General features: G+C 66.1%; 207 protein-coding genes and 4 tRNA genes (1 of these 211 running past the window's edge). 103 read left to right on the top strand and 108 right to left on the bottom strand.

The annotated features are described in order from the left end of the window. Positions 1–23: 23 nt before the first annotated feature. From NMP03_RS16170 to NMP03_RS07175, 6 genes are all read right to left on the bottom strand, one after another. On the bottom strand, positions 24–725 hold the full coding sequence (locus NMP03_RS16170; protein WP_319937631.1) for a hypothetical protein: 702 nt from the start codon (positions 723–725) through the stop codon (positions 24–26). Positions 726–1,318: 593 nt separating this feature from the next. Beyond that, positions 1,319–3,769, bottom strand: a complete 2,451-nt coding sequence (locus NMP03_RS07195) for a hypothetical protein (protein ID WP_256507803.1) — start codon at positions 3,767–3,769, stop codon at positions 1,319–1,321. 321 nt (positions 3,770–4,090) lie between these two features. Next, positions 4,091–4,642 (bottom strand): hypothetical protein, encoded by a 552-nt coding sequence (locus NMP03_RS07190; protein ID WP_256507802.1) that lies wholly within the window; start codon positions 4,640–4,642, stop codon positions 4,091–4,093. Positions 4,643–5,168: 526 nt separating this feature from the next. Continuing rightward, positions 5,169–7,097: a site-specific integrase gene (locus NMP03_RS07185; RefSeq protein ID WP_256507801.1), complete on the bottom strand. Its 1,929-nt coding sequence runs from the start codon at positions 7,095–7,097 to the stop codon at positions 5,169–5,171. Positions 7,098–7,199: 102 nt separating this feature from the next. After that, positions 7,200–7,274: transfer RNA gene (locus tag NMP03_RS07180), tRNA-Gln, on the bottom strand. A 46-nt stretch (positions 7,275–7,320) separates the two neighbouring features. After that, positions 7,321–8,418: a branched-chain amino acid aminotransferase gene (locus NMP03_RS07175; protein ID WP_256507800.1), complete on the bottom strand. Its 1,098-nt coding sequence runs from the start codon at positions 8,416–8,418 to the stop codon at positions 7,321–7,323. An 84-nt stretch (positions 8,419–8,502) separates the two neighbouring features. Here NMP03_RS07175 and NMP03_RS07170 point away from each other — a divergent pair, with 84 nt between their 5' ends. Continuing rightward, complete coding sequence (locus tag NMP03_RS07170) at positions 8,503–9,006, top strand: MarR family transcriptional regulator (RefSeq protein WP_256507799.1); 504 nt, start codon at positions 8,503–8,505, stop codon at positions 9,004–9,006. Between the two features lie 31 nt (positions 9,007–9,037). Here NMP03_RS07170 and NMP03_RS07165 read toward each other — a convergent pair whose 3' ends face one another. From NMP03_RS07165 to NMP03_RS07140, 6 genes are all read right to left on the bottom strand, one after another. Continuing rightward, positions 9,038–9,637 carry a hemerythrin domain-containing protein gene (locus NMP03_RS07165; RefSeq protein WP_256507798.1) on the bottom strand — a complete coding sequence of 200 codons (600 nt, stop codon included), beginning with the start codon at positions 9,635–9,637 and terminating at the stop codon, positions 9,038–9,040. 65 nt (positions 9,638–9,702) lie between these two features. After that, complete coding sequence (locus NMP03_RS07160) at positions 9,703–10,488, bottom strand: pyrroline-5-carboxylate reductase family protein (protein ID WP_256508047.1); 786 nt, start codon at positions 10,486–10,488, stop codon at positions 9,703–9,705. Between the two features lie 11 nt (positions 10,489–10,499). Beyond that, a complete protein-coding gene (locus NMP03_RS07155) occupies positions 10,500–11,009 on the bottom strand; it encodes a YbjN domain-containing protein (RefSeq protein WP_455153314.1) in 510 nt (169 codons plus the stop codon). 100 nt (positions 11,010–11,109) lie between these two features. Next, complete coding sequence (locus tag NMP03_RS07150; RefSeq protein ID WP_256507796.1) at positions 11,110–11,370, bottom strand: accessory factor UbiK family protein; 261 nt, start codon at positions 11,368–11,370, stop codon at positions 11,110–11,112. Between the two features lie 19 nt (positions 11,371–11,389). Then, positions 11,390–11,944 (bottom strand): TspO/MBR family protein, encoded by a 555-nt coding sequence (locus NMP03_RS07145; protein WP_256507795.1) that lies wholly within the window; start codon positions 11,942–11,944, stop codon positions 11,390–11,392. A gap of 172 nt (positions 11,945–12,116) precedes the next feature. Next, positions 12,117–12,848, bottom strand: coding sequence for a TlyA family RNA methyltransferase (locus NMP03_RS07140; protein ID WP_256508046.1), 732 nt, complete (start codon positions 12,846–12,848; stop codon positions 12,117–12,119). Between the two features lie 202 nt (positions 12,849–13,050). Here NMP03_RS07140 and NMP03_RS07135 point away from each other — a divergent pair, with 202 nt between their 5' ends. After that, the gene (locus tag NMP03_RS07135; protein WP_256507794.1) at positions 13,051–13,725 is read left to right on the top strand and encodes an RBBP9/YdeN family alpha/beta hydrolase; all 675 of its coding nucleotides are present in this window, start codon (positions 13,051–13,053) and stop codon (positions 13,723–13,725) included. A gap of 113 nt (positions 13,726–13,838) precedes the next feature. Here NMP03_RS07135 and NMP03_RS07130 read toward each other — a convergent pair whose 3' ends face one another. The 9 genes from NMP03_RS07130 to NMP03_RS07090 form a co-directional block, all read right to left on the bottom strand. Then, a complete protein-coding gene (locus NMP03_RS07130) occupies positions 13,839–14,786 on the bottom strand; it encodes a TraB/GumN family protein (protein ID WP_256507793.1) in 948 nt (315 codons plus the stop codon). Positions 14,787–14,808: 22 nt separating this feature from the next. Next, on the bottom strand, positions 14,809–15,264 hold the full coding sequence (locus NMP03_RS07125) for a hypothetical protein (protein WP_256507792.1): 456 nt from the start codon (positions 15,262–15,264) through the stop codon (positions 14,809–14,811). Then, complete coding sequence (locus NMP03_RS07120) at positions 15,236–15,445, bottom strand: helix-turn-helix transcriptional regulator (protein ID WP_256507791.1); 210 nt, start codon at positions 15,443–15,445, stop codon at positions 15,236–15,238. The genes NMP03_RS07125 and NMP03_RS07120 overlap by 29 nt, the downstream gene beginning before the upstream one ends. Before the next feature lie 127 nt (positions 15,446–15,572). Next, positions 15,573–16,433 (bottom strand): RDD family protein, encoded by an 861-nt coding sequence (locus NMP03_RS07115; RefSeq protein ID WP_256507790.1) that lies wholly within the window; start codon positions 16,431–16,433, stop codon positions 15,573–15,575. Next, positions 16,420–17,427, bottom strand: a complete 1,008-nt coding sequence (locus tag NMP03_RS07110) for a stage II sporulation protein M (protein WP_256507789.1) — start codon at positions 17,425–17,427, stop codon at positions 16,420–16,422. Before NMP03_RS07110 ends, NMP03_RS07115 begins: the two co-directional genes overlap by 14 nt. Before the next feature lie 169 nt (positions 17,428–17,596). Continuing rightward, entirely contained in the window at positions 17,597–18,976 is a 1,380-nt protein-coding gene (locus tag NMP03_RS07105; RefSeq protein WP_256507788.1) for a DUF58 domain-containing protein, read from the bottom strand. Next, the gene (locus NMP03_RS07100) at positions 18,973–19,929 is read right to left on the bottom strand and encodes an AAA family ATPase (protein WP_256507787.1); all 957 of its coding nucleotides are present in this window, start codon (positions 19,927–19,929) and stop codon (positions 18,973–18,975) included. The genes NMP03_RS07105 and NMP03_RS07100 overlap by 4 nt, the downstream gene beginning before the upstream one ends. Then, positions 19,926–21,113, bottom strand: coding sequence for a hypothetical protein (locus tag NMP03_RS07095; RefSeq protein ID WP_256507786.1), 1,188 nt, complete (start codon positions 21,111–21,113; stop codon positions 19,926–19,928). The genes NMP03_RS07100 and NMP03_RS07095 overlap by 4 nt, the downstream gene beginning before the upstream one ends. A gap of 8 nt (positions 21,114–21,121) precedes the next feature. Further along, positions 21,122–21,748 (bottom strand): hypothetical protein, encoded by a 627-nt coding sequence (locus NMP03_RS07090; protein ID WP_256507785.1) that lies wholly within the window; start codon positions 21,746–21,748, stop codon positions 21,122–21,124. 104 nt (positions 21,749–21,852) lie between these two features. Between NMP03_RS07090 and NMP03_RS07085 the strand changes: the two genes are divergently transcribed. From NMP03_RS07085 to NMP03_RS07065, 5 genes are all read left to right on the top strand, one after another. Further along, positions 21,853–22,662 carry a hypothetical protein gene (locus NMP03_RS07085; protein WP_256507784.1) on the top strand — a complete coding sequence of 270 codons (810 nt, stop codon included), beginning with the start codon at positions 21,853–21,855 and terminating at the stop codon, positions 22,660–22,662. A 31-nt stretch (positions 22,663–22,693) separates the two neighbouring features. Next, on the top strand, positions 22,694–24,109 hold the full coding sequence (locus tag NMP03_RS07080; RefSeq protein WP_256507783.1) for an amidohydrolase: 1,416 nt from the start codon (positions 22,694–22,696) through the stop codon (positions 24,107–24,109). Further along, positions 24,109–25,425 carry an amidohydrolase family protein gene (locus tag NMP03_RS07075; protein WP_256507782.1) on the top strand — a complete coding sequence of 439 codons (1,317 nt, stop codon included), beginning with the start codon at positions 24,109–24,111 and terminating at the stop codon, positions 25,423–25,425. The genes NMP03_RS07080 and NMP03_RS07075 overlap by 1 nt, the downstream gene beginning before the upstream one ends. Positions 25,426–25,525: 100 nt before the next feature. Next, a complete protein-coding gene (locus NMP03_RS07070; RefSeq protein WP_256507781.1) occupies positions 25,526–26,251 on the top strand; it encodes a TetR/AcrR family transcriptional regulator in 726 nt (241 codons plus the stop codon). Continuing rightward, positions 26,248–26,589, top strand: coding sequence for a hypothetical protein (locus tag NMP03_RS07065; RefSeq protein WP_256507780.1), 342 nt, complete (start codon positions 26,248–26,250; stop codon positions 26,587–26,589). Before NMP03_RS07070 ends, NMP03_RS07065 begins: the two co-directional genes overlap by 4 nt. Before the next feature lie 172 nt (positions 26,590–26,761). Here the strand turns inward: NMP03_RS07065 and NMP03_RS07060 are convergent, their stop codons facing one another. After that, positions 26,762–29,245: a PhoX family protein gene (locus tag NMP03_RS07060; RefSeq protein ID WP_256507779.1), complete on the bottom strand. Its 2,484-nt coding sequence runs from the start codon at positions 29,243–29,245 to the stop codon at positions 26,762–26,764. Positions 29,246–29,439: 194 nt separating this feature from the next. Between NMP03_RS07060 and NMP03_RS07055 the strand changes: the two genes are divergently transcribed. From NMP03_RS07055 to NMP03_RS07045, 3 genes are read left to right on the top strand one after another with little or no spacing between them, the layout of a single operon-like run. Continuing rightward, positions 29,440–29,979: a hypothetical protein gene (locus tag NMP03_RS07055; RefSeq protein ID WP_256507778.1), complete on the top strand. Its 540-nt coding sequence runs from the start codon at positions 29,440–29,442 to the stop codon at positions 29,977–29,979. After that, positions 29,976–30,440, top strand: a complete 465-nt coding sequence (locus tag NMP03_RS07050; RefSeq protein WP_256507777.1) for a hypothetical protein — start codon at positions 29,976–29,978, stop codon at positions 30,438–30,440. The genes NMP03_RS07055 and NMP03_RS07050 overlap by 4 nt, the downstream gene beginning before the upstream one ends. Continuing rightward, on the top strand, positions 30,431–30,847 hold the full coding sequence (locus NMP03_RS07045) for a hypothetical protein (RefSeq protein WP_256507776.1): 417 nt from the start codon (positions 30,431–30,433) through the stop codon (positions 30,845–30,847). Before NMP03_RS07050 ends, NMP03_RS07045 begins: the two co-directional genes overlap by 10 nt. 73 nt (positions 30,848–30,920) lie before the next feature. On the opposite strand, the gene gspD is transcribed toward NMP03_RS07045, so the two are convergent. From gspD to gspG, 5 genes are all read right to left on the bottom strand, one after another. Continuing rightward, entirely contained in the window at positions 30,921–33,005 is a 2,085-nt protein-coding gene (gene gspD / locus NMP03_RS07040) for a type II secretion system secretin GspD (RefSeq protein ID WP_256507775.1), read from the bottom strand. Between the two features lie 11 nt (positions 33,006–33,016). Next, positions 33,017–33,796: a type II secretion system protein N gene (locus NMP03_RS07035; RefSeq protein ID WP_256507774.1), complete on the bottom strand. Its 780-nt coding sequence runs from the start codon at positions 33,794–33,796 to the stop codon at positions 33,017–33,019. Then, positions 33,793–34,119: a type II secretion system minor pseudopilin GspI gene (gene gspI / locus NMP03_RS07030; RefSeq protein ID WP_256507773.1), complete on the bottom strand. Its 327-nt coding sequence runs from the start codon at positions 34,117–34,119 to the stop codon at positions 33,793–33,795. The genes NMP03_RS07035 and gspI overlap by 4 nt, the downstream gene beginning before the upstream one ends. A 164-nt stretch (positions 34,120–34,283) precedes the next feature. Further along, entirely contained in the window at positions 34,284–34,742 is a 459-nt protein-coding gene (locus tag NMP03_RS07025; RefSeq protein WP_256507772.1) for a prepilin-type N-terminal cleavage/methylation domain-containing protein, read from the bottom strand. Between the two features lie 3 nt (positions 34,743–34,745). Next, positions 34,746–35,249 (bottom strand): type II secretion system major pseudopilin GspG, encoded by a 504-nt coding sequence (gene gspG, locus NMP03_RS07020; RefSeq protein ID WP_319937630.1) that lies wholly within the window; start codon positions 35,247–35,249, stop codon positions 34,746–34,748. Positions 35,250–35,306: 57 nt separating this feature from the next. On the opposite strand from gspG, the gene gspL reads away from it, so the two are divergent. The 6 genes from gspL (at position 35,307) to NMP03_RS06990 (ending at position 41,844) form a co-directional block, all read left to right on the top strand. After that, positions 35,307–36,398 carry a type II secretion system protein GspL gene (gspL, locus tag NMP03_RS07015; protein WP_256507771.1) on the top strand — a complete coding sequence of 364 codons (1,092 nt, stop codon included), beginning with the start codon at positions 35,307–35,309 and terminating at the stop codon, positions 36,396–36,398. Beyond that, the gene (gene gspM / locus NMP03_RS07010; RefSeq protein ID WP_256507770.1) at positions 36,395–36,892 is read left to right on the top strand and encodes a type II secretion system protein GspM; all 498 of its coding nucleotides are present in this window, start codon (positions 36,395–36,397) and stop codon (positions 36,890–36,892) included. Before gspL ends, gspM begins: the two co-directional genes overlap by 4 nt. Next, entirely contained in the window at positions 36,889–38,391 is a 1,503-nt protein-coding gene (locus NMP03_RS07005; protein WP_256507769.1) for a GspE/PulE family protein, read from the top strand. Before gspM ends, NMP03_RS07005 begins: the two co-directional genes overlap by 4 nt. A 151-nt stretch (positions 38,392–38,542) precedes the next feature. Beyond that, complete coding sequence (locus tag NMP03_RS07000; protein ID WP_256507768.1) at positions 38,543–39,616, top strand: NAD(P)H-binding protein; 1,074 nt, start codon at positions 38,543–38,545, stop codon at positions 39,614–39,616. A 67-nt stretch (positions 39,617–39,683) separates the two neighbouring features. After that, positions 39,684–40,490 (top strand): DUF1206 domain-containing protein, encoded by an 807-nt coding sequence (locus NMP03_RS06995; protein ID WP_256507767.1) that lies wholly within the window; start codon positions 39,684–39,686, stop codon positions 40,488–40,490. 127 nt (positions 40,491–40,617) lie between these two features. Then, positions 40,618–41,844 (top strand): type II secretion system F family protein, encoded by a 1,227-nt coding sequence (locus tag NMP03_RS06990; RefSeq protein WP_256507766.1) that lies wholly within the window; start codon positions 40,618–40,620, stop codon positions 41,842–41,844. Positions 41,845–41,977: 133 nt separating this feature from the next. Here the strand turns inward: NMP03_RS06990 and gspN are convergent, their stop codons facing one another. Beyond that, a complete protein-coding gene (gspN, locus tag NMP03_RS06985) occupies positions 41,978–42,769 on the bottom strand; it encodes a type II secretion system protein N (RefSeq protein ID WP_256507765.1) in 792 nt (263 codons plus the stop codon). A gap of 14 nt (positions 42,770–42,783) precedes the next feature. On the opposite strand from gspN, the gene NMP03_RS06980 reads away from it, so the two are divergent. The 8 genes from NMP03_RS06980 (at position 42,784) to NMP03_RS06945 (ending at position 51,442) form a co-directional block, all read left to right on the top strand. After that, a complete protein-coding gene (locus NMP03_RS06980; protein WP_256507764.1) occupies positions 42,784–43,749 on the top strand; it encodes an ABC transporter substrate-binding protein in 966 nt (321 codons plus the stop codon). Positions 43,750–43,898: 149 nt separating this feature from the next. After that, positions 43,899–44,381, top strand: coding sequence for a type II secretion system protein GspJ (locus NMP03_RS06975; protein ID WP_256507763.1), 483 nt, complete (start codon positions 43,899–43,901; stop codon positions 44,379–44,381). After that, the gene (locus NMP03_RS06970; protein ID WP_256507762.1) at positions 44,378–45,262 is read left to right on the top strand and encodes a type II secretion system minor pseudopilin; all 885 of its coding nucleotides are present in this window, start codon (positions 44,378–44,380) and stop codon (positions 45,260–45,262) included. The genes NMP03_RS06975 and NMP03_RS06970 overlap by 4 nt, the downstream gene beginning before the upstream one ends. Positions 45,263–45,308: 46 nt before the next feature. Next, complete coding sequence (locus NMP03_RS06965; protein WP_256507761.1) at positions 45,309–46,067, top strand: tryptophan 2,3-dioxygenase; 759 nt, start codon at positions 45,309–45,311, stop codon at positions 46,065–46,067. After that, positions 46,064–47,209 (top strand): aminotransferase class V-fold PLP-dependent enzyme, encoded by a 1,146-nt coding sequence (locus NMP03_RS06960; RefSeq protein WP_256507760.1) that lies wholly within the window; start codon positions 46,064–46,066, stop codon positions 47,207–47,209. Before NMP03_RS06965 ends, NMP03_RS06960 begins: the two co-directional genes overlap by 4 nt. A 40-nt stretch (positions 47,210–47,249) precedes the next feature. Beyond that, positions 47,250–47,744, top strand: coding sequence for a nucleoside deaminase (locus NMP03_RS06955; RefSeq protein ID WP_256507759.1), 495 nt, complete (start codon positions 47,250–47,252; stop codon positions 47,742–47,744). A 74-nt stretch (positions 47,745–47,818) separates the two neighbouring features. Beyond that, on the top strand, positions 47,819–51,178 hold the full coding sequence (locus tag NMP03_RS06950; protein ID WP_256507758.1) for an amidohydrolase family protein: 3,360 nt from the start codon (positions 47,819–47,821) through the stop codon (positions 51,176–51,178). A 96-nt stretch (positions 51,179–51,274) separates the two neighbouring features. Beyond that, positions 51,275–51,442: a hypothetical protein gene (locus tag NMP03_RS06945; protein WP_256508175.1), complete on the top strand. Its 168-nt coding sequence runs from the start codon at positions 51,275–51,277 to the stop codon at positions 51,440–51,442. A gap of 4 nt (positions 51,443–51,446) precedes the next feature. Here NMP03_RS06945 and NMP03_RS06940 read toward each other — a convergent pair whose 3' ends face one another. Then, complete coding sequence (locus tag NMP03_RS06940; RefSeq protein WP_256507757.1) at positions 51,447–52,709, bottom strand: MFS transporter; 1,263 nt, start codon at positions 52,707–52,709, stop codon at positions 51,447–51,449. A gap of 128 nt (positions 52,710–52,837) precedes the next feature. Between NMP03_RS06940 and pgsA the strand changes: the two genes are divergently transcribed. The 3 genes from pgsA to NMP03_RS06925 are packed head-to-tail and all read left to right on the top strand — an operon-like array spanning position 52,838 to position 54,083. Next, complete coding sequence (pgsA, locus tag NMP03_RS06935; protein ID WP_256507756.1) at positions 52,838–53,392, top strand: CDP-diacylglycerol--glycerol-3-phosphate 3-phosphatidyltransferase; 555 nt, start codon at positions 52,838–52,840, stop codon at positions 53,390–53,392. Beyond that, complete coding sequence (gene moaD / locus NMP03_RS06930; protein WP_256507755.1) at positions 53,392–53,649, top strand: molybdopterin converting factor subunit 1; 258 nt, start codon at positions 53,392–53,394, stop codon at positions 53,647–53,649. Before pgsA ends, moaD begins: the two co-directional genes overlap by 1 nt. Next, positions 53,646–54,083, top strand: a complete 438-nt coding sequence (locus NMP03_RS06925) for a molybdenum cofactor biosynthesis protein MoaE (protein ID WP_256507754.1) — start codon at positions 53,646–53,648, stop codon at positions 54,081–54,083. The genes moaD and NMP03_RS06925 overlap by 4 nt, the downstream gene beginning before the upstream one ends. Before the next feature lie 61 nt (positions 54,084–54,144). Here the strand turns inward: NMP03_RS06925 and NMP03_RS06920 are convergent, their stop codons facing one another. The 3 genes from NMP03_RS06920 to NMP03_RS06910 form a co-directional block, all read right to left on the bottom strand. After that, entirely contained in the window at positions 54,145–54,807 is a 663-nt protein-coding gene (locus tag NMP03_RS06920) for a fasciclin domain-containing protein (protein ID WP_406698328.1), read from the bottom strand. Positions 54,808–54,916: 109 nt separating this feature from the next. Then, positions 54,917–55,825 carry a hydrogen peroxide-inducible genes activator gene (locus NMP03_RS06915; protein ID WP_256507753.1) on the bottom strand — a complete coding sequence of 303 codons (909 nt, stop codon included), beginning with the start codon at positions 55,823–55,825 and terminating at the stop codon, positions 54,917–54,919. Positions 55,826–55,879: 54 nt separating this feature from the next. Continuing rightward, positions 55,880–56,644 carry a sulfite exporter TauE/SafE family protein gene (locus NMP03_RS06910; protein WP_256507752.1) on the bottom strand — a complete coding sequence of 255 codons (765 nt, stop codon included), beginning with the start codon at positions 56,642–56,644 and terminating at the stop codon, positions 55,880–55,882. A gap of 152 nt (positions 56,645–56,796) precedes the next feature. On the opposite strand from NMP03_RS06910, the gene epsC reads away from it, so the two are divergent. Both epsC and NMP03_RS06900 read left to right on the top strand, forming a co-directional pair. After that, entirely contained in the window at positions 56,797–57,477 is a 681-nt protein-coding gene (gene epsC, locus NMP03_RS06905; protein ID WP_256507751.1) for a serine O-acetyltransferase EpsC, read from the top strand. Continuing rightward, a complete protein-coding gene (locus NMP03_RS06900) occupies positions 57,474–57,815 on the top strand; it encodes a DUF2794 domain-containing protein (protein ID WP_256507750.1) in 342 nt (113 codons plus the stop codon). Before epsC ends, NMP03_RS06900 begins: the two co-directional genes overlap by 4 nt. A gap of 2 nt (positions 57,816–57,817) precedes the next feature. Here NMP03_RS06900 and NMP03_RS06895 read toward each other — a convergent pair whose 3' ends face one another. Next, a complete protein-coding gene (locus tag NMP03_RS06895; RefSeq protein ID WP_256507749.1) occupies positions 57,818–58,852 on the bottom strand; it encodes a hypothetical protein in 1,035 nt (344 codons plus the stop codon). Positions 58,853–58,961: 109 nt separating this feature from the next. Between NMP03_RS06895 and NMP03_RS06890 the strand changes: the two genes are divergently transcribed. Continuing rightward, positions 58,962–59,840: an ABC transporter substrate-binding protein gene (locus NMP03_RS06890; protein ID WP_256507748.1), complete on the top strand. Its 879-nt coding sequence runs from the start codon at positions 58,962–58,964 to the stop codon at positions 59,838–59,840. Between the two features lie 45 nt (positions 59,841–59,885). Here the strand turns inward: NMP03_RS06890 and NMP03_RS06885 are convergent. Further along, positions 59,886–59,977: transfer RNA gene (locus NMP03_RS06885), tRNA-Ser, on the bottom strand. A 161-nt stretch (positions 59,978–60,138) separates the two neighbouring features. On the opposite strand from NMP03_RS06885, the gene NMP03_RS06880 reads away from it, so the two are divergent. Next, positions 60,139–60,909: a DUF1134 domain-containing protein gene (locus NMP03_RS06880; RefSeq protein WP_256507747.1), complete on the top strand. Its 771-nt coding sequence runs from the start codon at positions 60,139–60,141 to the stop codon at positions 60,907–60,909. A gap of 120 nt (positions 60,910–61,029) precedes the next feature. Here NMP03_RS06880 and NMP03_RS06875 read toward each other — a convergent pair whose 3' ends face one another. After that, positions 61,030–62,364, bottom strand: coding sequence for a dihydroorotase (locus tag NMP03_RS06875; protein WP_256507746.1), 1,335 nt, complete (start codon positions 62,362–62,364; stop codon positions 61,030–61,032). A 44-nt stretch (positions 62,365–62,408) separates the two neighbouring features. On the opposite strand from NMP03_RS06875, the gene ygfZ reads away from it, so the two are divergent. Beyond that, positions 62,409–63,143 (top strand): CAF17-like 4Fe-4S cluster assembly/insertion protein YgfZ, encoded by a 735-nt coding sequence (gene ygfZ / locus NMP03_RS06870; RefSeq protein ID WP_256507745.1) that lies wholly within the window; start codon positions 62,409–62,411, stop codon positions 63,141–63,143. Between the two features lie 211 nt (positions 63,144–63,354). On the opposite strand, the gene NMP03_RS06865 is transcribed toward ygfZ, so the two are convergent. Next, positions 63,355–64,059: an aspartate/glutamate racemase family protein gene (locus tag NMP03_RS06865; protein ID WP_256507744.1), complete on the bottom strand. Its 705-nt coding sequence runs from the start codon at positions 64,057–64,059 to the stop codon at positions 63,355–63,357. A 439-nt stretch (positions 64,060–64,498) separates the two neighbouring features. Here NMP03_RS06865 and NMP03_RS06860 point away from each other — a divergent pair, with 439 nt between their 5' ends. After that, entirely contained in the window at positions 64,499–66,085 is a 1,587-nt protein-coding gene (locus NMP03_RS06860) for an amidase (RefSeq protein WP_256507743.1), read from the top strand. A 9-nt stretch (positions 66,086–66,094) separates the two neighbouring features. Here the strand turns inward: NMP03_RS06860 and NMP03_RS06855 are convergent, their stop codons facing one another. Together NMP03_RS06855 and NMP03_RS06850 are read right to left on the bottom strand one after the other, a co-directional pair. Beyond that, positions 66,095–66,616, bottom strand: coding sequence for a DUF4345 domain-containing protein (locus NMP03_RS06855; RefSeq protein ID WP_256507742.1), 522 nt, complete (start codon positions 66,614–66,616; stop codon positions 66,095–66,097). Next, positions 66,613–67,074 carry a DUF2721 domain-containing protein gene (locus tag NMP03_RS06850; protein ID WP_256507741.1) on the bottom strand — a complete coding sequence of 154 codons (462 nt, stop codon included), beginning with the start codon at positions 67,072–67,074 and terminating at the stop codon, positions 66,613–66,615. The genes NMP03_RS06855 and NMP03_RS06850 overlap by 4 nt, the downstream gene beginning before the upstream one ends. 88 nt (positions 67,075–67,162) lie before the next feature. Between NMP03_RS06850 and NMP03_RS06845 the strand changes: the two genes are divergently transcribed. Continuing rightward, positions 67,163–68,266 carry a GNAT family N-acetyltransferase gene (locus tag NMP03_RS06845; RefSeq protein WP_256507740.1) on the top strand — a complete coding sequence of 368 codons (1,104 nt, stop codon included), beginning with the start codon at positions 67,163–67,165 and terminating at the stop codon, positions 68,264–68,266. On the opposite strand, the gene trmB is transcribed toward NMP03_RS06845, so the two are convergent. Both trmB and mutS read right to left on the bottom strand, forming a co-directional pair. Further along, positions 68,251–68,928, bottom strand: a complete 678-nt coding sequence (trmB, locus tag NMP03_RS06840) for a tRNA (guanine(46)-N(7))-methyltransferase TrmB (RefSeq protein ID WP_256507739.1) — start codon at positions 68,926–68,928, stop codon at positions 68,251–68,253. The genes NMP03_RS06845 and trmB overlap by 16 nt on opposite strands. A 49-nt stretch (positions 68,929–68,977) precedes the next feature. Beyond that, positions 68,978–71,545, bottom strand: a complete 2,568-nt coding sequence (gene mutS, locus NMP03_RS06835) for a DNA mismatch repair protein MutS (protein WP_256508043.1) — start codon at positions 71,543–71,545, stop codon at positions 68,978–68,980. 148 nt (positions 71,546–71,693) lie between these two features. Here mutS and NMP03_RS06830 point away from each other — a divergent pair, with 148 nt between their 5' ends. Both NMP03_RS06830 and NMP03_RS06825 read left to right on the top strand, forming a co-directional pair. After that, positions 71,694–73,952 carry an NADP-dependent malic enzyme gene (locus NMP03_RS06830; protein WP_256507738.1) on the top strand — a complete coding sequence of 753 codons (2,259 nt, stop codon included), beginning with the start codon at positions 71,694–71,696 and terminating at the stop codon, positions 73,950–73,952. A gap of 119 nt (positions 73,953–74,071) precedes the next feature. After that, positions 74,072–74,701 (top strand): peptidylprolyl isomerase, encoded by a 630-nt coding sequence (locus NMP03_RS06825; RefSeq protein WP_406698321.1) that lies wholly within the window; start codon positions 74,072–74,074, stop codon positions 74,699–74,701. Positions 74,702–74,704: 3 nt separating this feature from the next. On the opposite strand, the gene NMP03_RS06820 is transcribed toward NMP03_RS06825, so the two are convergent. Beyond that, positions 74,705–75,493, bottom strand: a complete 789-nt coding sequence (locus tag NMP03_RS06820; protein ID WP_256507737.1) for an SDR family oxidoreductase — start codon at positions 75,491–75,493, stop codon at positions 74,705–74,707. Between the two features lie 116 nt (positions 75,494–75,609). Further along, entirely contained in the window at positions 75,610–76,755 is a 1,146-nt protein-coding gene (locus NMP03_RS06815; RefSeq protein WP_256507736.1) for an acyl-CoA dehydrogenase family protein, read from the bottom strand. A 215-nt stretch (positions 76,756–76,970) separates the two neighbouring features. Between NMP03_RS06815 and NMP03_RS06810 the strand changes: the two genes are divergently transcribed. Next, positions 76,971–78,404: an MFS transporter gene (locus tag NMP03_RS06810; RefSeq protein WP_256507735.1), complete on the top strand. Its 1,434-nt coding sequence runs from the start codon at positions 76,971–76,973 to the stop codon at positions 78,402–78,404. 73 nt (positions 78,405–78,477) lie between these two features. Here NMP03_RS06810 and aceA read toward each other — a convergent pair whose 3' ends face one another. Continuing rightward, entirely contained in the window at positions 78,478–79,782 is a 1,305-nt protein-coding gene (aceA, locus tag NMP03_RS06805) for an isocitrate lyase (protein WP_256507734.1), read from the bottom strand. 199 nt (positions 79,783–79,981) lie between these two features. On the opposite strand from aceA, the gene NMP03_RS06800 reads away from it, so the two are divergent. Continuing rightward, positions 79,982–81,364 (top strand): helix-turn-helix domain-containing protein, encoded by a 1,383-nt coding sequence (locus tag NMP03_RS06800; RefSeq protein ID WP_256507733.1) that lies wholly within the window; start codon positions 79,982–79,984, stop codon positions 81,362–81,364. Positions 81,365–81,519: 155 nt separating this feature from the next. On the opposite strand, the gene NMP03_RS06795 is transcribed toward NMP03_RS06800, so the two are convergent. Then, positions 81,520–81,789: a hypothetical protein gene (locus tag NMP03_RS06795; protein WP_256507732.1), complete on the bottom strand. Its 270-nt coding sequence runs from the start codon at positions 81,787–81,789 to the stop codon at positions 81,520–81,522. 322 nt (positions 81,790–82,111) lie between these two features. Here NMP03_RS06795 and NMP03_RS06790 point away from each other — a divergent pair, with 322 nt between their 5' ends. Continuing rightward, the gene (locus NMP03_RS06790) at positions 82,112–82,690 is read left to right on the top strand and encodes a hypothetical protein (RefSeq protein ID WP_256507731.1); all 579 of its coding nucleotides are present in this window, start codon (positions 82,112–82,114) and stop codon (positions 82,688–82,690) included. A gap of 100 nt (positions 82,691–82,790) precedes the next feature. Beyond that, positions 82,791–83,216, top strand: coding sequence for a hypothetical protein (locus NMP03_RS06785; protein ID WP_256507730.1), 426 nt, complete (start codon positions 82,791–82,793; stop codon positions 83,214–83,216). A gap of 59 nt (positions 83,217–83,275) precedes the next feature. Here NMP03_RS06785 and NMP03_RS06780 read toward each other — a convergent pair whose 3' ends face one another. From NMP03_RS06780 to NMP03_RS06765, 4 genes are all read right to left on the bottom strand, one after another. Further along, positions 83,276–84,031: an energy transducer TonB gene (locus tag NMP03_RS06780; protein WP_256507729.1), complete on the bottom strand. Its 756-nt coding sequence runs from the start codon at positions 84,029–84,031 to the stop codon at positions 83,276–83,278. A gap of 282 nt (positions 84,032–84,313) precedes the next feature. Further along, positions 84,314–85,285, bottom strand: coding sequence for an aldo/keto reductase (locus NMP03_RS06775; protein WP_256507728.1), 972 nt, complete (start codon positions 85,283–85,285; stop codon positions 84,314–84,316). Beyond that, a complete protein-coding gene (locus NMP03_RS06770) occupies positions 85,282–85,488 on the bottom strand; it encodes a hypothetical protein (protein ID WP_256507727.1) in 207 nt (68 codons plus the stop codon). The genes NMP03_RS06775 and NMP03_RS06770 overlap by 4 nt, the downstream gene beginning before the upstream one ends. A 99-nt stretch (positions 85,489–85,587) precedes the next feature. Then, positions 85,588–85,899 (bottom strand): hypothetical protein, encoded by a 312-nt coding sequence (locus NMP03_RS06765; protein WP_256507726.1) that lies wholly within the window; start codon positions 85,897–85,899, stop codon positions 85,588–85,590. A 180-nt stretch (positions 85,900–86,079) separates the two neighbouring features. On the opposite strand from NMP03_RS06765, the gene NMP03_RS06760 reads away from it, so the two are divergent. From NMP03_RS06760 to NMP03_RS06745, 4 genes are all read left to right on the top strand, one after another. Beyond that, positions 86,080–87,048 (top strand): ArsR/SmtB family transcription factor, encoded by a 969-nt coding sequence (locus NMP03_RS06760; RefSeq protein WP_256507725.1) that lies wholly within the window; start codon positions 86,080–86,082, stop codon positions 87,046–87,048. Next, positions 87,045–87,986 carry a methylenetetrahydrofolate reductase [NAD(P)H] gene (gene metF / locus NMP03_RS06755; RefSeq protein ID WP_256507724.1) on the top strand — a complete coding sequence of 314 codons (942 nt, stop codon included), beginning with the start codon at positions 87,045–87,047 and terminating at the stop codon, positions 87,984–87,986. The genes NMP03_RS06760 and metF overlap by 4 nt, the downstream gene beginning before the upstream one ends. 124 nt (positions 87,987–88,110) lie before the next feature. Further along, entirely contained in the window at positions 88,111–89,157 is a 1,047-nt protein-coding gene (locus tag NMP03_RS06750; protein ID WP_256507723.1) for a homocysteine S-methyltransferase family protein, read from the top strand. A gap of 104 nt (positions 89,158–89,261) precedes the next feature. Then, positions 89,262–92,012, top strand: a complete 2,751-nt coding sequence (locus NMP03_RS06745; RefSeq protein WP_256507722.1) for a vitamin B12 dependent-methionine synthase activation domain-containing protein — start codon at positions 89,262–89,264, stop codon at positions 92,010–92,012. 129 nt (positions 92,013–92,141) lie between these two features. On the opposite strand, the gene NMP03_RS06740 is transcribed toward NMP03_RS06745, so the two are convergent. Beyond that, on the bottom strand, positions 92,142–93,350 hold the full coding sequence (locus NMP03_RS06740) for a cation:proton antiporter (protein WP_256507721.1): 1,209 nt from the start codon (positions 93,348–93,350) through the stop codon (positions 92,142–92,144). 125 nt (positions 93,351–93,475) lie between these two features. On the opposite strand from NMP03_RS06740, the gene NMP03_RS06735 reads away from it, so the two are divergent. After that, complete coding sequence (locus NMP03_RS06735) at positions 93,476–94,528, top strand: alanine racemase (protein ID WP_256507720.1); 1,053 nt, start codon at positions 93,476–93,478, stop codon at positions 94,526–94,528. Between the two features lie 51 nt (positions 94,529–94,579). On the opposite strand, the gene NMP03_RS06730 is transcribed toward NMP03_RS06735, so the two are convergent. From NMP03_RS06730 to NMP03_RS06720, 3 genes are all read right to left on the bottom strand, one after another. Beyond that, positions 94,580–97,741 carry a TonB-dependent receptor domain-containing protein gene (locus tag NMP03_RS06730; RefSeq protein WP_256507719.1) on the bottom strand — a complete coding sequence of 1,054 codons (3,162 nt, stop codon included), beginning with the start codon at positions 97,739–97,741 and terminating at the stop codon, positions 94,580–94,582. 162 nt (positions 97,742–97,903) lie between these two features. Continuing rightward, on the bottom strand, positions 97,904–99,079 hold the full coding sequence (locus tag NMP03_RS06725; RefSeq protein WP_256507718.1) for an acetyl-CoA C-acetyltransferase: 1,176 nt from the start codon (positions 99,077–99,079) through the stop codon (positions 97,904–97,906). Between the two features lie 26 nt (positions 99,080–99,105). Next, the gene (locus NMP03_RS06720; RefSeq protein WP_256507717.1) at positions 99,106–100,173 is read right to left on the bottom strand and encodes an alpha/beta fold hydrolase; all 1,068 of its coding nucleotides are present in this window, start codon (positions 100,171–100,173) and stop codon (positions 99,106–99,108) included. An 18-nt stretch (positions 100,174–100,191) separates the two neighbouring features. Here NMP03_RS06720 and phaR point away from each other — a divergent pair, with 18 nt between their 5' ends. Next, positions 100,192–100,782, top strand: a complete 591-nt coding sequence (gene phaR, locus NMP03_RS06715) for a polyhydroxyalkanoate synthesis repressor PhaR (RefSeq protein WP_256507716.1) — start codon at positions 100,192–100,194, stop codon at positions 100,780–100,782. 7 nt (positions 100,783–100,789) lie between these two features. On the opposite strand, the gene NMP03_RS06710 is transcribed toward phaR, so the two are convergent. Then, on the bottom strand, positions 100,790–101,194 hold the full coding sequence (locus NMP03_RS06710; RefSeq protein WP_256507715.1) for a TlpA family protein disulfide reductase: 405 nt from the start codon (positions 101,192–101,194) through the stop codon (positions 100,790–100,792). 86 nt (positions 101,195–101,280) lie between these two features. Between NMP03_RS06710 and NMP03_RS06705 the strand changes: the two genes are divergently transcribed. Further along, the gene (locus tag NMP03_RS06705; protein ID WP_256507714.1) at positions 101,281–103,260 is read left to right on the top strand and encodes an energy transducer TonB; all 1,980 of its coding nucleotides are present in this window, start codon (positions 101,281–101,283) and stop codon (positions 103,258–103,260) included. Between the two features lie 19 nt (positions 103,261–103,279). On the opposite strand, the gene NMP03_RS06700 is transcribed toward NMP03_RS06705, so the two are convergent. Then, positions 103,280–104,086 (bottom strand): class I SAM-dependent methyltransferase, encoded by an 807-nt coding sequence (locus tag NMP03_RS06700; protein ID WP_256507713.1) that lies wholly within the window; start codon positions 104,084–104,086, stop codon positions 103,280–103,282. A 53-nt stretch (positions 104,087–104,139) separates the two neighbouring features. On the opposite strand from NMP03_RS06700, the gene NMP03_RS06695 reads away from it, so the two are divergent. Then, positions 104,140–104,340, top strand: coding sequence for a hypothetical protein (locus NMP03_RS06695; RefSeq protein WP_256507712.1), 201 nt, complete (start codon positions 104,140–104,142; stop codon positions 104,338–104,340). A 7-nt stretch (positions 104,341–104,347) separates the two neighbouring features. Here the strand turns inward: NMP03_RS06695 and NMP03_RS06690 are convergent, their stop codons facing one another. The 5 genes from NMP03_RS06690 to NMP03_RS06670 form a co-directional block, all read right to left on the bottom strand. Further along, a complete protein-coding gene (locus tag NMP03_RS06690; RefSeq protein ID WP_256507711.1) occupies positions 104,348–105,559 on the bottom strand; it encodes an aspartyl protease family protein in 1,212 nt (403 codons plus the stop codon). 196 nt (positions 105,560–105,755) lie between these two features. Then, entirely contained in the window at positions 105,756–106,064 is a 309-nt protein-coding gene (locus NMP03_RS06685) for a hypothetical protein (RefSeq protein WP_256507710.1), read from the bottom strand. A 97-nt stretch (positions 106,065–106,161) separates the two neighbouring features. Beyond that, entirely contained in the window at positions 106,162–106,602 is a 441-nt protein-coding gene (locus NMP03_RS06680) for a DUF3597 domain-containing protein (protein WP_256507709.1), read from the bottom strand. A 205-nt stretch (positions 106,603–106,807) separates the two neighbouring features. Continuing rightward, positions 106,808–107,323: a sterol desaturase family protein gene (locus tag NMP03_RS06675; RefSeq protein WP_256507708.1), complete on the bottom strand. Its 516-nt coding sequence runs from the start codon at positions 107,321–107,323 to the stop codon at positions 106,808–106,810. Further along, complete coding sequence (locus NMP03_RS06670) at positions 107,320–108,102, bottom strand: fatty acid desaturase (protein ID WP_256507707.1); 783 nt, start codon at positions 108,100–108,102, stop codon at positions 107,320–107,322. Before NMP03_RS06670 ends, NMP03_RS06675 begins: the two co-directional genes overlap by 4 nt. A 525-nt stretch (positions 108,103–108,627) precedes the next feature. Between NMP03_RS06670 and leuC the strand changes: the two genes are divergently transcribed. The 16 genes from leuC (at position 108,628) to NMP03_RS06590 (ending at position 121,115) form a co-directional block, all read left to right on the top strand. Further along, a complete protein-coding gene (gene leuC, locus NMP03_RS06665) occupies positions 108,628–110,067 on the top strand; it encodes a 3-isopropylmalate dehydratase large subunit (RefSeq protein WP_256507706.1) in 1,440 nt (479 codons plus the stop codon). A 44-nt stretch (positions 110,068–110,111) separates the two neighbouring features. Next, positions 110,112–110,249: a hypothetical protein gene (locus NMP03_RS06660; RefSeq protein ID WP_256507705.1), complete on the top strand. Its 138-nt coding sequence runs from the start codon at positions 110,112–110,114 to the stop codon at positions 110,247–110,249. 73 nt (positions 110,250–110,322) lie between these two features. Then, on the top strand, positions 110,323–111,153 hold the full coding sequence (locus NMP03_RS06655; protein WP_256507704.1) for an N-acyl homoserine lactonase family protein: 831 nt from the start codon (positions 110,323–110,325) through the stop codon (positions 111,151–111,153). Positions 111,154–111,155: 2 nt separating this feature from the next. Next, positions 111,156–111,788: a 3-isopropylmalate dehydratase small subunit gene (gene leuD / locus NMP03_RS06650; protein ID WP_256507703.1), complete on the top strand. Its 633-nt coding sequence runs from the start codon at positions 111,156–111,158 to the stop codon at positions 111,786–111,788. After that, positions 111,751–112,749, top strand: coding sequence for an NADPH:quinone oxidoreductase family protein (locus NMP03_RS06645; RefSeq protein ID WP_256507702.1), 999 nt, complete (start codon positions 111,751–111,753; stop codon positions 112,747–112,749). The genes leuD and NMP03_RS06645 overlap by 38 nt, the downstream gene beginning before the upstream one ends. A 95-nt stretch (positions 112,750–112,844) precedes the next feature. After that, positions 112,845–113,168 carry a DUF1476 domain-containing protein gene (locus NMP03_RS06640; RefSeq protein WP_256507701.1) on the top strand — a complete coding sequence of 108 codons (324 nt, stop codon included), beginning with the start codon at positions 112,845–112,847 and terminating at the stop codon, positions 113,166–113,168. 4 nt (positions 113,169–113,172) lie between these two features. Next, positions 113,173–113,409, top strand: a complete 237-nt coding sequence (locus NMP03_RS06635) for a BolA/IbaG family iron-sulfur metabolism protein (protein ID WP_131603432.1) — start codon at positions 113,173–113,175, stop codon at positions 113,407–113,409. 5 nt (positions 113,410–113,414) lie between these two features. Beyond that, positions 113,415–113,747, top strand: a complete 333-nt coding sequence (gene grxD, locus NMP03_RS06630) for a Grx4 family monothiol glutaredoxin (RefSeq protein ID WP_256507700.1) — start codon at positions 113,415–113,417, stop codon at positions 113,745–113,747. A gap of 293 nt (positions 113,748–114,040) precedes the next feature. Beyond that, entirely contained in the window at positions 114,041–114,409 is a 369-nt protein-coding gene (locus NMP03_RS06625; RefSeq protein ID WP_256507699.1) for a BlaI/MecI/CopY family transcriptional regulator, read from the top strand. Further along, positions 114,406–116,001, top strand: coding sequence for a M56 family metallopeptidase (locus NMP03_RS06620; RefSeq protein ID WP_256507698.1), 1,596 nt, complete (start codon positions 114,406–114,408; stop codon positions 115,999–116,001). Before NMP03_RS06625 ends, NMP03_RS06620 begins: the two co-directional genes overlap by 4 nt. A 68-nt stretch (positions 116,002–116,069) precedes the next feature. Then, the gene (locus NMP03_RS06615; RefSeq protein ID WP_256507697.1) at positions 116,070–116,948 is read left to right on the top strand and encodes an MBL fold metallo-hydrolase; all 879 of its coding nucleotides are present in this window, start codon (positions 116,070–116,072) and stop codon (positions 116,946–116,948) included. Continuing rightward, a complete protein-coding gene (locus NMP03_RS06610; protein WP_256507696.1) occupies positions 116,926–117,681 on the top strand; it encodes a DUF4230 domain-containing protein in 756 nt (251 codons plus the stop codon). Before NMP03_RS06615 ends, NMP03_RS06610 begins: the two co-directional genes overlap by 23 nt. Before the next feature lie 361 nt (positions 117,682–118,042). After that, the gene (gene nadA / locus NMP03_RS06605) at positions 118,043–119,053 is read left to right on the top strand and encodes a quinolinate synthase NadA (protein ID WP_256507695.1); all 1,011 of its coding nucleotides are present in this window, start codon (positions 118,043–118,045) and stop codon (positions 119,051–119,053) included. After that, positions 119,046–119,912, top strand: a complete 867-nt coding sequence (gene nadC, locus NMP03_RS06600) for a carboxylating nicotinate-nucleotide diphosphorylase (RefSeq protein ID WP_256507694.1) — start codon at positions 119,046–119,048, stop codon at positions 119,910–119,912. Before nadA ends, nadC begins: the two co-directional genes overlap by 8 nt. A 58-nt stretch (positions 119,913–119,970) precedes the next feature. Then, the gene (locus NMP03_RS06595) at positions 119,971–120,399 is read left to right on the top strand and encodes a hypothetical protein (RefSeq protein ID WP_256507693.1); all 429 of its coding nucleotides are present in this window, start codon (positions 119,971–119,973) and stop codon (positions 120,397–120,399) included. After that, positions 120,396–121,115: a ribonuclease T2 gene (locus NMP03_RS06590; protein WP_256507692.1), complete on the top strand. Its 720-nt coding sequence runs from the start codon at positions 120,396–120,398 to the stop codon at positions 121,113–121,115. The genes NMP03_RS06595 and NMP03_RS06590 overlap by 4 nt, the downstream gene beginning before the upstream one ends. 3 nt (positions 121,116–121,118) lie before the next feature. On the opposite strand, the gene NMP03_RS06585 is transcribed toward NMP03_RS06590, so the two are convergent. The 9 genes from NMP03_RS06585 to aroA form a co-directional block, all read right to left on the bottom strand. Beyond that, a complete protein-coding gene (locus tag NMP03_RS06585) occupies positions 121,119–121,532 on the bottom strand; it encodes a DUF4112 domain-containing protein (protein ID WP_256507691.1) in 414 nt (137 codons plus the stop codon). A gap of 23 nt (positions 121,533–121,555) precedes the next feature. Continuing rightward, entirely contained in the window at positions 121,556–123,010 is a 1,455-nt protein-coding gene (locus NMP03_RS06580) for an ABC transporter substrate-binding protein (RefSeq protein WP_256507690.1), read from the bottom strand. A 73-nt stretch (positions 123,011–123,083) separates the two neighbouring features. Then, positions 123,084–123,167: transfer RNA gene (locus tag NMP03_RS06575), tRNA-Leu, on the bottom strand. Positions 123,168–123,276: 109 nt separating this feature from the next. Further along, positions 123,277–123,555 (bottom strand): integration host factor subunit beta, encoded by a 279-nt coding sequence (locus NMP03_RS06570; protein ID WP_256507689.1) that lies wholly within the window; start codon positions 123,553–123,555, stop codon positions 123,277–123,279. A 208-nt stretch (positions 123,556–123,763) separates the two neighbouring features. Continuing rightward, the gene (gene rpsA, locus NMP03_RS06565; RefSeq protein ID WP_256507688.1) at positions 123,764–125,488 is read right to left on the bottom strand and encodes a 30S ribosomal protein S1; all 1,725 of its coding nucleotides are present in this window, start codon (positions 125,486–125,488) and stop codon (positions 123,764–123,766) included. Positions 125,489–125,726: 238 nt separating this feature from the next. After that, the gene (locus NMP03_RS06560; protein ID WP_256507687.1) at positions 125,727–126,548 is read right to left on the bottom strand and encodes a sterol desaturase family protein; all 822 of its coding nucleotides are present in this window, start codon (positions 126,546–126,548) and stop codon (positions 125,727–125,729) included. A gap of 3 nt (positions 126,549–126,551) precedes the next feature. Further along, positions 126,552–127,181: a methyltransferase family protein gene (locus NMP03_RS06555; RefSeq protein ID WP_256507686.1), complete on the bottom strand. Its 630-nt coding sequence runs from the start codon at positions 127,179–127,181 to the stop codon at positions 126,552–126,554. A gap of 65 nt (positions 127,182–127,246) precedes the next feature. After that, positions 127,247–127,882 (bottom strand): (d)CMP kinase, encoded by a 636-nt coding sequence (cmk, locus tag NMP03_RS06550; RefSeq protein ID WP_256507685.1) that lies wholly within the window; start codon positions 127,880–127,882, stop codon positions 127,247–127,249. 7 nt (positions 127,883–127,889) lie between these two features. After that, a complete protein-coding gene (aroA, locus tag NMP03_RS06545; protein ID WP_256507684.1) occupies positions 127,890–129,239 on the bottom strand; it encodes a 3-phosphoshikimate 1-carboxyvinyltransferase in 1,350 nt (449 codons plus the stop codon). 103 nt (positions 129,240–129,342) lie between these two features. On the opposite strand from aroA, the gene NMP03_RS06540 reads away from it, so the two are divergent. Together NMP03_RS06540 and NMP03_RS06535 are read left to right on the top strand one after the other, a co-directional pair. Continuing rightward, positions 129,343–129,657: an FYDLN acid domain-containing protein gene (locus NMP03_RS06540; protein ID WP_256507683.1), complete on the top strand. Its 315-nt coding sequence runs from the start codon at positions 129,343–129,345 to the stop codon at positions 129,655–129,657. Between the two features lie 118 nt (positions 129,658–129,775). After that, positions 129,776–129,851: transfer RNA gene (locus tag NMP03_RS06535), tRNA-Ala, on the top strand. 234 nt (positions 129,852–130,085) lie between these two features. Here the strand turns inward: NMP03_RS06535 and NMP03_RS06530 are convergent. After that, entirely contained in the window at positions 130,086–130,286 is a 201-nt protein-coding gene (locus tag NMP03_RS06530) for a hypothetical protein (protein WP_256507682.1), read from the bottom strand. 59 nt (positions 130,287–130,345) lie between these two features. Next, positions 130,346–130,741 (bottom strand): BLUF domain-containing protein, encoded by a 396-nt coding sequence (locus NMP03_RS06525; RefSeq protein WP_256507681.1) that lies wholly within the window; start codon positions 130,739–130,741, stop codon positions 130,346–130,348. 105 nt (positions 130,742–130,846) lie between these two features. Here NMP03_RS06525 and NMP03_RS06520 point away from each other — a divergent pair, with 105 nt between their 5' ends. Further along, on the top strand, positions 130,847–132,499 hold the full coding sequence (locus NMP03_RS06520) for an NAD(P)/FAD-dependent oxidoreductase (protein ID WP_256507680.1): 1,653 nt from the start codon (positions 130,847–130,849) through the stop codon (positions 132,497–132,499). Positions 132,500–132,626: 127 nt separating this feature from the next. On the opposite strand, the gene NMP03_RS06515 is transcribed toward NMP03_RS06520, so the two are convergent. From NMP03_RS06515 to NMP03_RS06435, 17 genes are all read right to left on the bottom strand, one after another. Further along, positions 132,627–134,321: a carboxypeptidase regulatory-like domain-containing protein gene (locus NMP03_RS06515; protein ID WP_256507679.1), complete on the bottom strand. Its 1,695-nt coding sequence runs from the start codon at positions 134,319–134,321 to the stop codon at positions 132,627–132,629. Beyond that, positions 134,318–136,495 (bottom strand): DUF4175 domain-containing protein, encoded by a 2,178-nt coding sequence (locus tag NMP03_RS06510; protein WP_256507678.1) that lies wholly within the window; start codon positions 136,493–136,495, stop codon positions 134,318–134,320. The genes NMP03_RS06515 and NMP03_RS06510 overlap by 4 nt, the downstream gene beginning before the upstream one ends. Continuing rightward, positions 136,492–137,619 (bottom strand): BatA domain-containing protein, encoded by a 1,128-nt coding sequence (locus tag NMP03_RS06505; protein WP_256507677.1) that lies wholly within the window; start codon positions 137,617–137,619, stop codon positions 136,492–136,494. Before NMP03_RS06505 ends, NMP03_RS06510 begins: the two co-directional genes overlap by 4 nt. Then, positions 137,616–138,503 carry a DUF58 domain-containing protein gene (locus NMP03_RS06500; protein ID WP_256508041.1) on the bottom strand — a complete coding sequence of 296 codons (888 nt, stop codon included), beginning with the start codon at positions 138,501–138,503 and terminating at the stop codon, positions 137,616–137,618. The genes NMP03_RS06505 and NMP03_RS06500 overlap by 4 nt, the downstream gene beginning before the upstream one ends. An 8-nt stretch (positions 138,504–138,511) precedes the next feature. Then, positions 138,512–139,507 carry an AAA family ATPase gene (locus NMP03_RS06495; protein ID WP_256507676.1) on the bottom strand — a complete coding sequence of 332 codons (996 nt, stop codon included), beginning with the start codon at positions 139,505–139,507 and terminating at the stop codon, positions 138,512–138,514. A 25-nt stretch (positions 139,508–139,532) separates the two neighbouring features. Next, on the bottom strand, positions 139,533–140,234 hold the full coding sequence (locus NMP03_RS06490; protein WP_256507675.1) for a DUF4159 domain-containing protein: 702 nt from the start codon (positions 140,232–140,234) through the stop codon (positions 139,533–139,535). Positions 140,235–140,432: 198 nt separating this feature from the next. After that, entirely contained in the window at positions 140,433–141,764 is a 1,332-nt protein-coding gene (locus NMP03_RS06485) for a TldD/PmbA family protein (protein ID WP_256507674.1), read from the bottom strand. Between the two features lie 24 nt (positions 141,765–141,788). Next, a complete protein-coding gene (locus tag NMP03_RS06480) occupies positions 141,789–143,423 on the bottom strand; it encodes a TldD/PmbA family protein (protein WP_256507673.1) in 1,635 nt (544 codons plus the stop codon). Positions 143,424–143,662: 239 nt separating this feature from the next. Further along, on the bottom strand, positions 143,663–144,175 hold the full coding sequence (locus NMP03_RS06475) for a MucR family transcriptional regulator (protein WP_256507672.1): 513 nt from the start codon (positions 144,173–144,175) through the stop codon (positions 143,663–143,665). 237 nt (positions 144,176–144,412) lie between these two features. Next, the gene (locus NMP03_RS06470; protein ID WP_256507671.1) at positions 144,413–144,580 is read right to left on the bottom strand and encodes a DUF6771 family protein; all 168 of its coding nucleotides are present in this window, start codon (positions 144,578–144,580) and stop codon (positions 144,413–144,415) included. A gap of 80 nt (positions 144,581–144,660) precedes the next feature. After that, a complete protein-coding gene (locus tag NMP03_RS06465; protein ID WP_256507670.1) occupies positions 144,661–146,181 on the bottom strand; it encodes an MFS transporter in 1,521 nt (506 codons plus the stop codon). Between the two features lie 5 nt (positions 146,182–146,186). Then, complete coding sequence (locus NMP03_RS06460; RefSeq protein WP_256507669.1) at positions 146,187–147,221, bottom strand: lactonase family protein; 1,035 nt, start codon at positions 147,219–147,221, stop codon at positions 146,187–146,189. Beyond that, a complete protein-coding gene (locus tag NMP03_RS06455; RefSeq protein ID WP_256507668.1) occupies positions 147,218–148,276 on the bottom strand; it encodes a zinc-dependent alcohol dehydrogenase in 1,059 nt (352 codons plus the stop codon). The genes NMP03_RS06460 and NMP03_RS06455 overlap by 4 nt, the downstream gene beginning before the upstream one ends. Before the next feature lie 40 nt (positions 148,277–148,316). Next, complete coding sequence (locus tag NMP03_RS06450; RefSeq protein WP_256507667.1) at positions 148,317–149,057, bottom strand: SDR family oxidoreductase; 741 nt, start codon at positions 149,055–149,057, stop codon at positions 148,317–148,319. A 2-nt stretch (positions 149,058–149,059) separates the two neighbouring features. Beyond that, complete coding sequence (locus tag NMP03_RS06445; RefSeq protein ID WP_256507666.1) at positions 149,060–151,285, bottom strand: hypothetical protein; 2,226 nt, start codon at positions 151,283–151,285, stop codon at positions 149,060–149,062. A gap of 9 nt (positions 151,286–151,294) precedes the next feature. After that, positions 151,295–151,819, bottom strand: a complete 525-nt coding sequence (locus NMP03_RS06440) for a ferritin-like domain-containing protein (RefSeq protein ID WP_256507665.1) — start codon at positions 151,817–151,819, stop codon at positions 151,295–151,297. Positions 151,820–151,862: 43 nt separating this feature from the next. Then, positions 151,863–152,720 (bottom strand): MBL fold metallo-hydrolase, encoded by an 858-nt coding sequence (locus NMP03_RS06435; RefSeq protein WP_256507664.1) that lies wholly within the window; start codon positions 152,718–152,720, stop codon positions 151,863–151,865. 412 nt (positions 152,721–153,132) lie between these two features. On the opposite strand from NMP03_RS06435, the gene NMP03_RS06430 reads away from it, so the two are divergent. From NMP03_RS06430 to NMP03_RS06420, 3 genes are read left to right on the top strand one after another with little or no spacing between them, the layout of a single operon-like run. Next, the gene (locus tag NMP03_RS06430; RefSeq protein WP_256507663.1) at positions 153,133–153,873 is read left to right on the top strand and encodes a Crp/Fnr family transcriptional regulator; all 741 of its coding nucleotides are present in this window, start codon (positions 153,133–153,135) and stop codon (positions 153,871–153,873) included. Between the two features lie 31 nt (positions 153,874–153,904). Continuing rightward, the gene (locus tag NMP03_RS06425; protein WP_256507662.1) at positions 153,905–155,116 is read left to right on the top strand and encodes an MFS transporter; all 1,212 of its coding nucleotides are present in this window, start codon (positions 153,905–153,907) and stop codon (positions 155,114–155,116) included. Continuing rightward, positions 155,106–155,378, top strand: a complete 273-nt coding sequence (locus tag NMP03_RS06420) for a hypothetical protein (RefSeq protein WP_256507661.1) — start codon at positions 155,106–155,108, stop codon at positions 155,376–155,378. The genes NMP03_RS06425 and NMP03_RS06420 overlap by 11 nt, the downstream gene beginning before the upstream one ends. A gap of 11 nt (positions 155,379–155,389) precedes the next feature. Here the strand turns inward: NMP03_RS06420 and NMP03_RS06415 are convergent, their stop codons facing one another. Next, the gene (locus tag NMP03_RS06415) at positions 155,390–156,943 is read right to left on the bottom strand and encodes an MFS transporter (protein ID WP_256507660.1); all 1,554 of its coding nucleotides are present in this window, start codon (positions 156,941–156,943) and stop codon (positions 155,390–155,392) included. 209 nt (positions 156,944–157,152) lie between these two features. On the opposite strand from NMP03_RS06415, the gene NMP03_RS06410 reads away from it, so the two are divergent. From NMP03_RS06410 to NMP03_RS06390, 5 genes are all read left to right on the top strand, one after another. Then, positions 157,153–158,370 carry a trypsin-like peptidase domain-containing protein gene (locus NMP03_RS06410; protein WP_256507659.1) on the top strand — a complete coding sequence of 406 codons (1,218 nt, stop codon included), beginning with the start codon at positions 157,153–157,155 and terminating at the stop codon, positions 158,368–158,370. Between the two features lie 94 nt (positions 158,371–158,464). After that, positions 158,465–159,142: a response regulator transcription factor gene (locus tag NMP03_RS06405; protein ID WP_256507658.1), complete on the top strand. Its 678-nt coding sequence runs from the start codon at positions 158,465–158,467 to the stop codon at positions 159,140–159,142. Next, on the top strand, positions 159,139–160,518 hold the full coding sequence (locus tag NMP03_RS06400; protein ID WP_256507657.1) for a sensor histidine kinase: 1,380 nt from the start codon (positions 159,139–159,141) through the stop codon (positions 160,516–160,518). Before NMP03_RS06405 ends, NMP03_RS06400 begins: the two co-directional genes overlap by 4 nt. A 105-nt stretch (positions 160,519–160,623) precedes the next feature. Then, positions 160,624–163,746, top strand: a complete 3,123-nt coding sequence (locus NMP03_RS06395) for a PAS domain S-box protein (RefSeq protein ID WP_256507656.1) — start codon at positions 160,624–160,626, stop codon at positions 163,744–163,746. Between the two features lie 69 nt (positions 163,747–163,815). Continuing rightward, positions 163,816–164,214: a response regulator transcription factor gene (locus NMP03_RS06390; RefSeq protein WP_256507655.1), complete on the top strand. Its 399-nt coding sequence runs from the start codon at positions 163,816–163,818 to the stop codon at positions 164,212–164,214. A gap of 42 nt (positions 164,215–164,256) precedes the next feature. Here NMP03_RS06390 and copD read toward each other — a convergent pair whose 3' ends face one another. Further along, on the bottom strand, positions 164,257–165,105 hold the full coding sequence (copD, locus tag NMP03_RS06385) for a copper homeostasis membrane protein CopD (protein WP_256507654.1): 849 nt from the start codon (positions 165,103–165,105) through the stop codon (positions 164,257–164,259). A gap of 3 nt (positions 165,106–165,108) precedes the next feature. Further along, positions 165,109–165,495: a copper homeostasis periplasmic binding protein CopC gene (copC, locus tag NMP03_RS06380; protein ID WP_256507653.1), complete on the bottom strand. Its 387-nt coding sequence runs from the start codon at positions 165,493–165,495 to the stop codon at positions 165,109–165,111. A 118-nt stretch (positions 165,496–165,613) separates the two neighbouring features. On the opposite strand from copC, the gene NMP03_RS06375 reads away from it, so the two are divergent. The 5 genes from NMP03_RS06375 to NMP03_RS06355 are packed head-to-tail and all read left to right on the top strand — an operon-like array spanning position 165,614 to position 169,774. Continuing rightward, the gene (locus NMP03_RS06375; protein ID WP_256507652.1) at positions 165,614–165,874 is read left to right on the top strand and encodes a hypothetical protein; all 261 of its coding nucleotides are present in this window, start codon (positions 165,614–165,616) and stop codon (positions 165,872–165,874) included. Then, complete coding sequence (locus NMP03_RS06370) at positions 165,871–166,305, top strand: periplasmic heavy metal sensor (protein WP_256507651.1); 435 nt, start codon at positions 165,871–165,873, stop codon at positions 166,303–166,305. The genes NMP03_RS06375 and NMP03_RS06370 overlap by 4 nt, the downstream gene beginning before the upstream one ends. Continuing rightward, complete coding sequence (locus tag NMP03_RS06365) at positions 166,302–166,865, top strand: RNA polymerase sigma factor (RefSeq protein WP_256507650.1); 564 nt, start codon at positions 166,302–166,304, stop codon at positions 166,863–166,865. Before NMP03_RS06370 ends, NMP03_RS06365 begins: the two co-directional genes overlap by 4 nt. 48 nt (positions 166,866–166,913) lie before the next feature. Continuing rightward, positions 166,914–168,764: a copper resistance system multicopper oxidase gene (locus tag NMP03_RS06360; RefSeq protein ID WP_256507649.1), complete on the top strand. Its 1,851-nt coding sequence runs from the start codon at positions 166,914–166,916 to the stop codon at positions 168,762–168,764. After that, complete coding sequence (locus NMP03_RS06355) at positions 168,761–169,774, top strand: copper resistance protein B (protein ID WP_256507648.1); 1,014 nt, start codon at positions 168,761–168,763, stop codon at positions 169,772–169,774. The genes NMP03_RS06360 and NMP03_RS06355 overlap by 4 nt, the downstream gene beginning before the upstream one ends. Positions 169,775–169,811: 37 nt before the next feature. Here NMP03_RS06355 and NMP03_RS06350 read toward each other — a convergent pair whose 3' ends face one another. After that, positions 169,812–172,271, bottom strand: a complete 2,460-nt coding sequence (locus NMP03_RS06350; RefSeq protein WP_256507647.1) for a zinc-dependent metalloprotease — start codon at positions 172,269–172,271, stop codon at positions 169,812–169,814. Positions 172,272–172,386: 115 nt separating this feature from the next. Here NMP03_RS06350 and NMP03_RS06345 point away from each other — a divergent pair, with 115 nt between their 5' ends. The 3 genes from NMP03_RS06345 to NMP03_RS06335 all read left to right on the top strand — a co-directional run bounded on the left by NMP03_RS06345 (position 172,387) and on the right by NMP03_RS06335 (position 177,873). Beyond that, complete coding sequence (locus tag NMP03_RS06345) at positions 172,387–172,887, top strand: Lrp/AsnC family transcriptional regulator (RefSeq protein WP_256507646.1); 501 nt, start codon at positions 172,387–172,389, stop codon at positions 172,885–172,887. Positions 172,888–173,113: 226 nt separating this feature from the next. After that, a complete protein-coding gene (locus tag NMP03_RS06340) occupies positions 173,114–176,242 on the top strand; it encodes a TonB-dependent receptor plug domain-containing protein (RefSeq protein WP_256507645.1) in 3,129 nt (1,042 codons plus the stop codon). Between the two features lie 26 nt (positions 176,243–176,268). Continuing rightward, positions 176,269–177,873, top strand: coding sequence for an amidohydrolase (locus NMP03_RS06335; protein ID WP_256508040.1), 1,605 nt, complete (start codon positions 176,269–176,271; stop codon positions 177,871–177,873). Between the two features lie 212 nt (positions 177,874–178,085). Here NMP03_RS06335 and NMP03_RS06330 read toward each other — a convergent pair whose 3' ends face one another. Beyond that, the gene (locus tag NMP03_RS06330; RefSeq protein ID WP_256507644.1) at positions 178,086–184,556 is read right to left on the bottom strand and encodes an autotransporter domain-containing protein; all 6,471 of its coding nucleotides are present in this window, start codon (positions 184,554–184,556) and stop codon (positions 178,086–178,088) included. Positions 184,557–185,184: 628 nt separating this feature from the next. Between NMP03_RS06330 and NMP03_RS06325 the strand changes: the two genes are divergently transcribed. Continuing rightward, positions 185,185–186,159: a methyltransferase gene (locus NMP03_RS06325; protein ID WP_256507643.1), complete on the top strand. Its 975-nt coding sequence runs from the start codon at positions 185,185–185,187 to the stop codon at positions 186,157–186,159. A 53-nt stretch (positions 186,160–186,212) separates the two neighbouring features. On the opposite strand, the gene NMP03_RS06320 is transcribed toward NMP03_RS06325, so the two are convergent. The 6 genes from NMP03_RS06320 to NMP03_RS06295 form a co-directional block, all read right to left on the bottom strand. Further along, positions 186,213–187,181: an ATP-grasp fold amidoligase family protein gene (locus NMP03_RS06320; protein ID WP_256507642.1), complete on the bottom strand. Its 969-nt coding sequence runs from the start codon at positions 187,179–187,181 to the stop codon at positions 186,213–186,215. A gap of 1,026 nt (positions 187,182–188,207) precedes the next feature. After that, the gene (locus NMP03_RS06315; RefSeq protein WP_256507641.1) at positions 188,208–189,104 is read right to left on the bottom strand and encodes a hypothetical protein; all 897 of its coding nucleotides are present in this window, start codon (positions 189,102–189,104) and stop codon (positions 188,208–188,210) included. A 3-nt stretch (positions 189,105–189,107) separates the two neighbouring features. Further along, entirely contained in the window at positions 189,108–189,827 is a 720-nt protein-coding gene (locus NMP03_RS06310) for a hypothetical protein (protein ID WP_256507640.1), read from the bottom strand. Positions 189,828–189,834: 7 nt separating this feature from the next. Next, on the bottom strand, positions 189,835–192,039 hold the full coding sequence (locus NMP03_RS06305) for a hypothetical protein (RefSeq protein WP_256507639.1): 2,205 nt from the start codon (positions 192,037–192,039) through the stop codon (positions 189,835–189,837). Positions 192,040–193,574: 1,535 nt separating this feature from the next. Further along, positions 193,575–193,838, bottom strand: a complete 264-nt coding sequence (locus NMP03_RS06300) for a DUF6894 family protein (protein ID WP_256507638.1) — start codon at positions 193,836–193,838, stop codon at positions 193,575–193,577. Positions 193,839–193,930: 92 nt separating this feature from the next. Then, entirely contained in the window at positions 193,931–194,653 is a 723-nt protein-coding gene (locus NMP03_RS06295) for a Crp/Fnr family transcriptional regulator (protein ID WP_256507637.1), read from the bottom strand. A 382-nt stretch (positions 194,654–195,035) separates the two neighbouring features. Here NMP03_RS06295 and NMP03_RS06290 point away from each other — a divergent pair, with 382 nt between their 5' ends. The 3 genes from NMP03_RS06290 to NMP03_RS06280 all read left to right on the top strand — a co-directional run bounded on the left by NMP03_RS06290 (position 195,036) and on the right by NMP03_RS06280 (position 196,705). Continuing rightward, entirely contained in the window at positions 195,036–195,329 is a 294-nt protein-coding gene (locus tag NMP03_RS06290) for a hypothetical protein (RefSeq protein ID WP_256507636.1), read from the top strand. Then, positions 195,326–195,682: a response regulator gene (locus tag NMP03_RS06285; RefSeq protein WP_256507635.1), complete on the top strand. Its 357-nt coding sequence runs from the start codon at positions 195,326–195,328 to the stop codon at positions 195,680–195,682. The genes NMP03_RS06290 and NMP03_RS06285 overlap by 4 nt, the downstream gene beginning before the upstream one ends. Positions 195,683–195,907: 225 nt before the next feature. Continuing rightward, a complete protein-coding gene (locus NMP03_RS06280; protein WP_256507634.1) occupies positions 195,908–196,705 on the top strand; it encodes a Crp/Fnr family transcriptional regulator in 798 nt (265 codons plus the stop codon). Positions 196,706–197,298: 593 nt separating this feature from the next. Here NMP03_RS06280 and NMP03_RS06275 read toward each other — a convergent pair. After that, entirely contained in the window at positions 197,299–197,640 is a 342-nt protein-coding gene (locus tag NMP03_RS06275) for an HU family DNA-binding protein (RefSeq protein WP_256507633.1), read from the bottom strand. A 1,786-nt stretch (positions 197,641–199,426) separates the two neighbouring features. Next, the gene (locus tag NMP03_RS06270) at positions 199,427–200,308 is read right to left on the bottom strand and encodes a LysR family transcriptional regulator (RefSeq protein WP_256507632.1); all 882 of its coding nucleotides are present in this window, start codon (positions 200,306–200,308) and stop codon (positions 199,427–199,429) included. A 96-nt stretch (positions 200,309–200,404) separates the two neighbouring features. Here NMP03_RS06270 and NMP03_RS06265 point away from each other — a divergent pair, with 96 nt between their 5' ends. Further along, positions 200,405–201,580 carry an epoxide hydrolase family protein gene (locus NMP03_RS06265; protein ID WP_256507631.1) on the top strand — a complete coding sequence of 392 codons (1,176 nt, stop codon included), beginning with the start codon at positions 200,405–200,407 and terminating at the stop codon, positions 201,578–201,580. Positions 201,581–201,646: 66 nt separating this feature from the next. On the opposite strand, the gene NMP03_RS06260 is transcribed toward NMP03_RS06265, so the two are convergent. Next, the gene (locus NMP03_RS06260) at positions 201,647–202,405 is read right to left on the bottom strand and encodes a helix-turn-helix transcriptional regulator (RefSeq protein ID WP_256507630.1); all 759 of its coding nucleotides are present in this window, start codon (positions 202,403–202,405) and stop codon (positions 201,647–201,649) included. A gap of 91 nt (positions 202,406–202,496) precedes the next feature. Between NMP03_RS06260 and NMP03_RS06255 the strand changes: the two genes are divergently transcribed. Next, a complete protein-coding gene (locus NMP03_RS06255; RefSeq protein WP_256507629.1) occupies positions 202,497–202,925 on the top strand; it encodes a VOC family protein in 429 nt (142 codons plus the stop codon). A 155-nt stretch (positions 202,926–203,080) separates the two neighbouring features. On the opposite strand, the gene NMP03_RS06250 is transcribed toward NMP03_RS06255, so the two are convergent. Continuing rightward, positions 203,081–203,302, bottom strand: coding sequence for a helix-turn-helix domain-containing protein (locus NMP03_RS06250; RefSeq protein ID WP_256508039.1), 222 nt, complete (start codon positions 203,300–203,302; stop codon positions 203,081–203,083). A gap of 5 nt (positions 203,303–203,307) precedes the next feature. Beyond that, entirely contained in the window at positions 203,308–203,769 is a 462-nt protein-coding gene (locus NMP03_RS06245) for a hypothetical protein (RefSeq protein WP_256507628.1), read from the bottom strand. A gap of 452 nt (positions 203,770–204,221) precedes the next feature. Here NMP03_RS06245 and NMP03_RS06240 point away from each other — a divergent pair, with 452 nt between their 5' ends. The 4 genes from NMP03_RS06240 to NMP03_RS06225 all read left to right on the top strand — a co-directional run bounded on the left by NMP03_RS06240 (position 204,222) and on the right by NMP03_RS06225 (position 208,681). Next, entirely contained in the window at positions 204,222–204,590 is a 369-nt protein-coding gene (locus NMP03_RS06240) for an excalibur calcium-binding domain-containing protein (protein ID WP_256507627.1), read from the top strand. A 546-nt stretch (positions 204,591–205,136) separates the two neighbouring features. Then, complete coding sequence (locus tag NMP03_RS06235) at positions 205,137–206,996, top strand: tetratricopeptide repeat protein (RefSeq protein WP_256507626.1); 1,860 nt, start codon at positions 205,137–205,139, stop codon at positions 206,994–206,996. 279 nt (positions 206,997–207,275) lie between these two features. Further along, positions 207,276–207,692, top strand: a complete 417-nt coding sequence (locus NMP03_RS06230; protein ID WP_256507625.1) for a hypothetical protein — start codon at positions 207,276–207,278, stop codon at positions 207,690–207,692. 188 nt (positions 207,693–207,880) lie between these two features. Continuing rightward, positions 207,881–208,681, top strand: coding sequence for an aspartyl protease family protein (locus NMP03_RS06225; RefSeq protein ID WP_256507624.1), 801 nt, complete (start codon positions 207,881–207,883; stop codon positions 208,679–208,681). Positions 208,682–208,912: 231 nt separating this feature from the next. Here NMP03_RS06225 and NMP03_RS06220 read toward each other — a convergent pair whose 3' ends face one another. After that, a complete protein-coding gene (locus NMP03_RS06220) occupies positions 208,913–209,128 on the bottom strand; it encodes a helix-turn-helix transcriptional regulator (RefSeq protein ID WP_256507623.1) in 216 nt (71 codons plus the stop codon). Between the two features lie 760 nt (positions 209,129–209,888). Here NMP03_RS06220 and NMP03_RS06215 point away from each other — a divergent pair. From NMP03_RS06215 to NMP03_RS06200, 4 genes are all read left to right on the top strand, one after another. Next, positions 209,889–211,625 carry a ParB/RepB/Spo0J family partition protein gene (locus tag NMP03_RS06215; protein ID WP_256507622.1) on the top strand — a complete coding sequence of 579 codons (1,737 nt, stop codon included), beginning with the start codon at positions 209,889–209,891 and terminating at the stop codon, positions 211,623–211,625. 56 nt (positions 211,626–211,681) lie between these two features. Then, the gene (locus NMP03_RS06210) at positions 211,682–211,918 is read left to right on the top strand and encodes an RNA polymerase sigma factor (protein WP_256507621.1); all 237 of its coding nucleotides are present in this window, start codon (positions 211,682–211,684) and stop codon (positions 211,916–211,918) included. A 67-nt stretch (positions 211,919–211,985) separates the two neighbouring features. After that, the gene (locus tag NMP03_RS06205) at positions 211,986–212,909 is read left to right on the top strand and encodes a nucleotidyltransferase and HEPN domain-containing protein (RefSeq protein WP_256507620.1); all 924 of its coding nucleotides are present in this window, start codon (positions 211,986–211,988) and stop codon (positions 212,907–212,909) included. A gap of 72 nt (positions 212,910–212,981) precedes the next feature. Further along, positions 212,982–213,257 (top strand): HU family DNA-binding protein, encoded by a 276-nt coding sequence (locus tag NMP03_RS06200; RefSeq protein ID WP_256507619.1) that lies wholly within the window; start codon positions 212,982–212,984, stop codon positions 213,255–213,257. A gap of 92 nt (positions 213,258–213,349) precedes the next feature. On the opposite strand, the gene NMP03_RS06195 is transcribed toward NMP03_RS06200, so the two are convergent. The 3 genes from NMP03_RS06195 to NMP03_RS06185 form a co-directional block, all read right to left on the bottom strand. Beyond that, positions 213,350–213,868, bottom strand: a complete 519-nt coding sequence (locus NMP03_RS06195) for a MucR family transcriptional regulator (protein WP_256507618.1) — start codon at positions 213,866–213,868, stop codon at positions 213,350–213,352. A 214-nt stretch (positions 213,869–214,082) separates the two neighbouring features. Continuing rightward, a complete protein-coding gene (locus NMP03_RS06190; protein WP_319937629.1) occupies positions 214,083–214,412 on the bottom strand; it encodes a conjugal transfer protein TraD in 330 nt (109 codons plus the stop codon). After that, positions 214,324–214,647, bottom strand: a complete 324-nt coding sequence (locus NMP03_RS06185; protein ID WP_256507617.1) for a conjugal transfer protein TraD — start codon at positions 214,645–214,647, stop codon at positions 214,324–214,326. Before NMP03_RS06185 ends, NMP03_RS06190 begins: the two co-directional genes overlap by 89 nt. A gap of 172 nt (positions 214,648–214,819) precedes the next feature. Between NMP03_RS06185 and traA the strand changes: the two genes are divergently transcribed. Then, positions 214,820–217,696: a Ti-type conjugative transfer relaxase TraA gene (traA, locus tag NMP03_RS06180; protein WP_256507616.1), complete on the top strand. Its 2,877-nt coding sequence runs from the start codon at positions 214,820–214,822 to the stop codon at positions 217,694–217,696. 408 nt (positions 217,697–218,104) lie between these two features. Here the strand turns inward: traA and NMP03_RS06175 are convergent, their stop codons facing one another. Beyond that, positions 218,105–219,694 carry a hypothetical protein gene (locus tag NMP03_RS06175; protein WP_256507615.1) on the bottom strand — a complete coding sequence of 530 codons (1,590 nt, stop codon included), beginning with the start codon at positions 219,692–219,694 and terminating at the stop codon, positions 218,105–218,107. 296 nt (positions 219,695–219,990) lie between these two features. Here NMP03_RS06175 and NMP03_RS06170 point away from each other — a divergent pair, with 296 nt between their 5' ends. The 5 genes from NMP03_RS06170 to NMP03_RS06150 form a co-directional block, all read left to right on the top strand. Next, complete coding sequence (locus NMP03_RS06170; RefSeq protein ID WP_256507614.1) at positions 219,991–220,812, top strand: DUF5131 family protein; 822 nt, start codon at positions 219,991–219,993, stop codon at positions 220,810–220,812. Between the two features lie 35 nt (positions 220,813–220,847). After that, positions 220,848–221,699 carry a three-Cys-motif partner protein TcmP gene (gene tcmP, locus NMP03_RS06165; RefSeq protein ID WP_256507613.1) on the top strand — a complete coding sequence of 284 codons (852 nt, stop codon included), beginning with the start codon at positions 220,848–220,850 and terminating at the stop codon, positions 221,697–221,699. Positions 221,700–222,238: 539 nt separating this feature from the next. Further along, positions 222,239–223,564, top strand: coding sequence for an SIR2 family protein (locus NMP03_RS06160; RefSeq protein ID WP_256507612.1), 1,326 nt, complete (start codon positions 222,239–222,241; stop codon positions 223,562–223,564). Beyond that, positions 223,561–224,094 (top strand): hypothetical protein, encoded by a 534-nt coding sequence (locus tag NMP03_RS06155; protein WP_256507611.1) that lies wholly within the window; start codon positions 223,561–223,563, stop codon positions 224,092–224,094. Before NMP03_RS06160 ends, NMP03_RS06155 begins: the two co-directional genes overlap by 4 nt. Then, positions 224,091–225,683, top strand: the 5' portion of a protein-coding gene (locus NMP03_RS06150) for an AAA family ATPase (RefSeq protein WP_256507610.1). 435 nt of this gene lie beyond the right edge of the window; the window shows 1,593 of its 2,028 coding nt (coding positions 1–1,593); its start codon is at positions 224,091–224,093; its stop codon lies beyond the right edge, outside the window. Before NMP03_RS06155 ends, NMP03_RS06150 begins: the two co-directional genes overlap by 4 nt.

Raw genomic sequence — 225,683 nt, 5'->3', positions numbered from 1 at the left:
CAGACAGATATGCTCGAACCCTGTCAGGACATCGTCGCGCACCGACACGCAGCTGCCGGACTCCCAGTCGAGAATGGGCAGATCGGCGATCGGATCGGTCGTATCGTGCGCCGGCCAGTCGTAGATATGCGGGTCGAGCCGACGCCGCGCGGTCGTCGACTGGAGCGATAGTAACTCGCCGGCGGTCTCGAACAGCCACACGTTCCGTCGCCCAGCACGATGTGCATCGCCTGTGGTCGGGCACCCTGGACCTCGGCGATCAGATCCGAATACAGGCCCAGCTGAAGAACATGACTGGCCTTGGCCGCCCGGGCCAGCTTGGTGTCGACCGCCTCGTAGCTCCACGAGCCTAACGCGGAAGGTGTTTCGACTCGGCGCAGAAAATCCACGAAGCCATGCCAGGGCTGATCGAGAAACGCTGCCTGATAGACGATTTCGGAACCCTCGCGCATCGCCACCATAGTCGCGGTCGCGCGGTGCTCGAGCGAGCCGGAGGCCGTCACCTCTGCCACATCCCCCAACTGCTTCAGATGCTCGAGATAGGCTGCCTCGTGCTTGTGCCCTGCGTCCTGAATTAACTTCGCCCCTTCCTCGTCCGTAGCCCGATCCGGGAGGCTCGCAGGATCGCGCAGCTTGCGCAGGTTCAGCGCGGCCGCGTGTGCACAGCCGAGAAAGGCGTTGAGGTCTGATGCCGAGTGCAGCAGGAAATCATGATATTTACGCATATGGGGCTACTCGGCAGGGCGGGCGACAAGGGCGGACGCCGATGAATTATCGCACGTGTCGTTTTCCCCACAAGGAGTAATGTTTGCTCACGTTTTCACAGATCTAGGGTAGATCGGACCACACGCGCCGAAGTCCATGTCCACTCCCATAAACAGTCATTACGCGAAGCCTAGCCCCCATAAGCAATCATTTTGCGGTGCCCAGTGCGAAACAAGCACGTTTTGGCAGCGGCAAACTATCAGGTTTTGAGCGCTGAACGCTGTACCACAGGCCTCGCTACGTAACGTTCAATCGCCCGCCCGCACACCAACTCTTGACGCTTCCGCCGCAACGGATGCTCAGCCAATCGGTTGGCTTGCTTGGGGTCCTTTTGCTCTCAAGGCGATCGGCCAGATTGAGCGCAGGAGAACGGGCCCTAATTATAGAAACGCCCGACAGCCCATACGGCTAGGGCACCAGGGATATGAGATCTACTTTAGCCGACAGCATTCGCGTGCGCTTAAATTCATAAATTCTACCTTCTAAACTAGGAAGAACCGTATGGCGGGTTGACCGGCTGCTAGCCTTTAAAATCAGCCCGCCCCGCTTGGGTTCAGCTACCCTTGCTGGACGCGGCCGAAATCACGCTTGTGCTAACAGTTCCTGCGGTAGCGGGACCATCTTTGAGTGTAACTTTGACAACCGTGTTGGGGATCAGGTTTTCAAGGTCGAGGACAATCTCGCCCGCTCCTGCTACCTTCCATCCGTTGCCATCTAGCTTAAGGGCTGAGCCACCCCTTGCGGTGGCGGTGTTGACCTGCGCGCCCTCAACGGAGAGCTTGAGCTTGTCCGCCGACGCGGCGGCATTTGACGTCCCTACAACTACGATGAGTTTCCCCAAGCCTTTCGCCGGGTCAGCAACGATGCCCGTGGCCGTAGCCCCCAAGGTGAACGGAGTCGTAGTAGACGCCTTGGTTGCGTCGAAAAAGCGAACAGGGTACTCCTGTACACAGACATCGCCGTCCTTGATGGCTTTGTCGTCAGGACATTGCCCGTTCGGATAAGTCATTGAAAGCTTTAACTGGTATAGACGCTGGATTCCGGCGGTTGTGGAGGCAGTCCCACCAGCTTGGCCGGTCGCCTCTGAGTCCGCTGTCGGCTTGATTCCAAACCGCGCAAGCGGCTGGAAGGACCCTGTAACAGAGCGCCCGTTGGCCGCGATAGTGGCGGTGGATGCGGGTATCGGGGGACCACTTCCTTCGACGAGCATTAGCTGAGCCGCCCGGAACTCGAGCATATCCTGTCCAAGTGGAATGGTAACGGTCGAATCCCCGCTTGTTAGATTCACTAGGACTTGCTGCTTGGGCGGGAGCGCGGGCTTCCGTTGCCTGAGCCTGACAGGAACGTTTGTAAAGGCAAACTGACCCGTCGGCCTGACACTCTGGAGTTCGGTCCAGAGAGGGGCGGCTACCATTTGGTAGCGCAGCCGGGCCAGCGATAGGCACATCGGGTCTGAGGCAGCGAACCGTAGGTCCACGCCGCTTCCGGACGCATCGAGCACTTTTCCATCATCACCTCGCCTGTAGCCCTTCCCTTCCAGCAACTTTATATAATCGTCCTGATCCAGCGCGTACGCCCGCTGTACGCCGAATAGCTTCTTGAACCTGCCGGGCTTACACATACTAGCACTCAAGTGCTTGCCGACCACGTAATCGTAGAACTTCGAGCGGTTCTGACTCGTGACCCACTGGTACATTTGGGCGAGCTCAAGGTAGTTGAATTGACCGACGAACTGCTCCTGGATGTGGCTGATCTGTTCCATTAGCCGAGCGGTTCCCGGTCGGTACGGGAGGGAGCGGCCCGTCGCGCCATCGCGGAAGTTCGTTCGCGAAACCACAGTTAGATTGCGCTCGCCGTCGCCAGTGAAGGCTGTTCCTTTAGAGTTGATGCAAGGTCGAACAACTACGACGAGCGATACGAAGTGGTTCCGCTCAGACATAACATAGCCGTAACGCGGGCTCTGGACCGCTCCGAGACGCACCCGAACCGTGTCGTCGCTGAGCTTGGCGACAGTCATAAGGCTGTTGGTTTCGCGTCCCTCGCTGCGGCGGAGCGCCTCTGATGTCCGGCCAAACTGCCCGCCCAACCCCACATTGCCCGCAGTGCCAAGCATAGAAAGTGCGAGCTGTCGGACGTTGTCTGCCGAACGTGCCGCCTTCATGCCCTCTAAATTGTCGGTAACAATCATTGGCAGCACCTGTAAGGTGTCATAACTCCCAGCGGCGCATTCGGATTGTCGGCCGGCGATAGCCGCGGCCGCCGTAGGCATGCCCGGAGTCGCCCCGTTTTCAAGAGATCTAGCAAGCGACTGGGTTGGTAGCGCCAGCCCAGCCCGGCTCTGCTCGTCCTCCGAGTGAATGGTGATGTCAGCCTCGACGTCGTACGGCATCGATCTTGCATTCGGCGCGACGTTGAGTTGAAGGCGCACGACAAACGCCTGCGAGCCCGGCCAGCGCACCTGGTCCTTTATGTACCTGTTCAGTAGCGCAACCTCCTGCAGCAGGGCAGTAGCTGCTAGGTAGCGCAGCATCGGGTCGTCGCCGAAGGTGGGGCTCGCGAGCGCAGTGAGAGCGGCGGCGCCTGTTGGAGTAAGTCCGGCGGGAGCGGGAACGGTCCCGGTCTGCCGTGTCCGCGTATTGTCTACCGTTGTTACAATCTCGCCGGTTTCCGCGTCTGTGACTTCGTTAGTAGTCCGCAGGCTGGTGACGCCCGGTAGGCCGGCCTGAACATTTGCAGTTAGCGCATCAAAAAGGCGTTCGTCGAACGACTGCGTGATTGGCATCGCGTTTGCGAGTGCTGTGGCGCTGTCCAATTTGAAGTTGGGCTGAAGATCCGTCGCAACCTCATCCCACTCGATCGGATCACCATGCTTGGATATAGCGACTGTACCGACGTCGTCCGCCCATTGGACCTGTATGCCTCTCTCAAAGGCGGGTTCACCGGCGCACCCCCCGAGAAGTGTTAGGCTGAATCCCGCCGAAAGCACGTAAGACGACTTTTTCATAACACCCCCCGGTTTCAGCTAAAGCGAGTTCGACCGCATCAACTTTATTGTTAAAGTTTTCAAATATAAAAAGGCCGCAAGCGTATTCAAATCGAAAGTGGCAAAGTACAGCCTATGACCACCAGTCTTTCGGCAAATGGCCGACACCAATGGATGATTCTGCCGTCATTCTGCTAGATCGCGCGGATTTCCAGAACGGTCCATCATTTAATAAAGCGTCTTGCCCATATTCGAAAGATCATCACGCTGATAATAAACGTTTAAATCGTGACGCCTTTAAGCAGCGCAGCATAACAGTATCATCCCTGTCCGGCGTAAGGATCAATCATCGATTTTATAGTTTGCGTAAAAATGATTGGCCGCCGCCTCACGCGTATCGTCGGTTTGGCACCTTAGCCTACCCGTCAGACTCTTCGCCATCAGCCTGAACTCGGTTTGAGCTTTAATCGCCGCAACCTTTTCCATATCTTGTATCTGCGGCTGATCCAAACTAAACGGAGGTCGGTTAAATTTCGGCGTCCACTGGTCAAACTCAGCTTGGGCTGCTGAACTTGCGTCGGTCGCTTCTGTTTCTTCGTGACGCCGTATAGCCTCGCCCACCTCAGTCATCCACGTCGAATAGCCGGGAAATCTACGCCCGGTATTTCGCGCCTGTGGGAGCATGTTTTCACGGAACATTTTCAATCCCGAATCAATTGTTCGCACGGGATCGACTTTATAATCGTCGCCAAGACGGCGACAACCTGCATCGGGCCAGCCTTGATTTTCGCTTACTACAGGCCTGCCTGTCAGACAGCAGCCGACCAAGGCGGGAACTGTAAGCAGGAAAACCGCACAAAGCGTCTTTCGGCCCATTTTCAGCACTTTCGTCATTCGAGTCCGCGAAAAGTCGGCACACAGGAGGGCTCGCCTTCGAGCAACTACCTTTTACAATGACGCTCACAGTTACAGGCTGTCCGTAATGGACAATGTCTTACATCTTATCTACACAAGGGAAACCAGCAAGATATTTTTACGTCCCGATGCCACGGGTTGAAAAGGCTTCAACACTAGCGCCTTACCGGCGATCGATTTTTCTTGCGCCACGATCGTCCCAACAAAATGGCCGAAAATCCGTATTATATGCCTTACCGCCCCTAAGCGCGCTCATGCGAGCGCATTTAAGAGCGGTCTTTCGTCCGCCCCACAAAGCGGCCTTCGCCGGACGCATACACGACATCGGTTACGAACAAAGGCCAATTCGGCCACGTCAGGCAACTTCACCGCGCAGAACTTCACCGGCAGCAACTGAGCCCGCGCGCCGCCTCGTAGGCCGCTACCCAACCCGCTCCGGCGCCGGGACCCAATAACTTGCGCTGAGCGACGCACAACTTGGTGATACATGATGGGCCGCCCTCATCTACCGGTCGCTCGTTTGCCGTGTAGGTCGCGCCTGGCGCATACTCACGGGAAGTAGGTTGATCGACTCCTGATCGGGTATGCCGGACGTGACGACGGGAATTTTAGCCACCAATTCTCGAAGCCTCTGGAGCGAAGCGGCTGAAGGATAACGCGTTTCGCCTTCGCCTTTACCCCGATGACCGAGGTGATCGTTGCGGAACTCGATGAAGACCTCCTGGTCCTTCAGTTCGTCCGCCACCATGTGACGCGCTGAGTGCATAGCCTGACCGCGAACGAGGCCGGGCACCAACGGCTTCAGATAGATCCACCAAAGCTTGTAGAAAACGTCGCCCAACTTCCGCTTCGTATCACCGCCCGGCATCAACTCTGGGAACAGCAGCGTCTCGCCAGCAAGGCGCATCGCCTCGACGTAGCGAATGAACCCGAGGCGGACGAGTTCGTCCGCCACCACAACGACCCTGCGCGCCGACTTGTTCTTTATTCGGCCAGTTTCGGTTGCTCGGATCAGGATGTAGGCGATGCCGTGCCGCTCTTCGATGTCGTCGAGCATTAGCTTGCATAGTTCTTCGCGCCGCGCCCCGGTGTACCAGACTAGCAGCAACACGAAAAACAGCCCGTCGTGAATGACGGTGTTGCCCGGCTGCAGCCGATCGCGCGTTCCAACGCATCCCGTCCATAGCGCCAGCCGGAAGATCGCCTCGCCCTGTTCGCGCGTGTAGCGCTTGCGGGCCTCGCGCTCGTCCTCGTCGATGGGCAGGGTGAAGTCACCAAAGTCGATAGGCGCGACCACGTCGACCTGATTGCGCATGAATTTATGGATTTGACCAAGCTTGTTGAAATGCTTGTTCGTCGTCCCCGTCGAGAAGCCGACGTCTTCGGGCGCGAGGTGGCCGGTATCGATCCGTTCGACAGCGTCAGCGGCGGCGGCTTCGAGCGACCGCGCAGGATCCCTGTCGTGGATTGATTTACCGAAATGCACCGGAAGCTGATCGAACCATCGATCGAGGTCGATGATCTCCTTCTTGGTCACCTTCCAAAGAGGCGTGCCTGGCGGCAGCGATTTCTCCAACAGCGTCGCTGCCCAGCGGATCTGCCGAAGTGTTTGCTCTCCGACGCTGTCTTTTGATCGCTTGCCATCCCGGCGGTGATCCAACAGCCGCGGTGTCTCCTCGATCATCCATTCGGCGGCTTGGGTCGGCGTGCATGTGCGCCAGCGTTCGGGAATGGCGAGCGCTTCCGTATCGCCGCTTGGGATCGGCGTGGGGGGAGGTTCAGGGGCTTCCACTGCGTGAAAGCCTGATCCGGATTGGAGCTGGCGGTCGGCATCGACGTACGCATCCCGATAGGCGGTGTAGAGCGCCAGCTCGACCTTCCAGCGAAGATAGTCATCGGGTTCAAGACCAGCCTTCCCAAGATGCCAGTCTATGTCGCTTCGTCGAATGGGCGTGATCCCGCGCTCTTCGCGCAGCCCAATCGTCTGGCGCAGGTCGGCAACCCGGCGCTCGTCCCAGCCTTCAGCCCGCAGCCGGTCCTCCTCGTCGGACATGAAGGAGAGGTGGCCGCCCATCCGGGCCAGCCGTTCGAAGTAATCGACATAGGCATTGTTGGCGGCAGACATGAGCTCAGCATCGCCCGGCGCTGCACGTTGCTGCGTGCAGAGCTCCGCGAGACGTGCCTCATACATGTCGCGGGCGATCTTCTGCAGCTCGCGCTCAGTCAGGTCGCGCTCGGCGCGCATGCGTTGGTTCAGCATAATAACCACCCGATCATAGGACGCGGTCAACGCCGCGCCCCGGTTCCGTGCCTGCAGCCGGTCGGGGGTTCCGAGCGACAGGCGAACATCAATAGGCTTATTATGGAACGAAAAATGAACTCTGCGCCACCAGAAAATATGGCCGCGGCGATAAATATGCTGGAGTGAGGCCAAGGTACATGATCTCCTCGGACAGCCCATTGGCACAGTCGAATGCACACGCTGGGACGTCCGAACCGGGGTTAGCCAGTTATATCAGGCACTTAGCAGAAAATTTGGCTGGGGCGGCAGGGTTCGAACCTGCGCATGGCGGCATCAAAAGCCGCTGCCTTACCACTTGGCGACGCCCCAGCAAGGCGTGCGCTTATAACCGCGCACGCGGGTTAGGGAAGGGGCTTTAGGCCAGGTATTCGACCCAGCCGTGTGGATCGGGCGCCTGGCCGCGCTGGATCGCGACCAGTTGCGCGCGAAGCCGCGTCGTCACCTCGCCCGGCCCGCCATTGCCGATGCGGAAATCGCGCGACGTGCCGCGCACGCGGCCGATCGGCGTCACCACCGCCGCGGTGCCGCAGGCGAAGCTCTCGCGTAGTCGGCCGCTGGCGGCATCGGCTTCCCATTGGTCGATCGCATACGGCGCCTCGCGCACCGTCATGCCGGCGTCGCGCGCCAGCGTCAGGATCGAATCGCGGGTGATGCCGGGCAGGATCGTTCCCCCCAGCGGCGGGGTCTGCAGGCTGCCGTCGTCCATCACGAAGAAGGTGTTCATGCCGCCCAGTTCCTCGACATAGCGGCGTTCGACCGCGTCGAGGAACACCACCTGGTCGCATTCCTCGCGGATCGCCTCGGCCTGTGCGAGCAGCCCGCTGGCATAATTGCCGCCGCACTTGGCAGCGCCGGTGCCGCCGGGCGCGGCCCGGGTGAAATCGTCCGACACCCACACGGTGATCGAGGGGGCGCCGCCCTTAAAATACGCGCCCGCGGGCGAGGCGATGACCATGTAGAGATATTCGGCCGAGGGCTTCACCCCCAGGAACACTTCGCTCGCGATCATGAACGGGCGCAGGTACAGCGATCCGCCGTCGATGCTCGGCAGCCAGGCGCGGTCGGCACGGACCAGCGCGCGGATCGATTCGAGGAACAGCGCCTCGGGCAATTCGGCCATCGCCATCCGCCGCGCCGATTCGGCGAAGCGTCGCGCATTGGCATCGGGGCGGAACAAGGTCGCGCCGCCATCGTCGGTGCGATAGGCCTTGAGCCCTTCGAAAATCTCCTGGGCATAATGCAGCACCGACGATGCCGGATCCATCTGCAGCGGCGCGCGCGGGCAGATCCGCGCGTCGTGCCAGCCCTGCTCGGTGTTCCAGCGGATCATCGCCATATGATCGGTGAACACCCGCCCGAAGCCCGGATTCGCCAGCAGCGCCTCGCGCTCGCTCGCCGCGACCGGATTGGCATTTGGTTCGATCGTGAAGGGCAGGGTGGCGGTATCGAGCATCGGGGGCATCCAGCGTCAAAGCGCCATGGGAGCGCCATGGCCAAGGGTTGCCGAACGGTAGGGGCGCTGCCAAAACAGGTCAACATGGCTGGCCCAACGATCCCCGATCCGCTGCGTACCGCCTCGCCCTTGTTCCTGCGCGAACCCGAAATCCGCAAGGGGATCGAGCTCCTCTATTTCGGCTATAGCCACCTCACGCGCTCGGTCGACGATGCGTTGGCGGCGCAAGGGCTGGGGCGGGCGCACCACCGCGCGTTGTACTTCATTGCGCGCCAGCCGGGGCTTACGGTGAGCGAGTTGCTGGCATTGCTGGCGATCACCAAACAGTCGCTCGGCCGCGTGCTCGGCGATCTCACCGAACGCGGGCTGGTCGAGATGCGCCCCGGGGATCGTGACCGCCGCCAGCGCCTGCTGCGGCTGACCGCCGAGGGTAGCGCGCTTGAGACCGCGTTGTTCGACCAACTGCGCGAGCGCTTGTCTGCGGCCTATGCCAGCGCGGGGCAGGGCGCGGTCGGCGGCTTCTGGGCGGTGCTCGAAGGGCTGATCCCCGACGAGGAACGCGCGCGCATCGCGATGCTCGGCCGCTAAATCCCCTCCCGCGAACGGGAGGGGGCAAGCGTCACGCCACCTTGAAGCCTTCCTTGTTCATCGCGCTCGTCAGGTGCTTGTTCTTCTCCTCCGACAACTGCGCGCGCAATGCCGGGAACAGCTCGGTCTCTTCCTCGGTCATGTGCTGCTCGATATCGGCGCGGAACTTGCGCACCTTGATCAGGAAATCGGGCGAATCCTTGGGGCTGTTGTCGAGGTCGTAGAGATGCTGCTTCACATAGCCGTGATCCTTGGTGAGGTGATCGGCCGCCTCCACCTGTCCCGCCTCGCGCAGCGCCGGGTAGATCACGCTCGATTCCTCGACGTCATGCTTCACCAGTGCGTGCTTCATCTGCGCCAGCAGCATCGCCCGCTTGGTGGTGTTGCGCGAATCGGTCGCCTCGAGCGCGTCGAAGATCTTGAGCACCGCCTTGTGCTCGAGCGTCAGCGCCTCGACCCAGTCGCGCGCCAGCGCGCTCGGCGCCTGCACCGCGGCCTTGCGGCCGATCATCGCGAGCATGCCCAGCGCCGCACCCGCGGTCGCCGCGCCCGCCAGCAGGCCCAGATTGGGCTTGTCGGGCTTGGCGGTACGACCTTCGCTATCGCGGTCGATGGTGGTGGTCGTCGTCATGGGTGCCTCCGTTGCAAATCCGTCTGACCGGACAACGGGTCGGGGCAAGCGGCGTTCCGTCGACCTCAGCCGCGCGCGGCGGCGGCCATCTCGGCATTGCGGCGGGTCGCCGCCTCGAGCGTGCGCGTGACCAGTGTCACCAGCGCATCGTCGGCGTCGAGGACGTTGAGCCCCTCGCGCGTCGATCCGCCCGGGCTGGCGACCCGGTCGGCCAGCACGACGGGGCTCTCGCTTGCGCCAGCGGCCAGGATCGCCGACCCCTCGACCGTCGCGCGCGCCAGCCGCAGCGCCTGGTCGGCGGGCAGCCCGAGCGCCGCGCCGCCCCGCGCGAGCGCATCGATGAAGCGATAGGTGAAGCCGGGCCCGCTGCCCGACAGCGCGGTGACGACGTCGAACAGCGCCTCGTCGTCGATCCATTCGAACAGCCCGAGCGGCGCCATCAGCGCCTCGGCAGCGGCGCGCCCGCCCGCGTCGCCATGCAGCGCCACCACGCCCTTGCCGATCGCGACGGGCAGATTGGGCATCGCGCGCACCACCGCATCGGCGGCAAAGCGCTCGGCGAGCGTCGATACCTCGACCCCGGCAAGGATCGACACCAGCAACGGTACCGGCGCGGCGCCCTTACGAAGGCTCGGCAGCGCCTGGTCGATCAGTTGCGGTTTCACCGCGAGCACGACGATCTCGGGCAGCGGGCCATCGGGCGCCTGCGCCATCACGGCCACACCCTCGGGTACCGAAGGACTGCCCGGATCGATCACTGTCACCTTGGCCGCGGGCAACCCGCTGGCGATCCAGCAGCGCAGCATTGCGCCGCCCATGTTGCCCGCGCCGACCAGCCACAATGTCGGCATCGCGTCGCCGTTCACGCCTCGCCCTGCGTCTCGATCAGCGATGCGGCGATCGCTTCCTTTGGGGTCTTTCCGCCCCACAGCACGAACTGGAACACCGGATAGAAGCGCTCGCATTCGTCGATCGCGCTTTCGATCAGCATCTCGGCCTGGTCGAGCGTCAGCGTGCCGCCGCCTTCGCCGTCGATCATCGCGGCGTGGCGGTACAGCAGGATGCCGCTGGTCGACCAGAGCTCGAAATGGCCGATCCAGAGCTGTTCGTTGACCAGCCCCATCGTCTCATAGATCGTCGCGCGGCGTTCGTCGGCGACGCGGACGTCGGGGAAGGCCAGGAATTGCAGGACATTGTCGTCCTCGCGCCAGATCGCGCGAAGCTCATATTCGGCCCAGCTGCCCTTCACCTTCGCGACGATCTCGTCGTCGTCGCGCTCATGGCTCCAGCCATGCGCGGCGAAATAGCTCTCCAGCATGTCGATGGGTGCCGCATCGTCGCGGTCGAACTCGGCTTCTTCGAGCATGGTCATCCTTTGCACGGCCCGGGTGCCCGGTGCAAATCGTGTCGCGCCGCCGTCCCCCGCGCAAGCGGGTTGCGGGGAGGACGGCCAGAAACCTGTGGACGGTTGCTCAAATCGCGGGCGGCGGTGCCAGCTTGGCTTCGAGCGCGTCGATCCGCGCCTTCAGCGCGTCGTTCTCGTCGCGCGCGGCGGCGGCCATCGCCTTGACCGCGTCGAACTCGTCGCGTGCAACGAAGTCGAGCCCGCCGATCCATTCGCGCGCACGCTCGCGCGCGGCGCCTTCGGCCTCGCGGCCCATGCCGGCGATGGTGCCCGCGGCGCCATTCAGGATCTTGGCGAAATCGTCGAACAGGCGGTTTTCGGTCTGCATGGTTCTATCCTCGAAGCGTTCAAAGCTCGATTTGGGTGGACGCGCCCGACGGCACAAGGGTTTCGCCATAGGGATTGAGCCGATCGATCTCCCATGACAGCAGCAGCGCGAAGCTGATCCAGCACAGATACGGTACCATCAGCCACGCCGCCAGGCTGCGCACGCGCGCGAACGCGAAGGTGCTGGCGATCGCCAGCACCAGGATGACCGCGATATGGATCACCGCAAGGCTCACCAGATGCGCGCCGAAGAACAGCGGCGCCCATGCGAGGTTCACCAGCAACTGCAGGATGAACAAGCCAATAGCGAGCCCGCGTCCGCGTGCCCGGCGCGCGTTGAGGATGATCGCCAGCGCGAGCCCCATCAGGACGTACAGCGTCGTCCAAGCCACGGGGAATGCCCAGCCGGGCGGCTGCCATTCGGGTTTGGCGAGCGCCATGTACCAGGCGTTTTCCGAGCCCGTCGGCGCGATCCGGCCCGACAGGAACCCCAACAACACAACTGCGGGAACGGTAACGACCGCCCAGCGCAGGAAGGATAGTCGCAACTGGCCCCGTGACGCTAATTCGCGCATGCCGTTCCTTCTCGTCGAACCGCACCCGCGCGGCGCTCCGCCCTAAACCAAGACGCGATGCGATGAAATGATCCGTATCGCACCGCGATGGGACGGTTTTCTTCAGGCGCACCCGCCAATTCCGTTCGCCCTGAGCTTGTCGAAGTGCCCTTCTTCTTGAGTGGCCGAAAGTTTACGCTCGAGTCGCCTTGGGATCGAGCAGGCTCGCAGCGATCAGGAACTCGACATTCCCCTCGGGGCCGGTGATCGGGCTTTCGACCACCCCCTCGACCGTCCAGCCGATCCCCGTCAGCCAGCCCGAAACCTCGTCGCACACCCGCGCGTGGATCTGAGGGTCGCGCACCACGCCGCCCTTGCCGACCTCGCCGCGCCCCGCCTCGAACTGCGGCTTGATCAGCGCCAGCAGCCGCCCACCGGGGCGAACGAACGACAGCGGCCGATCGAGCACCTTGGCGAGCCCGATGAAGCTTGCATCGCACACCACCAAGTCGATCGGTTCGGCGATGTGCGCGGCGGTCAGGATCCGCGCGCTGGTCTGTTCGTGGACCACCACGCGCGGATCCTGCCGCAGCTTCCACGCAAGCTGGTTGGTCCCCGAATCGACCGCATAGACTCGCGCCGCGCCGTTCGTGAGCAGCACATCGGTGAACCCCCCAGTCGACGACCCGACATCGATCGCCACCGCGCCCTCGACCCCCCAGCCGAAATGCGCGAGCGCATGCGCCAGCTTCACCCCGCCGCGCGATACCCAGGGATGGTCGCGCCCGCGGACGTCGAGAACGACGTCGTCGGCGAACGGCTGGCCCGGCTTCTCGACCTTGCGATCGCCCGCGAACACCAGCCCCGCCATCACCAGCGCCTGCGCGCGCGTGCGGCTCTCGGCCAGCCCGCGATCGACGAGCATCTGGTCCACGCGCATCTTGTTGGCCACACCGTTTCTCCACCCACATTCGATCGGGCGCACGCAACCCTCGATTGGCCGCGCGGCTATTGCATACCAGGTAAGTAGGAATTACCTGTGATGACGGTGGAGGCGAGACTGTCGTCCGTCCCCTAGAGCGTCCGCCGGTCGCGCCTTCGCCGCCCTTTTAGACTGGAGACGGCAAATGGGTATCTTTTCCGACATCGACTCCGCTGCCCCGGTGGTCCTGACGGTGCCCGGCCTCGGCGGCTCGGGGCCCTCGCACTGGCAGAGCTTGTGGGAGGAATCGCGGCCCGACACGACGCGCGTCGACCTCGGCATGTGGAACACCCCGCATCGCAACGCCTGGGTGACCAAGCTCGACCAGGCGATCCGCGCCACTCGCGCGCCGGTCGTGCTCGCGGCGCACAGCCTCGGCTGTCTCGCGGTCGCCTGGTGGGCGGCGCTGTCGCCGCAGCCCTTCGGCTGGCCGGTCGCGGGCGCGTTGCTCGTCGCCCCCGCCGATGTCGATCGCGCCGACGCGCATCCCGATCTCAAGGCCTTCGCGCCGTCGCCGCGCCAGCTGCTGCCTTTCCCGTCGATCGTGGTCGCCAGCACCGACGACCCGTGGATCGACATCGCGCAGGCGCACAACCTCGCCGATGCCTGGGGCAGCCACTTCGTCGACGCCGGCGCGCAGGGGCATCTGAACGCCGCGAGCGGCATCGGCTGGTGGACCGAAGGCCAGGCGCTGCTCGACCGGGTGATCGACGCCTCGTCGGACCGCACCGGCCGCCCGCGCACCGCGGGCGATGCGCGCTCGGTACTGGCGATCCAGGCGACCGATGCCGCGCAATCGCACTATCTGGGGCGTAGCTAACCCCGCCCACCGTTCGTGCGGCGTATCGAAGCACCGGCCCGCTTGGGGCAAGTCCTTCGATACGCGCCTTCGCCTCCGCTCAGTCGCTACTCAGGACGAACGGACCTGGGGCCTCAATACGCCAGCCGCACCAGCTTGGCCTTGCGCGTCGTGAGCTTGGCGAGCACGCTGTCATATCCCGCCAGATGCCCCGCGCCGACCGCCATGAACACCGTTCCCGGGGTTTCGAGCCTTTTCTCGATCCAGTCGGCCCAACGCTCGTTGCGGTCGTTCAGCAGCACCTTGGCGACTTCGGGGCTCTCGCGCAGGCTGTCGTTCATCAGCTTGCCCAGCGCCTCGGGGTCGCCCTTGGCCCAGGCGCCGACCATCGTCTCGATCATCGGCCCCAGCCCGTCGAGCTCATCGACCGTCGATACCAGCAGCCTTACTTGCGCCGGCTGCGGCAACGCGTCGAAAAAGCCCAATTGCTCCTCGGCGGTTTCGAGGCCGATCACCGGCTTGCCCGCCGCCTTGGCCGCCGCGCTCACCTGCGCCTCGACCCCCTGGGTGGGGTCGTAGCCCAGCTTCTGCAGCGGCAGGAGGCTGAGGTTGACCGAGGCGAACCACGGATCGAGCCGGTCGAACGCGTTGGCGGGCAGCCCCAGCCCGGTCACCGCCTTGGCATAGGCCTCGCGCTTGTCGGCGGGCAGCTTCTCGGTCAGCGTCGGCCCGGTCGGGTTGACCGCCAGCTTCATGATGAGCCCCTGCATCGCCGCCGGCTCGGGCGCGACCAGCTCGAGCACGACTTGGTCGCTCTGGTCGAACGCGCGGCGTACCGCATCGTCGAACCACGACAGGCCGGGTTTGAGCACATGGATCGTGCCGAACAGATAGATCGTCGTGTCCTCGTCGCGCACCGCCCACAAGGCGGGATCGGCATCGACCGAGGGTGCGGCAGCGGCGGCGGGCGGTGCCGCGGTGAGCGCCGGCGCGGCAGGCGCGGTCTGCGCCGCCGCGATCGCGGGCAGGGCGGCGAGCCAGAGCGCCGTTCCCACTTTCAGCAACGTCATTTTCATCGTCATTCTCCCTGCGATCGCGCCGCGATCAGTTGCGATATTTGAGCCAGCCATAGCTGATCGCCGTGACGATCACGGTGGCCATGAAAATGATCTCGCCGTTGGGGGCCGGAACGAGCGCGCCTTTCCACAACGTCCACCATGCGGGGTAGGTGAGCGCGTACAGGTTCAGGCCGATCATCGACGCCAGCATATTGTCGCGGCGGTCGAGCTCATCGGTGCTCTGCCAATAGCGCAGCCCGCCCCACAGGATCGCGATCACGCCAAGGACGACGGCACCGATCGCGAAGGCCGGTGAGAGCGCTCCGACCCCGGCCGCCGGTCCCTTGGTATCGTCTTCGACCAACGCCATGGCCAGCCCCGTGACGAACCCCGCTGCAGCCAAGGCGGCAAACAGGCGGCGAACTCGTCGCTGCCGCAACCGCGCCGCCTGTTCCCCGGTGCCGATCGGGCCGTCACGCATCTTCACCCCCATGCTCGTCATCGAAAATCTCCTCGATCGGGGCATCGAACAGGCGTGCGATCTTGAACGCCAGCGGCAACGAGGGGTCGTATTTCCCCGTCTCGATCGCGTTCACCGCCTGGCGCGACACCCCCAGCCGGCCGCCAAGCTCGGCTTGGCTCCAGTCCCGTTCGGCGCGCAGCACTTTCAGGCGATTTTTCATCCACACTCCGGCCGGTTCCCCTGCCATGTCTAGCTGACCTTATGTCAGGCGACCATGACAAAGTGCCATATCATGCAAGAATGTCAAGCGTCCATGACTAAAGGTCGCGGTCCCATGACGTGGGTGGTCACGCGGCAGCGTCGAACTTGTCGCGTTTCCTCTGCCCGAACAGCAGCTTGCGCTCGAGGTGCAGCCGAACCGCTGCATAATAGGCGTCGAGGAACTGGCGGTCGTCGGGCATGTCGTCGCGCCCGATCCGCCGCCGAATCGCCGCCGCGACGGTGGTGATCGAATCGCGGTCGTCGCGCCGCAGCACCTCCTCGAGCTTCTGCAGCTCATATTGGCCATAGGCGTCGAGCTCGGCATCGCTGAAGGGCGTCGTTGCCGCTATTGGGGCGGCGGCGAGCAGGTCGGTACCGATCCGCCGCCGCTGCGTCTCGATCACCCAGGTTCCCGCGATCAGGTCGCCCGCGCGCAGCCGGTCGCGGTTGAAGGCAGGGAAGAACAGGAAGATCGCCGCCCACAGCAACCCCGCCGCGCCCGCCCAGCGATCGCCGATCCCCTGCGACGCGCTATAGGCGGTGAACATCAGCGGCAGGAAGATCTCGATCTCGCGCATCAGGTTGCGCGCGACGATCGCGCCGCCGGTCAGCCGCCCGCCGTCGCGCGCGATCACCCGCAACCGCATCACCCGCTTGCCCAGCGTCGCCGCGCGCGCGCCGCTTTCGGACAGGATGAAATAGAAGTTTCTTAGCGCGAAGAAGCCCAGCATCCACAAGATCAGCAACAGGCTGCCGAACGCGCTGCCCAGGCCGGCATGGAAGGCGAACAGCGCCAGCGTCGTGCCGATCAGGATCGCGAGCATCACCAGCGCATCGATGAGGAACGCCCCCGCACGCGCACCCGACCCCGCGAGCTTGAGCTGCAGTGTCACTCCCTCGGGCGTCACCAGCCGCCGTTCGAGCCCGATTCGCTTAGCCTTGGCCACGCGTCCGCCCTCCGAACGCGAAATACGCTACCCACCCCGCCAGCATCGTCAGCGCGATCGCGAAGCGCGCTTCGTCGGTGCGGACCAACTGCCGTGCAAAGCCTTCGAGCAGCCCGGCGACCAGCAGCATCACCACCACCCCGATCATCGCGATCGCCGCGCGCCGCCCCGCCTCCGACGCTGCCGCCATCCGCGTGCGCTGCCCGGGAAACGCCACCGCGCGCCCGATATGGAACCCCGCGCCCGCCGAGATCAGGATCGCGAAAATCTCGGTGGTGCCGTGGATCGACAGCCAGCCGAGCAGCCCCCAGCCGAGCCCGTGCGGCACATAGACCGCAAAGAACGCCCCCATCAGCGCGCCGTTCGACGCCAGCAGCAGCATCGTTGGCACCCCGAACGCAAAGCCCAGCGCGAACACCAGGATCGAGATCTGCGAATTGTGCGTGAACAATTGCGTCGCGAACACCTCGAGCCCGCTATCCTTCGGCGCGCCATACAGCGTGTCGCGCAGGAACGCCGCGCTCGCCTCCATGTTGCGCCCGCTCGCCATGCCTTCATCGACGATGCCGGCGAACCAGGCCGGGTCGGCGACGACCAAGGCATAGCCCGCCACCGCGCTCGCCGCGAACAGCGCCAGCGCGAGCAAGATCTCGGGCACCATCCCGCGCACCGCCCGCGGCCAGCCGCGCGCGAAGAAGCCGAGCAGCTGGCGCCGCATCGGCGTCCGCCCGCTATAGAGGATGAAATAGGCGCGCGTCGCCAGGCTCTCGAGATAGCCGACCAGGCTCGCGTCGAGCGAGGTTTCGCGCGCGATCGACAGCGCCGACAAGGTCGCGCGGTAGAGGCGCGGCAGCTCGACCAGCTCGTCGGATGAGAGGCGCCTAGCCGATCTTTTCTCGACGATGTCGAGCAACGCCTCGAGCCGAGCCCAGTCACCCTCGCGCTCGGCGCGGAAATTCCGCGTGGTGAAGAAGGGGGTAGTCGCGGGCTTCATGCGCAAAAATCCTCCCCCAGGGGGGGAGGGGGACCAGCCGCAGGCTGGTGGAGGGGGCTGGCCGCGAGCGATCCGCCTGGGGCGAACCCCCTCCACCGCTTCGCGGTCTCCCTCCCCCTGCGGGGGAGGATCAGCGTAGGGCGCTGGCGAGGATTGCAACCACCCCCCATCACCCGCGCTCCCGCAGCGCCAGATACCGCTCGACCAGCGCCAGCGGCATCGCCTGCGGATCGGCCTCGATCACCTCGATCCCCAGCCGCTTCACCCGCTCGATCACGATCCGCCGCTCGCGCAGCAGCGCCTGCGCGACATTGGCGCGCGTCACGTCGTCGGCGCTCGCCGGCCGCGCCGCGACGAAGCCTTCGAGCTCGACATCGTGGAACAGCACGAACAGCACGCGGTGCCGCTTGAGCAGCCGCTGGCCCGCCGCGAGCAGCAATTCGGCGGCGGTGGGATCGGTGAATTCGGTGAAGACCACCACCAACGATCGCCGGTCGAGCCGTTGGTCGAGCGCGGTCAGCGACAGCGTGTAGTTGCTCTCGCCCGTTCCATAATCGATGTCGGCGGCGTGCGCGTGCAGGCTGGCGAAGCTGCGCGCGCCGGTCAGCGATCCACTGTCGACCTGTGGCCGTGCGGCGAAACCGAACAGCCGCACCCGGTCGCCCGATTTGAGCGCGACGAACGCCGCGAGCAGCGCCGCCGACACCGCGCGATCGACCCGCGGCACCCCCTCGACCGGATCGGCCATCGCGCGTCCCGAATCGATCGCCAGCACCACGGCATGGTCGCGCTCGGTGCGATATTCGCGCGCCTGCAGCGACAAATGTCGCGCCGACGCCTTCCAGTCGATCGATCGGCGCTGCATCCCCGGCTGGAAATCGGTCAGCGCCTGAAATTCCTGCCCGTCGCCGCTTTCGGCGCGCATCCGGCTGCCGAACTGGGTGCTGCGCAGATATTGCCGCATCCCCTGTTCGCGCGTCGGGCGGATGTCGGGAACGACGCGGATCGCGGTGTCGGTGGTGATCCTGCGTTGCCGCCACGCGAAACCGAGCGGGCCGCGGCGGCGCGCCCAGAGCGCCGAGACACGCGCGGTCCCGCGGCGTGGGGCGGTGTAGGATAGCGCGCCATCCTCGCTGCCGTCTGATTGCTGGGGGATATCCTCTCCCCGTTCGCCCTGAGCTTGTCGAAGGGCCGTTCTGTTCTTCGAAGCGAAGGACGGTGCTTCGACAAGCTCAGCACGAACGGGGAGGGGATGGCGTGTCCTCTCGAGTGGTTCGCTTACCTCAGCCGCGAACTCGGCTCGCCCCCCACCCGCAATCGCAGGCGCAAGCAAAACCCGCCCCCCGACCGGCACCATCGCCGGCGCGTCCACCATCGCCGCACCCGCCAGCGAAGGCGCAAGCAACCCATCGACGAACACCGCCGCCACCACGACGATCACCCACCCCAGCGCCGCGACCCAGCCGCCGGGCACCGCCACCCCCAGCGCCAACGCCACCGGCGCCGCCACCGCGACCAACATCGCCGCGCGCTGGGTGGGATAGATCAACGCGGCGCCTCGGTCGCCTCGATCAGCTCGGCGACGACGTCGTCGACCTGCCGCCCGTCGATCTCAGCGGCGGGGGACAGCAGGATGCGATGGCGCAGCAACGCGGGGGCGAGCGCCTTCACATCGTCGGGGATGACATAATCGCGCCCGTCGAGCGCTGCTGCCGCGCGCGCCGCCCCGGCCAGCGCCGCCGCCGCGCGCGGCGATGCCCCGCTCGCGCAGTCGCGATGCGTCCGCGTCGCGCGCACCAAAGCGACGATATAGTCGATCACCGGATCGGCGAGCGTCACCCCGCGCACCGCCTCGATCGCGGCCGCCACCTGCGCTACGCTAGCGACCTCGCCGACGCCGCTGTCCTCGGGCCGCGGCGTGCCGGTGCGCTTGCCGTATTGCGCAACGATCGCGCGTTCGCTCGCTTCCGAAGGATAGCCGATCGCGATCTTGAACAGGAACCGGTCGAGCTGCGCCTCGGGCAGCGGATACACCCCCTGCTGCTCGATCGGATTCTGCGTCGCCAGCACCGTGAAGCGCTCGGACAGCCGCTCGGTCCGCCCGTCGAGCGTGATCGCGCGCTCCTGCATCGCCTCGAGCAGCGCCGCCTGCGTCTTGGGCGGGGTGCGGTTGATCTCGTCGGCCAGCAGCAATTCGCAGAATACCGGCCCGCGGGTCAGCTCGAACTGGCTGGTCTGGAAATTGAACAGATTCGATCCGACGATGTCCCCGGGCATCAGATCGGGGGTGAACTGGATCCGCCCGAAATCGAGTCCCGTCGTGCGCGCGAAGCTCTGCGCCAGCAGCGTCTTGGCGGTGCCCGGCGCGCCTTCCAGCAGCACATGCCCCGCCGAAAACAGCGCGACCAGCAGGAAGCGAACGACGTCGCGCTGGTCGACCACTGCCTTGGCGATTTCGGCGTCGATCGCCTCGCCAAGGCTGCGGACTTCGTCGAGGGTCATGCTGTCTCCTGTCGCCAGTCGTGTAGGCCTTGCGCCGCCGACACTAATTCGCTTTCGTGGCCTGCGCGCCGCAGCCTTTGGTCACGCGCGGCATAGCCCGGCCGCTGCGCCTCGATCCACGCCGCCAGCGACTCGCCGTGCAGATGCCCCGGCGCGCGCATCCGCTGCCCCAGCCAATCGCGCATCGTATCGGCATAGGCGCCGCCGCCCGCGCCCGCCTTGCCCGCCGCGCGCGTGAGCGCCGCCACGGTGTCGAGCAACGCCGCCTTGCCGAACGCCAGCGCGCGTGCGTCGCGCAGCGGCGGCCCGAAGCGCGCGATGCTCGCCCAGCCCGCGAGTGCGGCGGCGGCGAGCAAGGCGATTGTCACCGCGATGAAGGGCGGGGTGAACATCAGCTTCACCAGGTTGCGGTCGCCGGGGCGGTAATGCAGCGTCAGGTCGAACGCGATCCGCCCCGGCGCGGCGATCCCCATCGATTCGAGCGCGGCGACCATCGCGACGGCGTTCCGCGGATCGCGCATGCCGTAATTGTTCGCCAGATCGGGATCGGCGAGGATGTAGGTGTCGCTGCCCGCAACGCGCGCGAGCAGCGCGCCGCCGCGGTTGATCGACACCAACGGCGTGATCGCGCGCCCGCTGATCGTCGCGGGCCGCTCGACCGGACCGAAGCTCGGCAGGTCGTTCTGGTTCTGCGGACGGCGCACCCCCGGCATCCGGTCGTAGCTGGTCTCGGCGACGTTGCTCAGCATCGCGCCGATCCGCCCCGCGCCGAAATCGATCGCATCGGTCCGCCGCTCGCGCGTGCCTGTCAGCCCGTCGCGCTCGGTCTGCCATTTGGGCAGGATGATCAGCGTCGGATGCTCGATGCGCTGGCGGATGATCTCGCCCAGATCGGCGGCAGTGACGCTGCGATCGGGGGTCAGGATCAGTAGATCGTCGGTGGCATACTCCCTGCGCTCGCGCAGCATCCGCACCTCGATCCCAGGCGTCCGTGCCAGGATGTCGTGCAGCGCCTGGAACCCCGTCGCGCCCTTGGCGGCGGGGCCGGGGACGCGTCCCACCTGCCGGTTGATGTCCTCGCCGAAGCCCGACAGCAGCAGGAAGCCCAGCAGCAGCAGCGCGCCGAGCACCGTCAGCACGATCCCCGCGCGCGAACCGAACGGGGTAGGGTTGGCCCCTGTCATGGGGTCGCTCACAGCGCGAACGCCGCATAATCGTCGCGTGCGCGCTGCCAGTCCGCGACGCCCAAAGGCCGCCGCGCGAACAGCCCGCGCTCGACCAAGGCAACGATCCGCGCGAACACCGCGCGCGCATTGCCCGGCAGCACGTCGACCGCGGCGATGTCGCGCGACGTCAGCGAGGGGCGCACCACCCCGCCGCGCCAGCGCTCGATATCCTCGATGCTGCGATGGAGCAGCAGCCGCACCGCCTCGTCATAGCGCGCCGCCCCCGCCAGCGCCTCGGCCTCGGCAAGCAGCGCGCGCGCCGCCCCTGCTTCGGGTCGCCAGCCTTCCTCGGCCATCGGCGCGGGCCGCCGCCGCAACCGGTCGAGCACCCAGGCGCGCGCCGGCGGGAACAGGCTGATCACCAGGATCGCCGCCAACACCGCCAGCATTCCCCAGAAGATCACTTCCCACACCGGCCCCAGCCCGACGAAGAAGCGCTGCAACGCCTCGCCGAGCGCGGTCAGCCAGGGGGATTCGGGGTCGGGCTCGATCCGCCGCCACGGAAAGTCGAACTGAATCTCGGGGTCCGCGCGCACGGCCGCATGCGCCGCGCGGATCGCGACTTCGTCGGGCACGGGGGCGGGTGGGGGCAATCGCGACTCCGCAAGCTGCCGGCGCGGCAACCCGTGCCTTTTGCGGCACTTCGCGATTTACACGCAATGGTTTTCGCTCCACCCTGCACGCTCAAGGGGGCGAGTTGTTCACGATCATCATTCTCGCATTCCTGCTGCTTGCGGCGGCGCTGGCGGTCGCGATCGGCATGGCGATGCGCAATGCTGCCAATCGCGGCTGGAGCTTCGAATTGTCGCGGGTGATCGGCGACGCTTTCGGCGCGATCGCGCAGGCGCCGCTTCTGTTCGCGGTGACGGTGCTCGTCAGCGGTGCCGCGCCGATGGTCGCGGCGCTGCTGCTGATCCGCGTTTCGGACGTCAGCCAGGTGCCGTCCTTCTTCTCGGCGATGCTGGTCGGGCTTGCCGCGCTTGCGATCGGCCAGCTCGGCAATTTGCTGCTGGTCGCCGCCACGCTCGACCTGCTCGACCGCCAGCCGATCGACCTGCCGCGCCTCTTCGCGCGCGTGCTGCCGCGCATCCCTTCGGCGGTGCTGCTGCTGATCCTTTTCTGGTTCGCGATCGGCATCGGCTTCGTGTTCTTCATCATCCCCGCGCTCGTGCTGATCTGTCTGTGGTTCGTCGTCACCCCCGCAATGGTCGCCGAGCGGCTCGGCGCCTTCGCCAGCTTCGCGCGCAGCGCAGACCTCACCGCGGGCGCGCGCTGGCAGTTGCTGCTGTTGCTGGTCATCGGCGCGATCTTCTGGGTGGTGGCGCAGGCGATGATCGGCGGGATCGCCGCGATCACCGGCGATGGCCAGACCGCGAGTGTCCTCTATACCGTCCTCACCGCCTTGCTCGGCATGATCCCGCCCGCGGTGGTGGCATCGGCCTATCACACGCTGCGCACCCAGAAAGAGGGGCTGCGCGGCGACGATCTCGAACAGGTATTTGCCTGAATGATACAGACGACAGGGAGACTGCAACGACATGCGTAGCGCGATCACGATCCTGGCCGCGGTCGGCCTCGCCGGCTGTGCCGCCAATGACGCCGGCGGGCCCAAGACGGCGTCCTCGGGCGCGAAGGCGCCCGCACCCGGCATGGGCAAGGGTTTCGACCACAACCCCTATCCCTCCACCTACCGCGCCTATCCCGGCCAGCCGACGCTCATCACCAACGTGACGATCCTCGACGGCGAAGGCGGACGGATCGACAATGGCGCGGTGCTGTTCCGCGACGGCAAGATCGTCGAGATCGGCCAGCAAATCGCCGCCGCCGATGCGCAGGTGATCGACGGGCAGGGCAAATGGGTCACCCCCGGCATCATCGACGTCCACAGCCATCTCGGCGACTATCCCTCGCCCGGCGTCCAGGCCAATTCGGACGGCAACGAAGCGACCTCGCCGATCACCGCCGAAGTCTGGGCCGAACATTCGGTCTGGCCGCAGGACCCCGGCTTCAGCCGCGCGCTCGCCAATGGCGGGGTGACGACGCTCCAGATCCTGCCCGGCTCGGCGAACCTGATGGGCGGCCGCGCGGTAACGCTCAAGAACGTCTATGCGCGCACGATGCAGGGGATGAAGTTCCCCGATGCCCCCTATGGCTTCAAGATGGCCTGCGGCGAAAACCCCAAGCGCGTCTATGGCGGCAAGGGGCGCGCGCCCTCGACCCGGATGGGCAATGTCGCGGTCAACCGCGCGACCTGGGCCAAGGCCGCCGAATATCGCCGCAAATGGGACAAGTACGAAACCGACGGCGGCGAGGCCCCGGTGCGCGACATCCAGCTCGATACGCTGCGCGGCGTGATGTCGGGCGAAATCCTCGTCCACAACCATTGCTACCGCGCCGATGAGATGGCCATCGTCATGGATATGGCCAAGGAGTTCGGCTACAAGGTCACCGCCTTCCACCACGCGGTCGAAAGCTACAAGATCGCCGACCTGCTCAAGGCCAATGATGCCTGCTCGGCGGTGTGGGCCGACTGGTACGGCTTCAAGATGGAAAGCTACGACGCGGTCACCGAAAACCTCGCGATCCTCGAAAATGAGGGCGCGTGCGCGATGATCCATTCGGACGACGCCAACGGCATCCAGCGGCTCAACCAGGAAGTCGCCAAGGTATGGCACGCCGCGCGCCGCGCGGGCATGGGCATCTCCAAGGAGCGCGCGTGGCGCTGGCTCGGCATCGGCCCTGCCGCCGCGCTCGGCGTCGCCGACAAGACCGGCAGCCTCAAGCCCGGCAAGATGGCCGATGTCGTGCTGTGGAACGGCGATCCCTTCAGCGTCTACACCCGCCCCGAGCGCGTCTGGATCGACGGCGCGCTGATGTACGATGCCAACAACCCCAAGATGCGGCCGGTATCCGATTTCGAACTCGGCCAGCCCGGCGAAGGAGACACCAAGTAATGCGCGCCCTTGCTTTTGCGGCGGCATTGCTCGCCGGTACCACCCTTGCAGTGGCGGTTCCCGCCGCCGCCCAGGATGTCGTCATCACCAACGCCAAGCTGGTCATCGGCGACGGCTCGGCGCCGATCGAGGGCGGCACCGTCGTCATTCGCGGCGGTCGCGTCGTCTCGGCGGGCGCGGGCGGAGCGGTGCCCGCGGGCGCGCGCACGATCGATGCCGGTGGTCGCTGGGTATCGCCCGGCATCGTCGCGGGGTTTAGCCGGATGGGGATCATCGAGGTCGACGGCGTCAGCGAGACCAACGATTCCTCGGCCGCCACGTCGCCTTTCAACGCCGCGCTCGATATCGCCTCGGCGGTGAACCCGCTATCGGGGCCGATCGCGGTCAACCGTGCCGAGGGGATCACCCGCGCGATCGTCGCGCCCGATCCGCGCGGTTCGATCTTTGCCGGCCAGGGCGCGGTCATCGACCTTGGCAGCGACATGAACCCGGTCACCCGTGGCCAGGCGTTCCAGTTCATGGAATGGGGCCAGACCGGCGCCGAGCAGGCCGGCGGAAGCCGCCCCGCCGCGATGGCGATGCTGCGCAACGCGCTGTTCGAGGCGCGCACCTATGCCGCCAACCCGGCGAGCTACAATGATCGCGGCAAGGACGCGTTGCTCACCCGCGCCGATGCCCAGGCGCTGGGGCCGGTGCTGCGCGGCGAAATGCCGTTGCTGGTCCATGCCGAGCGCGCGTCGGACATCCTGACGATCGTCGCGCTCAAGCGCGAATTCCCCGCGCTCAAGCCGGTGCTCGTCGGCGCTACCGAGGGCTGGATGGTCGCACGCGAAATCGCCGCGGCACAGATCCCGGTGATCGCCTCGGCGCTCGCCGATCTGCCCGCCTCGTTCGAGCAACTGGCGGCAACCCAGTCGAACATCGGGAGACTGAAGGCGGCGGGCGTGCTCGTCGGCATCGGCCAGATCAATGACGATGAATCGCGCCAGGCGCGGCTGGTGAAGCAATATGCCGGCAATCTGGTCGCGCTGACCAAAATTCCCGGTGCCGCCGGCCTCAGCTGGGGCGAGGCGTTCGCGACGATCACTTCGAAACCCGCCGAGGCGATCGGCCTGGGTGGCGAGATCGGCTCGCTCCGTCCCGGCCGCCGCGGCGACGTGGTGATCTGGGACGGCGACCCGCTAGAAGTCGGTACCGCTGCGACGACGGTATTCATCGACGGCGTCGAACAGCCGCTGGAGAACCGCCAGACCCGGCTGCGCCAGCGCTATCTCGATCCCAAGGAAGGCGCGCTGCCCAAGGCCTATCAACACTGACGTAGAAACGTCGGTCGCTATCGGGCGGGCACGGACCTACAGCCGGGCTTGCGCGTTCGCTAGATAGCGACCAACCGTCGAATCGACCGGACGAACGGTCATGGAAGGAAGAACGATCGTTAAGCAGAGTCGCTTCGGATTGAAGGCGCTTGCCTGTTGCGGCGGCAAACCGGTCAAGAACGGCCCAGGCCGGCCGCGCGACCCTGCCAAGCAGGACGCGATCATCGGTGCAGCGCGCGAATCCTTCATCGAGCGCGGGTTCAATGCCTCGACGATCGAGGACATCGCGCAGCGCGCCGGCGTGTCGAAGGTCACGCTCTACAATCGCTTCGGCGACAAGGAGACATTGTTCGAAGCGGTCATTCGCGGCGAGATGCCGCGGATGGACAGCGCGCTTTCGATCGACGAGCAAGCCGGGCTGTCGCTCGAGGAGCGGCTGAACCTGTTCGGCGAAGGCTTGCTGACCTTCATCTTCCACGAGGATCACGCGGTCTTTGAGCGGATGCTCGCGCAGGAGATCACCCAGGTCCCGGCGCTGGCTGAGCGCTTCTTCCGCGCCGGGCCCGCCTTGTGTCGCGGGCGGCTTGCCGATCTGATCGCCGAAGGCGATGCCGCCGGGCTGCTCGAGGTCGACGATCCGCAGCGTGCCGCCGAGGATCTGGTCGGCATCTGGAAGGGTTTTTGCGAGATCGAGCTGATGTTCGGGATGATTCCCGAACCGACGCTCGATATGATCCGCGAACGCGCGGCGCGCGGCACCAGCCGCTTCATGCGCGCCTATGCACCCCGCGGTGCCGACGTCGTTGTCGAAGGAGAAGCGATGTGAAGACCAGCCTATTCATCCCCCTGATCGCCGCGCTCGCGCTGGCCGGCTGCGGCAGCGAACCCGCGCCGGCGCCCGCGCCCGCCAAGCCCAAGGTCGCCGAGAATGGTGTCGATTATCAGGCCGCGGTTGCGGCGCTGCCGGTGGCGCAGCGCAACGGCGTCTTCATCCGCGCGATCCGCGACGCCGGCCTACCGTGTCAGGGCGTCACGTCGAGCGAGCAGCAAGGCGACAGCGGCTCGATCTGGCGCGCGCGCTGCGAGGGCGGGGTCGAGCACGTGATCTCGATCGAAGCCGACGGCAACGCCAAGGTGTCGACCCGGGCGATGACAAAGCAATAACCCCAAACGCAAAATCCTCTCCCGCAGGCGGGAGAGGGAGCGAGACTTAGGGGCGCTCTTGCGGCCCCTAGTCGCAGCGGTGAGGGTCTTCTTTTGATCTGAAAAGTAGCAGAAGGCCCTTACTCGACCCTCTCCCGTAAACGCGAGAGGGTCGAGTAAGCAGAAGCGCGGCTTAGAGCGCCACCACCCCGCCGTCGTTCTTGCGGACGACGATAACCGCCGAGCGGGGACGAACCGTTGCTGCCGGCGTTGTGCCGCCTTGGGTGTCGGGCCACCGGCTGGTGATGTTGGTCAAGTTGCCGCCTTCACCAGGATGCTGGACACCGACGAACAGCGTGCGGCCGTCAGGAGTGGTATCAACGCCGGTTATCTCACAACCTACCGGGCCGACCAGAAAGCGGCGCAACTCGGTCCCCGGCGCCGCACCAATCCGCGTCGTTACGGTGCGCGTGGTGCCGTCGGCGGCAGTATTGGTCACGGTACGCGTCCCACCGTCCCCGACCCGACCAGGGAAGGCGGCCAGCATCTGATTGTTGGTAACGTCGGTGAAAGCGCCGTCATCGGTTTGGACCCACAATAGCGGTTTCACCTGGCCCGTTGCGTTGGTCGGCCGGCCGAACCACAGGCCATCGGGGCTCGACAGATCATTATCCGCAGTCAGGCCCGACAAGTTGATGTTTGCTGCCTCAAGGTCCGAACCAGCTGCGAACAGATAGATATCCCAGGTGAACGTCGTTGCTTCGGTCGTATCACCGGCCTCGCGCAAGCGTAGAATGTGGCCGTTGCGGTTCGATCGCGAAGTGCTGGGCGGATCAAGATAGGCGCGTGGGTTCGAGGCATCGGCGGTGGCTGCAGTACGCGACGAGTTGTTGGTCAGCGTCAGGTACATTTCGCCCGTCGTTGGGCTGACTGCGGTCCATTCGGGACGATCCATCCGCGTCGCACCCACCGCATCGGCGGCCAGCCGTGCGTGGGTGAGCACATCTGCTTGGTCGGCATAGGAATAGACGGTATTCGCGGCGGTCAGCGGACCTTGGCCGAATACCAGCGGCAGCCATTCGCCCGAACCGTCGGGGTTGAAGCGCGCGACATACAGCGTGCCGCTATCGAGATATTTGTCCCCCATCGCCAGGCGATCGGTCGCGGTCGCATCCGCGGCAACCCACGGCGTCGCAGAGACGAACTTGTACAGATACTCGTTCTGCGCATCGTCACCCTGATACCAGGCGGGACGGCGGCCAACGACGAAATTGCCCGGCCAGGCGCCCTCGTGGTTCATGCGCCCGAGCGCGGTGCGCTTGCGCGGGGCCTTGGTGCGATCATAGGGATCGACCTCGACGGTCCAGCCATATTGGTTGGGTTCGTTGCGATAATCGGCGGTCGCGCTCGCGCCGGTCGCCTGGGCGTCCCACCGACGATACAGCGTGCTCGACGAATCGGCGGGCGTGACCGATGCCCAACCATAGTTACCGTTGGTACTCGACACGCCGTAGCGGGCAAGCGCTACCAGTTCCTTTGGTGTGCGGCGAGGATTGTCGGTTGCGGTTGGCCGACGGAAATAGCCCGACCAATTTTCTTCGCAGGTCAGGTTCGTGCCCCATGGGGTCACGCCATTCGCGCAGTTGTTGATCGTGCCGCGACCGTCGGTGCCGGCAGGCGAGTATGCCGTGCGCATCAACGTCGAACCCCGCGCGGGGCCGTTGATGGTCACCGGGGTGTTCGGCGTGATACGACGGTTAAACGTGCTGTTTTGGACATAGGACCAGCCCCCGTTCGCGGCTTGGATCACTTCTATGACACTGACGCCGTGCGCTTCGATTTCCTTGATCGCCTCGCTTTCGGGGCGCGCGATCGCAACGCCGCCGCCGCCGGTGCCGGTCTGACCGTTGGCGTGCATATATTGCTCGGTGATGTTTTCGTGATTTACCACGAGCACGCCACGAATGTTCGATGCGTCGTCCCGGGCACCAGCAGCATTCAAGCCGTAATAGTACAGCGCGTCATTATGGTCGCCGAACCGGTTGCCATAATCCGTGTCGGTGCCGTTGTTGGCGAACGCGGGGGTCGCAGCCGTCAAAGGATCGCCCAGCCGCGCAAGGACGCTCAGCGTATAGCCGGTCGGCACCGTCACGACGTCGTTGCGGTTCTTTGCGACCGCGGTGAAACCGAGCTGTGCGGGCGAGATCGTCACCGTCGTATCGGCGCTGCTCGCCTGGCCGCTCTGGTCGGTCGCGGTGTAGCGGAACACCAGCGGCGTGCCTGCGGCGACTGCCGGCGCAACGAAGGTCGCGGTCGCGGTGGTCGCGCCCGCCAGCGTCACGGTGGGGCCCGAAACCTGCGTCCACGATGAGGTGACGATGCCGCCGTCGTCGGTCACGGTGCTGGTCAGGGTCACCAACCGTCCGGCGCTGGTCGTGCCGCTCGATCCTGCGGTGACGACGGGGGCCGAATCGTCGTCGGTGTCGCTCTCGTCGTCGCATGCCGCGAGCAGCGCGCCGCCGAACACCGCGATCGCCGCAGCCGAAGCACCGCCGCGCAGCGTCTCACGGCGCGAATAGCGGCGATCGATCAGGTCGCTCAGGTGCGAATTGCTCGTCGGGTTGGTATCGATATCGCCATCGGTATAGGCCGACGTCATTTCGAAGCTGTCGCTCATGCTGATCCCCATTTTCCCGAATCCGTGATGGATCCCCGTACTGGCATTCCCTTTGAGCGCGCAGCCTTACAACCACATGCACAAACGGTGACCGTTCGGCGTAAGTGATAAGACTGTTTTAAGACAAGGCGGTGGGGGGCAGCGATAGGTTGCGGGTGCTTGTTCGATCGGGGTGTGACCGGCTAGGCGGCAACATGGACTCCGCCGACCGCCCCAGCCTCGCCGACCGCCTGTTCGCGGCGATGCGCAGTCGTGGGGCAGCACCGGCTGCCAAGCCTGCGGTTCCCGCCGTCGAGCGCCAGCGCGGCGATGATTCGGGCGGCTTCGGTATCCTGCTCGCGATCCTGCTGCCCGCCGGCCCGGTGCTCGCCTGGGGCGCGGCGACGCTGCAGGCCTCGGCGATCCGCCAGGAGACCCAGGCGCAACGCCGCGCCGCCGCGCCGGCGCTCGCCGCCCGCGCCGCCGGCCTCGCCGACCACGCCGCGCTGGCCGAAGGCGCGCCGGGAATCGCCGACACCCTCAACGCCTTCGCCGCGACGCTGCCGCCCGATGCGCGCCTCGCCGCGGTCGCCGCCGACGAACGCGGCCGCCTTAGCGCCGACGTCGCCACGCCCGATCCCGATACGCTGCGCACCGCGCTTCGCCGCGATCCGCGCACCGCGCGCCTCCGCGACGTCGGCCAGACGCGCGGCGACGGCGTGATCCTCGTGCGGCTGCGCGAGGTGGCGGAATGACGCCGCGCTGGACCGCGATCGGCGGCGCGTCGGGGCTCGCCATCGCGTTGGCGGCGAGCTGGCCGATGCTCGGCGCGATCGCCGATCTCAACGAGGCCCGCGCGGCGCAGGCGGCGCTTGCCGCCGAAATCGCCGCACCGCCGGTGCCGCGTATGCTCGCTGACGCTCGGCTGACCCCGGCCCCCGACGCCGCCACCGCCTCCCGCCGGGCTGCGCTTCGCCTCCGCCGCGCCGCGACCGCAGGCGGGGTGCTGGTCGAAACGCTCGAGGTCACCGATCCAGCCGCCCCCCACGTCGTGCGCCTCACCCTCTCGGCCTCGGGAAGCGAAAAGGCGGTGCTCGCCTTCGCCGACGGCATCGAGCGCGGCGACCCGGTCCTGCGCTGGCGGCGCTGGCGGCTGGCGAGCGTCTCGGGCGGTGCGGTCCGCGTCGAGGGCGAGGTGCTGGTGCCATGGCGTTGACCCGCGAACAGATCGGCTGGAGCGCCGCGCTGGCGCTGCTCGCGATCGCCACCCCCGCGGTGGTGCTGCTCGCGCCGTCACCCGAACCCTTGCGCGCGCTCTCAAGCCCGTCGCAGACGACGCTAGCCGCGCGACCCCCGCTTGACGCAGCACTCGGCCGCTCGCTGTTCGGCGCGGTGACCGAAGCCCGCGCGACCCCCGCCGACGCCCCGGCGCTGGTGGGAATCGCCGGCCGCCTCAACGTCGACGCGGTCGCGATGGTCCGCACCAGCGAGGGCGCCAGCCGAACGCTGGCGGTGGGCGAAGCGGTCGACGGCTGGCAACTCCGCGCGCTCGCGATCGACGCCGCTTTCTTCACCCGCGGCACGCAGGAGGCGAGGGTGCCGATGCCGGGCAGCGCGGAATAGCGCGCGCGCTGCCGCGCCGCACTCCACCGTCACCCCGGACTTGTTCCGGGGTGACGAGGGGAGGCAACCCCCCTCAATAGATCCCGTCAATCTCGACCGTCAGCCTCGGCGCCGGCGGCTTGAGCAACAGGCTGCGACGCTCGCTCAGGTACGATTCGTCGCCGCGCAGCCGCTGATAGCGTTCGTCCGATGCCGCTGCGGTTTCGTCGCTCGATCGCAGGATCGTCGGCTTCAGGAAGATGAACAGCGTCCGCTTGGTCCGCGATTCGCGGCGCGATTTGAAGAATTCACCCAGGATCGGGATATCGCCCAGGATCGGCACCTGGCTTTTCTGCCGCGCATAATCGTCGCTGATCAGCCCGCCGAGCACGATCGTCCGGCCATTGTCCGCCAGTACCGTGGTGTTGATCGCGCGCCGGTTGGTGATGATGTCGGTCGCGCTGCTCAGCTGCGTCTGCGCGATCGACGAGGCTTCCTGGCTGATCTCGAGCCGGATCGTGTCGCCCGCATTGATCCGCGGCAGCACCCGCAGCGTGATGCCGACATCCTTGCGCTCGACCGAGGTATAAGGCGTTACGCCGGCATTGTCGGTCAGGATCGACCCGGTGATGAACGGCACTTCCTGCGCCACCACGATCTCGCCCACCTTGTTGTCGACCACCGTCACCGACGGTGTCGACAGCAGGTTCGATTTGTCCGAGACGCCCAGCGCCTGGACAAGGATCGAGAAATCATTGCCGATCGCCAGGTTGCCACTGAGTCCTTCGCCGAGCAGCGCAGCGGCGGGAACGCCGAGCGCGCCCAGGATCGTGCGCAGCGACACGCCGTTATTCGCTCCGAACGACGTCGCTACGCCTTCGAACTGATTGACCACCGCGCCCGACGAACCGATCTGCACCGCTAGCTGTTCGGCTTCGGTACCGGTGATCTCGGCGATCGCGGCTTCGAGGATCACCTGCGGCCGGCGAACGTCGAGATCGGCGACGATCGTTTCCATGCTCGCCACCGCGGTCGGGGTGCCGCGCACGACGATCGCGTTGATGTCGGGAGCGGGCTGGACGGTGAGCTCCGGGGTGGAAAAACCCTGCGCAGGTTGCTCGCGCTGGCCTTCGCCGACGGTGCTGATGCCACCCCCGCCGCCGGTCATGCCGCCGCCGCCGCCAAGTCCTCCTGCACCGCCGAGCGCCGCTGCCGCAGCACCCGCATTGTTCGAATTGACCAGCCCCGAGAGCGTCGCGGTCGGGCTTCGGTTGGTCGATGACAGCCCACCCCGCGTCCCCCGCGACTGCAGGCTCCGCGCGACCGGATTGCTCGCCTCGCCTTCCTGCCCCAGCACCCCGCGCAGCACGTCGGTGACGCTCTCGGCATCGGCATAGTTCAGGCGGAACACCCGCGTGATCGGCGTCGCCCCGCCCGGCGTGTCGAGCGAGATCGCGATTCGCCGTGCCTCGGCCACCGACGAAGGCGTGCCGCGCACCACCACGATGTTGCTGCGCGGATCGGCCGCGACGCGCGCGCCGCCGGCTTCGCCGTCACCCAACACCTGGCTGATCGCCGCCGCCACTTCGGGCGCCGATCCGTTGCGCAGCGGGATCGTCGCGAAGGTCTGGCCGCCGCCGCCGTCCAGGCTGCGCATCAGCGATTCGATCCGCCGCACATTGTCGGCATAGTCGGTCACGACGATCGCGTTTGGGCTGGCGAGCGGCTCGACCGATCCGAAGGTCGCGACCAGCGGCCGCGCGATCCGCGCCGCCTCGGCGGCGGGCACGTTCGACAGCCGGATCATCCGCGTCGTCAGTTCCTGCCCCGCGCCCGAACGCCGCACCCCGCCGTCGCGCACCGCATTGGCCTGCGGCACGATTCGCCACGCGCGCCCCGATTGCACCGCGGCAAAGCCGTTGGCGCGCAGCACCGACTGGAACAGCTCCCACACCCCCGCCGCCGACAGCGGCTGCGCCGACGTCACCGTGACCGTGCCTCGCACCGCGGGATCCAGGATCAGCGTCCGCCCCGTCAGCCGCGAAATCTGGTCGGCGACATCGGCGATCTCGACCCCGCGCATGTTGACGACGATGTCGCCCGGCGGCCCCTCTTGCGCGGCGAGCGGCTGGAGCGCGGTCGCGGCGAGCGCGAGGAGCAATAGGGTGCGTTTGGCCACGGATCGTTTCTCTAGCGTAAGGGGACGGTGAGCGTCACGGGCTTGCCGTCGCGCACGACTTGTATCTGCGCCGATCCGCTGCGCGCGGCGGCGGCGAACGCGGCCTGGTCGGCAGGACCGCGGCCCAATGCCTGGCCATTGACCGACTGGACGACGTCGCCCGGCTGCATCCCCGGCGGGGCATTCTGGCCGACGGCATAGCCGCCCTCGGTCGGCGTCGCGTCGAAGCGCTGCAGCAGCGATGCGGCGGCTTGCGGCGCCGGCGCGGGGGCAGGGGGCGCGGCAGCCGGTGCGGCGCCGGGCGCTGGCGGCGCGCCCGGGGCGGGTGCGGGTCCGGCGGCGGGATCGGGGAATGCCAGGAATTCGGTCCGCCCGGCATTGTTCAGCAGCACGCGGTCGCGCTGGATTCCCTCGATCGTCGCGCCGCCAATGCCGTCGCCGATGCGGAACGGCTTGGCCGCCTCGCCCGCGTTCGAGATATAGGCGACCGAGAAGCTGGCCGGCACCGCGAACACCACGCCCTTCAGCGCGATCTGCAACCCCGTCGCCTGCGCCGCGGCGACCTGCGCCGCCTTGCCGAACGGTGCGAGCGCGAGCGCGGGCGCGATATCGGGCGCGACGCTCACCGGCCGCGTCCCCGACGGCACGGTGATCGCGCCTTGCCCGGCATGGCCCGCGATCCGCCAGGTAAGGCCGGCGAGCGCCCATGCCACCGACGCGACCATGCCGGCGGTGAACAGATCGATCGCCAGCTTCGACTGGCGCGGGGTGATGATGATCAGCCGGTTCATGCTGCGCCTGCGTCGAGGAAACCGTCGAGCGATGCAAGCGGCGATCCATTGGGTCCGCTCGCGGCGCCAGCGAACACCTCGATCCGCACCCGTTCGATCTCGGGATCGTCGGTGCCGGTCCGCCGCACCGCGACGCGCCAGGGCTGCCCCAGCATCTCGACCTGGTCGGGCGGTGCTAGCCCGATCTCGAGCTCGGCCAATCGGTTCTCCGCCACCCACATCGCGATGGCACGCTGCTCCATCCCGCGCGTCGAATCGATGTGCGTCTCGGTGGTACGGATCAGCCCGACGGTGGCGATCGCGAGAATCGCCAGCGCGACCATCGCCTCGATGAGCGAAAAGCCCGCTTCTCCTCCCCTCCCGTTTACGGGAGGGGTCGGGGGAGGGCCTGTAACTTCACGGACCGCGCTTGCGGACAGGCCCTCCCCTAACCCTTCCCGCAAGCGGGAGGGGGACAGAAGCGCGAAAGGAAGATTCTCGACGAATCTCACGCCGCCGGCATCACATTGGCGGTCAGCCCGTCATACAGCACCACCCAGCGCTGCGATCCCGCCTCGACCGTCGCGGTCATCGGCTTGCCCGCGCCGTCGGGGCCAAGCACCACCGGCGGACGCAGCGACAAGGTCATCGTCATTCCCCCCGGCAATTGGTGAAACCCCAGCGCATCGCCCTCGAACGCCTGCATTTCGCCCCCAGCGCCGAACCGCGCAAAACCATAGCCGGTCTTGCGCGCGGTGAACGCCACCATCGTATCGCCCAGCATCGCATCGTCAGCCGCCGCCTGCAGCCGCTGCGCCAATCGCCGCGCCTCGCTCTCGGCCGAGGGCGAGCGAGTCGCCGCGCCGATCCCCAGCGTCACCGATCCCGCCGCCACCGCGATGATCGCCAGCACGATCAGCATCTCGATCAAAGTCATGCCGAGCTCGCCGGCACGGCGCGCGGGCATTGCCTATTTCCCGCCCGTCAGGTCCGCGTCGAGACCTTCGCCGCCGGGCTGCCCGTCCTTGCCGAGCGACTTCAGCGCAAACCCGCCAGGCGCGGGCGAGGCATAGCTGTACGGATTGCCCCAAGGATCCTCGGGCACTTGCCCCAGATACCCCTCTGACGACCAGCTCGAGGGGATCGGCGGCGTCGTCGGCTTTTCGGCGAGCGCCTTCAGCCCCTGCGCCGTCGTCGGATACGATCCGTTGTCGAGCCGGTACATCTTCAGCGCGGCGGAGATCGTCCGGATGTCGGTGTTCGCCACCGTCACCCGCGCTTCGTCGGGCCGGCCGATCACGTTGGGCACGATCAGCGCCGCGACCAGCGCGATGATCGCCAGCACGACGATCATCTCGACCAGGGTAAGACCGGCCTCGTTTTCGGCGACATTGGGGTTTTCGACGATGGTGCGCGCGCGGGATTGTCCGCGGGCACGCCGGCTGTCATGAAACTGTTTCAATAAGATGCGCATCCACGCCCCATGCGACCGGTCCATGAAAGCAATGTTACAATCGATGGCGCCCCCGGCATGAGCCACCAGCGAACCCCCGCAGACCAGCGCCCCGCAGCGGGCGTCTGGACGCTCGACGGCGGCAGCGTCACCATAGCCGATGGCGAAGGCCCGGCAACCTTGCTCGTGCCGACCGAGGATGTGCGGCTGCTCGCGGTCGATCTGCCGCTGTCCTCCCGCGCCAAGCGGATCGAGGCGTTGCCCTTCGCGGTCGAGGAGATGATCGCCGATTCGCTCGATGCGGTGCATCTGGTGCTCGGCGCCGAAATCGCCCCCAAACGCTATCTGGTCGGCGTCGTCCGCCACGAACGGATGGAAGTGTGGGCGGCGATCGCCGACGAAGCTGGCCTGGGCGCCGCCGCGGTCGTCCCCGACGCGCTCGCGCTGCCGCAGCCCGATCCGGGCGAATGGGCGGTGCAATTGGGTGATACCCGCGCAGTCGTCCGCGCCGGCGACGGCACCGGCTTCGCGCTGCCCGCGCCGGTACTACGCACCGCCTGGGACGCCGCCGGCCGCCCCGCGATCCGCTCCTATGGCGCGCCGCTGCCCGAGGACATGGGGGCGCTTCCCGCCGAGATGGGCGAGGCCCCGCTCACCCGCCGGCTCGCCAACCCCGCGCTCGATCTTCGCACCGGCATCTATGCCCGCCGCCGGGTCGCGGTGCCCACCTATCGCCGTCGCCTCGCCTGGGTGATCGGGCTCGGCATCGTCGCGCATGCCTCGATCGCGGTCGCCGATACGCTGATGCTGCGCGCAATCGCCGATCGCCGCCAGGACGAGACGCGGCTGCTGGTCGCCACCGCCGCGCCGGGCACCCCCACCAACGCCGCCGACTTGGCGGGCTCGGTGGCCGACATGCTGCCCGAACCCGGCCGCGCCAGCGCCTTCCTGCCGCTCGTCACCCGCGTATCGAGCGCGCTCGCCCCGGTCGCGAGCGCGATCACCGTCCGCTCGATGCGCTTCGAGGGATCGACACTGATCCTCGATCTCGATTCGCTCCAGCCCGGCACAGCCGCGCGAATCACCGCGGCGCTCGCCGACGCGCGGATCACCGGCCGCGTCGTGCAAGGCCCCGGCGGCACCCTCCGATTGACGGCGACCGGCGCATGAGGACGATCCGAATCATCGAACGCAGCCGGATCGAGGCTGCGCTGCTCCGCCTCGACACCTGGTGGAGCGGGCTTTCGCAGCGCGAGCGCCTCCTCGTCTCGGTACTCGGCACGCTGCTCGCTGGGGTGGTGCTGGTCTACGGCGTGATCAAGCCGATCCAGGACGCGCGTGCCGAGGCGCAGGCCGACATCCGCACCTACGAAACGCTCAACGCCCGCATCCGCGCGGCAGGCACGCTCACCCCCAATGCCACCCGCCGCGAGGGGCCACCCGAGACGATCGTCACCGGCGCGGCACAGGGCTTCGGTCTCGCTCCGACCGTAACCCCGATCGAAGGCGGCGTCCGCGCCGCGGTCACCGACGCGAGCTACGACAATGTCGTCGGCTGGATCGCCGAGGTCAGCCGCTCGTCGGCGCTCGGCGTCGTCCGCACCGACATCGTCCGCCGCCCGACGCCGGGCCATGTCGCCGCCACGATCGAGTTCGCGCAATGACCGACACGCTGATCATCGAGGAAACCGCCGCGCCGCCGCCGCTCGCGCGGCTGCCTTATGGCTTTGCCCGCAAGCACGGCGTGCTGCTGCGCGCAGGGCAGGGGGGCACCGAATGCGTCCATCGCGGCGACGTGACGCTCGACGCGCTGATCGAGGTCCAGCGGATCGCCCCCGGCGCGGCGATGGTCATGGTCCCCGACGACGCCTTCGACGCCGCGTTGAGCGCAGGCTATGGCGACCGCAGCACCAACGCCGCCGATTTCGAGATCACCGAAACCGACCTGGCGGCGCTCGCCGATTCGGCGGCGGCGGTCGACGACCTGCTCGACACCCGCGACGATTCGCCCGTCATCCGCCTCATCAACGCGCTCCTGCTCGAAGCGATCAAGGAAGGCGCGTCGGACGTCCATGTCGAGACGCAGGAAAAGCGCCTCGTCGTTCGCTTCCGCATCGACGGCGTGCTGCGCGACATCGTCGAGCCGCAACGCGCGCTCGCGCCCTTGCTGGTCAGCCGGATCAAGGTGATGGCCAAGCTCGACATCGCCGAAAAGCGCACCCCGCAGGATGGCCGCGTCACGCTGCGGATCGGCGGCCACGACGTCGACGCGCGCGTGTCGACGATCCCGACCCAGCATGGCGAGCGCGTGGTGATGCGCCTGCTCGAGCGCGGCGGGATGACGCTCGACCTCGGCAAGCTCGGCATGAGCGACCGTGACCGCAGCGTCTTCACCCGCCTGCTCGAACGCCCGCACGGCATCCTGCTGGTCACCGGCCCCACCGGTTCGGGCAAGACCACGACGCTCTACACCGCGCTCACCCGCCTCAACGATCGCAAGCGCAACGTGATGACGGTCGAAGACCCGATCGAGTACGAGCTCGGCGGCATCGCGCAGACGCAGGTCAATCCGCGCACCGACATGACCTTCGCACGCGGCCTTCGCGCGATCCTGCGCCAGGACCCCGACGTCATCATGGTCGGCGAAATCCGCGACCAGGAAACCGCGCAGACCGCGGTGCGATCGGCGATGACCGGCCATTTCGTGCTCTCGACGCTCCACACCAATTCGGCGGTGGGATCGGTCACGCGGCTGATCGACATGGGGGTCGAGCGCTACCTGCTCGCACCGATGGTGGTCGGCCTGTGCGCGCAGCGGCTGGTTCGCCGGCTGTGCCCGCATTGCCGCCGCGAGGATGTCGCGACCCCCGGCGACGCGCTGCTGCTCGGCAATGTGCTGACGGTGGGCGAGCCGGTGTGGCGCCCGGTCGGCTGCGACGAATGCAATGGCGACGGCTATCGTGGCCGCGCCGGCCTGTACGAAGTCGTCGCGGTCGACGATCGGTTCCAGGCGATGATCCACGACGGTGCTTCGGAAGCCGAGCTCGAACGTGCGGCGAGGGGGGGCGACAATCCCTCGCTGCTCGACGATGGCGTGGCAAAGGTGCGCGCCGGGGTGACGACGGTCGAGGAGGTCGCGCGGGTGGTGAGGGACGAGGCGTGATGGGGCACCATCTCCCTACCCACCGTTCGTCCTGAGTAGGGGCTGAGCTTGGCAAAGACCCGTATCGAAGGACCTTGCCCCAAGCGGACCGGTGCTTCGATACGCCGCTTCGACGAGCTCAGCCGATACTCAGCACGAACGGTTGGAGAGTTTGGCAACCGCGATAGTGGAGGATGAAATAGCCCACCCTAGCCAACTACCCCGCCGCATCCTGGTCCTCGGCGGCACCGGCACCATCGGCCGCGCCACCGTCCGCGCGCTGGTGGCATGCGGATATGAAACCATCTGCTTCGTCCGTCCCGGTGCAACACCCGACGTGGACCCCAACCTCCCCCCCAACACCGCAAAAGAAAAGAACGGCACTTCGACAAGCTCAGCGCGAACGGAAGGGGGGCAAAACCCCACCCTCCGCCACGGCAAAATCACCGACCCCGCCGCGCTCGCCACCGCCATCGCACGCGAACGTTTCGACGCCATCATCTCCTGCCTGGCCTCGCGCACCGGCACCCCCGCCGATGCCTGGGCGATCGACCACGCCGCGCACAGCAACGCGCTCGCCGCCGCCAAAGCCGCCGGCATCCCGCATTTCATCCAGCTCTCGGCGATCTGCGTCCAGAAGCCGCTGCTCGCCTTCCAGCACGCCAAGCTCGCCTTCGAAGCCGAGCTCATCGCCTCGGGGCTCCGCTATTCGATCGTCCGCCCTACCGCCTTCTTCAAATCGCTCTCGGGCCAGGTCGAGCGGGTGCGCGCCGGCAAACCCTATCTGCTCTTCGGCGACGGTAGCCTCACCGCGTGCAAGCCGATCAGCGACGACGATCTCGCCGCCTATCTGGTCGACTGCCTCGACGACCCCGGCCGCTGGAACCGCATCCTGCCGATCGGCGGCCCCGGCCCGGCGCAGACACCGCGCCAGCAGGGCGAGGCGCTGTTCGCCCTGCTCGGCCGCCCGCCGCGCTTCCGCCAGGTGCCGGTCAAGCTGCTCGACACGATCATCGCAGTGCTGTCGGCGCTCGGCCGCATCGCCCCGCCGCTCGCCGCCAAGGCCGAACTCGCGCGGATCGGACGCTATTACGCCACCGAATCGATGCTCGTGCTCGATCCGCAAACCGGCCGCTACGACGCCGACGCCACCCCCTCGACCGGCACCCAGACGCTCGCCGACTATCACGCGCAGCTCCTGGCCGGGCAGGCGCAGGCCGAACGCGGCGATCATGCGGTGTTCTGATCGCGCGCAGGAACCCAGCGCGGTGCCACCTGTTATGCCCCCGCAACGAAAAAAGGGGAAAATCGCGATGCTGTCCGACGCCAATGCCACCATGCTCGCCCGGTTGGGCTTCGCCGCGCGCGGGCTGGTCTATCTGCTGATCGGCTGGTTCGCGATCACCGCGGCGATGGGGGGCGGCCAAACTGCCGACAACCAGGGCGCGATCGCCTCGCTCGCCCGCCAGCCCTTCGGCCAGGTGCTGCTTGCGATCGTCGCCGCAGGGTTGCTCGGCTATGCCGTCTGGCGGCTGACCGAAGCCGTCGCCGATCCCGAGCGGATCGCGCATGACGGCAAGGGCAACCTCAAGCGCGCCGCCCACGCGATCAGCGGGATCGCGCATGTGATCCTGGCCTGGACCGCCGCCAAGCTCGCGCTCGACCTCGGCGCTTCGGGCGGCCAGTCGCCCGGCGACGAGAGCGCGCGCGACTGGACCGCGTGGTTGCTGACGCAGCCGCTCGGCCGCTTCCTCGTCGCCGCGGTCGCGATCGGGCTGCTGGTCGCCGCGTTCCAGCAGTTCAAGAAGGCGTATAAGGGCGATTTCATCACCGAATTGCGCGGCGATGCGCCTGCACCCGGCTATGTCTGCACGATGGGCCGCATCGGCTATGGCGCGCGCGGGCTGGTGTTCCTGATCATCGCTGGCTTCTTCACCATCGCCGCGTGGCAATCGCGCGCCAGCGAAGCCGGCGGCATGGCCGACGCGCTGACCGCGCTCGAATCGCAGCCCGGCGGCAAATGGCTGTTGGCGGCGACCGGCATCGGGCTCGCGCTGTTCGGGGTGTACAGCTTCATCGAGGCGCGCTTTCGCCGGATTCGCGTCAACTTGCCCGGCTGATCGATCGAACATTACCGACAAACCTGTCCTGCGAACGCCGGCTGTGCTTAAACGTGCGCATGGCCGGCACCGACCCTACCGCACGCGATAACGTCCGCCCCGAGCGCAGCGCGATCGGGGCAGCGCGATGACCGCCTATGCTTATCGCGCCGCCGATCGCAGCGGCGCATCGCGCAAGGGGATGATCGAGGCATCGTCGCCCGCCGCCGCGCGCGCCGCGCTGCGCGAACAGGCGCTGCTGCCGCTCTCGGTCGGGCCCGCCAATGATCGCGGGCCGTCGGTCGGCTCGTTCCGCCTGCCGTCGCTTCGCCGCAAGGGGCTGAGCGCGCGCCAATTGTCGACCGTCACCCGTCAGATATCGACCCTGGTCGGCTCGGACATCCCGATCGAGGAATCGGTCCGCCTCGTCGCCGTCCAGTCCGAAGTTCCCGCCGTCTCCGCGCTGCTCACCGATGTGCGGGGCGCGATCCTCGACGGGCGCAGCTTCGCCGCGGCGCTTGGGCAACAGCCGCAGGCCTTCCCCGAATTCTACCGCGCCTCGGTCGCGGCGGGCGAACAATCGGGCAAGCTCCCCAGCGTCCTCGATCACCTCGCCGAATTCGTCGAAGCGCGGCAGGCCAATGGGCAAAAGATGCAGCTGGCATTGCTCTATCCCGCGCTGCTGGCGACGGTCAGCTTCGGGATGATGGCGCTGCTGATGGTCTATGTCGTCCCCGATATTGTCCGCGTCTTCGTCTCGCGCGGGGCCGAATTGCCCTTCCTCACGCGCGCGTTGATCGCGGTCAGCGCGGGACTACAGCATTACGGGCTGTACATGATGCTCGCCGCGGCGATCGGCTTCCTGCTGTTCGGCCGCTGGTCGCGCGTGCCTGCCAACCGGCTGCGGCTGCATCGCTTCTTCAGCGAGACCAAGCCGTTCGCGCGCTTCAGCCGCCAGTTCAACGCCGCGCGCTTCGCGGGCAGCCTCGCCACGCTCGTCGGCAGCGCGGTGCCGCTGGTCGAGGCGCTCCAGGCCGCCGCCGCGGTCACCCCCAACCTCCACGTCCGCACCAAGGCGCTCGGCATCGCAGCGCGCGTCCGCGAGGGCGTCAGCCTGCGCGCCGCGATGGCCGAATCGGGGGTCTTTCCGACGATGCTCGTTGCGATCGTCGCCAGCGGCGAAGCCAGCGGCCGCTTGGCCCCCGCGCTCGCCCGCGCCTCGGGCGAACTCGAACGCGAACTCGACGGGCTGGTCGCCACCCTCGTCGCCTTGGTCGAGCCGCTGGTGCTGTTGCTGATGGGCGGGCTGGTGCTGATGATGGTGCTGGCGATCCTGCTCCCGATCATCAACCTCAACAATCTGGTCGCGATTTAGCCGCGCGCCCTAAAGGCCGTTCGTCCTGAGCTTGTCGAAGGACCGTACTTCTTTTCTGACGTCGAAAGGAAGAACAGTGGGAGGGCTATGCCCGCCTTCGGCTCGACAAGCTCAGCACGAACGGAGGGGGGGCTTACAATTCGCTCTCGATCCCAACCCCCGCGGGCAACCCGGTAAACGGCAGCATCGCCGCGCCGTCCTGCGTCAACTGTACCTTGTACCCGCCATCCTCGCTAAGCGTCGCGTCGATCAGTGTCCGCCGCCGCTGGCCGATCGGCGCGAGCCGGATTCGGCTCTCGGTGCCGATATGCTCGGCGGTCAGGATCATCGCCGGCGTCGCGCTCGCGATCCCGGGCACCGCCGCACCCTTGGCGCGCGCCGAGCAGCTGCCCGGATCGATCGTCGCATTGCCCTCGACCAGCTGGCCGTCGCCGCCCAGCCGAAGCCGCGGCAGCTCGAACTGCATCGTCAGCTGGCAGGCAAAGGGTAGCTTGGGGAACACCGCCGCCAGCAGCGACGCATCCGCCGACCCGCTGACATTGTCGAGCCGCACCCCGCCGCCGCGCAGCAGCGCCTGTCCGCCAAGATCGGTGTCGGGCCCCTTGGCGGTCCAGTCGACCGCGAAGCCCAGGCTGGTCAGCGAGCGCAGCGGTGCCCATTCCCACGCCACGACGCTGCCCCCGGCGACCCCGACTTCGCCGTTCCACACCGTGCCCGCGACGCCGGTGCGCCACGGCTTGTTCTTCAGGAACACGCTTGCGGGCATCGTCGCCACCATCGCCGCGACGTAAGCGGCTATGCCGATGCCGGCGAACAGCGTAATACGCCGCCGTGCCTGAATTCTTGTATCCTGGAGTAGCGGCGATGAACCGGCGGGCAGCGCTTCGTTTTCTGCGATCCACCCTCGTCGTATCGTCGGCGACATGGGCCGCATCCCCCTTGCTGGCGGCGAAGAAGGCCGACAAGCGGCCGATCGCCCTGTTGGTGCCGCTGACCGGCGCCCATTCGGCGCTGGGGCTTAGCATGCAGCGCGCCGCCATGCTCGCCGAAAACACGCCCAGGCTGCTCCAGGTGTTCGATACCGGCGGCACCCCCGCGGGGGCGCAGGCCGCAGCGCTGGCGGCGATGAAGGCCAAGTGCGCGATGGTGCTCGGGCCATTGCTCGCGGCCGAGGCCGGCCCGGTGGTGCAGGCGGTGGCGGGCCGCGCGCCGGTGATCTGCTTCTCGAACGACCCCGCCGTGCGCTCGACCGGCGCGTTCGTGATGGGGATCACCGCGACGCAGGTGACCGGCGCGGTGCTGCGCTACGCCCGCACCCGCGGCATCCGCCGCGTGGCGGTGATCGGCGACGGCAACCCCTGGGCCACCGCCGCCGCCACCGCCGCCGAGGCGCTGCAGGGCGAGCTCAACATGGCGGTCCAGCGGATCGAGGTGCTGCCCGGCGGCGTCGTGCCCAACGCGGGCGATGCGCCCGACGCGGTGATGATCCCCGGCGGCGGCGAGACGATGATGGCCGCCGCGCGCAACCTCAAGGGCAGCGGCATCCAGTTGCTCGGCACCGTCCAGGCGCTCGATCACCGCCCGGCATCGCTCGAACTGCTCGACGGCGCCTGGCTCGCCAGCCCCGATCCGGTTGCGTTCGGTGCCTTTGCCGGTGCCTATGAAGGCCGGATGGGCGGCGCCCCCGGCGCGATCGCCGCGCTTGCCTATGACGCCGCCGCGATCTGCCGCCAGCTGCGCGAAAAGAGCACGCTCGACCGCGCGGGGCTGCTTGCCGAACCCGCCTATGAGGCGGCCACCGGCCCGTTGCGCTTCCGCGAAGACGGCAGCGTCGCGCGCGACATGGCGATCGTCGTGGCGGGGCCGAACGGGTATGAAAAGGTCGCGATGAGCCGCGGCGCGTGAAGACAGGGGTGCTTCTTCCCCCCTCCCGCTTGCGGGAGGGGTCGGGGGAGGGGCTGTCGATGGTCGATATCTGCCGTGATCCGACCTGCCCTCCCCCAACCCCTCCCGCAAGCGGGAGGGGAGAGGCTGGCTTCACCCTCCTAGAACTGATGATCTCGCTCGGCCTGTTTGCGCTCATCGCGGTCGCCGGCCTCGCGCTCGTCGACAGCGTGCTCGGCGTCCAGGTCCGCACCGCCACCCGGCTCGATTCGCTCTCGAACGTCAGCCGCGCGATGTTCGTCGTCTCGAGCGACCTCGAACAGATCGCGCGCGGCCGCGTCGTGTCGAGCGGGCGCGACCTGATCTTCACCCGCGTCGCCCCCGGCTTCGGCGGCCCCCCGGTCGAGGTGCGCTACACGCTCGCGGGCGGCACGCTGCTGCGCTCGATCGGCGGCGCGCCGCAGCGGCTGCTGTCGGGGGTCACCGCCGCGCGCTTCCGCTTCGAAGACGGCGGCTGGCGCGAGACCTGGCCGCTGTCGGAGGAAACCGGCGAGGTCTGGCCGCGCGCGGTCGAGATGGAGCTCGCGATCGAAGGCCGCGGCACGCTGCGCCGCGTCGTCGCGCTCCCCGCCCGCCCCGAGCAGGCACCGTGACCCGCCGCCCCCCGCCGCGCGGCGAAGAGGGCATGATCCTCATCAACGTCCTGCTGTTCGTCGCGATCGCCACCGGGCTGGTGCTGCTGATGGTCAACCGCGAGGAGCTTGCGCTCGACGGCGCGCTGCGGATGCGCGAGGCTTCGCGCGCGCTCGCGATCGTGCGCGGCGGCGAAGTCTCGGCGTTGGTGGCGCTGCGCCGCGACGCGATCGAGGCGCCGCAGGTCGATCATGCCGCCGAACCCTGGGGCGCGCTCGCCGAAAGCGGGATCGCCATCGAGGGCGGCACCTTCGACCTCGTGATCGCCGATGCCGAGGGGCGCTTCAACATCAACAGCCTGCGCTCGGGCGAGGCCGCGCCCGTCATCATGTTCAACACGATCGCGCGGCAGGTCGGGCTCGACGAGGAGCAGATGCTGCTCGCGATCGCCTATGTCCGCGGGCAGGGACCGATCACCGATCTCCGCCCGATCCGCCTCGCCGGGGTCGAGCCCGCGGTCGCCGACCGGCTGCAACGCCTCGTCACCGCGCTGCCCGGCATCACCCAGATCAACCTCAACGCCGCCGATCGCGAGATGCTGCTGCTGCTGTTCAACGATCCCGCGGTGGTCGATCGGCTGATCGCGGTGCGCGACCGGCAGGGCTTCCTGACCCAGCAGGACCTCGGCGACCAGAACGTCACCGCGCCGCCGGGCACGCGCTTTGCGTCGAACACCTTTTGGGTGCGCACCCGCGCGACGATCGGCAGCACCGCGCAATCGGGCGCCGCGCTGATCCAGCGACGGCCGCGCGACGATGGCAGCATCGAAACCGTGACCGTCGAGCGCTGGCGCAACGCCGCGGTGCCGCCCGAGGCTCCCGCGTTCGTCGATCCTGCCTGATCCGCCAGGCTTTCTAGCCGGTCGCCGACGCGGTAAGCCTGCCCCCATGTCCACGATCACCTATGACAGCTATCTCGCGCTCGATCAGTTGCTCGCCGCGCAGCAGCCGATCTCCGATCATCACGACGAACCCTTGTTCATCGTCATGCACCAGACCAAGGAATTGTGGATGCGCCAGACGATCCACGAGCTGGGTCTGGCGATCGATCTGATCCGCGCCGACCGGCTCGTCGAAAGCTACAAGACGCTGGCGCGGATCAGCCGGATCCAGGCGGTGATGACGCTGTCGTGGGACGTGCTCCAGACGATGACCGCGACCGATTATCTGCGCTTCCGCCGCGTGCTCGGCACCTCGTCGGGCTTCCAGTCGGACCAGTTCCGCACCGTCGAGGTGATGATGGGCTTTCGCGACGGCCCGCGCCACGGCCCCGCCACCCGCGCCGCCGCCGAACGCCCCAGCCTGTGGGACGAAGCCAACGCCGCCGCGCACCGCGCCGGGCTGCCGATCCCCGCCGAGGCGCTCGCGCGCGACTGGCCCGCGCCCTATGCCCCCGACGGCCGCGTCGAGGATGCTTGGCGTGAGGTGTACCGCGAAGAAGCCAAATGGTGGCCGCTCTACCAGCTCGCCGAAAAACTGGTCGATCTCGACGAAGCCTTCGCGGTCTGGCGGCACAAGCACGTCATGACGGTATCGCGGATCATCGGCCACAAACAGGGCACCGGCGGCACCGGGGTTGCCTATCTGGAGGCGACGCTGCCCAAGCGCGCCTTCCCCGAACTCTGGTCGCTGAGGACCGCCTTGTGACGAGCTACAAGCACCTGTTCCAGCGCGCGATCGCCGCTGCACCCGATCGGCTGCACATGGCGGCGCACAGCCATCATCTTTGGCCCGACGCCAGCTGGCTTGGCCAGCAGGCGGCGTGGGAAGATGCCGCGCGGCTCGCCGATCGCAAATGGCGGCGGGTGATGGAGGAAATCTGGCCCGCCGCGCAGGCGCATGTCGCGCACGAACTCGGCCTGCCCGATCCCTCGACCGTCGGCTTTTCGAGCAACACGCATGATTTCCTGCTGCGGATTGCCTCGGCGATCGAGCGCCGCCCGATCCGCATCCTCACCACCGACGGCGAGTTCCACAGCTTCACCCGCCAGGCGCTGCGCTGGGTCGAAGCCGGCGAAGCAGTGGTGGAGCGCGTGCCCGTCGCCGACGGCTTCGAAGCGCGGCTGCTCGAACGCGCGGCGAGTGGCGAGCACGACCTGATCGTCGTCAGCCAGGTGATGTTCGGCACCGGTCGAATCGTCGGCGGGTTCGATGCGCTGGCGCATGTCGCGCGGCCCGAAGGACCGTGGCTGCTGATCGACGGCTATCACGGCTTCATGGCGGTCGACACCGACCTGTCGGCGATCGCCGATCGCGTGTTCTACACCAGCGGCGGCTATAAATACGCGATGGCGGGGGAGGGGGTCGGCTTTCTCCACGCCCCCGCTGGCTTTGCGCCGCGTCCGGTGACGACCGGCTGGTACGGCGCGTTCGATGACCTCGCGCTGCCGCCCGAACAGGTCGGCTACGCCCCAGATGCCCGCCGGTTTCTCGGCGCGACCTTCGATCCGTCGGGGCTCTACCGCTTCGTCGCGGTGCGCGACATGCTGGCGCGCGAAGGCATTTCGACCGGGGTTATCAGCGCCCATGTCGCCGCATTGCGCGATCGGTTGATCGACGGACTGGGGCGTTCGCCGCTTGGCAATGCCGAACTGGTCAACCCGCCCGGCAACGGTCCGCAGGCGCGCTTCATCGCCTTGCGCAACCCGCGCGCCGGCGACTGGCAGGCGGCATTGCTCGCGCGCGACGTCATCACCGATGTTCGCGGCGACGTGCTGCGGATCGGCCTCGGCCTTTATCACGACGAACGCGATATCGATCGCTTCTGCGCGATCGCCTCGGAGCTTTAGCGCGAGACAGCCGTTGGCGCGCGAACCCAAAGGATTGCATATGCCCGACACGCAAGACGAACGCTGGATGCGCGAAGCGATCGCGCTCGCGCTAACCAAGGGCAGCGACCCGTCGGATACGCCGATCGCCGCGTTCATCGTGCGCGACGGCAAGGTGCTGGCGGCGCGGTGCAACGAAACCGAAGAGACTTGCGACGCCACCGCGCATGCCGAAATCGTCGCGATGCGCGCGGCGGGCGCGGCGATCGGCGACATGGAGCTGCGCGGCGCGACGCTCTATTCGACGCTCCAGCCCTGCGGCATGTGCACGATGGCGTCGATCTGGTCGAAGGTGGGGCGGATCGTTTTCGGCGCCGGGCGCGACGACGTCCATCCGATGTATTTCGAGGATCGCCAGATCGACACGGTCGACTTCATCCGCGACGCCTGGCGCGACGATCTGTCGATCGAGGGCGGGGTGCTCGCCGCCGAGTGCGCAAAGCTCTATTACGGCCCCGACGATGACGTGCCGGTCGAGGAGCAGGGCAACATCTGACGCTGCCGTTGTGCGGGTTGGGCAGGCGCACTAGGGTCGCGGCATAATAAGCCGATCCCAGGGAGTTTTCGTCCATGCTGCGTAGCGCCGCGTCCATCCTCGCCCTCGCCATTTCGCTGGGGGTCGCCGCCGCTGCCCAGACCCCGCCCGCCCAAACCCCGCCAGCCCAGACCCAGCCAACGGTCGAGGCCACCGAAGCCCCCGAAGATCAGGCGCGCGACCCCAATCCCGCCGCCGACCAGCTCCCGCAGCCGCAGCCCGCATCGACCGCGCCGACGACGCCGGTCGCCGCCGCGACCCCCGCGGCAAAGCCCAAATGGGACGTCAACGCCCCCACCGGCGCGACCATCCGCCAGGTGTCGATCGCGACCGACGAAGGCAGCTGGATGGACCTCGACATCAGCCCCGACGGCGGCACGATCGCCTTCGCGTTGCTCGGCGATCTCTACACCATGCCGATCGGCGGCGGCACGCCGACGCGGATCGCCGAGGGGCTGGCGTGGGAGGTGCAACCGCGCTTCTCGCCCGACGGCAACCGCATCGCCTTCACCTCGGATCGCGGCGGCGGCGACAATATCTGGGTGATGAACCGCGACGGCAGCGACAAGCGCCAGGTGACCAAGGAAGACTTCCGCCTGCTCAACCAGCCGAGCTGGTCGCCCGATGGCCGCTTCATCGCCGCCAAGAAGCATTTCACCACCGGGCGTTCGCTCGGCACCGGCGAGGTGTGGCTCTATCACGTCTCGGGCGGCACCGGGGTGAAGCTGGTCAAGCGCCCCGACGAGCGCCACCAGAAGGAATTGGGCGAGCCGATCTTCGCGCCAGACGGCAAGGGCATCTACTTCACCCGCAACGTCACGCCGGGTCCGATCTTCGAATATGCCCAGGATTCGAACACCAATTTGTTCAATATCGAACGCTACGACCTCGAAACCGGCGAGACGACCACCGCGGTCTCGGGCAATGGCGGATCGGTGCGGCCGACGCCGTCGCGCGACGGCAAGCGTATCGCCTTCGTCCGGCGCGAAGCGACCAAGTCCAAGCTGTACGTCCGCGATCTCGAATCGGGCGAGGAGCGCAAGATCTATGACGCGCTCGACCAGGACGTGCAGGAAACCTGGGCGGTCACCGGCTTGTATCCCAACATGGCGTGGATGCCCGGCGACCGCGAGATCGTCGTCTGGGCGGCCGGCAAGCTGCGCCGGGTGAATGTCGAAAGCGGCGCGGCGACCGACATCCCCTTCCGCATCAACGACACGCGCGGCGTCGCCAATGCGCCGCATCCGACCGTCGAGGTCGCGCCCGATCGCTTCACCACCGCGATGCCGCGCTTCGCCAGCGTCTCGCCCGACGGACGGCAAGTGGTGTTCGAAAGCCTCGGCAAGCTCTACGTCAAGCCCGCGGCGGGCGGCACCGCGCGCCGGCTAACGCGCGGCGGCGAGGGGCGCGAGCTGTTCCCGACCTGGTCACGCGACGGCCGCACGATCGCTTTCGTCGACTGGACCGATGCCGGCCTCGGGCGGATCGTCACCGTCGCCGCCAGCGGTGGGATGCCCAAGGCGGTGACCACGCGTCCGGGCCATTATGCGCGCCCGGTCTTCTCGCCCGACGGCAAGACGATCGCGTTCGAGGCCAAGCGCTCGGGCGGCGTCACCTCGCGCCGTTATGGCGACGATCCCGGCGTCTACCGCGTCGCCGCCAGCGGCGGTGCGCCGGTGCTGATCGCCAAGGGGATGGCGCAGCCGCAATTCGCCGCCGCCTCCGATCGACTGTTCATGGTCGGCGAGGAGGAGCAGAAGCAGTTGCTGGTCAGCACCGACCTCAACGGCGGGGCCAAGCGCAAGCATTTCGTCGGCGAACTGGCGGTCAGCTACTCGGTCGCGCCCGATGGTCAATATGCCGCCTTCATCCAGAATTATGAAGCGCATGTCCTGCCGCTGATGCCCGGCAATCAGGCGGTCGACATCGATACCGAGGGCAAGGTGCTGCCCGTCACCCGCGTCAGCGCCAGTGGCGCCAGCTATGTGAACTGGTCGCAGGACGGCCAGCGGCTGCACTGGTCGATGGGGCCGACGCTCTACACCGTCGATCGGGCCACGCTGTTCGCCAACGCCCCGCGCGCGGAGAATGCGCCCAAGTTCGTGCCGCCGTCGCAAGGCCTCAGCCTCGCGATGGAGCAGGCGGCAGACAAGCCCGGCGGCACGGTCGCGCTCACCGGCGCACGGATCGTGACGATGGCGGGTGCCGATGGCGGAATCGTCGATGATGGCGTGGTGGTGATCCGCGGCGACCGCATCGTCGCGATCGGCCTTCGCGCTTCGACCCCGGTACCGGCGGGCGCCAAGACGATCGACGTCGCGGGCAAGACGATCATCCCCGGCCTGGTCGATGCGCATGCGCACGGCCCGCAGGGCGACGACGAGGTCGTGCCGCAGCAAAACTGGTCGCTGCTCCAGAATCTCGCGCTTGGCACCACGACGATCCACGACCCGTCGAGCCAGGCGAGCGAGATCTTCGTCGCCAAGGAAATGCAGGCGGCGGGGCTGCTCACCGGCCCGCGCATCTTCTCGACCGGCGAGATCATCTACGGCGCGCGCGCCGCCAATGTGTATGCCAAGATCGACAGCTATGACGACGCATTGTCGCACGTCCGCCGGTTGAAGGCGCAGGGCGCGCGTTCGGTGAAGAACTATAACCAGCCACGCCGCGACCAGCGCCAGATGGTGGTGGCAGCCGCGCGCGCCGAGAATATCCAGGTCGTCGCCGAGGGCGGCTCGCTGTTCGGCATGGACATGAACCTGATCGCCGACGGCAATTCGACGCTCGAGCACAACATCCCGCTCGACGTGTTCTACAAGGACGTCGTCCAGATGTTCGGCCAGTCGGATACCAACTACACGCCGACGCTCGTGGTGTCCTATGGCGGCCTGGCGGGCGACCCCTATTGGCGGCAGGCGACCAACGTCTGGGAAAACCCGCTGCTGGTCCACACCCCCACCGACACCTTGCTCGCCGCCACCGCGCGCGTGACCAAGGCGCCCGAGAGCAACTTCGTCGACGACGACAATGCGCGGGAGGCGAACAAGATCGCCAAGGCGGGCAAGCTCGTGTCGATCGGCGCGCATGGCCAGCAGGCGGGGATCGGCTCGCATTGGGAGCTCTGGTCGTTCGTCCGCGGCGGGATGACCCCCATCGAAGCGCTCGGGGCGGGAACGATCGTCGCCGCGCAGTCGCTCGGCATGGCACGCGACATCGGCTCGCTCAAAGTCGGCAAGCTGGCCGATCTGGTGGTGCTCGACGCCGATCCCACCGCCGACATCCGCAATTCGGACAAGGTCAGCCGGGTGATGGTCGGCGGCCGGATGTTCGATGCCCGGACGATGAACGAGGTCGAGACGGGGAACCGGCAGCGGCTGCCTTATTGGTGGCAGTGACCGGGGCAGGGACGGTGCCCCCGCACCGTCCCGATCCGACACAGCAGGGGGTGCGTTTGGGGTTGGACCAAATCCCTAACGAAACGTTAACTGCACATGATGCAGCGCCCAACACCCCAGGCCCCGCAGGGGCATCCGTTCCGTCGAACCCTGTCGCGCAAGCCCGTCGCCACCGCGCAGGCGAGCGCCGACGATAGCGACATGAAGCTGTTCGTCCTCAGCTTCACCGCCTTCTTCATCTGCTTCTATACGTTCCTGCTGTAAGCGTTCAGTCGCAGGCCTGGTGGAGGCGCCAGGCGGCATAGGCCGATACCGTCGCGGTCGCGACCAGCACCCACAGCGCGTTGACCAGCTCGATACCCAGGTTGGTCACCCCCAGGATGCCGACCGATCCGATCACCATCGCACCCGAATTGACGATGTTGTTCGCCGCCACCGTCCGCGCGGTCTGCGACTGGTCGACGATCGTGGTCAGGAACGCATAGAGCGGCACCACGAACATGCCGCCGGTGATCGATATCCCCGCCAGATCGAAGAACACGCGGATCGCGCCCGGATCGCGCAGGAAGGTTGGCAGGTCGGCAAGCCCCGGCACCACCGGCGACCAACCGCGCGAGGTGAACCAGAAATCGATCAGGAACCCGCCCATCGCCAGCACCGATGCGGGGGCATAGCGCGCCGATACCTCGCCCTTGAGCAATCGGTTGATGATCACCGATCCGATCGCGATGCCGATCGAGAATACCGCCAGGAAGCTGCTGGCGACGCTCGGCTCGGCGAAATAGACGTTCTTCACCAGCGGCGGGAACAGCACCGCGATCATCGCCGCGATGCTCCAGAACACGCTGATCGCGACGATCGCCAGGAACAGCCGGCGGACATGCATCGTCGCGCGCACCAGCCGGATCGACGATCGCAGCACGTTCCAGTCGATCTTGATCGCCACCGAAGGCGGCGCGGGCGGGATCGATCGTGCTGCGAGCATGCCGATCACCGCGACGCCGATCACCGCGATCGCGGCGTGGTGCGGGTGCAGCAGCCCGCCGGCGATGGTGCCCGCCAGGATCGCGACATAGGTGCCCGCCTCGACCAGCCCGGTGCCGCCGAGCACTTCGTGCTTGGCCAGATGCTGCGGCAGCACGGCATATTTGATCGGCCCGAAAAAGGTCGAATGCACCCCCATCGCGAACAGCGCGAGCAGCATCACCCAGGTGAGCTCGAGGAAGATGCCCGTCGCGCCGACGATCATGATGCCGATCTCGGCCCATTTGATCGTCCGCATGATCGCGGCCTTGTCGTGGCTGTCGGCAAGCTCGCCCGCCAGCGCCGAAAACAGGAAGAAGGGCAGGATGAAGATGCCCGTCGCTACCGCCGAGAAGGTCGTTTCGGCACCGACATCGTTATACACCGAATAGGTGACGAAGAAGATCAGCGCGTTCTTGAACAGATTGTCGTTGAAGGCCCCCAGGAACTGGGTGACGAATAAGGGCAGGAACCGGCGCGCGCCGAGCAGGCTGATGGATGGAATCATCGGGTAGGCGCAATCCACGTCGCTCTCGGGAGCCGCTCCATAGGCCATTGGTAACGCATGCGACAATGACGATTGCGCGCGCGCGGCGTTGCGGGAACCGGGGCGGGCCCGTACAGCCATGCCTGCCCATGCTTACCTTGCCCAACATCCTGACGCTTTCGCGGATCTTCGCGGTGCCGATCCTCGTCGCCCTGCTGTGGTGGCCGGGGTGGCAGCTGGGCTATGGCATCGCCTTCGTGCTCTACTGCATCGTCGGCTTCACCGACTATCTCGACGGCTATCTGGCGCGCTCGCAAGGGACGGTGTCGAAGCTCGGCATCTTTCTCGATCCGATCGCCGACAAGATCATGGTCGCCGCGGTGATCCTGATCCTGGTCGGTACGCACGATATCGAAGGCGTGCACATGATCGCCGCGCTGATCATCCTGCTGCGCGAGATCATGGTGTCGGGGCTTCGCGAGTTTCTCGGCAGCGTGCGCGTGTCGATGCCGGTGTCGCAGCTCGCCAAGTGGAAGACGACGCTGCAGCTCGTGTCGCTCGGCGCGCTGATCCTCGGCGGGGCGCTTCCCGAATGGCCGTTAGTCAAGCTGGTCGGGCTCGCCTCGCTCTGGGGCGCGGCGGTGCTCACGCTGATCACCGGCTGGGATTATCTGCGCGTCGGCCTCAAGCACATGGACAGCTGATGGCGGTCCGGCTGCTCTATTTCGCCTGGGTGCGCGAGGCGGTCGGCATCGGCGAGGAAATGCTCGATCCGCCCCCCGAAGCCGCAACGCTCGACGCATTGATCGACTGGCTGGCCACGCTGAGCGCGGGACACGCCACCGCCTTCGCCGATCGCACGCGGCTGCGCGCCGCGGTCGATCAACACTTCGTCGCGATGGACGCGCCGGTGGCCGGCGCGCGCGAGATCGCGATCTTCCCCCCGGTCACCGGCGGATGATCCGCGTCGGCGTCCAGACCGCGCCGATCGACCTGGCCGATGCGCTGGCGGGGATCGAGGCAGCGGGGATGGGGGGGATCGCCAGCTTCACCGGGCTCGTCCGCGCCGACGACGGTGTCGCCACGCTCACGCTCGAACATTATCCCGGCATGACCGAGGCGGCGCTGCAGGCGGTCGCCGAAGCCGCAGCAGCGCGCTGGTCGCTCGGCGCGGTGACCATCCTCCACCGCGTGGGGACGATGCACCCCGGCGAGCGGATCGTGTTCGTGGGCACCGCCGCCGCGCATCGTGCCGAGGCGCTGGCGGCGTGCAGCTATTGCATCGACCGGCTGAAGACCGACGCCCCCTTCTGGAAGCGCGAGGCGACCGAGGCGGGCGAACGCTGGGTCGAACCGCGCGCCGCCGACGACAGCGCCGCCAGGGGTTGGGAATAGCCCAGCAAAAACGCCGCCGGGTTGCCCCGACGGCGTCTTGGTATCGCGAAGGTGCGGCCGATCAGCCGAGCTTGGGCACGACTACGCCGTTGACGATATGGACGACGCCGTTCGACTGGTTGACGTCGGGGATCGCGACATAGCTCTTGTTGCCGCTGACGTCGGTCAGGACGATCGCTGCGCCCTCGGTCGTGACGGTCAGCGGGCTGCCCTCGACCGTGGTCAGCGTCGCGGTGCCGCCGCCGGCCTTCATCTGCTCCTGCAGCTGCGCCAGCGAAACCTTGCCCGGTACGACATGATAGGTCAGCACCTTGGCGAGCACCGCCTTGTTCTCGGGCTTCATCAGCGTGTCGAGCGTGCCGGGGGCGAGCCGCGTGAACGCGTCGTTCTCGGGCGCGAAGACGGTGAAGGGGCCGGCGCCCGACAGCGTCTCGGCGAGATCGGCGGCCTTCACCGCGGTCACCAGCGTCGACAGGCTGGGGGCAGCCGATGCGTTCTCGACAATCGTCTTGGTCGCGAGCATCTCGGCACCGCCGACCTTGGGGTTGGGCGCGGTCGCGGTGGCTGCGGGCGCTGCCATGGTCGAAGGCTGCGCGGTTGCCGCAGGTGCGGTGGTCGCGGTCGGTGCAGTCGGCGCGCCGGTCGGCGGCGTCGTGGTCTGCGCGATCGCGACGGTCGACGTGGCGGCCAAGGCGGCGAGGGTAAGGGCTGACAGGCGAAGCATCTGGTTCTCCAGTGATCGGAATAGGGAAGCGCGCATCGTTAAGCCGACGCACATCCTATATACGCCCCACGACCGCATTTGGTTTCGTATGCGGTACTAATTCCGTGGGTTAGGCCGCGGGCGCGTGGGCGCGCAGCACGTCGGCTAGCAGCCGGAAGTCGCGCTCGCGCGGACTGGCACGCCGCCACACCAAGGCGATCCGGCGCGAGGCGCGCTCCGATTCGATCGGCCGCGCGACGATGTGCGTGCCCTCCAAAATGCCCGATTCGATCGCCATCGCGGGCAGCATCGTCACCCCCAGCCCATTCTCGACCATCTGGACGATGGTGTGCAGCGAGGTGCCGAGCATCGACGCGCGCCCGCGCAGCTCGAGGTGCGAGCATGCCGCCAGCGCATGGTCCTTCAGGCAATGTCCGTCCTCGAGCAGCAGCAGCCGCGTCTCGTCGATATCCTCGGCGACGATCGGCCCGTTGGTGCCGCCCACCTCGCCCTGCGGAAACGCCACGAGCAGCCGATCGTCGAACAATTCGTCGACTTCGACATCGCCGCAGCCATAGGGCAGCGCTAGCAGCACGCAGTCGGTCCGCCCCTGCTGCAACGCCTCGCACGCCGATCCGCTGGCTTCCTCGCGCAGATACAGCTTCAGGTCGGGATAGTCGCGGCGCAACCGCGGCAGGATCCGCGGCAGCATGAACGGCGCGATCGTCGGGATGACGCTCATCCGCATCTCGCCCGACAGCGGTCGCCCCGCGGCGCGCGCGATTTCGCCGAGCTCGTCGGCCTCGCGCAGCACGCGATGCGCCTTTTCGACGATCCGCTCGCCCAAAGGCGTAAAGCGCACCACGCGGCGGGTGCGTTCGACCAGCGTCACCCCGATCAGCGTCTCGAGCTCGCGGATCCCCGCCGACAGCGTCGATTGGGTAACATTCGACGCTTCGGCGGCGCGGCCGAAATGGCCGGCATCGTGCAGCGCCACCAGATATTGGAGCTGCTTGAGGGTGGGGAGGTAGATGGTCATCGCTGCCCTGTCACCTAAGCGCTCCTACCCCCGCGCACCAGTGCGCGGGCTGCGTTATCGCAGCGCCTGCACCAGGCTGAAGATGCTGGTCGCGGTCAGCACCACGCCCACCATCACCAACAGCGTCTTGGTCGGCACCCGCTTGGCGACGAGCGCGCCGAACGGCGCCGCGATCACGCCGCCGATCAGCAGCCCGACGACCGCGGTGGTGAACGCCGCTACCCCCAGGCTGGCAAGGAAGGTGATCGAGATCGCCATCGTCAGGAAAAACTCGACCGAGTTGACCGTGCCGATGGTGGTGCGCGGCTGCGCGCCCTGGACCAGCAGGTTCGACGTCACCACCGGCCCCCAACCGCCACCGCCCGCTGCATCGAGGAAGCCGCCCGCCGCCGCCAATGGTGAGACGAAGCGCGGATCGCGATGCTCGCGCGGGGGAAAGCGGATGCCGCGCACCAGCAGATACACGCCGATCGCCGCCAGATACGCCATCACGAAAGGCCGCGTGATCCCGGCATCGAGCGAGCTCAACAAATAGGCGCCGGTAACCCCGCCAAGCACGCCGGGGATCAGCAGCCGCCAGAACAGCTTCCAATCGACGTTCTTGTGCAATGCATGGCTGATTCCCGATACGCCGGTGGTGAAGCATTCGGCCAGATGCACCCCCGCCGATGCGGTGGCGGGCGGCACGCCGAGCACGCTCACCAGCAAGGTGCTCGAAATCACCCCGAACGCCATGCCGAGCGCGCCATCGACGATCTGCGCCACCAGGCCGACCGCGATATAGGGCAATAGATCGACCAGATTGAAAGCTTCGAACATGCGCGCCCTTCCGCTGAAGAGCCGCGGTTCTGCGGCATCGCGCGATATCCCACAAGATACATAGAGTTTATGCCGTGCAAAGCCTGGCTGGGGGTGTTCTGGTAATTGGCAGGGCCAACGCCTAGATTGGAGCGTCGCTAGGGGACGCGCCGATGCTCAACGGACTGAAACTATATCTGGATTCGATCCGTGCGCGCGATCCCGCGCCGCGGTCGCGTGCCGAAATCCTGCTCTATCCGGGCGTGTGGGCGCTGGGCTATCATCGGGTCGCGCATGCGCTGTTCCTGCGACGGCTGTATTTCCTCGCGCGGCTGGTGAACCACTGGTCGCGCTGGATGACCGCGATCGACATCCATCCCGGCGCGACGATCGGGCGCAATTTCTTCATCGACCATGGCTTCACCGTGATCGGCGAAACCGCGGTGATCGGCGACAACGTCACGATCTATCAGTGCGTCACGCTTGGGGGCACAAGCCCTGACAACGGCGTCCTCGGCAAGCGCCATCCGACGCTCGAAGACGGCGTGATCGTCGGCGCGGGCGCGCAGGTGCTCGGGCCGATCGTCGTCGGCGCGCGCGCGCGGGTCGGCGCCAATGCGGTGGTGACCAAGGACGTCCCCGAAGGCGCGACGATGGTCGGCATCCCCGCCAAATCGACGCTGATCGGCGCGGGAACCTATCAGAAGCCGTTCATGCCCTATGGCACGCCGTGCAGCGAGATGGGCGACCCCGCGACGCAGAAGATCGATGCGCTGCGCTGCGAACTCGAAACCCTGCGCAAGCGGCTCGACCTGCTGGTCGACGAGGAAGAAGGGCGGCGCGACCGCGCGTGACCGCTACCGTCCTTCCGCTTCCGCTCGGCGGTCGCCCCAGCCAGATCGGCTTCGATCGGCTCGAGCTTACCCGGATCCTCGACCTTTACGGGCGGATGGTCGCAGCGGGGCATTGGCGCGATTACGCGATCCAGCTCGGGCGCGAGGCCGCGGTTTTCGCCGCGTTCCGCCGCGCCGCCGAGAACCCCGAATTTCGGATCGAGAAGCGCCCCGCGCTTCGCAATCGCCAGGGCATGTGGGCGCTGGTCGGCGAAAACGGCACCGTGCTGAAGCGCGGTGCCGAACTCGGGCCGGTGCTGGCGCCGGTCGAGCGCCGGCTGATGAAGCTGGTCGAATAGGCCTAAGCGACCGCTGCCACCGGCGGCAGCCGGGTGCTGAGCCCGCCGACCAGCCCGACCACCATCCGCCGCATCGGCTGCCAGAAGGCCGACAGTGTCAGCAACGCCGATCCGATCACCAGCCCGGTGAACGCCGCCCCCAGCTCGACCGCGCCCGCCGAGCGGAACAGCGCGTAGAGCGCGTACAGGACGTAGGCGAGGCTCGACACCAGCAGCGCGCGCCGATCGACCGCCAGCGCGACGAACCCGAACGCGACGTACAGCAGCAACACCACCACCGCGACATCGGCGCCGATCGCCCCCTTGAACACGCCCAGCATCTGGAAGATCGGGTGCGCGATCAGTGGTGCCGCGGCCAGGTGCAGCCAGAAGGCGACATCGCTTCGGCGGGTGCGGCGATCGGTGTCGGACATGTCCCACCACATCGCGGTGCCGAACAGCAGGACGCCGCCGCCCAGCGCGAGCGGCATCGCCACCGCGTCGCGCGCCGCCTCGTCGGGCAACGCGAACAATACCGCGCCGACGACGGCGCCGACCAGTGCCAATGCCCCCGCAGCGACGGTGATCGGCACCATGAAGCGGCGCCAATGCACCCATGCCGCGCCCGCTGCCACCAGCCCGATCGCCCCGGCGATCACCCCATTGGCGGCGTCGGGCAGATCGGGATTGAGCGTCACGACCAGCCCCACCAGCGTGCCGGCGACGCCGCCGACGAACGCCAGCAGCAACAGGATGCTCGGCAGCGCCATGCGCCGTCGCCGGGTGAAATATTCTGCCAGGAACCACGCCGCGACCGCCACCCCGAGCCCGCCCGCGGCATCGGTGATCGTCGCGCCGATCTGGCCGATCGCCGCGAGCAGCAGCGCGAGCGCGACCGCGACGAAGATATCGTTGAACCCGGTCAGCAGCCGGAAATGCTCCTCGTCGACCGCGGGGGCATGCCGCCCCGCGGCGACATGGCTTCGCAGCGCCTCGGCCGCCTCCCGGCTGAGCGCTCCGCTTTCGACTGCACTGTTCAGATCGCTTTCGCTGTACATGGCACTCTCCCTGTGTTGGGCAAGTATGTCACGAGTGCATTAGCTGTGCAGTACACCATCGAGGTCGAACCGATTGACTAAGCCGCGGCGAGTTGCGACGCGGGCAGTCATGCAACAGCTCCGTATCGCGCTCGAATGGTTCCTGAACCCCGATCACCTCCCGCTGATCGCCGCGCGCGACCGGCTCGCGCGCGAGGGGCTGCACATCGAACTCGTCATCCCCGACGATCATTATGACGGCTTCGAAGCGCTGGCGGCGGGCGAGGTCGAGCTGGTCGTCAACGAACCGCTCCATCTGGTCGAGCAGCGCGCGTGCAAGCTGCGCTCTTATGGCTGCTTCTTCGCGACCGATGGCGGGGTGTTGATCCACCGCGCGTCGCTGGCGCGGCTGGTCGCGGGCCAGCCGGTGCGCATCGCGTCGCCGGTGTCGAACCCGACCACCGATCAATTGTGCAAGGACATCCTCGCCGCGTGGATTCGCCAGCAGGGCGGGGCGGGCGGTACCGATCATATCGGCATCGAACCCGCAGGCTTCGCGCATGTCGATAACCTGGTGGCGGGCTATGACGGCGCGTGGCTCGCCTTCGCCAATGTCGAGGGCGTCGCGGCGCGCGTCCGCGGGCTCGACACCCAGCTCATCACCACCGGCGAAGCGGGCATCCCCAATTTCTCCGCGCTCGAACTGATCGGCGCGGCAACCGCCGACGACGCCACCCGCACCGCGATCGCCAAGCTGGTCGGCGCGCTCGATGCGGTGATCCCCGATCTGGTCGCCGACCCGGCGGCAGCGCGCGAGCTCTGGTATGCCGCGAGCGGCGAACAGCCGGGCGAAGAAGTCGACGCGATCGTCGAGGCATCGCTGCGCAAGTTCATCGCGCCGGTCGCCCCCGATATCGAAATGTGGCGCCCGATGTGGCGCTATCTCCACGCGCACGGCGGCGATGTGGTCGACGCGCCGGCGTTCGAGGCGATGTTCCCGGCGGGGTGAAGCACCAGACCGGCGCTACCCTGCAGCGCCGGTGCTGCGCGATGTTGGCGGAGACGGACGGATTCGAACCGTCGGTGCCGATTACTCAGCACGGCGGTTTAGCAAACCGCTGGTTTCAGCCACTCACCCACGTCTCCGGACACGGCGCTGAGCGGCGGGCTATACCGAGCGATGCGCCAGCGATCAACAGCGCATATCGCGCGGCCGAACGCTAAATCGACTCGCATCGTCGCCGGTTCATTGCAGCGAAAGCGTGTGCGGTTGTATGGTTACCCATGACGATGTGGGGGAAGTGACGATGCGTAGCCAGTGGATCAAGCGCGCCGCGATCGGGGTGGCGCTGGTGGCCGCGCCGGCGATGGCGACCGGGCAGGTGCGGACGATCGACCCCAACGAGGCGATCGACCGCGATCTGTCGGGGCCGCCACCCGCCTATTCGCCGCCCGCGCAGGTGGAGGAACAGGTCGATCCGCTCACCCCCGACGAGCGCGCCGCGCAGCCGGGAATGCCCGCCGCCGCGCCGGTCGCGCCGACCAGCACCGCGCCGCTGCCGCCGATCGCCGCCGAACAGACGACGGTGGCGTCCGAAACCTATGCACGCGAAGACCTGATGGCCGCGGCCGAGGGCGTCTTCGGCAAGGGTGCCGCCGAATTGGCCGGGCTGCTCGAGAAGATCCTGTCCGAACAGGGGCGTCCCAACGCTTATATCGCCGGGCGCGAGGCCGCGGGCGCGTTCGTGGTCGGGGTGCGCTACGGCTCGGGGGTGATGACGCACAAGGTCGAGGGGCAGCGGCCGGTCTATTGGACCGGACCGTCGATCGGCTTCGATGCCGGCGGCGATGCCACCAAGGTGTTCGTGCTGGTGTACAACCTCTATGATTCGCAGGAATTGTACCGCCGCTTCCCCTCGGCCGAGGGGCGCGCCTATTTCATCGGCGGGTTCGCGGCGACGTATATGCGCCGCGGCGACGTGGTGCTGATCCCGATCCGCGTGGGGGTCGGCTACCGGCTGGGCGCCAATATCGGCTATATGAGCTTCAGCGAGAAGGCAGAGTGGCTGCCGTTCTAAGCGCAGCGCGGCAGCGAGCAATGCTCGCTCGACTCGCGCAAGCTCGGCCGGCGGGGCCACCGGCCCCGACCGACGTCACGGGCTTTGCCCGTGGCGCCCGCCTGATCTAAAGTCGTCCGCTCACCCCCGCTCGAACACCGTAGATTCGAACCGGATCGGCGCGCCCGAAGCCGCCCCCACCAATTCATCCTCCCACATCGCGGCGCGCCCGCGCACGATCGTGCCGATCGGCTTGCCCGTCAGCTCGCATCCTTCGAACGGCGACCAGCCGCTGCGCGATTGCAGCCACGCGCCGTCGACCGTCCAGCGGCGCTTGAGATCGACGACCGTGAAGTCGGCGTCATAGCCGATCGCGATCCGCCCCTTGCCCGCGATGTTGAAGATCCGCTGCGCCCCTGCGCTGGTGAGGTCGATCAGCCGCTGCAGCGTCATCCGTCCTGCCGCGACGTGATCGAGCATCAGCGGCAGCAGCGTCTGCACGCCGGGCATGCCGCTGGGGCTGGCGGGGTAGGGCATCGCCTTTTCGGCGAGCGTGTGCGGCGCGTGGTCGGACCCGATGACGTCGGGCACGCCCTGGCCCATCCAGTGCCACAGCCCGTCGCGATGCACCGCCGATCGGATCGGAGGGTTCATCTGCGCATGGGTGCCAAGGTCGCGATAGGCGTCCTCGCCCGCCAGCGTCAGATGCTGCGGGGTGACCTCGCAAGTAGCGATGTCCTTGTGCTGCGCGAGCAATTCGAGTTCGGCGGGGGTCGACACGTGGAGCACATGGATACGCCGCCCCGCCGCCCGCGCGAGCCCCAGGATGCGGCGGGTCGCGAGCAACGCGCTTTCGTCGTCGCGCCAGATCGGGTGCGAGGCGACGTCGCCGTCGATCCGGAACTCCCCGGCGCGCGCGTTCATCCGCGCCTCGTCCTCGGCATGGATCGCAACGCGGCGGCGCCCCGAGCGCAGCACCCGCGCGAGCACCTCGTCATCGGCCACCAGCAGGTCGCCGGTCGAGGATCCCATGAAGATCTTGACCCCCGCGGTCCCCGGCAGCCGCTCGAGCTCGCCCAGATGCTCGGCATTGGCGCCGGTCGCGCCGACATAGAAGGCGTGGTCGCACCACATCCGGTCCTTGGCGCGCGCCAGCTTGTCGGCGATCGCCTCGGCGCTGTCGGTATTGGGCTTGGTGTTGGGCATTTCGAACACCGCGACGACGCCGCCCATCACCGCGGCGCGGCTGCCGCTTTCGAGGTCTTCCTTGTGCTCGAGCCCGGGCTCGCGGAAATGCACCTGGGTGTCGATCACCCCCGGCAGGATGTCGAGCCCGGTGCAGTCGATCGTCTGCTCGGCATCGGCGAACCCGCCGATCGCGGCGATCCGGCCGCCGCGTGCATAGACGGTGGTTTGCACCGGGCCACCCGGCAGATGGACGGTGCCGCCGGTAAGCTTCAGATCATGGGTCGCCATCGCTGCCTCTTTCGTACTGGGTCGCCACGTCTTACTTGCTGCGCATGAGCGATGCCACCCATCCCGACGCCACCCATCTCGCCGATCGCGCGGTCCTTCGCCTCTCGGGGGAGGATGTGCGCGGGTTCCTCCAGGGGCTGGTGACGCAGGATCTGGCGGCGGTCGCGCCCGGCGCGCCGCAATGGTCGGGGCTGCTGACGCCGCAGGGCAAGGCGCTGTTCGATTTCCTGCTCTGGGCCGATGGCGACGATGTGCTGATCGATTGCGAGGCGGCGCAGGCCGACGCGCTGGTCCGCCGGCTGTCGCTATACCGGCTGCGCCGCGCGATCGTGATCGCGCGCGATCCCGCGCTTGCGGTCCATTGGTCGCTGGCGCCCGCTGCCGATGCCGCGGCCGATCCGCGGCACCCGAAGCTGGGCTGGCGCTGGCTCGGCGCCGCGACCGGCGAGGACGCGAGCCGCGCTTGGCGCGCGCATCGCCTGGCGCTCGGGGTGGTCGAGGGCGCCGAGGAACTCGGGCAGGACTCGACGCTCTGGCTCGAGGCGAATGCGCGCGAACTCAACGGGGTGAGCTTCACCAAGGGCTGCTATGTCGGCCAGGAAAACACCGCCCGGATGCACCACCGCGCCAAGGTATCGCGTCGCTTGTTGGTCGCCCCGCTGGCCGAACCCGGCGCGCGCACGCGGGTCAGCTATCCCGACCTCGGCGTGATGGTCGAACTGCGCCGGCTTGACTCGCTCGGCGACGCGGCATTGCCCGATTGGGTCGAGGAAAGCTGACCAACCCCCGTTCGTTTCGTGCGAAGTCGAAAAACCGTCGTTCGGCGCGGACCGGTTTCGCAAGACCGGGATGACGTTAGGTCGATCCCCCCTTTCCCCGTTCGTGTTGGAGCCTGTCGAAGCACTGTTTTTCCTTCCCGCCGCAATGCCGGCGGCACCAGAAAGAACGGCCCTTCGACAAGCTCAGGGCGAACGGATGAGGGTAAAACTTTCACGCGATAGAGCCCGCCAACGCCGCCTCGACCGCGGCAAGCGCATGCAGATCGGTGGTGTCGAACAACGGCACCGCGCTATCGGCCGTGCCCACCAGCAGCATGATCTCGGTACAGCCAAGGATGATCGCCTCGGCACCGCGATCTACCAGCCGCGCGATCACCCCGCGATATACCTCGCGCGATGCCGCCGAAACCTGTCCCTGCACCAGCTCGTCATAGATGATCCGGTGGACTTCGGCGCGATCCTCGGCCTCGGGGACGATCACGTCGAGCCCGAAGCGATCGGCGAGCCGCCCGCGATAGAAGTCGCGCTCCATCGTGAAGGCGGTACCCAGCAGCCCGACCCGGCGGTGCCCCGCTGAGACGATCGCCGCACCCGCGGCGTCGCCGATATGCAGCAGCGGGATCGCGACGCTGGCCGCGACGTCGTCGGCCATCAGGTGCATCGTGTTGGTGCAGATCAGCACCATGTCCGCCCCCCCGCGTTCGAGCTGGCGCGCGGCGTCGATCATCATCGCGGTCAGCCCGTCCCAATCGCCCGCGGCCTGCCCCGCGGCGATCTCGGCGAAATCGAGTGACAGCAGCAGGCAGCGCGCCGAATGGCCGCCGCCCAGCCGCGCGCGCACCGCCTGGTTGATGATCCGGTAATAGTGCGCCGAGCTTTCCCAGCTCATGCCGCCGATCAATCCGATAGTCCGCACGCCAATCTCCCGCCCCGATGGCGCTACGCTAGCCACATATGCGCGATTGCCAAAGCGCTTGGGGCGCCGCTGGTGCAGGGGGCTGTCCTACAGACTGGTCGTTGCGGTATGCAGCGATATGCCTCTTTCAGCCGCCCGCACCCGGACGTTCGGCCACGCCTGCGCTTGCTCCCGCGCGTCGTATCCGGATCGGGCGCCAATGGGCATTTTTGGGGGGTACGTAGTGTAGCCTTTGTAGCCTTCCGACCCCGAATCGGTCGTGAACGCATCCCCGATCGGTGTCCCGGCGTTGCGCTCGGCGAGGATTGGGCCGGCGAATCGGACATGGCGGAACGGCGGGGTTGCCAACGCCGGTGCCGCCAGCCAACCCTGATGGCCGACCGGGCGTCCCAAGCGGGCACGAGCGGTACTTATAGTCGATGACATCAGGGGGGTTCGGATGCGGCAGTGGACGATGACGACGGCGGCGGTGGTGGCGATGATGGCGGCGGCGCAGCCAGCGATGGCGCAGCGCGCCGCGATCGAGGAAACCAGCGTCGCGGCAGTGCAGGCCGACATGACCGCCAGGCGCACCACCAGCGAGCGGCTGACCCGTGCCTATCTCGCGCGGATCGCGGCGATCGATCGCAAGGGGCCGACGCTGCGCAGCGTGATCGCGCTCAATCCGCAGGCGTTGGAACAGGCGCGCGCCCTCGATGCCGAGCGCAAGGCGGGGCGGGTGCGCGGACCGCTGCACGGCGTGCCGGTGCTGGTGAAGGACAATATCGAGACCGTCGAGAACGCGACGACAGCGGGCAGCCTGGCGCTCAAGGACAATTTCACCCGCCGCGACGCGCCGTTGGTCACCCGGCTGCGCGCTGCCGGCGCGGTCATCCTCGGCAAGACCAACCTCTCCGAATGGGCCAATATCCGCTCGTCGAATTCGATGAGCGGCTGGAGCGCGGTCGGCGGCTTGGTGCGCAACCCCTATGCGCTCGATCGCTCGTCGTGTGGGTCGTCGAGCGGCACCGGCGCGGCGATCGCCGCCAGCCTCGCGGTGGTAGGGGTCGGGACCGAGACCGACGGCTCGGTAGTCTGCCCCGCGGCGATGAACGGGCTGGTCGGGCTGAAGCCGACGATCGGCCTCGTCAGCCGCACCCATGTCGTGCCGATCAGCCATAGCCAGGATACGGCAGGGCCGATGGCACGCAGCGTCCGCGACGCCGCCGCGCTCTTCTCCGCGATGATCGGCAGCGACAGCGCCGACGCGGTGACCAGGGACGCCGACCGCCACCGCCGCGATTATGCCGCGGCGCTCGACGCCAGCATCGTCAAGGGGCTGCGGATCGGCGTGCTGCGTCCCGAAATGTCGAGTGATCTCGCGGCGCGCTTCGATGCGTCGCTCGCGCTGCTCAAGGCGCAGGGCGCGGTGCTGGTCGATCTCAAACGGCCCGAGACCGAAGGCATGGGCGCCGCCGAATTCGACGTGCTCAAGATGGAGCTCAAGAGCGATCTCAACGCCTATCTCGCGACGACCCCCGCCAGCGTGAAGACGCGGACGCTCGCCGACGTGATCGCCTTCAACCAGGCGAATGCGGCGGCCGAAATGCCGTTCTTCGCGCAGGAGATCTTCGAACAGGCGCAGGCGACCGGCGGCGTCGACGATCCCAAATACAAGGCGGCGCGCGCCAAGTCGCTCGGGCTCGCACGCGCGGCGATCGACGGGATGCTAAAGGCAAGCGACGTGCGGCTGATCGTCGCGCCGAGCTATGGCGCCCCCTGGCTGTCCGATCCCGTCCATGGCGACCAGTTCAGCGGCCCCTCGGCAAGCGCGCTCCCCGCGATCTCGGGCTATCCGCATCTGACGGTGCCGATGGGGCTGGTCGATGGCTTGCCCGTCGGCCTGTCCTTCTTCTCGACCGCGCTGACCGAGGGGCTGTTGCTCAATGCGGGCTATGCCTTCGAGCAGGCGGAGCCGATGCGCGTGGCGCCGGGCTATGCGGCATCGGCGAATGCCGGGCCGGGGATGGATGGGGCAGGGCGCTAGCGTTGTTCGCTAGCCCCCAATTCCGTTCGGGCTGAGCTTGTCGAAGTCCGGCCCGCACTTTCGGTCTACGCTATCGTGGCGAAGGCGGGCCGCCCTTCGACAAGCTCGGGGCGAACGGGCAAAGTTTGGATCCGCCGCAACCCGCCGCGCCACCCGCCGCTGCCACAGCAGGATCGCGGGCACCACGCCGAGCTCGATGCACAGCCCCACGACATGGCCGCGCGACGGCACGCCGACCAGCACCAAACTCGCGAGCCGCGCCAGGCCCCCGACGACCACCATCGCGCCCAGCAACCGCAACCGCTCGCCTTGCGCCTCGATCCGCGGCACCGTCGCGAGGAAGGCAAGCCCCATCACCAGGAACAGCCCAGAGAGATAGCGGAAATGACTGTCGAGGTCGGTCGGCACCTCGGCCACCCCGCTCAGCCATCGCGGGCCGTACCACAGCGACGATAGCGACGCCGACAGCGGCACGAAGCAGACCAGGACGACCGCCGCCTGCAACAACCGGCGCTCGGCGGCGGGGGTCACTTGCGTTCCTGCTCGAGCAATTCGGAGCGGATGTGGATCGCCTTCAGCGACATCCGCACCTCGATAAGGAAGCATAGCAGCCCGATCATCAGCATCAGCATCGACAGGATGAATGCGACCGCGACGATGCGGCCGATCTTGAGATCGCTCAGTTCGGCGATGAACAGCAACGCGACCACCAGGCAGATCAGCACCGCGCTGAGCGTGACCAGGAAGATCGCCGCGTTGATGACGCTGATCCGCCGGTCGATCCGCCGCAATTCCCACACATGCCGGTCGTGTTCGGGACCGGTCGAGCGCGGGTGCAATTGTTCGAGGCTGCGCGCACGATCGACGATCCGCGCCAGTCGCCCGGTCATCACATTGAGGATGCCGCCGATCCCGGCGAGCAGGAACACCGGCGCGATGGCGACCTGGATCGTCGCGGCGACGGTCGAAATGACGGGAGAAAATTGCATCGCCGCCCTTGTGCGCAAAGCCGGGCTTTGCGGCAAGCCGTTCATCGCCTGCACGACCTGGTAACGGGTTGTGGGTACAAAAGCGTGGATGACCAAGCCGATGCTGCCGACCGACTTTAACCGCCTGCCGCCCGTCCATGCGATCGAGACGGTCGAGGGGCTGGCGTCGGCGATCGATACCGTGGCGCAGGGCGCACGCGAGACGCATCGTTTCCTGCGCTATGGCTGGTTCTCAGCGGCGCTCGCTGCCTATGGTGGCCGGGCGCGCACGCTGATCGCGTCAAGAGATGGCGCGCCGGTGATCGCGCTGCCGATGGTCGCGTTCGGCCCGGCGATACTGCGATTGGCCGCGGTACCCGGCTGCTATTGGCCGTTCCGTAGCTTTCCGGTGACGCAGGATGTCGGCCCAGAGGCGTTCGAACCGCTGCTCGACGCGCTGGCGCAAGAAGTGACCGCGCTGCGGATCGGGCCGGTCTATGACGATGATCCGGCGCTCTGCCTGTTGCGGATCGCCGCCGAAGCCCGCGGTTGGACCGCGCTGCCGCGCGACGTCGCTGAAAGCTTCCTGCTCGATATCGACGGCGCCCGCGCCGAGGGCACCTGGCCGCGCAGCTCGACGCTCAAGAAGAACCGCTTCCACGAAAAGCATCTGGCGGCGCACGGCGTGCCCGGCTGGGATTTCGTCGCAGGCGAGGGCTGGACCGGCCAGGCGTTCGACGATCTGGCGATCATCGAGCGCGCCAGCTGGATCGCCGAGCGCACCGACGGATCGGACGCGAAGTTCACCGACGAGGGCCATGGCGCATTCTGGCGCGCGGCGGCGCAGGATCCGGTGCTCGCGCAAATGATGTGGGCGGCAATGCTGCGGATCGACGGCGCTCCCGCGGCCTTCTCGTTCGACCTCAATGTCGGCACGCTGAAATACGCGATCGCCAACAGCTATGTGCCGACCTTCGCCAAGCATTCGCCCGGCAAACTGCTCTATTACCGCAACCTGGTGCGCGCGATCGAAGACGGCATCACGCGGGTCGATTGGGGCGCGGGCGACAGCGGCTACAAGCGAACGATCGGGGCCGAGCCGGGCCCGATGATCCGCGACTGGCTGTTCGTGCGGCCTGGCGTGGCGAGCGTGGTCGCGCGGTTATTGCGCGGGCGCTGGACCAGAAGCGGGCAGGATCAAACCCGCATGTAGCGGAAATACCACACTTCGTGCCCGTGCCGCCGCGCCTTGCGTTCGTAGCGCGTCTCGGGCCAGTCGGCGGGACGGGTCTGGAAATCCTTCGCGGTGGCGGCAGTCCATTCGAAGTCGCGGCGCTGGTTCATCACCATCATCGCCCAGCGGCAATAGGTCGGATCGTCGGTACCGAGCCGAAACTCGCAGCCCGGCTTCAGCTTGGCGGCGATCAGGTCGAGTGGGCCGTGATTGACCATCCGGCGCTTAGCGTGGCGCGCCTTGGGCCAGGGATCAGGATGCAGCAGATACACGCGCTCCAGGCTGGCATCGGGCAGCCGATCGAGCACGTCGAGCGCATCGCCCATGTGCAGCCGAACATTATCGAGTGCGCCGTCGCGAACATGCCCGAGCGCGGCGACGACGCCGTTGAGGAACGGTTCGCAGCCGATGAACCCGGTGCTAGGGCGCGCGGCGGCTTGCCCGGCGAGGTGCTCTCCCGCGCCGAAGCCGATCTCGACCTCGAGCGGGCGGGGCGAGCCGAACAGCGTCGCGGCGGCGAGCGGCCCTTCGGGCACCGCAATCTGCGGCAGCAGCTCGGCGACCAATTCCTCCTGCGCCACGCGCAATTTGTGGCCCTGGCGGCGGCCATAGAGGCGGCGGATGACGGCGGGATCGTTCATGGCGTGCGCGTGTGGCGGGTGGGGGCGGGTGTGTCCAGAGGCTAGGCGATCAGCCCGCCAATCCCTTGAGCCGGTACAACGCCTCGAGCGCTTCCCGCGGGCTCAGCGCATCGACATCGATCGCGGTGAGCGCGCTGCGTAGTTCGTCGACCGCGTCGGCCTCCTGCGCTGCCACCGCCGCGAAGAGCGGCAGGTCGTCGAGGCCTGCCGCCAACCCGCCGGTCTTGGCGCGGCCTGCCTCGAGCTTGGCCAGCACCGATTTCGCGCGGGCGATCGTTGCGGGTGGCAGCCCTGCGAGCCGTGCCACTGCCAGGCCATAGCTGCGGTCGGCGGGGCCGGTCGCGAGTTCGTGCAGCAGCACCAGCTCGCCCTTCCATTCGCGCGCCCGGACATGGTGCAGCGACAGCGCCTCGCAGCGTTCGGCCAGCCGGGTCAGCTCGTGGTAATGCGTCGCGAACAGGCAGCGGCATCGATTATCCTCGTGGATCGCCTCGACCACCGCCCAGGCGATCGCCAGCCCGTCATAGGTGCTGGTGCCGCGCCCCACCTCGTCGAGGATGACGAAACTGCGCGGCGTCGCCTGCGCCAGGATCGCCGCTGTCTCGACCATTTCGACCATGAAGGTCGACCGCCCGCGCGCCAGATTGTCCGAAGCGCCGACACGGCTGAACAGGCGATCGACCAGCCCCAGTTTCGCTCGCGCGGCGGGGACGTAGCTGCCGGCCTGTGCCAGTACCGCGATCAGCGCATTTTGGCGGAGGAAGGTCGATTTACCGCCCATATTGGGGCCGGTGACCAGCCATAGCCGCGACGCTTCGGACAGGTCGCAATCATTGGCGACGAAGCGTCCGCCAGCGCGCGCCACCGCAGCCTCGACGACCGGGTGCCGCCCGCCCTCGACCTCGAAACAGGCGTGATCGACCAGCGCCGGTCGCGCCCAGCCGCCCTCGGCGGCACGTTCGGCGAGCCCTGCGGCGACGTCGATCCGCGCCAATGCGTCGGCGGTGACTGCGATCTCGTGCCGGCGTGCGAGCGCGGTTTCGGTCAGGTCTTCGAGATGCGATGCCTCGGCAGCCAGCGCGTGGTTGCCCGCCTGCGTTACCTGCATCGCCGCTTCGTGCAGGTCGGCGGCGTTGAAGCGGACGACGCCCGCCAGCGTCTGGCGATGGGTGAAGCCGCTCTCGGGCGCCATCAGCGCATCGGCAGCGCGCGCAGGCACTTCGACATGATAGCCGAGCACGCCATTGTGGCGGATCTTCAGCGCCGCGATCCCGGTGCGCTTGCGATAGTCGGCCTCGAGCGCGGCGATCGCGCGCCGGCCGCCAGCACCGGTATGGCGCAGATCGTCGAGCGCGGCGTCGAACCCCTCGGCGATATAGCCGCCGCCCGCGGCGTCGATCGGCGGTTCGGGCACCAGCGCGCGCTTGAGCAGGTCGATCAGTGCGCCATGTCCCTGTAGCCGCGGCGCGATCTCGGCGAGCAAGGGCGGCGGCGCGGCGAGTTGGTGCAGCCGCTCGCCCAAGCCCCAAGCTGCATCGAGCCCGTCGCGCAACTGTCCCAAATCACGCGGCGACCCCCGCCCGGCGACGATCCGACCCAGCGCGCGGCCAATATCGGGCAGGGCGCGCAGCGACGACCGCAGCGTCTCGCGTAAATTGGGTTCGTCGTGGAAGCGCTGCACCAGATCTAGCCGCGCACCGATTGCGCCGGCGTCCATCAACGGCGCCGCGATGTCCTGTCCCAGCAGCCGCGCGCCGGCGCCGGTGACCGTGCGATCGACCGAGTCGAGCAGGCTGCCCTTGCGCGTGCCGCCGGTGGCAAGCGTCAGCTCGAGGCTCTCGCGAGTCGCCGCGTCGATCGCCATGCTGGCGTCGTCCGCATGCAGCACCGGCGGACGCAGGAAGGGGAGTGCCCCCTTGGCGGTATGGTCGAGATAGGCGACCAGCCCGCCCGCGGCCGACAGCGCGGCACGTGAGAACTGCCCGAACCCGTCGAGCGTCGCGACACCGTACAGCGACTTCAGCCGAGTCTCGCCGCCAGCGCTGTCGAACTGCGCGCGCGGGCGGTGCGAGGTCGCGTCGATCTCGCTAGCCTCGCTGGCGACGACTTCGGCGGGGTTGAGCCGCGCGAGCGTTGCCCCGAGCCCCGCTAGGTCGGTCTCGAAAATCTCGAACCGCCCGGTCGATACATCGGCGGCGGCCACCGCAACATCGCCGCCGGCTTCGCCCACCGCGACGCACCAATTGGCCGCGCGGGCATCGAGCAGCGCCTCCTCGGTCAGCGTGCCCGCGGTCACCACGCGGACGATCGCGCGCGCCACCAGCGCCTTCGATCCGCCGCGCTTTTTCGCCGCTTCGGGGGTTTCGGTCTGTTCGGCGATCGCGACGCGGTGCCCCGCCTTGATCAGCCGCTGTAGATAGGCGGTCGCGGCATGGACCGGCACGCCGCACATTGGAATCCGCTCGCCATCATGCTCGCCGCGCCCGGTGAGCGCGATGTCGAGGCAGGCAGCCGCGATCCGCGCATCTTCGAAGAACATCTCGAAGAAATCGCCCATCCGGTAGAATAGCAGGCAATCCTGCGCCTCGGCCTTGAGCGCGAGATATTGCGCTATCATCGGCGTCGGGGCTTGGGTGGAGATCGGGTTCGTGCTGGCCATCGACGCCTCGATAGAGGCTAAGCCGCAAAAGCGGAACCACCGCACGCTTGCCCTTACGGCGCCCGACCCCCTAGAGCGGACGCAATCGGCCCCACGGAGTTTGCGAATGACCGACGAATCGAGCGTCCAGTTTTCCGAGCGCGAAGCGCTTCGCTTTCATTCCGAGGGCCGTCCGGGCAAGATCGAGATCATCGCCTCCAAGCCGATGGCGACGCAGCGCGACCTGGCGCTGGCCTATTCGCCCGGCGTCGCGGTGCCGGTTAAGGCGATCTACGACGATCCCGCCACCGCCTATGACTATACCGCCAAGGGCAATCTGGTTGCGGTAATCTCTAATGGTACCGCTATCCTGGGGATGGGCAATCTCGGCGCGCTGGCGTCGAAGCCGGTGATGGAAGGCAAGGCGGTGCTGTTCAAGCGCTTTGCCGATGTCGATTCGATCGATCTCGAGGTCGATACCGAAGACGTCGACGCCTTCATCAATTGCGTCGCATTGCTCGAGCCAAGCTTCGGCGGGATCAACCTCGAAGACATCAAGGCGCCCGAATGCTTCATCATCGAGCAGACGCTCCGCGAGCGGATGAATATCCCGGTCTTCCATGACGACCAGCACGGGACCGCTATCATCTGCGCTGCGGGGCTTATCAACGCCTGCCTGCTCACCGGGCGGCAGCTCAAGGACATCCGTGTCGTCGTCAACGGCGCGGGCGCCGCGGCGATCGCCTGCACCGAGCTGATGAAGGCGATGGGCGTCCGAGCCGATCACGTGCTGATGTGCGATCGCAAGGGCGTGATCTATCAGGGGCGCGACGATGTGAACCAGTGGCAGTCGGCGCACGCCGCCGCCACCGATCGCCGCACGCTCACCGAAGCGCTGCACGGCGCCGACGTGTTTCTGGGCCTGTCGGCGGCGGGGGCACTCCAGCCCGAGATGGTCAAGGACATGGCGGCTGCGCCGATCATCTTCGCGATGGCCAATCCCGAGCCCGAGATCCGGCCCGAACTCGCCAAGGCGGCGCGGCCCGATGCGATCGTCGCCACTGGCCGGTCGGATTATCCCAACCAGGTCAACAACGTGCTCGGCTTCCCGTTCATCTTCCGCGGCGCGCTCGACGTGCGTGCGACGGGGATCAACGACGCGATGAAGATCGCCGCGGCCAACGCGATCGCCGAACTGGCGCGCGAACGCGTGCCCGAGGAAGTCGCGATTGCGTACGGAGTCCAGCACAGTTTTGGCCCCGAATATATCATCCCCGCACCCTTCGATCCGCGGCTGATGGAAGTCGTGTCGGTCGCGGTCGCGACCGCGGCGATGGATTCGGGGGTGGCGACGCGCCCGATCCTCGACATGGGTGCCTATCGCCACACGCTGCGCGCGCGGCTCAACCCGACCACCTCGGTGCTGTCGCTGGCGCATGAAGGTGCGCGCGCACGCCCCAAGCGCGTGATCTTCGCCGAGGGCGAGGAAGAGGTGGTGCTGCGCGCGGCGATCGCCTTCCGCGACGGCGGCTATGGCACCCCGGTGCTGGTCGGGCGCGACGATGTGTACGACCGGCTTCGCGCGCTCGGCATCGACGATCCCGAAAGCTTCGAGGTCCACAACAGCCGCCATTCGCCGCTCGTGCCCAAGATGGTCGATTTCCTGTACGCCCGGCTCCAGCGCCGCGGGTTCTTGCGGCGCGAATGCGAGCGGATGGTGAACCAGGATCGCAACATCTTCGGCGCGCTGCTGCTGCAGCTGGGCGAGGGCGATACGATGATCACCGGGGTGACTCGCGCCTATGCCCAGTCGATCCGCGAGATCAAGCGCGTGATCGATCCCGAGCCCGGTCGTACCCCGTTCGGCATCCATGTGCTGGTCGGCAAGACGCACACGGTGTTCATCGCCGATACCACGGTCAACGAACGGCCCACCGCCGAGCAGCTTGCCGACTTCGCCGAACAGACCGCGCAGGTCGCGCGCCGCATGGGGCATGAACCGCGCGTCGCGTTCCTGAGCTATTCGACCTTCGGCAACCCCGGCGGCCAGTGGCTCGACAATATCCGCGATGCCGTCGCGGTGCTCGACGCGCGCCAGCCCGGCTTCGAATATGAAGGCGAAATGGCACCCGACGTCGCGCTCAACGAAAAGCAGCTGAAGAATTATCCGTTCGCGCGGCTTTCGGGGCCGGCGAACATCCTGATCATGCCCGGGCTGCAATCGGCGAACATCTCGGCCAAGCTGCTGCGCGAACTGGGTGGCGACACGATGATCGGCCCCATGCTGATCGGCATGGAAAAGAACGTCCAGATCGCGCCGATGACGAGCACCGCGAGTGAGCTGGTGACGCTCGCGGTGCTCGCGGCAGGCGGGATCGCGCGCTGATTGTGCATGGTTTGCGAACTGCCCTTTCCCCGTTCGTGCTGAGCCTGTCGAAGCACTGTCCTTCTTCCCACCAAGAAGAACGGCACTTCGACAAGCTCAGTGCGAACGGGGTTATAAAATTGCTCAGCCTTGCGATACTCGCGCTCGCCACGCCCGCTGCCGCGCAGGAACCCGCCAAGGTCCGCGTCCGGCTCGAAACCAGTGCGGGCCCGATCCTGATCGCGGTCGATACCAAGCGCGCGCCGGCGACCGCCAAGAATTTCCTGGCTTATGTCGATGACGGCCGGTTCGACGGGGTGACCTTCTATCGCGCCGCGCGCAGCAAGCGGACGCCAGGCACCGGCTTCGTCCAGGGCGGCATCCGCACCGACGCGCGGCGCATCCTGCCGCCATTCCCGCTCGAGCCGACGTCGAAGACCGGCATCCGTCACCTCGACGCCACCATCTCGATGGCGCGCGGCGCGACGCCTGAGGCGGCGGGGGGCAATTTCTTCATTACCGTCGGCCCCGCGCCGTCAATGGACGCGCGGCCAGGCTATCCAGGCTACGCCGCCTTCGGCAGCGTGATCGGCGGGATGGCGGCGGTGAAGCGCATCCTCGCGGTGAAGACCGGCGGCGGCTTCGACGCGTTTCGCGGGCAGATGATCCTCAAGCCGATCCGCATCACCCGTGCGGTTCGGCTCGACGGCGTCAAGCGCCCGACCAAATTGCCGCGGATGTGGCTCACCGGGCCCAAGCGCGCGCCCTGAGCCTCAGCCGTCGATCGAGGCCCCGACCGACGCGTTCACCAGCCCGCCATCGACGGTGATCGTCTCGCCCACCACATAATCACCCGCGCGGCTGGCGAGATAGATCGCCGCCGCCGCCATATCTTCGGCCTCGCCGATCCGCCTGGCCGGGATTGCCTTGGCCACTGAATTGCCGTGATCGCGCGCCGCCTTGTTCATGTCGCTGGCGAAGGCACCCGGCGCGATCGAGGTGACGTTGATCCCGTCCTGAATCAGGCGCGCCGCCATTCGGCGGGTGAGGTGGATCAGCGCTGCCTTCGACGCCTGATAGCTATAGGTCTCCCACGCATTCAGCCGCTGGCCGTCGATCGAGGTGATGTTGATCACCTTGGCCGGCTTGTCGCTCGAGCCGGCGGACTTGAGCGCGCCGTGCAGCGCCTGCGTCAGGAAGAAGGGCGATTTGACGTTGAGGTCCATCACCTTGTCCCAGCCCTTTTCGGGGAAACTGTCGAACGGCTCGCCCCATGCAGCGCCGGCGTTGTTGACCAGGATATCGAGTGCGGGCTCGTGCTCGGCAAGCTGCGCCGCCAGCGCCTTGCAGCCATCGACGCTCGATACGTCGGCGGGCAGCGCGATGCAGTGTTCGCCCAGTTCGGCGGCAGTTTGTTCGCAGGCGTCGGCGCGGCGCGACGAGATATACACCTTTGCCCCCATGCCGATGAAGCCGGTCGCGATCATCTTGCCGATGCCGCGTGACCCGCCGGTGACGAGCGCGACGCGGCCATCGAGGCGGAACAGGGTGCTGGTGTCCATATGATACTCTCCTTCTTGCCCCCTCCCGCCTGCGGGAGGGGTCGGGGGAGGGGTTGTTCGTGATGCAAGGGAGCGACAGGCCCTCCCCTAACCCCTCCCGCAAGCGGGAGGGGGATTTACCCCCCGCGCTTCATCATCTCGCGCGCGATAATCAGTTGCTGGATCTGGCTGGTGCCTTCGTAGATCCGAAACAGGCGGACATCGCGGTAGAGCCGTTCGATGCCGTAATCGGCGATATAGCCGGCGCCGCCATAGATCTGCACCGCGCGATCGGCGACTCGGCCGACCATCTCCGAGGCAAAGAGCTTGGCGGCGGCGCTTTCGAGCACGACGTCGTCGCCGCGATCCTTCTTGTCGGCGGTTTCGAGTACCAGCGCGCGCGCCGCCAGCGCCTCGGTCTTCGAATCGGCGAGCATTGCCTGGATCAACTGATGTTCAGCGAGCGGCTTGCCGAACTGCCTGCGTTCGCCGGCATAGCCGACGCAGTCGGCGATCAGCCGCTCGGCAACGCCGACGCAGACCGCCGCGATATGCAGCCGCCCGCGATCGAGCACGCGCATCGCGATCTTGAAGCCTTCACCTTCGGCGCCCAGCCGATTGGCGGCGGGGACGACCACGTCGTCGAGGTTGAGGTCGGCGACCTTGGCCCCCTTTTGCCCCATCTTCTTTTCCGGGGTGCCGATCGACACACCGGGCAGGTCGCGCGGCACCAGGAACGCCGATACACCGCGAGCGCCGGGATCGTCGCCGGTGCGCGCCATCACGGTGAACAGGTCGGCCTTGTCGGCATTGGTGATGTAGCGCTTGGTGCCCGACAGCCGATAGCTGTCGCCGTCCTTCACCGCGCGCGTCTTCACCGCGCCCGAGTCCGAACCGACATCGGGTTCGGTCAGCGCGAAGCTGGTGACGATCTCGCCGCTCGCGATGCGCGGCAGCCATTCGGCCTTTTGCTCGGGCGTGCCCGCCATCACCAGTCCCTGCGATCCGATCCCGACATTGGTGCCGAAGGTCGATCGGAACGCCGGCGTCGTGCGCCCAAGCTCGATCGCGACGCGGCATTCCTCGGCCATTGTCAGCGCAAGCCCGCCATATTCCTCGGCGATCGACAGTCCGAACAGCCCCAGCGCCTTCATCTCCTCGACGATGTCCTGCGGGATCGCGTCGGCCTCTTCGACCGCAGCCTCGAGCGGGCGCAGCCGTTCGGCGACGAACCGGCGGACGGTATCGATCAGCGCGTCGAAAGTTTCGGCGTCGAGTGCCATGGTCATCCTCTCGCGCCCGTTCCCTTTGTTCGAAAGGCTATCGGACGTCGTTCGCGGCGCTCGAACCTGAAGCCGCTCCTGGAGGACAATTAGGTATCCGTGCGCCGGGTACTGCGCAACCCGTCTTCGCATACCCGTTCTTCCAAATCAGCGTAATTGACGGGCGATAGGCTGCGTCTATGCTTCACGGCCACCCGCGTCTGGAGACACTTTGCATGGCGACCGCACAGGCGCTTCCCCCGGTCGGCCGGGTCGAAACGCGCACGACGCTCGCCTTCGGCTTCGGCGCGGTCGCCTATGGCATCAAGGACAATGGCTTCGGCACCTTCCTGTTGCTGTTCTACAACCAGGTGATCGGACTGCCCTCGGCATCGGTGGGGTTCGTCATCATGTGCGCGTTGCTGGTCGATGCCTTCATCGATCCGGCGATCGGCGTCGCGTCGGACCGGACGCGCAGCCGCTGGGGGCGGCGGCATCCGTGGATGTACGCATCGGCGCTGCCGATCGCGCTCGGCTGGCTGCTGCTGTGGAACCCGCCGGTGCTCGATCCGACGATGACCCTGTTGTGGCTGTTCGGTGCCGCGGTGCTCGTGCGCAGCGCGGTATCGGCCTATGAAGTGCCGAGCCAGGCGCTCACCCCCGAACTCAGCTCGGATTACAACGAGCGCACGCGGCTCACCGCCTATCGCTACATCTTCGGTTGGGCGGCGGGGTTGCTGATGCTGTTCGCCGCCTATCAGCTGTTCCTGGTGCCGACGCCCGCGCAGCCCAACGGGTTGCTCAACCGCGACGGCTATGCCGCCTTCGCCGCGACGGGGGCGGCGATCATGGCGTTCGCGATCCTGGTGTCGGCGCTGGGGACGCATCGGCGGATCGCTGCCTTGCCGCGACCGCCGATCGCCGCGGGCGGGATCGGCACGGCGTTTCGCGAGCTGCGCGCGGCGGCGAGCAACCGCGCGTTCGTGCTGCTGATGGCGGCGGGGTTGTTCGCCTATACGATGCAGGGGATCAGTTTCGCGCTGTCGAACTATCTCTACAGCTTCGTGTGGCGCTTCAGCACCGCGACCTTCGGGTGGCTGGCGCTGGTGCTGTTCGCGGGGGTCGTGCTCGCCTTTGTCGGCGCGCCGGCGCTGGCGCGGCGGATCGGCAAGCCGCGCGCGGCGGCGTGGCTGGTCGTCTCGGCGGGGGTGTTCCAGGGCGTTCCCTTTGCGCTGCGCCTGCTCGGCCTGTTCCCGCCGCCCGAAAGCGCGATGATGGTGCCGGTCTTGTTCGCGATCTACATCGTCAGCGGCGCGGCGAGCATCGGCGCGGCGATCGTCGGCGCATCGATGATGGCCGATGTCGTCGAACATGCCGAAGCACGCACCGGTACCCGCAACGAGGGGGTGTTCTTCGCCGGGCTGTTTTTCGTCCAGAAATGCACCAGCGGGCTCGGGATCTTCGTGTCGGGGGCGATCCTGGCGCTGGCGGGGTTTCCCGAAAGCGCGACGCCGGGGCAGGTGCCCGAGGCGGTCCTCGACCGGCTGACGATCCTGTTCGCAGGCGGCTATTTCCTGCTGTCGCTGGCGGCGGGGTGGCTGTTCCTTCGCTTTCCGTTCGGGCCCGAGGAGCATCGGGCGCGGATCGAGCAGATCGCGTCGGCGCGGTAGGCAGGCGAATGCCCGCCGGCGCCTTGCGGTGCCGACGGGCATCTTTCCTCCCCAGGAAAGCTGGTCGAAGCGGTCAGGCGGCCTTGGCCTCCAAAGCGGGCGCGGCCTTTTTGAACTGGTCGGCCTCGGTCGATTCACCGAGCGCGGTGGTCGAGCTTGCGCCGCCCGCCAGCGTGGTGGCGACCAGATCGAAATAGCCGGTGCCGACTTCGCGCTGGTGGCGCGTGGCGGTGTAGCCATGTTGTTCGGCGCCGAATTCGGCCTGTTGCAGCTCGCTATAGGCCGCCATGCCGCGGTCCTTGTAGCCGCGCGCCAGCTCGAACATGCCGTAGTTGAGCTGGTGGAAGCCCGCGAGCGTGACGAACTGGAACTTGTAGCCCATCGCGCCGATCTCGCGCTGGAAGCGGGCGATGTCGTCCTTGTCGAGATTGGCCTCCCAGTTGAAGCTGGGCGAGCAGTTATACGCCAGCATCTTGTTGGGGAACTGCTTCTTGATCGTCTCGGCAAAGCGACGGGCGTCGGCGAGGACGGGCTTCGACGTTTCCCACCACAGCAGATCGGCGTGCGGGGCAAAGGCGAGGCCGCGCTTGATGCAGTGATCGACGCCGGTGCCGTCCTTCAGGCGGAAAAAGCCTTCGGGGGTGCGTTCGCCGGTGAGGAACTCGCGGTCGCGCTCGTCGACGTCGCTGGTGATCAGCTTGGCGCTTTCGGCGTCGGTGCGCGCGCAGATGACCGTCGGCACGCCCGAGACATCGGCGGCGAGGCGCGCGGCGTCGAGGTTGCGGATATGCGCCTGCGTCGGGATCAGCACCTTGCCGCCGAGATGGCCGCACTTCTTCTCGCTCGCCAACTGGTCCTCGTAATGGACCCCGGCGGCGCCTGCGGCGATATAGGCCTTCATGATCTCGTAGCAGTTGAGCGGGCCGCCAAAGCCCGCCTCGGCATCGGCGACGATCGGGGCGAACCAGTCGCGGGTCGCGCCGCCTTCGCTATGTTCGATCTGGTCGGCGCGCTGGAAGGTGTTGTTGATCCGGCGGGCAAGGTCGGGGCCGGCATTGGCCGGGTAGAGCGACTGATCAGGGTACATTTGCCCGGCACTGTTGGCGTCGGCGGCAACCTGCCAGCCCGAGAGGTAGATCGCCTTGAGCCCGGCGCGGACCATTTGCATCGCCTGGTTGCCGCTCAGGGCACCGAGCGCGTTGATATAATCCTCGGTCTTGAGCAGCTCCCACAATTTGTTCGCGCCCTTGGTCGCCAGCGTGTGTTCGATCGTGATCGAGCCGCGCAGGCGCTCGACATCGGCGGGGGTGTAGGGGCGTTCGATCCCGTCGAAGCGGCCGGCGGGGGCGGGGATGAGGGTTTCGAAGCTCGTCGTCATTGTCATCGCCTTCACAAATCGTCCTGCGGATGATTTGGAAGTATACAAAAGCTACACTACGTCCCCCACAGATTCGCTTCCCCCGCGGGTCGCGCTGTCGCCTGCAGCGCGTTTCCGCCTGTTAGGTTGTAAATACTTGACAGGCGTGAGTCGTTTCGGTCCATCTCCACAATGTGGCACGAATGGAGGCTTGTAGGACATGGCCGAACGCAAGGTGATCGCGGGGCATGCGGTGCGGCGGGTGCGGCGGCAGGCGGGGCTGACGCAGGCGGCGATGGCCGAGGCGCTCGAGATTTCGCCGAGCTACCTCAACCTGATCGAGCGCAACCAGCGGCCGGTGTCGGCGAACCTGCTGGTGCGGCTGGCGCAGCGTTTCGATTTCGACGCGCGCGCGCTGGCGGCGGGCGAGCCGGGGGGCGGCGCGGCGGCGATGCGGCGAAGGCTGGCCGATCCGCTGTTCGCCGATCTCGAGGTCGATCGCAGCGAGGTCGACGAATGGCTGGCCGCCGCGCCGGGCGGGGCCGAGGCGTTCGCGCGGGTGTTCGATCGCGGCGGCGCGGGCAGCGGCACCGCGGCGGACGAAGGCGACACGATCGCGCGCGACGTCCGCCGCGCGATCGAGCGCTGGCGCAACCATTTCGCCGATCTCGACGCCGCCGCCGAACGGCTGGCCGACGAATTGCGGCTGGGCAGCGGCGATCTGGCGCAGGCGATCGCCGAGCGGCTGCGGGTGAAGCATCAATTGTCGGTGCGCATCCTGCCGGTCGAGGTGATGCCCGACATGCTCAAGCGCGTCGACCTGCACGCGCGGCAATTGCAATTGTCCGAAATGCTCGACGCCGCATCGCGCACCTTCGCGATGGCCGAGCGGCTGGCGGTGGAGGCGGGGGCCGAGATCGAGGCGCTGGTGCGCGGTGCCGAGCTTGCCGACCGCACCGCGCAGCGGCTGTTCCGCCGCCACGTCACCGGCTATTTCGCCGCCGCGCTGATGATGCCCTATGCCCGCTTCCTGCGCGCGTGCGAGGGGACGGGCTATGACATCGAGCTGCTGCAGCGGCGCTTCGGCGCGGGGTTCGAGCAGGTGGCGCACCGGCTGACGACGCTCCAGCGCGTGGGCGCGCGCGGGCTGCCCTTCTTCATGCTGCGCGTCGATCGCGCGGGGCAAGTATCGAAACGCTATGCCGGCGCGAGCGCGTCGCCGCTGGTCGAGGGCGGGCTGTGCCCGTTATGGGAATTGTTCGAGACCTTCGGCCGGCCGGGCGACCTGGTGCGCCAACTGGTCGAGACCGAGGACGGTGCGCGCTGGTTCACGCTGGCGCGCACGGTGCAACCCCAGGGCGCGCGGGCCGGCGGGGTGCGCGGACGCTTCGCGATCGGGCTGGGGCTGGCGGCGAGCGAGGCGAGCGCGCTGGCGGCGGCGCGCGGGGTCGATCTGGCGGGCGGCGCGGTGCCGGTGGGGCTTGGCTGCCGCGCCTGCACCCGCACCAACTGCCCGCAACGCAGCGCCCCGCCGGCGGGGCGCGCGCGGATCGTGAGCGATCGCGAGGCGGGGGTTACGCCGTTTGCTTTTGCGGGGGATTGAGGGGGGGCGTGTTGGTGCGCTTGCAAGGCGGAGCGGCGGGGACGGGGTTAGAAATCACGATAGCCCACTATTGCGATCGTCCGGGGCGGACGGAGCAGCGTAATTTGGTGGATTGCGGACAGGCTGCTTTTGGGCATGGTGGCGGCTCTCCGACGTTAGTTGCGCTCGCTGTCCATGACGGACGCAAAATCTGCCACGGCTTCCGGCAGATCATCGAACCACCGCGACACGCCCTCCGTGATGAAATGCTCCGCCTGTTGCCGAGCATGGAAAGCCAGTGTTTCGTCGTCTTGAGGCGCGGTCAGAACCTCCCCGCTGGACACAGCAAACTTGCCGGTCCCCAAGTTCTCATAGCAGACATACCGGATGGCTTTCGATGAACTGACCTGTTCAAAGACGAGTATCTGTCGATGGTAGTCGGCCACGCGGTTTGCTCCTGCTGTACCGACAAGCTGAACGAAGGGCGGCTATCGGGCAACCTACATTGGCATGCGAACGACCGACTGTGGGCGCTTCCCGCCTGACCGCGTTTCCGCCCCTTAGCTGCCGGTCGGCTTTCTGGCGGGTCGAGCCGGTCGCTAGCAACCGAACCTCGCAACCTGGTGGTTGGCGGTCGGACCGGTTTCGGCGAGCAGGGCATTGTAGCTGCCGTTGGCTCATACGTTTAGTGCGGGCCTTGCTGACCGGCCAAATTGCTGGATAGTCGCTACCAGCCCTGAGCTCAGACAATCTAACACGGGAGAGGCTATGGTCGTCGCCATTGTTATCGCGCTGGCAGCAGTAGTGCAGTCGCCGGCGGTTGAAGCGCCTTGCGGTGACGAGGTCCAGATCCTGAATGAAGATCTCGATACGTTCGATCAGGATCCGAGGAAAGGCTGGCGCTCCGTCGTCGCTCGCACGAATTGCCGTGCCAAGGCAGCCGAGCTTTTACGCATCTACCGGGAGATGCTACAGATGCGCCTCGACTCCCTCGCTTGGCATGAAGGACAGGTTCTTGCGGAACTAGGACGTGTTACGGAAGCAATCGCCATTTTTCAGCAGGCTAAACGGCGTGATGTTGTGCTTGACCAACCCCAAGAGGGATGGAACGCCTACGCTGACGCAACTATCGCATTTCTTAGACGAGACCGAATTGCGTTGCAGCAGGCCAGAAAGCGGCTGGCCGCAACTCCCATAGCTACAACGATGGAGCGACAGCCGGACGGAAGTTTTCGGCCAAGCAGTTCTGCCAGCAGACCGCCAAACCTGGACGTTGTTGACGGGCTCATCAAATGCTTCGACCGCTCGTACGCGGAGGCCTACGGCTCCTCTTCGTGCCGCAGTTAGTTGTCTGCCGCACGGTATGAACTGAAACTTGCTACCATAAAGCGAACGGCAGTACGGGCGGATGGAGACGATTTCGATGTTGTCGTTTGTGCTGACCTCCTTGGCCGTTTGGGCCATCCTTATCGCCGCACCGCGAACGCCTGTTGCTGGGTGGCTGCACCGGGCCACGATCGAAGCCCCGGCGCGCTGGCTGGGCGGTATCCAGCGCGGCACGATGATCGTCACCTTCCTGTTGCTGCTGATCGGCGGCGCGATGATGTGGCTGATGCAGAACGAAGGCGCATTGCTGTTCGGCATGGCGATGCCCGAAATTGCCGGGATGATGCTGGCGTTCGATGTGGTCGCTTATGTCGATGCGTTGGTGGTCATCGTCACCGCATCGTCGGCGGTGCGGTTGCGTGCGGTGCGGGGATGGCTGGTGGCGCGGCTGACCGATCGCGGGCGGGCCCGGCGGTCGCGTCGGGGGGTAGAGAGGGCCGCGAACGACGATGATGACGGGCATCGAGGATATGCGCTGGCGGCGTGAGCGGTTTCTCGACTTCGCTCGAAACGAACGGGGATAGTAACGCTACCGTGGCGTCCTGATCAGTAATCGTCATCCTCCACCCGCTCGAAAATCCACTCGTGCTTCTCGACCAGCGTCGAGGGCACCGGGCGGCCGCGGGCGTCGCGTGAGGGGTCGAAGCGGTAGCGGCGGGTGATCAGGCGGCAGGTGGTCTGGTCGAGGATCGCATAGCCGCTCGAGCGGGTGATCTCGCAATCGGCGACGCGGCCGTTGGGGAGGACGGTGTAGGCGATCTCTACCGTGCCGCTGAGCCCCGCCTCGATCGCGGCGCGCGGGAAGTCGTTGTTGCTCATCCGGCCGCTGCGCCAGACCGGCGGGGTCTGCGATCCGCCCGCGCCGTCGCCATCGCCGCGCCCGCCGCTGCCGGTGCCGTCGCCCACCCCGCCCGCGCCGGTGCCGGGACCGACGATCTCGGCGCTGCCGGTCGAGGCGTCGGCGCCGGTGCCGGCCTTGGGCGCGACGATCACCGGGGGCGGGGGGATCGGCAGGCGGATTTCGGGCGGCGGGGCCACCAGCTCGGTGGCGCGCGAGCGGAGGTTGGGGGGCGATGCCTCGCCCTCGGGACGGGTGTCGGCGACGGGGTTGGGCTCGATCCGCGCGGGCGGCGGGGGCGCGGGTTCGGGGGGGATGGTGAAGAGGTTGAGCGTGTCGGCGACGGCGGCGGGGAGGCGCACCTGCAGCCCGTCGATCAGGACCCAGGCCAGCAGCGCGGGGAGCGCCAGCGCGGCCAGCGCTGAGGCGGTTCGGTCGCGGGGGGTGGCTGGGGTGTAGGGCATGGGTTTGGGGATGATAGCGCGGGGTGGGTGAATGGGGGGTTGCGGGGGGCAGGGGAGAAAGCGCTGTACCTTGCACCGTTCGTGCTGAGCTTGTCGAAGCACCGTTCTTTCTTTCAGGCCGGTCCGAAAAAGAAGGGCAGTGCTTCGACAAGCTCAGCACGAACGGGGAGAAGAAGGCCCTCACCCAACCCGCATCGGGTGAACAGCGCCCCGCGCTGTTCAGATCATGCCGGGGGCATGATCGACCCGATGCGCCCGTAAACGGGAGAGGGCTTTTAGGAGTTAGGCTCCGGCTTCGTTTAGGCGATCGAGTTGCGCTTCGTTCAGCTTCAGTTCCCAGCCGTCGATCAGTTCGTCCAACTGCGCCACGCTCGTCGCGCTGGCGATCGGGGCGACGACGCCTTCCTGTGCGGCTAGCCAGGCGAGCGCGATCTGGGCGTGGGTGGCGCCGGTTTCGGTGGCGATCGCATCCATCGTGGTCAGCACTTCCGCGCCCTTGCCTTCGAGCAGCTTGGCCATGCCGCCGCCGCGCACGCTCTGGCCGAGGTCCTGCGCGCTGCGATATTTGCCGGTGAGGAAGCCCGAGGCGAGGCCGTAATAGGGCGCGACGCCGATATTGTGCTCGACGCACAGATTCTGCAGCTCGCCTTCGAACTTGTGGCGGCTGACCAGATTATATTCGGGCTGGAGCACGCGGTAATGCGGCAGGCCCTCTTCGCGCGCGAGATCGAGCGCCGATTTGAGCCGCATCGCGCCGAAATTCGACGCGCCGATCTCGCGCACCAGCCCCGCGTCGATCAGCTTGCCCAACGCTGCGAGCACCTCGGCCTGCGGCACGTCGGGGTCGTCCTGGTGCGCGTAATAGAGGTCGATGCAGTCGACGCCGAGCCGGTCGAGCGAGGCGCGCGCCGCCGCGGCGATGCGCGCGGGGGCGAGGCCGGTGCCGCCTTCGCCGGAGAGCATGCCGACCTTGGTGGCGATCAGGACCTGGTCGCGCTTGCCCGAAGCCTTGAGCCAGCGGCCGATCAGCGCCTCGGATTCGCCGCCCTCGTGGCCGGGCACCCAGGCCGAATAGCCATCGGCGGTGTCGATCATCGTGCCGCCGCGCTCGACGAAGCGATCGAGGATCGCGAAGCTGGTCGCCTCGTCGGCGGTCCAGCCAAAGACGTTGCCGCCCAGGATCATCGGCGGGGTCTGCATGTCGGTTGCGCCGAGCGTCCGGGGATCGTTGGGGGCGGGGCGTCGATCGGTCATGGCGCGGTTCCTTCGTTGGCGACGGCATCGGGGGCGATGGCGCCCAGCGACACGCTGTTGGCGTCGAGCATCTCGGCGGCCTCGTTGAGTTCGCGCGCTTCGTCGGGGCTCACGCCGCCCGGCGCGGTGGCGGCGGGGTCGCCGCAGCCGGCGAGCGCCAGCGACAGCAGCAGCGGCAGCGGCAGGATCGGGCGCATCATCATCCTCGCAAGGCTCGGGGAAGGGGGAACGAAGGGGCAAAACAAAAGGGGCCGCGTCTTCCAACGCGGCCCCCCGTGCAATCGATCCTTTGGCGGATGCGATCAGTTCTGCATGTCCTTGCCGGCTTCCTCGACTTCTTCGCCGGTCTCGCGCGCGGCGTTGTCGGCAGCGGCCTCGGTGCGGTCGCCGGCGTTCTCGATCGACTGGCCGGCCTGGTCGAGGCCGTTCTCGGCGGCGCCGAAGGCTTCTTCGCTGGCGGCTTCGACGTCCGAAGCGGCTTCGCTGGTGGTCGTCTCGACATCGGTGGCGATCGCGTTGGCGGCTTCGCCGGTCTCGTTCTGCGCGTTTTCGCTGCAGGCGGCCAGGCCGAGTGCGGCTGCGGCGACGATCGGCAGCAGGAACAGGTTCTTCATGGGATTTCCCTTTCTTCGAAACAAATACTGGCCCGCTGAAGGGCAAAGCCGGCGCGACGCTATGCGGCTGCGCGCGTTCGTGCAAGGCGAAGCGCGACGAGGCGCGTTGGGTGGCCACGATCGAGCGATGCCCGAACACTTCGATTGACCACATATAAAGATATCTTTATATGTCGCGGCATGGACACCGCCACCGAAACCTTCCGCGCCTTGGCGGACTCGACCCGACTGCGCATCCTTGCGCTGCTGCGGTCGATGGAGTTGTCGGTGGGCGAACTGGCGCAGGTGCTGGGACAAAGCCAGCCGCGCGTCAGCCGGCATGTGAAGATATTGTGCGACGCGGGGCTCGCCGCGCGGCGCAAGGAGGGCAGCTGGGTGTTCGTGGCGCTGGGCGCGGCGCGGCGGGTGCGCCCGGTGCTCGACGCGCTCGACGCCTGGAGCGAGGATTCGCCCGATCATTGGGCGGTCGCCGACAGCGCGCGGCTGGCGGCGGTGCGCGCCGATCGCGCGGCATCGGCGGCCGAATGGTTCGAGGCGAATGCCGGGCAATGGGACGCAATTCGATCGCTCCATGTCGCCGACGGCGAGGTCGAGGCGGCGATGACGCGGCTGCTGGGCGACGGCGCGATCGATCAGCTGATCGATATCGGCACCGGCACCGGGCGGATGCTCGAACTGTTCGGGCCGCGCGCCAGTCGCGCGCTGGGGATCGACCGGTCGTCGGAGATGCTGCGGCTGGCGCGCGCCAAGCTTGCCGAGCGCGGGCTCGACCATGCCGAGCTGCGTCAGGCCGATCTGTACGCGCTGCCGCTGGGCGATGGCGACGCCGATGCCGCGATCCTGCACCATGTGCTCCACTTCGCGCAGCAGCCCGGCGCGGCGATCGTCGAGGCGGGGCGGGTGCTGGCCCCGGGCGGGCGGCTGCTGATCGTCGATTTCGCGCCGCACGAGCGCGAAGAGCTGCGGCTGCGCGATGCGCATGCGCGGCTCGGCTTTTCGGACGAGCAGATATTGGGGTGGTTCGCCACCGCCGGGCTGGCGCCGGTGCAGACCGAGACGCTCGAAGGCGGCGAACTGACGGTGAAACTATGGTTGGCCCGCAAACGCCCCGAAGGGGCCGGGCTGCGTAAATTGGAGGTTGCGGCATGACCCTGTCGGTTGGACAGCTCGAGGAAGCCCGGCGCGCATTGGATGCGCCCTTGTTCGCCGATGTTGCGGGCGATTGCGCGGTGTCGTTCGAATTCTTCCCGCCCAAGAACGAGAAGATGGAAGCGACCTTGTGGCAGTCGGTCGAGACGCTGACGCCGCTCAATCCGCGCTTCGTGTCGGTGACCTATGGCGCGGGCGGCTCGACCCGCGAGCGGACCCACGCGACGGTGGCGCGGATCGCGCGCGAGACGCCGATCCCCGCCGCGGCGCATCTGACCTGCGTCGAGGCGAGCCGCGCCGAGATCGATGCGGTGGCCGAGGAATATTGGGCAGCGGGCGTTCGCCACATCGTCGCGCTGCGCGGCGACATGCCGACGCCGGGCGCGAAGTTCGAGCCGCGGCCCGACGGGTATGAGAATGCCGCGGCTTTAGTCGAGGGACTGCGCCGGCTGCATCCGTTCGAACTGTCGGTCGCCGCCTATCCCGAGGCGCATCCCGATTCGGTCGATCAGGCCGCCGATCTCGACAATCTGAAGCGCAAGCTCGATGCTGGCGCGAGCCAGGCGATCACGCAGTTCTTCTTCGAGGCCGAGACCTTCTTCCGCTTCCGCGATGCCGCGGCAGCGGCGGGGATCAAGGCCGAGCTGGTGCCGGGGATCATGCCGGTGACCAATTTCGCCGCGGTCCAGCGCATGTCGGCGATGTGCGGCACCGATGTGCCGCAATGGATGGGGCGGCTGTTCGAAGGGCTCGATTCGCTCCCCGATGCGCGGCAATTGGTGTCGGCGACGCTGGCGGCGGAGCTTAGCCGCAAGCTGTACGCCGGCGGGGTGCGGCACCTGCACTTCTACACGCTCAACCGCGCCGAATTGAGCTATGCGATCTGCCACCTGCTGGGGCTTCGGCCGCAGCCGGGCGAGGCACGCGTGGCGGCTTGAGTCCCCCTCCCGCTTGCGGGAGGGGTTAGGGGAGGGGCTGTTCCCTCCGATAGTTGTGACGGGGCGATGGGACATTCCCTCCCCCGACCCCTCCCGCAAGCGGGAGGGGGGAAAGAAGAAGATCATGACCCCACGCCAACAATTCCTCGCGCAGGCAGCGCAGCGTATCCTCATCACCGATGGGGCGTTCGGGACCGAGATCCAGAACTGGAAGCTGTCCGAGGCCGATTATGCCGGCACGCTGACGCTCGGCCGCGACCAGAAGGGCAACAACGACATCCTCGCGCTGACCAAGCCCGAAGTGCCCGAATCGATCCACCGCGCCTATTTCGAGGCGGGAGCCGACATCGCCGAGACCAACACCTTCTCGGCCAACCGAATCAGCCAGGCCGATTATGGTGCCGAGGGGCTGGTGCGCGAGATCAATGTCGAGAGCGCGAAGCTGGCGCGGCGGCTGGCCGATGAATTCGCGGCCAAGGATGGCCGCCCGCGCTTCGTCGCGGGCGCGATCGGGCCGACCAACAAGACGCTGTCGCTCAGCCCCGACGTCAATGATCCGGGGTTTCGCGAGATCGACTTCGATTATTTGAAGGACGTGTATCGAGAGCAGATCGATGCGCTGCTCGAAGGCGGGGCCGATTTCATCCTGATCGAGACGGTGTTCGACACGCTCAACGCCAAGGCGGGGATCATGGCGGCGATCGAGGCGGGCAACGACCTGGGGCGCGACGTGCCGATCATGCTGTCGATGACGCTGACCGACCTGTCGGGACGCAATTTGTCGGGGCATACCGTCGAGGCGTTCTGGTGCGCGGTCCGCCATGCGCGGCCGCTGACGATCGGGCTGAATTGCTCGTTCGGCGCCGAGCAGTTGCGGCCGCATGTCCGCACGCTGTCCGACACCGCCGACACGCTGATCATGGTCTATCCCAATGCCGGCCTGCCCAACGAGCTGGGCGAATATGACGAGATGCCGGTGACCACCGCCGGCCTGGTCAAGGAATGGGCCGATGCGGGGCAGGTCAACGTTCTGGGCGGCTGCTGCGGATCGACGCCGGCGCATATCAAGGCGATCGCCGTTGCGGTGACCGGGCTGCCGCCGCGTGCGATGCCGGTGCCGCCGGTGCAGACCAAGCTCGCCGGGTTGGAGCCGTTCGTGATGGCGGCGTAAAGCGCGACCGCCACCCCGGCGAAGGCCGGGGCCCAGAGCCAAGAGCGGCATTGCCGGCGACCCTGGGTCCCGGCTTTCGCCGGGATGACGAACTAGGATTTGCAATGACCACCCCCTCCTCGACCCATTTCGTCAATATCGGCGAACGCACCAACGTGACCGGCTCGGCGCGGTTCAAGAAGCTCGTGATGGCGGACGATTATGCCGCCGCGGTCGAGGTCGCGCGCCAGCAGGTCGAAAGCGGCGCGCAGGTGATCGACGTCAACATGGACGAGGGATTGCTCGACGCGCATTATGCGATGACGACCTTCCTGAAGCTGATCCAGGCCGAGCCCGACATCGCGCGGGTGCCGGTGATGGTCGACAGCTCGAAATGGTCGGTGATCGAGGCGGGGCTGAAGTGCGTTTCGGGCAAGCCGATCGTCAATTCGATCAGCATGAAGGAAGGCGAAGCGCAGTTCCTGGAGCAGGCGCGCAAGTGCATGGCCTATGGCGCGGCGGTGGTGGTGATGGCGTTCGACGAGGTCGGACAGGCCGACACCAAGGAGCGCAAGGTCGAGATTTGCGAGCGCGCGTACAAGCTGTTGATCGGCATCGGCTTTCCGCCCGAAGACATCATCTTCGATCCCAATGTCTTCGCGGTCGCGACGGGGATCGAGGAGCATAATAATTACGGCGTCGATTTCATCGAGGCGTGCCGCGAGATCAAGGCGCGCTGCCCGCATGTCCATATCTCGGGCGGCTTGTCCAATTTGTCCTTCTCGTTCCGTGGTAACGAGCCGGTGCGTAAAGCAATGCACAGCATCTTTCTGTACCACGCGATCCCTGCGGGCATGGACATGGCGATCGTCAATGCCGGCCAGCTCGACATTTACGACCAGATCGATCCCAAGCTGCGAGTGGCGTGCGAGGACGTCATCCTCAACCGCGATCCCGACGCCACCGAGCGGCTGATCGCGCTTGCCGAAACCTTCAAGGGCACCGACGTCGTCGCCGAAAAGGCTGCCGCCGAATGGCGCGGCTGGAGCGTGACCAAGCGGCTGGAACATGCGCTGGTCAAGGGCATCGACCTGCACGTCGTCGAGGATACCGAAGAAGCGCGGTTACAGTTCGCGCGCCCGATCGAGGTGATCGAGGGGCCGTTGATGGACGGCATGAACGTCGTCGGCGACCTGTTCGGCAGCGGCAAGATGTTCCTGCCGCAGGTGGTGAAATCAGCGCGGGTGATGAAGAAGGCGGTGGCGCATCTGCTGCCCTATATCGAGGCGGCCAAGGAGCCCGGCGCCAAGGGCAAGGGCAAGGTCATCATGGCCACGGTGAAGGGCGACGTCCACGACATCGGCAAGAACATCGTCGGCGTGGTGCTCCAGTGCAACGGCTTCGACGTGGTCGATCTTGGCGTGATGGTGCCCTGGTCCAAGATCATCGAGGCGGCGAACGAGAATGATGCCGACATGATCGGGCTGTCGGGGCTGATCACGCCTTCGCTCGACGAGATGGTGACCGTCGCCGAGGAGATGAAGCGCGCTGGCATGACGATGCCGCTGCTGATCGGCGGCGCGACGACGTCGAAGGTGCATACCGCGCTCCGGATCTCGCCTGTCTATGACGGGCCGGTGGTGCATGTGCTCGACGCCAGCCGCGCGGTGGGCGTCGCGACGACGCTGGTGAGCGATACCCAGCGCAACGACTATGTCGCCAAGATCGCCGACGAATATGAAGCGGTGCGGGTCGCGCGCGCGAACAAGGAGCAGAGCGAGCTGATCCCGCTCGAGGCCGCGCGCGCCAACGGCTTCGTCGCCGATTTCACGCTCAAGCCCGGCGCGCCCAAGCAGCCGGGGCTGCATGTGTTCGACGCCTGGGACTTGAGCGATCTGCGCGAGGTGATCGACTGGACCCCGTTCTTCCGGTCATGGGAGCTGGCGGGCAATTTCCCCGCGATCCTCGACGACGAGATCGTGGGGGAGAGTGCGCGGTCGCTGTACGCCGACGCGCAGGCGATGCTCGATACGATCGTCGCGGAGAAATGGCTGACCGCGCGCGGGGTGGTGGGGCTGTGGCCGTGTGTTCGCGATGGCGATGATGTGGTGGTGCAGTCCCCCTCCCGCTTGCGAGTTTCAGGCCGGTCAGGCCCCCAGCCTGACCTGAACGATGCGGGGCATCGTTCACCTGAAACTGGGCTAGGGGAGGGCGTGTCCGAGCACCCCGAACCCGGCATGACAAGCCCTCCCCCGACCCCTCCCGCAAGCGGGAGGGGGGAAGAAGTTCGCTTCCCCTTCTTGCGCCAGCAGATCGCCAAGCGCGAGGGCCGGCCAAACATGTGCCTCGCCGATTTCGTCGACCCCGATGGCGACTGGATCGGCGGGTTCGCGGTCGGCATCCACGGGATCGACGAGCATATCGCGCGCTTCAAGAGCCAGCATGACGATTATCAGGACATCCTGCTGAAGGCGCTCGCCGATCGCTTCGCCGAGGCCTTTGCCGAGCGGCTGCACCAGCATGTACGGCAGCAGCTGTGGGGCTATGCCGAAGGAGAGCAACTGACCACCGAGGCGCTGATCCGCGAGCAATATCGCGGCATTCGCCCGGCGCCGGGCTATCCGGCTTGTCCCGATCATTCGGCCAAGCCGATGCTGTTCGACCTGCTCGAGGCGCCCGCGAACACCGGGCTGACGCTGACCGAGAGCTTCGCGATGTGGCCGACCGCGGCGGTGTCGGGCTTTTACTTCGGGCACCCCGAGGCTTCGTATTTCGGGGTGGCGCGCGTCGGGCGCGACCAGCTCGAGGATTATGCCGGGCGGCGCGGGGTGGATCTGGCGCAGGCCGAACGCTGGCTGCGACCGAATCTGGACTAATCATAATCCTTCCCCGCCAGGGGGAGGGGGACCATGCGCAGCATGGTGGAGGGGGCGGACGCCAGCACGCGGCTCGTGACCTCCGCCTCCACCGCTAAAGCGGTCCCCCTCCCCCGCCAGGGGGAGGATTCATGAGGTTCGCCCCACCAATCCCGCTACCCGCTTCAATCGCGGCGCGACGATCGGCACCGTTAGCATCGTGCTCGCCACCGCCATCAGCAGCAAGGCGGTGAAGGTCTCGTTGGTGATGATCTGCCGATCGAGCAGGATGTTGGCGAAGATGATCATGATCAGCGCCTTGGTCTGGAGCAGCCAGCCGATGATCGATGCCTCGCCCGGTGCCCATTTGAGGATCCGCCCGGCGATGCCGATACCGAGCAGCTTGCCGCCGACCGATGCCGCCAGCAGCAGCCCCGCCGCGCCGAACACCGCGAAGCCGCCGACCCCCCATTGGGTGCGAAGCCCGGTCGAGAGGAAGAACACCGGCATCACGGTGAGCAGGATGGTGGCGCGAAAGCGGTCCATCGCTTCCTCGTCGAACCATTTCGAATCGAGCACCGCGCCCGACAGGAACGCGCCGACCATGTAGTGCAGCCCCGCCCAGTCGGCGGCGAACCCGCAGGCGGCGAGCCAGATCAGGCTGACATACCAACGGTCGGTCTCGGGGATGCGCTGCATCAGCCGGCGGATCGCCCAGGTCGCGACCGCGAAGGCGGCGAGGAAGGCGACTTGCCGGCCGACGCGCTCCCAATCGAGCAGGATCAGCGCCAGCACCCCCCAGATCGCGATGTCGTCGAGGCTGGCATAGCGCAGGATCCGCTGGCCCAGCGGCTGGCGCAGGATGGCGAGCTTGTCCATCAGCAGCACCAGGATCGGCAGCGCGGTGACCGCGCACGCCATGCCGATGCCGAGCACCACCTGCCAGGGCTGGCCGGCGGTGCCAGCCCAGCCGGGGGTCTGCAGCATGACGATCGCGGCGAGGCTGCCGAAGGCGAGCGGCGTGACCAGCGCTAGCCCGGCGGTGATGCCGGTTTCTCGGCGGCTCGCCCAGGCTTGCCCCAGGTCGAGCTCGATCCCGGCGATCCAGACGAAGATCATCACCCCCCACCAGGCGATGCCGTTGAGCGTGGTGATGACCTGCGGGCTGAACACGAAGGCGTAATAATCGGGGAAGGCGGCGCCGAGGACGCCGGGGCCGAGCAGCACCCCGCCGACGATCTGCACCACCACCAGCGGCGCCCAATAATCGAGCCGCCCCAATCGCCAGACCAGATAGGGCACGCTGAAGATCAGCAGCATCGCGATCAGAAAGGTTTCGGTCAGTGTCATCGCGTGCATGCGTATCTCCCCCATAGCGGGCGTAGCGGGGTTTTCGACAGGGAGACAAGAGGGGCAGGCGGGGTGTGGCGCGGGGCCGCGCGGGGGCATTGTCGCGGGCGTGGCAGGTCGGTACGCGATCGGGCATGACAAACGCTTCCGCTCCGCTTCGGCTGAACCTCGATAGTGCCGCGCTGATCGCCAATTGGCGTGTGATGGCCGCGATGAGCGGGGGCGCGGCGTGCGGCGCGGCGGTGAAGGCCGATGGCTATGGGCTGGGCGCGCGCGGGGTGGTCGAGCGGCTGGCGGCGGCGGGGTGCCGCGACTTTTTCGTAGCGACCTGGGCCGAGGCGGCGGCGCTCGCCGATCTCGTCGCCGCGCACGACCTGTCGCTGTCGGTGCTGCACGGGGTGCGGCCCGAGGACATGGGCGCGGCGATCGACAGCCCCGCGCGGCCGGTGCTCAACACGCCGGGCCAGGTCGCGCGCTGGCGCGAGGCCGGCGGCGGGCGGGGGTGCGAGGTGATGGTCGACACGGGCATGCACCGGCTGGGGGTGTCGATCGAGGAGGTCGTTGCCGGGTTGCTCGACGGGTTGGCGATCGAGACGCTGATGAGCCACCTCGCCTGCGCCGACGAGGATTCGCCGATGAACGAGGCCCAGCGCGCGGCGTTCGCCGGGCTCGCGGGGCGCACGAGCGCCCGGCGGATGAGCCTCGCCAATTCGGCGGGGGTGGCGCTGGGGCAGGGCTATGGCTTCGATCTGACCCGACCGGGGATCGCGCTGTATGGCGGCGAGCCGAGTGCGGCGCTGGCGGGGCGGATCGCGCAGGTTGCATTTCCGCAGGCGCAGGTGCTCCAGCGGCGGCGCGTGCCCGCGGGCGGCGCGGTGGGCTACAACGCGATGTGGACCGCGCCGCGCGATACCGAGGTGGCGATCCTGAACTTGGGGTATGCCGACGGCTATCTGCGCGGGTTTTCGGGCACCGGCATGGCGAGCGCGGGCGGCGCGGCGTTGCCGGTGATCGGGCGGGTATCGATGGACCTCACCGCGATCGACGTGTCGGCGGCGCCGGGGCTGGCCGAGGGCGACTGGGTGACGATCGACTATGCGCTGCCGGCGGCGAGCGCGGCGAGCGGGCTGTCGCAATATGAGTTGCTGACGGGGCTGGGCGACCGGTTCGATCGGGTTTGGGCATAAAAAAAGGGGAAGCCCTTCGGCCCCCCCTTTCTGGTAGTCGTTTTTTCAACGTCAGAACTTGATCGAGGCACCAGCGTAGAGGCTGCGACCGAGATTGCCATAAGGCGCATTCGCTTCGGTGCCCAAGAGCCCGAGCGGGGGCAGGGTGTCGAAAATGTTGTCGATACCAACATAGAAGCGGAAGTTCTCGGCTGCCTTTAGCCCGAGTCTAACATTGTGGTAGAACGTTTCGGGATAGTAAACCAACGAGTTGGAATCGGGGTTCAACGCGTCTCGACCATCGAACGCAAAGAACGTTTCGTATAGACCGATCACCTGCTTATCGATGTAGCGCATCTGATAGAACAGATCGAACGACGGCATTTCGAGATTCGCCGAAAGCGACCCTTCCCACCGCGGCTCGCCTAGCTCCGACAGCGTCCGATCGCGGAAATCGGGCCGGGTGACGTCGGTGAAGTTGTTGCGTCGGAACACGTGGCTAACCACCGAACGCAGGCTGAGCGAGCCGGGGCCGACTTCCATGCGATAGTTCAGATCGACATCGATACCGTTGGTCTGGAACTTCGCAAAGTTGAACGGCTGGTTGAAGAACGCAGGACCCGTGCGTGGGATGGTGACCGTAACACCATCGTGGATGATATCCTGCTGGCCGGCGAAGGTGCCGTCGGGATTGCGGAAAACTACCGAGCAGAACGGATTGTCGATGCCGCTTGGGTTGTCATAGCACTGGTTGATGATCGTCTGACCGGTCAGGCCCTGAATCGCCTGCTCGATTTCGATGTTGTAGTAATCGACCGACAGCGTGAAGCCCGGCAGGAAGCTCGGCTGGAACACCGCACCAACGGTGAGGCTGAGGCTTTCCTCGGGATCGAGCAACGGATTGCCGCGGTTGAACCCCGATACGCCCGACGCCGCGCGGTTGCTGAACGGCTCGGTCACGCCATTGAAAGTCTGCGTGGTCGGTACGCCCGCCGCGGCGCAATTTTGAACGCGGTTAGGGTTGTTGTTGATGTTCTGCTGACCGCAAGGATCGGTAAGGCCGTTGGCGAAGGTCTGCGTCTCAGCCGAGAACAGGTTCGACTGGGTCGGTGCGCGGACCGACTTGGCATAGCTGGCGCGAAAACGGATGTCGCGGATCGGAGCGTAGATACCACCGATGTTCCAGGTAAAGGTCTGGCGCTTGTTACCGACATTGTAGCCGGTCAAACGCCCCGCGCCTTCGATGCTCAGCTCGTGTGCGAACGGCATGTTGGCAAGGAGGGGGACGCGAACTTCGCCGAATACTTCCTTCACCTCGAGCGCTGGCGGCGCGAAGTCGGCAATAGCGTTCAGGAAGGTCAGACCCGCTTTGGTGGTCTCGTCATATGACGACGATGCCGTTTCGCGGCGATATTCAGCACCCAGTGCGAAGCCGATCGGCCCGCCGGGCAGGGTGAACAGCTGCCCCAGGTTACCCGAAACGAACGCCGATGCCACAAACTGCTCGGCCAGCTCTTCACGCGAAGAGGTATAGCCGAAATAGTCGAGCGCGGCCTGGGCAGGCTGCCCTTCACCGAACAGATTGACCGGAACGCACGCGGGGTCGTCATTGGTTGTGCTGGCGTCGTTGTTGACCGCGCAGACGATCTGGCCCTGCGTGTTGCGCACCGCATTGATCGACCGTCCATATTCGGCAATCAACACGTTGCCGCGGGTCTCGTAGTAGCTCTCGGTGCGCCCGTAATTCACGGCGACTTCGTAGCGCCAGTCATTGTTGAACGTGCCATCGACGCCGCCGACGATGCGGAAGGTATCGCGTCGGTGATCCTCGCCGCGACCGGCGAAATCGGTATTGAAACGCTGCGCCGTAAACGTCGTCACGCCGGGTGCCAAGATGCCCTGGAGCTGCCCGCGCGCCTGGTCGGTCAGGAACGGGTTGTTGATGCTGAACGTGTTGTTGAAGAAGGTCGGCTGACCTTCCTGCAGCGATTCGACGCGGACGAACTTCGCCTCGATGAAGGGCCGGAAGCCCTGCGACACTTCGAAGCTTGCCAACAGGTTGGCAGCATAGCGATCGATTTGCGGCTGGAGCATGCCGGTCTCCCGCAACGTCGAGCCTTCGCCGCCTACGCAGTTGGTGGAACCCACCGGCCGGAAATCGGTGATGCAGTTGTTGCGGACGAGCGAACCGTCGGGACGGAAGACATAAGTGTAGCCGAACTGCGACAACGGGTTCGACGAACCCGGGTTGGCAAGGCCGCTACAAACCCGACCGCGACGCGCCTGGAAGGCGGCATTGCTTTCGCCGGTCGCAGCCGCAACGGGACAAGCCGCCGTCAAAAGGCCACCCAGCGAAATGTTGGTGTTGCGAACGCCAGTGATGAACGCGTTGTCGGGAACGCCGTTGCCCCCCGCTGCCTCGGGGGTCGAGCGAAGCGGGCCGGCGTTCGGATTAAGGTTCGGACCGGTATTCTCGACCAGCTGGAGCTGGCTGCGACCGCTGTACGCGCCGGTCAGATCGTCACGCTCGGTGAAGAACAGCACGTCGCTGCGCGCGTATTCGAGATTCACCGCGATGTTGCCGCGGTTATCGGCGAAATTCTCACCTGCGGTCACGCTGACGAAATAATTGCCTGCATCACCGCGGTCGGACATGCCGGCCTGGCCACGTACCGCGATCCCGTCGAAGTCGCGGCGGAGCCTGAAATTGACCACGCCGGCAACCGCATCGGGGCCGTAAATGGCCGAGTTGCCGCCGGTGAGGAGATCGATTCCCTCGACCAGATCGGTCGGGATGGTGTTGACGTCGACCGAGTTCGAACCCGGCTGCGCGGTGACATGACGGCGACCGTTGACCAGCACGAGCGTGCGCGCAGTTCCCAGGTTACGAAGATCGAGGATGCTGAGACCGGCGGTGCCGATGAAGCGAGTCGAGTTGCCCGACGTGTAAGTCTGCCCCAGCTGGGGCAAGTTGCTGAGCGCGTTGCCGAGCGAGATGTCGCCGGTGACGATCTCGTCGATCTCGACCGTGGTGATCGGATTGGTCGAATCGAGATTCGGGCGGGTGATGCGCGAACCGGTGATGACGATCGCGTCGCCTTCATCCGCCTGCGCATCATCGGTCGTTTGCACCGCGGCTTCATCCGCCGGCGCGTCCTGCGCCGCCGCCATCATCGGGAAAGTAAGTACCGCGCCAGCGAGTGCCGTGGCGCAAAGGAACTTGGTCGATTTCATTGGATGCCCCCAATTCGTAATGAACTGGGGGTAGTTCACCCCTCCCAAGCGCTACTGACAATACGGGCCAGGCGTCCAAACCAAATTAAGTTTCAATTGTTGCGGGATTGTCACATATGTGTAGCATTATGCTAACACACTGTAACAATCGATACTAGTTGCTCACGCGCGTTCGACGCACATCGCGATCCCCATGCCGCCGCCGATGCACAAGGTCGCCAACCCCTTCTTCGCATCGCGCTTTTGCATCTCGTAGAGCAGCGTCGTCAGCACGCGCGCGCCCGATGCGCCGATCGGGTGGCCGATCGCGATCGCGCCGCCGTTGACGTTCACCCGCTCGGCATCCCAGCCCATGTCCTTGCCGACCGCGAGCGCCTGTGCCGCGAAGGCTTCGTTGGCCTCGATCAGGTCGAGGTCGCCGACGGTCCAGCCGGCCTTTTCGAGCGCGCGGCGGCTTGCGGGCACGGGGCCGATTCCCATGATCGAGGGGTCGACGCCGGCACTGGCGAAGCTCTTGATCGTCGCGAGCGGGGTAATGCCACGGCGCTGCGCTTCCTCGGCGGTCATCAGCACCAGGGCCGCGGCGCCGTCGTTGAGGCCGCTGGCGTTGGCGGCGGTGACGCTGCCGTCCTTCTTGAAGGCGGGGCGGAGCCCGGCGATGCCGTCGATGGTGGCGCCGGCGCGGATATATTCGTCGTCGCTGACGATCGTATCACCCTTGCGGCCCTTGATCGTGACCGGCGCGATCTCGTCCTTGAAGCGGCCGGCGGCGCGGGCGGCCTCGGCGCGGTTCTGCGAGCGGACCGCGAATGCGTCCTGGTCGGCGCGGGTGACCTGATATTGCTCGGCGAGGTTCTCGGCGGTGATGCCCATGTGATAGCCGTTGAACACGTCGGTCAGCCCGTCCTTGATCATCGTGTCTACCAGGCTGGCGTCACCCATCTTGGTGCCCGCGCGCATCGGCAGCGCGTGCGCCGAGAGCGACATGCTTTCCTGGCCGCCCGCGACGACGATCGTGGCGTCGCCATTGGCGATCGCCTGCATGCCGAGCGCGACCGAGCGCAGCCCCGAGCCGCAGACCTGGTTGACGCCCCAGGCGGGGACTTCCTTGGGAACGCCCGCTGCCATCGATGCCTGGCGCGCGGGGTTCTGCCCCTGCGCCGCGGTGAGCACCTGGCCGAAGATCACTTCGGACACGTCCTCGCCCTTGACGCCCGCTTGTTCGAGCGCTGCTTCGATCGCGATGCGGCCCAGTTCGTGCGCCGGGGTGGTGGCGAAGGCGCCGAGGAAGCTGCCGACGGGGGTGCGCTTGGCGGCGGCGATGACGATATCGGGCATGCAGGGCTCTCCTTGGATGTTTGCGCCTATCTAGCGGAGGGTATGGCGGTTAGCCAGTCGGCGAGCGGTTGCCAGAGCTGCGCGCGCGCCGAGGAGCCGACGATCATCCCGACATGCCCCGCCGCCAGGATGCGCGCGTCGGGCAGGCCGATCGCGCTGGCGGCGGGGACGATGCGGTCGTTGGCCGAGACGAACTCGACGAGCGGGGATGCGAGCTTGTGCGGGTCGACCAGCGTATCGCCGATCCGCCAGCGGCGGGTGCCGGGCAGGTCGGCGTCGAACAGGTCGTCGAACATCTGGCGCCCGGCGGCATAGGCGATCGGCGCGCCGTCATTCGCCCAATCCTCGAGCGCGACGAAGCGGCGCGCGGCGTCGCTGTCGGGGGCGATGTCGGCAAAGGCTTCGAACTTGCCGATCGTGCGCGCGGGATCGAGCCGCCAGAAGCCCGATTGCAGCACTTCGATCGGCACCAGGCCGAGCTGGTCGCAGGCGGGTTGTGCGTCGCTCCAGAGACCCGCGATGTCGGCGCGCGCGGCGTTGCCGAAGCCGGCAAAGCGCCAGGGGGCGGCGATGAGCGCGACGCCCGCGACGGGGGTGAGCGCGGCGGCGGCAAGCGCGATCGTCCCGCCGAGGCAATAGCCGACCAGCAGCGGCGGCTCGCCGATGCTGCGCAGCAAGGGCAGCAGCAGCTGCTCGATATGCGAATCGATATCCTGCGCGCGATCGGCGGGGCGGGGCTGGCCCCAATCGACGAGCAGGGGCGCGAACCCCTGGGTGGCGAGCCAGCGAAGCAGCGAGGCGTCGGGCGACAGGTCGAGGATATAGGGCGGGTTGATCAGCGAGGGCACGAACACGACGGGGCGACCGGTCGCGGCATAGCTGCGCAGCGTCGCGCGGCCGGCGGTGGCGACGATTTCGCCCGCTGGCGCGCGCGGTGGGCGCGGCGCGGCCTGATAGGCGCGCAGCCCCGCGAGCGCACGCACACGGCGATCGGGCGCATCCTCGGTCTGGTTCCTGAGCATTTCCAGAAACAAAGGCAGCGGTCGCGGCGCTTGTTGCGGTGCAGTATCGAACGGTGTTACGGTTGCGTCCATCACTTGCGAGGGTCGTCCATGAAGAAGTCAACGCCAGACGGTGGGCCCGTCATCGTCAAGAAGTACGCCAACCGTCGTCTCTACAATACCGAGACATCGTCTTACATAACGCTCGAACATCTCGCGGTGATGACTCGCGAAGGCCGCGACTTCAAGGTCGTCGACGCGCGAAGCGACGAGGATATCACGCATAATGTGCTGACCCAGATCATCATGGAGGAAGAATCGCGCGGCGGGCAGACGATGCTGCCGGTGAGCTTCCTGCGCCAGCTGATCAGCCTGTATGGCGACAGCATGCAGGCGATGGTGCCGGGCTATCTCGAAGCGTCGATGGACAGCTTCAGCCGCAACCAGGAACAGTTCAAATCGGCGGTCGAGGGGGCGTTCGCGCATTCGCCCTTCGCCGAGATCGCCAAGCGCAACATGGAAATGTTCGAGGCGGCGACCGCCGCGTTCAAGAGCGCCGGCGTGGTGCCCGGGGCGGCGCCGGTCGCGGCGGGTGCTGCTGCAGCGCCGGCGGCAACGGCTAGCGCGAGCAAGGACGACGAGATCGCCGCGCTGAAATCGCAGCTGTCGGCATTGCAGGCCAAGGTCGACAAGCTGGCCTGACGCGCGGCTAGCGTCCGCCGGTCGCGCAGCTTCGCTGCAGCCGGCGGGCGCGCTCGGCGGTGAGGCCCTGGTTGCTCGTTGCGCAGGGTTCGCCGCGTTGATCGGTCAATACCGCATAGGGCAGCCCGACCGCGCGCTGCATCAGGCGCCGGCGTAGCTCGCGCCGGGCCGGGGTGTCGATCGGCCAGCGGCGATCGGGCGCGATGTTGCGCAGCATCGTCCGCGTCGCGCGGGTGTCGTCATAGGCGACGACCAAGGTGCGCGCAGGGCGCGCGGCCGCGGCGATCGCGTCGAACTCGCGAAGCTCGCGGTGGCATGGCGCGCACCAGGATGCGACGAACAGCAGCAAAGTGTCGGGCGGGGCGGTCTCCTGCGCGGCGACAGGCACCGATGCGAGCGCAAAAGCAGCCATAACGACTGGTCGCAACCGCGATCGAATCCCCCTCGACGGTGACATGGTGGCCGGCATAGGTTCCTGCAAAAGCTGGGGAATCGGACATGACGAATACCGCACTCGTTTCGTCGATGGCAATCGCCATCGCTAGCGTCATGGCCGGCGGTGCGGCGGCGCAGGAGGCAGCGCCCAAACCGATGACCGCGCAGGCGCGCTTCGACGCCGCCACCGCTGCCAGCGAGGCGGGCAAATGCGCCGAGGCGGTGGCGCAGTTCGAATCGATCGAGCAACTGCCGGTCGCGCGCCGCGAGGGCTTCCTCAAATCGGCGATCGCGGTGCGCAAGGGACGCTGTCTCGCCCGGCTGGGGCGCGGCGACGAGGCCGAGGGTTTGATCCGGCAAGGGCTGCCGGCGATGGCAGCGGCGGGCGGCAGTTTCGACGCTGAACGCCAGCAGGCGCACCTGACGCTGGCGGGGCTGGCCCGGGCGCGGCTCGATTACGATGCGGCGATCCTCGATGCCGAGGCGGCGCTGGCGCGGTCGCAAGGGGTAGGGCGGCTGAGCCCGTTGCTGATGCTTACGACCCTCACCCGCTTCGACGGGGGCGGCGCGGCGATCGGCTATGCCAAGGAAGCGTTGGCGCTCGCACAGACGGGCAATGCCGACAAGAAGGTGCTGGCACAGATCCAGACGCAGCAAGCCCGAGCGATGCTGAACCAGGGACAAGCCGCGGCCGCCTATCCGTTGCTGAAGGAGGCACTCGCGAACCAGGGCGGGTTGACGATGCAGGTGGGGCTGGCCGAGGTCGCGACCCGCGCCGATCTGGCGGTGGCAGCGTCGCTGCTAGGCAAGAAGGAGGAAGCCGGCAAGTACCTGGCCTATACGGGTGCCGGGCGGATTGCCGATGCACCGTTCCGCAGTGCGGCTTCGATGGATGCGCCTTTTTGCGGCGAAACCACCGGCTTGAAGCCCGAAGATGTCGGGGTCGTCGAGTTCGCGATCGGCGAAGATGGTTCGGTTCTGGGTGTCGAGCCGATCTACGCTACCGGCGGCCGGGCGGGTGCGCTGGCATTTGCCGAGGCGGTGACCCAGTGGTCTTGGGCGCCCGAGCAGATCAAGGAAGTCCCCCTCTTCTACCGGGCGGCGACGCGGATCGAGATGCGATGCACCACCGGCGCCGACGACGGCGGATCGGTCATGGAGCCGCTCGATGACGCAGTCGCGGCCTGGCTCGACGGAAAGGTGGCAGCTGGGGTCGATCCTCAAGTAGCCGCAGCTCGGCAATTGCCGTTGTGGCGGGCAGCGCTCGCGAACGCGCGCGCTGCCGGCGACCAAGCCGGCGAGTTCGGCGCGAGCTGGTGGCTGGCAACGTCGCAACTCGTCGAGGAAAAGGAGCGCCAAGCGCATCTTGCGCGCGCGGCGGCGCTGGCAGCGGCGATGCAAGCGCCGGCGTCGGTGCGAGGGCGGCTCGCGCTTGAGGCACCCGAGGGGGCGGCGAAGGGGCCTGGAAGCTGGCGGCGGCAGCGACGCGCGCTGCTCGCCGAGCCGCGCCTTGCCGCCGATCCGCTGACGGCAGCGACGCTGCGGTTGCAGATTGCCGCGCCCGGCTATGGCTCGCGCGAGCCCGAGGATGCGGAGGCATTGCTCGATGCCGTCATCGAGGAGCCAGCGTTGCCGGCGCAACACCCGCTCAAGATCGCCGCGTTGCTGCGGCGCGCTAACTTATCGGCCAAGGCTGGTGATCTCGTCACCGCACAGGCGCAGTTCCAGCAGACCGGGCTGACCGAACAGCAATGCGCGCTGATCGGGGTCAAACCGGCGCTACGTGACAGCGGCATGAGTCCCTCGGACTATCCGGTGCTGGCACGGAAAATGGGCTTCGAAGGGTGGGTAAGCCTCGAGTTCGATGTCGCCGCCGACGGATCGACGGTGCGCCCGCGCGCCTTGTTCGCCTATCCGCCCTTCACCTTTGGCGACACAGCGGTGGCGGGCGCCAAGGACTTCAAGTTCGAAACCAGCTACCGGCCCAGCGGCGGCACCGCCTGTGCCGCCAACCGCCAGGGAATCGCGTTCGCCCTGCAATGAGGGCGAACGCGACGGTCGATCACGCCGGCTTGCGGAACTTGATCGTCATGCGGTCGCTTTCGCCGATCGCTTCGTATTTCGCGCGGTCGACGTCCTTCAGGCGCAGCGAGGGCGGCAGCGTCCATACGCCCTCGGGCCAGTCGGCGGTGTCCTTGGGGTTGGCGTTCACCTCGGACTGGCCGGCGACCTCGAAGCCCGCCTTCTTGGCGAAGCCGATGACGCTGCTGGTCTTCATATAGCCGCTCTTTTCCTCGAGCGCCGAATCGCGCGCCTCGGGCAGGCGGTGCTCGACCACGCCGAGCGTGCCGCCGGGCTTGAGCATCGCGAACGCCGCGTTGAAGGCGGTCTGTGCGGCATCGGCACCGCCGAAGCGCCAGTTATGGACGTTGCGGAAGGTGAGCACGACGTCGGCGCTGCCCGCGGGGACCGTAGGCTCGCCCGGCTTGGCGGGGAAGGCGGCGACCTTGACCTTGCCATAGGTCGCGGCGTCCTTGGCGATCAGCGTCTGCAGGCCCTTCACGCCATTGGGCATCGGCGCGGCGGCATAATAGGTGCCGCGCGCGCTCAGATACGGCGCGAGGATTTCGGTGTACCAGCCGCCGCCGGGATACAGCTCGACCACGGTGTCGGTGGGGAGGACGCCGAAAAAGGCGAGCGTCTCGGCGGGGTGGCGATAGCGATCGCGCAGCTTGTTCGCCGGCGTGCGCGTGGAGCCGTCGACCGCCGCCTTGAGCGCGGCAGGTGCGGTTTGCGGCGCGCCGATCGCGACGCTGGTGACGGCGGCGACGGTGGTCGCGAGGGCGATGGCGGCAAGGGACTGGCGCATGACGATTCCTTCGGCGATGGGGTAGGGCACAGGATTAAGCGGGTAACGAAACGATGCAAGCGTGGTTTTGGACACACAAGGCATGGGCCGCGGTCGCGGCGTTGCTCGCGGTGGCGGTATGGGCCGGGGTCGCCGAGCATCGTCGCACGCGGCGTGCCGATTGGGACCGGGTGGGCATGGTCTATTGGCCGAGCGTGCAGATGTTCGCGCTGATCGGCGCGTTCATCGGCGCGCTGCTGGCGATCCGCGGCTGACGCCTGTTCAATAGAATTGGCGCAGCGTCAGCCGGCGCTGGGTGCCGTTGCACAGCCCCAGCTCGACGGTGCGGCCGGGAGTCCCCGCCGACCAGCCGGTGTCGACGCTGCCGCCGGCATTGATCGGCGGGATCGGCGCGCCATCGACGGTGCAAATCTGGTCGCCCGCGCGCCAGCCGGTCGCCGCGGCAGGGCCGCCGCGCATCACGTGGAGCACGCGCAGCCGGCCATTGTCGTAGCCGATCAGCAGGCCGCTGGTCGACCGCACCGGCTGCTGATCGACCGCCTTGCCCGGCGCGGTGACCATCCGCCCCGCGCGCGGATCGAGCAGCACGCGATAGCGCTGCAGCAGCCCAGATCCGATCCGCCCCGACGTTCGGGTGAGGTCTGAAAAGCCGCCCTTGCCCTCGATGCGCACCTCGACATTGCTGAGCGGCTGGGTGCCCAGGCGGGCGCTGGGGAGGATCGCCAGCTCGGTTTCGATCTGGCCGCCAAGGCCGAAGGCGACCGCGGTGGTGACCGCTTGCGGGTTGGCGCCCGACAGCGCCCAGGCGGCGCGCGACAGCGTCAGCGACGAGCCGTCGCCGGTGTCGACGATCAGCGGGCGCAGCGTTTTGTCGCCGATCGTGACCTCGCTGATGAATACCTTCGAGCGTGGGCCGACCGACAGCGGCGCGGTCGCGCCCTGGAAGGGGAGGCGGCCGCTGGGGAGCAGGCGGAAGCGGCTGGCGTCGAAATCGATGTCGAGCGCGCAGCACGACAATATGTCGCTGCCGACGAGGATCTCGACGGGTTCGGCGCTGCCGGTGGCAACCGCCTTGAGATCGACGACCGCGAACCGCCCGCCGCTGCGCTGGAGCCCGCCGAAGCCTAGGGTGCGCGTGGCGACCCAGCTGATCGGCACCGCGCCGCCGATCGCCTCGGCGCGCACCGCGGGTGCGCGTGCGACCTCGAGCCGCGCAGCGCTGACGAAACGCTGCGACGCGACGCTGAAGCTGACCCCGGTATCGAGGATCGCCGCGGCGGGGCTGCCGTTGACCAGCATCGTGAAGCGAAGCTGGTTGCCGGGGGTGAGGGTGAAATCGACCCAGCGCGCCTCGCTGTCGGCGGTGAGCGAGACGCCGGCCACGGGGGTGGGGAGCATCGCGGGGAGCGATTGGGCGGGGGCCGCTGAAGCGGCGAAAAGCAGCGGCAGCGACGCCAGCCATGGGTGGTGCATGGCCGGGTGGTAGCGCGGGGGTGCGGCGAAGCGAAGCGGAATCGGGTTGGGGGGTGTGAAGCCCCTTTCGTCCTGAGTAGCCGCTGAGCTTGTCGAAGCGGCGTATCGAAGGACCGGGTCGCTTGGGGCAATGTCCTTCGACACGGGTCTTCGCCTTCGCTCAGCCCCTACTCAGCACGAACGGGTGGCGCAGGACCTACGCCCCGCTTCGAACCCCGCCGCGATCGGCAACGATGCTCGGCGACGGCCCGGTCGCCGGGCGAAGCGATTCGCGTTCGCCTGCCGATACCGGTGCGGTTGGGTCGGGGCGGAAGGCCACCGGTGCGCGCGTGCTGCCGTCAGGGCGCGGCGCGTCGAGGGAAAGATCGGGTGCGGCGTGCTCGGGTGAGGCGGCGCTGCGGTTACGCAGCCAAAAGCCCGCGGCGACCGCGCCGATGCCGGCGACCAGCGCGCCGACCGCGGCGAGCGAGAGGGTCTTCCGGGGCGAAGGGGTCTGGCGGGTCATGAGCGATGCTTTCCGAAAATCTGCATAGGGAGCGGGCTAAACCGCCGGGGGCCGCCCGCGTTCCCTGGGGCAAGCCGAGGAACGCGGGCGGCGGGGGTCAGGCGGCGGTGTCGGCGCCCAATTGCTTCATCACCGCGGCGTGGAGCCAGATGTTCATTTCGGCCGAGCCGTCCTTTGCGCCGGTATAGCCGAGCTCGGTCGCGAGCTCCTTGCGGTTGTCGAGGCTCGAATCGAGGTCGAGCAGCTTCATCAGGTCGACGATCGAGGTCCGCCAGTTGAGGTCGGGATTGCCCTTGAATTCGGCGAGCTCGACCAAGCGTTGTTCGGCCGATTGCGCGACCGGGGCGGCCGCGGGTGCTGCGGGGGCGGGTTGGGCGGGGGCAGGAACCGGCGCGGGGCGCGTTGCCTGCGCGGTGGGCGCAGGGGCTGCCTGCGGCGCCGCCTGCGGCTCAGGCTTGCGACCACCGATATAGCCGCCGCCCGTCGGGCCGCCATTGGTGCCGAAGATCGCGTCCTTGATCTTGCCGAAAATGCTCATGCGCCTGCTCCTGATGTTGTTCGGGGGCTGAACGCGCGGGCACGAACATGGTGCCCGCGTAATGATTATTCGGGCATCGGCATCGCCGAGGCGCGCCCGTGGGCCGGTCCGAGTGATCTACGCGCCAATTTATCCAAGTCTGCCACACCGAGGGGGGCGTAAAGAAGAACGGCACTTCGACAAGCTCAGTGCGAACGGACGGTGATCAATCGACCTCGGCGGGCCGCAGTTTCGCGATACCCGCTGCCTTCTGGCGCTTCAGCTCGGCCTTCAGCCGCTGCGGATCGGGCGCCAGGATGAAGCCGAAGCTGACCCCGCCTTCCTTCCCGATCGTCGCATGGTGCAGCTTGTGCGCCTGCACCAGCCGCTTGGCATAGCCGCGCTTGGGCACCCAGCGGAAGAAGCGCTGGTGCACCAGCCCGTCATGGATGAAGGCGTAGATCAGCCCGTAGACGGTGATGCCGAGCGCGGTCCACCACAGCGGCTCGGACCAGCCCGCCTGCGGGTTCAGATACGCGACGACGAACATTGCGCTGACGAAGCTGCCGAAAGCCACTGCGTAAAGATCGTTGCGCTCGAGCGCATGGTCGTGTGGCTCGTGATGGTCGCGGTGCCAGCCCCAGCCCCAGCCGTGCATGATGTAGCGATGCGCGCTCCACGCGAACAGCTCCATCCCCGCGACCGCGGCGAGGACGATGGCGATCTTTTCGAACGCGGTCATTGGGTGCTTCCACTGCGCAGCGTCGCCCGGCGGCAGGCAGGCAGCCCCCACCACGGCACGCCGGGGTTCACATGATGTTCGTGATGATAGCCAAAATGGAAACACGACGCCAGACTGGCGAGCGTGCCGAAGCCTTCGCTGCGCGCGTTGTGGCGGTCGGTGAAGCCTTCATCGTCGTGGCGGTGCGGGCGATAGGTGCCGAAATAGAAGAGCTGGAGCGACGACAGGATTGCGGGCAGGCCATAGAGCAGGATGATGTTGGCGAGCGGCACGCCGAACACCAGCCAATACACATTGACCACGGTCATCACGTACAGCCCCGATTGCCAGCCGAAATAGCGCTTCAGGAAGGTCGTGTACCAGCGCACGAAATTGCGCGGGTTGGCGGCGTCGAAATCAGGGTCGCGCTCGCTGCCGGCATGGCGGTGATGCTCGAAATGCGCTTCGCGCATCTTCGTCCAGCCAAAGCCCGCATAGAGCAGCAGCAGCCCCGCGCCGATGCGCGCGTTGAGCTTCGTCCGCCCGGGGGCCAGCGATCCGTGCATCGCGTCGTGCGCGACGATGAACATCCCGACCGACAGCCAGCATTGCAGCGCCATCAGTACCGCCACCAGCGGCAGGGTGACGAGATCGATCTCGAGCACGAACATCGAAACGAAGTGGATAGCGAGCCACGCGGTACAGATCGCTATGGCGAGCGACGTCCCGATCAACGCCTGGCGCGGCGCGGCCCAGCGATAGCGTGCGGGGGTTTCGGTGGAGTGGGCGACCGCTGTCATGAGGGTTGCACATAGGGGCTGGCAGCGCGCTTCGATAGTGGGCGTGGGACGGTAGGGGGGCGATGCGGTGTTCCTCCCCCGCCAGGGGGAGGAGGCGCCGGAGGGGGAGGGTGCGGGGCGGGTCGATTGTGGCGCCGTCTCCCAGGCCGCGAGCCGGACCGCCGCCCGCCCCCTCCGTCAGCCCTGCGGGCTGCCACCTCCCCCTGGCGGGGGAGGATTGGGATTGGGGCGGCCGTTGTTGGCGGCTTTCCGGCTTACAGATGAGGTGGTTCGGACCGATTGGATCGGCACGTGCCCCAAAACATCCTCCCCCGCCAGGGGGAGGTGGCGCCGGAGGCGACGGTGGGGGAGGATACGGGACGGGTCGATTGTCGCGCTGTTTCCCAGACCGCGGGCCGGACCGCCGCCCGCCCCCTCCGTCAGCCCTGCGGGCTACCACCGGCCCCTGGCGGGGGAGGCGTTGGCTGCGACATAATCTGACGCCGCGACTTGCCCTGGCGCACAAAAACGTTAGAGCGCGGGGGAATGGGCCGTCCGCTTACCATGTATGAAAAGATCTGGGCCGATCATGTCGTCGAACGGCGTGATGACGGCACCTGCCTGATCTATATCGACCGTCACCTCGTCCACGAAGTCACCAGCCCGCAGGCGTTTTCGGGACTTCGCGCCGCGGGGCGCGCGGTGCGCCGGCCCGAGCTGACGCTGGCAGTGCCCGATCATAATTTGCCGACCACGGCGCGGGTGGGTGCCGACGGCAATCGCCTGGCGATCGCCGACCCGGCCAGCGCCGAACAGCTTGCCGCGCTCGAACGCAACGTCGCCGAATTCGGCATCACCTATATCGACGCGATCGAGGCGCGGCAGGGGATCGTCCATGTCGTGGGGCCCGAGCAGGGCTTCACGCTGCCGGGCACGACCTTGGTGTGCGGCGACAGCCATACTTCGGCGCATGGCGCGCTGGGGGCGCTGGCGTTCGGGATCGGCACCAGCGAGGTCGAGCATGTGCTCGCGACGCAGACCTTGCTGCTGCAACAGGCCAAGACGATGGAAGTCCGCGTCGACGGGACGCTGGGGTTCGGCGTGTCGGCCAAGGACGTGATCCTGGCGATCATCGGCAAGATCGGCGCGGCGGGCGGCACCGGCCATGTCATCGAATATACCGGCGAGGTCATTCGCGGGCTTTCGATCGAGGGGCGGCTGACGATCAGCAACATGTCGATCGAGGGCGGCGCGCGCGCCGGGCTGATCGCGCCCGACGAGACGACCTTCGCCTATCTGAAGGGGCGGCCGATGGCGCCGCAGGGCGAGGAATGGGAGCGCGCGGTCGCCTATTGGCGGACGCTGCCGAGCGACGCTGGCGCTGTGTATGACAAGACCGTGCTGCTGCATGCCGACGACATCGCGCCGTCGCTCACCTGGGGCACCAGCCCCGAGGATGTCGTGGCGATCACCGGCGTGGTGCCCGCGCCCGAGAGCTTTGCCGACCCTTCGAAGCAAGCGGCGGCGCGCAAATCGCTCGACTATATGGGGCTGACCCCGGGCATGCGGATGCAGGACGTCGCGGTCGAGCATATCTTCATCGGTAGCTGCACCAACAGTCGGATCGAGGATCTGCGCGCCGCCGCGGCGGTGGTGCGCGGGCGCAAGGTGGCGGGCGGGATCAAGCAGGCGCTGGTCGTCCCCGGATCGGGGCTGGTGAAGCGCCAGGCCGAGGCCGAGGGGCTCGACCGCATCTTCGTGGAGGCGGGGTTCGAATGGCGCGAGCCCGGCTGTTCGATGTGCCTGGCGATGAACCCCGACAAAGTGCCGGCGGGCGAACGCTGCGCTTCCACTTCGAACCGCAATTTCGTAGGACGGCAGGGACCGGGCGCGCGCACGCATCTGGTTTCGCCGGCGATGGCGGCGGCCGCGGCGGTAACGGGGCGGCTGGCCGATGTCAGGGAGTTGATCGGGCGCGCGGACTGAACGGTCGAAACGGAACCGGGGACCACCCGGAAGGGGTCGAGTAGATGCGTAAGGTATTGGCGTTGTTGATCGCGGGTACGCTGTTGAGCGGGCTCGCCGCGGCGTATGCGGGTACGGCGAAGCGCGGCACGCTGGTGGCGGCGACGCCGGGCAGCCCGGTCAAGGCGCTCGCCGAAGATTAAGGCCGGCCGGTTGCGGTCCTGCCTGCGATCCCGCGCCCCAAGGGCGTGGGCCATTCGTGTTGGGGAGAAATCTGTGATCCGTCGTATTGCCCTGTCGGCCGCGCTGTTGGCCGCCCCCGCGTCGCAGGCTGCCGCGCCGCAAGCCGCGCCGGTCGCCGCGGTCACGCTCGCGGCGTTCGCATGCGGGCGGTTGGTGCATGACGATCTGGGGCGCTTCAACGACACCTTTCGCTTCGCGGGCGAACGGCGCGAGGCGATCGCCGGCTGCTTCCTGATCCGCCATCCCAAGGGCGTGCTGCTATGGGATACCGGGATTTCGCGCGAGATGGCGGCGGGATCGAAGGGCCGGCTGACCTTCGTCGCGCCGATCGCGCAGCGATTGCAGACGGCGGGGCTGACGCCGGCGCAGGTCACCCATGTCGGGATCAGCCATTATCATGCCGACCATAGCGGCGGCGCAAAGGACTTTCCCAGGGCCGAATTGCTGATCGGCGAGCGCGACTGGGCCGCGGTGCAGGCGTTCAAGCCCGACGACGCGCAGCGGCTGGCGCTCGCGCCCTGGGTAAGCGGCGGCGGCAAGGTGGTGCCGGTGAAGGGCGATCGCGACGTCTTCGGCGACGGCAGCGTGATGATGCTGCAGATGCCCGGGCATACGCCGGGGCACAGCGCGCTGCTGGTGCGGCTTCCCGGCGCTGGCCCGGTGCTGATCAGCGGCGACCAATATCATTTCCGCGAAAATCGCGAAGTGCGCGGGGTGCCGACCTTCAACACCGATCGCGCCGACACGCTGGCGTCGCACGACCGCTTCGAGGGGATCGCCAAGCAATTGAAGGCGCGAATCATCATCCAGCACGATCCGCGCGACATGGCGGGCCTGCCCGTGTTTCCCAAGGTGCTGAACTGACCATGCAACCCGTGATCCGCATCGACGGCCAGGCCTATCCCTATGGCGTAAAGAATGTCGACACCGACATCATCATACCCGCGCATTGGCTGAAGACTATCAGCCGCGAGGGGCTGGGCAAGGGGGCGTTCGAAACGGTTCGCGCGGTGCCGGGCAATGTGTTCGACGATCCTGCCTATGCCGGCAGCCCGCTGCTGATCGCCGGCGACAATTTCGGCTGCGGATCTAGCCGCGAACACGCCGCCTGGGCATTGGCTGACATGGGGGTGCGCGCGGTGATCGCGCCGAGCTATTCGGACATCTTCTCGGGCAACGCGATCAAGAACGGAATCGTCCCCGTCGTGCTGGCGCAGGACGCGATCGATCGGCTGCTGGACGTCGCGCGTGATGGCCAGCCGATCACCGTCGATCTCGAGACGATGACGGTGACGACCAGCTTCCAGGATCGCTTCGGCTTCGAACTCGATCCGTTTCGCCGCCAATGCTTGATGGAGGGGCTGGACGAGATCGGCATCACGCTGGCAAGAGATACCGCGATTTCGAATTACGAGGCGCAGGCAATGCAGTCGCGCCCGTGGATCGCGGGAGAGAGCCGAAATGCGGGCATTGCTGTCGAGGGCGCCGGGCGGACCTGAAACTCTGGAACTCGCCGAGCTGCCCGATCCGGTCGCGGCACGCGGGCAGGTGATCGTCGCGGTAAATGCGTGTTCGATCAACTATCCCGATGTGCTGATCATCGAGGATAGATATCAGTTCAAGCCGCAGCGGCCGTTCGCGCCCGGCAGCGAGATCGCCGGGGTGATCGACAGCATCGGAGAGGGCGTCGAGGGCTGGGCGGTCGGCGACCGCGTGATCGCGATGACCGGCCATGGCGGCCTGAGCGAAAAGGTCGCGGTCGATGCAGGGCGGCTGTACCGCCTGCCCGAAGGGCGGAGCTTCGAGGACGGCGCGGCGCTGCTGCTGACCTATGGTACGACGATCCACGCGTTGCTCGATCGCGGGCATCTGAAGGCTGGGCAGACTTTGCTGGTGCTCGGTGCGGCGGGCGGCGTAGGCCTCGCGGCGGTCGAGCTTGGCAAGGCGTTCGGCGCGCGGGTGATCGCGGCGGTATCCTCGCAGGAAAAAGCTACGGCGGCGGCGCAGGCGGGGGCTGACGAGACGCTGGTGTATGAACGCGCGCCCTTCGACAAGGCGCAGTCGAAGGCGCTCGCCGACCAGTTCAAGGCGCTGCTCGGCCCGAATGGCGCCGACGTGATCTATGATCCGGTCGGCGGCGACTATGCCGAACCGGCGCTCCGCGCGATCGGTTGGGAAGGGCGCTATCTGGTGGTCGGCTTCCCCGCGGGCATCCCCAAGCTGCCGCTCAACCTGACCTTGCTCAAAAGCTGCGACGTTTGCGGCGTGTTCTGGGGCGCCTTCGCGGCGCGCGATCCTCAGGCCAATGCGGCGCATGTCGCGCGCCTGTTCGAGCTATGGGCGAACGGCGCGATCGCCCCCCGCGTGACGCGCACCTTCGCGTTCGAGGATGGCGGCCAGGCGATCGCCGCGATGGCGGCGCGCGAGGCGATCGGCAAGCTGGTGGTGCGGGTGGGCTAGCGAGTTAACCGGGTTTCACTTGTCCGCGGGCACTAGCGCGGTGGTTTCGGGTGTCCTATCTCGGATCGATACAGTCTAAAGGGAATGGGGCCATCATGACGACCTTCGACGATCGCGAACGGGCATTCGAGGCGAAGTTCGCTCGCGACGGTGAGATGGAGTTCCGCATCTCGGCGCGGCGCAACCGGCTGCTCGGCCAATGGGCGGCGGGGCATATGAAGCTGACCCCCGAAGAGACCGACGCCTATGCCAAGGCGGTGGTCCAGGCCGATTTCGAGGAAGCCGGCGACGATGACGTGATCCGCAAGGTGCTGGGCGACCTGACCGCCGCGGGGGTCGAGGTCGACGAGGCGATGGTGCGCGAGGCGCTTGCCGCGCAGACGATCGAGGCACGCCGCCAGATGATGGAAGTGCGCTGATCCGATGCCGATGGCCGCCGACGATATCGAAACGCTGATCCGCACCGCGATCCCCGATGCGCAGATCACGATCACCGACCTGGCCGGCGACGGCGATCACTATGCCGCGCATGTCGTGGCCGAAAGCTTTCGCGGGCTTCCGCGCGTGCGCCAGCACCAGGCGGTCTATGCAGCACTTGGCGGTCGGATGGGCGGGGTGCTCCACGCGCTCCAGCTGACCACCGCAGTTCCCAAGGAGTAATATCGATGACCGACGACATCCACGCCCGCCTGCAAGGCCTGGTCGACGCCAACGACGTCGTGCTGTTCATGAAGGGCAGCCCGCTGTTCCCGCAATGCGGCTTTTCGAGCCGCGCGATCGCGATCCTGGGCCACCTCAACGTCGTGTTCGAGAGTGTCGACGTGCTGCAGGACCAGGGCGTGCGCCAGGGCATCAAGGCGTTCAGCGACTGGCCGACGATCCCGCAGCTCTACGTCAAGGGCGAGTTCGTCGGCGGTTCGGACATCATGATGGAGATGTTCGAAAGCGGCGAATTGCAGCAGCTGATGGAAGAAAAGGGCGTCGCGCAAGCCGCGTGAGCCGCACGGGCTCAGGCGAATGCCTAGGGCCTGAAATTCGGGGAATACCCGGGCGGGCGGGTCGTCGCAAAAACGGGGGAGCGACGACCCGCCCTTTGAAGCGCGGGAGCGCGACAGGTACGCCCCATGCTATGCAGTGACCGTGCCAAGCCGGTGGTCTCCCCGATATCCGCAGTTCCCAAAGGTTAACGCAGCCAGTGCCACCAAGCCGGTTGTAAGCGTTGCCGACACGCTCAAAGCTTCTTGACTACGCGCGTAATCGATGTGATTACATGCGTAGTCGAGGAGGTTTTATGGTCGAGCGTATCAGCGATGCCGAACATGCCGTGATGGAGGTGCTGTGGGACGAAAGTCCGCTCAGCGCCCAGGACGTCGTCGAACGAATCCCCGCGAACCGCGACTGGAGCGCGAACACCGTCAAGACGCTGCTCGGGCGGCTGCTGGGCAAGCAGGTGATCGCGCACGAGGAAGACGGGCGGCGCTATCTGTACCGCCCCGTCGTCGCGCGCGAATCCTACGTCGCGGGCGAATCGCAGCGGATGATCGACCGGCTGTTCGGCGGCCGGCTGAGCCCGCTGGTGGCGCATCTCGCCGAGCGCGATGCGCTGACCGGCGACGACATCGCCGAGATCGAGGCTTTGCTCAAGGAGCTGAAGCAATGACCGGTTGGATAGTCGAAACGTTGGTGGCGACCACGCTGCTGATGGCGCTGGTGCTGCTGCTGCGCGAACGGGTGCGGCGCGCGTTCGGGCCGGGCATGGCCTATGCGCTCTGGGCGCTCCCGGTGCTGCGGATGCTGTTGCCGCCGATGCCCGATTCATTGCGCCCGCTCGAGGTCGCGCCGATCGGCGCTGCGACCGAACCCGGCACGCTGATGATGGTGGTGCCGGTCGCCGAAATCCCCGCGCTGCCGCAAGGGTGGGGGATGAGCGACGTCCCGGTCGCGGTGATGCTGTGCTGGGCGATCGGCGCGGCGCTGTTCGTCGGCTATCACGTCTTCAGCCATTCGCGCTTCTGTACGCGGCTGCGCGGCAGCGCGCGGCGGACGGTTTCGATCGTCGGCGGGCGGGTCGACATGATCGAGAGCGACGCCGCGAGCGGCCCGCTGGCGTTCGGCATCTGGCGCAAGGCGGTCGCGTTTCCGGCCGATTTCGAGGAGCGCTACGACGAGCTCGAGCGCGACCTGGCGCTGGCGCACGAGCTTGGCCACCATGCGCGCGGCGACCTGCTCGCCAATTGGGTCGCGCTCGCGATGCTCGGGTTCCACTGGTTCAACCCGATCGCATGGCGCGCCTATCGCGCCTTCCGCGCCGACCAGGAAATGGCGTGCGACGCGATGGTGCTGGGCGACCGGCATCCCGCGCTGCGCCACGCTTATGGCCGCGCGATCGTGAAATCGGCGCATGGCGGCGCGGTCTCGGCCGCCTGCCATCTGCACAGCGTCAACGAGATCAAGGGGAGACTGCGGATGTTGACCAAGCACAGCAAGCCGTCGCGTGGAAAGCGGATCATCGGCGCGGCGGGGATCGGCGCGCTGACACTGGCGGGGCTGGCGGTGACCGCCTCGGGCACCGCCGCCGCCGACGAACTGCGCGCCAAGGTAGAAAACCGGTTCGGGATGCCGCTCGACGAGATCGTGCTGCCGATCCCGGCGATGCCCGAAATGCCCGATATGCCCGAAACGCCGGAGATGCCCGAAATTCCGGCGCTGCCAGAGAATCTTGCGGACTTCGCCGATTCGCCGATGCAGCGCGCCGACATGCCAGCGCCGCCGCCGCCACCCCCGGTACCAGACCTTCCTGCGGTGCCCGCCGCCCCCGCCATGCCGGCTGCGCCCCCCGCACCGCCGTTGCCGCCAATGCCTTCGGAGGGGGAGGGGACCTACGTCTATCGCTATTCGCATGACGGCAAGGCCACCGAACTGCGCCGCAACTGGGCCAAGCGCGGCAGCCGCGACGTCGATGTGACCGAAGTCCGTCGCCTCCGCTGCGGCGAGGGGTCCGGTACCGTCACCAATAGCGTCGAGGGGCGCAAGCGGATCACGACGATCTGTATCGACCGGATCGAACGCCAGGCCGAGCTTGCTGCCGAGCGGGCTACGCGCTCGGCTGGGTTCGCCAAAGCCACCGCGCTAGCCAGCCTGAACAGCGCACGGCGCACGGTGGCAGCGCAGGAGGGACTGTCAGAGGCGCAGCGGCGCGAGGCGCTGGCGGGGATCGACCAGGCGTTGGCCGAGCTGCGTACGCCCGACTGATACCGGGGGCGGGGGCTTGCGCGCGCGTCACCCTTGCGCCGCCGCCCCCGACCGGCCATCTCGGTCGCATGACCGAAGCACCGACCGGCGTGGCCGTCACGCTCGACCCGCTGGTGGCGCGGGTGCTGGCGCCCAATCCCTCTCCCTTCACGCATACCGGCACGCAGACGCATCTGGTGGGCAGCGACACGCTCGCGGTGATCGACCCCGGCCCCGACGATCCGCGTCATCTTGCCGCGCTGCTTGCCGCGATCGACGGGCGCCGCGTCGCGGCGATCGTCGTCACCCACACGCATCGCGACCACAGCCCGCTTTCGCGCGCACTCAAGGCGGCGACCGGCGCGCCGATCGTCGGCTGTGCACCGCTGGCGATGGAGGATCTGGGGCCGCGCGCCGACGCCGCGTTCGATTTCGATTACGCTCCCGATCGCGTGCTCGGCGATGGCGAGACGATCGCGGACGAGGGCTGGACGCTCGAGGCGGTCGCGACCCCCGGCCATACCTCGAACCATCTCGCCTTCGCGCTGCCGCAGGCCGGTGCGCTGTTCAGCGGCGATCATGTGATGGGCTGGTCGACGACGATCGTCTCGCCCCCCGATGGCGACATGGCGGCCTATATGGCGAGCCTCGACAAATTGATGCAGCGCGACGACCGGATCTATTATCCCGGCCATGGCGAAGCGATCGAGAATCCGCGCCGGCTGGTGCGCGGGCTGCTGGGGCATCGCAAGCAGCGCGAGGGGCAGATATTGCGGCTGCTGCACGCCGGCACCGGCGAGGTGCCTGCGATGGTCGAGCGGATGTATGCCGGGATCGACCGCCGGATGTGGCCCGCCGCCGAACGATCGGTGCTGGCGCATCTGATCGACCTTGGCCGGCGCGGATTGGCGATCGAGGAGGGCGACTGGTGGAAACCGGTCTTATATGACACTTACCTCAAACCTTGAATTGCAAGGCGGGGATGTAAGAATGCGAAAGTCGGGTTTCGGTCTCTATCTATTTATTGGTTTTTGTTTGCTGTTGGCAGCAGGAACATACCTTGGAACGGTTTATATATCCAAGATAGATGCCATCGAAGACAATAGCCGGGTCGAGGATGACGGCAAAAGCGTGACAACAATTGTTGCCGTAAAGTTAGCAAGCACGTCCGAGCTGATTGTAAGTAGATTGACCGGTAAAATCCGTATTACAAGCAGCGCTGATCGCCTATGGGGATGGATGAGGTCGTCAATGACGGCTAGCATGCCATTAAGTGTTGCATATACGGTGCCTTTGGCAAAAGTGCGCGGTAGTGACTTTGCGTGGGACGCTAAACGTAGGCTTTTATTGATTGATGTCCCCGATATTGTTGTTGGCGATCCTAATATCGACGAGACGAAAATCACGATTGAAAACGAAGAGGGCGTAATCGTAAGTCGATCGCAATCGAATGAAATGAGGCAAAAGATTTCCATTGCTGCGCAGAAGAGAGCTGGAGACGAAGCGCGAAGCGCAGATCGAATGAAAAAGGTTCGCGATCGTGCGCGAGTGGAGCTGGAGCGCTTGTTCTCTGCTCCCGTAAAATCTGCTGGGTACTTGGACGTCACGGTCCAGGTTCGCTTTCCGTCTGACCCGGAATTCGATGGCGAGCGCTGGGACGTGTCGAAATCGGTCGAAGAGGTGTTGGCGAACCGACGGTGAGCGGGCGCACGCCGGCGTGGGGCCGCAGCGACCGCGCACCCCTTTCCCCGTTCGTGCTGAGCTTGTCGAAGCATCGGCCTGAACCCGCCGCTGGCGCGCCCGTAGATCGTGCGGGCCGGCCCTTCGACAAGCGCAGGGCGAACGGAGGTGTGAATGGTGGGACATTCCTACCCCGTTCGTGCTGAGCCTGTCGAAGCATCGGCCCGAACCCGCCGCTCGCGCGCCCGTGGATCGTGCGGGCCGGCGCTTCGACAAGCTCAGGGCGAACGGGGGGAGGGGGCCAGCACCCATTGCCCCCGTTCGGCAGTGGTAAATCGCCCCGCACCGCTCTACATCGCCCCCAAACGGAGGGCATGAATTCATGGACGCACGCAATGGCATCGGCGGCACGCTTGGCGGGGTCGATCTGCTCGCCGAGATCGATCGGCTGCGCAAGGAGCGCAACGCGGTCATCCTCGCGCATTATTACCAGAAGCCCGAGATCCAGGACCTCGCCGATTTTGTCGGCGACAGTTTCGACCTAAGCCGCAAGGCCGCCGATACCGATGCCGATGTCATCGCCTTTTGCGGCGTGCGCTTCATGGCCGAGACCGCCAAGGTACTGTCCCCGCAAAAGACCGTGATCCTGCCCGACATGGACGCCGGCTGCAGCCTGGAGGATAGCTGCCCGCCCGACCAGTTCGCGGCGTTCCGCGCGCAGCATCCCGATCATATCGCGCTGACCTACATCAACTGCTCGGTCGAGGTGAAGGCGCTGTCGGACGTCATCGTCACCTCGTCGTCGGCGGAGAAGATCCTCAGCCAGATCCCCAAGGAGCAGAAGATCATCTTCGGCCCCGACAAGCATCTGGGCGGCTATATCAACCGCAAGCTGGGACGCGACATGCTGTTGTGGCCGGGCGTGTGCATCGTCCACGAGGCGTTCAGCGAGACCGAGCTGCTCAAGCTGAAGGCGCTGCACCCCGACGCCCCGGTCGCAGCGCATCCCGAATGCCCGCCGCATGTGATCGACCATGCCGATTATGTCGGGTCGACCAGCGGCATCCTGGCCTTTGCCGAAAGCTTCACCGGCGACACGCTGATCGTCGCTACCGAACCGCACATCATCCACCAGATGGAGAAGGCGGTGCCGCACAAGCGCTTCATCGGCGCGCCGGGGGCCGACGGGAACTGCAACTGCAACATCTGCCCGTATATGGCGCTCAACACCGTCGAGAAACTCTACGTCGCGCTGCGCGACCTGACGCCGCGGATCGAAATCCCCGAGGATATGCGGCTGAAGGCCAAGGTGTCGCTCGACCGGATGCTCGACATGGCGAGCGGCACGGTAGGGCTGGGCGATCCGGGGCCGTTCCGGGTGTCGGGTGACTGAAGGCTTGGCGATTGGCGGCTGGGCGATTGCTGGCTTCGACCTCGACGCCTTCGTCGCCGCGACGCTGGCGGAGGATCTGGGGCCGGCGGGCGATGTCACCTCGGCGGCGGTGATCCCGGCGACGGCGCGCTTTGCCGGGGTGATGGACAGCCGCGACGCGATCGTCGTTGCAGGGCTGCCGATCGCGGCGGCGTTCTTCCGTGCGCTCGATCCCGAGGCGGCGATCGACTTGCTGGTGGGCGAGGGTCAGTCGGTCGCGGCGGGCAGCGAATTGATGCGCGTCCGTGGCAATGCCCGCGCACTGCTGACCGCCGAGCGATCGGCGCTCAACACCGTCCAGCATCTGTCGGGCATCGCGACGATGACGCGCGCTTACGTCGATGCGATCGGCGCGGGTGGGGCAACCTTGCTCGACACGCGCAAGACGATCCCGGGGCTTCGGCTGCTCGAGAAATATGCCACGCGGATGGGCGGCGCGACCAATCACCGCATAGGGCTGTGGGACGCGGCGATGATCAAGGACAATCACGTCGCGGTCGCCGGATCGGTCGAGACGGCGGTCGAGCGCGCGGTGGCGGCGGGGATCGAGCGGATCATCGTCGAGGTCGACCGGATCGACCAGATCGAACCCGCGCTGGCGGCGGGGGCAACGCATCTGCTGCTGGACAACATGGCGCCGCCGATGCTGCGCGAGGCCGTCGCGCTGGTGGCGGGGCGGGTGCCGACCGAGGCGTCGGGCGGCGTAACGCTCGACACGATCGGTGCGATTGGCGCCACCGGGGTCGATTTCGTCAGCGTCGGGCGGCTGACCCAATCGGCACCCGCTGCCGATATCGGGCTCGATTTCGCGCTCGATTGAACGCGTTGCAAGCCGGGGGCGCTGGGCTATCGTAGCGCGGGGCAAAGGGGGATTCGCCATGCGACCAGTTTCGATCGTGCGTTTCGAGCAGGCGTATCTTGCCGCGTTGCTGCTGGGGGTGCTCAATATCCTGCTGTCGTGGGACATGCTCAGCGCCGCCTATTCGGCCGATCCCAACGCCGCAGTGCTGGGAACGGGATTTCTGATCGGATCGCTCGCGGTCAGCTACGGCATATCGCTGCTGCTGTGGTTCCTGACCGCGCGCAAGGCCAGCAGCATCGCCAAATGGTTTCTGGTGGTGCTGTTCGCCTTCGGGGTGCTGTCGCTACTGTATTCGCTCGCGATGGGGTCGTGGGAGGGAGGGATGACCGGGCTGTTCGGGGTGGTCGGGCTGCTGCTGCAGGCGGTGGCGGTGTATTTCCTGTTCCAGCCCGATGCGCGCGCCTGGTTCGCGACCGACGACATCGCCGAGGGGACGTTCGAATGAGCCGGCTTGCCGCGTTGGGCATCGTCGCGGCGGCGCTGCTGGCGCCGCTGCCCGCGATCGCGCAGGCCTATCGCTGCTCGATGCCGATCGGCGACATCGCACGGCCGCGCCCCGACGGACCGAGCGCGCGCGAGCCGAAGCGGGTGGTGCCGACGGGGAGCTATACGCTGGCGCTCACCTGGAGCCCGCAATATTGCCGCGAGAACGGCAAGCAGGCATCGGCGCGGCTGCAATGCGGCGGCGGCAATCGCTTCGGCTTCACGCTGCACGGACTATGGCCCGACGGGAAGGGCACGCAATGGCCGCAATATTGCAAGCCCGCGGCGTTGCTCGACACCCGCGTGATCCAGAGCAATCTGTGCGCGACGCCGTCGCCGCAACTGCTGCAGCACGAATATGCCAAGCACGGCACCTGCATGAACCTGGCGCCCGCGGCGTATTTCGGTCGTGCGACGGGGCTGTATGGGCGCATCCGCTATCCCGACATGAATGCGCTGTCGCGGCGGCGGCGGCTGACGACGGGCCAGTTCGCGCAGGCCTTTGCCGGCGCCAATCGCGGGATGACCGCAGCGATGGTGAAAGTCACCGCCGATCGCCAGGGCTGGCTCGACGAAGTTTGGGTCTGTCTCGACACCCGGTTCCGCTATCGCGCCTGCCCGGCGGCAGGGCGGGCGGCGACCCGGCCGCTGAAAATCTGGCGCGGTGGCGCCGGCTAGCGTCTAACCCTCGACCACCACGGTCGAGGGGTGATGCTTGTCGAGATGCTTGCGGATGATCCGCAGGTTGCGGGTGTTCGATCGGAAGAAGAAATCGGGGATGATGCCGATCCCGGGGATCAGACCGAACAGCCAGTCGAGGCCGACATTGCCCGCCATTCGCGCCATCGCACCCTTGCCCATGCCCAGGTTGCGCGCCTCCCAGATCATGTATCCGCCGAATGCCGCACCGATGAAGCTGCCGCCGACGGGCAGCAGCCCCAGCAGCGTATCGATCCCCACCGGACGGTTGATCCCCGGAATGACGAACATCCGCTCGAGCGCCTGCTCGAGTACCTCGACGCGCTGGCGCACCGACGCTGCGTCGCTGCCGATCGGCAGGCGATTGCCCGCCTTGGCGAAGGGACCGGTTCCCATGGGTGTTGGCTTGACCATGAATGCTAGTTGGGATCGCCGCGCAGGTGATTCAACGGGTGAACCGCGCGCGGGTTCTCGCGCCATTCGCGCAGGCGTAGCGCGACGAGCGACCAGCGCATCGGGCGCGCGAGCGGGATGAAGGCGATATCGGCGGCGAGCGCCGCATCGGCCTCGGCAATGCGCTGGCGCCGGGTGGCGATGTCGGGGGCATCGCGCGCCGCCAGGATCGCCGCGGCGACGGGGGCGGCGCAGGGCTGGCATGCGGCGACCAGATACCAGCGGCCGCTGTCATAGGGCGCCAGCCGGTCGATCAGGCGGAGGTCGGCGGCGCTTCGCCACGCCACCCGCTCGGCGCGCACGCCGATTGCCGCCAGCGACGCGCCGACGTGCGCCCATATCAGGTTGCCGCCGGGGGCATCGGGCACCGCGATGCGGATGACCGGGACTTCGCCATCCTGCTCGCGCCGCCACTGTTCGACGCGAAGCCGCGCGGCGTTGCGCCGGTCTTCGAGACTGAACGGTCCCCAGCCGGGCTGGGCGGGGGGCTGCGCCGAATCGAACTGTTCGGGGAGCAGCGCCTCGGCGATCGGCCAATCGGGCAGGAAGGCGGCGGTCAGCGCGCCGCGGTCGATCGCCATCGCCACCGCCTCGCGATTGGTGGCGCTGGCCAGGAACCCTTGGCGCGAGACGATCGACAGTCCGAACAGGCCATAGGCGTAATCGATCTTGCGGTTGGTCGGCGCGACCTTCGAATGTTCGATCAACGGCCAGTCGCGATAGGTGCCCCCCGATACCAGATCGGACTGGCGCGCGCCGAAGCGAGCGATCGCCAGCGCCGCCGGTTCGGCGCGCAGCCGGACATATTCGGCGGCATGCGGCTCTTCGAACTCGCTGTCGGTGAGCCGCAAGGGATCGAACGCCGGGCGCAGCAGGATGCCGTTAGCATCGCGCGACTGGACGCGGAACGGGCCGGTGCCGCCCAGGCGGCGCGATTCGAATATCGCCATTTCGGGTTGCGCAAACAGCAACAGCATGTCGGGGCGCGGCTTGCTCAGGCGGATTTCGATGACATTGGGGGTCATTTCGACGATCTCGTCGATCGCGCCGACAAAGGCGCGCAACCGATTCCGGCCGCCGCGCCGCACCGCGCGCCGGAGCGCGGTCGCCACCTGCTTTGCGGTAACCGCGCTGCCATTGGCCCATTCGGTCTGCTGCAGGCGGAAGATATAGCTTTTGCCGTCCTCGATCACCGTCCAACGCTCGGCCAGTCCCGGTTCGATCCGGCCATTGGCATCGAAGCGCACCAGACCCTGCGCGGTGGCGCCGAGCAACGCCGCACCCGGGCTGCCCGGGTTGCGCGATGCATTGCCCGTGGGCTGGCCGATCACGCTGACCACGACGGGGACGTCGTCGGGCCGGCGCTCGCATGCTCCCAGCGTCAGTGCAGCGGCGATCATACAGATTTTGAGACGGTTCATGGCGTTCCCGGCGACGAGGCTTTCCGTCTATGGGGCGCCGCGGGGGATGCCAACCCCGGCGAGGATGAAACCATGGTGCGGACGGTGGGACTCGAACCCACACTGATTGCTCAAGCGGATTTTAAGTCCGCTGCGTCTACCATTTCGCCACGTCCGCTGAGGGGCGAAGAAGGCCCTAGCGCGGCGGGGTGGTCCGCGTCGAGATGCGGTGGCATCTTCCTGCCGATGAAGCTCCCGCCGACGGGCGGCGGGCGGTGGGGTGCGCCTTACGTGTTCAGGCGCAGGCGCATTTCCTTGCCCGGTTTGAAATAGGGGACGCGCTTGGCATCGACCGAGACCGACTCGCCGGTGCGCGGGTTGCGACCGCTGCGCGCGTCACGGGCGCGGGTGCTGAAGGCACCGAACCCGCGTAGTTCGACGCGGCCGTCATCCGACAGGCGGTGAACGATCTCGTCGAAGAACACGTTCACGATGCGCTCGACATCGCGGATCGACAGGTCGGGGTTGTCGCGGACGAGCAACTGGACGAGCTCGGAACGGATCATGATCTTCTACCCTCCGGAACGACGGGCTGACTAACGACCTGCCGCATCAAGCGGCATCGTTCCTTGTACACTAAGCTCCCTGTACGCGGAACTCTTAACCTGAATCAATCCGTGAGCATTTGGGTCGAGTTTCGGCTAAGTCACGAGACTGTAATGCAAAAGGGCGGGACCTGCGTCCCGCCCTCCGCATTTTTTTTTAGACCGATACTTATTTCTTCTCGTTGCGAGCCTTCAACGCCTCGCCGAGGATGTCACCAAGCGACGCGCCCGAGTCGGACGAACCGTACTGCGCCACAGCCTGCTTCTCTTCGGAGATCTGCATCGCCTTGATCGAGAAGGTGGGCTTCTTCGAACGGTCGAAGCCGGTGACCATCGCGTCGAACTTCTGGCCGACCTGGAAGCGCTCGGGGCGCTGCTCGTCGCGGTCGCGGCCGAGATCGGTGCGCTTGATGAAGCCGGTGGCGCCATCATCGCCGGTCTGCACTTCGAGGCCCGCATCGCGGACTTCGAGGACGGTGACCGTGACGATCTCGTTCTTGTTGACGCGCGAACCCGCGCCGCCGGCGACTTCACCACCGGTCGCAACCGAAGGTGCACCACGCTCGAGCTGCTTCATGCCGAGCGAGATACGCTCCTTGTCGGGTTCGATCGCCAGCACGATCGCCTGGACGGTCTCGCCCTTGCGATGCAGGTTGAGCGCGTCCTCGCCCGAAATGCCCCAGGCGATGTCCGACATGTGGACCATGCCGTCGACATCGTTGTCGAGACCGATGAACAGGCCGAATTCGGTGGCGTTCTTGACTTCGCCCTCGACCTGGCTGCCGACCGGATGATCCTCGGCGAACTTGTCCCAAGGATTGGCCTGTGCCTGCTTGAGGCCCAGCGAGATGCGACGCTTCTCCTGGTCGACCTCGAGCACCATGACGTCGACTTCCTGGCTGGTCGACACGATCTTGCCCGGATGGACGTTCTTCTTGGTCCAGCTCATTTCGCTGACATGGACCAGGCCTTCGATGCCGGCTTCCAGCTCGACGAACGCACCATATTCGGTGATGTTCGTGACGCGGCCCGAAAGCTTCGCGCCGACCGGATACTTGGCCGATGCGCCATCCCAAGGATCGCTCTCGAGCTGCTTCATGCCGAGCGAGATACGCTGGGTATCGCGGTTGATGCGGATGATCTGCACCTTCACCGTGTCGCCGATGTTCAGCATCTCGCTCGGGTGACCGACGCGCTTGTAGCTGAGATCTGTGACGTGGAGCAGGCCGTCGATGCCGCCCAGGTCGACGAACGCACCGTAATCGGTGATGTTCTTGACGATACCGTCGATGATCTGGCCCTCGGCCAAGCTCAGGATCAGGCCGCTGCGCTGCTCGGCGCGGGTCTCTTCGAGGACGGCGCGACGGGACACGACGATGTTGCCGCGCTTGCGGTCCATCTTCAGGATCTGGAAGGGCTGCGGGATGTCCATCAGCGGGGTGACGTCGCGCACCGGGCGGATATCGACTTGGCTGCCGGGCAGGAACGCCACGGCGCCGCTGAGGTCGACGGTGAAGCCGCCCTTGACGCGGCCGAAGATGACGCCTTCGACGCGCGCGGTCTTGGCGAATTCGGTTTCCAGCGTGTCCCATGCGGCTTCGCGGCGCGCGCGGTCGCGCGACAGCATCGCTTCGCCATTGGCGTTCTCGACGCGGTCGACATAGACCTGCACTTCGTCACCGACCTTCAGTTCGGCGGGCTGGCCGGGCGCTGCGAATTCGCGCAGCGGCACGCGTCCTTCGCTCTTCAGGCCGACGTCGATGATCGCGAGGTCGTTCTCGATACCGGTGACGGTGCCGATGACGACTCGGCCTTCGAAGCTTTCCGATGCGCCGAACATGTCGTCGAGCATCGCTGCGAAATCGTCACGGGTAGGATTGGGCTGGGTTGCCATAAAGGATCAGGTTCCTGTGTCGTTCATTTCCGGCCAGCCGGTTTTTCCGGCGGTCTTGGCCTTCCTATGTCGCAGCAGCCGATTGCCGGATGCGACGTCCGCGCGGGTGGGAGCAAAAGTAAAGTATCGCGTTGTTCAAGCGGTGAAGCGCGCAAGCGTTTGCCGACTCCGAGTCGCTTCCCCAATAGTCCCCGTTTTGGACTCGGCGCGCATAGCCCGCCAAGGGCAAAGGCGCAAGCTAACAGCGCTTTTGCGATGGGCCTACCTGAACCATGGCCGTAACGCTTTCCGTTTTGTCCGGCGCTACTGGTTTGAACGGTGCTGCCAACTGGCCGATATAGTCACCAGGCAGGGAATCGCCGATGCCGTATCGCTGCGGCAAAGTCCGAGGCACATAAGCAGTCCGAAAAAGGCGATCCCACAAGATGATCTGCCCACCGAAGTTGCGGTCGTGCGCCTCGGTCTGATCGGCATGATGCCAATGATGGAAATGCGGCGTAGCGATCACGCTGTTGAGCGGGCCCAAATCAATTCGAATGTTCGAGTGGAGCAGCAGCGCGTGCCAGCGATAGAGCAACGCATACAGGACCAGCGTCTCGTGCGAAAAACCGAGCGCGATCCCCGGCAACGCGATCAGCGTTGCGTTGAATATCTGATCGACTGGGTGAACGCGAAACGACGCCAGCCAATCCAACTGTTCGCTGGAATGATGTACCGCGTGGAAGCGCCAAAGCCCAGGTACCGCATGGACGATGCGATGAGCAATGTAGAAGCACAAATCGGATAGGATGAAGAGTTCCGCGAATTCCAGCCAGTCCGGCTGCGAGCGGACGCTCATGCCGATGGAGTCGGGAATTAATCGAGCCGTGATCAGGCCGATACCGGAAAGGCTGACGACAAAACCCGCACGAATGATGAAGCCCGACAGCAGCACATGCAGCAGGTCCGTTGCCAATCCGGGCCGTCGCAGGCGTTGGTCGCCATGCAGAGGCAAGAGCCGTTCGAGCGGCACGAACAGCAGGGCGGTAAACCCCAGCAGCCAAAGCGCGTCGCTCAGCATCGATCAATAGATGCCCGGCAACAGGCGATAGCGCACCAGTCGGCTATGCTGCTGATACGCTGGATCTGTTCGCAACAGCCGCTCCTCTGCGGCGATTCTGACAAGCTGCAGACCGGTCCAAAGGCCGACGACGACGATGTTCCAGATCGTCACGTTCATCGCGACGGTCCCGAAATAGACCAGGAAATACCCGAGATACATGGGATGGCGCACCAAGGCGTAGACTCCGCGGGTCTTGATGCCCCGGTTGGCCGCGACGATACCGAAGCTGCGCCGAAGCTGCAGCTTGGCCAGCATGCTGACGACCAGCCCGACCGTCACTACCGCTGGTGCTGCCCAAGCCAGGACGCCCGGCAGTGGATTGGCAGGTACGAGCATCATGCCGACGAAAGAACCCCCAAACGCTACGGCCCAGTCGGCGGGTGCAATGCTGATCTGGTCGGTCGATCGCCGGCAGAGCACCATGACCACGACCAAGCCTTCGGCAACGAGATACGCCAGGTTGAACCGGTTATCGCCGACGCTGCCAGCGAACCGATACAGGAGGAAGGCATAGATGACCGTGATCGCGATGCGTTCGATTGCGTCGAGCCGCTGCAATCCGCCTTTCGAGGTCCGGGTCGATTGCGTCATGTCGCCCCCGTTTACGAGCGCGCGCCGAAGAAAGGGTTAACGGGCTGACGCCTGGCGCTGGTGGCTCAGGTCTGGGCCCTGTTTGCTATCCGCGCTTCGGCCAGCCCGATCGCGCGCTGGACCGCGGCGTCGATCGACAGGAAGCTGGTATCGAGCAACGCTGCGTCGGCGGCCTGGCGCATCGGCGCTTCGGTGCGGCGCGCATCGCGATCGTCGCGCGCGCGGATGTCGCCCAGCACCTTGTCGAGGCTGACCTTGCTGCCGTGCGCGCGCAGTTCCGAGTGGCGGCGCTGCGCGCGGATCATCGGCGTCGCCTTGACGAACAACTTCACTTCGGCGTCGGGGGCGATGACGGTGCCGATGTCGCGGCCGTCGAGTACCGCGCCGCCAGGCTGCTGCGCGAACCGGCGCTGGCGCTGGAGCAATGCCGCGCGCACCAGCGGATGCGCCGACACCACCGAGGCGAGCTTGCCCGCCTCATCGGTGCGCAGCGCCGGATCCTCAAGCAGCCGGTCTTCGAAGTCGCACACCGCGACCACATCGGCCTCGCGCGTCGGGTCGAGCCCCTCGGCCATCACGCGCTGCGCGACCGCGCGGTACAACAACCCTGTATCGAGATGCGGCAACCCGAAATGGCGCGAAAGCGCGCGGGCGATCGTGCCCTTTCCCGAGGCGGCGGGTCCATCGACGGCGATAATCATGCTGGGGTCAATCGGTTGCGCGCACGAGGGCGTCAAGCGTTTCAAAAAAGGCGGGGTAGCTGGTTGCGACCGGATTTGCATCGTCGATGCAAATCGGCGCGCGCGCGACAAGTCCAGCCACCGCCATGCTCATCGCGATACGATGGTCGAGTTTCGAGGCGACTTGAGCGCCCCCTGGCAGGCGCGCGCCGCCAGACCCGTCGATCGACAGACCGTCGTCATGCTCGGTCACCGACACGCCGATCGCGGTTAATGCCGCCGCCATCGTCGCGATCCGGTCCGATTCCTTGACGCGCAGTTCGTGCGCACCGCGCGCGACGGTGCGCCCGGTGGCGCAGGCGGCGGCAACGAACAGGATCGGATATTCGTCGATCATGCTCGGCGCGATATCGGCGGGAACCTCGATCGCAGTCAGCGGTGCGTGGCGGACGACCAGATCGGCAACGGGTTCGCCGCCGACGGTGCGCGCGCTGGTGTCGGTGATGTCGGCGCCCATCATCCGCAGCACCTGGAGCAGTCCGGTGCGCGTGGGGTTCATGCAGGCGTTGCGGATCGTGATGTGCGAACCGGGCACGATCGATCCCGCGACCAGCCAGAACGCCGCCGAGGAAGGATCTCCCGGCACCTGGATGTCCTGCGGCTGCAGCTCGGCCTCGCCGCGAATCGAGATGATCCGGCCGTCGGGGCCTTCCTCGACGGTCAGCTCGGCGCCGAAGCCCGCCAGCATCCGCTCGCTATGGTCGCGCGTCGGCACCGGCTCGATGACGCGGGTGATGCCCGGGGTGTTGAGCCCCGCGAGCAGCACCGCCGACTTCACCTGCGCCGAGGCGACCGGCAGCGTGTATTCGACCGGCACCGCAGGCGTGAGGCCGCGCAGCATCAGCGGCAGGCGGCCGCCGGGCGAGGCGGTGATGTCCGCGCCCATCTGCGTCAGCGGCTCGATCACCCGGCCCATCGGCCGCGACGACAGTGATGCGTCGCCGATGAAGGTCGCGGTGATCGGGTGGCTGGCGACCAGTCCCATCAGCAGCCGCGTCGAGGTGCCCGAATTGCCCATGTCGAGCGCCTGCACGGGCTGGAGCAGCCCGCCGACGCCGACCCCGTCGACCTGCCACACGCCATCCGAATCGCGTTCGATCGTCGCGCCCATCGCGCGCATCGCGGCGGCGGTGGCGAGCACGTCCTCGCCCTCGAGCAGCCCCTCGATCCGGCTGCGACCGACCGCGAGCGAGGCGAACATCAGCGCGCGGTGGCTGATCGATTTGTCGCCGGGCAGCGTGACGTCGCCGCGCAGCGGACCTCGGGCGACGATCGAGACCGGCAAAGGCGAAACGGGCAGGGGGGTGGCGTGCGACATGGCGGCGGGCTTTTGACAGCGCGCCCGCGCTATGGCAAGGCGCGCTCCACTTTGCGGAAGGCATCCTTCCGAAATCAAACATCTCTGAAAGGCGACTTGCGGCATGATCAAGCCGGAATGGGGCACGAAGCGGGCCTGTCCGAAATGCGGAACGCGTTTCTATGATCTTGGCAAGGAGGACCCGGTCAGCTGCATCGCATGCGGCGTGACGTGGAACCCCGAGCCGATCCTGAAATCGAAGCAGCCCTTGCCGTTCGAAGCGGCCAAGGCCGCACCGGTCAAGGAAAAGGCCGAGGATTCGGACCTGGGCGACGATATCGACGTCGAGGACGACGACACCCCCGCGGACGACGATGTCGACCTGGGCGGTGACGAGGATCTGGGCGTCGAGACCCCCGCCGACGAGCACGAAACCTGAGGTGCGCGCCCCGTCTCGGTCGCAGGATCGGGGCGGGGCGGTTTTCGATGGCACACGGCAAAACGCCGCTTGCCAAAGCATCGCGGCCCGCTTAGTGGAGCCGCCTTCCCAACGATGTGGGGCCGTAGCTCAGCTGGGAGAGCGTTCGCATGGCATGCGAAAGGTCAGGGGTTCGATCCCCCTCGGCTCCACCACCCCCCGACCGTTCGGCAGGGTTTTCCGGGTAGCTTATTGGACCGGCGCCCGAATCGAATTCGCACGCTTGAGTGTTGATCGCATTCGTAAACGCTGCTGCCGCTTGCGATCGATTGATCGCCGACCAGCCGGCAGGACGCGGCTTGCGCTGAACCCATGATGATTTTGCCGTGATCCAATCGCGCCGCGCCTCCACAGGCTAGCCGAGGTTGGCACGAACGATCAGGCCGCACTTACGCCTTGGGGGTGACCCATACCGATACCGGCGCGACGAACTTGCCCGGCGCGGGCTTGCCGACGTCGATCCGGTCGGCCTTCACCAGTTCGCCGGTTTCGAGGTTGAAGGACGCCCAGGGCTTGGGCATCCGGCCGAAGCTCATCTTCTGGATGGGCTGGCCGGTGGTACTGTTCATGATCGTGGCAATGATTGCCATGCCCCGCCGATAGGAAAGCGCCGGGCTGCTTGTCCAGTGGCGGGTTGCGATCGCAGCGCTCAGTCGAGCGTTCGCCGCCGCAGCCGGGCAAATGCCGCGCGCAGGTCCACGGGGCTGGCGGCTTCGAGCGCGCCCGCTGCGACGTCGGCGGGGGACCAGAACAACGACGGTGCTTCGTCGTCGAGCATCGCCCAGGCGCCGAACATCCGATCGGTCACCTCGTCGCTCAGCAGTGGCTGGACGTCGCCGTGGCGATCGTCGCCCAGGATCCGCGCGAACAAAGCGTCGATTGCGGGTGCCGGCCCCTCGATCAGCTGCAGATACAGGTCGTGGCGGCAGATCAGCGCACCGGTGATGTCGTCGCGGCGGTTGTTGCGCCGCGCCTGCGACAGGATGCCGGCGAGCATCGCCTCGTCGAACCCGAACGGCTGCGATCGATAGATCAACTGCTTCATCGTGTTCGGCCCCCGGCGATTGCTGCAGCTGCAGGCTACGCCAAGCAATCGCCGGTGCATAGCGCGGCGCTTTCGTATGAGCGCGGTAGCGCTTAAGGGCGGGCGATGCTGCGCATCACCGAACTCAAGCTGCCGATCCACCATCCCGAAGAAGCGTTGGCGACCGCGATCCGCGATCGGCTGCGCATCACCCCGCGCGACCTGGTCCGCTACACGATCGCGCGCCGGGCGCACGACGCGCGCGACAAGATGGATATCCAGTTCGTCTATTCGGTCGATGTGACGCTGCGCAACGAAGCGCCGGTGCTCGCACGCTGCCGCCGCGATCGCCACGTCAATCCGACCCCCGATACCGGCTATCGCTTCGTCGCCAAGGCACCCGCCGACTATGCCGGACCGCGACCGGTGGTGGTAGGGGCGGGGCCGTGCGGGTTGTTCGCGGGGCTGATGCTGGCGCAGATGGGGTTCCGCCCGATCATCCTCGATCGCGGCAAGGTGGTGCGCGAACGTACCAAGGATACCTGGGGGCTGTGGCGACGAAGCGAGCTGAACCCCGAATCGAACGTGCAGTTCGGCGAGGGCGGGGCGGGCACCTTCTCCGACGGCAAATTGTGGAGCCAGATCAAGGACCCGCGCCATCTGGGCCGCAAGGTGCTGACCGAATTCGTCAAGGCTGGCGCCCCGCCCGAAATCCTCACCGAGGCGCATCCGCATATCGGCACCTTCCGGCTGGTGACGATGGTCGAGAGCATGCGCGCCACCGTCGAGGCGCTGGGCGGCGAATATCGCTTCGGGCACCGTGTCGAGGACATCGATGTCGAGACGGCTGCCGATGGATCGCGGCGGCTGCGCGGGCTTCGGTTCCAGACCGGCGAGGCGATGGCGGTGGGGCCGGTGGTGCTCGCGGTCGGCCACAGCGCGCGCGACACCTTCCACATGCTGCACGATCGCGGCGTGTTCCTCGAGGCCAAGCCGTTTTCGATCGGGGTGCGGATCGAGCATCCGCAATCGTGGATCGATCGTGCGCGCTTCGGGCCGTGCGCGGGGCATCCCGATCTGGGCGCCGCAGCGTACAGCCTGTCGCATCACTGCGCCAACGAACGCACCGTCTACAGCTTCTGCATGTGTCCCGGCGGTACCGTGGTGGCGGCGACCTCCGAGCCTGGGCGAGTCGCAACCAACGGCATGAGCCAATATTCGCGCAACGAGCGCAACGCCAATTCGGGGATCGTCGTCGGCATCGATCCCGACCGCGACTATCCGGGGCATCCGCTGGCGGGGATCGCGCTCCAGCGGCATTGGGAGGAGCGCGCTTATGTGGCGGGGGGCGGTGATTACAGCGCGCCGGCGCAGAAATTGGGTGATTTCCTCGCCGGCCGGCCCTCGACCGCGCTTGGCAGCGTCATCCCCTCCTATCGCCCCGGCGTGAAGCTGACCGACCTCGCCGAATGCCTCCCCGAGTTCGTGGTGACCGCGATGCGCGAGGCGTTGGTGGCGTTCGGGCGCGAAATCCCGGGCTACGACCATCCCGACGCGGTGCTGACCGGGGTCGAGACGCGGACCTCCTCGCCGCTGCGGATCACCCGAGGCGAGGATTTCCAGAGCCTCAACACCGCGGGGCTGTACCCGGCGGGCGAGGGGGCGGGCTATGCCGGGGGAATCCTGTCGGCAGCGGTCGACGGCATCAAGGTGGCCGAGGCGGTGGCGCGCGATTTGCTGGCGATGGGGCAGGCAAAGGTGGCTGTAGCGAGGGCGTAGGGTCCGTATGCGAGCGCTGCCCTCACCCCGTTCGTGCTGAGCCTGTCGAAGCACTGTCCTTCTTGCCAACATGGCAAATAAGAACGGCACTTCGACGAGATCAGTGCGAACGGAAGGAGGCTTGGCGCTAAATAGTGGGCACGCGCCGTCGTTCGAGCCACCACAGCGGCGCAAGCAGCGCTAGCAGGAACAAGAACCACGGCCAGCGCGGCCCCGGGGCCGATCGTTCGGCAGCCTCGCCCGATAGCGTTCCGATCAACGCCAACGTCGCCTCGCGCCGCTGCGCAGCCGCGAGCGCGGGTGCAGCGTCGGTGGGATGAACGTAAAGTGCCGTCTCGCGGTCCCTTGGGCCGCGGACCACATGCCAGCCGGCCTGTAGCGGCCAGAAGGCGGCGCAATCCTTGGCGGCGCGATCGACCAACAAGCGGCTCGTGCCGCCATCGGGGGCGAGCAGTTGGGCGTCTTCGGTCAACCCGCACACCACGCCGCGTTCGCCCGCGCGAACCAGCGCCGACAGGCGCGGCGGTGCGGCTTCGCCTTCGCGCGCCAATGTCGAGAAGATCACGCTCCACAGCGCCGAGTAACGTTCGGGCGCGCCGGTGAGCGCGAGCGCATAGCTGTCGGTGATGCTCGATATCCCAACGCGACCGCGACCGCGCGGGGCCCATGTCGCGATCGCCTCGCCCGCCGAATCGCGCAGCATCGTCACCGCGTCGTCGCCGCCCATGCTGAGGTTGCGGCGCGCGAGCGGCAGTGCGTCGGGGGTGTCGTCGATCCGCACCGGCAGGCTGGCATCGCCTCCCGAAACCGCGAGGCCGAGCGCCGCCCAGTCGCGCCGCACCCCGGCGGGAAGCGGGCCGGTGGGCCGCAGGAGCAACCCCATCCCGCCCGAAACCGCCGAACCGATCGCCCCGCGCTCGCCGCTACCCAGGCGCTCCCAGCGTCGATCGTCGATCACCAGCAGGTCGGTTCGGGCGAGGGTCGCACGGTCGATCGCGACCGGCGCATCGCCGGTCTGCAACCCGGCACCGAGATCGACGCGAAGCGTGACCTCGATCCCCGCATCCTCGGCGAAGCGGCGCAATTGGCGCACCTCGGCCGAAGGGGCGCCGGCGAGGATCAGCAGCCGCGGCGGGGTGGGTTCGCGGCTGTCGACCGGGATCGCAAGCCGTTCGACGATACCGCCCGATCGGTTGCGCGCCACCAGCGTGAACAACGCGGTGCCGGCGACCGGCGCGATGCCCGACAGCGCGAATTGGCCGTCGGTGCCGATCGGGACGCGCGCGGCGCGGGTGCCTGCCGGATCGAGCAGCTCGACCGTGCCGCCGGCCAGGCCGCTTGCCTGACCCCCGAATACGAAGCCCGCACCGGGGGCGGTGGGTTCAGGGAAGGTGATCGCGACGATGCCCGCGGGCTGTGGGGGCAGGTTGAAGCGCAGCGGGTTGGCGACCGCGATCCGGTCGCGCTCGACCAGTCCCAGGCCCAGCAGCTCGATCGGCGTGCCCGCAGGAACGCTCGCGATCGCGGCGGCGAAATCGGGCACCGGCTTGGCGCCCGGCACGCTGCCCGCTTCGGGCAAGCTCACGACGTTACCCGTCGGAACCGCCGCGATCGGGCTGGTGACGACGGCCAGCGAACCACCGCCGATCCGCACGCTCGGCGGGAACAGGAACAACAGCAACGCCGCGCTGGCCAGCCATTGCAACGCCAATAGCGGCACCAGCCTTCGCGGCCCGAGCCCCCGGCGCACCAACAGCCAGCTTGCCACCAGCAGCGATCCGCCGACCGCGATCAGGCTCCAGGTGAAGGCGCCGCCGGTCATCGCAGCGCCTCGAGATAGCGGCGGCCGATCGCGCGCGGGGTCGCGCGGCGCTTGATCGCGGCGACAGGTGGCTCGATCGCTCGCCACAGCAACGCGCGCAGCTGGGCACGACACTCGCCGCAGCCGGGTTCGCCGCGCAATGTGTCGATCGCCGCCCGTAGCGCCAGCGGATCGGCGAGCTTGCCGCCATTGGCGCGCACCCAACGATCGAGCGCGCCGAGCTGGAGCGGGGGACGCTTGCCAGGGGTGTCGGCGAGCGCGCGCCATGAATCGGCGAGAATAGTCTCGGGGTCGGGGCGCACGGCTTGCGGCAGCCGCCGCGCGACGATGCCTTCGCGATCGCCCGAGAGCCGGCGGGTGAGGTCGATCGGCGGCAGCTCGGCGCCGACCCGCGGCAGGAAGATGCGCGTTGCCTGCTGCGCTTCCTTGAGGAAGGCGAGTGCGCGGTTGGCGTGGGGCAATGCGGCGCGTGGGTCGCCCTGGCGTAGCTCACGCTCCGACGACCACATCGCGTCGAGCGCCTGCGCGAGCGTCGTTCGCGTCCCCGGAGCGAAGAGCGTCGAGGCGTCGCTATCGTCATGGACATGACCAAAGCTGCGCGCGGCATCGAACGCGCCGCCGGGCGCTGTGTGATCGTGGCCGTCGTCCGCCGAATGCCCGTCGCCCAGCGTCGGGTCCTGCCGCTCCTGCGCTTCGGGGGCCGGCGCGTCGTTGGTCGGCAGCGCGGGGCTGTCGTTGGTGGGCAAGGCGGGCACGTCGTTGGTGGGCAGCGCGATGCCGCCGGTCGATCCTCCGCCCTCGGCCTCCTCGCCGACGAACTGGCCATAGCGCAGCCGCAGGATCGCCTGGTCTTCGCCGAGCGCGTTCGATCGCGTGGCGAAGGCGTCGGCGTCGAGCCGCGCGCGATCGCGGATCAGGGCTTCGGCATCGATGATGATCTGGCGCTGGCTGCGGAAATAGGCGGGCATCACCGGCTGCGCCATGCCGTCGAGCCCGTCGGCGAGCGCCAGATCGGCAGGCCAGCGCAGGATCACGCTCGGCCCCTCGACGCGCTGCGGCGTGGGCGAACGATTGTCGGCGACGATGAGCTGCGCGATGAGGTCGCCGCCCGGGGCGAGGCCTTCGCGCGCCAGGTCGAGCGTGGCGGCGAAGCGGCGGCGGCGGGCGGGGCCGCTGCCCGCCAGCGTCGTCGTCCGCTGGGTGAAGGTGATGTTCTCGCCCTCGCCCGCAGTCACGGTGATCCGCAGCACCGCGCCGGCGGCGACGCCGTAATCGTCGGTCGCTTCGAACACCGGGGTCCAGCTGCGTTGGCCTGGGGTGACGGTGGCGAGCTGCTCGGGCGGGGTGATCGCGCGGATGGTGGGGGGCGTGTCGGCGATGGTTTCGATGCGATGGAGGCGTTGGCGGGGGAGGCCGGGGGCTTCGATCCGGTACAAGGCAGGGCGGGCGGCGGCGTGGGCGGCGGTCCAGCGCGCGCCGCTGCGGGTTAGTGGAACGCTCGCGCTGCCGGGGAAGGCGATCGTCGCGGCGGCGGGGTCGGGCGCGAAGGCAAGCGACCAGCTGACCCGCGATCCTTCCGGAACGCGTGCGTCGAGGCTGGTCTGCTCGCGCGTCGGGAGCCCGGTATAGGCGGGCGGCTCGATCCGCAGGCTGGCGGCGGTCAGGCGCGGCGGGCCGGCGATGGTGGCGGGCGTCGCGGTCGGCTGCGGGGGGACAGGGTTGCGGGGATCGGGCCAGAGCCAAGCCGCGAGCACCAGCGCGACACCCGCGATCCAGGCGGCCAGGATCATACGCCCAGACCAGGGGGTTCGCAGGTCGAGCGGTTGCGCGGCATCGATCCGTGCCTCGATCCGGCGGCGTTGGAGGCCTGCAAAGCCGGGCAGCGTATCTGCGGGCGCGAACAGGAGGGCGCTGCTGTCCTCGAACGCGGCAACCTCGGCGTCGAGCCGCGACACCAGCCACGGCCGGTCGAAGCGCTGGCCGCGTCGCCATGCGATCACTGCCAGTACCGCCGCGCCGATGAGCAACGCCGCCATCGCCGCCGCGACGCCGCCCAGCCGCCAGCCGATCGCCGCCGCGCCGAGCGTCAGCGGGAGCGCGACCGCGGCGCTGTCGAGCAGCACGCGTATCTTCGCGCCGCGGCGGTGCCGGTCGAGGATCGGGCGTTCGATCATGCGATCACCCGGCGCGGGCGGGTCGCGAGCAGGCGCTCGATCGCGAAGACCAATGCGATCGCCAGCGCGAACCACGGCGCGAGGTCGAGCGGCGGTTGCGGCCAGGCGGGGGGACCCGTCAGCGGCGCATGATCGGCGGCAGCCGCCCGCGCGGGCGGCGGGGCGGGGTAGAGCAGCTGGGCGAGGCTATCGGGGAAGGTCGCGTCGAGCAGGATCGGCATTGCGGCGGGGTCGATCGGGCGTGTCAGGCGAAGCACGCGGCCCTTGCCGTGGCGCTGCTCGGTCGCGAGCGGCTGGCCTTCGGCGTCGCGCCAGACGGTGCGCGGGGGGGCGTCGAGCGCGAGCAAGGTGTCGCTTCCCACGAGCACGGTTGCGCCGTCTGCGGCTAGATCGAGGATCGGGGCGGGAAGTTCGCCGCTATCGATCCATATGATGTGTCGGATTGCCGACGGTATCGGTTGGTCGAGGGTGGCAATGTCGGACAGACGATCAGGCGGTGCCAGGGCAGTGGCCGCGGCGCGGAAATAGCGGACTGCGCCGCGCATCGACGGGGCATGGCGGATCGCGATCGGCGGTGCCACCGTCGGCGCGGCAGCGGGAACCGGCGCATCGACTACGCGCCAGGTGACTTCGCGCGACAATCGCGGGCGCTCGGCATCGAGGTCGCCCAGCACCGGCGGCACGATGATCGTCAGCTTTACCCCCGGCGCAAGCGCAGCATCGAGCCGGCGGATCAGCGTGGCGGGGCGTTCGGGGCGCGGCGGCGAAACCTCGGCGACCGAGGGGAAGCCCGGGGCGAGCCAGACCCCGCGCACGTCTTCGCCGATTGCCGGTGCCGCTATGCCGGGAAACACCGCGACGACCGCGCGGCGATCCTCGGCGCCCCACATGATCGGTCCCGCCAGCAGGATCGCGACCAGCGCCAGCAACAGGATCCGCGTCGCCAGCAGCAGCCATTCGTCGATCCGTAAGCGCTGCCGCGGGCGCGGACGCGCGTCGAGCCAGCGTAGCGCGGCGAAGTCGACCGGCCGCATCTCGGTCCGCCGCGCCAGATGGATCGCGATCGGCAGCAGGATCGACGCCAGCGCCAACAGGCCGAGCGGGGCGAGCAGCTCCGGCGTCATCGGCGGGTGCGGCGGTCGAACAACGCCGCGATCGATTCGTCGGCAGGCCGGTCGACGAAGCTTTCGGTGTGGCGCACCCCTGCGGCTTCGAGCCGTGCTTCCTGCGCGGCGCGCGCGGCGGCGAAGCGCGCCAGATAGTCCTCGCGTAACGCCGGCCCGTCTCCGATCACGCTCGCACCGCCTTCGACGTCGGTGAAGCGATAGCCGCTGTCGAAGGGGAAATCGCGCTCATCGGCGGTGAGGAGCCGGATTGTGCACAGGTCGCGGCCCGACGCGGCGAGCGCCTCGATCGTGGCGATACAAGCTTCGTCGAAGCCGTCGGTCAGCACGATCGCGACATCGTCGCGGCCGATGCGCTCGCCCAGCCGCTGGCGCGCGCCTTCCCAGTCGGCGACGCCGGTGGCGGCAAGCGGCGCGAGCGCGAGATGCAGCCGGTCGCGGTGGCGCGGGCCGCTGCCGGGGGCGACGACGATCGGTGCGCCGCCGCCTTCGACGATCAGCCCGAACCGGTCGCCCTGCGCCAGCGCGACTGCGGCGATCGCGGCGGCGAGGCGGCGCGCGGCGTCGAAGCGCGACCAGCCGGGAGTGGCGAGATCGGCCTGCGCCATCGATGCGCTGGCATCGAGGATGATCCATACCGCGAGCGGGCTTTCGCGCTCGGCATCGCGCACGAAGAAGCGGTCCGAGCGCGCGTAGAGCTTCCAGTCGATCGAGCGCAATTCGTCGCCGCGCTCGTACGGGCGGTATTGCGCGAACTCCATCCCGGTGCCGCGATTTCGGCTGGCATGGATGCCGACGCCGCCGAGCCCGCTGCGCCCGCGCGGCACGATCGACAGCCGCGCCAGCCGGCGGCGAACGTCGTGCGGAAGATCGAGCGGCGACACGGGCAAGGTCAGGCGGGCGCTGGGATCGCGGCGAGCAGATCGGCGATGACGTCGTCGGGCGAGCGGCGCTCGGCCTCGGCAGCGAAGGACAGCAGGATGCGGTGGCGAAGCACCGGCGCGACCAAGGCGGCGATGTCCTCGCGCGTCGCCGCCAGCCGCCCTTCGAGCATCGCGCGTGCCTTGGCGGCGAGGATCAGCGCCTGCCCCGCGCGCGGGCCAGCACCCCAGCGGACATAGTGGTTGATCGCGGCGGGCGCGGTGGGGCCGGGCCGGGTGGCGCGCACCAACGCCGTGACCCAGCCGAGCAGCGCGTCGCTGACATGCACCTGGCGCACCCATGACTGGATCTGGACAATGTCTTCGGCGTGCATCACCGCCTCGACGCGCGTGCCCGCCGCGCCGGTGGTGTGGGTAATGATCGCGCGTTCCTCGGCCTCGGTCGGATAATCGACGCGGATGTTGAGCAGGAAGCGGTCGAGCTGCGCCTCGGGCAGCGGATAGGTGCCCGCCTGTTCGATCGGGTTCTGCGTCGCGAGCACGAAGAACGGCTCGGAGAGGCGGTGGGTGACGCCGGCATAGCTGACGCTGTGTTCCTGCATCGCCTCGAGCAGCGCCGCCTGGGTCTTGGGCGGGGTGCGGTTGAGTTCGTCCGCCAGGAAGAGGTTGGTGAAGACCGGGCCTTTCTGGAAGCGGAAATGGCGATGGCCGGTGCCGTGATCCTCTTCGAGCAATTCGGTGCCCAAAATGTCGCTCGGCATTAGATCGGGGGTGAACTGGACGCGGCGGAATTCGAGCGACAAGGCTTCGCCCAAGGTGCGCACGAGCAGGGTCTTGCCGAGCCCCGGCACCCCCTCGATCAGGCAATGGCCGCCGGCAAACAGGGCGATCAGCAATTGTTCGACGACGTCGTGCTGGCCGATGATCGCACGGCCGATTTCGACGCGCAGCCGCGCGATCGCATCGATCCGCGCGGCAAGGTCGGCTTCGCTTGGGGTATCGGTCATCAGGGCTCCGGGTGCGGGCAGGGGGTCAGACGGTCAGCGCGTAGACGATGATGTTGACCGCCAATTTGGTATTGTCTTCGGCCAGGAAGCGCTTGTTTCGCCAGTCATAATCCCATTCGCAACCATAATCCTTGTTGCTGTACAGGATGCCGAGCCGGCCATTGGCGGTGTAGCCCTTGAGGTAATCATGAACGAGATCGTCGCCCCAGCCGTTCAGCTCGAAGCTGGTGGCGGGCGGCCCTTCGAACTTGAAGAAGCTCGAATAGATCGGGTGGGTGTTGGGCAGTTTCTTCAGCGGGTCGGCACCGAAGAGCTTCGCCATCTGGCGCTCGAACGACTTGGCGAACAGGCCGTCAATATCGTGGTTGCAATCATCGACGAACACGAAGCCGCCATTTTCGACATAGGCCTTGAAATTGGCCGCCTCGGCGGTGCTGAAATCGACCAGCTTGTGCCCCGCGAGATAGCAGAAGGGCGCGCGCAGCATCGCCGGGTCGGACAGGCGAACGACGCGCTCGCGCGGATCGATGCGCAGGTTGGTATAGTCGACCAGCGAGGTGAGGATGTTGGCGGGCATCCGCTGATCGACGTCCCAGTCGCCCGAATCATAGCGTAGCCGGGTGAACCAGAAATCGTATTCGGGCGCCGCGCTCGCCACCGAAGGCAGCGCGGCGGCGATCGCGCTGCCGCCGAGCAGCCGGAGGAATTGCGCACGGGTCATCGGCATGGGGCCGACCCTAAACCTTTCGTCACCCCGGACTTGTTCCGGGGTCCACCGTCCCGCAAACTTTGAACCCGCGTGCCTTGCGGCGCCGTGGACCCCGGACCAAGTCCGGGGTGACGCAGTGCCCCTGGATACGACGCGAACAGCCTGAGCGCTGCAGGTGCGGCACGAACGGACAAGATCGACTGCCGCACCCCGATCCTACACCGCGTCCGACAGCGAGGTGAAGGTGAAGTCGCGCAGCCGCATCGCCGGGATCATCATTTGCAACCCGCCCTCGTCGCTGACGCGCACCGGACGGCCCAGCTCGTCGATATTGTTGAGCATGATGACCGGCGATTCGTTGAAGCGGAAATTCTTCAGCGGATATTTGATCTGGCCGTTCTCGATATAGAAGGTGCCGTCGCGCGTCAGGCCGGTGAGCAGCACGGTCTGCGGATCGACCATGCGGATATACCAGGTGCGCGTGACGAGCACGCCGCGCTCGGTTTCGCGGACCAGGTCGGCGGTCGATTTGGTGCCGCCCGCCATGATCAGATTGCCCGGCATGCCGCGCGCGGTCTTGCCCTGCTTCTGCGCCCAGAAGCGCGAATACATCATGTCGGTGACGCGGCCCTTTTCGACCCAGGACTGGCGCTGGCGCGGCAGGCCTTCGTCGTCCCACGGCATCGTCGCGAGGCCGGGATGCGCCGGGTCCGAATAGAGGTCGACGCGCGGGTCGAACACCTGCTGGCCGATCTTGTTGCCGCCGCCCGCCTTCGACAGGAAGCTGCGGCCCTCATCGGCCTGCCGCGCATCGAAATAGCGCGTCATGAAGCCGATCAACCCCGCTGCGGCAGCGGGTTCAAGGATGACGGTATATTTGCCGGGCTCGAGCGCCTGTGCCTCGACCGAGGCGCTCGCCTTGCGCATCGCGATATCGACATCGCGCGCGGCGCTGAAGCCGCTGATGTCCTGCAGATTGCTGCCGACCCAGCCCGAACCGCGCCCGTCCTCGGTCCGCACGGTGCAGGTGTAGTCCATCAGCGTTGCGCGCTGATAGCCGAAATTGCCGTTCGAATTGGCAAAGGCGACGAAGCTCTGGCCGTCCTCGAGGAACCCCGCGGCGATCAGTTTCTCCGCGCGGCACGGCGCGATCGAGGCGCGCGCGATCTCGGCGCGCTGATCGGGGGTGATCGCCGCGGTCGCCTGGCTGAAGGTGTTGGTCGCGCGATAGCTCTGCTTGCCCACCGCGGGCACGAATTCGGGGCTTTCGGGCGCGAGTTTGGCCAGCGCCTCGGCGCGCTGGACGACGCGTGCGAGCGCGGCATCCGAAAACTCGTTGATCGTCGCGGTGCCGACGCGCCGCCCGAACGCCACCTGCACCGCCAGATCGGTGTTGCTCACCGCGCCGCTGGTCGAGACGTTGTTGAGCGCGAAGCGGATATTGCCCTGGTCCGATCCGGTCAGCTGCGCGGTGCATTCATCGGCGGTCGCCAGCGCGACCACCTTGTCGAGGATCGTCTTGGCCTCGGCCTCGGTCATGATTGCCATTGTCGTGTTCTCCCCGCGTACCGTTCAACCGAGCGCGCGCGCGGTGTTGATGACGTTGATGCCGTCGAAGCGGGTCGTCGCCGACCCGTGGCTGACCGCCGAAACCTGGCTCGGCTGCCCCTTGCCGTCGAAGAACGACCCGAACAGGCGATAATCGCTCTGGTCGCAAATCCCTGAACACGCAGCCCAGAATTCAGGAGTGCGCATCTGATACGCGACATCCTCGATCGGCTGGGTGATCTTGCCGTTCTTGATCTCGTAGAACAGCGTGCCGCCGAACTGCGCGTTATAGCGCTGCTGGTCGATCGAGAACGACCCGCGGCCAAGGATGTAGATGCCGTTGTCGACCCCGGCGATCATGTCGTTCAGGCTGAGCTTGGCCTTGCCGGGTTGCAGCGAGACGTTGGGCATCCGCTGGAACTGCACCGTCGACCAGCTGTCGGCATAGGAACAGCCATCGGATTCGGTCTTGCCCAGGATATGCGCTTGATCGCGCGTCGCCTGGTAATCGACCAGGCGGCCGTCCTGGATCAGCGGCCAGCGCTTGGTCTTGATGCCTTCATCGTCATAGCCGACCGCGCCCAGGCTGCCCGGCTGCATCTTGTCGGCGACGATGTTGACGATGTCGCTGCCATATTTGAACCGCTCCTTGCGCTTGTCGAGCGTCGCGAAGCTGGTGCCGGCGTAATTGGCTTCATAGCCGAGCACGCGATCGAGCTCGAGCGGATGGCCGACCGATTCATGGATGGTGAGCCCCAGATGGTTGGGATCGAGCACCAGGTCGTAGCGGCCGGGCTTGACCGAGGGCGCCTTGAGCTTTTCCTGCGCCTGGCGCGCCGCCGCGACCGCGTCTTCGCGCATGTCGTACGACTTGTTGTAGCTGATGACGCCGTTGGGCGAGCGTACCTTGTCGGCGGCGTTGCCCGCGAGATATTCATAGCCCAGCCCCATCGGCGCCGAGAGGCCGTCGCGCGAGCGGAACTTGCCCGTTGCCTTGTCGATCGCGGTGACGGTGAACGGTGCCCAGATGCGGTGGACGTCCTGGTCGATGTACGACCCGTCCGAGCTCGCGAAATATTTCTGCTCGTTGACCAGGAACAGCTGCGAATTGACGAAGCTCGCGCCCGCACCCATCGCCGCGGCGTTGACGCCGAGCAGGAGGTCGACCTTTTCCTTGAGCGGCACTTCCATCGCGTTGCGCTGGATCGGCGTGCGCCAGCTCACCTCGCCGACGCCCTTGGCCGGCGCGAGCCGGACCGGTGCGGTCTGGCTCTTGGCATTGGCGCGCGCGATCGCGATTGCCAGGCGGGTCGCCTCGGCCACCGCCTCGGGGGTCATCGTGTTGGTCGCGGCAAAGCCCCACGCCCCGTCGGCGATGACGCGGACGCCGACGCCCGAGGATTCGGTGTTGACCACATTCTGCACATTGGCTTCGCGCGTCAGCACGAACTGGCGCAGGTACCGCCCGACGCGGACGTCGCAATAGCTGGCACCGCCCTGCGATGCCGCCGACAGCCCGGCATCGGCGAGCTTGCGCTTTACCGCAGCCTCGATCGGATCGACCAGCTGCTCGGCAGCGATCGCATGGCCGCTGAACCCCGGCAGCAGCATGCCGCCCGCGCCGACACCGCAAGCAGCAAGAAATTGACGTCTATCCACGGCGTATCTCCACCCCCGACTTGATCACGCCGACTGCAAGGCTCGAAGCGAGCCCGGACGATGCCGAAGCAGCCGGATCGCGCCAAGCATCGCGAGGCGAACGCGATCCGTCAAATGCCGGTAACAAATTTATCGGGCTTGCGGCCGGGGCAGCAGAAACGTGGGTGGCCAACCTCGCCGGAGCACCGGCGGGGTGTCGCCATAAGGAATGACGCGGGCGGTCGCCCGCGCCAGGCGGGTCAGCCGGCAGCCTTGGTGCGCTTGCGCGGTGCGGGCTTGGCGGCGTCGCCCGGAGCCTGCGCGGCCGATGCGCGTGCCTGGCGGCCCTTGCTGCCCAGGCCTATCTTCTTGGCCATCGCGCGGCGCGCTTCGGAATAGGTTTCGGCAACCATCGGGTAATCGGCCTTGAGGTTATAGCGCGCGCGATATTCCTCGGGAGTCATGCCGTGCGTATTGAGATGCCGGCGCAGCGTCTTGTAGGGCTTGCCGTCGATCATCGAAAGGATGTGATCCTTCGATCCCAATGATTTACGCACCGAAACCGCTGGAACATATTCGGTCGGCGCGGCCTCGGCGGGTTCTTCGGCGTTCGCATCGGGGGCACCATTGGCGAGCTCGATCACCGTCGCGTGCATCGTGCGCAGAAAGGCCGGAACGTCTTCGGCGGCGGCGCGGTTATTCTGGTTACCGAGCCATGCGATGGTGAGTTCGGTCGCAAGGTCCACTGCGTTTAGTTGCACGTCTTCTGCCATGTTGGCCTCCGATTGAGATGGAATCGTGATCGCTGTTACAGCGACTCTGTCAACATCCATATCGAATGCAATTCAAATGTCGACCGATCTTCAACGATGATGTAATTTTGCCAATGCGACGTGAAGAAGGACTTTCACGTTCGACGATATTGACCGCCAAGATCATCCAGCCCCAGATGTCCATCGGTTCGAGATTGTTAAGTATATGGCGACGGGCCATTAATGGCCGAGACGCGCTCAGTCCGGTGTAAGGTCGGCCGCTTCGAGCGCGCTGGCGATCATCGCGGCGAGGGTTTCCTCAGCGCGCGTCCGGACGCTGGGGTCCTTTGCGGAGAGGTCGGTGCGCACCCATTCGGGTGCCTTGGCGAGCATCGCCGTCACCGTTGCCTTGGTCTGGTCGTTCATCCGGGCTTATGTGGTGTCGCATTCACCCGCGACAATATGGCGACTGCGAACCGCGCCGCGCGCGATCCGAGCGCACTTGGTTAGACCGAACCGTCCTCCGGCTTGACTTCGCGTTTCGCCGCGCGGCGCGCGCGCAGCGCAATACGGCCGTCGCGCAGCAGCGACACGGGGACGAAAGTCGCCGCGCGCAAGCCGGCGACCGAGGAGATGTTGCGGATGCTGCGGCGGGTGTTGTTGAGCATCTCGGTCATCATCTCACGCGGCTCGATCTCGCCCTGCTCCTGCACCAGCGACAGCCGGTGGATCGCGTACATGCCGATCGGCCCGGCGAGCAGGAAGTAAAAGTCCCAGCTGGTCAGCAGGATCGGCACGCTGAAGCTCGATTGCGGGCTCGACCAGCGCACCAGAAGTTCGAGCCGGCGCTGCGCGAAGAAGTCGGCGAGCAGCCCGCCCAGGATCGGCGCGGTGCCCGCGGCGATCGCGGTGACCGTGGCACTCACCGCGACATAGGCGGTCGCGCTGCCGCGGGGCGAGAGTTTCAGCGCGATGTTGGTCACCGCCAGCGTCACCCCGGCAACCGACGCGCCCATCGCCAGGTGCAGCAAGATCAGCCACAGCTTCACCATGCCACGGTCACCAATCTGCGACGCGCCGACCATCGCGACGATCGAGAAGATGTAGATCGGCGCGCAGATCGCGAGCACCGATTTGTTGGCGAACCGGTCGCTCAGCTCGCCCCAATAGCGCAGCACCAGGATGTTGGCGACCTGGCTGACGACGCTGAGCGCCATCACGAAGCTGGCGTCGAAGCCTAGTTGGCGGACGATGAAGACGGTGAAGAAGGGCGTCGCGAGGTTGACCGCGAATTGCCAGCTGGCGACGAAGATCAGCAGCCGCTTGAAATTGCGGTCGCGCAGCGGTGGCGTCAGCAAGGCGACCAGGCTCACCCGGTCGCCACGTTCGGGCATCGCGGGTTCGGGCATCGCGCTGACCATCCGCGCGCTTATCAGACCGGCGATGCAGCCAATGAGGAACATTCCCGCGAACACCAGGTCGCGCGCCAGCGACTGCGCGTCGGTGACATCGAGCGCGATCGCCGCCGCCACTCCCAGCGCGAGGTTAATTGCTGTCAGCCAGATGGTGCGCTTGGCCATTACCTGGCCGAGCCGGTTCTCGGGCGCGAGATCGCGCAGCCAGGTGTTCCACGCGCAGCTGCCGACCGCGCCGAACCCGCACAGCGTGAACTGCGCCGCGAGCAGGATCAGCAGCGGCAGCATCCCGGTCGAAAAGGCGGTGAGCGCCATGATCGCGAGCATCGATCGCCCGACGATGCTGGTGAGCACCGCGATCCGCTTGCGCTGGCGCAGCCGCTCGACGAGCAGGATCGCGGGCAGCTGCAGCAGCTGCGCAAGGAACGGTGCGCTTGCGAGCACCCCGATCATCGTGTTCGATGCGCCCAAATGGAGCGCGAAGGCGGTGAGGATGACGCCGGTGGTCAGCGCGGTCGCGCCGCCCGAGAAGGCGGCTTCGACGATCAGCAGCCGCAGCCCCCTTTCGCGCTCGTCATCGCTGACGTGCGACTGGGGGGATAGCGAGGGCAAGGCTGTTATCGCCCCGGGACGAAGGGAAACACCGCGCCGGGAAGGGGGATCGCGGCAGGTCGCGCCGCCAGGGTGCCGTCGGGCCGAAGATCGAAGAGGGTGAGGTTGCCGCCGTCTTCATTCGCAAGCACCAGCAGCCGTTCGGCTCCGAGCAGCGCGAACGCACGGGGCGAGGCCCCGCCGCTGGGAATGGCTTGCAGCATGTCCAAATCGGTGTCCGATTTCCATGCGAAGACGGCAATGCTGTCGTGCCCGCGATTGGTAACATACGCGCGCTCGCCGCGCCGGTCGAGCGACAGATGCCCGGCGATGCTCTCGCCGGTAAAGCCCTCAGGCAGCGTCGACAGCGTGCGCAGCGGCGTCAGCATGCCGTCGCCAACCGCGAGGATCGTCAGCGTGTTCGCCAGCTCGCTCACCAGCAGGGCGAGCGGGTGTGAGGGATGGAACACCAGATGGCGTGGGCCCGATCCCGGCGGCGCGTCGTATGCGCGCTGGCCCGGGCCGAGCGGTCCGTCGCGCCGGTCGGCGCGATAGGCCATGATCGCGTCGGCGCCGAGATCGACATGGTAGAGCCATCGCTGATCGGGCGCGAAGCATACGCAATGCGCGTGCGGGCCCTCCTGCCGATCGGCGACCGGCCCGCTGCCCGCGTGATGGCGGATCTGCGGCGGCGCGAGCGGCCGCCCGCTCGACGAATCGAGGCGGAAGAGCGCGATGCTGCCGCTGCCGTAATTGGCCACCGCCAATCGATCTTCCGCGGCGTTGAGCGCGACATAGCAGGGGTCGGCGCCGTAGGTCGCGACCTGCGCCACCTGCTGCCAGCCATCGGCGCCCGCGCGATACGCGCCGAGCGCGCCATCGGCCTGTTCGTCGACCAGATAATAGAGGTCATGGCGCGGCGAATAGGTGGCGAACGATGCATTGCGCGCGACCGCGAGCACCTCGTCGCGGCGCAAGCTGCCGTCGTTCGACAATCGTAGCCGGTGCAGGCCGGTGCCGCCGATGCTGGCGTCGGTGCCGACCAGCAGGTCGACGCTCACGAAATCGTGATGGCGACGAAGACCGCGCCGGTGGTCTCCTTGGCGTCGGCGGTCTCGAACGCGTCGTTGATGTGGTCGAGGTCGAAGCGATGGGTGATCAGGCTGGCGGCGTCGAGCTTCCCGTCGGCGAGCAGCTGGAGCACCATGCCCTGTTCGGGATAGATGTCGTGGAAGGCGAAGCTAGCGCTCATCACGATTTCGATCTCGGACATCTGGATCCGCTGCCATTCGAGCGGGATGCTGAGTTCGCCCGCGTCGAAGCCCCCGACCACCACCACCTTGCCGCCACGCCGCGCCAGCTTGGTGGCGAGCGGCAGCGTCTCGGCCATCGATTCGCCGCCAGCGCATTCAAAGCACACATCGGCGCCGCGCTCGCCGGCGAACGCCAGGACGCGCTCGAGCACGTCTTCGCCCTTGCTGGTGTCGACCACGACATCGGCACCCAGCTTGGTCGCGAGTTCAAGCGAACTGGCGACGCGATCGACGATCAGCACATCGGCGCCGCTCAATTTGGCAAGCTGCAACTGGCCTAGCCCGATCGGCCCCGCGCCGATGATCGCGATCTTCTGATTCACCCCGACCCCGGCGCGATGATGCGCATGCAGGCAGACCGAGAAGGTGTCGATCAGCGCGGCTTCCTCGAAGCTCACATGATCGGGCAACGGATAGAATTTGCTCTGCGGCCCGCACACGAATTCGCCATAGGCGCGCGAGACATATTTGGTCCGCACGTCGTACAGATGCTCGCAGATATTGTAGCGCTGGATCCGGCAATAGGGGCACACCCCGTCGCCCATCACGGTTTCGATCACCACCCGGTCGCCGGGCTTCAAATTGGTGACGTCGGCGCCGACTTCAACGACTTCGCCGGCCAGCTCGTGGCCGACGATATGGCATTCGAGTTCGGGCTCGGCCTTGTTCCAGTGACGAAGATCGGTGCCGCAAATGCCTGCGACGCGAACCCGCGCCAGCACGAAATCGCCGGTGGGAATGATCGGGCGTTCGACCTCGGTAACCTGGAACCTGCCATCGGCGGTCTTGAGCGCGGCCCTCATCGGCGTGTTCCTTCGGTGATAGCGGGGGTGAGCGGCACGGTCAGGCGGTCTTCTGGATCCGCGGCTCGATCCGCAGATTGACGATGTCGGACCGATCGGACCGCGTGAGCGCGAACAGGATCACGTCGGCGACCTCGTCGGCGTAGAGCATCCGATGGTCGGCGATCGCCTGTTCCTTCTGGTCGTCGCTGCATTCCTGCATCGGGGTCGAAACCGATCCCGGCTGGATCACGCTGACCTTGATGTTCTTGTCGGCGACTTCCTTGCGCAGCGTCTCGGCAAAGGCCTGGATGCCCGCCTTGGTCGCGGCGTAGACGCTCTCGCCCACCGCCTTGATCTCGGTGCTGATCGATCCGACGAACAGCAGATGCCCGCCGCCCTGCGCCTCCATCCGCAGGATCGCGCGCCGCGCGCTGGCCAGCGTGCCGATCAGATTGGTTTCGATGACATAGCGCCAGGCATCCTCCTCCATCTCGTGCACCGGTTGCGCGCCAAGCGCGGCGCAGGTGACGAGCATGTCGATGCCGCCCAGCTTCTCGTCCATCGCGGCGAACACCGCATCGATGCCGTCGCGCGTCGAGACATCGGCGAGCATCCCATCGACGCTGCCGCTGCCGCGATCGGCCTGCGCCAGTGCGTCGTCGAGCCCCGGCTGATGCCGGCCAAAGGTCATGACGCGCGCGCCGGCTTCGACGAGCAATGTCACTGTCGCGAGGCCGATCCCGGTCGTGCCGCCGGTGACGAGCACGCGCTTGCCGTCGAGGCTGGTGAGTTCTGGCATGATCATTCCCATGTGAGGACGAGGCGGCCGCTGGCGGGCACTTCGTAGGCGATGCGATCGGCGGTGCTGGCGCTGGATCGCAGGACGTCGCCATCGGGCGCGGTCAATTCGACCGCGCCGAGCTTGCGGCGTTCGAGCCGAACGATGCTGAGGCCGGCGGTCGAGGATTCGCCCCCGGCCAGCGTGATCGTCAGCGCGCGATCGCCGGTGCGCTCCATCGACTGGACGAACTGGTCGCAATATATTCGGAACGGCGCGCCCTCGATCGGGTGGAAGCTGCGCGTGGCGAAGATGAAGGCGGCGCCGGCGCCATAGACTTCCTGGCCGACCTGGCCCGCGAGCCTGCCGTCGGGATAGAGGTCCTCGAGCGGGAACGAGAGCTTGGGGTCGATATGCCCGTTGCTCTCGCGCTGCTCAGTGGCGACGGCTTCGGGCGGCAGCGCGTCGGGGTAGAAATACCAGCCGCGATCGAGCGCGTAGCGGCAATATTCGGCGACCAGCAGCCGCGCGGCGGGTTCTAGATCGGGGCCGCTATCGGCGAGATAGCATTCGAACGCGGCGAAGGAATCGAAGCATTCATAGATCGCCATATACGGCGCGTCCTGCAGGCAAGTGACCCCCAGGAAGGTCTTGTACTGCGCGGCATGCCCGACCTTGCTCTCCCAGATGACGCAATTCTGGAAGAAGCTGGCGAGATAGACATAGCTTTGTTCGAGATAGACCGGGCGGTTGGTGATCCGCCACAGCCGCATACACGCCGCCGCGCCCCATGCGGTGAGATTGGCCTGGTAATTCACCCCGAAGCGCAGCCCCATCGCGGCGTCGATCGCGCAGCGCGCCTCGTCGAGGAAGCGCTTCTCGTCGGTCAGCTCGAACGCCTGGAGCATTACCCAGGCATAGATGCCCGCGACATCGGTCTGGCCGCGGCAATCGGCGCCGGCCAGCTCGGTGATGATGCTGAAGTCGGTGACCTTGTACTGGACCGGCCATTCATAATTGAAATGATGCGCCGCCTTGATGCCGAAATCGATCGATTTGAGCAGCAGCGTCCTTGCCTGTTCGTCGCCGTCGAGCGCGAGCAGCCCGAGGTTGAGCATCGGGTGGTACAGATACCAGCTGTCGACCGCGTCGGCGTCCTTGTCGTCGCCGACATTGGGCAAATAGCGCCGCAGCGATTGCAGCTCGGGATCGTAGAATTTCTCAAGCCCCGCCTTGAACTGCGCTTCGAGCGGGTGCGGGGTGCCGCACCATTTGCCCCAATCATGGATCGCCGCGACGACCGACATCTGGACCATGATGTCGGGATATTCGGCGTTGGTGTAGGGGTGGATATAGCGATGGCCGTAATGCTCGATCGTCGCCTCGGGCGCCTGGTCGAGGTCGCGCAGCGTGCGCTCGGCGCGGTCGACCCAGTCGCGATAATCGACGCAGGGCAGGTCGAGCCGCTGATAGGCGACGCCGAGCATCTGCAGGAAGCGCCGCGCGGTTTCGCGCTCGTCGGGCGGGGCATGGTGGCGGAACACCAGGATCGCGTCGGACAGGATGATCTCGGTTCCGCCTTCGAGCACGCCGGCGGGTGGGGTCTGGCCGCCCTGCGCGATCGGAATGAGATGGCCGAGCTCGGGCCAGCTCCCGCCGACGATGCTTTCGGGGGTGGTGCCCGTCGCGCCATAATAATCGTTCATCGACGTCAGGTTCTGGAAGTACAGCACGTCGCCGAAGCGCGGTTCGTCGACGCGGAAATAGACGATGCCGACGTTCAACTTGCGCTGCTTCGCCTCGACGCTGCCGACGGTGCCGAGCGGATCACCCTTATTGTCGATCGGGTACAGGTCGCGCGGGAGGAACGGGATGAGCATCGGCATCGCCGGAGTGAAACGAACCGTCACGCGCAGGTTCTCGAGCGCGTTCGCGCCGGCTTCGAGCGTGATCAGATGGCGGCCGAGCGCGCTGGTGACGCTAAGCCGCGCATCCTCGCCCGCCTGTGGCGCGAGCGCCTTGCATTCGAAGGCGCACGACAAATGGGCGGCGCGCAGTGCGACGCCGCCGCGGCCTTCGCGCACGACCACCACGAACACCGAATCGTGCGTGGTGCGCACCTCGACCTGGAGCTCGCCCAGGTCGAATTCGGCGATCGGCTTGGCAGCAGCCGCACGCCCTAACTCGCGCACCGCCAGCACGTGCGGGCTGGCGATGGGAACGTCGGCTTCCGGATTTTTCGCTCCCATCGCCTTCGCTCAAACCTTGGCGGTGAATGAACCGCTTTCGGCGTACAGGCCGGCATAGCGGCGCGTCACCATCGGCAGCGATTCATCGATCCACTGCGCCATCGCCTGCTCTTCCTGCAGCGACTGGTTGAAGAGCGCGGTGGCCTCGGCAAAGCCCGCATCCTCGGCCATCGTCAGCAGCGATTTGTACCCGGCGATCTCGAAATGCTCGAACGCATAGTTGGCGAAGCTGTTCTTAAGGATCTCGTCGCCGGCGATCGAATGCGCCATCGCCGCCATCCCGCCCGTCATGCTGAGGCCCAGATCCTTGAGTGCCGAGGCGCTGGTGTCGAAGCTCGTCAGCACTTCGTCGATCCGCGCGAGCTGATCGTTGGTTTCCTCGATGTGCGCGCGAAGCCGATCGGCGACCTCGGGATAATGCTCGATCCGCGCGACCTGCGGGGTCATGATCGACAGCGCCTGCTTTTCGACCGCGTGCATGTTCTTGGTGCCGGTGATGAAAAGGTCGCGGAGGGCTTCCTGGATGTTGGTCATGATCGTCTCCTTCGGCTTGGGGTGGTGGTAGTGGTGGTGAAATCTAAAGCGGCGAACCCGCGCGACAGCGTTCGAACTCGACCGGATCGTGCGCACAGGTGACGGTGACCTGGTCGCGACGCTCGATCGAGAGCGTGCGCAGCCGTGCCTGGTTGGCCATCCGGCTGGTCGCATCGACTTCCATCAGCCGCTGATAGGCGCGCAGCCCGGGGGTGCAGCGCCGCCGCGCATCGCGCATCTCGCCGCGGTAGAAATAGGCGTCGCCGGCGTGGAGCAGCCAGCGGCCGTCGTCGCGCCGCACCGCTACGCCGGCATGGCCCCAGGTGTGCCCGGGCAGCGGCACGAACAGGATTTCGGGCGGCAGGCCGGCAAGGTCGCGGACCGCGTCGAAGCCGAACCAGGGCTCGCCGCGCGCGCCGTAGCGGCGCCAATGCTGGACGCCGCCCAGCTGCGGCGCGCGCCAGCGGTTGCGCGCGACGACCCCGGCATGCGGCCCGGTGGCGTCGTCATATTCGCGCGCCATGACATGGACTACCGCGTTGGGAAAATCCTCGAGCCCGCCGGCATGGTCGAAATCGAGATGCGTCGCGACGATATGGCGGACGTCCGACGCCCGGTGGCCGAGCGCTTCGATCTGGCGGATCGCGGTATCGCGTTCGTGCAGCCGGATGTTGAGCATCAGCCGCCACGGCACCGGGATGCGCGGATCGGGGCGCGCATGCGGATGCGCCACGTCGCGCAGGCCATAGCCGGTGTCGATCAATACCAGCCCGTTCGCGTCGGTTTCGATCAGCAGGCAATGGCAGACGATCTTGCCGAGCGGCCCAGTGCTGCGCCCGTCGAACAGCGCGCCGCCGAGCGGACAATCGGTACCACAATTCAGATGATGAATTCGCAACATCGGTCCTTCGTCGATACGCCGCGCGCGCCCGTTCGCCCCGAAGAGCGAACGGAGAGTTACATGCGACGCGGTTAGGCGGGTGCCGGGTCTGTCTGCTCGATCGAAACGCAGGACTGCTGGCGGCGATCGTGATAGTCCATGACACGTCCTTGGGCTGCGCAGATGCAGATGCGAAAGGACAACCGGTCAGCAGGTTAGATGTTTCTGTGATTTTATCACATTATGACCAAGAGCTTGAGGCAATTGGAGAATATATTATCGCATCGACGTGTTTCACTGCACGATCAATCTAAATGATAACTCAGGTTAGTTGCGATAATGCGTGCCGCCTATTATATACTTGATCGACTGATGAGCGAGGGGTTCGGGTGGTCAGCGAGTTTTGTATCCTCTTGAGCGAATTGGATCGGCAATGAATACAAGGACCGAAGTGCGTACCGACAATCTCTTATTGAACGCGCTTTCGCCCGACGATCTCGGATTATTGTCTGAAAAGATGGAGCGGGTATCGCTTTTGCGCGACGACATCATCGTCGGCGCGAATGCAGCAATAGACCATGTATACTTTCCCGACGATGGCCTTGCCTCGATCAGTACGGTCACGTCGATCGGTCGGCAGACCGAAGTCGCCATTTTTGGCCGAGACGGGGTGTCGGCCACCTGCCTGATCCTCGATGTATTCAGCTCGCCGCACGAAACCCGGGTGCAGATGGCGGGGATGTCGGCGCACCGGATCGAGACCGAACATTATCTGCGCGCGATCGAGCGGAGCCCGACGTTGCGATCGGCGTTGCTCCACTATGTGCAGACGCTGCTGGTCCAGGCCGAGCACAACGCCGCCACCAATGCGCACCAGCGGATCGAGGTTCGCCTCGCGCGCTGGCTGCTGATGGCGCACGACCGGATCGATGGCGACGAGCTTCGGCTCACGCATGAATTCATGGCGAAGATGGTGAGCGCCGAGCGCAGCGGCGTCACGATCGCGCTCCACGTGCTGGAGGGCGGCAGGATGATCAAATCCGAACGCGGGCGGGTCATCATGATCGACCGCCCGATGCTCGAACGGCTGGCAGGCGAATGCTATGGCTTGCCCGAAGCCGAATATCGCAAGCTGATCGGGCCACTCGGGCGCGGACATTGCGGCGACGGTTGACGCTGCACTGCAGCATAGCCATTTGCCGACGATGACGACGACATCAGCAAAAACCCGTGCGCCCGCGATGGTGCTGCTCGCGCTGGCGACCGGCGGCTTTGCCATCGGCACCACCGAATTCGCGACGATGAGCCTGTTGCCCTTTGTTGCCGAGGGGCTCGGCATCGACGAGCCGACCGCGGGGCACATCATTTCGGCCTATGCGATCGGGGTGGTGGTGGGTGCGCCGGTGCTCGCGGTGCTCAGCGCGCGGATCCGGCGGCGCGCGCTGCTCGTGGCGCTGATGCTGTTCTTCGCGCTCGGCAATGCACTGTCGGCGATCGCGCCGAGCTATCATTGGATGCTGGCCTTTCGCTTTCTCAGCGGGCTGCCGCATGGCGCCTATTTCGGCATCGCCGCGCTGGTCGCGGCAGGCGTGATGGGCCCCGAACAGCGGACGACTGCGGTCGGCCGGGTGATGCTCGGGTTGACGGTGGCGACGATCATCGGCGTGCCGCTCGCCAACACCATCGGCCAGCTGATGGGATGGCGTTGGGGCTTTGCGATCGTCGCCGCCATCGCGCTGCTGACCGCGTTGCTGGTGCGGCTATACGCCCCCGACGACCCCGTTGCCGCCGATGCATCGCCGCTGCGCGAATTGGGGGCGCTGGGGCGACGGCAGGTCTGGCTGACGCTGGCGACCGGCGCGATCGGCTTTGGCGGCTTGTTCGCGGTCTATGCGTATCTGCAATCGACGCTGACCGAGGTGACCGGCATGGCCGCGCTCGCGACGCCTCTGGTGTTCGCCGCATTCGGCGTCGGGATGACGCTCGGCAACCTGGTGGTGCCGCGCTTCGCCGATCGCGCGCTGGTGCCGACCGCGACTGCGATGCTGGCGCTGAGCGCTGTCGCACTCGCGTTGTTTCCGTTGGCGGCGCAGCGCGTTCCCACCGTCATGCTCGACGTACTGGCGATCGGCTTCTCGGCCTCGCTCGCCACCGTGCTGCAGACGCGGCTGATGGATGTGGCGGGCGACGCGCAGGCACTGGCGGCGGCGCTCAACCATTCGGCGTTCAACACCGCCAATGCGATCGGTCCGTTGCTCGGCGGCCTGGCGATCGCGGCCGGCTGGGGCTGGACCTCGACCGGCTATGTCGGCTGCGCCCTGGCATTGCTGGGGTTGGTGATCTGGGGCATCGCCACCTGGGATGCCCGGCGCACCGAGCGCAAGCCTCGGATCGGCGGCGTCGCGCATGCAGTTTGACGATCAGGTCCGACGCTATTTCGGCGCCGACAACCTCGCGGCTGTCTCGCCCGAGGCGATCGACGCGGGTATCGAACGCATGCGGGTAGATCTGGGGCTGTCAGCGGACCCGACGCGCCGCTTCGCCTTATGGTCGTTGCTGTACATGCTCGGATCGGCGCCCGCGCTCGACGTGGTGTTCGAAGATGCGGGCGAACGCGATGCCGCACGCAACTTCATGGACCTGATCGATCGGCAGGGCGCGACCGATGAAGCTGGCTGAGCGCGCTGCGGTTACGCTGCCGCTTCGAGTTCGCGCAGACTGCGGCCACGGGTTTCGCGCCCCGCGCGCGCGATCAGCGCCGCCGAAAGCCCCATTGGCAGGATCAGCGCCACCGCCGCGCCGCCCAATGTCGGGATCAGCCCCGCAAACGCGCCGAGCTGCACCGCGACCCCGCCGAACTTGCTGCTGGCGGCGATCAGGCCGGTCGCACGCCCGCGCACCGCCAGCGCGTAATTCTCGGCGGCATAGGGCAGCAGCACCGCGATCAGCCCGTTAGTGCCCACCACGAGCAGCGCGATGACGGCAACGAGCAGCGGCGGCCAGGCCAGCGTCGCGGCGGGCAGCAGCGCGCCCGCAAGCCCTGTGAGCGTCAGCAGTACCGTCCCGATCAAGGTCCATTTGCTGCTCCAGCGGCTGTACAGCCAGGCGGCGATCATGATCGTCGGGAGCGCGACCAATGCCGAGCTGGCGATGATGCCGCTGGCGAGCTCGGCGCTGAACCCCCGGTCCTGCAGGTCGGTCGGCAGCCATAGCAGCAGCCCGAAATTGACGAAGCTCCATGACAGCGCGGTGATGACGAGTGCGGCGGTCAGCTCGCGCTGGTTCGTCGCGGGCGGCGGCGCGTCAGCGGACGCTGCCGGGCGCGTACGGCGGACGATACCGAACTTGCGCGTCATGTCGGCGAGTTCGGCGTGGAGCCCGCGCTCGAGCAGGAAGCGTGGCGATTCGGGGATCCAGCGTGCCAATGCCAGCAGCAGCAACCCCGTGGGGAAACCCTGCAGCCACAGGCTGCGCCATCCGAACAAGGGCTCGAACAGATGCGCCGCGCCGCTTGCCGCAAGATAGCCGCCGACGAGCCCGGTACCGCCTGCCAGGACGAGCACCCAGCTGCGGTGTCGCGGCGGCATGACTTCTGCCAGCAGCGTATAGACGACGGGCAGCATGCCGCCGGCAGAGCACCCCATCAGGAAGCACATGATCAGGTTCCAGCCATAGGATGGCATCGCACCGCAGATCGATGTGGAAACGAACAGGATGGTCGACAGCAGGATCGACACGCGGCGGCCGTAAATGTCGGCGAGCCACCCCCATATGAACGATCCCACCGTGGTCCCTGCGAGCGCGACGAAGGGAAGCAGCGCCGCGGTCGATTTGGCGATTCCATATTCGCCGCGCATGCCGGGCAGCACGAAGCCCAGCGTCGCGGGCTTCATCGTGTCGATGATCAGCCCCAGCGTCAGCACCAGCAGCACCGCGGCGTGCGACCGCGTCAGCGGGGTGTCGTCGGGCGCCTCGAACGTCGTGCCCGCGCTGGCGTGATGATCGGGGCGGTGCTTGGGCAGCGCGCCGATGATCGCCGCGGGCACCCCGATCGCGATCAGCGCCATGCCCAAATACATCCACGCGTCCATCGACATGCCGGTGAGGTGATTGCCCATCGTGTGCGCCATCGCCAGCATCGGCAGATGCAGCAGCACCCCCGCGCTGATCGCGACGCAGCCCGCCCAAAACAGCGGCCAGCGCTCACCCACCACCGAACCACGGTTCGCCACCCTTTGCGCCATCACTCGTCCCTGCCGATTTCGTGCGACCTAGTACGCGAGGGCAGGGCGGACGCAAGGGATGCTCGCCAGCCCGATACGCGGTCACCGCGATGCCGCCAGTCGGCCGGCGATGGACGATCATTACACCGAATTCATCTTCGCCTCATCACGGGTCCACCGTTCGGGCCCACAACAGCGGTCGATCGAAGCTCCCAGAAAGGAACACCGCCATGGCCTTCCCCCGCCGCCTGACCGTTCGCCCCCTGATCGCCGCCGTCGCGCTGGGCACTACCGCGCTTGCCGGCGTTGCGGGCGGGGCGATCGCCGCCGACCAGGACCGTGCCGGCATCGTCGGGCAGTTCGTGGCGCCTGGGCCCGCCGCGGTCGCGCAGGCGGGGGTCCACAGCTCGCTGTCCGACATGGTCGAAGCCGTCGGCACCAGCGTCGTCCAGATTCAGGTCAAGCCCGATGCGCGGGTGCAGCAAATGGCGGGCCCGATGCCGTTCGGGCGGGGCGGTGCGGGCAACGACAGCGAAATCGCCGATCGACTGGGCGAGCTCTTCGGTTTCGACCGGGGCGGGCCGCTTGGGGCGCCCCAGCGGCAGGCGCCGCCGCGCAGCGCGCTGGGATCGGGGTTCATCGTCGATGCGTCGGGGCTGGTCATCACCAACAATCATGTCGTCGAGGGCGCCGATCGCGTGACGGTGCAGATGTCCGACGGACGCGAGCTGCCGGGCCGCGTGTTGGGCCGCGACCCCAAGATCGACATCGCGGTGATCCGCATCGATGCGAAGGGGACGTTCAAGCCGATCACCTGGGGCGACAGCGACCATATCCGCGTCGGCGACAGCGTGTTCGCGGTCGGCAGCCCGTTCGGGCTGGGCAACACCGTGACCTCGGGCATCGTCTCGGCTCGCGGCCGCGAGATCGGCGCGGGCCCCTACGACGATTTCCTCCAGGTCGATGCCGCGATCAACAGCGGCAATTCGGGCGGGCCGTTGTTCGACGGCAGCGGCCGGGTGGTCGGGGTGAATACCGCGATCTTCTCGCCCAGCGGCGGCAATGTCGGGATCGGCTTCGCGATCCCCGCCAAGATGGCGCGCCAGGTCGCGCTCGAGATCGCGCGTGACGGCCATGTGTCGCGCGGGCGGATCGGGGTTTCGCTGCAGGACGTGACGCCCGACATCGCCAACGCGTTGGGGCTCGATGGGACCAAGGGCGCATTGATCGCCGCGGTCGAGCAATCGGGTCCCGCCGCGCGATCGGGATTGCAGCGCGGCGATGTCATCCGCCGCTTCGGATCGACCAAGATCGACGACGGCCGCGACCTTGCGCGCGCGGTCGCCGATGCCGCGATCGGCTCGAGCGTTCCGGTCCGCGTGATCCGCGACGGTCGCCAGGTCGCGCTGAACCTGTATATCAGCAGCGATCAGGCAGCGCAGTCCTGACCCGCGGCCGGGCCGCGCGACAGGCAGCGTTGTGGAGCCGGGGGGCGGCGATCGCCGCCGTCCCCCATCGACCTCGAACGGATTGCCCGCTGGCGTGAAACTGCTGTTGATCGAAGACGATGCCCAGACCGCGGAGTATGTCCGCCAGGGGCTGTCCGAAATGGGGCATACGACCGATCATGCCACCACGGGCATCGACGGGCTGACCGCCGCGATCGTCGGGAGCTACGATGCGATCATCCTCGATCGGAACTTGCCCGAGCTGGACGGGCTCGCCGTATTGAAGGCGATACGCGCCAAGGGCGATGCCACGCCGGTGCTGCTCCTGTCGGCGCTGGGCACCGTCGACGACCGTATCGCCGGGCTGCGCGCGGGGGGTGACGATTATCTTCCCAAGCCATTTTCGTTCGGCGAACTGGTTGCCCGGCTCGAGGCGATCGTCCGCCGCCTGCGCGAGGTCGTGCCGGGCGAAACGACTCGCCGCGTCGGATCGCTCACGCTCGACCTGCTCGCGCGCAGCGCGACCCGCGCGGGGCGGCGGATCGAACTCCTCAACAAGGAATATCAGCTGCTCGACTATCTCACGCGGCACGCCGGGCAGGTGGTGACGCGGACGATGCTGACCGAAGCGATCTGGGACTATAGCTTCGACCCCGGTACCAACGTGATCGACGTCCATGTTAGCCGGCTGCGCGCGAAGATCGATGGCGAGGGCGAACCCCCGATGATCCGCACGGTGCGGGGCGCCGGCTATCGGCTGGACCGGGTATGAGCCGGTGGCGGCTGCAGCCCACCGCGGCGTTGCGCGGGGCGTTGTGGATCACGCTGATCGCATTGATCGCCACCGGGCTCGCGCTGACCGTCCAATATGTCCAGACCGCGCGGTTGCTCGATACCCGCGTGCAGGCGGCGGTCGATGACGAGGCCGCCGGGCTGATCGAGCGCTATCGCACCGAAGGACCGGTGGCGGTGGCACAGGGCGTGGCGCGCGCGGTCGATCGCCCGCGCGTGACCGATTTCATCTATTTGATGACCGATAGCGAGGGCCGTCCGATCGCGGGGAACCTGGCGCGTTGGCCGGGTGAAATCGACCGTACCGGCTATCGCTCGTTCGATACCCAGATCGCGACCGCCAGCGGCACGCTGGTCGAACGCCGGGTCGCGGCCAGGGCCATCCTGCTGGACGACACCTTCCGGCTGCTGGTCGGCAGCCTGTCCGACGATCGTCGGCTGCTGCGCGATCGATACGTCGCCGCGCTCGTCTGGTCGTTGCTGGCGACGGGGGCGATCGGGTTGCTGGCCGGCTTCTGGTACAGCCGGCGCGGGCTGGCGTTCCTCGACGCGGCGAGCGCGGCGGGGAAGCGATTTCGCGCGGGCCATTTGGGCGAACGCCTGCCGGTGTCGGGTCGCGGCGACGAATATGATCGGCTCGCGGCGACGCTGAACCAGGGCTTCGACGAGATCGAGCGGTTGGTCGACACGCTGCGCACCGCCACCGACGCGCTGGCGCACGACCTGAAGACCCCGCTCACCCGGATCCGCGCGCGCGTCGAGCTTGCCGCGCTGCGCGGCGATGCCGACGATGTCTCGACCGACCTTGGTGCCGACCTCGATGCGCTGTTGCGGACGATCGACGATACGCTTCGGCTCGCCCAGGCCGAGGCCACGCTGGCGACCGAGTTTTCGCGGCTCGATTTCGCCGCGATCGTCCGCGATGCGGGCGAGGTGTTCGAGCCGGTGGCGCAGGCGCGCGGCATCGGCTTGACGATCGACGCCGCCGCCACGACGATCGTCGGTGCGCGCTCGTTGCTGGGGCAATTGGTCATCAATCTGATCGACAACGCGATCAAATATACGCCCGAAGGCGGTGCGGTTGTCGTGAGGCTGTCGAGCGGGGCGCAAGGGCCGCGATTGACCGTGACCGATACCGGGCCGGGGATACCGGCCGACCAGCGCGACCGTGTCCTTGCGCGGTTCGTCCGCCTCGATCGCAGTCGGAGCACCGAGGGCAGCGGGCTGGGGCTGAGCATCGTCGCGGTGGCCGCGCGGATCCACGGCGCCGCGCTGTCGCTGTCGGACAACGCACCCGGGCTGATCGTCACCGTCGATTTCGCCGCGCCGGTCGAACACCCAGCGCCCGCACCTTGAGGCAACCCGCGCGAGCCGCCCACCGCGCTATACGATCGCCCGATTAACCCGCTGTTATCCTTTCGGGATTTACGACTGCCGCAGGAGACGGAAACTGAATCTGCAATGCATAGGATGATGCCGTGGTTGCGGGTCGCGGGGACGGCCGTCCTGTTTCTGATGCTGGCGCTGGCGGGGGCCGCGCTCACCCGCGGGACGGGCCCGGTCGCCGCGCTTTGGCTTCCCAACGCGTTTCTGGTCGTCGTCTTGTTCGGCGCCGACGCGCGGCGCGGCGTCACGCTGGCCGCATGCTTCGCCGCCAGCCTCGCGGCCAATCTGCTGTCGGGCTATAGCTGGCCGCTGGCGACCGCGCTTGCCGGATGCAACATCGTCGAGGTCGTGGCGATCGTCTGGGGCATGCGCCGTTTGGCGCCGGGGGCCGACCTCACCGAACTGAAGCCGCTGCTGATCTTCACCGTCTTGGCGGGCGGCATCGTGCCCGCGGCGGTCGCATCGCTGGCATCGGCGGCGTTCGAGCTGGGCGGCCAAGCGACGGGTGGGGCGGTGTGGCTGACCTATGCCAAGGCGCACGCGCTGGGGCAGATCGTGATCGTTCCGATCCTGCTCATTCTGATGCGTTCGCGGATCGCGCCGGTCCGGCGCACCCCGCAGAGCGTCGGCGAGGCGCTCGCCATCCTGGGGGCGGTGATCCTGGTATGCTTTGGCGTGTTCACCCAGGACCAGCTCCCGCTGCTGTTCCTGGTGACGCCGTTCGTGCTGTTGGCGACGTTCCGGCTCGGCGCCAAGGGCGCGGCCGGCGCGGTGATCGTCGTCGCGATCGCCAGCGGGCTCGCGACGTTTCTCGATACCGGGCCGATCGCGCTGGTCGACGGGGTGGGCGCTAGGCTCACGATCCTGCAGCTGTTCGTCGCCGCGAGTTTCATGTCGGCGTTGCCGGTGGCGGCGGCACTGGGCGAACGCGAGCGGCTGGCCGCGGCGCTGGGGGATAGCGAAGCGCAGCTGGCGTCGATCACCGACAATATGCGCGAAGTGGTGTTCCGCGCCGATCGCCAGGGCCGCTGGTCGTTCCTGAATCCCGCCTGGGAAGAACTCACCGGTTATAGCGTGGCCGAAAGCATCGGCCGCCCGGTGATCGAACTGGTACCTGCCGCAGACGCCCAGCGCATCCGCGAGCGCTGGACCGACCTGCTCAGCGGGGTGCGGAGCGAACTCGAGGTTCGAACCCAGTTACGGCACGCCAATGGCGAGCTGCGCTGGGTCGAGGCGACGATCCGCCGCCAGGGCGATCAAAAGGATGGCCGCCGCGATAGCATCGGCAGCATTCGCGACATCACCGACCGGCACGAACAGGCGATGGCGCTGGCGGCGCGTGAACGCGAGTTGCGGCTGGTGACCACCCATTCGGCCGACATGATCGTGCGCACCGGGGTCGACCGCGTTCGCCGCTATGTTTCGCCGCGCAGCCTGTCGTTGCTGGGATATCACCCCGAAGAGATCACCAACCAGGCGCCGTTCCATGGCATCCACCCCGATGATGTCGCCGACGTCGAGGCGCGATGCCTTGAGGCGATCGAAGCGAGCGGCCCTGCGCATTCGGTCTATCGCCAGCGCCATCGCGACGGGCATTATGTTTGGGTCGAGGCGAATTACAGCGTCGTGCGCGACGAGGCAACCGGCGAGGCGCTCGAGTTCATCGCCAGCGTTCGCGATTTCGGCGCGCGCGCGAAGCTCGAAGAGGAACTGCACAGCGCGCGCATTCGCGCCGAGGATGCCGCGCGGCTGAAGGCTGCGTTCCTGGCGAATATGAGCCACGAAATCCGTACCCCGATGAACGGGGTGATCGGCTTCACCGAATTGCTGCTCGCCGGCGATCTCGATGCCGAACAGCGGCGCTATGCCAGCCTGATCCGTGATTCGGGCCGCACGATGATGGCGTTGCTCAACGATATCCTCGACCTGTCGAAGATCGATGCCGATCAGATCGAAATCACCGACGAGCCGTTCGATCTGCTGCATACCATCAGCAGCAGCGTGCGCATGCTCATGGCCGACGCGGAAGCGAAGCACCTATCGATCGAGCTGGCGCTCGATGGCGATCTGCCCAAATATGTGATGGGCGACAGCCATCGCCTTCGCCAGATCCTGCTGAACCTGCTGTCCAACGCGATCAAGTTCACCGATTCCGGCCTTATCCGCGTCGGCGGCGGTCGCCACGGCGACATGCTCGAGATCCTGGTCGATGATAGCGGCAGCGGCATTCCGATCGATCGCCAGGCGTTGATCTTCGATCAATTCGTCCAGGGCGATGCGTCGATCGCGCGGCGCTATGGCGGTACCGGGCTTGGCCTGGCGATCAGCCGGCGGCTGGCGCGATTGATGGGCGGCGATCTTTGCCTCGCGCGATCCGATACCGCGGGAACGCGGATGCAGCTGAGCCTGCCGATGCGCATTGCCGATCCGGCGGCGGTGCCGCCGCCCAGGGTGTCGATGCTGCGACCGGTAAAGCCCAGTTCGCGCGCACGGATTCTGGTGGCCGAGGACGCCGAGATCAACCAGTTGCTGATCGAGGCATTGCTGACGCGCCACGGCCATGCGGTTCGCATCGTTCCCGATGGCGCGCAGGCGATCGCGGCCTTCGGGACCGACCCGCAGGCTTACGACCTGGTCCTCATGGACATGCAGATGCCCGTGGTCGACGGGGTCGAGGCGACGCGGCGCATCCGCGCGATGGGCGGGGCGGGGGCGACGGTGCCGATCGTCGCGTTCACCGCCAACGCCTTTGCCTCGGATGCCGAGCTGTGCCGGGCGGCGGGCATGAACGCGCATTTGTCCAAGCCGATCGACGTCGACGCGGTCATCGCGACGATCGCGCGGCTGCTCGGCGATCGCGCCTCCGCTGCGTCACCGCCGCCGCCGCCGGCTGCGGTGGAGGACCCCGCGGTGACTGCGCTGCGCGGCCGCTACGAGGCCGCCAAGCGCGGCTATTCGGCCGAGCTGCTGGCGCTGGAGGGCACGCTGCGCAGCGCCGATGACTACCACCAGCGCAAGGCGCGCACCACTATCGCCGGCATCTGCCACAAGCTGTCGGGATCGGCGGGGATGTTCGGCGAAGCCGATCTGGGCGCGGTTGCGCGGACGCTCGAGGAAGCGGCAATGGCCGATGGCGACGCCGCCCCGCTCGCCGATCACACCCGCCGCTTGGCCGAGGCGCTTGTCGAGTATTCGTGACATCGCCGTTCGCATCCAGCCGCCGCAGCCCGCGGTATCTAACTCGACCCCACATATGAGCGATTATCCATGTCCCTGATCCTGATTGCCGACGACGACGAACTCCTGGCCGCGCTGGTGCGATACAAGCTCGAAGCCGCCGGTCACCGCGTGATCGTTGCCGAAAACGGTGCCGCGGCGCTTGCCGCGGTCGAGCAAGATCGACCCGATCTGGTGGTGCTCGACGCGATGATGCCGATGCTGACGGGCTTCGAAGTGCTGGCGCGGCTGAAGCATGATCGCGCCACCGCGGGCTTGCCCGTCATCATGCTGACCGCGCGGCGGAGCGAGGACGACGTCGCCGCTGCTCTGCGTGGCGGTGCGGCGGATTATCTCACCAAGCCGTTCGTTCCCGAGGAATTGCTGATGCGCGTCGAAACCGCGCTCGCCCAGGCGCGTATGCCCGGCCAGCCCGGCACCGGACAGTAACCCGCCGGCGCTGGCCGACGCCCGCATGGCCGCTTGCCAGCGTCAGTCGGCAGGATCGAGCGCTCCCAGCACGGCGACGCACCCCAGCACGGCAAGCGCCAGCACCAACTCGATCCGCAGGCTGCGCCGGATCGCCGATGTCGCGCTTTCGCCGGCGCCATCGTCGAGGGCGCGAGCGAGGCGTGGGGTCAGGCACCAGCGATTGGCCGCGGCGATCGACAGCATCGCGCCGAACAGCGCAAGCTTCAGCGCGAGCAGCGCGCCGTACGGGTTGAAGAGCGCCAGTGGGTCGGCGATCAGCAGCAGATTGGCAACGCCGCTCGCTCCCAGGGCCGCGACAATCAGGGTTCCGATCGGCGAAAAGCCCCGCATCGCCGACAGCAGCACCGTCGGCGCGACCGCGCTATTCCCGGCTGCCCGCAGCAGCCGAACCAGCGCGCCGAGCCACACCGCCCCCGCTACCAGATGCGCGACGTCGCTCGCACGGTGCGCTACCCCTGTCGCTGCCTCGGTCGCGCCGGCATGTCCTTGCCAGGCGAGCGAGCCGAGCGCGATCAGCGCAAACCATGGCCAAAGTCGCGTAAGGCTGATCAGGAGCACGACCGCTGCGAGCGCCGCAATCCGCACCGCGGTTGCTGCCCCCAACGCGGTATCGAACGCAAGGAAGCGAAGCATGGCGGGGTCGAGCAGCGCCGGATCGCCGCCCACCATCGCCAACGCTGTAAAGCCGAACTGCGCGACCGCGATGACGATGCCCGCCACCGCCAGTCCGAGCATCGTCCGCTTCGCCCAGGCGGACAGCGGCAGGCCCAGCGGGACGAGCAGCCCCGCCAGCAGCATCAGATCGGCATAGGCGGCGAAGCGCAGCGCGATCGTCGCCCAGCCGTCCATCGATCAGCCCACGTTGAAGCGGTGCTGCCCGGTGATACGGTGCGTATCGCCGCCAACGACGTGCCAGTCGATGCGGTAGGAGCCGGCGGGCAGCGGCTTTGCCGACACCAGTTCGAGCGACTTGCCGTCGGCGCCGACCTTGGCGGTCACGCCGCTCATCTTCATGTCCGGGTGGTTCTGCATGCCGGGCATCCCGGTCATGATCAGCGTGGCGCCCGATAGCGGTGCCATCAGCTTTTCGCTGAAAACCAGCACGATCCGCGTCGTCGCCTTGACGCTGGCGTCGGCGGCGGGGGTCGCCGAAACCAGCTTGGGATGCGCGACGGCGGGGGCGGCGATGGCCACGCCCGCAAGCGCGAGCGCGAGGGTGAGCTTTGAAAACATGCGCATGGGTTTCTCCGTTGATCGTGTTAGCCGATACGCGGGCACGGCATCGATCCCTCATTCGGCGCATGAGGGATTTTCCTGCAAGGCGCGTATCGAGCATAGACGGGCTCGGGAAGATGCGATGAACGACATGCTGGACGAACGATTGCAGGGGCTCGCGGCGGCACACGCCCCGGTCGCGCTCGATGGCTTGGAAGCGCGGGTGCTCGGCGCGATCACCGAACGGCGCACTGCCACGCGCATGGCGGGCTATGCCGCGGCGGCGGCGCTTGGGGTGGGGATCGCCAGCGCCGCGCTGCCGCCGCGCGCAGCGGTCGCGGCACCACCCGCGCCATTGTTGGGGCATAGCCCGCTCGCGCCCTCGGCGCTGCTGCTCGAATGATGCGGCGCTATCTGACGATCGCGGTGATCGCGTTCGCCGCCGCGCTGGCGGGCGTCTTTCTCGGGCAATGGCTGATGCCCAAGGCGCCGCCGCCGGGTGCCGAACTCCATGCCGTCTTGCACGAGCGGCTCGACCTCGACAGCGATCAGGAACGCGCGCTCGAACGGCTCGAGGCGCGGTTCGCGGTGCGCCGCCGGGCGTTCGAGGACGAAATGCGCGCCGAGAACCGCGCGCTGGCGGCGGCGATCGCTGCCGAACATGGCGACGGACCGCGCGTCGCGGCGGCGGTCGACGCCTCGCACCGCACGATGGGCGCGCTGCAAAAGGCGACGATCGCGCACATCTTCGCGATGCGCGCGCTGCTGCGCCCCGACCAGGCGGCGGCGTTCGACGCCGCCGTTACCAGAGCGCTGACCGAAGCGCACCAGTGAGCGACACGGCGGGGCCGAGCGACGCCGAACTGGCGGCGGCGGCGCGCGCGGGCGATCAGCGCGCGTTCGCCGCGATCGTCACGCGGCACAAGGCGGCGCTGCACCGGTTGGTCGCGCGGATCATCGGTGATCGCGAACAGGCGCTCGACGTCGTGCAGGAAAGCTTCGTCGCCGCCTTCGGCGCGCTCGGGCGCTACGACCCCGCGCGGCCGATGCACGCATGGCTCAGCCGGATCGCGATCAACAAGGCGCGCGACTGGCAACGGCGGCAAGCAGTGCGCCGCTTTGTCGGCGCGGTGCTGCCCTTCGCCGCCGATAGCGCCGAGGTCGCGACCGACCAGCCCGGCCCCGATCGGATCGCCGAGGGGCGCGCCGCGGTCGCCGAGCTCGAGCGGGCGATCGCGGCGCTGCCGCACCGGCTGCGCGAGGTGCTGGTGCTGCGGACGATCGAGGGGCTCGATCAGGCGGAAACCGCCGGGCTGCTGGGGATCAGCGCGAAGGCGGTCGAAACGCGGCTGTATCGCGCGCGGGCGCGGCTGGCCGAATTGCTTGAGGGATAAGGCCGCGGCGCGCGTATCGACGGGCATGGCATGCAGGACGGGAAGACAATGAGCGCGAAAATCGATCGGCGCGCGCTGTTGCGCGGTGTCGCCACCGGCGGCGCGGGCGCGGCGCTGGCGGGGTGGATGCCCGCCTGGGCGCAGACCCACCATGCGGGGCTGTCGCCCGCGCTCCCCAGCGTCTCGGGCGAGGATATCCGGCTTACGATCGGGCACGTCATGCGCACGATCGACGGGCGATCGAGCCACGGCATCGGCATCAACGGCACCGTCCCCGGCCCGCTGATCCGGCTGCGCGAGGGACAGACGGTGCGACTGCACGTCGACAACCAGCTCGACGAGGACAGCTCGATCCACTGGCATGGGCTGATCCTGCCGTTCCACATGGATGGCGTGCCCGGGGTGAGCTTTCCCGGCATCGCCGCGCGATCGACCTTCACCTATGAATTCCCGATCCGGCAGGCGGGGACCTATTGGTATCACAGCCATTCGGGGCTGCAGGAACAGATGGGGCATTATGGCCCGATCGTCATCGATCCCGCGGGCACCGACCCGGTCACGTCGGATCGCGAGCACGTCATCGTGCTGTCGGATCACAGCCCGCTTCACCCGCATGCGATCTTCAAGAAATTGAAGCAGATGGGGGGATATTTCAACTATCAGAAGCAGACCCTCGCCGATCAGCTGAAGGGCAGGGGGCAGTCCGCCGCCGAGCGCGCCGAATGGGGTGCGATGCGCATGGACCCGACCGACGTCGCCGACGTCACCGGATCGACCTATACCTATCTGGTCAACGGCCACGGCCCCACGGACCATTGGACCGCGCTGTTCCGGCCCGGCGAGCGGGTTCGGCTGCGCTTCGTCAACGCATCGGCGATGACGACCTTCAACGTCCGCATCCCCGGGCTGAAGATCACCATCGTCCAGGCGGATGGCCTGCCGGTGCGACCCGTGAGCGTCGACGAATTCCAGATCGCGGTCGCCGAGACCTATGACGCGATCGTCGAGCCCGCCGACAACCGCGCCTATGCATTGGTCGCCGAGAGCGTCGATCGGTCGGGGATGGCGGTCGCGATGCTCAGCCCGCGCGCGGGAATGGCGGCGAAAGTCCCACCGCTGCGCCAGCGTCCGCTCGCGACGATGAAGGACATGGGCATGGGCGCGATGGACCATGGCGGCGGGGGGATGGATCATGCCGCGATGGGGCATGGCGGTGCGATTGCGGCGCCGATCGTCGACCCTGCCTGTCCGCCCGAACATGCGCAAATGGGGCATTGCACGCCCGGCGCGACGACACCGCTTCCTGGCGGCGGCGCAGCGGCGGCAGCCGGCGGCATGGACCATTCGATGCGCGACTTTTCGGTCGTTCCCGAGAGCGTCGCCAAGACCCCGACGGTCCAGAGCATTTCGCCGATGCCGATCGACCGCACCGGCGAGCCCGGTCAAGGGCTGGCCGATGCCGGGCACCGCGTATTGGTGTATCGCGACCTGGTCGCGCTCGAGCGGAACCCCGATGTCCGCGCGCCCGATCGCGAGCTCGAAATCCATCTGACCGGCAATATGGAACGCTATATGTGGGCGTTCGACGGGCGCAAATTCTCCGAGATTACCAAGCCGATCGGCTTCCTCGAAGGCGAACGGGTGCGCGTCAAGCTGGTCAACGACACGATGATGGGCCACCCGATCCACCTGCACGGCCATTTCTTCGAGCTGGTGACGGGGCATGGCGATCATTCGCCGCGAAAGCACACCGTCAACGTCCAGCCCGGCGGGATCGTCACCTTCGACTTCACCGCCGATGCGGTGGGCGACTGGGCGTTTCACTGCCATATGCTGTACCATATGCACGCCGGCATGATGCAGGTGGTGTCGGTGCGCCCGCGCGGGGACGCCGCATGATCGGCCTGTCGATCGCCGCGGCGCTGTCGGCGGTGCCGGTTGCGCAGGACCATTCGGCGCATGGGGCGGCGGCACCCGCTGCACCCATGCCGCAGGCGAACGGCTGCACCCCCGAACACGCCGCGATGGGCCATTGCGAGATGCCCGCGTCCGCCGAGCCGGCGCCGCAACCGAGCGACGCCGATTGCCCGCCCGAACATGCGGCGATGGGGCATTGCACGCCCAAGCCCGCTCCAGCCGCCGGTCGCCCGGCGTCGGCCCCACCGCTGCCCGCCGGCAATGCGCCCGCGCCCGAAATCGCCGAGGCGGACTATGCCGATCGCATCTGGGGCCGCGATGCGATGGCGCCGGTCCGCGCCGCGATCCGCGCCGAACATGGCGGCGCCAGCTTCAGCCAGATCATGATCGACATCGCCGAGCTGCAAATCCGCAGCGGTCGCGAAGGCTATCGCTGGGAAGGCGAAGCCTGGTTCGGCGGCGACATCAACCGGCTGGTTGTGAAAACCGAGGGGGAGGGCGTGTTCGGCAGCGGACCCGAGGATGCAGAGGCGCAGGCGCTGTATAGCCGAGCGATCGGGCCCTATTTCAACCTGCAGGCAGGCGCGCGGCAAGACTTTGCGCCCGGGACGCCGACCTATGCGGTGATTGGCGTCGAGGGATTGGCGCCCTATTGGTTCGAGGTCGAAGCGCATGGCTTCGTATCGACCAGCGGCGACCTGCTAGCGCGCGTGGCGGCGAGCTACGACCAGCGCCTCACCCAGCGGCTGATCCTGCAGCCGCGAGCCGAACTGAACCTGGCGGCGCAGGACGTGCCCCAGAGCGGTATCGGCGCAGGCCTGTCCGATGCCGAGTTCGACCTGCGGCTTCGCTACGAAATCGTCCGCGAATTCGCGCCCTATGTCGGCATCTCGCACACGATGAAGACCGGACGAACCGCCGACTTCGCCCGGGCGAATGGCGAGGGCGCTTCGTCGACGAGTTTCGTGGTCGGAGTCCGGGCGTGGTTCTGAGCTGATGAGGCTGCGGCGCTCGGCGGCGTAGGCCGGCTCAGTCGCCGAACCAGCCGGTTTCGCCGATCGGCATGCCCGGCGGGACCGGCGGGGTGGCGGGCATCTTGTCGAGCTCGCGCTCGAGCCGCTCGTCGTCGGCGAGCAAAGTCGCCAAGTGGCGGCGCCAGGCGGCATCCTCGCCCGATCCGCGCTGGCCGAAGCTGGTCGCGAGGCGTTGCAGCCGGTCGCCGATCGCCGCGGCGACCTCGGGCGAGGCCATCGGATCGCGTCCCGCACGCGCCATGCTCATCACGGTGCGGAAAGCGATGCGGCGTCCGACCGCATCCTGGCGCGGTGCGATCGCGGCGGCTTCGAGCCGGTCGAACAGCGTGTCGAGGCCGGGCAGCGATGGATCGCGGCGATGCTGTTCGACCATGCGCGCGAGGCGTGCGGGGGCGAGCAGCGAGCCGAGCGTCACTTGCGCGGCGACATCGGCGGCGACCAGCGGATCGAACGCTGCGGCGCCCGAGGTGCGGAAGATCTCCTGGGTATATTGCGGATCGTCGCGCGCGGTGGTGGCCGACGACAGCGGCATTACCAGCGCTGCCGGCACCGTCAGCGTGTCGGCCGACAGCGTCGCGAGCATCGCGTCGATCGCCGCCAATTGCACGTCGGCGGCGACCGGGATGGCGGGGGGCTGGCCGTCGCCCGCGACCGCATAGCTATAGTCGATCCCGCCGATCAGCTTGCCCGCGGCTTCGGCGGCATAGCGATGGAGCAGCCAGACGGGGACGAACTTGCGGCGCAGGTTCGACAGTGGCTCGTCCTGTCGCAGCACGGCTGGGCCGAAATTGGTGAGCGCGACGCGGCGTACCGCGAGCGTCTGGCGAAGATGCGCGACCGGGTCGGCGCCGTCGTCCCACATGCTGCCCCAAGAGCTGGCGGCATCGGCCGAGCGGCCATCGACATCGGTGATGAAGCGCATGCCGCTTGCCATCGCGGCCTTGGCCTTGGCGCGCGCGGCGGCGTCGGGGTCGATGCCGGGGGCGGGATCGGCATAGAGCCAGTCGACGGTGAAATCGTCCCATTTGCCGCCGGGCGGGGCATAGGCGTCGGACAGGTCGATGCGGCCGTCGGTGAGCTTCAGCCGCGGCCCGGGATAGTCCATTACCGAGGCGCGCTCCTGCGTGCTGGCGGCGAAATTATGCATGATGCCGATCGCGTGGCCGACTTCGTGCGCGCCAAGCTGGCGGATACGGTCGAGCGAGGCGCGGACCGGGTCCTGCGGGCCGCCGCTGCCATTGCCCGCGGTACCGACCAGTCCTTCGAAGATGATCATGTCCTGGCGCACGCGCAGCGCGCCGATGACGACATTGCCCTTCACGATCTCGCCCGTGCGCGGATCGACGATGCCGCCGCCATAGGACCAGCCGCGCGTCAGCCGGTTCGACCAGTTGACCATGTTGTAGCGCACGTCGAGCGGATCGGCGTCCTCGGGCAGCAACTCAGCGCGGAAGGCACCGACCAGCCCGGCCGCGTCGAAGGCGCGGGTCCAATAGTTCACGCCCTCCATCAGCGCGGTGCGGATCGGTTCGGGGGCGGCGCGATCGATATAGAAGACGATCGGCTTCTTGACCGGCGAGCGTGCTGCCGCGGGATCGGTCTTTTCGAGGCGGAAGCGGTTGGCGACCTGTTGCACCACCGGCGCGCCGAGCGGCGTGCCATAGTCGTAATATTGGTTGCCGCCCGCCGCCGAGCGGATGTCGAACGCGCGCGCGGTGTAGCCGGGCGCTGGCAGGCGGATGAAGCTGTGGTGGACGACGAAGCTGGTCTGGCGCGGTTCGGGGGACAGGCGTTCGACTTCGCGGCCCGGCGTCTCGGTCTGATAGGTCTGGAGCGCGTCGATCTCGATATTGTCGGGGAAGGCTTTGACCGAAGCGGTATCGACCGCGCTCAGGCCCTCGGCGAGGCGGAAGCCGCGTCCGCCGCCGCCACCGCCACCCGCGCCGCCGGGGCTCGCACCGGCGGGGGCACCGCGGTTGAGCGTGTCGGCGATGCCGATCACGTCGCGGGTGAGGAAGGGGGTCATGTCGACTACTAGCGGGCCGCGGTCCCCGGTATCGACCACCTCGAGCATCGCGACGATGCTGAAGGGGAAGCTGGTGCGGCCGCCTTCGGCCACCTTGGTGTCGCCGGTGGCGCGGAATCGGTGGTTCTCGAAGGTGACGGCGACCTTCTCGCCGATCCGGCGAAAGGCGATGATCTGCTCGCCGCCGAGCATCCCGCGATCGAGGCGGAGATCGGCCGAGCCGAGCCCGGTGCGCAGTGCGGTGGCGTAGAGAAAGCGACCCGAGACGCCATCCGCATCGGCGGCGGGGAGGGTGAAGAGCACGCGGCCGTCGGCGGGGTTTGCGCGGACCGGGAGCAGGGTGGGAGCGGTTTGCTGAGACTGCGCATGCGCCGGAATTGCGCCGACCAGCGATACGGCGGCCGCCGTCATCCACCATTTCATCTGCATGCGTGCGTCCCCCTGTTATCTGCCCGAGGCTAGCATGATCGATGTTGCGCTTTCCGGCAATCAACAGCAGTTTTGACACAGATTGCGCCGCTATCCTGCGCCAGGGAGACGCTACTTGCCCGAAACCATCACCAACGATCTGAACTCCACCGATTTTCGAATCTTGCGTGAATTGGTCAAGGACGGGCGCGCGTCCGACGTCGCGCTGGGCGAGCGGGTGCATCTTTCGAGCACTGCTACCGCGCGCCGCCGCAAGCTGCTCGAGGAACGCGGGATCATCCAGGGCTATACCGCCGATGTCGACATGGCGAAGCTTGGGTTCAGCATCGGCGTGCTGGTGCAGATCGAACTGAGCAGCCAGGCCGAGCAGGTGCTCAACGAGTTCGAGGCGGCGGTGGTGAAATGTCCCTCGATGTCGTTCTGCAGCTTCGTATCGGGCGACATCGATTTCATCATGATGGTGCACGTCAAATCGTTCGACGATTACGACCGCGTGTATCGCAAGGAATTGTCGACGCTGCCGCATGTCGCGCGGGTGCGCAGCAGCTTCCTGATGCGCGAAGTAACGACTCGCCAGGTCGCGCCGACGGCATTGCGCGCGACCCTGGTGCGCTGATGCACAAAAACTGCGCGCAGGCGGCGAATCACGCAGGAATCAGTCAATACGGACCTAAGTTGAGGCCTAAAATTGCCGGAAACCGGCGCGCGGCTGCTGCTAGGCTGTGCAAACCGCAACGATAGCCGAGCGCGAAAAGCAGCCGGCACAGTGCGGTGCAGGGAACCAAGAAACGCGAACCGCCGGGAGAGGAACACCCAAGGCCACGCATTCAAGGGGGTCCCATATGCAGTTTTCGCGCAGCGTCGCCATGCCCAACGCCGTCGTATCGCTTCACCGCCGCCGTCGCCTGCTGCTGGGCGCGGGTGCCGCAATGGCAATGTGCCTGAGCGCGCAGATCGCCGCCGCGCAGACGGCCGCCCAAACTGCCGCCCAGACTGCCGCATCGCAGGCGGTTCCCGATCCGTTGCCCGCCGACCAGACCAATAGCGGTCCGGGCAAGTCGTCGCCGGGCGAGGGCGAGATGGTCAATACGCCGGGGGGCAAGCCTGAGCTGGCGACCGATCCGCTGAGCGGCGAGAGCGTGGTGCTGGACGACGGGCAGGACGACGGGCAAATCATCATCACCGGGTCGCGGATCGAGCGCGACGGCTATACCGCGCCGACCCCGGTGAGCGTGATCAGCGCCAAGGAACTGCAGACCGAGGCTCCCGCCAACATCGCCGATTTCGTCAACACGCTGCCGTCGGTGCGCGGCAGTTCGACCGCGAGCAACTCGTCGGGGTCGCTTTCGAACGGGCTGGCGGGGATTGCTTCGGTAAACCTGCGCTCCCTGGGTGCCAACCGGACGTTGGTGCTGTTCGACGGGCAAAGATCGGTCGCGTCGTCGACCACCGGGATCGTCGACGTCAACACCTTCCCGCAAGGGCTGATCGAGCGGATCGAGGTCGTCACCGGCGGTGCGTCGTCGGCCTATGGCTCGGACGCTGTGTCGGGGGTGATCAACTTCATCCTCGATCGCGACTTCACCGGGCTCAAGGGCGATTACGAATTTGGCGTTACCAATTATTCGGACGGGGCGAACCATAAGGTGTCGCTGACGGGCGGCTTGCCCTTCGCCGATGGACGCGGCCATCTGATCGTGAGCGCCGAGGCGTTCACGCAAAAGGGCCAGCACACGATCGACCGCGACTGGAACCAGGCGGGCTTCTTCCAGATCGACAACCCCGCTTATACCGCGACCAACGGCCAGCCCGCGCGGCTGGTGCAAGGCGGGATCGGTACATCGCAGTTCACGCCGGGCGGGCTCATCAGCACCGGGCCGTTTCGCGGTACCTATTTCGGCACGATCGGCGCCAGCGGCGCGAGCCTGAACCAGCTGCAGTTCGGCGCGACCAACGGCCAGTGGATGGTCGGCGGCGACTACGAGATCACGCGGCAAGGCCATGTCGGTAGCAACACGCTGATCCCCGACGAGGACCGGTCGAGCATCTTCGGGCGTGTCGAATATGAGGTGATGCCCGAGGCGACCTTGTTCCTGACCGGCAGCTTCGCGCATTACGAAGGCGTCAGCTTCTACCAGCAGACGCCGACCACCGGGGTGACGCTGCAAGTGGCGCCGAGCGCGGCCAATGGCGGCTTGATCAACGCCTATCTGCCTACCGCCTTCGTCAGCCAGGTGAATGCGTACAACGCGACCCCAGGCAATGCGCGGGTGAACACCGTCGCGATCGGGACGAGCAATGCCGGCATCCCGGCGCAGGGCAGCAACAACACCCGCGACGTGTTTCGCATCGTCGGCGGGGTCGAGGGCGAGTTCAACGCGATCGGGCGCGAATGGAGCTGGGACGCCTATGTCCAGCGCGGCGTCGCCAAGGTCGACGAGCTGCTGACCAACACCTGGAACACGGCGAAGCTGGCGCTGGCGACCGATGCGGTGCGCGCGCCGGCGGGCAACGCCGCGGGGATCGCGGCCGGCACGATCGTCTGCCGATCTACGCTGACCAATGCGGGCAATGGCTGCGTGCCGATCAACCGGGTCGGGGTAGGCGGGGTGACGCAGGGCGCGCTCGACTATATCTTCAACGACGGCAACCAGCCGCTGCGCGAACAGACGCTGACGCAGACGGTGTCGGCGCTCAACTTCTCGACCAAACGCCTGTTCGACAATTGGCAGGGGCCGGTGTCGATCGCGTTCGGTGCCGAGGCGCGGCGCGAATCGGTGACCGGCACCGTCGATCCGCAGTTCAATTCGGGCTGGATCTACGGCAACTACCTCGTCACCGAGGGGCAATATTCGGTCTATGAAGGCTATCTCGAAACGGTGTTCCCGTTGTTCGAGGGTGCCGATTTGAACGGCGCCTACCGGCTGACTAACTATTCGACCTCGGGCAGCGTCAGCACCTGGAAAGTGGGACTGAGCTGGCAGCCGATCGACGATTTCCGGCTGCGCGGCACCGTCTCGCGCGACATCCGCGCACCCAACCTCGGCGAATTGTTCGCGCCGGGCACCGCGCGGACCAACACCGTCAACGTGCCGCTGGCAGGGGGCGGCTTCCGCGCCGATCAGTTCCTCGAACAGACGGTGGGCAATGCCGATCTCGCGCCCGAAGTCGCCGAGACCTATGGCGCGGGGATCATCTTCACCCCGACCTTCGTGCCGGGGTTCGCGGCGTCGATCGATTACTATAATATCGACCTGAGCGGCGCGATCAGCAACTACACCGCGCAGACGACGGTGAACCTTTGCTACGAGCAGGCGACCGCGCAGGCGTGCGAGAACATCACCACCACCGCGGGCGCAGGCGTGACGACGGCGGGGGCGGCGATCACCGGCATCCGGCTGATCCCGTTCAACTTCGTCGGTATCCAGTCCGAAGGGCTCGATTTCGAGGCGAGCTATCGCCGTCCGCTGGGCGACGGGCAGCTGACGCTGCGCGCGCTGGCGACGCATTATCTGAGCCTCTACACCGACAATGGCGTCGATTTCCCGACCCAGGCGGCGGGGCAGAATAGCGGCAATACCCCCGACTGGACCTATCGCCTGACCGCCGCCTACGACCAGGGCGGGGTCGGACTCCAGCTGACCGGGCGCGGGCTGTCGGGCGGGGTGTACGACAACAGCTTCATCGAGTGCCAGACGACCTGCCCGCCCTCGACGGTACAGAACCGCACGATCAACGACAACCAGATCGAAGGCGCCTTCTACCTCGATTTCGCGGCGAATTATGGCTTCGAGGTGCAGGGGGCCAAGCTGCAGGCGTTCCTGTCGGTGCGCAACCTGCTCGATACCGATCCGGTGCTGGTGGGCAACGGCCCGACGGGCAACAATACCCCCGCTTATCCGCAGACCAACCGCAACCTCTACGACTTTCTCGGCCGCGTATATCGGCTGGGAATCCGCTTCTCATACTGATGCCGAACCCTGGGAGAGCATGGATGATGTCACCGATTTCACGTTTGATCGCGGCTGCGCTGGTGCCCGCGCTGACCGTCACGCCGATCGCCGCACGGGCGCAGACTGCCGCTGCCCCTGCCAACGACGCGCTCAAGGCCGAGGCGGCGGCGGGGGTCGAGGCGCAGGCCAAGCTGGTGCAGGAGATGGTCGATTCGGTCTTCAGCTTCGCCGAGCCGGGCTTTCAGGAATTCCAGACGATGGAATATCTGACCGGCATCCTCGCCAAGAACGGCTTCACGATCACCAAGGGAGTGGCGGGAATCCCCACCGCCTGGACCGCGACCTGGGGCAGCGGCGGGCCGCTGATCGCGCTGGGAAGCGACGTCGACGGCTTGCTGGGGTTGAGCCAGATGCCCGGGTCGCCGACGCTGAAACCCATCGTCGAGGGCGCGCCGGGGCATGGCGAGGGGCATAATTCGGGGATGCCGCTGGTGATCGCCGCGGCGATCGCCGCCAAGCAGGTGATGCAGAAGCACAAGATCCCCGGCCGGCTGATGCTGTGGCCCGGCGTCGCCGAGGAATTGCTCGCGACCAAGGCCTATTATGTCCGCGAAGGGCTGTTCAAGGATGTCGACGCCTGCATCTTCACCCATGTCAGCAGCGATTTCGGCACCGGCTGGGGCAATATGGGCAACAACGCGCTCGTCTCGGCCGAATATAGCTTCAAGGGCAAGACCGCGCATTCGGCGGGGCAGCCCTGGGAAGGTCGCAGCGCGCTCGACGCGGTCGAACTGATGGACATCGCCTGGAACATGCGGCGCGAGCATCTGCCGGTGACGCAGCGTTCGCACTACGTCATCACCGAGGGGGGCGGCCAGCCCAACATCGTCCCCGACAAGGCGACGGTCTGGTATTATTTCCGCGACCAGGACTTTGCCAGCGTCCGCAAGATGTACGAAACCGGCACCGAGATTTCGAAGGCGGCGGCGATGGGGACGGGCACGACGGTCGAGCACCGGTTGCTCGGCTATGCCGCGCCCAATTTCGGCAACAAGCCGCTCGCCGAGGCAGCCTGGGCGAATATCAAGGCGGTGGGCATGCCGAGCTGGTCGGCCGACGACCAGGCGTTCGCCAAGGCGGTGCAGACCAGCAACGGCCGCACCCCCAAGCCGCTGTCGACCGAAGTGCTGCCGCTATCGACCCCCGACACGCGCGAGCGATCGCTGGGCGGCGGATCGGACGATATCGGCGACATCATGTGGACGGTGCCGACGATCACAGTGCGCTTTCCGTCGAACATCCCCAGCCTGATCGGGCACAACGTGCTGTCGGCGATCGCGATGGCGACGCCGATCGCGCACAAGGGCGCGGTGTCGGGCGCCAAGGCGGTGTCGATGACGGTGATCGACCTGATGACCTCGCCGCAGCTGGTGTCCGAGGCCAAGACCTTCTTCACCGACGTCCAGCTGAAGGACCAGAAATACGACCCGGTGGTGACCGCCGCCGACAAGCCCGCGATCCATCTGAACCAGGCGGTGATGGAGCGGATGCGCCCGGCGCTGAAGCCCTATTATTACGACCCCAAGAAGCACAAATCCTATCTCGACCAACTGGGGGTGAGCTATCCCGGCGCGGTCGGGGGGCAATAGGGTCTGTTTTTTGCGAGTGCAGACAGGCGTTTGTACCCCTGGGGCCAGCGCCGCGCCTGACGCGTCAGGAGCAGGGGTGGGCAGGGTCGTCGGGCCGGATCATCATCGGCTGCCGTCTGATCGCGGTCGGTGGGTTGCGGGGTGGGGCGTGAGCCAAGCCAAGGAACGGCGCGCTAGCGGTGTCGCGCCGTTCCTGTCGTCATCGAGCGCCGTCAGAAACCGATACTGGCGGTCAGCTTGAAGGTGCTGTCGGTCCCGCGGGTGCCGATCAGCCCGGCATAGCCCGATGTCACCCGGATGTTCGGGGTGGGCGCCCACACGATATCGATCCCGGCATTCACCGCATCGCGCGACAGGGGAACGCCGGCTATGTCGAAGGTCGACGTGCCCGCGGTAAACCGGGCCGCGCCGCTTGGTGCATCACCGTCGATTCGCCGTTGCCAGGCGGTGACGCCGCGTGCCGACAAACCGTCGACGATCGGCGTGTCGAACCGCAGCCCGGCGCTGGCGAACGCGAAGGATTCGGTTCGTTCCGCGATGGTTAGCGCGGTCACGCCGCCCGCCTCGGCGACGCCGTCGGTGTGGACGCGGAACGCCTGGAAACCGGCGAAGGGCTGGACGGTGCCGCCACCCAGCGGGATCGCATACCCCGCCTCGGCGAAGCTGTGGAAGGTATCGCCGTCATAGTCTCCGCGCAGGCGATCGGCGAACCCCGGAAACGCCACCGACCGGTCGGTGCGGTTGTCGGCCCAGGCATAGCCGATCCCGGCACGAACGCGGATCGCGCCATAGGCACCGCCCGCATAGCCGAGCACATGGATCGTCTTTGCCTCGGCGTCGCTGGTGCGCGCATCGACCGCGAGCTGCGTGCGGGTATAGCCACCCGCGATGCCGATCCGGCCCGTGCCCGCCATGATGTCGACGCCGCCGACGCCGCCGAGCGTTTCGCGGTCGACTGCGGCTGCTTCGATGCTGCCATCGTCCTGACCGCTGTTGGCGAGCACGGTCCCCCATAGCCCGCTCGACGGATCGCCGGCGAGCGTCCGCGACAGGACCGCGCCCTGGACGATCTGCGCATCGCGGACCATCGCGTTGCGCAGCGATGCATGGACTTCGCCGCCGAGCGCATCGAACGCACGCGCCACGGCGTCGTTGTCGGGCACCAGCGTCAGCGCGGCATAGGCGGCGTTGCCGATGCCGAGCGCGGCAAAGGCGGGCGCTACGGCGCGCTGGTTGGTGGTGCGGGCGACCCTGGTGAGGCCGGTACCGGTGCGCGCGACATCGGCGACCACGGCGTTGCCGGTATAGCCCAGTCGCAGCTCGGTGTCGGTGGTCGTCGGCTGGGTGACGGCATAGGTGCCAGCAACGCCGCCTGTTGCGGTGAGCAGCGTGTAGCGGGTGCCGATGGCGCCCGCGGTGCCGGTGATGGCGAGCCGTGCGCCCGACTGCAACGTCGCGGTACCGCCAACGACGATCCGATTCGACAGGCCGGCGGCGCCGATCTCGGCCGCATAGACCGAGCCCGCTTGCTGCACGAGATTGCCGGCGATCGTGATCGTCCCGATGCTGTTGCCCGGCGCGATCGTTCCACCACTGGCGACGACCGCGCTGGCGACGGTGCCGTTGCCGCCCAGTGTCGCGCCCGCCTGCACCGTAACCTTCGAGGGTAGCGTGCCTGCAAGCGTCAGGCGCCCGGCCTCGATGCTGGTGCGGCCGGTGAAGCCAAGCTGATTGCCGATCGTGACATTGCCGGCCCCGGCTTTGACGAGCTCGCCTGTGCCGAGGAGCGTCGCATCGAAGACGCCGTCGCCCGCCTGGTCGATACGCAACGTACCGGCGTTCGCGATCGCGCCCCTCAAGGTCGCCGTGGTGCCGGCTAGCGTTGCGCCCGCGGCGATGCCCGCGCCGTTCGCGAAGCTCGATGCCGTGGTCAGCGACCAGTCGCCGGAGACGATATCGAGACGTTCGAAGTTAACCGCGCCCGCAAAGCTGCCCGTGCCCGTCCCGCCGAGCACGATCTGGTCGGTGCCCGCACCGCCGTCGACGCGGCCGATGATCGCCGAGCCCGGCAGCAGCGCAAGCGTGTCGTTGCCCGCGCCGAAATCGCTCGCCAGCCCGTTGCTGCCCCCGACGATATTGCCCGAATTGATGATTACATCGTCGAATGCGCCGACTAGGGTGGCCGCCGCGCCGGTGCCGCCCTGGATCGTGCCGGCGTTGACGATCGTCGTCGCACCATAGGCGCTGCTGGCCGAGCCGTTGTCGATCAGGATCCCCCGCGTCGCGCCAGAGATGGTCGCGCCGGCTGCGTTCTCGATCGTGCCACCGCCCATCGCGATGCCCTCGGCGCCATTTGGCTGGCCGCCCGAATCGACGCCGTTGGCGCTGAGCCCGCGGATCGTACCGAAATTGCGCACCGTGCCGATCAGGTCGATATCGACGCCGTCTCCGTCGCCATTGGTCGCCACGCCGGCCCACGCGCCAGTGATCGTGCCGTAATTGACGACCATGCCGGTGCCGTCCGAGCCGACGCCCGAGCCGTTGCGACCCTCGATTACCCCAGCGTTGGCCACATCGACCGCGGTGTCGCTGGTGATGCCATGGCGCAGGCCAGAGACGATGCCCGTCGCCAAATTGGTCACGACGCCCGAGCGCGCCTGCCAGTCGATGCCGTCATAGCTGTTGTTGGGGGCGCCATCGGAACGGATCAGCCCGGCATTGGTGACGATTGCGCCCTGGCCCGGGCGGATGGCATCCTGGCCGAACGAGCGGATGACGCCGGTCACATGATTGTTGATGATGATCGACGCCGCACCCGATGCCGCCGCATCGAAATCGAGTGCCTGGCCGCCACCGGTCGTCCGGATCGTGCCGGAATTGTCGATCCGGATACTGCCCGCAGTCGGGTTGGTATTGATCCGGATCGCGTCGTCGGCGCTGGTGATGACGCCGCCCGCGGCGTTGACGATCGCGATCGTGCGCGGCCCGTTAACGCCGGCCACGTTGATCGCACGCCCGCTCGCATTGGTGTTGGCGATCGTGCCTGCGTTGAGGACCGACAAAGTCTGCCCGGTGGTCGCGATCGTCGCGGCGTTCGCGCTGGTCAAGGCCGCGCCTGCGCCGACCATATAATCGGAGCTGGCGAGCGCGCCGGTGAGCGCCAGCGTGCCGCCGGTGACGTTCGTCGCCCCGCTATAGCCTTGCGTGCCGAGCGTCAGCACCCCGGTGCCAGCTTTCGTCACGCTGCCGGTGCCGGTGATCGCGCCGGTGAAGCCGGTGTTGGTGCTCTGGTCGAACACCAGAGCGCCGGCATTCGCGATCGCACCGTTCAGGACCGATCCGGTGCCGATCGCGATTGCTCCCGCAGCGATCGTCGTGCCGCCCGAATAGCGTTGCGCGCCGGTCAGCGTCCAGATCCCCGCATTCACCGCCAGCGTCTCGAAGTTGATTGCGCCGGTGAAGCTGCCCGCGCCGTTCCGCGCGAGGATGACCGCGTCGGAACCTTCGCCACCGTCGATCACGTCCGTGATCCCGGTTGCGGCGCCGGTCTGCACGAAGACGTCATTGCCTCCACCAAAGGTGAGCGCGCCTGCCAGCGTGCCGCCATCGGCGCCATAGCTCGAGCTGGTATAGCCAAGGTCGCTTGCCAGATCGACGTCGCCGACGATCGTGCCGCGGTTGATGAGCGTGCTGCCATAGGCGACGATCGCCTGGGTGGGTCCCTGGATCAGACCGCCGATGTCGTTCAGGATGTTCGATCCGCCATAGACGGACAGCGCGGTGTCTCGTCGGCTCTCGATCCGTCCGGTATTGGTGATCTGGCTCGGCACCGAATAGAAATAGGTCCCAGCGACCGCCGGACCGTCGGTGACGATGCTGCCGCTGTTCTGCAACGTCTCGACCCCCAGCACGCCGCTGCTCCCCGATCCGGCGCTGCTCAGGATGCTGCCCGAATTGATGACCGTCGGGGCGTCGATGCCATAAGCTCCGCCAGCAAGATTGATCGTCCCCGAGTTGATTACCGTGCCGCTGCCGACGATCGCGAAAGGGGTAAAATAGAAATACTCGGATGGGGTGCCGGTAACGTTGATCGTGCCGGCATTCTCGAACCGGCCCGGCCCTGCGATGACCGCATGGGTCGGCAGATAGGCAAACGAATCGGTTGCCGACGCGGTCAGCGTGCCTCGGCTGATCACGTCGAGCGTGTTCGGCGCTGCATCGGAATCGCCGAGCAACCGATCGATGGTCAACGCCGACATGTCGATCAGCGTCCGGTTCGCTGCAGCGATGTCCGCGGTGACATCTGCCTTGCCGCTGCCCGACAGGGTCAAGTTGGTGTCGAGCAGGCCGGTCGCCGTCAGCGTCAGTGCTGCGTCGTTCGTCAACTCGTAGCCGATCGTCTCGAACCCTGCTGGCGGCGCTATCTGCACTGCCGCATCGGCGCCGACGCGGTAGAGAATGCGGTCCAGCCCGTCGCCCGCGTCGACGCCCCCGGTCGCGCCGCCCAGGACCCTGGCCGTGGGTTGCACCAGATCGGTCACGAGCAGGTCGTTGCCGCCGCCGAACCGGATCGCGCCGTTCACCACGCCGCCATTGTCGACGAAGATGTCGGGCGATTGGTCGTAAGAAGAGCGACTCTCGAAATCGACCCCGCCGTTGATCGTCCCAGCATTCAGGACGGTGCCGTTATAACCGGTGCGCGCGCTGATCCCCGTCGCGCCGCTGATCGTGCCGCCCGCCTGATTGTCGACGATTCCGTAATAGGTGATATCGATCCCTACGCCGCTGCCGGTCGCGCCGCCGGTCACGATGCCGGTGTTAACGAACCGTCCGAACGACATCGACAGGCCGCTGGTGGCACCCGCGATCAGGCCGCTGTTGCTCGAAGGCGCGGAGTTCGACTGCGACCCGTTCAGAACCGAGCCGACATTGCCGGTCGATCGGATCGTGCCGCTGTTCACCAGCGCACCCGAATAGACAAGCGCGCCAAAGCCCGATGCGGTGATCGTACCGGTGTTGGTCAGCGCGTTCTGGGTGTAGCTCGTGACGCTGATGCCACCCCCGCCGATCGCAGTGATCGTGCCGTTATTGGTGAGCTCCCCGACATTGACCGAGACGGCTGCGCCAAAGCTGTTGGTAACGTTCGCGGTGATCGCGCCGTTATTCACCAGGGACAATGTGCCGGGGTAGCTCGCCGATATCGCGATCGCCTGCCCGGCGGTGACCAGCGTCGCGGCGTTGACCAGATTGCCCGATCCGGTCGCGGTCAGCCCGTTGGGCAGCCGAATACCGTCAGCAAGCGTTACAGTTGCATCGGCGATCGCCAGGCCGAGCCGTTCGAAGCTCGCCGGTACCGCGGCAGCGTTGAGCGTAGCATCGCCGTCGATCCCGAGATTGAGGGTGTCGGCGCCGCTGCCGGCATCGATGACGCCGGTAACGCTGCCGATCCGCCCGGCCGCGACGTCGAACCGCGCAGTGACGCTATCGTTGCTCGCACCGAGCAGCAGGTCGCCGTTGATCGTGCCCGCGGCGATGTCGAGCGTGGCATTCTGGTTCGCGACTCCGGCCGAGACAACCGATCCGTCGATCGTCCCCGCATTGGTGAGGTTCAGGACCCCGCTGGTGCGGACCGCGACGCTGCCGTTGCTGCCGATCGTCGCACCTGCGGCGTTGGTGACGTTGAGAATGCCGCTGGCCTCGATCGCCGCGCCGGTACCCGCGTTGATGATGCTGCCGGTGTTCTGGACGAGTGCCCCCCCGGTCGACGTCACCGTTGCCGCATTGCCGTTCGAGGTGATGCGACCGTCATTGTTGAGCTGGACGTTATTGAACGCCGATGCGGGAATTCCCGCGATCGCCGATCCGGTGCCACCATCGATCGTGCCCGTGTTCCGGACCGATTGGATCGCACCGGCGACCCCGCCGTTGATCGTTCCGGCGTTGGTGACGAGCGTGGCGAAGGTGAAGTTGGCTGGGGCACCGACGACGATACCGCGGTTGATCGTTCCGAAATTGTCGATCGATCGCGTGACCCCCGCTATCCCCTCGATCCTCCCCCCCACCTGGTTGGTGATCCCGGTGAAATAGGCGCCGCTGTCGGCGACCAGCGCGGGGCCGCTCGTTCCGGTCAGCGTGCCGGCGTTGACGATCGTTGCGGTGAGCGTGCCCGCGGTGTTGTTGGGGTTGGCCTGCAAACGGACTGCGGAGGTCCCGCTGACCGTTCCCGCCGCACCGATGCTGATCGATGTCGCGTTGGGCGGCGACACGGTGCCGAAGGGACTGCCACAAGGGGTGAAGGTTGCACCCGCATAGGGATCGCAGGGGCCGAGATAGCCGAAATATGCATTGGCATTGGTGACGCTGATGCCGGGCCGGACGCCGCCCAGGACGGCGCCGTCGACGACCAGCGTCGACGTAGCACCCGATGTCGCGATCCCCGCCGCATTGGATCCGGCAAGCACGGTCGCGCCGGGCTGGACGACGACACGGGTGCCGCTGGTAGGGACATTGAGCCCGTCGGTGTCGACGCCGCTGCAGGTAGTGGTCCCGTTGACGCTGGTCGGATCGGGCGCGCACTGCGCCGACGCGGGGGATGCCCCGGCGGTGATGGCGAGGACGCTGGTGCCGAGTGCGAACGACACGAGACGCGGCCTGACCGACCACGCCAAAAACTTACCAGCCATGCAATATCCCCCGATGCGCCGTTTCTGGCGAAGCCCCGACGTTGCTATCATCCGGCCCGGGAATGTCGAGCAGAAACAGCAGGTTCCTGTAGAGGAAAGAACGGTTTGCCGTCTGGCACGCGGCCCTTTCATATACGCGGCTGGATGCTCGTTCGATGATCGACCGATCCGCCGGTCGACCGACCAATCGGGTAGTGCGGGGTGGCACCAGCATGCCTGACCGCCTGCCACCGTTTGGATTACCGCCTGGTCGTTGATGGGCGGACCTGCGTTTGCGCGCTTGTCGCCATGCCGTCGAGGGTCTTAGCGGCCGTCTTATCGAGAGGTTGAGCGAAGCGATCAGCGCCATCGTATGCGAACGCCCGTGTCCAAATATGGTGCAAGCGGGCTTTTCGCGTGGCGTGAACCTAGGCCGGGATGGTTCGTTAGAAAGCCGCGTTGGGACTGGCTAGTTCACCATGGCAGGGCCCATGTTATACCGCGATGGGAGCATCATGGTGGCATGAAGTGTTGGTGCGATCGGGGTGGTCGCCCTGGCCCGCGACAAGGCTTGCCGTGGATCGGGCGATTTCGGTCGCGTCACCCGCGGCCGGTTGGTCGTCTGAACCGAGTCGGATGGATGGAACAGATGGCCGTCGAATGCGCGCAGGATGCGGTTCCCCCGCTCAACAGCATCTCGCCCGACGCGTTGCGCTGTCTGATTCGCGAACTCGACCGAAGCGGATATCGGTTCGTCACCACCACCCCGGCAAGCCACGCGCACGTCGTCGCGCGGCAGGGCCGGCAACAGGCCGGCTCGCTGCGCGATATCTTTGGGTGGGGATTACCCTTCGATCGTGGGCAGTTGGTCCCCGAGCTCTTTGCATCGCTGGGCGACGCCAGGATCATCGTCGAACGCGACCGCGGTGTGTTTGCTTCCCGGGTCCGGGTGTCGAGTGCCTGCGACACGCTGTTCCTCCACTCGGCCTATCCGACATTGGCGCAGGATGCGGTATTTCTGGGCCCCGACAGCTACCGATTTGCCGATCTGATCTTGGCGCGGATGGCCCCGCTGGGGCGGGGGTCGCGCATTCTCGATTATGCCGCAGGGGCCGGCGTCGGCGGGATCGCCGCGGCGAGCGCGCAGCGGCAGGCGCATCTGACGATGGCCGACATCAATCCCGATGCGCTATTCCTGGCGTCGATCAACGCGGCGCACGCCGGGCTCGACGCCGATACCGTCTGGGCCACCAGTCCCGCCGGCGTCGAGGGGATGTTCGATCTCATCGTCACCCACCCGCCCTTCATGATCGACCCGAGCGCGCGTGCCTATCGCGACGGTGGCGACCTGTATGGAGCGCGATTGTCGCTCGACTGGATGGTCGCCGCAGCCGCCAAGCTCGTCCCCGGGGGACGGTTGATCCTCCACACCGGCGTCTCGATCGTCGCCGGCCAGGACGTATTGCGGCCGCAGCTCGAGGCGGCGCTGGCGGCAACGGAGTATTCGCTATGGTATCACGAACTCGATCCCGACATTTTCGGCGAGGAACTGGCGACTCCCGCTTATGCCGATGTCGAGCGGATCGCGGCGGTCGGCGCCTGCGTGACGCGTGCGGCGCGCTGACCATCTCGCCTCGGGCGTACGCCAATGCTGCGTCGCTGCGCGGGGGGCTCCCGCTACCTGCCGCTACGAAACGCCGTCATGAGGGTGTCGCTATATTCGCGGTGCGTCGCGGTTACGCGGTGGCAACCCGCTGCCGAGGGCGCGATTCCCAGCGAAGCCGCGGGGGTGAAGGTCGCTTCGCCGAAATATACCCCGTCGATGCCGTCATACAGATCGACACGGACGAAATCGAACGGCGCCGCCAGCGCGCGTGCGGCCGCGATCAACGCGGCAAGACGATCGCGATCGGGGAGGCGATAGTCGTCGGGGGGCACCAGACCATCGCCCGGGTACATCGGCTCGAAACTCGGCACCCGATATAGCCGGCTCCAGGCATCGCCGAAGCGACTATGATCGACCTGGCACAAGAGCGGCTCGCCATCGATGCAATGGAATTTGAAGTCGTTGGGCCGGGTGGTCGCGGCGGCGCGGACGAGCGCTTCGACGATGACCTTGCGCGGCAACCGCCAATATTGCATTTCGCGCATGATGGTTGCGTAGTCGATCGCCGCAAGTTCATGCAGCACATGGATGTCCGCCGGGGCTAGGTCTCCCGTCAGAAAGACGGTCCCGCCGCTGGCGTGCGACGGCTTGGCGATGGCATCGGTACCGATGAACGGCTGCAACAATCCATGGAGGTGGTCGGCCGACCGTACCGACTCCATCGGGATGACCGCGAGGGTTTCGGGCAAGCGCAGGCTTGGGCACAGCCGCTGGGCTTCGGTCTTTGCCGTACTTTTGTCGACCAACGCGCGCTGCAGCGGCGACCATCGTGGATCGATCATCCGACTGAAGATCAGGTCGTTGATCAGTGCCGCGGAATCGAGCGGCGGAAGCGGCCATCGTTCGAACTTCTGCTCGAAATAGGTGCCCGCAATCAGGTGGTTGAAGGCGCGCTCCATCGGCGCGGCACAGGTGAATTCGTGCCATCCCGCGCTGGATAGGTCGCTGTCCTTCATCCGGATGGTTGCCTGCGCTGTCATTCGAGCCTGTGCCACAACCATTCCTATATCCATCGACGGCATATCCCCGGCGGGCGTATCGACACCGCGATCGGGGGAAGGACGCGACCGGTCGGACGCTACCGACGATCTGGCCGCAGCGCTAGGACGCAATACCACCCGCCGATGTGGGTGATTCAATCACCGAAACCATTGCGCTGCGGTCTGGTTGTGTACTCGCATCATTGTCGCCCCCGGTTGTTTGACAGTCGGCGAGCCTGACTAGAGCGACGCGATGCGAGGCGCTGGCGGACTTTACCAAGAAGGTGTGAAACGTGGGTCGAGTGCACCTACATCCCCACCGCGCGCAGATGCCGCGCGAAACCGATCACGCGTTCGGCGACCGCATGAAACCGATGGGCGGCCAGGTCTCGCGTTTCGCAGTCCGAACTGCAAGATACCAGGCTACTGCAGTCGGCCTCCATCACGCCGCAGGAGCTATGGCGCACGCGGCGACCAGGCGCCGCTGCGTGCCTCGGCCAAGAAAGCGGTGCCGGTGATCCAGCAGCATCTGACCGCGGCGCAGAAGATGCAGCGCGGCGGGCACGCGGACCATCGCGGCATGTAGAGGGCGGCGCGTGGGGGCGTCCGGCATTGTGAATGCTCAGCCGTGTTAATGTGCCTCGGCCTAAAGCGGTGCCGCCTGTCAGATCGGCGGCCGCTGCTCGACCATAGCCGAGACGTGGCGGGAGAAGGCGGCTTACCGTGAGGCTGTGTCCGTGAACTCTGGGGCGGGCGATTGATGCGCTGCGCTTGTCGCCGCAAATTCGCCCGCTACCCTTTGTCGGCCTGTATCTGAACGACGTCCGGCGTTACCCTTTTTTGCGTGAGGTTGACCTTGGATCAAACGACGTAAGGTGGCGCGCGGCTGGCACACGCTCAGCTGAACAATGTCGAAACCCGAAAGCGAGTAGGGCGCCCCATTGCTGTCTGGTGGGGACGGGATCGACGTTACGGCAGGTGAGCTTACTCGAAGCCTTGAACACCATCATTCAAGCGGGATGTCCGTCACCGGGAAATGCTTTTCTCTATGGCGTTGATAAGTTTAAGCATTTCTGATTGTGAAACCGGCCAGGCCCAAGTTTCCATCGCAAGTCCTGCGGTTTCGGCATTGAGCAGCTGGCGAGCGCTGAATTTATCGGGGACCACGCCGATGAAACGCGTCGGATATGGTCCCAGCTTGGTAGCGCCCGGGGGGATCGGCTCGAGTAGCACTTGCGCCGGCCTGAACTTGCGCGGAGAAATATTGCCTTGGAGATCTACGATATCGATGATGAGCCCTTCAAGTTTCGCGCGCATGAAATCCTTAAGGAACTGGCCAGTGCCGCGCCCTTTCTGTTCGATGAGGTGCTCCATGTTGGAGATTGACTTGCTCTCGATGATTGCCATTACCCAGATCCGACCGTCCTCGTGGACGGCGCAGAGGGTCCAATCGGCTATCTGCCGTCCGTCCCCGGTTTTCAGACCGCTCAAAAGCTGAAGCTTGCCCCAACCCTTGCCGCGAGCCGCCAATTGTGTTTCCAACTCCCGCGTCAATCTCGCCATTTCCTTCATTTCGGCGATGAGGCGTTCGACGGTTAAGCCGCGCACGACGACGTCAACCATTTTACCGCGATTGTGAACGGTAAGATATATCTCGACAAAGGCCTGGTCGCTGACCTTATCCAACCATTCAAACCGGGATAGGAGCTGGGCGCGAAGCCGCTGAGCAACTTCCGCTGTCACGCCCCCCATGATCAACATCTGTGCGACATCTACACGGTACCCCTCAAGGGCTGCCGACGACAGGGACTTCCAGCGCGCCGAGACCATTTTTTTGTCGATGATCAGGAAAAGACGGACGCGTGCCCCAAATTTCGTTTGCATCACCCTTTCGAGCAGCTGGATCTCACGAGCGGCCGCCATCGGTCAGATACCTATCGCCTGCTTTTCGGCGGCGGTTGGCGCTAGGACTCCAAGCATGTGCATGGCGTCGAGCGCGGGTGGCTCGACAATCATCCGCACGACCTCGAAAAGCGCGACGCCGACAGGCCTTCCGAGCATCTCGCCCTGCCGTTGCGGATCGGTCTCGAGCAAGACCGTTCTCGCCCAACTAGTTCCTTCCCCGGCCAGCAGCTCGAATAATTCATCCGCTCCCAGCGCTAGTGTTTCTAGCAATGCGCCAGCCTTTACGATGCTGTCCACCAACCCGATCATTTGAAGAAATCGTTCTGCCTCGAACATCTCGATCATTCGCCGAGCCGCTGCTATCGAGTCGGGTGTAAGGCCAGTCGGGTTCAGCTCGACGATGGGGCGGCGTAGCCATTCATCGAAGCCGGCGGCGAGCGCGTGACCGAACGCGGCTCCCAGTTCAGCGCTGAAAAGTTGGCGTAGCGCAGCATAGTCGCGCCGAAAGTCCTCCTGCATTACCGCGTAGCGAGCCTTCGCGCCACGATGGACTCCGGTTGCAAAGCCTGACGCCAGCTTTGCCGCATCGATTGCGTCCGAGATCGGCTTTTCGATCAAATAGAAACCAGGGGAAACGCCGGGGTCTTCAACGGAAGCACGCACCCGTGACACTAACAGCGCAACGACATACTCGCTCCGGCTTTCGTCGAAATTCTTCAGCGGGAAGACAGGCAGCGCCATGAACGGGTCAGGTGTCTGGACCGGATCCCCCGATGTGGATCCTGATGTTGTCCAGATCGCTGAAGGGAGCGCTGGCGACAGTCGTCCGGATATTTGCCTCCGCGTCTTCGGATTTAGCCCGCGCTGCAGCCAAGGCGCCCTCGGCATCCAGGCGAGCCTTCGCCGCGTCGTCGGCGGCTGATGTTGTGGCCTGAAGCACTTCCAGGTGGGTCCCGTCGGTCGGCAGGGACTCTTCCCAATAGCCCAGACACTTTACCGGCTGATCGATCCCGGGGCACGTGGCGACGGTGCTGCCCGTTGCGTGTGGTGCCTCGATGTCCGATCCAAAATTCGCGAGGCGATATGTGGCCAATTCCTTGACCAGATACTCGATCATCGCTTCCACTGCCGTCGAGCCGGGCCCGCCGATGCGGCGCTCCATCAGCCAGCGCAGGGCTTCAGCCTCGGCCTCCGGTCGGATCGGCAGATAGATCCTTGCCCAGCTCGCGTTGAGGAAGCTGTCGGCCGCGCCCTTTGCGTCGTTGAGTTCGGGGCCGTTCCACCATGACGGATAAAGCCGGATAGTAATACGCGGGAAGTCGAAAATGCGCTCCCAAAGATCGAGTTCCCAGGGGTCGTCCCTGACCTGCGCTGGGAAGGCCTGCTCGATCAGCGTGCCGATGATCTCGGTGGTGGTATCGACATTGGCAATCAATTGGGCGCGTTCCAAATCCCAATCCATATCGACTGCGCGGGTTGCCGCGGCGTTGGCGATTGCCAGCCTCGAATTGTAATCGGCCAGTTGCGACGTGTAGGTCGCATACGCGGCCCCATACGCCTGATCGATGCCAGGATTGGGTGCGGGAACGAAGTTCGCGGTGCAGGTTAGCGTTGCCGTGCCGCGCCCCTGCCAAAAATCCGGCTGGAACGGGTTCCGGCAGTCAGCGACACCCACATGAACGATCAGCCGTACGCCCGACCCCGTTTGCGCGAAGGTAACCAGATTGGCATGCGACGGGCGCGACATGGTGAAGTCGAAATCGACGGTGGGTGCCTGACCGTCCCAGATATAACCTGGAGGCGCAGCGATATCGATCGTGTAGTCCGCACTCTGGCCGCCCCACACCGGATCGAAACGGTCCGCCATCTCGACCGCCTGACCGGATTGCGGCAGGCCTGCTGTCGGAGATAGCGGGGCCACAGGGCGGGGGCCGACGTCGACCTCCGCCAGCGCGGCCGTACGCAATTCCGCCCGGCGCCGGTTTAGGCGTTCGAGGAACATTTTGCCCGGTTCGGCCACTGACGGCGCCCAGCAAAGCCTTACGCCATAACGCTCATGAAAGATCTGGAGCCGCTGCTGAACTTTGAAGTATAGCAGATCATAGGGCGCCAGCGCGTTGCTATTTCGTAGTACGCGCTTGCTGCTCGTATCGAAACGGCTTTCCTGGGATAGCTTGAAAACTGTTTTGTGTTGACGCCGCTGTTTCGCCGCGACTTTGCGGGTCGCATTTTCGGTGAGTTTGGTCGAACTTCGCGCGGTCCGATTATCGCCGTCGGTCAGGTCGTTCGCCTGACTCGCCGAGGCTTCGACGCCAACGCCCTCATAACTTCCGGAAACCTTCTGTCCGGTGTTGTCGCTGCGCTTGCGGCCGAGCGAAACCTGCCAGTCGAGGCTCTCGCTTAGCTCGGTTGCGTAGGTTGAGGAGAGTTCGAGATCGGCAGTGGTTTCCGACTCGCTTGCTTCTTCGAAAGCGCGTTCAATCTTGGTAAAGGAGCGCTGCTCGATCGTCACTTCTTCGCCGGGCGCGAGGCTGATCGTCGTCAGGTGTTCACCGAGGGCGAACCCCGCTGGGCGGAGCCTGGTCCGATCGAGAAATAGCCAGCCGAACTCGGTGCCGAGTTGAGCCGTGACCTGAGTAGTCGGCTGCGTCGTCGCCAGATCATCGGTATCACCGCCGATATAGCTGTCGGTCTCGGCGCGGTTACGCCAAATTTGCGCACGCTCATAGATTTCCGCAGGTACGTCTGCCTTTTTGGCATCCGCGGGGCTCATCCGCGCGACGAACCGCGCGGCGCGGTCGATCTGGCTGGCGGTCAAGGCGTAAGGCCAGCCGCCCCCTTTGATCGGCAACGCGTAGGGGACGAACTGATTGACCAGCACCAAACGATCGGCGGGCGCATTGCTGGTGTCAAGCGCACCTGCAGCGATCGTGAAGGCCTTCGCTTCTTGCATGCCACCAGGTCCTTCCCCTGTCGCCAGATAGTTGAGCCAATGTAACGTGTATGAATCGTCCATGTAAAGTGAAATCTATTCTGCAATAGTGGTAATAACGCGCACCGTCCGCAAACATGCGATATTACAAAGAATAATCGCTGGCTTTAATGTATCTGTAATGTACCTAAATCTCGACCCAGCCAACCGTCGGGATCGGAGTTCATCTGCGCATGCTACCATGTACGGGAGAAGCCGCGACATCGTAAGACGTGTGCACTGGCTTCGAACGCTCCACGCACTGGCTTCGGACTCACTCAGCAGCGCGCTCGCCGATTTTTCGATCGGTAGCGTGTCTGCCCCGGTGGCCACGACAAGATTTTCGAGCGCGGCGACGGTCCGCTGACACTGGGTTGGGAGCCATGACGGCGACCACTCGAACCCACCGAACCAATAATCGACCGAGTCGATTGTTTCAGGGCGGGTGAGCAACTCTTCAAGATCCGACGCGGTCCACGGTTCGAACAGGACGGTTTTGCCGAGCGCCGAAGCGACAGCCTCCCATTTCGCCGTGTGTAGGTCCAAGCCATCCCAGCTATTCGCCCGTAGTGTGCCGCCCTTCGTTGTCCGTTGCGTGCGCCCCGTCAGCACACACGCGATCGTCATCGTGCTCAACTTGGGGTGGGTAGCCCGCGTCGTGGCTACCGATTTGTCGACCGCGCCCCAATACAAGCTAAGGCTCTGCCGCCGCAATAGAGAAGGGTTTTCTTCGACAAGGTGGTAGCGCGATATTTGTCAGGACAATCAGCGGATCTGGCCCATACTGAAGCGCGGCCGGCGACGACAACGCATGATGAGCGTCTGCTTTGCAACTCAGGTCGTCCGAGACCTGCTAGTCCGCTTCCGGCCCAGAGCCAGTCGTTCTTCCACAAAATTTTATCGGTAAGGCGCAGACCGTCGATTGTTGGTTATGATCAAAAAAGGGTAACTAGTGACCCAGTTAGGTCCAAGGCAGCCCATTGAAGCCGACAGAAAGTGTGGGACCAAATGTAAGTGATGTTTTCACCGTGCCGCCAAAAAGCCCTGAATACCAGCGATCCTGGCTTGACGATGGTGACCCCTACGGTAGCCACGCAAGCTCGGTAAATACCTGTAAATAGACAACAAAACGTCTATCTGAAGCGGAGGTGCCATCGTAAATACCATCAACTGCCTGAGATGCTGTCGATCGTTAAGAGTGGGCGCGACCGTGCCGCTTGAGTCAGTGTAGGAGAGACTGCGGTTCGAAGGGCGTCGCATTCGGAGCATACGGGAAAGTTGTCGCTGAACATTCCCTCTCGCACAATCAGGGGGTTGCCGCATAGAGAGCAAGCCTTAGCGAGCGTTTCTAACGGGGGCGACCAATCCAGGGGCCGCAACATGGGGAATGGGTCCAGGCTTGGTTTTTTGTCCATCACAGATAGATATGCTGGCCGAGTTAACGCCGGCTGACAGGCCTAGTCAGGTCCTTTTAACAAGGCTGATGGTCGAGACGGCACCTCGGCGTCGCCGCCGGCTTAGTTGCCGGAATTGCTTTCGTCTGGCTGTGTAGCCGCGGATTGCATCACACTCAGGTTCATCACGTAGAGAATGAGACCCGCCTCGTCGGTCACGTCGATCTGCCACTCTTGGTCGATCCAAATCTTGTCGGCATGCTCTTGGAGCAGGTTGCCCACAAACTTCGCAGCCTCCCCCCGCGCCGCCGTATGATCCGGAAGCTCGATGCTGAACGTGTCCCATACATGGGAGGCGTTTCTTGTCTCGATATTGTATTTCGGCACCTTAAGCTCCTTGGTCGCGCCATGAGCACCATGCCACTTTGGCTACAGCGTATAGCGCGCTGTCAGTCGATCTCGGCACACGCGGGGTACGCCTAAACGGCCTGACGCAACCGACGATGAAGATAGTTCTCATCGAACCCGGCGATTTGCACTAGCTTGACCGGGTCCGATATGATGACGCTGCCGCGTTTGAGCGCCATAGCGCCCGACAGCCGTAGCTCCTTCAGGATCCGGTTGATGTGAACCGCCGTCATACCCAATGCGTCGGCCAGTATCGTTTGCGACAGCGGCAGATCGAACTCGCCATTGCCGGTCGAACCGATCGTGTGGGCACGCAGGTAAAGCTCGCAGATCAGATGCGCGACGCGCTCGGCGGCGCTGCGGCGCCCCATGCTGACGATCCATGCGCGCATGATCCCCTCATCGACGAGCTGCGCAGAATACATCGCCCGGGCGATGTTAGGATGCGCCGCCATCATCGCCTGCATCTCCTCCTTGGAGACAGTGGCAACCTTGGCGGGGGTGATGACCTGGATGCTATGGTCCATCTCTGCCAGCAGCCTGATGTGCAGATCGCAGGCGTCGCCCGGCATCAGGAACGCCATGATCTGCCGCGCTCCGCTGGGCAGGATTTTATAGCGGCACGCCCAGCCCTCAAGAATGACGAACATCGGACCCGGCTCATCGCCCTCCCGGATCAGGTCGTGACGAGCAACATACTGGCGCTGGCGCGAAACGGCTTTTTCGAGCGCAGCGACATCGTCGTCCGTCAGCTCGGCCAATCCGCTTAGTTTCTGGGTGAACGGATTGATCATTCTGATGGCATAGCGCCTTCTTTCAGCAAATGATAATAAGTAAAATTATTGTCAGGGATTTATAAGATGTTGCGACTGCGAAGAAGCGGTCGAGGCGCCGATTTTCGGTAGGCAAATAAATGGGTGTGTCACGACTTGGATCGTTTCCGTGCGCCATTCAGGCTCGCTTCGGACAATAATTTCGATCGGATCGAACCAAACGGCAGGTCAGGAGTTGAGGTGACGTTATTCGATAGACATTGACGAAAGTTATTGTCGAAAGTTGTTGTATGTTGCGAACGTACAGGACGGGATGGGGTATCCAACCGCTACCGTCGGCAAGCTTCACCAAGCGTAAGCGGCCGACTGATCGCGTGCTCCAGCTTGTACAAAAGGCGTTTCAATGCCGTCCAACGACAACCATCCGATACGGAATACTGCCACCCCCGATGGGCATGGGCAGGCCGCACTGCTGCTCGCCGAAAGCCTGATTCACGGGCTCTGCGAGAAATCCGTCCTGACCAATCTCGAAGCGATTGAGATCGTTGACCGTGCGGTTGACGTTCAGTTTGATCTGGCGGAGGCGGCGGACGGGGCGGGCGCGCCGATGTGGCGGTCGCATGCGTTGCTGTCGAGCATCGCGACGTCGCTGCGAACCGACGTTGGCGAGCCGACCCCGCCGCGCCTGGTATCATGACCATGTGTCATGCGCTGATCATCGAGGACGAATGGGTAATCGCTGAATATCTCGCACTGCTTGCCGAGGACGCGGGCGCTACCTCTGTTGCCATCGCTTTCACGGAAAACGAGGCGGTACTGGCAGCGCACGACCACAAACCCGACATCATCCTGTCGGATGTCATTTTGACGGCTGGGACCGGTCCCTGCGCTGTGCGCACCATCATATCGGAACTAGGCGAAATTCCGGTTATCTTCATCACGGCAACACCCAGTCAGTGCTATCCTCGCAAGCCGTCGAGCGTAGTTTTTGACAAGCCGTTCGCTGCGGCGGACGTTACCGACATGTTTCGTCGGCTCGCTCACCTGTAGGCGGGTGGGGCGCTTGCTTCACCGATACTGGGCTGAGTACGGGTGCGGACAGCAGCCAAGCGAAGCCCGCCCTACCGCCGGCGCGCAGCTGGCTCCAATAATCGCTCATTGCCCCGCACTGCGTCAGATGCGCGGCAAGATTTCCGGACTCTGCCCCCATCCGCACTAATCTATGTTTATTCCTGCCTCGGCGAGCGCGATAAAACGTGTGCAGGGGAGCTCGGCATGACCAATGCATTTTCTGACCGGCTGCGTGGGTACGGCCGACTCAACGACGAGGATGAGCGGCTGCTCGCCGCTGCATGCCAAAATGTTCGAACATTACGAGCGGGCCATCATCTCATCCGCGAAGGCGATCGGCCCGACCCCGTATTCGTGATACTCGAAGGCTGGGCCTGCCGGTACAAGCTTCTGCCAGATGGCTCCCGCCAGATAATGACCTTTATGATGCCGGGCGATTTTTGCGACATCCATATCGCGGTGCTCGAGGCGATGGATCATAACATCGTTACCCTGACCCGGACCAAGGTAGCCACACTTCCGCGAGCGAAGATGCAGGCGCTGGTCGAGGCGCGGCCTACGATTACCCGAGCCTTTTGGTGGGCCCAGTTGGTCGATACCGGCGTGCTTCGCGCCTGGGTCGTCAGCATGGGACGAAGAACGGCTATTGAACGGGTCTCGCACCTGATGTGCGAGCTGTATATTCGCATGCGCGATGTCGGCTTGGCGAGCCACAACAGGTGTGAAATGCCACTCACTCAGTTGGTTCTGGCCGACGCGCTGGGCCTCACGCCGGTACACGTGAATCGCACAGTGAAGGAGTTGCGCCAAGCCGGGGTGATGGATCTCGGCCGCGGGTGGCTGACGATATTGCGGCCGGCGGAGATGGCCCGCATCGCGGGATTCGACGCCAACTATCTCCATCAGCGTTTGGCGGGGCCGGGCAAGTTCGCGGTTGCTCTAGCAGAGCGCACTGCAACCGCAGGGAGGGCAGCACGGGGCCTTACTCCCGCCCCCCAATAGTGACGAAAAGGAGTGGTGCTGAGCCCAAAGGGACCCAGTCTGTAGCCCGCGGAAAAGCTGCACAAAATAGGTGGTGCTAGCTGGCCAAGGAAATCAGCCTCATTAAGCCCGGACCGCAAACAAACTCAGGGAGCAACGGCCATGGCCACTAAATCCAATCGGGAGAGCGCCAATGATGCTCGCGCATCCGCTGCGTCATCGAACCTAGCCAACGTGCGTGATCGAAACCTGCGATCTGCCGAAGCGTATGACGCCCTGGCTGACCGAGAGGAATACGTCGCCGCGAAAGCCAAGGTGCGCATAGCGGAAGCTGCGGACCGATTGGCGGGAACGGCAACCCAAGATCCAGCGTAACGCGGCAGGCTTTTAGTTGTCGACTTTTTCGGCAAATCGGCTGGCTTCTCCCGATCCAGGCTAGGCTTATTGCGACCGTGGTTCGTTCCCGCTCGGGCGCTAAGCGGCTTCTGTCGGGCTCGATTACCACAGAGACCATAAGCCATAGGAAGACCAGGAACCTCGCTGGTTTTCGGCCGGTCTGAACCGAAGCAATGTCAATTTGTGTGGCTAACAAGCATCGGGCTCGCCGATCACCATTAATCTCGCGTCGCGCGAGGCTTTCGCCATCGGCGGGGTTCTATTGCAGCAAATTGGCCAATCGATCCAGATAGGCGCCCTCTCCATTCCTTGCTCGGCTTATAGAATGGGACGCGTTTCGCGCATATCGATACAGTCTGGCCCGTACGAGGATCTCGACCCTCGCGGGCAGCACGGGAACGGGTGACAAATGTACCGAAGCCGCGCACTTCGACACGTCCGTCGCCAGCTAAGGCCAGCACGATCTGGTTGAAAAAGACGTCCACGACCTTTTGCGCATCACCAAAGGTTAAGTCTGGATTGTCGCGCGCGATTGCCAGGACTAAATCGGACCGGACCATTTCTGCCTCCTGTCATGGCTGCCACCGTCGAGCCACCCGCGGGCTGCTTCCTGACGGTACAAAATCCCGCTACCCAAACGCAATGCGATTCCGACCTCTATGACCGGCGATCGGCTAGCGGTCCCGCTGTTCCCGCCGCAGGTCGGAACTAATGCGCCCCGGCGTCACTTTGGCCGCGATAGGATCCCCGACAAGCCGGGATCGCCGCCAAATCAAATCCGGCTGGCGTTGCTGCTGGCGTCAAACCGAAGCATTCTCGTCACATGGTTGGCCTACGGCGGGCGGGGCGTCGCCTCGGCTGCGGACAGCAACCCGCCGGGGCGACTACCACCCGCCCACTAGCCGCCCCGTGATCGCTCGCTCGATATTATCGACGGGTCACCCGGTTGTTGGTGGCGATGCTCACGAATTCCGGGCCGCCTCAACCGCTTGGCGATGACGCACGGTGTCAAAGCGCTCAGCCTCGTCGAACCCTACGGTAGCAAAAGAATCTGCGGACGCGCCGCCTTTCCCAAAAGGATGGTATTCTGAGGTTCTGCTCGCACTGGCAGCACGCGGGCTGCATCGGATATAGGCGCCACCGAAACGCTCGGACTCTCGCTAAATCTAGTGCGATATTTACGGTTAATCGCTTCGGGGTGCGCGCACGATCAGCGGCGATCTAATAATGGAGTTGGCTGAGGAGGTGAAGCGCTGGTGAGTTTTCCAAGATACAGGACTGCCGAGTAGCTAGATGTACCGTCGGGTTCAATCCGGGTCCCTGCGGGCACTGGGGTAGCCGGAGCGGGGGAGGAAATGACACCGCATTCAGTCATAGATGCGCAGGCCCATTGCTCCCCGCCGCTCCTTTCGAACGTGACACTGACCGTCTGTTTCCTCGGAAGTAGGCCGGCTGCTGGCATATAGGACGGGTTTGAATACGAAACTTTGGTCCGCATAGCATGAACATTACCAACTAGTGCGATCACAAGATGATCGGGCCGCGAAGCACGCTTTAGTTCTCCAGCCATCGCAGCCTCGTACTCGGCTGCACTGGCAACAGCGGTGACGGGCTGGAACGCTATTACGCCGGCAATCTTTCCGCGGGAGTACATTGTGCGCCAGCGCTCAAAGAGGCGAAATTGCGCCTGACTGGAGCGGCCGTCTTTGAAGGTGTTTGTCCATATAGCGCTTTTTAGGAACACGTCGCGGGCAGCGGCGCCGCCGTTGGAGGTAAGAAACGTATCGATTGCGGACTGTTCCGAGGCAGGTTGCTCCACCGCTACTAGGACTTTTCGCGATATAGACGCGCCGCAGATGATATCCCCAAAGGCCTCGGGCTCTTCGTTAGTTCCGTGATCCTCCCCGATAAATAGCCAATTTATGGATGGACTGGACCACAACGTGTTACTTCCTGGAATACTTTCGCAATCAGCTGCTAAAAGAGCTGTGATTAGGAGTGTAATTGAGATCGCCATTCAGTTTCCGATCCAGCGATGTTATCATCGTCCTATGCCACGACTGCGGCCCACAACCAAGCTCAAGTCGATGAGCTGTTTGAAACCATGCTTGGGGTTGGATTCCGGCCGTTATCAGAAAGCCGCTCACGGTAGATGAGCGGCCACGGTTATGCGGACGATCGCCCTTCAGCCGTCGCGCGGCGTTGAACACGGCTCCGCCGTGGTGAGTGCGCGGGATGGTCGACGTCGCAACCGTTTCACCCCCCCTGTGGCTCATTTCCCAATTTGGATCCGGTTTTGGGACTACAGCCTGACCCGTGAAGCATCATGCCACAAGCGATACCCGTTCAATTGTTCGCGTTCGTTTTCGCCGCCTTAGCCAAGGCTTCAATGAACACGCGAACCTTCGCCGACAAAGCGCGATGGCTTGCATATAGGGCGTGGATCACAACCTGATGGGTAGGACCGTCAGGCCAAAGACGAACAAGTCGACCATCATGGACATGAGACTTCGCAAGGAAGTCCGGCAGCCGAGCAATGCCTGCGCTACCTAATACTGAAGGTAGCATCGCGGCGGCGTCGGATATCATCAGGGTCGGTGAGAATTCGGCGACGCCCCCGGTGTTGTCGTAATATACCACCGGCCGATCAGTATAGTCGATTAGGGCATGAGTCCTCAGATCGGCAGCGCACAACGGTATCCCGCGCGCCGCGAAGTAGTCGGAGCTGGCGCAAAGCCACGTTTGCGAAGTCAGTAGACGTTTCGCGATCAGATCGCTGTCGGTCAACGGACCGACTCTGATGACCATATCTACGACCTCGGCAGGCATGTCGATTACGCGGTCATCAATGGTCAGAACCACGCGCACTTGCGGAAATGCCGCCATGAACTGGGGCAGCATCGGTGCGACCAGTGCGGTTGCGATCGTGAAGGGCAGGCTGATGCGCAGCGTGCCGCTTGGCATGCCAGAAAGACCGTCGAGCGCCGCGCCGGCCTCGTCCACATCTGCGAGGATACGCAGGGCGTGTGGTCGGAACAATGTCCCGGCATCTGTCAATCGCATATGCCGGGTCGAGCGCTCCAGAAGCACAGCACCGACTTGCTGCTCGAGCCGGGAAAGGGCGCGACTGACGCGTGATTTGGGCAATCCCAAGGCGCGCGCTGCGGCAGAGACGCTCATCAGATCGCTGATCCGAACGAAGGCGCGGAGATCGGTAAGATCCATCATCGTTGCAACATCTGCAACACCGGTCGCGGTTTGACCATCTAAACGTGACCATCGGCGACGACTATCCTTCTTTCGAACTGCAAACGAAAGAATGTCATGAACAGAAGCAATCCGACCGGTCGCGACACCGTCACAGCGTTCCCAATCCGGGTGCCGGACGCCGACCTGACTTACCTTGGCGACCGGCTGCGGGGCACTCGCTGGCCAGATGCCGGCACTGCGACGGATCGACGCCAGGGGCCTGATCTTCCTACCATTCAGCGGTTGGTCGACCGCTGGCGCGACGGCTATGACTGGCGGGCGACAGAAGCCTTGCTCAATGGGTGGGGCAGCAGCCGGACGGTCATCGACGGCCTAGGTATCCATTTTTTGCACGTCCGTTCACCGCAGGCCGATGCCACGCCGCTTCTTCTGACACATGGATGGCCAGGCTCGATCCTGGAGTTCCGCGATGTGATTGGTCCGCTGTCCGATCCGGTGTCGCATGGCGGCAGCGCGTCCGATGCCTTTCACGTCGTGATCCCATCGCTCCCTGGGTTCGGATTTTCCGACAAACCTTCCGAACCCGGTTGGGGCGTCGGTCGAACTGCGACCGCTTGGATCGAGCTAATGCACCGACTGGGTTACAGAGATCGGTGGTTCGCGCAGGGCGGCGATTGGGGGGCGGCGGTGACAAGCGCGCTTGCCCATATGCGGGCGCCAGGCCTTTCCGGCATCCATCTCAATATGGTGATGTTTCAGCCGACATTGGAGGAGGTAGAGAACGCGACGCCTGACGAGCGCCGGATGCTCGCCGATGCCCAGCGCTATGACCGGGAATATTCCGCGTACATGAAGCTCCAGTGCACCCGTCCGCAATCAGCCGCGTTCGCGCTGGCGGACTCGCCCATCGGGCTTGCGGCATGGATTTACGCCCTGTTTCAGGACGTCTCCGACAGCGGCGGTCGGCCCGAGCGCGTCATTGCGCTCGATCATCTAATCGACGACGTAATGCTTTACTGGCTACCGAACGCAGGCCCCAGCTCGGCGCGCTTCTACTGGGAAGCTGCACAAGAGATGGCACAGGGGATTGTCCACGACCCGATGCCGCTGCCCGCGGGCGTCAGCATGTTTCCCGGCGAGCAGGTCCGCCTGTCAAAGCGATGGGCGGAGCGGCGTTTCGCCGACCTCCGCTTCTTCGCCGAGGCGGATCGCGGAGGCCATTTTGCCGCGATGGAGAACCCGCCGATATTCGTGGAGCATGTCCGCGCGACCTTTCGAACCATGCCGTAGGACCAACGATCGCGACCCGATCCGGCATGACAATCGTGCGGGCGAGGACGTTCCTGAAAAGGATGGTCAATCGAGAAGCGCAGGCTTTGTCGTGACGTCAGCCCGGGGACCGCTCGGGCATGGCTGTTGCGACGACGCCTGCTGGGATTGGAAGCGCGCGACGAACTCGGCCATCATCGCCCCATTGCGTCCATTGAAATGCTCATCCAGCGGTTGGCAACTTTTGACGCGCTCCGTACGGAAAGCGCGATAGTCACCCCGGACCTCGCACCACGCACCGATCATGGTCACATGGCTGAAGAGGTACAGCCCGAGTGGCCATATCGTCCGCGTTGTGGGTGATCCTTTGGCATCCTGATAGTCGACCCGCAGCTTGCGGTTTTCGCGGATGGCTGCGCGGATGAGGGGAACATACTCCCCGAAGCTTACCCCGTCTTCCAGCGGATGCGGAACCAGCAGCTTGGCGATCCGAATATGTTGCAGCACATCTGGCGGGACGACAGCCTGCACCTTGGCCAAGGCATCAGCCGCCCCTCGCGCCAGCCCGGCGTCACCGCGCTCCATCACCATCGTGAGACCCAGAACGATCGCGTCAATCTCGGCAGAGTGGAACATTAGGGGTGGGAGGTCGTAGCCGCCGCGCAGGACATACCCCAGGCCAACTTCGCCTTCGATGGGCACGCGCGACGCTTGAAGCGTGACGATGTCGCGGTAGATCGTCCGGGGTACGACCTCCAGTTCGCTCGCCAGCATCGCCGCCGTCACCGGCGCGGTCGATCGGCGCAGAATCTGGATAATCTGCAGCAGGCGATCGGCACGACGCATGTGGGGCTCCCGCTCCCGTCACTACTGACAGAACGCTGTCAGTAGCCCTGCATTACAAAAGCTCCACCACACAAAATCAAGGAGCCTGACCGTGAATCCTTTCGACGAAACCATCCTCGACCATCTGAATATCGGTGTGTCGGATGCGGCACGATCCAAGGCATTCTACGAAGCGGCGCTGGCGCCGCTGGGCCTCAAACTCCTCCACACATTCTCACCCCAACAGGCAGAAGAAGGTGGAGAGCAGCAAAAGACGCAGGGCACGATCCACGGCTTTGGCCGGCAGTACAAACCGCTATTTTGGATCGTCGGCAACGCGCGGGTCGGGGAGGCAACCCACTTCGCTTTCAAGGCGAGGACGCGAGCGGAGGTGGATGCGTTCCACACCGCAGCGCTTGCTGCCGGAGGCACTGATAACGGCGCGCCTGGATTGCGGCGCTACCACGAAAACTACTACGCCGCGTTCGTTCACGATCCTGACGGGATCAATATCGAGGCGGTGTGCAATTCTCCTGAATGATCGACGTCGACCGGCGGGCAGATTGTTACCGATGGCCCGCGATTCCCAAAAGGGATCAAGAATTGGGAACGCCATCCTTCCTCAAAACTGGGTCCTGCCTAATGATGGAAACGCCAACACCCGGCGTTGGGAGACAGCTACCGTTCCTATTAGCTTCATGTAGGAGTGATGTCTTGCGGATCAGGCAAGTAGCTGAGCAGCTCGCCAGGCTGGCACTCAAGGATAAGACACAGTCGGGCAAGCGTAGAAAAACGGATGCCGCGAACCTTTCCTGAACGAAACAATGATAATTGAGTTTCGCTCAAGCCTACTTCTCGTGCGACGTCTTTGCCAGTGACCCCGCGTCGAGCGAGTACCGCATCTAATGTCACCTGCATCGGCATTACAGGATTTCAGCGAGTTCGGCGCGCGCTCTGACTGCGTCACGAAGCGGTCGTGCAAGAACAAACAGCAACAGCCCGACGCAACCAAGGGTGATTGCCGCAACATCAAAGATTCCCTGGCTGGTCGATACGCCGAGTAGCAGCCTAACGAGCCACAGCTCGCCGAACACTCTCGCGACGCCTCCCAAGAATAGGCAGATACCGAGGTGTTCCAGCAGCGTAGCGAGTGCCGCTTCCACCGCCTCACCTTTTGCGATCGCGGCATGGGCATGCTGAATCATCCAGATGGCAGCGAGGTAAAACACTGTAGGAAGGGTTGCGACGAGGTATTTTATCTTGGTCCCTTCGGCGCGTTCGGCGTCCAGCAGACCGGTGCTATTCAGCACCACCCCGAGCAACGCGAACGCCAAAACGATCAACGTCAGATAACGCGCGCCTTTGACGATCCTCAGATTCGACATGTGAGCCTCCAAATTTATATCTAACTTAAACAATGCTACGGAGTTTAAGCAAGAGTTAAATTTGGATAACGCCGCAGGCGGCCGTCACCTATGGCCCGTAGTGGTTCGACTCCCTTTCCCGATTGGGAACGTCTGGTGAGCAAAACCGGCCGGGCCAGCGCAAAAGAGGCGACGCCCGCAAAACCGCGGCTCCCATTTTCTCAAAACCCGTTCCCAATTGTGCTTTCCCAAAATGGGCGGTTGGAGATGGAGTTATGGGAATGCCGAGGCAGCCCTCGAACGGCCGGCTTCGGGACGACGAGGGGGGCAACAAGCCGACCGAGATTTGCCGTCAGCTGATCGGCCGCTTTGCGCCGTGGCGCTGATGCAAAACTTTTGATTTTTGCATCACGCCGTTCCCGATGGAGGGCAGTAGGAACCGGTCGTTTACAGTTGTCTAATAGGCTCGCTGGATGAGCTTCAAAAAGCCCTTTCGAGCCGTTCCGGTAAAACTGGGAAGCCACTATCGTCGTAAGCAGCGTACTAGCGACCGGAGATCGACGATCAAGGTTTTCAGCGCTGCTATCGCGGCCGGGGCCATCCTAGGAGTTGGGAGCATCGTTCTTGATGAGGATGGACGAGCCCGGATGGTTTCGGCTGCAAAACCGGTTGCGGTATGGGCTGGAGTGGCCCGGGCAAGGAAACCACAGGCCGGTGATTTTTGGAGCGGATGCGATGACGCCCGTGCTGCCGGTACCGCACCGATCTATTCTGGTGAACCCGGCTATCGCGAAGGCATGGATGGCGATGGTGATGGGATTGCCTGCGAACCTTATCGGTAGAACCGACACAACTGGGACCCTTTGCGGGACAGCGACGCTTGTCTCCAGCGTCGCTTCCACCGGGCGCATGAACGGCAGAAAACGCCCAATTGCAGACATTCCCAAGATGCGGCACCCCATCCGCGAAGGGAAGGCTGAAAGCCTGATCCGCTTGCGCCTATCAAAGGCGCTTAGCGCTTAAAGCGAAAGGCCGATGAGGCCGCCGACCGTTGCGGCAAGCGCAACTCCCAATATTAGCGGGATTGTCAGGAATTTCGGTGCCGCACGCCTATGCCAGGCCGGCGGCTCAAACTCGTCCAAAGAGCGTAAGCGCTTCTTATCTGCCATGGGCGCCTCGTTTTCCACTAGTCTGGGCCATTCATGCGAACCATAAGCATCAGATTTGTACATCAGACCGATGGCGGAATTCCGACCGCCATCGGTCCGATGCAAAACTTGTGAATCTTGCATCGCAGACGCCGAAAGCGACGGGGAGCGCATGCTTCCCAGATACACAATCATCCTCATAACTTTGCCGGGTGAAGCGCTGGTTAAGTACAGGCTTTGGTGCAACGCTGGTTGCGCGCAGCCGCTTTCCAGTATGTATTGAACTCAGAGGATATTGCGGTCGGAGAGGATCCAATGGTTCTACGATGGATATTGGGCATCGTCGGCATCGCCGTTGGTGTACCAGCGCATGCGCAATTGAACGGACCGGTAAAAAATGGCGAAATGACCATTATCGTCACAGGCGTGCGGCCCAACGAAAAGAAGGTCGAGATGAGCAGGTGGCGCGTGGCCGAAACGCCGCACGTAATGGTGTTTAGCCAAGGCAACGAAAAGGCATTGCGGCAAACCGCACACAATCTCGAGAAGCTTCATTTTTTGCTTTCGACTCTTCATGGCCGCGTCGACACTGCCGACGAAACGATAAAAATTGCCGTGACGATGATAGGGGATGCGGGGTCGTTCGAGCAGCTTCGATTGACGGACCTGCGCTGGCAATATGGTCCGTTCCCTCCGGCGTTCTCAAAAACGATCTACTATGATCCGCGCGAGGAAGGATCGGTGCTCGCCACGACCGAGGACGGCGTGAACGTCATTATGCAACCGTCAGACGGTGGTCCAACGCCCCGTAATTGCGAGGGCGACGGCAATTCTCCGCTGAATAGCTTTGTGGGAAACTTTACCCAGGTCAGTTCAGTAGGAGCAGTACCTGAACCCGATCTTTCCGACTTCCTGTCAAAAGTTCGAAAGAACGAAATTAGCTTTTGCCAGTCTGCTGAGTCCCGCCTTTACGCTGGTTTCGCACAAAACTACCTCATGACCTATTTCCCGGCAGCATATCCCCGCTGGTTCATGCAGGGATTTGGTGAAATGTTCGCTACACTGATCGCGAAGGAAGGTGAGGTGGAATACGGCCACCTTCCGACAGGCTACTTTAAAGTCCAAGACTATTACTTCAAGTATCCAATTACCCACGTTCTGGACGGCAGATACCTGACAGGAAAGGGGCGGACCTGGACGCCATATCACGCATGGCGGCTAGTCCACCTTCTCTATTTTTCAGATGAATGGAAACCACGGCTCCAAGCTTACCTGGAAGCGCTCGGACGCGGTGATGACCTGAAAAGCGCGGCAACTGCCCTTGGCGAGCCTGCAGCGCTGCAGCGGGCTGTCATCAATTACCGCGGGCGCAAGCTGGAGGCCGAACGGATTACCTTCCCGGCCGAGCGAGCGCCTGAGCCGGTTATTTACCGCCTGACCCGTGCCGAGGCCGGCCTGATCCAGGGTCGGCTAGAGTTAGGCGCGCGGATCGATCTACCGGTAAAAGAAAGCCGCGATCACAAAAAAGCACTAGCACGGCGCGCCGCTTGGCTTGAACGGCTCCGAGCGAATGCAACTCGCTTCCCCAACTTGATCGAACACCAGCTCCTGCTGGCAGAGGGAGAGTGCCGCGCCGGCAACTCCGAACCTTGTCTTGCCGCGGCCGAAAGGGTGATCGCACAATCGCCAAAGGCAACCAGAGCGCTGGTATGGAAGGGTACGGCGCTGACCCAATTGGCGGCGCGGGCCCCCACTGGCGAGCGCCCCCAGCGGCTCGCCGAGGCTAGGAAATCGATCGTTAGGGCCAATCGACTTGATCCAGAAAGCAGCCTTGCCCTACTCGCTTATCACGGTAGTTTCGCGGGTGATAAAGGGCAGGCCCCGGACATAGCGGTCGACGGTTTATTCAAAGTCGTAAGGTCGGCACCCGCCGCACCCGGCCCGCGTGTGAAGCTGGGCAAGGAGCTGATCAAGCGCGACCTGAAGGTGGAGGCCCAAAAGACGCTGCTGCCCGTGGCAAAGGGACCGTTTGAAACGCCTGAGCAGCCTGTCGCCACCAAATTGTTGACGGTCGGGAACGCGATGGAGCCCGAAAGTTAGGCACTCGCTGTTAATTAAAGACAGACTACCTTGCCCAAATATTCTCATGCAAAACTCGTGAGTTTCGCATCACCGAACGACCAAAAGTGGTCGTGAAGCGACGGTCTGCTCCAGACAGCGATATTGATTTGTCGGAAGAACGGCTAGATACCGCTAAGCACGCTTTTAGCTAAGCCGTGCAATTTGGACTGCCGCGCGACGTTCAACGCCGGCCTCTGATGACCACCGATCGGCTCTGCGTCGTCTCGGAACCGATCTTACTGCGAAGGGCAGCAAGACATGCGCTTTTCAATCTACCTGCTTCTGGCGATCGCAGGGCTGCCGACGGCGGCAACGGCCATGCCAGCATCACAATTTATTGAGGAATGGCGTGCCGTCTCCAAAGGACCCGCGGCCAACAGGCCCCGTTCTGCCGAGATGGCAGCAGCAGATCCGCAAATCCAAGTGCTGACGGCGGAGTTCGCGGCCGCTCTACAGGCATACCGTGGCCAGCTTCTTGAAGCACGGGCCTCGGGCAAGCCAACACGCTCCTGTCCGCCCAAAGAGGTCAAGCTAACGGTCGACGATATGATCGCTGATATCGAACGCCTCCCGGTGTACTGGCAGAGCCGCGAGTTCTCAGATGCGTTCGGTAAGGCGATGGACGTGCGGTACCCCTGCGCGTTGGGCGCGCGAACCGGCGAACCAACGGGATGACGCCTCAACGGATCCGGTGCAACGCGCCCTACCGCAGCCTCCTGCTCTTGCTTCTGCTCGCAAGCGAGCCGGCCCGCGCATGGCAGTCATCGACGCCCCGGCTGACATCCGATCTCCCTGCCGCACGAACGGCGGACAAGCCGCCGATCATACGCCTCGTCGCGGGACGCGACTGGGCGCCGCAAAGCATGGAGATCGTGAAGGGCTTGATCCTCTTCCAAGGCCGCGTGAACGGTAAGCCGGCGACGATCCTCCTGGACAATGGAACCGGGCGGACGGTCGTCGACACCATTTTTGCCCGGCAAGCAGGCATTCAGATCGGTGAACGCGCGGGCGAGGCTTTGACCGGCACCGCCCGAATCGCGACGTTCGGGACCGGCAGCACCGTCCTTGAAGTCCCACACGCGTTCACGATGACGGGGGAGCTAATTTCCTTTGACCTGCGCCCCATATCGCAGGCGCTTGGAAGGCAGGTAGATGCAGTGTTGGGGGGCGACGCCACAAACGTCATGGCTGTGATGCTCCAGCCTGACAGGAACCAGCTATCGCTCGTGTCGAGCGGATCGATCGAGCTCAACGGGCCGGACGTCGTCAGGCTGCCCCTGCTGACGGGAAACCAGGTCGAAGCCGCCATCAACGGCCACAAGGTAAATCTACTTATCGATCTCGGCTATTCTGGTGCGGTTAAGGTCAGCGAAGCGGCTTGGAAGCAGATCATGGGCCGGTCGAATGTGGGAGCAGCCGAGGCAAACAGCATCGCAGCCGACGGCACGGTGCTAAAATCTAGGGTCGCTCCCGGTGACCTGAGCATCGGCCGCATCTCGTCGGAGAACGCCCCGATCGCCAGCGGCTATGTTCCCGTAGGAGCAAGCGACGGTTTGATCGGCGCCGGCTTCTTCCTCAAAGGAACCAGCGTCGTCGACGGTCCGGCGCGACAGGTGGTCCTCATCGTCCGGCGAGAGGCGCAGAGGCCGGCCCCCCTTCCGTAGGCGTTTGTAGCCCTTCCACTTTAGGTAACGACGCGGAAGGGGGCAGCATTTTCGAGAATTGATCGTTTTGAGAAGGGCGGCAAATTCTTCGATGCCGGCAGTCGCCGCCCGCCCTCCTGAACTTGGCTTGGCCGGCCTCCACATAGCCGTCCTAAGGAGCAGCCGGGAGTCACATCGGCGGTCGGCATCGCCGATTGCTCGGCAAGCCACCGATGGCGAGGCGCAATGCCGTCAACCGGAGGAATCGTCGTCATTGCCGTAGAACATCGGGTTGCGCAGCCAGGCGCTGACGGCTGACTCGCGCCAGCCGGCACAACGGTCGCTGATCTGCACATTCCTGGGAAATGTGCCCTTTTGCATCTTGCGGTACATCGTCGAGCGGCTGAGGCCGGTGCGTTCGAGTACCGTCTTGATCCGGAGGATACGGTCGGGGTGGTCGGTTTGCATTGGTATCACCTTGGATGCTGTGCGTTTGCGTGGTGCTCCCCGGCAAAGTTGCTCAGATTCTATCGACATGAACAGGGCGCTGTTGGGGCCAGTTGGGCCATCGGCGGTGACTGGCGTGCCCATGGACGGCTCGCGTAGGCGAACCGAATTTGTCCTGTTGTGTCAGCGGGTCCCACGCTTCGCGTGACCGCGTTTTAGGCCGCGAATGGCGGCCCCGAGTCGTTTGCCACGTCTCGGCCCCTTCGGGCGACGATCGCTGACGTCGGATTGGTCCGGGGGACCAATCTGCCCCCATGCCGGGCAGTAGAACGCGATATCTGATGCGCGTGCTCTGGACAGCTTCTGCGAAGCCGCCAGGGTCCGCAGTGCTTTTGTTTTCCGCGTGGCGCACTTGATCCGGCCGGGGGGCACGGCGACGGCTGGCGCACGGTTGCGCGCGCACGCCGCCGTGCCGGCCGTCCGGATTCGAGAGAGCAGCTTTGTGAGCTCCTGCGGAGCGGCACCGCTGGCGCGGTGTTGGCTGCGGACGCGCCGCTACCGCGTCGCGGCGTTTTGCCTCCGGCATTCGATCTGGCGGGGGTGGGCGTCGCTACCCTCTAGTCCCGCGGCGGCAAGCCGCAACCCGGGCTTCGCCCGGGTCCTTCACGGTGTTGCGGCCCTGCGGGTGCAGCCCGCCGCTATAGCGGGACTGCCGGTTCGCTTCTGCCGCCCACCCCCGCCATTCCGGCGCCGGTTGCGGTGGTTTTGAGGAGTAAGGAAGATGGAACTCAAGCACATTGCACTCGCCAATCTCTCCGTTTCGGCGGCTAACATGCGCGCCAAAGGAGCCAGGCCGGATATTGCCAACATCCTGCCGTCGATCCGAGCGCGGGGCGTGCTGGTCCCGTTGATCGTGCGGGCGAACGGCAGTCCCGACACCTATGAGATCGTGGCGGGCAAGCGGCGCTACCATGCGGCGCTGGCGGTGGCCCAGGACGGCGGTGGGATCGAGGAATTGCCCTGCGCGGTCATGGCGGCGGGGGACGATGCGGCGGCGCTCGAAGCCTCGCTGATCGAAAACCTGGCGCGGCTGGACCCGGACGAGGTGACCCGTTGGGAAAGCTTCACGCGGCTGGTCAGGGAAGGGCGCTCGCCCGAGGATATCGCGCTCACCTTCGGGCTGACCGAGCTGCAGGTGAAGCGCACGCTGGCGCTTGGCAACCTGCTCCCCCGCATCCGCAACCTGTACCGCAAGGGCGATATCGATGCGACGACGGTGCGGCACCTGACTCTCGCTTGCCGGGCGCGGCAGCGCGAATGGCTGGGGTCGCTGGACGATCCCGAGGTCTATTGCCCAACCGGGCATCAGCTCAAGGCATGGCTGTTTGGCGGCGCTTCGATCCCGGTCAGGGCGGCGCTGTTCGATCTTGCCAACTATTCGGGCGAGGTGGTTTCGGACCTGTTCGGCGACGAACGCTACTTTGCCGACAGCCCGACCTTCTGGGCGGCGCAGACCGCTGCCGTGGCGGCTAGGGCCGAAAGCTACCGTGAGGCGGGGTGGCGCGAGGTAATCGTGCTGCCCACCGGCGAGACCTTTCAAAGCTGGGAGCATGAGCGTTGCCCCAAGCGCAAGGGCGGCAAGGTGTTTATCGCGGTCGGCACGCGCGGCGACGTCGCGATCCACGAAGGCTATGTGTCGCTCAAGGACGCGCGGAAGTGCGAGCAGGGGGAGCAGGTCCAGAAGCCGGTACGGCCCGAGGTCAGCGCACCGATCCAGAACTATGTCGATCTGCATCGGCACGCGGCGGTGCGCGCAGACCTTGCCAGCCATCCTTCGGTCGCGCTGCGGTTGATGGTGGCGCATGCCGTGGTCGGTTCGTCGCTCTGGAATGTCCGGGTCGAGGCGCAGCGTGCCGCCAGCGATGCGATTGCCGAAAGCGTCGAGGGATGTGCGGCGGAGGCCGTGTTCGACGAGAAGCGGCGGGCGGTGCTGGCGTTGCTCGGGTTCGATCCCGAGACGCCAACTCTGATCGGCGGCTATGAAGGCGAGCATGGGCTGGCAGGGCTGTTCGTGCGCTTGCTCCAGCTTCCCGATCCGGCGGTTTTCGACGTGGCGGCAATCGTCATGGGTGAGGCGTTCGAAGTAGGGAGTGCGCTCATCGAAGTGCTGGGGCCGCTGCTCGGCACCGACATGGCCAAGGTCTGGCAGGTAGACGATGCGCTGCTCGACCTGATCCGCGACCGCGAGGTGATCGGCTGCGTTCTGGCCGATGTTGCGGGTGAGGTGGTTGCCAGCTCTAACGAGAAGGCGACTGGCAAGGCCAAGCGCGGCATCGTCCGCGATTGCCTGCATGGGTCCAATGGTCGCCCGCAGGTCCAGCGCTGGGTGCCGAAGTGGATGGCGTTTCCGCCTGCTGCCTACACCGAGCGGGGAGGGGTTCCGACCGCTATCCGCGCCGCGAAGGTGGCGAGCCTCGCTGTTACGCCCGAGCCGCTGCCGCTCCGTCACGCGGCGTGATCTGATGCTGGCGGTCGAAAGACCGCCGGTTTCCTTGCCCCTGTGGGAGACTTCCCATGACCAAGCATCCCGACGCCGAGCAGCTAAAACTGCTCGAACGTGCGATCCGCAAGCTGCCTCGCCGCCAGCGCGAAATCTTCTGCGCGGTCCGCTGCGACGACCTCAGCTACGAGGAAATTGCTGAGCGTACCGGCCTCACCGTTGTGGAAGTCGAGCGCCTGTTCGCCGAGGCGCTGCTGAACATCATGCGCCGGCTCGATTTGAAGCCAAAGCGCTGGTGGCGCTTCCGCTGACTTCCCTCCGCGCGGGGTAACCCGCGCGGTTGTTCTTTTCTGCCATGCTCGGATAGGATAGCCGCCCATGCGAACCGACCTTGATCATCTTCCTGCAGCCAAGCAGCGCGAACTCGAACGCGTCTTGCAGATCCTCTTCGAGGAGTTCGGCGACGCGAAGGCCGTCGCGACGTCGGAGTGGAAGAAGCAGGCGCGCATTCTCAAGGTGGTCCTGTACGGCAGCTATGCGCGCGGCGGGTGGATCGACGAGCCGCACACCGCCAAGGGCTATCAGTCCGACTTCGATCTGCTGGTGATCGTCAACAACGACAAGCTCACCGACCGGGTCGAGTTCTGGGCGACAGCGGAAGAGCGGCTGAACCGCGAACTCGCGGTGACGCGGACGCTGCGGACGCCGGTCAACTTCATCGTTCACACGCTCGCCGAGGTGAATGATGGGCTGGCGCACGGGCGCTATTTTTTTATGGATGTCGCCCGCGATGGCATCGCGCTCTATCAAAGCGAAGATACCGATTTTCACGAGCCCAAACCGAAGACGCCGGCACAGGCGCTCGCGATGGCGCGCGAGTATTTTCAGGAGTGGTTTCCGAGCGGCGGAGAATTTTACGACAACTTTCAATTTAATCTGTCGCAGGGCCGCTTGAACAACGCCGCATTCCAGCTCCATCAAGCTGCGGAGCGCCTATACCACTGCGTGCTACTGGTCTGCACATTCTACACACCGCATGTGCACAATTTAGGCTTTCTGCGCACCCAGGCTGAGCGGATCGATCCGCGACTGATCGACGCGTGGCCGCGCGATCATCGCGTCGATCGATCCCGCTTCGAGAAGCTCAAGGAAGCGTATGTGAAGGCGCGCTATTCGAAGCACTATCGTATCACCGAAGAGGAGCTGGCGTGGCTTGGCGAGCGCGTCGAGGTTCTTGGTCAGGCCGTGCAGGTTATCTGCGAGGATCGCATCACGGCGCTGGAGCACAGCGCAGCGGCCTGAGGGGCACGCAGCGCTGGACGCCGATCGCTACCGAACCTAGAGGGCACGCCCCAAGCAAACGGAGCACAGCCCATGAACAATTCCGATCTCGCCGACCGCGTTTCCGAGGCGCACGATCTTTCGAAGGCCGATGCGCGCAAGCTGATCGACGCCGTCTTTGCCGCGATCACCGAAGCCGCCGCCGCTGGTGACGAAGTGTCGCTGAACGGGTTCGGCAAGTTCAAGGTGAAGGAAAGCGCGGCGCGCGAAGGTCGCAATCCCGGTACCGGTGAGGCGATCCAGATTGCTGCTTCGAAGAAGCTCGCCTTCACACCTGCCAAGGCGGTGAAGGACAGGCTGAACGGCTGATCCGAATTACGCAGTCGGCGCCGCCGACGCAGTCATGCGCCGGCAGTAATCGGCCCACGGCGCGCGACCGGAGGGTCGCGCGCCGCTCGCATTCATGCAGTCGCGACCTTGAGTCGTTTGCGCGCTGCGGGCTTTGCCGCTTCGGCAGGGGCAGGGTCGGCAGCCGCGGCGCGCGCCTGGCGACCCTTGCTACCGAGCCCGATCTTCTTGGCCATCGCGCGGCGCGCTTCCGAATAGGTTTCGGCGACCATCGGATAGTCGGCTTTGAGGTTATAGCGTGCGCGATATTCCTCGGGCGTCATGCCATGCGTGTTGAGATGCCGGCGCAGCGTCTTGTACGGCTTCCCGTCGATCATCGACAGGATGTGATCCTTCGATGCCAATGACTTACGCGCGGTAACCGCCGCAACATATTCGGGCGCTGCGGCTTCGGCGGTGTCTTCATTGCTTTCAGCCGATACGCCATTTGCAAGTTCGAGCACCGTCGCGTGCATCGTCCGCAGAAAGGCCGGAACGTCATCTGCAGCGGCGCGATTATTCTGGTTGCCGAGCCATGCGATCGTCAGTTCGGTTGCGAGGTCGACTGCATTCGATTGTACGTCGTCGGTCATGTTGGTCTTTCTAAAGGGAAGGGAATCGTCGGCGCTGTTTCCGCCGAGCTGAAAACAACCATATCGGCTGTAACCTGAATGTCGAATGCTCTTTCCAAGCCAGCGTTCCCTGCTTGAGCCATGTCAGGCAAATAGAACCGTCCGACCTTCTCGCCTTACTCAACCCTGCAAATTCGCCGGTTGAATGGTTGCTCGGCAATTGCGATCCGGGGGATCACTGGTCTTCGCTGACCGACGCGTCGTTTGCGAACGCGCGTTTGCCGCGGCGCCACCACAGCAGCATGTGCCGATCGCGCTGGTCGCCTTTCAGTTTGGCAGAGACCTCGAGCAGCGCGCCGTAGATCACCGCGCGATCGTCCTCGGTCAGGACTACCAGTCCCGCTTTCGACACCAGACCACCAAGCTCGATCAACTGACGCGTTCGCTCGCGGCGCTTCACTTGCCAGTCGCGCATGTCATGCCGCGCCCGGTCGAGCAGCAGGCGGTTGCGGCTCGTGGTCGTTCGGCGATCCGCTGCCTGGGCCGCGGCGAGCGCGGCTGCCATTGCGGGTCGCCGTTTGAAAGAACGCAGCTCCTCGTGACCGCTGCGCCTCCTTGCTGGCTACATCGTCGATCCTGGTCGCGATCAACAGCGCGCCGGCCAATTGTTCGATCGGTAGCGCGTCGGCCCCGGTGGCTACCACAAGTTCGCCAAGCTGCTCCAGTTTACGCGCCTTGAGTGATCGCGCCTTGTCATCGAGCGCCTTCAACTCGGCATCATAGTCTCGTGGCTTGCGCATTGTAGTATCCTCCAATATTATCGGAACGACCATCTAGTTATCGCTGTCGTCGATAAGCGGCAATGCATTGAAACCCCTTGGGACCACCGCGTCCCGAGATAGATGAAATCTTTCGAGGGCGCGCTTATACGTCGTGCCGACGTAGTTTGTGTAGTGTAAGTGGACTGCCGTCATGGCGATCTACCACTTCTCGGCAAAGGTCATCTCGCGCGCTGCTGGCTCGAGCGCGGTTGCTTCCGCTGCCTATCGCTCGGCGTCGCGGCTGCACGATCAGCGGCTCGATCGTCATCACGACTTCTCGAACAAAGCCGGGGTGGTGCATTCCGAGGTGTTGCTGCCCGACGACGCGCTTGAGCATCTGCGCGATCGTGCAGCGCTGTGGAACGAGGTCGAAGCCGCGGAGAAGCGGGTCGACGCGCAGCTGGCGCGCGAGGTCGAGTTTGCGATCCCGCGCGAGCTGAACCAGGTTGAGGGCATCCGGCTTGCGCGCAACTTCGTCCAGCGCGAGTTCGTGTCGCGCGGCATGGTCGCCGACCTCAACGTGCATTGGGATATCGGCGCTGACGGCGAGCCCAAGCCACATGCGCACGTGATGCTCGCCACCCGCTCTGTTGATGAGTACGGGTTCGGTGCCAAGAACCGCGACTGGAACCGCACCGATCTGCTCAAGCATTGGCGCGAAGCATGGGCCGAACATGCCAACGCGCGGCTTGCCGAGTTGGATATCGACGCACGTATCGATCACCGCACGCTGGAAGCGCAGGGCATCGACCTTGAGCCGCAGCACAAGATCGGTCCTGCGGCTGCGCGGATGGCGCAGCAGGGGCTCGAGTCCGAGCGGCTTGTCGAGCACCACGCGATCGCTCGCGCCAACGGCGACAAGCTCATTGCCAACCCCGGACTCGCACTCGACGCAATCACACGAACCCAGGCGACATTCACGCACCGTGATCTGGCGATGTTCGTGCACCGTCACAGCGATGGAAAAGAGCAGTTCGACGCCGCGCTGGCTGCAGTCCGGGCTAGCCCCGACATGGTTGCGCTTGGCAAGGACGGACGCGGCAACGAGCGCTTCACCAGCCGCGACATGCTCGACACCGAGCAGCGGCTAGAGCGCGCGACCGAACATCTCCATGCCAGTCGCCGGCACGGCGTTGGCGAACAGCAGCGCAACGCTGCCCTGGCTCGGGCCGAAATGCGCGGACTGGTTCTATCAAGGGAGCAGCGAAGCGCGTTCGAGCATGTGACGAAGCCGCACGCGATCAGCACGGTTGTAGGCTACGCCGGGACCGGCAAGTCGGCGATGCTCGGCGTCGCGCGCGACGCTTGGGAGAATGCGGGTTACGCAGTGCGCGGTGCTGCGCTGTCCGGCGTTGCTGCCGAGAACCTTGAAGCAGGATCAGGCATCGCGTCGCGGACGATCGCGAGCCTCGAGCATCAATGGGGGCAGGGCAGGGAGCTGCTTACAACGCGCGATGTGCTCGTCATTGATGAGGCTGGGATGATCGGCACCCGGCAGATGGAACGCGTCATGGCAGAAGTGCAAAAACGCGGTGCCAAGGTCGTGTTGGTCGGCGATCCCGAACAACTTCAGGCGATTGAGGCGGGGGCGGCGTTCCGCTCTGTCTCGGAGCGGCACGGCGGCGTCGAGATCACCGAGATACGCCGTCAGCGCGAAGACTGGCAACGTAATGCTACGCGCCATCTGGCCACCGAGCGAACCGGCGAAGCCATCGCTGCGTACGAAGAACGCGGCCATGTCCATGTCGCCGCCACGCGCGATGCCGCGCGCGTCGATCTGATCGAGCGCTGGGATAGCGAACGGGTGGCGTCACCGGCTGCATCGCGGATCATCCTTACCCACACCAACGAGGACGTGCAGGGGCTCAACGAGGCCGCGCGGCAGCGCCTGCGCATCGCTGGCCAACTTGGGCAGGATGTCGGGATTGCGACAGGACGCGGGGCCAGAACGTTTGCGAGTGGCGACCGGCTCATGTTCCTGAAGAACGAGCGCAGCATGGGGGTAAAGAACGGCTCGCTGGGGGTGGTGCAGAGCGTCAGCGCTACGAGCATGGCGGTCCTGCTCGACAACGGCCGCGCGGTTGCCTTCGACATCAAGGACTATCACGATATCGACCACGGCTATGCCGCGACGATTCACAAGGCGCAGGGCGTGACCGTTGACCGGGTGCATGTGCTGGCGACGCCCGGGCTCGACCGCCATGCTGCTTATGTCGCACTGTCGCGGCACCGCGACGCCGTAGATCTGCACTACGGCCGCGACGACTTTGCCGATCACGGCAGGCTGGTGGCGACGCTCTCGCGCGAGCGCAGCAAGGACATGGCGTCGGACTATGCGCCGACCTTGGCGGCGCAGCGGCAGATCGTGCTGCCCGCACCCGCGGGGGACCAGCAGCAGGCTCCGAAGCGCGACATGTTTGCCGGGCTGAAGCTGCGGCTACCGCCGGAGCTTGCAGAGGCCCCCTTGCCGCCGCCCGATCCAGCGAACGCGCTGTCGCAGGCAGTAAAGCGTCACGCGGGGATCGTTCGTGAGATTCGGCACGCCCATAGTATCGGGACGCCCTACACCGCAGAGCAGCGACAGGCATTGACTGCCAGCCGTACCGCGCTCGATGCGCTCCGTCCGCATGCGCAGAGTGATCTCGAGACTGCGCTCGCGAAGGATCTGGGGCTCATCGCTGAAGCCGCCGAGGGTCGCACGTCGACGACAATCCGGGCGATGCAGCTGGAAACCGAACTGCGGGTCGCTACGGAAAACCGAGCCGACAGGTTTGTGCAGCGCTGGCAGACACTGGAGCGGCAGCGCCGATTGCTCCTGCGCGATTATGAGACCGCGTTCGCAAACGAAGTCGGGCATCGGATGATCGGCATGGCCAAAAGTCTCGAACGCGATCCACAGGTTGAATCGATCCTGCGCAATCGCCGAACCCAGCTCGGACTGCCAGAAGCGGATGGGCGCAGCATCGGGCAGAGCCTCGCCGACATGATCGGACGAGGGCGGAGCAGGGGGCTGGACATCGGGATGTAGGCAGCCATTCGGTAATGCGCCTCGATTCCGAGCGTTCAGCCGACGGCCAGCCGATCTCGAAAGCTGGTGATTGTCCAGGATCGAACTCCGACACAAAGGGTGGAAAGGAGACCGTCCGATTTCGGGCAGCGATCAGCATAAGCGGTCGTTCCTTCAGGCTGTTGGGCAGGGGGCCAACCGGCAGCTTTCTGGGTGGATCACGGAACGGCCGCTTTCGAGCGGCGACCGCGTTCAGCGAAGTTCGCCAGCCAGCCGCCATCGTTTGCACGTCGGCAGGCGCCCCGACCCGAAGTCTTTGATTTCGGCGCACGCCCAGGGTCGATCGCCAACATTCTCAACTCGGTCAGCCTCTCCCGTGTCCTCCGCTTTCATGCCCTAACTCGGTCCATTGACCACGCTGCCCCCCGCCTAGTCGGGATCGGCATCAACTAGGATGATGTTGCCAGGATCGATTAGGATGCTGAGTTGGTGCTGCTCTCCCATCAGGGCGCCATAGTCGTCGAGGTCGGCGACCGCAGGTCGAAGGTCGAGCAGATCGAACCGCGTTGACACGAACGATCGTCCGTTGTCTCTACGTTCAAGCTGGGCCTTAACGGCAAACGTGAAAGCTCTTTCTGCAAACGTCACGGAGTTGAAGAACAGGGCAGGCTGCTCGACGCCTGAGAGCAGCTCCCCCAGGTCGTCAAACTCGAACCGCGCCGCTGATCGGGGATTGAAGCACATGTCGAGCGACATCTGCATTTCGCCTGCGGCCCATATGTCGTCGAGCGCAAAGGCGCTTGGCATTGGCAGTCCGGCTAGGTCGAGGGCGCGCTGAAACCGCTCGACAAAACTGAGCAACGTTGGGAGCTGATCGAGATAGGGTCCTTTGAGACCATCAGCTGTCTGGACGCCTGGAAGACGAGTGCCTCGAAACTCGAACTCGACCGTTGCGTCGCCTTGTGAGAGATACGTCAAACCGCGTAGGAGTTGGACCCATGTCGGGAGGTCATGCCCTTCGAAGTTGAATGTCCCTACGCTCTCCATCGTGAAGCCGTCTTCCCGGAAAAGCAGCGTCAAGGCCGGGTGGCGCACGACGAGCCAAGGTCCACCGGCGACGGGGAAGGGGATCTGTGCCTCGCACTCGAAAGATGCGGGCGGTAGTAGCGCACCAGCGCGGATGACGACCCTGCACGGGCCAACCCGGGGCAAATCGATCGGAAACTCGTCTAGCCCCTCCAACAACGAGCCTTTGTACGGCACTCGGATGCCGAAGCGTCGATCGTAGCTGCGGAGCCGTAACGGCTTGAGTGGCGCCAATCCGGAAACCAAACGGGTAAAGTGATCCTGATCTTCGATGTAGATAAGCGCTTCAGTTTCGATCCCCGGCCCTTCGTCATATCCGAGCGTATCGAGTTGATGGCGTTTCTCGGCAACATAATCGCCCATGTCGGCAGGACACAGCTCCAGAAGCGCGCCGTGCAACCCATCGGCATCGATCTTGAAGCGCCGTGCCTTACGATAATCGAACGAGATCCACAGATGGTTGACATCAGTCCGGCCATCCCGCTCGGCGATTCGAAGGCGCCGCAGGACCTTCGCAAGGTCCTTTCCCAGAAGGTGGACGACATATCCCATGAGTTCGGTACCATCGGGACGCATGCGAAAAACGACGATGGCAGCCGGTCCCTTGTCCTTGGCCAGCCGCTCCATCGAGGACAGACGGGCACGAACCGAACCGGTCTCGCCGGCAGTGGCCTTGAGCTGAATCAGACATGTGCGCGGTTCGCGATGATCCAGCGCCTCACCAGTGGTGTCCATTAGCGGGAAGTCGACCCGAAAGTCCCAACCAGCTCGATCGCGACCAGCCTTGTTGCAGATGAGCTTGGCTTGCGCGCAGAGCTTAGCGAAAAGATTCTCGGCAAGATCGCCGAGTTCATCAGATGTAAGTTTCTCCAGCATCGCGTCAGGGCCGCGGCGGCAAAGCGCAGTGATGCTGGCACGGGCTACCAAGCTCAAACATGGCCACTGGCAGGTGGTGCGACGATTTGTTGCTTGCCTCGGCCATCATCTCATCTGCCAGTAATTACAACGCCCATCACCTCTGCGAGGCCCACCAGCGCTGCGTATGTGTCCATGTCGATCCTTCCTCAGGTTCGCCTTTTCCTTCTGTAGGCGAAACAGGTCCGACCTGTAGGATTCCGAACCCATGACGCTTCTCCCGCGAAGCATCCTCGCCCCACCTCGCCGGGAACGTAGTGGGAACGGCTAGCATCTTCAACATCGGGCTGTTAGATCAATGGAAGGAGTGTGCCTTGGCGAAGAATTCACGCATCGAATGGACGAACCACACCTTCAATCCCTGGTGGGGATGCGTGAAGGTTTCGCCGGCATGCAAGCATTGCTACGCCGAGGCTTGGGCAAAGCGCGTTGGTAGCAAGGTGTGGGGCGTCGGGTCCGAACGACGCTTCTTCGGCGACAAGCATTGGGGCGAACCGCTACGATGGAACGCGACGGCGCAGGCGGAGGGTCGACGCGTCCGGGTTTTCTGCGCATCGATGGCTGACGTGTTCGAGGATCGCCGCGACCTCGACGCATGGCGGGAACGACTGTGGGCTCTCATCGCCACGACCCCGTGGCTGGACTGGCTGCTGCTGACTAAGCGGATCGAACACGTGGAGCGCCTGTGTCCGTGGACCGACGCATGGCCGTCAAACGTGTGGATGGGGACAACGGTCGAGGACCAGCGCCGCGCCGACGAGCGACTGCCCATGCTGGCAGGACTGCCGGCCGCAGTGCGCTTCATATCAGCCGAACCGCTTCTGGGTCCGCTCGACCTGGGTCAATGGGTAGGATCGCTTGATTGGGTCATTACCGGTGGCGAGTCGGGACCGCATGCGCGTCCATCGAGCCCGTCATGGTTCACCGCTCTGCTAAACCAGTGCATGGCCGCGGACGTTGCATTCCACTTCAAGCAGTGGGGTGACTGGGCGCCAGGGCAGGGCATCAACCTCGCCAAGGCGCGAGCCGAGCAGGCAGATGACGGCACCACCATGCTACGTGTAGGTAAGAAGATCGCCGGCCGGACGCTGAACGGATCAGTCTGGGACGGTCTGCCGATAGCGAGGACGATCTGACAGACCACCCGCTTCTCCCGTTCGCTTCGTCGGAGATGCCGACGGTCGATCCCGCACGGATTAACAACCGCAAGGGTCTGCACTGTCCGTTGTGGACGGAGAACAAGGCGAGGTTAATTCAGGAATACATCAAGCTATTCACGTTCGTGACCAAGCATGGCACCTACATCGACGGCTTCGCCGCGCCTCAACGACGCAACCACTCGGCCAAGTGCTCCGCGAAGCTGGTGCTCGAGAACCAGCCCCAGTGGGTCCGGGACTTCTGGCTGTGCGACATCGACCCGGAGGGGATCGCGCTTCTGGAAGCGATCAAGACCGAGCACGAAGGCAAGAACCGGCGCATCCGCATCATGCCCGGGGATTTTAACACGTCGATCGAAGCGATCCTGGCCAGCGGTACCATAACCGAGAAAACCGCGACGTTCGCGCTCCTCGATCAGCGGACTTTCGAATGCGAATGGTCCACCGTGCAGCGGATCGCCGCGCACAAGACGACCACGAAGATCGAGATGTTCTACTTCTTTGCTACCGGCTGGATCGACCGGTCTATCGCCGCCGTCCGGAAGCCCGACGCTCTGGAACAGGCCGAACGCTGGTGGGGACGCCCAGACTGGCGTGATCTGCGAGGCATGAACGGCGTGGAGCGCGCCAATCTCCTCGCCGCTCGCTTCCGGGATGAACTGGGATATCGCTGGGCTTTCCCGTTCGCCATCCATGACTCCGCGCGAGGCGGGCGGACCATGTATCACATGGTCCATGCAACAGATCATTCCGAAGCATCGCCACTGATGCTGCGGGCTTACCGCAAGGTGTCCGGCCGCCCGGACTGGGATCGGCCAGCATTATCTCAGACGGACCTCAACGAGCTCTGGAACGAGGTCGTTTGACAGTAACGTTGCGCGTTGAGGGCGGCTACCTTCCGACGTACACCGTCAGGGATCCCTCAACATCCGCGCAATAAGAACCACATGGAAGGTGCGCCGCCACTGACGGCCTATTGCGGACCCGCTTGCCAAGGTGGTTTCGTTCACCAGTCCTCCCCCGATCCGCCTCCACAAAAAGAACGTCATGTGACACCGTGCCAGTCAGTTTCCGCACAGTCTGCTATCCTTTTCGAGAATACCGATAGCAGCACAGCGCGGGATCAATCGCCAAACCGCCCTTCTCAACGACGCGAACGAATGGCTGGAGTTGAGCAACCGAGAACAAGGCGCGAATGGCCGAAAGTGGGTCACCGGAGGAGAGCAGGGACGGCAGCTTGCTGCCAGGTTGCGACGTTTGCTTCTGACGGCGTGAACGTCGCAATCTGGAAAGATCAGTCATTCCGGCTACGTCAGGCCGCCCGGCAAGATCCTGCCGACATAGCGTCCGTTTGACGGCACCGTGATTGTCTTTACATCGAGTCGGGGGAGAACAGCATAACGCCATGGATGTGATCGATCTTCAAACTGGCGTCGACAAGGCTATCGATGCCCTGTTCGCTGATCGATTGGCATTGTTGTGCGGCGCCGGTCTATCGATGGCCGAACCGAGCCAGGTACCGAGCGCCGCGGTGCTGGCTTTGAAGGCTCAGCAATCATGGGCGGCGAAGTTCGGCACGTCCCGTCCGCCGCTGCCGGATAAGATCGACGATCAGGCGGAGCTCTTCTTCCAGAACGGCGAGCTCGCCGACGTGTATCTGCGCAGCTATATCGATCATGACGTATTCGCTGTCGAACCCAATGGCGGGCACTTTGCCGTAGCAGACCTCCTGTTGACCGGCGCTATCGGCACCGCAGTATCGACGAACGTCGACATGCTCATCGAGACCGCGGGAAACCTGCTGTTTGGGCATGTCGGAGCGGGTGTCGATCGCAACAGAGTCGCCGCGTTGCCCGCGACCAAATCACCACTGCTCAAGATCCACGGTTGCTGGAGCGATCCGCCGGGTACGGTCTGGGCCGCGGGTCAGGTGGCCGCGGAACCGATCAAAACGCGCCTGGCTGAAGGCGCAATTTGGGTGACCCAACGATTGCTTAACCGCGACCTCGTGATCGTCGGCTACTGGACCGATTGGGATTATCTGAATGCCGTGCTTGAAGAAGCTCTGGCCGCAGTCAGTCCGAGCCGTATCATCGTCGTCGATCCCTGCGATACCGCCACTTTTCCGGTGAAGGCCAAGGCGCTGTACGACCTTGGGTCCCGGGCAACGTCCGGCTTCTTCCACGTCCCGGTCTCGGGTGCCGACTTCCTCGACAGGTTGCGGGTGAATTTCTCGCGCGCAATGCTGCGCTCGATCCTGCACTCCGGCTCGAGAACCTATCAAAGTCAGACCGGTGTCGCGCCAGATCCAGCTTGGCTCGAGCCGCCGAGCGCCGATGCGAACACGCTGTGGCGCATACGGCGCGATCTCGAAGGCGCCGGACCCAATGCGCCGGCGAGAAGCCATCAGCCGGCCAGCGAACCGTTGCTCGGCATGACACTTCTCCAGCTGCAGGCGAAGGGCGCGACATCCGAGGACATCTGCTGGAACCTCGGTGGCACGCGCGTGCGGGTCCTGCGTACGGTCAACCGTCCGCTGCACGAGGTCGAGGCAGAATATTCCCGCGAGACCGCGCCCGTGCTTGCGCCCGAATATGTGATCGCCATCGGAGCCGAGGCGCTACCATTGCCGCCAAGCATCGCACGGGGCCCGGCTACCGGCTCGATCGCACGGGGATCCTCCACGAAATGGCGCTCACGCACCGATGCCGTCGAGGAACTGGGATTATGAGCATATTGCACCTCGCCGCCAGGCAACTCGATGATGCGGGCTATTCGGTCGCTGCGCTGACCGACGCCGATATCCGGTATCTTGCATTCGAAGGCGACAGCGTCCTGGGATTCGTGCTGCCCTTCGACGATGCCGGCGCCCTGATCGAGCACTGGCATCACGACAGTCAGCGCGTTTTGAAAGCCTCCCAATTCGGGCTCCGTCGCGCCGAGACCAAGGCGTGGAACGCTTATATAATTCTCCTGACCGACGGCGCATCGGACTACGCCTCTACGATCCGTCTCGGGGCCATTGAGGAAGACCTGACCGGCACCCGCAAGATCGCCCGGGCCGGCGTCGTGTCGGCGGACGATATGCGCGCTGCGCTGTTGCCGCTTCTCGCCATGCAGCACGCGCCCAGACTGGGCGCGGTCGATATGGTGGGCGAAATCCGCCTGAGAACGTCGGAACTCCCACCTGAACTCATCAATGCTTTCGTCGGCGGCGCGCCCGACGCGACCATCCTGCAGCTGCTCGAGGCCGGTCAATGAGGCTGAGATACGTCCATCTGCATGGCTTTCGCGGCTACCGCAAGCCGGTCCGCATCGATTTCGCCGAGAGCTTCACGATTATCGACGGGCGCAACGGCGTCGGCAAATCGACGATCTTCGACGCCGTGGAATTCGCGCTCACCGGCACGATCAGCAAATATCTCGACGCCAAAGCGGACGGCGAGTCGGTTACCGACTATATCTGGTGGACCGGCCCCTATGGGCAGGAGGACGATCTTTCCGATCATTTCGTGGAAGTGGGGTTCGGGGAAGAATCGGCATCGTTCGAAATCCGGCGAACGCCGCTCGATCCGACGAGCTTAGATGTACGCTCGCGCGCCGAAAAGCTCTATCTGCCGAATGCGGCACCGCGCGAAGCCATCGCGCAACTCTGCAATTCTACGATCATTCGCGACGAGCATATCGCCCGTCTGAGCCTCGATCTGAAGGAAGGCGAGCGCTTCAGGCTGCTTCGCGATGCCATCGGCGCGGTCGATGCGGACGACTGGATCAGGCGCGCGCAGGCGATCCACTCCGCGGCGGCCACAAAGCTCAAGACCGCTCAGTCTGACGCTGAGGCGGCCACTGTCGCCCAAGCGGTCGCAGTAAGGCAGATCGACGAAGCGCAGGCGTCCTTGCCCGCTGATGATCTGGTAGGGCAGGCAAGCGAACGGCTTCGGCGTGCCCTCGATACGACTGCAACCGGTGCCGCCCTTGCCGAACTCGCGCGACAGCGCCTTGCCGACATCGCATCGGCGATCGGGAAGCTCCAGCCGTTGATCGATGGCTTCGCCGGTTACGAGGCAGCGCGCACGGCGTTGCCCGCGAGCGAAGAGCGGGCGTCCGATGCGTCCGTCAGCGAAACGCTCGCGCAGATGAATTACGACGAAAGTGTCGCGGCGCTCGGGGCTGCGACGCGCGCGACCATGCTGTCGGCGCAGGCACGGCAGCTCGAGAACCTCGTCGAGATCGGCAGGACGCTGGGTCTGCGTGACGGACACTGTCCGCTCTGTGCGAGCGACGTCAGCCATGAAGCTTTTCATCGCGGTCTCGACCATGCGATGTCGATAGCCCGGACCTTGGACGCGCAGGCGGTCGAGCAGGCGCGCAAGGAGCGCGAGCGCGACACCGCGTTGACGGCGCTTCAGGCCGCTGAACGCGAAGCCGTTTCCGCCAATACTGAAAGCGGGCAGCTCGCCGACGCTGTCAGCGGTTTCGAGGGACTGCTGGCCGAAAGCCACCTCGCCGGCGCAAGCCGGATCGACATCGAGCACCGCCTCAGCGGTCTGCTGCGCGATCAGCAGTCGATTGCCGCCGACATGCCGATGCTCGACACGCTTTTGTTCGATCGGGTCATCTCGCGCGCCACATCCGATCAGGCCACAGCTGCCGAACGGGTACGACAGACGGAGCTCCGCCTCGGGCGTGCGCGTCTCGGGGAGACCCGTTCTAAAGCGCTTTACGATGCCGCGCGGCGAGCGTCGGCCGAGACGCTCCAGCAGCGACTGGACCGCGTTATCCCGCTGATGTCTGAGCTTTACCGGCGGTTGCGGCCGCATCCGCTTTGGGGCGACATCGAGTACAGCGTG

It is taken from the genome of Sphingomonas qomolangmaensis (genome assembly GCF_024496245.1).
GTDB classification, from domain to species: Bacteria; Pseudomonadota; Alphaproteobacteria; order Sphingomonadales; family Sphingomonadaceae; genus Sphingomonas; species Sphingomonas qomolangmaensis.
Note: the sequence above shows the minus strand (reverse complement) of the source record. Positions and strands in the feature narration are given on the sequence as shown.

What these genes read in the sequence shown, in the direction of transcription:
- NMP03_RS06895 (WP_256507749.1), bottom strand. Translation starts at nt 58,852, where the DNA reads ATGTACAGCGAAAGCGATCTGAACAGTGCAGTCGAAAGCGGAGCGCTC.
- NMP03_RS06195 (WP_256507618.1), bottom strand. Translation starts at nt 213,868, where the DNA reads ATGACCGACGACGTACAATCGAATGCAGTCGACCTCGCAACCGAACTG.
- copD (WP_256507654.1), bottom strand. Translation starts at nt 165,105, where the DNA reads ATGGACGGCTGGGCGACGATCGCGCTGCGCTTCGCCGCCTATGCCGAT.
- NMP03_RS06770 (WP_256507727.1), bottom strand. Translation starts at nt 85,488, where the DNA reads ATGATGATGCGCCCGATCCTGCCGCTGCCGCTGCTGCTGTCGCTGGCG.
- NMP03_RS07175 (WP_256507800.1), bottom strand. Translation starts at nt 8,418, where the DNA reads ATGCTCGATACCGCCACCCTGCCCTTCACGATCGAACCAAATGCCAAT.
- NMP03_RS07075 (WP_256507782.1), top strand. Translation starts at nt 24,109, where the DNA reads ATGCGCGCCCTTGCTTTTGCGGCGGCATTGCTCGCCGGTACCACCCTT.
- NMP03_RS06320 (WP_256507642.1), bottom strand. Translation starts at nt 187,181, where the DNA reads ATGACAGCGCAGGCAACCATCCGGATGAAGGACAGCGACCTATCCAGC.
- NMP03_RS06880 (WP_256507747.1), top strand. Translation starts at nt 60,139, where the DNA reads ATGCGTAGCCAGTGGATCAAGCGCGCCGCGATCGGGGTGGCGCTGGTG.
- NMP03_RS06475 (WP_256507672.1), bottom strand. Translation starts at nt 144,175, where the DNA reads ATGGCAGAAGACGTGCAACTAAACGCAGTGGACCTTGCGACCGAACTC.
- NMP03_RS06495 (WP_256507676.1), bottom strand. Translation starts at nt 139,507, where the DNA reads ATGACCGATACCCCAAGCGAAGCCGACCTTGCCGCGCGGATCGATGCG.
- NMP03_RS07135 (WP_256507794.1), top strand. Translation starts at nt 13,051, where the DNA reads ATGGGTATCTTTTCCGACATCGACTCCGCTGCCCCGGTGGTCCTGACG.
- NMP03_RS06735 (WP_256507720.1), top strand. Translation starts at nt 93,476, where the DNA reads ATGACAAACGCTTCCGCTCCGCTTCGGCTGAACCTCGATAGTGCCGCG.
- NMP03_RS07100 (WP_256507787.1), bottom strand. Translation starts at nt 19,929, where the DNA reads ATGACCCTCGACGAAGTCCGCAGCCTTGGCGAGGCGATCGACGCCGAA.
- NMP03_RS06265 (WP_256507631.1), top strand. Translation starts at nt 200,405, where the DNA reads ATGAACAGAAGCAATCCGACCGGTCGCGACACCGTCACAGCGTTCCCA.
- NMP03_RS07170 (WP_256507799.1), top strand. Translation starts at nt 8,503, where the DNA reads ATGGCTGGCCCAACGATCCCCGATCCGCTGCGTACCGCCTCGCCCTTG.
- NMP03_RS07070 (WP_256507781.1), top strand. Translation starts at nt 25,526, where the DNA reads ATGGAAGGAAGAACGATCGTTAAGCAGAGTCGCTTCGGATTGAAGGCG.
- NMP03_RS06680 (WP_256507709.1), bottom strand. Translation starts at nt 106,602, where the DNA reads ATGAGCATTTTCGGCAAGATCAAGGACGCGATCTTCGGCACCAATGGC.
- NMP03_RS06670 (WP_256507707.1), bottom strand. Translation starts at nt 108,102, where the DNA reads ATGACAGCGGTCGCCCACTCCACCGAAACCCCCGCACGCTATCGCTGG.
- NMP03_RS06965 (WP_256507761.1), top strand. Translation starts at nt 45,309, where the DNA reads ATGTCCACGATCACCTATGACAGCTATCTCGCGCTCGATCAGTTGCTC.
- NMP03_RS06750 (WP_256507723.1), top strand. Translation starts at nt 88,111, where the DNA reads ATGACCCCACGCCAACAATTCCTCGCGCAGGCAGCGCAGCGTATCCTC.
- NMP03_RS06875 (WP_256507746.1), bottom strand. Translation starts at nt 62,364, where the DNA reads ATGGCGACCCATGATCTGAAGCTTACCGGCGGCACCGTCCATCTGCCG.
- NMP03_RS06910 (WP_256507752.1), bottom strand. Translation starts at nt 56,644, where the DNA reads ATGTTCGAAGCTTTCAATCTGGTCGATCTATTGCCCTATATCGCGGTC.
- NMP03_RS06685 (WP_256507710.1), bottom strand. Translation starts at nt 106,064, where the DNA reads ATGACCCGCCAGACCCCTTCGCCCCGGAAGACCCTCTCGCTCGCCGCG.
- NMP03_RS06690 (WP_256507711.1), bottom strand. Translation starts at nt 105,559, where the DNA reads ATGCACCACCCATGGCTGGCGTCGCTGCCGCTGCTTTTCGCCGCTTCA.
- NMP03_RS06350 (WP_256507647.1), bottom strand. Translation starts at nt 172,271, where the DNA reads ATGCAGATGAAATGGTGGATGACGGCGGCCGCCGTATCGCTGGTCGGC.
- NMP03_RS07125 (WP_256507792.1), bottom strand. Translation starts at nt 15,264, where the DNA reads ATGACGAGCATGGGGGTGAAGATGCGTGACGGCCCGATCGGCACCGGG.
- phaR (WP_256507716.1), top strand. Translation starts at nt 100,192, where the DNA reads ATGAAGAAGTCAACGCCAGACGGTGGGCCCGTCATCGTCAAGAAGTAC.
- NMP03_RS06280 (WP_256507634.1), top strand. Translation starts at nt 195,908, where the DNA reads ATGACCAATGCATTTTCTGACCGGCTGCGTGGGTACGGCCGACTCAAC.
- NMP03_RS06270 (WP_256507632.1), bottom strand. Translation starts at nt 200,308, where the DNA reads ATGATGGATCTTACCGATCTCCGCGCCTTCGTTCGGATCAGCGATCTG.
- NMP03_RS06815 (WP_256507736.1), bottom strand. Translation starts at nt 76,755, where the DNA reads ATGGCACTCGACGCCGAAACTTTCGACGCGCTGATCGATACCGTCCGC.
- NMP03_RS06315 (WP_256507641.1), bottom strand. Translation starts at nt 189,104, where the DNA reads ATGGCGGCCGCTCGTGAGATCCAGCTGCTCGAAAGGGTGATGCAAACG.
- NMP03_RS06645 (WP_256507702.1), top strand. Translation starts at nt 111,751, where the DNA reads ATGCGGGCATTGCTGTCGAGGGCGCCGGGCGGACCTGAAACTCTGGAA.
- NMP03_RS06515 (WP_256507679.1), bottom strand. Translation starts at nt 134,321, where the DNA reads ATGACCGGCGGCGCCTTCACCTGGAGCCTGATCGCGGTCGGCGGATCG.
- NMP03_RS07110 (WP_256507789.1), bottom strand. Translation starts at nt 17,427, where the DNA reads ATGAAGCCCGCGACTACCCCCTTCTTCACCACGCGGAATTTCCGCGCC.
- NMP03_RS06950 (WP_256507758.1), top strand. Translation starts at nt 47,819, where the DNA reads ATGCTGCGTAGCGCCGCGTCCATCCTCGCCCTCGCCATTTCGCTGGGG.
- nadA (WP_256507695.1), top strand. Translation starts at nt 118,043, where the DNA reads ATGGACGCACGCAATGGCATCGGCGGCACGCTTGGCGGGGTCGATCTG.
- NMP03_RS06730 (WP_256507719.1), bottom strand. Translation starts at nt 97,741, where the DNA reads ATGAAATCGACCAAGTTCCTTTGCGCCACGGCACTCGCTGGCGCGGTA.
- NMP03_RS06420 (WP_256507661.1), top strand. Translation starts at nt 155,106, where the DNA reads ATGCAGTTTGACGATCAGGTCCGACGCTATTTCGGCGCCGACAACCTC.
- NMP03_RS07140 (WP_256508046.1), bottom strand. Translation starts at nt 12,848, where the DNA reads ATGCTCGTCGATCGCGGGCTGGCCGAGAGCCGCACGCGCGCGCAGGCG.
- moaD (WP_256507755.1), top strand. Translation starts at nt 53,392, where the DNA reads ATGGCGGTCCGGCTGCTCTATTTCGCCTGGGTGCGCGAGGCGGTCGGC.
- cmk (WP_256507685.1), bottom strand. Translation starts at nt 127,882, where the DNA reads ATGATTATCGCCGTCGATGGACCCGCCGCCTCGGGAAAGGGCACGATC.
- aceA (WP_256507734.1), bottom strand. Translation starts at nt 79,782, where the DNA reads ATGACGACGAGCTTCGAAACCCTCATCCCCGCCCCCGCCGGCCGCTTC.
- NMP03_RS06505 (WP_256507677.1), bottom strand. Translation starts at nt 137,619, where the DNA reads ATGACGCCGGAGCTGCTCGCCCCGCTCGGCCTGTTGGCGCTGGCGTCG.
- NMP03_RS06305 (WP_256507639.1), bottom strand. Translation starts at nt 192,039, where the DNA reads ATGCAAGAAGCGAAGGCCTTCACGATCGCTGCAGGTGCGCTTGACACC.
- rpsA (WP_256507688.1), bottom strand. Translation starts at nt 125,488, where the DNA reads ATGGCAACCCAGCCCAATCCTACCCGTGACGATTTCGCAGCGATGCTC.
- NMP03_RS06230 (WP_256507625.1), top strand. Translation starts at nt 207,276, where the DNA reads ATGCGCTTTTCAATCTACCTGCTTCTGGCGATCGCAGGGCTGCCGACG.
- NMP03_RS06190 (WP_319937629.1), bottom strand. Translation starts at nt 214,412, where the DNA reads ATGGCAGCCGCGCTCGCCGCGGCCCAGGCAGCGGATCGCCGAACGACC.
- NMP03_RS06425 (WP_256507662.1), top strand. Translation starts at nt 153,905, where the DNA reads ATGACGACGACATCAGCAAAAACCCGTGCGCCCGCGATGGTGCTGCTC.
- NMP03_RS06410 (WP_256507659.1), top strand. Translation starts at nt 157,153, where the DNA reads ATGGCCTTCCCCCGCCGCCTGACCGTTCGCCCCCTGATCGCCGCCGTC.
- NMP03_RS06490 (WP_256507675.1), bottom strand. Translation starts at nt 140,234, where the DNA reads ATGCCGATGACCCGTGCGCAATTCCTCCGGCTGCTCGGCGGCAGCGCG.
- NMP03_RS06760 (WP_256507725.1), top strand. Translation starts at nt 86,080, where the DNA reads ATGGACACCGCCACCGAAACCTTCCGCGCCTTGGCGGACTCGACCCGA.
- NMP03_RS06470 (WP_256507671.1), bottom strand. Translation starts at nt 144,580, where the DNA reads ATGAACGACCAGACCAAGGCAACGGTGACGGCGATGCTCGCCAAGGCA.
- NMP03_RS06890 (WP_256507748.1), top strand. Translation starts at nt 58,962, where the DNA reads ATGCAACAGCTCCGTATCGCGCTCGAATGGTTCCTGAACCCCGATCAC.
- NMP03_RS06155 (WP_256507611.1), top strand. Translation starts at nt 223,561, where the DNA reads ATGAGCATATTGCACCTCGCCGCCAGGCAACTCGATGATGCGGGCTAT.
- NMP03_RS07190 (WP_256507802.1), bottom strand. Translation starts at nt 4,642, where the DNA reads ATGACGAAAGTGCTGAAAATGGGCCGAAAGACGCTTTGTGCGGTTTTC.
- NMP03_RS07050 (WP_256507777.1), top strand. Translation starts at nt 29,976, where the DNA reads ATGACGCCGCGCTGGACCGCGATCGGCGGCGCGTCGGGGCTCGCCATC.
- NMP03_RS06225 (WP_256507624.1), top strand. Translation starts at nt 207,881, where the DNA reads ATGGAGATCGTGAAGGGCTTGATCCTCTTCCAAGGCCGCGTGAACGGT.
- NMP03_RS06310 (WP_256507640.1), bottom strand. Translation starts at nt 189,827, where the DNA reads ATGGCGCTGCCTGTCTTCCCGCTGAAGAATTTCGACGAAAGCCGGAGC.
- NMP03_RS06610 (WP_256507696.1), top strand. Translation starts at nt 116,926, where the DNA reads ATGACACTTACCTCAAACCTTGAATTGCAAGGCGGGGATGTAAGAATG.
- NMP03_RS06800 (WP_256507733.1), top strand. Translation starts at nt 79,982, where the DNA reads ATGGCCGAACGCAAGGTGATCGCGGGGCATGCGGTGCGGCGGGTGCGG.
- NMP03_RS06325 (WP_256507643.1), top strand. Translation starts at nt 185,185, where the DNA reads ATGGCCGTCGAATGCGCGCAGGATGCGGTTCCCCCGCTCAACAGCATC.
- NMP03_RS06620 (WP_256507698.1), top strand. Translation starts at nt 114,406, where the DNA reads ATGACCGGTTGGATAGTCGAAACGTTGGTGGCGACCACGCTGCTGATG.
- NMP03_RS06845 (WP_256507740.1), top strand. Translation starts at nt 67,163, where the DNA reads ATGACCAAGCCGATGCTGCCGACCGACTTTAACCGCCTGCCGCCCGTC.
- grxD (WP_256507700.1), top strand. Translation starts at nt 113,415, where the DNA reads ATGACCGACGACATCCACGCCCGCCTGCAAGGCCTGGTCGACGCCAAC.
- NMP03_RS06455 (WP_256507668.1), bottom strand. Translation starts at nt 148,276, where the DNA reads ATGAGGGCCGCGCTCAAGACCGCCGATGGCAGGTTCCAGGTTACCGAG.
- NMP03_RS06275 (WP_256507633.1), bottom strand. Translation starts at nt 197,640, where the DNA reads ATGGTCCGGTCCGATTTAGTCCTGGCAATCGCGCGCGACAATCCAGAC.
- NMP03_RS07130 (WP_256507793.1), bottom strand. Translation starts at nt 14,786, where the DNA reads ATGACGATGAAAATGACGTTGCTGAAAGTGGGAACGGCGCTCTGGCTC.
- NMP03_RS06945 (WP_256508175.1), top strand. Translation starts at nt 51,275, where the DNA reads ATGATGCAGCGCCCAACACCCCAGGCCCCGCAGGGGCATCCGTTCCGT.
- pgsA (WP_256507756.1), top strand. Translation starts at nt 52,838, where the DNA reads ATGCTTACCTTGCCCAACATCCTGACGCTTTCGCGGATCTTCGCGGTG.
- NMP03_RS06400 (WP_256507657.1), top strand. Translation starts at nt 159,139, where the DNA reads ATGAGCCGGTGGCGGCTGCAGCCCACCGCGGCGTTGCGCGGGGCGTTG.
- NMP03_RS06700 (WP_256507713.1), bottom strand. Translation starts at nt 104,086, where the DNA reads ATGCGCCAGTCCCTTGCCGCCATCGCCCTCGCGACCACCGTCGCCGCC.
- gspN (WP_256507765.1), bottom strand. Translation starts at nt 42,769, where the DNA reads ATGTCGCCGACGATACGACGAGGGTGGATCGCAGAAAACGAAGCGCTG.
- mutS (WP_256508043.1), bottom strand. Translation starts at nt 71,545, where the DNA reads ATGATAGCGCAATATCTCGCGCTCAAGGCCGAGGCGCAGGATTGCCTG.
- NMP03_RS06625 (WP_256507699.1), top strand. Translation starts at nt 114,041, where the DNA reads ATGGTCGAGCGTATCAGCGATGCCGAACATGCCGTGATGGAGGTGCTG.
- NMP03_RS06775 (WP_256507728.1), bottom strand. Translation starts at nt 85,285, where the DNA reads ATGACCGATCGACGCCCCGCCCCCAACGATCCCCGGACGCTCGGCGCA.
- NMP03_RS06205 (WP_256507620.1), top strand. Translation starts at nt 211,986, where the DNA reads ATGCGAACCGACCTTGATCATCTTCCTGCAGCCAAGCAGCGCGAACTC.
- NMP03_RS06160 (WP_256507612.1), top strand. Translation starts at nt 222,239, where the DNA reads ATGGATGTGATCGATCTTCAAACTGGCGTCGACAAGGCTATCGATGCC.
- NMP03_RS06640 (WP_256507701.1), top strand. Translation starts at nt 112,845, where the DNA reads ATGACGACCTTCGACGATCGCGAACGGGCATTCGAGGCGAAGTTCGCT.
- NMP03_RS07045 (WP_256507776.1), top strand. Translation starts at nt 30,431, where the DNA reads ATGGCGTTGACCCGCGAACAGATCGGCTGGAGCGCCGCGCTGGCGCTG.
- leuD (WP_256507703.1), top strand. Translation starts at nt 111,156, where the DNA reads ATGCAACCCGTGATCCGCATCGACGGCCAGGCCTATCCCTATGGCGTA.
- NMP03_RS06445 (WP_256507666.1), bottom strand. Translation starts at nt 151,285, where the DNA reads ATGGGAGCGAAAAATCCGGAAGCCGACGTTCCCATCGCCAGCCCGCAC.
- NMP03_RS07080 (WP_256507783.1), top strand. Translation starts at nt 22,694, where the DNA reads ATGCGTAGCGCGATCACGATCCTGGCCGCGGTCGGCCTCGCCGGCTGT.
- metF (WP_256507724.1), top strand. Translation starts at nt 87,045, where the DNA reads ATGACCCTGTCGGTTGGACAGCTCGAGGAAGCCCGGCGCGCATTGGAT.
- NMP03_RS06850 (WP_256507741.1), bottom strand. Translation starts at nt 67,074, where the DNA reads ATGCAATTTTCTCCCGTCATTTCGACCGTCGCCGCGACGATCCAGGTC.
- NMP03_RS06660 (WP_256507705.1), top strand. Translation starts at nt 110,112, where the DNA reads ATGCGTAAGGTATTGGCGTTGTTGATCGCGGGTACGCTGTTGAGCGGG.
- epsC (WP_256507751.1), top strand. Translation starts at nt 56,797, where the DNA reads ATGCTCAACGGACTGAAACTATATCTGGATTCGATCCGTGCGCGCGAT.
- NMP03_RS06440 (WP_256507665.1), bottom strand. Translation starts at nt 151,819, where the DNA reads ATGACCAACATCCAGGAAGCCCTCCGCGACCTTTTCATCACCGGCACC.
- NMP03_RS06830 (WP_256507738.1), top strand. Translation starts at nt 71,694, where the DNA reads ATGACCGACGAATCGAGCGTCCAGTTTTCCGAGCGCGAAGCGCTTCGC.
- NMP03_RS06450 (WP_256507667.1), bottom strand. Translation starts at nt 149,057, where the DNA reads ATGCCAGAACTCACCAGCCTCGACGGCAAGCGCGTGCTCGTCACCGGC.
- NMP03_RS06430 (WP_256507663.1), top strand. Translation starts at nt 153,133, where the DNA reads ATGAATACAAGGACCGAAGTGCGTACCGACAATCTCTTATTGAACGCG.
- NMP03_RS06765 (WP_256507726.1), bottom strand. Translation starts at nt 85,899, where the DNA reads ATGAAGAACCTGTTCCTGCTGCCGATCGTCGCCGCAGCCGCACTCGGC.
- NMP03_RS07035 (WP_256507774.1), bottom strand. Translation starts at nt 33,796, where the DNA reads ATGAACCGGCTGATCATCATCACCCCGCGCCAGTCGAAGCTGGCGATC.
- NMP03_RS07005 (WP_256507769.1), top strand. Translation starts at nt 36,889, where the DNA reads ATGACCGACACGCTGATCATCGAGGAAACCGCCGCGCCGCCGCCGCTC.
- NMP03_RS06520 (WP_256507680.1), top strand. Translation starts at nt 130,847, where the DNA reads ATGCTGCGCATCACCGAACTCAAGCTGCCGATCCACCATCCCGAAGAA.
- leuC (WP_256507706.1), top strand. Translation starts at nt 108,628, where the DNA reads ATGGGCCGTCCGCTTACCATGTATGAAAAGATCTGGGCCGATCATGTC.
- NMP03_RS06435 (WP_256507664.1), bottom strand. Translation starts at nt 152,720, where the DNA reads ATGTTGCGAATTCATCATCTGAATTGTGGTACCGATTGTCCGCTCGGC.
- NMP03_RS06530 (WP_256507682.1), bottom strand. Translation starts at nt 130,286, where the DNA reads ATGGCAATCATTGCCACGATCATGAACAGTACCACCGGCCAGCCCATC.
- NMP03_RS06335 (WP_256508040.1), top strand. Translation starts at nt 176,269, where the DNA reads ATGTCACCGATTTCACGTTTGATCGCGGCTGCGCTGGTGCCCGCGCTG.
- NMP03_RS06360 (WP_256507649.1), top strand. Translation starts at nt 166,914, where the DNA reads ATGAGCGCGAAAATCGATCGGCGCGCGCTGTTGCGCGGTGTCGCCACC.
- NMP03_RS06710 (WP_256507715.1), bottom strand. Translation starts at nt 101,194, where the DNA reads ATGGCTGCTTTTGCGCTCGCATCGGTGCCTGTCGCCGCGCAGGAGACC.
- NMP03_RS06780 (WP_256507729.1), bottom strand. Translation starts at nt 84,031, where the DNA reads ATGCCCTACACCCCAGCCACCCCCCGCGACCGAACCGCCTCAGCGCTG.
- NMP03_RS06525 (WP_256507681.1), bottom strand. Translation starts at nt 130,741, where the DNA reads ATGAAGCAGTTGATCTATCGATCGCAGCCGTTCGGGTTCGACGAGGCG.
- NMP03_RS06415 (WP_256507660.1), bottom strand. Translation starts at nt 156,943, where the DNA reads ATGGCGCAAAGGGTGGCGAACCGTGGTTCGGTGGTGGGTGAGCGCTGG.
- trmB (WP_256507739.1), bottom strand. Translation starts at nt 68,928, where the DNA reads ATGAACGATCCCGCCGTCATCCGCCGCCTCTATGGCCGCCGCCAGGGC.
- NMP03_RS06560 (WP_256507687.1), bottom strand. Translation starts at nt 126,548, where the DNA reads ATGCTGAGCGACGCGCTTTGGCTGCTGGGGTTTACCGCCCTGCTGTTC.
- NMP03_RS06925 (WP_256507754.1), top strand. Translation starts at nt 53,646, where the DNA reads ATGATCCGCGTCGGCGTCCAGACCGCGCCGATCGACCTGGCCGATGCG.
- NMP03_RS06820 (WP_256507737.1), bottom strand. Translation starts at nt 75,493, where the DNA reads ATGGACACCAGCACCCTGTTCCGCCTCGATGGCCGCGTCGCGCTCGTC.
- NMP03_RS07195 (WP_256507803.1), bottom strand. Translation starts at nt 3,769, where the DNA reads ATGAAAAAGTCGTCTTACGTGCTTTCGGCGGGATTCAGCCTAACACTT.
- NMP03_RS06995 (WP_256507767.1), top strand. Translation starts at nt 39,684, where the DNA reads ATGCTGTCCGACGCCAATGCCACCATGCTCGCCCGGTTGGGCTTCGCC.
- tcmP (WP_256507613.1), top strand. Translation starts at nt 220,848, where the DNA reads ATGCCGACGGTCGATCCCGCACGGATTAACAACCGCAAGGGTCTGCAC.
- NMP03_RS06185 (WP_256507617.1), bottom strand. Translation starts at nt 214,647, where the DNA reads ATGCGCAAGCCACGAGACTATGATGCCGAGTTGAAGGCGCTCGATGAC.
- NMP03_RS06615 (WP_256507697.1), top strand. Translation starts at nt 116,070, where the DNA reads ATGACCGAAGCACCGACCGGCGTGGCCGTCACGCTCGACCCGCTGGTG.
- NMP03_RS06940 (WP_256507757.1), bottom strand. Translation starts at nt 52,709, where the DNA reads ATGATTCCATCCATCAGCCTGCTCGGCGCGCGCCGGTTCCTGCCCTTA.
- NMP03_RS06920 (WP_406698328.1), bottom strand. Translation starts at nt 54,807, where the DNA reads ATGCTTCGCCTGTCAGCCCTTACCCTCGCCGCCTTGGCCGCCACGTCG.
- gspM (WP_256507770.1), top strand. Translation starts at nt 36,395, where the DNA reads ATGAGGACGATCCGAATCATCGAACGCAGCCGGATCGAGGCTGCGCTG.
- NMP03_RS06595 (WP_256507693.1), top strand. Translation starts at nt 119,971, where the DNA reads ATGCGACCAGTTTCGATCGTGCGTTTCGAGCAGGCGTATCTTGCCGCG.
- traA (WP_256507616.1), top strand. Translation starts at nt 214,820, where the DNA reads ATGGCGATCTACCACTTCTCGGCAAAGGTCATCTCGCGCGCTGCTGGC.
- NMP03_RS06570 (WP_256507689.1), bottom strand. Translation starts at nt 123,555, where the DNA reads ATGATCCGTTCCGAGCTCGTCCAGTTGCTCGTCCGCGACAACCCCGAC.
- NMP03_RS06250 (WP_256508039.1), bottom strand. Translation starts at nt 203,302, where the DNA reads ATGCAGGTGACATTAGATGCGGTACTCGCTCGACGCGGGGTCACTGGC.
- NMP03_RS07120 (WP_256507791.1), bottom strand. Translation starts at nt 15,445, where the DNA reads ATGAAAAATCGCCTGAAAGTGCTGCGCGCCGAACGGGACTGGAGCCAA.
- NMP03_RS06210 (WP_256507621.1), top strand. Translation starts at nt 211,682, where the DNA reads ATGACCAAGCATCCCGACGCCGAGCAGCTAAAACTGCTCGAACGTGCG.
- NMP03_RS06810 (WP_256507735.1), top strand. Translation starts at nt 76,971, where the DNA reads ATGGCGACCGCACAGGCGCTTCCCCCGGTCGGCCGGGTCGAAACGCGC.
- ygfZ (WP_256507745.1), top strand. Translation starts at nt 62,409, where the DNA reads ATGAGCGATGCCACCCATCCCGACGCCACCCATCTCGCCGATCGCGCG.
- NMP03_RS06260 (WP_256507630.1), bottom strand. Translation starts at nt 202,405, where the DNA reads ATGCGTCGTGCCGATCGCCTGCTGCAGATTATCCAGATTCTGCGCCGA.
- NMP03_RS07165 (WP_256507798.1), bottom strand. Translation starts at nt 9,637, where the DNA reads ATGACGACGACCACCACCATCGACCGCGATAGCGAAGGTCGTACCGCC.
- copC (WP_256507653.1), bottom strand. Translation starts at nt 165,495, where the DNA reads ATGCGCATGTTTTCAAAGCTCACCCTCGCGCTCGCGCTTGCGGGCGTG.
- NMP03_RS06200 (WP_256507619.1), top strand. Translation starts at nt 212,982, where the DNA reads ATGAACAATTCCGATCTCGCCGACCGCGTTTCCGAGGCGCACGATCTT.
- NMP03_RS07155 (WP_455153314.1), bottom strand. Translation starts at nt 11,009, where the DNA reads ATGACCATGCTCGAAGAAGCCGAGTTCGACCGCGACGATGCGGCACCC.
- NMP03_RS06975 (WP_256507763.1), top strand. Translation starts at nt 43,899, where the DNA reads ATGATCTCGCTCGGCCTGTTTGCGCTCATCGCGGTCGCCGGCCTCGCG.
- NMP03_RS06375 (WP_256507652.1), top strand. Translation starts at nt 165,614, where the DNA reads ATGAACGACATGCTGGACGAACGATTGCAGGGGCTCGCGGCGGCACAC.
- NMP03_RS06295 (WP_256507637.1), bottom strand. Translation starts at nt 194,653, where the DNA reads ATGATCAATCCGTTCACCCAGAAACTAAGCGGATTGGCCGAGCTGACG.
- NMP03_RS06740 (WP_256507721.1), bottom strand. Translation starts at nt 93,350, where the DNA reads ATGCACGCGATGACACTGACCGAAACCTTTCTGATCGCGATGCTGCTG.
- NMP03_RS06720 (WP_256507717.1), bottom strand. Translation starts at nt 100,173, where the DNA reads ATGGACGCAACCGTAACACCGTTCGATACTGCACCGCAACAAGCGCCG.
- NMP03_RS06285 (WP_256507635.1), top strand. Translation starts at nt 195,326, where the DNA reads ATGACCATGTGTCATGCGCTGATCATCGAGGACGAATGGGTAATCGCT.
- NMP03_RS06675 (WP_256507708.1), bottom strand. Translation starts at nt 107,323, where the DNA reads ATGACCGCGTTCGAAAAGATCGCCATCGTCCTCGCCGCGGTCGCGGGG.
- NMP03_RS06390 (WP_256507655.1), top strand. Translation starts at nt 163,816, where the DNA reads ATGTCCCTGATCCTGATTGCCGACGACGACGAACTCCTGGCCGCGCTG.
- NMP03_RS06245 (WP_256507628.1), bottom strand. Translation starts at nt 203,769, where the DNA reads ATGTCGAATCTGAGGATCGTCAAAGGCGCGCGTTATCTGACGTTGATC.
- NMP03_RS06555 (WP_256507686.1), bottom strand. Translation starts at nt 127,181, where the DNA reads ATGACGCAATCGACCCGGACCTCGAAAGGCGGATTGCAGCGGCTCGAC.
- NMP03_RS06580 (WP_256507690.1), bottom strand. Translation starts at nt 123,010, where the DNA reads ATGAACCGTCTCAAAATCTGTATGATCGCCGCTGCACTGACGCTGGGA.
- NMP03_RS16170 (WP_319937631.1), bottom strand. Translation starts at nt 725, where the DNA reads ATGCGTAAATATCATGATTTCCTGCTGCACTCGGCATCAGACCTCAAC.
- NMP03_RS06355 (WP_256507648.1), top strand. Translation starts at nt 168,761, where the DNA reads ATGATCGGCCTGTCGATCGCCGCGGCGCTGTCGGCGGTGCCGGTTGCG.
- aroA (WP_256507684.1), bottom strand. Translation starts at nt 129,239, where the DNA reads ATGTCGCACGCCACCCCCCTGCCCGTTTCGCCTTTGCCGGTCTCGATC.
- NMP03_RS06395 (WP_256507656.1), top strand. Translation starts at nt 160,624, where the DNA reads ATGCATAGGATGATGCCGTGGTTGCGGGTCGCGGGGACGGCCGTCCTG.
- NMP03_RS06290 (WP_256507636.1), top strand. Translation starts at nt 195,036, where the DNA reads ATGCCGTCCAACGACAACCATCCGATACGGAATACTGCCACCCCCGAT.
- NMP03_RS06790 (WP_256507731.1), top strand. Translation starts at nt 82,112, where the DNA reads ATGGTCGTCGCCATTGTTATCGCGCTGGCAGCAGTAGTGCAGTCGCCG.
- NMP03_RS06695 (WP_256507712.1), top strand. Translation starts at nt 104,140, where the DNA reads ATGCAAGCGTGGTTTTGGACACACAAGGCATGGGCCGCGGTCGCGGCG.
- NMP03_RS06585 (WP_256507691.1), bottom strand. Translation starts at nt 121,532, where the DNA reads ATGGGAACCGGTCCCTTCGCCAAGGCGGGCAATCGCCTGCCGATCGGC.
- NMP03_RS07095 (WP_256507786.1), bottom strand. Translation starts at nt 21,113, where the DNA reads ATGACAGGGGCCAACCCTACCCCGTTCGGTTCGCGCGCGGGGATCGTG.
- NMP03_RS06485 (WP_256507674.1), bottom strand. Translation starts at nt 141,764, where the DNA reads ATGGCAATCATGACCGAGGCCGAGGCCAAGACGATCCTCGACAAGGTG.
- NMP03_RS07145 (WP_256507795.1), bottom strand. Translation starts at nt 11,944, where the DNA reads ATGCGCGAATTAGCGTCACGGGGCCAGTTGCGACTATCCTTCCTGCGC.
- NMP03_RS06370 (WP_256507651.1), top strand. Translation starts at nt 165,871, where the DNA reads ATGATGCGGCGCTATCTGACGATCGCGGTGATCGCGTTCGCCGCCGCG.
- gspI (WP_256507773.1), bottom strand. Translation starts at nt 34,119, where the DNA reads ATGGTCGCGCTGGCGATTCTCGCGATCGCCACCGTCGGGCTGATCCGT.
- NMP03_RS06955 (WP_256507759.1), top strand. Translation starts at nt 47,250, where the DNA reads ATGCCCGACACGCAAGACGAACGCTGGATGCGCGAAGCGATCGCGCTC.
- NMP03_RS07055 (WP_256507778.1), top strand. Translation starts at nt 29,440, where the DNA reads ATGGACTCCGCCGACCGCCCCAGCCTCGCCGACCGCCTGTTCGCGGCG.
- NMP03_RS06215 (WP_256507622.1), top strand. Translation starts at nt 209,889, where the DNA reads ATGGAACTCAAGCACATTGCACTCGCCAATCTCTCCGTTTCGGCGGCT.
- gspG (WP_319937630.1), bottom strand. Translation starts at nt 35,249, where the DNA reads ATGCGCATCTTATTGAAACAGTTTCATGACAGCCGGCGTGCCCGCGGA.
- NMP03_RS06745 (WP_256507722.1), top strand. Translation starts at nt 89,262, where the DNA reads ATGACCACCCCCTCCTCGACCCATTTCGTCAATATCGGCGAACGCACC.
- NMP03_RS06540 (WP_256507683.1), top strand. Translation starts at nt 129,343, where the DNA reads ATGATCAAGCCGGAATGGGGCACGAAGCGGGCCTGTCCGAAATGCGGA.
- NMP03_RS06510 (WP_256507678.1), bottom strand. Translation starts at nt 136,495, where the DNA reads ATGATCGAACGCCCGATCCTCGACCGGCACCGCCGCGGCGCGAAGATA.
- NMP03_RS06725 (WP_256507718.1), bottom strand. Translation starts at nt 99,079, where the DNA reads ATGCCCGATATCGTCATCGCCGCCGCCAAGCGCACCCCCGTCGGCAGC.
- NMP03_RS07025 (WP_256507772.1), bottom strand. Translation starts at nt 34,742, where the DNA reads ATGCCCGCGCGCCGTGCCGGCGAGCTCGGCATGACTTTGATCGAGATG.
- NMP03_RS07160 (WP_256508047.1), bottom strand. Translation starts at nt 10,488, where the DNA reads ATGCCGACATTGTGGCTGGTCGGCGCGGGCAACATGGGCGGCGCAATG.
- NMP03_RS06860 (WP_256507743.1), top strand. Translation starts at nt 64,499, where the DNA reads ATGCGGCAGTGGACGATGACGACGGCGGCGGTGGTGGCGATGATGGCG.
- NMP03_RS06220 (WP_256507623.1), bottom strand. Translation starts at nt 209,128, where the DNA reads ATGCAAACCGACCACCCCGACCGTATCCTCCGGATCAAGACGGTACTC.
- NMP03_RS06635 (WP_131603432.1), top strand. Translation starts at nt 113,173, where the DNA reads ATGCCGATGGCCGCCGACGATATCGAAACGCTGATCCGCACCGCGATC.
- NMP03_RS06340 (WP_256507645.1), top strand. Translation starts at nt 173,114, where the DNA reads ATGCAGTTTTCGCGCAGCGTCGCCATGCCCAACGCCGTCGTATCGCTT.
- NMP03_RS06990 (WP_256507766.1), top strand. Translation starts at nt 40,618, where the DNA reads ATGACCGCCTATGCTTATCGCGCCGCCGATCGCAGCGGCGCATCGCGC.
- NMP03_RS07150 (WP_256507796.1), bottom strand. Translation starts at nt 11,370, where the DNA reads ATGCAGACCGAAAACCGCCTGTTCGACGATTTCGCCAAGATCCTGAAT.
- NMP03_RS06240 (WP_256507627.1), top strand. Translation starts at nt 204,222, where the DNA reads ATGAGCTTCAAAAAGCCCTTTCGAGCCGTTCCGGTAAAACTGGGAAGC.
- NMP03_RS06915 (WP_256507753.1), bottom strand. Translation starts at nt 55,825, where the DNA reads ATGACCATCTACCTCCCCACCCTCAAGCAGCTCCAATATCTGGTGGCG.
- NMP03_RS07060 (WP_256507779.1), bottom strand. Translation starts at nt 29,245, where the DNA reads ATGAGCGACAGCTTCGAAATGACGTCGGCCTATACCGATGGCGATATC.
- NMP03_RS06705 (WP_256507714.1), top strand. Translation starts at nt 101,281, where the DNA reads ATGACGAATACCGCACTCGTTTCGTCGATGGCAATCGCCATCGCTAGC.
- gspL (WP_256507771.1), top strand. Translation starts at nt 35,307, where the DNA reads ATGAGCCACCAGCGAACCCCCGCAGACCAGCGCCCCGCAGCGGGCGTC.
- NMP03_RS06330 (WP_256507644.1), bottom strand. Translation starts at nt 184,556, where the DNA reads ATGGCTGGTAAGTTTTTGGCGTGGTCGGTCAGGCCGCGTCTCGTGTCG.
- NMP03_RS06590 (WP_256507692.1), top strand. Translation starts at nt 120,396, where the DNA reads ATGAGCCGGCTTGCCGCGTTGGGCATCGTCGCGGCGGCGCTGCTGGCG.